General features: G+C 38.8%; 209 protein-coding genes, 5 pseudogenes, 3 riboswitches and 2 other annotated features. Of the genes and pseudogenes, 173 read left to right on the forward strand and 41 right to left on the reverse strand.

Features of this window, described 5'->3' with window-relative positions:
* Positions 1–431 precede the first annotated feature (431 nt).
* From rpsB to J7Q84_RS04255, 66 genes and pseudogenes are all read left to right on the forward strand, one after another.
* Positions 432–1,133: a 30S ribosomal protein S2 gene (rpsB, locus tag J7Q84_RS03930; RefSeq protein WP_209093129.1), complete on the forward strand. Its 702-nt coding sequence runs from the start codon at positions 432–434 to the stop codon at positions 1,131–1,133.
* A 77-nt stretch (positions 1,134–1,210) separates the two neighbouring features.
* On the forward strand, positions 1,211–2,098 hold the full coding sequence (tsf, locus tag J7Q84_RS03935) for a translation elongation factor Ts (protein WP_209093130.1): 888 nt from the start codon (positions 1,211–1,213) through the stop codon (positions 2,096–2,098).
* Between the two features lie 65 nt (positions 2,099–2,163).
* Complete coding sequence (gene pyrH / locus J7Q84_RS03940) at positions 2,164–2,886, forward strand: UMP kinase (RefSeq protein WP_209093131.1); 723 nt, start codon at positions 2,164–2,166, stop codon at positions 2,884–2,886.
* Positions 2,887–2,889: 3 nt separating this feature from the next.
* On the forward strand, positions 2,890–3,447 hold the full coding sequence (gene frr / locus J7Q84_RS03945) for a ribosome recycling factor (protein WP_209093133.1): 558 nt from the start codon (positions 2,890–2,892) through the stop codon (positions 3,445–3,447).
* A 77-nt stretch (positions 3,448–3,524) separates the two neighbouring features.
* Positions 3,525–4,301 carry an isoprenyl transferase gene (locus J7Q84_RS03950; protein WP_209093134.1) on the forward strand — a complete coding sequence of 259 codons (777 nt, stop codon included), beginning with the start codon at positions 3,525–3,527 and terminating at the stop codon, positions 4,299–4,301.
* 17 nt (positions 4,302–4,318) lie between these two features.
* Positions 4,319–5,116 (forward strand): phosphatidate cytidylyltransferase, encoded by a 798-nt coding sequence (locus J7Q84_RS03955; protein ID WP_209093135.1) that lies wholly within the window; start codon positions 4,319–4,321, stop codon positions 5,114–5,116.
* A 27-nt stretch (positions 5,117–5,143) separates the two neighbouring features.
* Positions 5,144–6,292, forward strand: coding sequence for a 1-deoxy-D-xylulose-5-phosphate reductoisomerase (gene dxr, locus J7Q84_RS03960; RefSeq protein WP_209093140.1), 1,149 nt, complete (start codon positions 5,144–5,146; stop codon positions 6,290–6,292).
* 17 nt (positions 6,293–6,309) lie between these two features.
* Entirely contained in the window at positions 6,310–7,569 is a 1,260-nt protein-coding gene (gene rseP, locus J7Q84_RS03965; protein WP_209093141.1) for an RIP metalloprotease RseP, read from the forward strand.
* Positions 7,570–7,742: 173 nt separating this feature from the next.
* Positions 7,743–9,443 (forward strand): proline--tRNA ligase, encoded by a 1,701-nt coding sequence (locus tag J7Q84_RS03970; RefSeq protein ID WP_209093143.1) that lies wholly within the window; start codon positions 7,743–7,745, stop codon positions 9,441–9,443.
* Between the two features lie 64 nt (positions 9,444–9,507).
* Complete coding sequence (locus tag J7Q84_RS03975) at positions 9,508–13,812, forward strand: PolC-type DNA polymerase III (protein WP_280635557.1); 4,305 nt, start codon at positions 9,508–9,510, stop codon at positions 13,810–13,812.
* Between the two features lie 382 nt (positions 13,813–14,194).
* Positions 14,195–14,668, forward strand: a complete 474-nt coding sequence (gene rimP, locus J7Q84_RS03980; RefSeq protein WP_209093144.1) for a ribosome maturation factor RimP — start codon at positions 14,195–14,197, stop codon at positions 14,666–14,668.
* Between the two features lie 14 nt (positions 14,669–14,682).
* Positions 14,683–15,783: a transcription termination factor NusA gene (nusA, locus tag J7Q84_RS03985; RefSeq protein WP_209093145.1), complete on the forward strand. Its 1,101-nt coding sequence runs from the start codon at positions 14,683–14,685 to the stop codon at positions 15,781–15,783.
* A 5-nt stretch (positions 15,784–15,788) separates the two neighbouring features.
* Positions 15,789–16,061, forward strand: coding sequence for an RNase P modulator RnpM (rnpM, locus tag J7Q84_RS03990; protein ID WP_209093146.1), 273 nt, complete (start codon positions 15,789–15,791; stop codon positions 16,059–16,061).
* Positions 16,058–16,363, forward strand: coding sequence for a YlxQ family RNA-binding protein (locus J7Q84_RS03995; protein ID WP_209093147.1), 306 nt, complete (start codon positions 16,058–16,060; stop codon positions 16,361–16,363). The genes rnpM and J7Q84_RS03995 overlap by 4 nt, the downstream gene beginning before the upstream one ends.
* Positions 16,364–16,381: 18 nt before the next feature.
* Entirely contained in the window at positions 16,382–18,517 is a 2,136-nt protein-coding gene (gene infB / locus J7Q84_RS04000) for a translation initiation factor IF-2 (protein ID WP_209093148.1), read from the forward strand.
* Positions 18,514–18,795, forward strand: coding sequence for a DUF503 domain-containing protein (locus J7Q84_RS04005; protein ID WP_209093149.1), 282 nt, complete (start codon positions 18,514–18,516; stop codon positions 18,793–18,795). The genes infB and J7Q84_RS04005 overlap by 4 nt, the downstream gene beginning before the upstream one ends.
* 15 nt (positions 18,796–18,810) lie before the next feature.
* Positions 18,811–19,167, forward strand: a complete 357-nt coding sequence (rbfA, locus tag J7Q84_RS04010; RefSeq protein ID WP_209093150.1) for a 30S ribosome-binding factor RbfA — start codon at positions 18,811–18,813, stop codon at positions 19,165–19,167.
* Between the two features lie 83 nt (positions 19,168–19,250).
* On the forward strand, positions 19,251–20,171 hold the full coding sequence (truB, locus tag J7Q84_RS04015; protein WP_209093152.1) for a tRNA pseudouridine(55) synthase TruB: 921 nt from the start codon (positions 19,251–19,253) through the stop codon (positions 20,169–20,171).
* Positions 20,172–20,218: 47 nt separating this feature from the next.
* On the forward strand, positions 20,219–21,190 hold the full coding sequence (ribF, locus tag J7Q84_RS04020; RefSeq protein WP_209093153.1) for a bifunctional riboflavin kinase/FAD synthetase: 972 nt from the start codon (positions 20,219–20,221) through the stop codon (positions 21,188–21,190).
* Positions 21,191–21,288: 98 nt separating this feature from the next.
* On the forward strand, positions 21,289–21,558 hold the full coding sequence (rpsO, locus tag J7Q84_RS04025) for a 30S ribosomal protein S15 (protein ID WP_209093155.1): 270 nt from the start codon (positions 21,289–21,291) through the stop codon (positions 21,556–21,558).
* A 152-nt stretch (positions 21,559–21,710) separates the two neighbouring features.
* A complete protein-coding gene (gene pnp, locus J7Q84_RS04030; protein ID WP_209093157.1) occupies positions 21,711–23,831 on the forward strand; it encodes a polyribonucleotide nucleotidyltransferase in 2,121 nt (706 codons plus the stop codon).
* Between the two features lie 405 nt (positions 23,832–24,236).
* Positions 24,237–25,193, forward strand: coding sequence for a polysaccharide deacetylase family protein (locus J7Q84_RS04035; RefSeq protein ID WP_209093160.1), 957 nt, complete (start codon positions 24,237–24,239; stop codon positions 25,191–25,193).
* Between the two features lie 105 nt (positions 25,194–25,298).
* Positions 25,299–26,537: a M16 family metallopeptidase gene (locus J7Q84_RS04040; protein WP_209093161.1), complete on the forward strand. Its 1,239-nt coding sequence runs from the start codon at positions 25,299–25,301 to the stop codon at positions 26,535–26,537.
* An 80-nt stretch (positions 26,538–26,617) separates the two neighbouring features.
* Entirely contained in the window at positions 26,618–26,854 is a 237-nt protein-coding gene (locus tag J7Q84_RS04045; protein ID WP_209093162.1) for a YlmC/YmxH family sporulation protein, read from the forward strand.
* 350 nt (positions 26,855–27,204) lie between these two features.
* The gene (gene dpaA, locus J7Q84_RS04050; protein ID WP_209093163.1) at positions 27,205–28,107 is read left to right on the forward strand and encodes a dipicolinic acid synthetase subunit A; all 903 of its coding nucleotides are present in this window, start codon (positions 27,205–27,207) and stop codon (positions 28,105–28,107) included.
* Positions 28,104–28,709 carry a dipicolinate synthase subunit B gene (locus tag J7Q84_RS04055; RefSeq protein ID WP_209093164.1) on the forward strand — a complete coding sequence of 202 codons (606 nt, stop codon included), beginning with the start codon at positions 28,104–28,106 and terminating at the stop codon, positions 28,707–28,709. Before dpaA ends, J7Q84_RS04055 begins: the two co-directional genes overlap by 4 nt.
* A gap of 136 nt (positions 28,710–28,845) precedes the next feature.
* Complete coding sequence (gene asd, locus J7Q84_RS04060; RefSeq protein WP_209093165.1) at positions 28,846–29,892, forward strand: aspartate-semialdehyde dehydrogenase; 1,047 nt, start codon at positions 28,846–28,848, stop codon at positions 29,890–29,892.
* 20 nt (positions 29,893–29,912) lie between these two features.
* A complete protein-coding gene (dapG, locus tag J7Q84_RS04065) occupies positions 29,913–31,157 on the forward strand; it encodes an aspartate kinase (protein ID WP_209093166.1) in 1,245 nt (414 codons plus the stop codon).
* A 4-nt stretch (positions 31,158–31,161) separates the two neighbouring features.
* Entirely contained in the window at positions 31,162–32,040 is an 879-nt protein-coding gene (dapA, locus tag J7Q84_RS04070) for a 4-hydroxy-tetrahydrodipicolinate synthase (RefSeq protein ID WP_209093167.1), read from the forward strand.
* Between the two features lie 275 nt (positions 32,041–32,315).
* Positions 32,316–32,567, forward strand: coding sequence for a hypothetical protein (locus J7Q84_RS04075; protein ID WP_209093168.1), 252 nt, complete (start codon positions 32,316–32,318; stop codon positions 32,565–32,567).
* A complete protein-coding gene (locus J7Q84_RS04080; RefSeq protein WP_209093169.1) occupies positions 32,560–34,503 on the forward strand; it encodes an insertion element protein in 1,944 nt (647 codons plus the stop codon). The genes J7Q84_RS04075 and J7Q84_RS04080 overlap by 8 nt, the downstream gene beginning before the upstream one ends.
* 112 nt (positions 34,504–34,615) lie before the next feature.
* Complete coding sequence (locus J7Q84_RS04085; protein ID WP_209093170.1) at positions 34,616–35,350, forward strand: hypothetical protein; 735 nt, start codon at positions 34,616–34,618, stop codon at positions 35,348–35,350.
* A 400-nt stretch (positions 35,351–35,750) separates the two neighbouring features.
* Positions 35,751–37,421 (forward strand): ribonuclease J, encoded by a 1,671-nt coding sequence (locus J7Q84_RS04090; protein WP_209093171.1) that lies wholly within the window; start codon positions 35,751–35,753, stop codon positions 37,419–37,421.
* Between the two features lie 226 nt (positions 37,422–37,647).
* The gene (locus J7Q84_RS04095; protein ID WP_209093172.1) at positions 37,648–38,394 is read left to right on the forward strand and encodes a ClpP family protease; all 747 of its coding nucleotides are present in this window, start codon (positions 37,648–37,650) and stop codon (positions 38,392–38,394) included.
* Positions 38,391–38,600, forward strand: a complete 210-nt coding sequence (locus J7Q84_RS04100; RefSeq protein WP_209093173.1) for a YlzJ-like family protein — start codon at positions 38,391–38,393, stop codon at positions 38,598–38,600. The genes J7Q84_RS04095 and J7Q84_RS04100 overlap by 4 nt, the downstream gene beginning before the upstream one ends.
* A gap of 104 nt (positions 38,601–38,704) precedes the next feature.
* Positions 38,705–41,077 carry a DNA translocase FtsK gene (locus J7Q84_RS04105; RefSeq protein WP_209093174.1) on the forward strand — a complete coding sequence of 791 codons (2,373 nt, stop codon included), beginning with the start codon at positions 38,705–38,707 and terminating at the stop codon, positions 41,075–41,077.
* 185 nt (positions 41,078–41,262) lie between these two features.
* Positions 41,263–41,364: riboswitch (purine riboswitch) on the forward strand.
* Positions 41,365–41,609: 245 nt separating this feature from the next.
* On the forward strand, positions 41,610–42,332 hold the full coding sequence (locus tag J7Q84_RS04110; RefSeq protein ID WP_209093175.1) for a GntR family transcriptional regulator: 723 nt from the start codon (positions 41,610–41,612) through the stop codon (positions 42,330–42,332).
* A gap of 98 nt (positions 42,333–42,430) precedes the next feature.
* Positions 42,431–43,498 carry a BMP family lipoprotein gene (locus tag J7Q84_RS04115; protein WP_209093176.1) on the forward strand — a complete coding sequence of 356 codons (1,068 nt, stop codon included), beginning with the start codon at positions 42,431–42,433 and terminating at the stop codon, positions 43,496–43,498.
* A gap of 105 nt (positions 43,499–43,603) precedes the next feature.
* Positions 43,604–45,136, forward strand: a complete 1,533-nt coding sequence (locus J7Q84_RS04120) for an ABC transporter ATP-binding protein (RefSeq protein ID WP_209093177.1) — start codon at positions 43,604–43,606, stop codon at positions 45,134–45,136.
* Positions 45,129–46,187 carry an ABC transporter permease gene (locus J7Q84_RS04125; protein WP_209093178.1) on the forward strand — a complete coding sequence of 353 codons (1,059 nt, stop codon included), beginning with the start codon at positions 45,129–45,131 and terminating at the stop codon, positions 46,185–46,187. The genes J7Q84_RS04120 and J7Q84_RS04125 overlap by 8 nt, the downstream gene beginning before the upstream one ends.
* Positions 46,188–47,147: an ABC transporter permease gene (locus tag J7Q84_RS04130; protein ID WP_209093179.1), complete on the forward strand. Its 960-nt coding sequence runs from the start codon at positions 46,188–46,190 to the stop codon at positions 47,145–47,147.
* 214 nt (positions 47,148–47,361) lie between these two features.
* Positions 47,362–48,633 carry an EF-P 5-aminopentanol modification-associated protein YfmF gene (gene yfmF, locus J7Q84_RS04135; RefSeq protein WP_209093180.1) on the forward strand — a complete coding sequence of 424 codons (1,272 nt, stop codon included), beginning with the start codon at positions 47,362–47,364 and terminating at the stop codon, positions 48,631–48,633.
* 2 nt (positions 48,634–48,635) lie between these two features.
* Positions 48,636–49,922 carry an EF-P 5-aminopentanol modification-associated protein YfmH gene (gene yfmH / locus J7Q84_RS04140; protein ID WP_209093181.1) on the forward strand — a complete coding sequence of 429 codons (1,287 nt, stop codon included), beginning with the start codon at positions 48,636–48,638 and terminating at the stop codon, positions 49,920–49,922.
* 57 nt (positions 49,923–49,979) lie between these two features.
* Positions 49,980–50,705 carry an elongation factor P 5-aminopentanone reductase gene (gene ymfI, locus J7Q84_RS04145; RefSeq protein ID WP_209093182.1) on the forward strand — a complete coding sequence of 242 codons (726 nt, stop codon included), beginning with the start codon at positions 49,980–49,982 and terminating at the stop codon, positions 50,703–50,705.
* Between the two features lie 74 nt (positions 50,706–50,779).
* Positions 50,780–51,025, forward strand: coding sequence for a DUF3243 domain-containing protein (locus J7Q84_RS04150; RefSeq protein WP_209093183.1), 246 nt, complete (start codon positions 50,780–50,782; stop codon positions 51,023–51,025).
* A gap of 208 nt (positions 51,026–51,233) precedes the next feature.
* A complete protein-coding gene (locus J7Q84_RS04155) occupies positions 51,234–52,019 on the forward strand; it encodes a DUF3388 domain-containing protein (protein WP_209093184.1) in 786 nt (261 codons plus the stop codon).
* A gap of 12 nt (positions 52,020–52,031) precedes the next feature.
* Positions 52,032–52,934 carry a helix-turn-helix domain-containing protein gene (locus tag J7Q84_RS04160; RefSeq protein ID WP_348519823.1) on the forward strand — a complete coding sequence of 301 codons (903 nt, stop codon included), beginning with the start codon at positions 52,032–52,034 and terminating at the stop codon, positions 52,932–52,934.
* A 57-nt stretch (positions 52,935–52,991) separates the two neighbouring features.
* Complete coding sequence (gene pgsA / locus J7Q84_RS04165; RefSeq protein ID WP_209093186.1) at positions 52,992–53,570, forward strand: CDP-diacylglycerol--glycerol-3-phosphate 3-phosphatidyltransferase; 579 nt, start codon at positions 52,992–52,994, stop codon at positions 53,568–53,570.
* Positions 53,571–53,592: 22 nt separating this feature from the next.
* Entirely contained in the window at positions 53,593–54,834 is a 1,242-nt protein-coding gene (locus tag J7Q84_RS04170) for a competence/damage-inducible protein A (RefSeq protein ID WP_209093187.1), read from the forward strand.
* Positions 54,835–54,988: 154 nt separating this feature from the next.
* Positions 54,989–55,195 (forward strand): hypothetical protein, encoded by a 207-nt coding sequence (locus tag J7Q84_RS04175; protein ID WP_481747528.1) that lies wholly within the window; start codon positions 54,989–54,991, stop codon positions 55,193–55,195.
* A gap of 326 nt (positions 55,196–55,521) precedes the next feature.
* Positions 55,522–56,373: pseudogene (gene recA / locus J7Q84_RS04180) on the forward strand (recombinase RecA); the annotation flags it as partial.
* A gap of 348 nt (positions 56,374–56,721) precedes the next feature.
* Positions 56,722–58,284, forward strand: coding sequence for a ribonuclease Y (rny, locus tag J7Q84_RS04185; protein ID WP_481747529.1), 1,563 nt, complete (start codon positions 56,722–56,724; stop codon positions 58,282–58,284).
* Between the two features lie 72 nt (positions 58,285–58,356).
* Positions 58,357–59,151 (forward strand): TIGR00282 family metallophosphoesterase, encoded by a 795-nt coding sequence (locus J7Q84_RS04190; protein ID WP_209093188.1) that lies wholly within the window; start codon positions 58,357–58,359, stop codon positions 59,149–59,151.
* Positions 59,152–59,291: 140 nt separating this feature from the next.
* On the forward strand, positions 59,292–59,552 hold the full coding sequence (gene spoVS, locus J7Q84_RS04195; protein ID WP_209093189.1) for a stage V sporulation protein SpoVS: 261 nt from the start codon (positions 59,292–59,294) through the stop codon (positions 59,550–59,552).
* Between the two features lie 72 nt (positions 59,553–59,624).
* Positions 59,625–60,569, forward strand: coding sequence for a dipeptidase (locus J7Q84_RS04200; RefSeq protein WP_209093190.1), 945 nt, complete (start codon positions 59,625–59,627; stop codon positions 60,567–60,569).
* Positions 60,570–60,827: 258 nt separating this feature from the next.
* Complete coding sequence (locus J7Q84_RS04205; RefSeq protein WP_209093191.1) at positions 60,828–62,585, forward strand: 2-oxoacid:acceptor oxidoreductase subunit alpha; 1,758 nt, start codon at positions 60,828–60,830, stop codon at positions 62,583–62,585.
* Entirely contained in the window at positions 62,572–63,438 is an 867-nt protein-coding gene (locus J7Q84_RS04210; RefSeq protein WP_209093192.1) for a 2-oxoacid:ferredoxin oxidoreductase subunit beta, read from the forward strand. The genes J7Q84_RS04205 and J7Q84_RS04210 overlap by 14 nt, the downstream gene beginning before the upstream one ends.
* Positions 63,439–63,590: 152 nt before the next feature.
* Positions 63,591–64,619 (forward strand): L-threonine 3-dehydrogenase, encoded by a 1,029-nt coding sequence (gene tdh, locus J7Q84_RS04215; protein WP_209093334.1) that lies wholly within the window; start codon positions 63,591–63,593, stop codon positions 64,617–64,619.
* A 255-nt stretch (positions 64,620–64,874) separates the two neighbouring features.
* On the forward strand, positions 64,875–66,404 hold the full coding sequence (miaB, locus tag J7Q84_RS04220) for a tRNA (N6-isopentenyl adenosine(37)-C2)-methylthiotransferase MiaB (protein ID WP_209093193.1): 1,530 nt from the start codon (positions 64,875–64,877) through the stop codon (positions 66,402–66,404).
* A 1-nt stretch (position 66,405) separates the two neighbouring features.
* Positions 66,406–66,849: a YlbF/YmcA family competence regulator gene (locus J7Q84_RS04225; protein WP_209093194.1), complete on the forward strand. Its 444-nt coding sequence runs from the start codon at positions 66,406–66,408 to the stop codon at positions 66,847–66,849.
* A gap of 252 nt (positions 66,850–67,101) precedes the next feature.
* Positions 67,102–67,647 carry an outer spore coat protein CotE gene (locus J7Q84_RS04230; RefSeq protein WP_209093195.1) on the forward strand — a complete coding sequence of 182 codons (546 nt, stop codon included), beginning with the start codon at positions 67,102–67,104 and terminating at the stop codon, positions 67,645–67,647.
* A gap of 169 nt (positions 67,648–67,816) precedes the next feature.
* A complete protein-coding gene (gene mutS / locus J7Q84_RS04235; protein ID WP_209093196.1) occupies positions 67,817–70,456 on the forward strand; it encodes a DNA mismatch repair protein MutS in 2,640 nt (879 codons plus the stop codon).
* A 14-nt stretch (positions 70,457–70,470) separates the two neighbouring features.
* The gene (gene mutL / locus J7Q84_RS04240; protein WP_209093197.1) at positions 70,471–72,306 is read left to right on the forward strand and encodes a DNA mismatch repair endonuclease MutL; all 1,836 of its coding nucleotides are present in this window, start codon (positions 70,471–70,473) and stop codon (positions 72,304–72,306) included.
* A 77-nt stretch (positions 72,307–72,383) separates the two neighbouring features.
* Positions 72,384–73,166 (forward strand): N-acetylmuramoyl-L-alanine amidase, encoded by a 783-nt coding sequence (locus tag J7Q84_RS04245; protein ID WP_209093198.1) that lies wholly within the window; start codon positions 72,384–72,386, stop codon positions 73,164–73,166.
* Positions 73,167–73,331: 165 nt separating this feature from the next.
* Positions 73,332–73,478 carry a hypothetical protein gene (locus J7Q84_RS04250; RefSeq protein ID WP_209093199.1) on the forward strand — a complete coding sequence of 49 codons (147 nt, stop codon included), beginning with the start codon at positions 73,332–73,334 and terminating at the stop codon, positions 73,476–73,478.
* Positions 73,479–73,893: 415 nt separating this feature from the next.
* Positions 73,894–75,900 (forward strand): right-handed parallel beta-helix repeat-containing protein, encoded by a 2,007-nt coding sequence (locus tag J7Q84_RS04255; RefSeq protein WP_209093200.1) that lies wholly within the window; start codon positions 73,894–73,896, stop codon positions 75,898–75,900.
* A gap of 170 nt (positions 75,901–76,070) precedes the next feature.
* Here J7Q84_RS04255 and J7Q84_RS04260 read toward each other — a convergent pair whose 3' ends face one another.
* On the reverse strand, positions 76,071–76,316 hold the full coding sequence (locus J7Q84_RS04260) for a hypothetical protein (protein WP_209093201.1): 246 nt from the start codon (positions 76,314–76,316) through the stop codon (positions 76,071–76,073).
* A gap of 157 nt (positions 76,317–76,473) precedes the next feature.
* Between J7Q84_RS04260 and miaA the strand changes: the two genes are divergently transcribed.
* Positions 76,474–77,406 (forward strand): tRNA (adenosine(37)-N6)-dimethylallyltransferase MiaA, encoded by a 933-nt coding sequence (gene miaA / locus J7Q84_RS04265; protein WP_209093202.1) that lies wholly within the window; start codon positions 76,474–76,476, stop codon positions 77,404–77,406.
* 41 nt (positions 77,407–77,447) lie between these two features.
* Positions 77,448–77,672, forward strand: a complete 225-nt coding sequence (gene hfq, locus J7Q84_RS04270) for an RNA chaperone Hfq (protein WP_209093203.1) — start codon at positions 77,448–77,450, stop codon at positions 77,670–77,672.
* Between the two features lie 33 nt (positions 77,673–77,705).
* Here hfq and J7Q84_RS04275 read toward each other — a convergent pair whose 3' ends face one another.
* Positions 77,706–78,698: a tyrosine-type recombinase/integrase gene (locus tag J7Q84_RS04275; protein WP_209093204.1), complete on the reverse strand. Its 993-nt coding sequence runs from the start codon at positions 78,696–78,698 to the stop codon at positions 77,706–77,708.
* 178 nt (positions 78,699–78,876) lie between these two features.
* Between J7Q84_RS04275 and spoVK the strand changes: the two genes are divergently transcribed.
* Positions 78,877–79,824, forward strand: coding sequence for a stage V sporulation protein K (gene spoVK / locus J7Q84_RS04280; RefSeq protein ID WP_209093205.1), 948 nt, complete (start codon positions 78,877–78,879; stop codon positions 79,822–79,824).
* A 154-nt stretch (positions 79,825–79,978) separates the two neighbouring features.
* Positions 79,979–80,563: a poly-gamma-glutamate hydrolase family protein gene (locus tag J7Q84_RS04285; protein ID WP_209093206.1), complete on the forward strand. Its 585-nt coding sequence runs from the start codon at positions 79,979–79,981 to the stop codon at positions 80,561–80,563.
* A 20-nt stretch (positions 80,564–80,583) separates the two neighbouring features.
* On the opposite strand, the gene J7Q84_RS18520 is transcribed toward J7Q84_RS04285, so the two are convergent.
* The 3 genes from J7Q84_RS18520 to J7Q84_RS04290 form a co-directional block, all read right to left on the reverse strand.
* Positions 80,584–80,718 carry a hypothetical protein gene (locus tag J7Q84_RS18520; protein ID WP_280635558.1) on the reverse strand — a complete coding sequence of 45 codons (135 nt, stop codon included), beginning with the start codon at positions 80,716–80,718 and terminating at the stop codon, positions 80,584–80,586.
* Between the two features lie 18 nt (positions 80,719–80,736).
* A complete protein-coding gene (locus J7Q84_RS18525; protein ID WP_280635559.1) occupies positions 80,737–80,871 on the reverse strand; it encodes a hypothetical protein in 135 nt (44 codons plus the stop codon).
* A gap of 89 nt (positions 80,872–80,960) precedes the next feature.
* A complete protein-coding gene (locus J7Q84_RS04290; protein ID WP_209093207.1) occupies positions 80,961–81,590 on the reverse strand; it encodes a trimeric intracellular cation channel family protein in 630 nt (209 codons plus the stop codon).
* 98 nt (positions 81,591–81,688) lie between these two features.
* Between J7Q84_RS04290 and hflX the strand changes: the two genes are divergently transcribed.
* The 10 genes and pseudogenes from hflX (at position 81,689) to J7Q84_RS04340 (ending at position 101,684) form a co-directional block, all read left to right on the forward strand.
* Complete coding sequence (hflX, locus tag J7Q84_RS04295) at positions 81,689–82,969, forward strand: GTPase HflX (RefSeq protein WP_481747533.1); 1,281 nt, start codon at positions 81,689–81,691, stop codon at positions 82,967–82,969.
* A gap of 3 nt (positions 82,970–82,972) precedes the next feature.
* On the forward strand, positions 82,973–84,259 hold the full coding sequence (locus J7Q84_RS04300) for a methionine gamma-lyase family protein (protein WP_209093209.1): 1,287 nt from the start codon (positions 82,973–82,975) through the stop codon (positions 84,257–84,259).
* A 247-nt stretch (positions 84,260–84,506) separates the two neighbouring features.
* Positions 84,507–84,908, forward strand: coding sequence for a MerR family transcriptional regulator (locus J7Q84_RS04305; protein ID WP_209093210.1), 402 nt, complete (start codon positions 84,507–84,509; stop codon positions 84,906–84,908).
* Positions 84,909–84,969: 61 nt separating this feature from the next.
* Positions 84,970–86,304, forward strand: coding sequence for a type I glutamate--ammonia ligase (gene glnA / locus J7Q84_RS04310; RefSeq protein WP_209093211.1), 1,335 nt, complete (start codon positions 84,970–84,972; stop codon positions 86,302–86,304).
* A gap of 295 nt (positions 86,305–86,599) precedes the next feature.
* Positions 86,600–90,706, forward strand: coding sequence for a S8 family serine peptidase (locus J7Q84_RS18530; RefSeq protein ID WP_209093212.1), 4,107 nt, complete (start codon positions 86,600–86,602; stop codon positions 90,704–90,706).
* A 468-nt stretch (positions 90,707–91,174) separates the two neighbouring features.
* Positions 91,175–94,693 carry a S8 family serine peptidase gene (locus J7Q84_RS04320; protein WP_209093213.1) on the forward strand — a complete coding sequence of 1,173 codons (3,519 nt, stop codon included), beginning with the start codon at positions 91,175–91,177 and terminating at the stop codon, positions 94,691–94,693.
* 479 nt (positions 94,694–95,172) lie between these two features.
* Positions 95,173–95,781 carry a hypothetical protein gene (locus J7Q84_RS04325; protein WP_209093214.1) on the forward strand — a complete coding sequence of 203 codons (609 nt, stop codon included), beginning with the start codon at positions 95,173–95,175 and terminating at the stop codon, positions 95,779–95,781.
* A gap of 243 nt (positions 95,782–96,024) precedes the next feature.
* Positions 96,025–100,128 (forward strand): S8 family serine peptidase, encoded by a 4,104-nt coding sequence (locus J7Q84_RS04330; RefSeq protein ID WP_209093215.1) that lies wholly within the window; start codon positions 96,025–96,027, stop codon positions 100,126–100,128.
* Between the two features lie 296 nt (positions 100,129–100,424).
* Positions 100,425–100,883, forward strand: coding sequence for a GNAT family N-acetyltransferase (locus tag J7Q84_RS04335; RefSeq protein ID WP_209093216.1), 459 nt, complete (start codon positions 100,425–100,427; stop codon positions 100,881–100,883).
* 181 nt (positions 100,884–101,064) lie between these two features.
* A pseudogene (locus tag J7Q84_RS04340) lies at positions 101,065–101,684 on the forward strand (LysE family translocator).
* A 158-nt stretch (positions 101,685–101,842) separates the two neighbouring features.
* Here J7Q84_RS04340 and lexA read toward each other — a convergent pair.
* Complete coding sequence (gene lexA, locus J7Q84_RS04345) at positions 101,843–102,457, reverse strand: transcriptional repressor LexA (RefSeq protein ID WP_209093217.1); 615 nt, start codon at positions 102,455–102,457, stop codon at positions 101,843–101,845.
* A gap of 130 nt (positions 102,458–102,587) precedes the next feature.
* Between lexA and J7Q84_RS04350 the strand changes: the two genes are divergently transcribed.
* From J7Q84_RS04350 to J7Q84_RS04430, 17 genes are all read left to right on the forward strand, one after another.
* Positions 102,588–103,241: a YneB family resolvase-like protein gene (locus J7Q84_RS04350; protein ID WP_209093218.1), complete on the forward strand. Its 654-nt coding sequence runs from the start codon at positions 102,588–102,590 to the stop codon at positions 103,239–103,241.
* A gap of 58 nt (positions 103,242–103,299) precedes the next feature.
* Positions 103,300–103,539: a DUF896 domain-containing protein gene (locus tag J7Q84_RS04355; RefSeq protein WP_209093219.1), complete on the forward strand. Its 240-nt coding sequence runs from the start codon at positions 103,300–103,302 to the stop codon at positions 103,537–103,539.
* 172 nt (positions 103,540–103,711) lie between these two features.
* Positions 103,712–105,718, forward strand: coding sequence for a transketolase (gene tkt, locus J7Q84_RS04360; RefSeq protein WP_209093220.1), 2,007 nt, complete (start codon positions 103,712–103,714; stop codon positions 105,716–105,718).
* A gap of 158 nt (positions 105,719–105,876) precedes the next feature.
* Positions 105,877–106,323 carry a sporulation inhibitor of replication protein SirA gene (sirA, locus tag J7Q84_RS04365; protein WP_209093221.1) on the forward strand — a complete coding sequence of 149 codons (447 nt, stop codon included), beginning with the start codon at positions 105,877–105,879 and terminating at the stop codon, positions 106,321–106,323.
* Between the two features lie 84 nt (positions 106,324–106,407).
* The gene (locus J7Q84_RS04370) at positions 106,408–106,626 is read left to right on the forward strand and encodes a YneF family protein (RefSeq protein ID WP_209093222.1); all 219 of its coding nucleotides are present in this window, start codon (positions 106,408–106,410) and stop codon (positions 106,624–106,626) included.
* A gap of 163 nt (positions 106,627–106,789) precedes the next feature.
* Complete coding sequence (locus tag J7Q84_RS04375) at positions 106,790–108,544, forward strand: ABC transporter transmembrane domain-containing protein (protein ID WP_209093223.1); 1,755 nt, start codon at positions 106,790–106,792, stop codon at positions 108,542–108,544.
* On the forward strand, positions 108,541–110,319 hold the full coding sequence (locus tag J7Q84_RS04380; protein ID WP_209093224.1) for an ABC transporter ATP-binding protein: 1,779 nt from the start codon (positions 108,541–108,543) through the stop codon (positions 110,317–110,319). Before J7Q84_RS04375 ends, J7Q84_RS04380 begins: the two co-directional genes overlap by 4 nt.
* A gap of 272 nt (positions 110,320–110,591) precedes the next feature.
* The gene (locus J7Q84_RS04385; protein ID WP_209093225.1) at positions 110,592–111,959 is read left to right on the forward strand and encodes an alkaline phosphatase; all 1,368 of its coding nucleotides are present in this window, start codon (positions 110,592–110,594) and stop codon (positions 111,957–111,959) included.
* Between the two features lie 159 nt (positions 111,960–112,118).
* Positions 112,119–112,802 (forward strand): hypothetical protein, encoded by a 684-nt coding sequence (locus J7Q84_RS04390; protein ID WP_209093226.1) that lies wholly within the window; start codon positions 112,119–112,121, stop codon positions 112,800–112,802.
* 471 nt (positions 112,803–113,273) lie between these two features.
* Positions 113,274–113,597: a PadR family transcriptional regulator gene (locus J7Q84_RS04395; protein ID WP_209093227.1), complete on the forward strand. Its 324-nt coding sequence runs from the start codon at positions 113,274–113,276 to the stop codon at positions 113,595–113,597.
* 1 nt (position 113,598) lies between these two features.
* Complete coding sequence (locus tag J7Q84_RS04400) at positions 113,599–113,976, forward strand: DUF1048 domain-containing protein (RefSeq protein WP_209093228.1); 378 nt, start codon at positions 113,599–113,601, stop codon at positions 113,974–113,976.
* 18 nt (positions 113,977–113,994) lie between these two features.
* On the forward strand, positions 113,995–114,339 hold the full coding sequence (locus J7Q84_RS04405; RefSeq protein ID WP_209093229.1) for a DUF1048 domain-containing protein: 345 nt from the start codon (positions 113,995–113,997) through the stop codon (positions 114,337–114,339).
* A 170-nt stretch (positions 114,340–114,509) separates the two neighbouring features.
* Positions 114,510–115,271, forward strand: a complete 762-nt coding sequence (locus J7Q84_RS04410) for an ABC transporter ATP-binding protein (protein WP_209093230.1) — start codon at positions 114,510–114,512, stop codon at positions 115,269–115,271.
* Positions 115,271–116,035: an ABC transporter permease gene (locus tag J7Q84_RS04415; RefSeq protein ID WP_209093231.1), complete on the forward strand. Its 765-nt coding sequence runs from the start codon at positions 115,271–115,273 to the stop codon at positions 116,033–116,035. The genes J7Q84_RS04410 and J7Q84_RS04415 overlap by 1 nt, the downstream gene beginning before the upstream one ends.
* A 428-nt stretch (positions 116,036–116,463) precedes the next feature.
* Positions 116,464–116,913, forward strand: coding sequence for a hypothetical protein (locus J7Q84_RS04420; RefSeq protein ID WP_209093232.1), 450 nt, complete (start codon positions 116,464–116,466; stop codon positions 116,911–116,913).
* 383 nt (positions 116,914–117,296) lie between these two features.
* On the forward strand, positions 117,297–118,004 hold the full coding sequence (locus tag J7Q84_RS04425; protein ID WP_209093233.1) for a cytochrome c biogenesis CcdA family protein: 708 nt from the start codon (positions 117,297–117,299) through the stop codon (positions 118,002–118,004).
* A 90-nt stretch (positions 118,005–118,094) separates the two neighbouring features.
* Positions 118,095–118,592 carry a CcdC family protein gene (locus J7Q84_RS04430; RefSeq protein ID WP_209093234.1) on the forward strand — a complete coding sequence of 166 codons (498 nt, stop codon included), beginning with the start codon at positions 118,095–118,097 and terminating at the stop codon, positions 118,590–118,592.
* A 27-nt stretch (positions 118,593–118,619) separates the two neighbouring features.
* On the opposite strand, the gene J7Q84_RS04435 is transcribed toward J7Q84_RS04430, so the two are convergent.
* From J7Q84_RS04435 to J7Q84_RS04450, 4 genes and pseudogenes are all read right to left on the reverse strand, one after another.
* Positions 118,620–119,048, reverse strand: coding sequence for a DUF2621 domain-containing protein (locus tag J7Q84_RS04435; RefSeq protein ID WP_209093235.1), 429 nt, complete (start codon positions 119,046–119,048; stop codon positions 118,620–118,622).
* A 226-nt stretch (positions 119,049–119,274) separates the two neighbouring features.
* A complete protein-coding gene (locus tag J7Q84_RS04440; protein ID WP_209093236.1) occupies positions 119,275–119,892 on the reverse strand; it encodes an ImmA/IrrE family metallo-endopeptidase in 618 nt (205 codons plus the stop codon).
* Positions 119,893–120,064: 172 nt separating this feature from the next.
* Positions 120,065–120,343, reverse strand: a pseudogene (locus tag J7Q84_RS04445) (GNAT family N-acetyltransferase); the annotation flags it as partial.
* A gap of 24 nt (positions 120,344–120,367) precedes the next feature.
* Positions 120,368–120,538 (reverse strand): hypothetical protein, encoded by a 171-nt coding sequence (locus tag J7Q84_RS04450; RefSeq protein WP_209093237.1) that lies wholly within the window; start codon positions 120,536–120,538, stop codon positions 120,368–120,370.
* Positions 120,539–120,678: 140 nt separating this feature from the next.
* Between J7Q84_RS04450 and J7Q84_RS04455 the strand changes: the two genes are divergently transcribed.
* The 11 genes from J7Q84_RS04455 to J7Q84_RS04505 all read left to right on the forward strand — a co-directional run bounded on the left by J7Q84_RS04455 (position 120,679) and on the right by J7Q84_RS04505 (position 131,308).
* Positions 120,679–121,518: a GNAT family N-acetyltransferase gene (locus J7Q84_RS04455; RefSeq protein ID WP_209093238.1), complete on the forward strand. Its 840-nt coding sequence runs from the start codon at positions 120,679–120,681 to the stop codon at positions 121,516–121,518.
* 36 nt (positions 121,519–121,554) lie between these two features.
* On the forward strand, positions 121,555–122,073 hold the full coding sequence (locus tag J7Q84_RS04460) for a DUF6241 domain-containing protein (protein ID WP_209093239.1): 519 nt from the start codon (positions 121,555–121,557) through the stop codon (positions 122,071–122,073).
* Positions 122,074–122,248: 175 nt separating this feature from the next.
* Complete coding sequence (gene hutP, locus J7Q84_RS04465) at positions 122,249–122,692, forward strand: hut operon transcriptional regulator HutP (RefSeq protein ID WP_209093240.1); 444 nt, start codon at positions 122,249–122,251, stop codon at positions 122,690–122,692.
* A gap of 109 nt (positions 122,693–122,801) precedes the next feature.
* Entirely contained in the window at positions 122,802–124,313 is a 1,512-nt protein-coding gene (hutH, locus tag J7Q84_RS04470) for a histidine ammonia-lyase (protein ID WP_209093241.1), read from the forward strand.
* Positions 124,314–124,328: 15 nt separating this feature from the next.
* Entirely contained in the window at positions 124,329–125,987 is a 1,659-nt protein-coding gene (gene hutU / locus J7Q84_RS04475) for a urocanate hydratase (protein WP_209093242.1), read from the forward strand.
* A 118-nt stretch (positions 125,988–126,105) separates the two neighbouring features.
* Positions 126,106–127,371: an imidazolonepropionase gene (gene hutI / locus J7Q84_RS04480; protein WP_209093243.1), complete on the forward strand. Its 1,266-nt coding sequence runs from the start codon at positions 126,106–126,108 to the stop codon at positions 127,369–127,371.
* Complete coding sequence (hutG, locus tag J7Q84_RS04485) at positions 127,356–128,300, forward strand: formimidoylglutamase (protein ID WP_209093244.1); 945 nt, start codon at positions 127,356–127,358, stop codon at positions 128,298–128,300. The genes hutI and hutG overlap by 16 nt, the downstream gene beginning before the upstream one ends.
* 151 nt (positions 128,301–128,451) lie before the next feature.
* Positions 128,452–129,543, forward strand: coding sequence for a stage II sporulation protein P (gene spoIIP / locus J7Q84_RS04490; protein WP_209093336.1), 1,092 nt, complete (start codon positions 128,452–128,454; stop codon positions 129,541–129,543).
* A gap of 57 nt (positions 129,544–129,600) precedes the next feature.
* Positions 129,601–130,239, forward strand: a complete 639-nt coding sequence (locus J7Q84_RS04495; RefSeq protein ID WP_209093245.1) for an MOSC domain-containing protein — start codon at positions 129,601–129,603, stop codon at positions 130,237–130,239.
* Positions 130,240–130,315: 76 nt separating this feature from the next.
* The gene (locus J7Q84_RS04500; protein ID WP_209093246.1) at positions 130,316–130,519 is read left to right on the forward strand and encodes a hypothetical protein; all 204 of its coding nucleotides are present in this window, start codon (positions 130,316–130,318) and stop codon (positions 130,517–130,519) included.
* 312 nt (positions 130,520–130,831) lie between these two features.
* Positions 130,832–131,308, forward strand: coding sequence for a CarD family transcriptional regulator (locus J7Q84_RS04505; protein ID WP_209093247.1), 477 nt, complete (start codon positions 130,832–130,834; stop codon positions 131,306–131,308).
* Positions 131,309–131,724: 416 nt separating this feature from the next.
* Here the strand turns inward: J7Q84_RS04505 and J7Q84_RS04510 are convergent, their stop codons facing one another.
* Complete coding sequence (locus J7Q84_RS04510; RefSeq protein ID WP_209093248.1) at positions 131,725–131,922, reverse strand: cold-shock protein; 198 nt, start codon at positions 131,920–131,922, stop codon at positions 131,725–131,727.
* Between the two features lie 509 nt (positions 131,923–132,431).
* On the opposite strand from J7Q84_RS04510, the gene J7Q84_RS04515 reads away from it, so the two are divergent.
* Complete coding sequence (locus tag J7Q84_RS04515; protein WP_209093249.1) at positions 132,432–132,740, forward strand: DUF4870 domain-containing protein; 309 nt, start codon at positions 132,432–132,434, stop codon at positions 132,738–132,740.
* A gap of 770 nt (positions 132,741–133,510) precedes the next feature.
* Positions 133,511–133,978: a YbaK/EbsC family protein gene (locus J7Q84_RS04520; protein ID WP_209093250.1), complete on the forward strand. Its 468-nt coding sequence runs from the start codon at positions 133,511–133,513 to the stop codon at positions 133,976–133,978.
* A 63-nt stretch (positions 133,979–134,041) separates the two neighbouring features.
* Here J7Q84_RS04520 and J7Q84_RS04525 read toward each other — a convergent pair whose 3' ends face one another.
* Positions 134,042–134,851 (reverse strand): YitT family protein, encoded by an 810-nt coding sequence (locus J7Q84_RS04525; RefSeq protein WP_209093251.1) that lies wholly within the window; start codon positions 134,849–134,851, stop codon positions 134,042–134,044.
* A 265-nt stretch (positions 134,852–135,116) separates the two neighbouring features.
* Here J7Q84_RS04525 and J7Q84_RS04530 point away from each other — a divergent pair, with 265 nt between their 5' ends.
* Entirely contained in the window at positions 135,117–135,569 is a 453-nt protein-coding gene (locus tag J7Q84_RS04530; protein WP_209093252.1) for a YndM family protein, read from the forward strand.
* A gap of 122 nt (positions 135,570–135,691) precedes the next feature.
* Here the strand turns inward: J7Q84_RS04530 and J7Q84_RS04535 are convergent, their stop codons facing one another.
* On the reverse strand, positions 135,692–136,174 hold the full coding sequence (locus tag J7Q84_RS04535) for a Gmad2 immunoglobulin-like domain-containing protein (protein ID WP_209093253.1): 483 nt from the start codon (positions 136,172–136,174) through the stop codon (positions 135,692–135,694).
* Between the two features lie 289 nt (positions 136,175–136,463).
* Here J7Q84_RS04535 and J7Q84_RS04540 point away from each other — a divergent pair, with 289 nt between their 5' ends.
* The 12 genes from J7Q84_RS04540 (at position 136,464) to J7Q84_RS04595 (ending at position 145,632) form a co-directional block, all read left to right on the forward strand.
* The gene (locus J7Q84_RS04540) at positions 136,464–137,159 is read left to right on the forward strand and encodes a lysophospholipid acyltransferase family protein (RefSeq protein ID WP_209093254.1); all 696 of its coding nucleotides are present in this window, start codon (positions 136,464–136,466) and stop codon (positions 137,157–137,159) included.
* Positions 137,160–137,614: 455 nt separating this feature from the next.
* Entirely contained in the window at positions 137,615–137,932 is a 318-nt protein-coding gene (locus tag J7Q84_RS04545; RefSeq protein WP_209093255.1) for a hypothetical protein, read from the forward strand.
* Positions 137,933–137,936: 4 nt separating this feature from the next.
* Entirely contained in the window at positions 137,937–138,329 is a 393-nt protein-coding gene (locus J7Q84_RS04550) for a hypothetical protein (protein ID WP_209093256.1), read from the forward strand.
* Positions 138,241–138,885, forward strand: coding sequence for a TraC-like domain-containing protein (locus J7Q84_RS04555; RefSeq protein ID WP_209093257.1), 645 nt, complete (start codon positions 138,241–138,243; stop codon positions 138,883–138,885). The genes J7Q84_RS04550 and J7Q84_RS04555 overlap by 89 nt, the downstream gene beginning before the upstream one ends.
* Complete coding sequence (locus tag J7Q84_RS04560; RefSeq protein WP_209093258.1) at positions 138,882–140,711, forward strand: VirB4 family type IV secretion system protein; 1,830 nt, start codon at positions 138,882–138,884, stop codon at positions 140,709–140,711. Before J7Q84_RS04555 ends, J7Q84_RS04560 begins: the two co-directional genes overlap by 4 nt.
* A 1-nt stretch (position 140,712) precedes the next feature.
* Complete coding sequence (locus J7Q84_RS18535) at positions 140,713–141,705, forward strand: bifunctional lytic transglycosylase/C40 family peptidase (protein ID WP_209093259.1); 993 nt, start codon at positions 140,713–140,715, stop codon at positions 141,703–141,705.
* Positions 141,702–142,169 (forward strand): hypothetical protein, encoded by a 468-nt coding sequence (locus tag J7Q84_RS04570; protein ID WP_209093260.1) that lies wholly within the window; start codon positions 141,702–141,704, stop codon positions 142,167–142,169. Before J7Q84_RS18535 ends, J7Q84_RS04570 begins: the two co-directional genes overlap by 4 nt.
* A gap of 14 nt (positions 142,170–142,183) precedes the next feature.
* The gene (locus J7Q84_RS04575) at positions 142,184–143,023 is read left to right on the forward strand and encodes a conjugal transfer protein TrbL family protein (RefSeq protein ID WP_209093261.1); all 840 of its coding nucleotides are present in this window, start codon (positions 142,184–142,186) and stop codon (positions 143,021–143,023) included.
* 171 nt (positions 143,024–143,194) lie between these two features.
* Positions 143,195–143,743, forward strand: coding sequence for an RNA polymerase sigma factor (locus J7Q84_RS04580; protein WP_209093262.1), 549 nt, complete (start codon positions 143,195–143,197; stop codon positions 143,741–143,743).
* Positions 143,740–144,201 carry an anti-sigma factor family protein gene (locus J7Q84_RS04585; RefSeq protein WP_209093263.1) on the forward strand — a complete coding sequence of 154 codons (462 nt, stop codon included), beginning with the start codon at positions 143,740–143,742 and terminating at the stop codon, positions 144,199–144,201. The genes J7Q84_RS04580 and J7Q84_RS04585 overlap by 4 nt, the downstream gene beginning before the upstream one ends.
* A complete protein-coding gene (locus J7Q84_RS04590) occupies positions 144,194–144,655 on the forward strand; it encodes a hypothetical protein (RefSeq protein WP_209093264.1) in 462 nt (153 codons plus the stop codon). Before J7Q84_RS04585 ends, J7Q84_RS04590 begins: the two co-directional genes overlap by 8 nt.
* On the forward strand, positions 144,652–145,632 hold the full coding sequence (locus J7Q84_RS04595) for a LiaI-LiaF-like domain-containing protein (protein WP_209093265.1): 981 nt from the start codon (positions 144,652–144,654) through the stop codon (positions 145,630–145,632). The genes J7Q84_RS04590 and J7Q84_RS04595 overlap by 4 nt, the downstream gene beginning before the upstream one ends.
* A 389-nt stretch (positions 145,633–146,021) precedes the next feature.
* On the opposite strand, the gene J7Q84_RS04600 is transcribed toward J7Q84_RS04595, so the two are convergent.
* From J7Q84_RS04600 to J7Q84_RS04610, 3 genes are read right to left on the reverse strand one after another with little or no spacing between them, the layout of a single operon-like run.
* A complete protein-coding gene (locus J7Q84_RS04600) occupies positions 146,022–148,211 on the reverse strand; it encodes a transglutaminase TgpA family protein (protein ID WP_209093266.1) in 2,190 nt (729 codons plus the stop codon).
* Entirely contained in the window at positions 148,208–149,404 is a 1,197-nt protein-coding gene (locus J7Q84_RS04605; RefSeq protein WP_209093337.1) for a DUF58 domain-containing protein, read from the reverse strand. The genes J7Q84_RS04600 and J7Q84_RS04605 overlap by 4 nt, the downstream gene beginning before the upstream one ends.
* Positions 149,404–150,366, reverse strand: a complete 963-nt coding sequence (locus tag J7Q84_RS04610; RefSeq protein WP_209093267.1) for an AAA family ATPase — start codon at positions 150,364–150,366, stop codon at positions 149,404–149,406. Before J7Q84_RS04610 ends, J7Q84_RS04605 begins: the two co-directional genes overlap by 1 nt.
* A gap of 297 nt (positions 150,367–150,663) precedes the next feature.
* Between J7Q84_RS04610 and J7Q84_RS04615 the strand changes: the two genes are divergently transcribed.
* From J7Q84_RS04615 to J7Q84_RS04630, 4 genes are all read left to right on the forward strand, one after another.
* Entirely contained in the window at positions 150,664–151,791 is a 1,128-nt protein-coding gene (locus tag J7Q84_RS04615; protein ID WP_209093268.1) for an ROK family transcriptional regulator, read from the forward strand.
* 13 nt (positions 151,792–151,804) lie between these two features.
* Entirely contained in the window at positions 151,805–152,707 is a 903-nt protein-coding gene (locus J7Q84_RS04620) for an aldo/keto reductase (RefSeq protein ID WP_209093269.1), read from the forward strand.
* Positions 152,708–152,887: 180 nt separating this feature from the next.
* Entirely contained in the window at positions 152,888–153,526 is a 639-nt protein-coding gene (locus J7Q84_RS04625; protein WP_209093270.1) for an alanyl-tRNA editing protein, read from the forward strand.
* A gap of 116 nt (positions 153,527–153,642) precedes the next feature.
* Entirely contained in the window at positions 153,643–153,801 is a 159-nt protein-coding gene (locus J7Q84_RS04630) for a hypothetical protein (protein WP_209093271.1), read from the forward strand.
* Between the two features lie 59 nt (positions 153,802–153,860).
* Here J7Q84_RS04630 and J7Q84_RS04635 read toward each other — a convergent pair whose 3' ends face one another.
* Positions 153,861–154,514, reverse strand: coding sequence for a 2OG-Fe(II) oxygenase (locus tag J7Q84_RS04635; protein ID WP_209093272.1), 654 nt, complete (start codon positions 154,512–154,514; stop codon positions 153,861–153,863).
* A 548-nt stretch (positions 154,515–155,062) separates the two neighbouring features.
* On the opposite strand from J7Q84_RS04635, the gene J7Q84_RS04640 reads away from it, so the two are divergent.
* The gene (locus J7Q84_RS04640; RefSeq protein WP_348519824.1) at positions 155,063–155,374 is read left to right on the forward strand and encodes a protease inhibitor I9 family protein; all 312 of its coding nucleotides are present in this window, start codon (positions 155,063–155,065) and stop codon (positions 155,372–155,374) included.
* Positions 155,375–155,509: 135 nt separating this feature from the next.
* Positions 155,510–155,782 (forward strand): hypothetical protein, encoded by a 273-nt coding sequence (locus J7Q84_RS04645; protein ID WP_209093273.1) that lies wholly within the window; start codon positions 155,510–155,512, stop codon positions 155,780–155,782.
* Between the two features lie 38 nt (positions 155,783–155,820).
* Here J7Q84_RS04645 and J7Q84_RS04650 read toward each other — a convergent pair whose 3' ends face one another.
* Entirely contained in the window at positions 155,821–156,663 is an 843-nt protein-coding gene (locus J7Q84_RS04650) for an alpha/beta hydrolase family protein (RefSeq protein WP_209093274.1), read from the reverse strand.
* 109 nt (positions 156,664–156,772) lie between these two features.
* Between J7Q84_RS04650 and J7Q84_RS04655 the strand changes: the two genes are divergently transcribed.
* From J7Q84_RS04655 to J7Q84_RS04690, 8 genes are all read left to right on the forward strand, one after another.
* Positions 156,773–157,072 carry a hypothetical protein gene (locus tag J7Q84_RS04655; RefSeq protein ID WP_209093339.1) on the forward strand — a complete coding sequence of 100 codons (300 nt, stop codon included), beginning with the start codon at positions 156,773–156,775 and terminating at the stop codon, positions 157,070–157,072.
* 144 nt (positions 157,073–157,216) lie between these two features.
* Positions 157,217–157,393, forward strand: a riboswitch (Lysine riboswitch).
* A gap of 134 nt (positions 157,394–157,527) precedes the next feature.
* Complete coding sequence (locus J7Q84_RS04660; protein WP_209093275.1) at positions 157,528–158,949, forward strand: amino acid permease; 1,422 nt, start codon at positions 157,528–157,530, stop codon at positions 158,947–158,949.
* 295 nt (positions 158,950–159,244) lie between these two features.
* A complete protein-coding gene (locus J7Q84_RS04665; RefSeq protein WP_209093276.1) occupies positions 159,245–159,940 on the forward strand; it encodes a Dph6-related ATP pyrophosphatase in 696 nt (231 codons plus the stop codon).
* 4 nt (positions 159,941–159,944) lie between these two features.
* A complete protein-coding gene (locus J7Q84_RS04670) occupies positions 159,945–160,784 on the forward strand; it encodes a MerR family transcriptional regulator (protein ID WP_209093277.1) in 840 nt (279 codons plus the stop codon).
* A gap of 110 nt (positions 160,785–160,894) precedes the next feature.
* Entirely contained in the window at positions 160,895–162,130 is a 1,236-nt protein-coding gene (locus J7Q84_RS04675) for a multidrug effflux MFS transporter (protein ID WP_209093278.1), read from the forward strand.
* 188 nt (positions 162,131–162,318) lie between these two features.
* On the forward strand, positions 162,319–163,866 hold the full coding sequence (locus J7Q84_RS04680) for a spore germination protein (RefSeq protein WP_247739086.1): 1,548 nt from the start codon (positions 162,319–162,321) through the stop codon (positions 163,864–163,866).
* Positions 163,856–165,040, forward strand: a complete 1,185-nt coding sequence (locus tag J7Q84_RS04685; RefSeq protein ID WP_209093279.1) for a Ger(x)C family spore germination protein — start codon at positions 163,856–163,858, stop codon at positions 165,038–165,040. The genes J7Q84_RS04680 and J7Q84_RS04685 overlap by 11 nt, the downstream gene beginning before the upstream one ends.
* Positions 165,041–165,057: 17 nt before the next feature.
* Complete coding sequence (locus J7Q84_RS04690; protein ID WP_209093280.1) at positions 165,058–166,155, forward strand: GerAB/ArcD/ProY family transporter; 1,098 nt, start codon at positions 165,058–165,060, stop codon at positions 166,153–166,155.
* 16 nt (positions 166,156–166,171) lie between these two features.
* On the opposite strand, the gene J7Q84_RS18725 is transcribed toward J7Q84_RS04690, so the two are convergent.
* Positions 166,172–166,381 (reverse strand): YczF family membrane protein, encoded by a 210-nt coding sequence (locus tag J7Q84_RS18725; RefSeq protein ID WP_481747530.1) that lies wholly within the window; start codon positions 166,379–166,381, stop codon positions 166,172–166,174.
* 233 nt (positions 166,382–166,614) lie between these two features.
* Between J7Q84_RS18725 and J7Q84_RS04695 the strand changes: the two genes are divergently transcribed.
* The 4 genes and pseudogenes from J7Q84_RS04695 to J7Q84_RS04710 all read left to right on the forward strand — a co-directional run bounded on the left by J7Q84_RS04695 (position 166,615) and on the right by J7Q84_RS04710 (position 169,517).
* Positions 166,615–167,250 (forward strand): FMN-dependent NADH-azoreductase, encoded by a 636-nt coding sequence (locus J7Q84_RS04695; RefSeq protein ID WP_209093281.1) that lies wholly within the window; start codon positions 166,615–166,617, stop codon positions 167,248–167,250.
* An 81-nt stretch (positions 167,251–167,331) separates the two neighbouring features.
* Positions 167,332–167,862: a dihydrofolate reductase family protein gene (locus tag J7Q84_RS04700; RefSeq protein ID WP_209093282.1), complete on the forward strand. Its 531-nt coding sequence runs from the start codon at positions 167,332–167,334 to the stop codon at positions 167,860–167,862.
* Positions 167,863–167,990: 128 nt separating this feature from the next.
* Positions 167,991–168,836, forward strand: a complete 846-nt coding sequence (locus J7Q84_RS04705; protein WP_209093283.1) for a carbon-nitrogen hydrolase family protein — start codon at positions 167,991–167,993, stop codon at positions 168,834–168,836.
* A gap of 20 nt (positions 168,837–168,856) precedes the next feature.
* A pseudogene (locus J7Q84_RS04710) lies at positions 168,857–169,517 on the forward strand (GNAT family N-acetyltransferase).
* 413 nt (positions 169,518–169,930) lie between these two features.
* On the opposite strand, the gene J7Q84_RS04715 reads toward J7Q84_RS04710, so the two are convergent.
* Complete coding sequence (locus tag J7Q84_RS04715) at positions 169,931–170,779, reverse strand: alpha/beta fold hydrolase (RefSeq protein ID WP_209093284.1); 849 nt, start codon at positions 170,777–170,779, stop codon at positions 169,931–169,933.
* Positions 170,780–170,864: 85 nt separating this feature from the next.
* Positions 170,865–171,446 (reverse strand): TetR/AcrR family transcriptional regulator, encoded by a 582-nt coding sequence (locus J7Q84_RS04720; protein ID WP_209093285.1) that lies wholly within the window; start codon positions 171,444–171,446, stop codon positions 170,865–170,867.
* Between the two features lie 1,020 nt (positions 171,447–172,466).
* On the opposite strand from J7Q84_RS04720, the gene J7Q84_RS04725 reads away from it, so the two are divergent.
* Entirely contained in the window at positions 172,467–173,303 is an 837-nt protein-coding gene (locus tag J7Q84_RS04725; protein ID WP_209093286.1) for a hypothetical protein, read from the forward strand.
* An 82-nt stretch (positions 173,304–173,385) separates the two neighbouring features.
* On the forward strand, positions 173,386–174,063 hold the full coding sequence (locus J7Q84_RS04730) for a DUF421 domain-containing protein (protein WP_209093287.1): 678 nt from the start codon (positions 173,386–173,388) through the stop codon (positions 174,061–174,063).
* Between the two features lie 239 nt (positions 174,064–174,302).
* Here the strand turns inward: J7Q84_RS04730 and J7Q84_RS04735 are convergent, their stop codons facing one another.
* Positions 174,303–174,986, reverse strand: coding sequence for an aspartate/glutamate racemase family protein (locus J7Q84_RS04735; protein ID WP_209093288.1), 684 nt, complete (start codon positions 174,984–174,986; stop codon positions 174,303–174,305).
* Between the two features lie 86 nt (positions 174,987–175,072).
* A riboswitch (SAM riboswitch) is annotated at positions 175,073–175,181 on the reverse strand.
* 573 nt (positions 175,182–175,754) lie between these two features.
* Positions 175,755–175,982, reverse strand: coding sequence for a helix-turn-helix domain-containing protein (locus J7Q84_RS04740; protein ID WP_209093289.1), 228 nt, complete (start codon positions 175,980–175,982; stop codon positions 175,755–175,757).
* A 428-nt stretch (positions 175,983–176,410) separates the two neighbouring features.
* Here J7Q84_RS04740 and J7Q84_RS04745 point away from each other — a divergent pair, with 428 nt between their 5' ends.
* Positions 176,411–177,085 (forward strand): hypothetical protein, encoded by a 675-nt coding sequence (locus tag J7Q84_RS04745; protein WP_209093290.1) that lies wholly within the window; start codon positions 176,411–176,413, stop codon positions 177,083–177,085.
* A complete protein-coding gene (locus J7Q84_RS04750) occupies positions 177,078–177,479 on the forward strand; it encodes a hypothetical protein (RefSeq protein ID WP_209093291.1) in 402 nt (133 codons plus the stop codon). Before J7Q84_RS04745 ends, J7Q84_RS04750 begins: the two co-directional genes overlap by 8 nt.
* A 58-nt stretch (positions 177,480–177,537) precedes the next feature.
* On the opposite strand, the gene J7Q84_RS04755 is transcribed toward J7Q84_RS04750, so the two are convergent.
* Complete coding sequence (locus J7Q84_RS04755) at positions 177,538–178,044, reverse strand: acyl-CoA thioesterase (protein WP_209093292.1); 507 nt, start codon at positions 178,042–178,044, stop codon at positions 177,538–177,540.
* A gap of 331 nt (positions 178,045–178,375) precedes the next feature.
* On the opposite strand from J7Q84_RS04755, the gene J7Q84_RS04760 reads away from it, so the two are divergent.
* Positions 178,376–179,533 (forward strand): cation:proton antiporter, encoded by a 1,158-nt coding sequence (locus J7Q84_RS04760; protein WP_209093293.1) that lies wholly within the window; start codon positions 178,376–178,378, stop codon positions 179,531–179,533.
* 168 nt (positions 179,534–179,701) lie between these two features.
* Here the strand turns inward: J7Q84_RS04760 and J7Q84_RS04765 are convergent, their stop codons facing one another.
* Positions 179,702–180,346 carry a protein kinase family protein gene (locus J7Q84_RS04765; protein WP_481747531.1) on the reverse strand — a complete coding sequence of 215 codons (645 nt, stop codon included), beginning with the start codon at positions 180,344–180,346 and terminating at the stop codon, positions 179,702–179,704.
* A 123-nt stretch (positions 180,347–180,469) separates the two neighbouring features.
* Between J7Q84_RS04765 and J7Q84_RS04770 the strand changes: the two genes are divergently transcribed.
* From J7Q84_RS04770 to J7Q84_RS04805, 8 genes are all read left to right on the forward strand, one after another.
* The gene (locus J7Q84_RS04770) at positions 180,470–181,048 is read left to right on the forward strand and encodes a DUF421 domain-containing protein (RefSeq protein ID WP_209093295.1); all 579 of its coding nucleotides are present in this window, start codon (positions 180,470–180,472) and stop codon (positions 181,046–181,048) included.
* 156 nt (positions 181,049–181,204) lie between these two features.
* Positions 181,205–183,490, forward strand: coding sequence for an RNA polymerase recycling motor HelD (gene helD, locus J7Q84_RS04775; RefSeq protein ID WP_209093296.1), 2,286 nt, complete (start codon positions 181,205–181,207; stop codon positions 183,488–183,490).
* A 342-nt stretch (positions 183,491–183,832) separates the two neighbouring features.
* The gene (locus J7Q84_RS04780; RefSeq protein ID WP_209093297.1) at positions 183,833–185,581 is read left to right on the forward strand and encodes a matrixin family metalloprotease; all 1,749 of its coding nucleotides are present in this window, start codon (positions 183,833–183,835) and stop codon (positions 185,579–185,581) included.
* A 906-nt stretch (positions 185,582–186,487) separates the two neighbouring features.
* On the forward strand, positions 186,488–187,483 hold the full coding sequence (locus tag J7Q84_RS04785) for a radical SAM/SPASM domain-containing protein (protein ID WP_209093298.1): 996 nt from the start codon (positions 186,488–186,490) through the stop codon (positions 187,481–187,483).
* Positions 187,473–187,838, forward strand: a complete 366-nt coding sequence (locus J7Q84_RS04790; RefSeq protein ID WP_209093299.1) for a hypothetical protein — start codon at positions 187,473–187,475, stop codon at positions 187,836–187,838. Before J7Q84_RS04785 ends, J7Q84_RS04790 begins: the two co-directional genes overlap by 11 nt.
* A 316-nt stretch (positions 187,839–188,154) precedes the next feature.
* Positions 188,155–188,550: a DUF350 domain-containing protein gene (locus tag J7Q84_RS04795; RefSeq protein WP_209093300.1), complete on the forward strand. Its 396-nt coding sequence runs from the start codon at positions 188,155–188,157 to the stop codon at positions 188,548–188,550.
* 204 nt (positions 188,551–188,754) lie between these two features.
* Complete coding sequence (locus J7Q84_RS04800) at positions 188,755–189,882, forward strand: 3D domain-containing protein (RefSeq protein ID WP_209093301.1); 1,128 nt, start codon at positions 188,755–188,757, stop codon at positions 189,880–189,882.
* A 163-nt stretch (positions 189,883–190,045) separates the two neighbouring features.
* Positions 190,046–190,269: a binding site (T-box leader), on the forward strand.
* Between the two features lie 38 nt (positions 190,270–190,307).
* Positions 190,308–190,529, forward strand: a binding site (T-box leader).
* A 93-nt stretch (positions 190,530–190,622) separates the two neighbouring features.
* Entirely contained in the window at positions 190,623–191,723 is a 1,101-nt protein-coding gene (locus tag J7Q84_RS04805; protein ID WP_209093302.1) for a bifunctional 3-deoxy-7-phosphoheptulonate synthase/chorismate mutase, read from the forward strand.
* A gap of 118 nt (positions 191,724–191,841) precedes the next feature.
* On the opposite strand, the gene J7Q84_RS04810 is transcribed toward J7Q84_RS04805, so the two are convergent.
* From J7Q84_RS04810 to J7Q84_RS04820, 3 genes are read right to left on the reverse strand one after another with little or no spacing between them, the layout of a single operon-like run.
* Positions 191,842–192,987: a Ger(x)C family spore germination protein gene (locus tag J7Q84_RS04810; protein WP_209093303.1), complete on the reverse strand. Its 1,146-nt coding sequence runs from the start codon at positions 192,985–192,987 to the stop codon at positions 191,842–191,844.
* Positions 192,984–194,447: a spore germination protein gene (locus tag J7Q84_RS04815; RefSeq protein WP_247739087.1), complete on the reverse strand. Its 1,464-nt coding sequence runs from the start codon at positions 194,445–194,447 to the stop codon at positions 192,984–192,986. The genes J7Q84_RS04810 and J7Q84_RS04815 overlap by 4 nt, the downstream gene beginning before the upstream one ends.
* The gene (locus J7Q84_RS04820) at positions 194,410–195,540 is read right to left on the reverse strand and encodes an endospore germination permease (protein ID WP_209093304.1); all 1,131 of its coding nucleotides are present in this window, start codon (positions 195,538–195,540) and stop codon (positions 194,410–194,412) included. The genes J7Q84_RS04815 and J7Q84_RS04820 overlap by 38 nt, the downstream gene beginning before the upstream one ends.
* A gap of 184 nt (positions 195,541–195,724) precedes the next feature.
* Here J7Q84_RS04820 and J7Q84_RS04825 point away from each other — a divergent pair, with 184 nt between their 5' ends.
* From J7Q84_RS04825 to J7Q84_RS04835, 3 genes are all read left to right on the forward strand, one after another.
* On the forward strand, positions 195,725–196,210 hold the full coding sequence (locus J7Q84_RS04825) for a hypothetical protein (RefSeq protein WP_209093305.1): 486 nt from the start codon (positions 195,725–195,727) through the stop codon (positions 196,208–196,210).
* A gap of 123 nt (positions 196,211–196,333) precedes the next feature.
* Positions 196,334–197,017, forward strand: a complete 684-nt coding sequence (locus J7Q84_RS04830; RefSeq protein WP_209093306.1) for a response regulator transcription factor — start codon at positions 196,334–196,336, stop codon at positions 197,015–197,017.
* Positions 197,010–198,425, forward strand: coding sequence for a HAMP domain-containing sensor histidine kinase (locus tag J7Q84_RS04835; RefSeq protein WP_247739098.1), 1,416 nt, complete (start codon positions 197,010–197,012; stop codon positions 198,423–198,425). Before J7Q84_RS04830 ends, J7Q84_RS04835 begins: the two co-directional genes overlap by 8 nt.
* 65 nt (positions 198,426–198,490) lie before the next feature.
* Here the strand turns inward: J7Q84_RS04835 and J7Q84_RS04840 are convergent, their stop codons facing one another.
* Genes J7Q84_RS04840 through J7Q84_RS04850 form a run of 3 tightly spaced genes read right to left on the reverse strand, consistent with a single transcriptional unit; the run spans position 198,491 to position 200,835 of the window.
* Complete coding sequence (locus tag J7Q84_RS04840) at positions 198,491–199,891, reverse strand: ferrous iron transporter B (RefSeq protein WP_209093308.1); 1,401 nt, start codon at positions 199,889–199,891, stop codon at positions 198,491–198,493.
* Positions 199,842–200,591: a FeoB small GTPase domain-containing protein gene (locus J7Q84_RS04845; protein ID WP_209093309.1), complete on the reverse strand. Its 750-nt coding sequence runs from the start codon at positions 200,589–200,591 to the stop codon at positions 199,842–199,844. The genes J7Q84_RS04840 and J7Q84_RS04845 overlap by 50 nt, the downstream gene beginning before the upstream one ends.
* Before the next feature lies 1 nt (position 200,592).
* A complete protein-coding gene (locus J7Q84_RS04850; RefSeq protein ID WP_209093310.1) occupies positions 200,593–200,835 on the reverse strand; it encodes a FeoA family protein in 243 nt (80 codons plus the stop codon).
* A 240-nt stretch (positions 200,836–201,075) separates the two neighbouring features.
* Between J7Q84_RS04850 and J7Q84_RS04855 the strand changes: the two genes are divergently transcribed.
* The 3 genes from J7Q84_RS04855 (at position 201,076) to J7Q84_RS04865 (ending at position 203,501) form a co-directional block, all read left to right on the forward strand.
* Positions 201,076–201,990, forward strand: coding sequence for an ABC transporter ATP-binding protein (locus J7Q84_RS04855; RefSeq protein WP_209093311.1), 915 nt, complete (start codon positions 201,076–201,078; stop codon positions 201,988–201,990).
* Positions 201,983–202,924: an ABC transporter permease gene (locus J7Q84_RS04860; RefSeq protein WP_209093312.1), complete on the forward strand. Its 942-nt coding sequence runs from the start codon at positions 201,983–201,985 to the stop codon at positions 202,922–202,924. The genes J7Q84_RS04855 and J7Q84_RS04860 overlap by 8 nt, the downstream gene beginning before the upstream one ends.
* A 286-nt stretch (positions 202,925–203,210) precedes the next feature.
* The gene (locus tag J7Q84_RS04865) at positions 203,211–203,501 is read left to right on the forward strand and encodes a hypothetical protein (RefSeq protein ID WP_209093313.1); all 291 of its coding nucleotides are present in this window, start codon (positions 203,211–203,213) and stop codon (positions 203,499–203,501) included.
* Positions 203,502–203,710: 209 nt separating this feature from the next.
* Here the strand turns inward: J7Q84_RS04865 and J7Q84_RS04870 are convergent.
* Positions 203,711–204,277, reverse strand: a pseudogene (locus J7Q84_RS04870) (histidine phosphatase family protein).
* 234 nt (positions 204,278–204,511) lie between these two features.
* Between J7Q84_RS04870 and J7Q84_RS04875 the strand changes: the two are divergent.
* Both J7Q84_RS04875 and J7Q84_RS04880 read left to right on the forward strand, forming a co-directional pair.
* Entirely contained in the window at positions 204,512–205,006 is a 495-nt protein-coding gene (locus J7Q84_RS04875; RefSeq protein WP_209093314.1) for a DoxX family membrane protein, read from the forward strand.
* Positions 205,007–205,185: 179 nt separating this feature from the next.
* Entirely contained in the window at positions 205,186–205,836 is a 651-nt protein-coding gene (locus J7Q84_RS04880) for an acetate uptake transporter (protein WP_209093315.1), read from the forward strand.
* Between the two features lie 164 nt (positions 205,837–206,000).
* On the opposite strand, the gene J7Q84_RS04885 is transcribed toward J7Q84_RS04880, so the two are convergent.
* Entirely contained in the window at positions 206,001–206,405 is a 405-nt protein-coding gene (locus J7Q84_RS04885) for a hypothetical protein (RefSeq protein WP_209093316.1), read from the reverse strand.
* A 232-nt stretch (positions 206,406–206,637) separates the two neighbouring features.
* On the opposite strand from J7Q84_RS04885, the gene J7Q84_RS04890 reads away from it, so the two are divergent.
* The gene (locus tag J7Q84_RS04890; protein ID WP_481747532.1) at positions 206,638–207,441 is read left to right on the forward strand and encodes a protein phosphatase 2C domain-containing protein; all 804 of its coding nucleotides are present in this window, start codon (positions 206,638–206,640) and stop codon (positions 207,439–207,441) included.
* A gap of 431 nt (positions 207,442–207,872) precedes the next feature.
* On the opposite strand, the gene J7Q84_RS04895 is transcribed toward J7Q84_RS04890, so the two are convergent.
* From J7Q84_RS04895 to J7Q84_RS04905, 3 genes are read right to left on the reverse strand one after another with little or no spacing between them, the layout of a single operon-like run.
* Entirely contained in the window at positions 207,873–208,031 is a 159-nt protein-coding gene (locus J7Q84_RS04895) for a hypothetical protein (protein ID WP_209093317.1), read from the reverse strand.
* 43 nt (positions 208,032–208,074) lie between these two features.
* The gene (locus J7Q84_RS04900) at positions 208,075–208,275 is read right to left on the reverse strand and encodes a hypothetical protein (RefSeq protein WP_209093318.1); all 201 of its coding nucleotides are present in this window, start codon (positions 208,273–208,275) and stop codon (positions 208,075–208,077) included.
* Positions 208,276–208,290: 15 nt separating this feature from the next.
* Entirely contained in the window at positions 208,291–209,232 is a 942-nt protein-coding gene (locus J7Q84_RS04905) for a hypothetical protein (protein ID WP_209093319.1), read from the reverse strand.
* A 260-nt stretch (positions 209,233–209,492) separates the two neighbouring features.
* Between J7Q84_RS04905 and J7Q84_RS04910 the strand changes: the two genes are divergently transcribed.
* Genes J7Q84_RS04910 through J7Q84_RS04920 form a run of 3 tightly spaced genes read left to right on the forward strand, consistent with a single transcriptional unit; the run spans position 209,493 to position 213,807 of the window.
* A complete protein-coding gene (locus J7Q84_RS04910) occupies positions 209,493–211,049 on the forward strand; it encodes a fatty acid--CoA ligase (RefSeq protein ID WP_209093320.1) in 1,557 nt (518 codons plus the stop codon).
* On the forward strand, positions 211,049–212,200 hold the full coding sequence (locus J7Q84_RS04915) for a CaiB/BaiF CoA transferase family protein (RefSeq protein ID WP_247739088.1): 1,152 nt from the start codon (positions 211,049–211,051) through the stop codon (positions 212,198–212,200). The genes J7Q84_RS04910 and J7Q84_RS04915 overlap by 1 nt, the downstream gene beginning before the upstream one ends.
* A complete protein-coding gene (locus tag J7Q84_RS04920; protein WP_209093321.1) occupies positions 212,197–213,807 on the forward strand; it encodes a long-chain fatty acid--CoA ligase in 1,611 nt (536 codons plus the stop codon). Before J7Q84_RS04915 ends, J7Q84_RS04920 begins: the two co-directional genes overlap by 4 nt.
* Positions 213,808–213,888: 81 nt before the next feature.
* On the opposite strand, the gene J7Q84_RS04925 is transcribed toward J7Q84_RS04920, so the two are convergent.
* Positions 213,889–215,085 (reverse strand): alanyl-tRNA editing protein, encoded by a 1,197-nt coding sequence (locus J7Q84_RS04925; RefSeq protein WP_209093322.1) that lies wholly within the window; start codon positions 215,083–215,085, stop codon positions 213,889–213,891.
* A gap of 144 nt (positions 215,086–215,229) precedes the next feature.
* Here J7Q84_RS04925 and J7Q84_RS04930 point away from each other — a divergent pair, with 144 nt between their 5' ends.
* Complete coding sequence (locus J7Q84_RS04930) at positions 215,230–215,634, forward strand: hypothetical protein (protein ID WP_247739089.1); 405 nt, start codon at positions 215,230–215,232, stop codon at positions 215,632–215,634.
* A 29-nt stretch (positions 215,635–215,663) separates the two neighbouring features.
* On the opposite strand, the gene J7Q84_RS04935 is transcribed toward J7Q84_RS04930, so the two are convergent.
* Positions 215,664–215,822, reverse strand: a complete 159-nt coding sequence (locus J7Q84_RS04935) for a XapX domain-containing protein (RefSeq protein ID WP_209093323.1) — start codon at positions 215,820–215,822, stop codon at positions 215,664–215,666.
* A 245-nt stretch (positions 215,823–216,067) separates the two neighbouring features.
* Between J7Q84_RS04935 and J7Q84_RS04940 the strand changes: the two genes are divergently transcribed.
* On the forward strand, positions 216,068–217,303 hold the full coding sequence (locus J7Q84_RS04940) for an MDR family MFS transporter (protein WP_209093345.1): 1,236 nt from the start codon (positions 216,068–216,070) through the stop codon (positions 217,301–217,303).
* A gap of 57 nt (positions 217,304–217,360) precedes the next feature.
* On the opposite strand, the gene J7Q84_RS04945 is transcribed toward J7Q84_RS04940, so the two are convergent.
* On the reverse strand, positions 217,361–217,741 hold the full coding sequence (locus J7Q84_RS04945) for an Hsp20/alpha crystallin family protein (RefSeq protein WP_209093324.1): 381 nt from the start codon (positions 217,739–217,741) through the stop codon (positions 217,361–217,363).
* A 252-nt stretch (positions 217,742–217,993) separates the two neighbouring features.
* Positions 217,994–218,137, reverse strand: coding sequence for a small acid-soluble spore protein P (locus tag J7Q84_RS04950; protein ID WP_209093325.1), 144 nt, complete (start codon positions 218,135–218,137; stop codon positions 217,994–217,996).
* A 142-nt stretch (positions 218,138–218,279) separates the two neighbouring features.
* Here J7Q84_RS04950 and J7Q84_RS04955 point away from each other — a divergent pair, with 142 nt between their 5' ends.
* Entirely contained in the window at positions 218,280–218,540 is a 261-nt protein-coding gene (locus J7Q84_RS04955; protein WP_209093326.1) for a hypothetical protein, read from the forward strand.
* Between the two features lie 39 nt (positions 218,541–218,579).
* On the opposite strand, the gene sspO is transcribed toward J7Q84_RS04955, so the two are convergent.
* On the reverse strand, positions 218,580–218,729 hold the full coding sequence (sspO, locus tag J7Q84_RS04960) for a small acid-soluble spore protein O (RefSeq protein ID WP_209093327.1): 150 nt from the start codon (positions 218,727–218,729) through the stop codon (positions 218,580–218,582).
* Between the two features lie 272 nt (positions 218,730–219,001).
* Here sspO and acnA point away from each other — a divergent pair, with 272 nt between their 5' ends.
* From acnA to J7Q84_RS04980, 4 genes are all read left to right on the forward strand, one after another.
* Positions 219,002–221,725 (forward strand): aconitate hydratase AcnA, encoded by a 2,724-nt coding sequence (acnA, locus tag J7Q84_RS04965; protein WP_209093328.1) that lies wholly within the window; start codon positions 219,002–219,004, stop codon positions 221,723–221,725.
* A 147-nt stretch (positions 221,726–221,872) separates the two neighbouring features.
* Positions 221,873–222,427, forward strand: a complete 555-nt coding sequence (locus J7Q84_RS04970) for a peroxiredoxin family protein (RefSeq protein WP_209093329.1) — start codon at positions 221,873–221,875, stop codon at positions 222,425–222,427.
* Positions 222,428–222,597: 170 nt separating this feature from the next.
* The gene (locus tag J7Q84_RS04975; protein ID WP_209093330.1) at positions 222,598–222,738 is read left to right on the forward strand and encodes an FbpB family small basic protein; all 141 of its coding nucleotides are present in this window, start codon (positions 222,598–222,600) and stop codon (positions 222,736–222,738) included.
* Between the two features lie 57 nt (positions 222,739–222,795).
* Positions 222,796–222,930 carry an acid-soluble spore protein N gene (locus J7Q84_RS04980; RefSeq protein WP_209093331.1) on the forward strand — a complete coding sequence of 45 codons (135 nt, stop codon included), beginning with the start codon at positions 222,796–222,798 and terminating at the stop codon, positions 222,928–222,930.
* Positions 222,931–223,148: the final 218 nt, after the last annotated feature.

The following is a 223,148-nucleotide window of genomic DNA, read 5'->3' on the forward strand; positions in this document are numbered from 1 at the left end:
ATCCACTTCTATAATCATGAACGGTCACAAAAACGACTCAACCGTTGTTCCCCTGTAAAATACAGGTTAACAACGGTTGCTTAGTCGGTCTTATTTAAATGTGTCTACTTGACAGGGGTAAGTCCACTGCGGAGGGTCTTTTCTATAATGTTTAAAACATATCAAATTTGGAAATATTATATATGGTGTGAATGGAATTTTCTATTCCGCATTAAGATGGGTTTTAAGATTGCAATATTAATACAGGGAGAAATATTGAAAGTTCCTTTCTGTAAAATGATTTTCGACTTGATTGTCGTAATGTGTTGTGGTATAGTAATAAACGGTGTTAATACACACGTTTGCAGATTTGAGCGTCGGTGCTGCTAGTGCAGTTTCGCTTAAAGATGAAGCAGACGGAGGAAAATAAAAACCATTCAGGAGGAATAAACATGTCAGTAATTTCTATGAAGCAATTGCTTGAAGCTGGTGTTCATTTCGGACATCAAACTCGTCGTTGGAACCCAAAAATGAAGCGTTACATCTTCACTGAGCGTAACGGAATCTACATCATTGACCTTCAAAAAACGGTTAAAAAAGTAGAAGAAGCTTACAATGTGATGAAAAATATCGCTGCTGACGGCGGAAACATCTTATTTGTTGGTACGAAAAAACAAGCTCAAGATGCAATTAAAGAGGAAGCAATCCGTTCTGGTATGTACTATGTAAACCAACGTTGGTTAGGTGGTACATTAACAAACTTCCAAACAATTCAAAAGCGTGTTAAACGTTTAAAAGACATCGAAAAAATGCAAGAAGATGGTACTTTCGAAGTGCTTCCTAAAAAAGAAGTTGTACAACTTCTAAAAGAATTAGAGCGTCTTGAAAAGTTCCTAGGCGGCATTAAAGATATGAAAGATCTTCCAGATGCTATGTTTATCGTAGATCCTCGTAAAGAGCGTATCGCTGTTGCTGAAGCACGTAAATTAAACATCCCTATTATCGGTATTGTAGATACAAACTGTGATCCAGATGAAATCGATCATGTTATCCCTGCAAATGATGATGCAATTCGTGCTGTAAAACTTCTTACATCTAAAATGGCAGATGCAATCCTTGAAGCTAAGCAAGGGGAAGAAACTGTTACTGCGTAAGTAATGTTGAAAGGTGATAAGGGGGAAAGCCTTTTATCACCTTTTTTAAGGTATACATAAATAGGAGGATGAAAACTATGGCAATTACTGCACAAATGGTAAAAGAACTTCGCGAAAAAACTGGCGCGGGTATGATGGATTGCAAAAAAGCGTTAACAGAAACTAACGGCGACATGGATAAAGCAGTTGATTTCTTACGTGAAAAAGGTATTGCGAAAGCTGCAAAAAAAGCAGACCGTATCGCTGCTGAAGGTTTGACTGTAGTTGAAACAGCTGGAAACGAAGCTATAATTCTTGAAGTAAACTCTGAAACTGACTTCGTAGCAAAGAACGAAGGTTTCCAAGTATTAACGAAGGAATTAGCTGCTCACCTATTAGCTAACAAACCAGCAACTGTAGAAGAGGCTTTAACACAAGAAATGGAAAACGGTGTAACTGTAGAACATCACATCAACACTGCGATTGCAAAAATCGGAGAAAAGCTTACATTACGTCGCTTTGAAATTCTTACAAAAACTGATGCAGATGCATTCGGTGCATACTTACACATGGGCGGACGCATTGGCGTATTAGCAGTTCTTGCAGGAACAAACGATGAGTCTGTAGCAAAAGATGTTGCTATGCATATCGCGGCAGTTAACCCTAAATACATTGACCGCAGTGCAGTATCTGAAGAAGAAATCGAGCGCGAGCGCCAAGTATTAACGCAACAAGCACTAAACGAAGGCAAGCCTGAAAATATTGTTGCGAAAATGGTTGAAGGTCGCCTAGGTAAATATTTTGAAGAAATTTGCTTAGTAGACCAAGCATTCGTTAAAGATCCAGACATGAAGGTTGGCAAATATGTACAATCTAAAGGTGGAACTGTAAAAGAGTTTGTACGTTATGCAGTTGGAGAAGGTATCGAAAAGCGTCAAGATAACTTTGCTGAAGAAGTAATGAACCAAGTAAAAGGAAACAACTAATACAAGCGAGGGGACACATAGTGTTCCCTTTTTTAAAATAAGGATATGAAAATTGGAGGTTCATTATGAGTCAAGCAAAATACAATCGTGTAATTCTGAAACTGAGCGGTGAAGCATTGGCAGGCAATGCAGGTTTTGGAATTAATCCGTCTGTAATTCAATCCATTGCAAAACAAGTAAAAGAGATTGCCGAAATGGGTGTAGAAGTTTCTGTAGTAGTCGGAGGCGGCAACATTTGGCGCGGTAAAATCGGAAGCGAAATGGGAATGGATCGTGCCACGGCAGACTATATGGGAATGCTTGCAACAGTTATGAACTCTTTAGCTTTGCAAGATAGTCTGGAAAATTTAGGTATCCAAACACGGGTGCAAACATCGATTGAAATGCGACAGGTTGCAGAACCATACATTCGTAGAAAAGCAATTCGCCATTTGGAAAAGAAGCGTGTAGTTATTTTTGCGGCAGGTACAGGGAACCCGTATTTCTCTACAGATACAACTGCTGCTTTACGTGCAGCAGAAATTGAAGCTGATGTGATTTTAATGGCGAAAAATAATGTTGATGGTGTGTACACGGCAGATCCAACTGTCGATGAGACAGCAACAAAATATGAATCCTTAACGTATTTAGATGTGTTAAAAGAAGGACTAGGAGTTATGGACTCTACAGCGTCTTCACTATGTATGGATAATAATATACCGTTAATCGTTTTCTCAATTATGGAAGAAGGTAACATTAAGCGTGCAGTATGCGGTGAAAATATTGGAACAATAGTTAGGGGGAAATAAAACATGGCACAACAAGTAATTAACAATGCAAAAGATAGAATGGAAAAAGCAGTTGGAGCATATTCAAAAGAATTAGCTGGAGTAAGAGCTGGAAGAGCTAGCGCATCCTTATTAGATAAGGTGAGTGTAGATTATTACGGCGCTCCAACACCAGTAAACCAGCTAGCAGGTATTTCTGTTCCTGAAGCGCGTTTATTAGTGATTCAACCGTATGATAAATCAGTACTTAAAGAAATTGAAAAAGCAATTTTAAAATCAGATTTAGGCTTAACGCCTACTAATGATGGATCTGTTATTCGCATTACTGTTCCAGCATTAACTGAAGAACGTCGTCGTGACCTTGCAAAACAAGTGAAGAAATATTCTGAAGATGCAAAAGTAGCAGTACGCAACGTTCGCCGTGATGCAAATGACGAATTGAAAAAATTAGAAAAAAATGGTGAGATCACGGAAGATGCACTTCGTGGCCATACGGAAACTATTCAGAAAGAAACTGATAAGTATATAGCGAAAATTGATGATGTAACAAAAGTAAAAGAAAAAGAAATTATGGAAGTTTAATTCCTTTTGACCCTCTGAATACGGGGGTCTTTTTACCATTTTTAGGAATTGAATTATAGTGCTCTTGGAGGGTTTCTATGATAAAGAAATTAGCCTTTTGGAAAGGGAAACAAGCAAGTACTTCAACGCTTGATAAGATGGAGGAAGCAAAAAAAGGGGAAATTCCAAAGCACATTGCCATCATTATGGATGGAAACGGCAGATGGGCAAAAAAACGAGCTTTGCCGCGTGTGGCAGGTCATCATGAAGGCATGAAGGTGGTACGAAAAATTACGCGATTTGCCAATGAGCTCGGAGTGCAGGTTCTTACGTTATACGCATTTTCTACGGAAAACTGGAAGCGTCCGAAACTGGAAGTGGATTTTTTAATGAAGTTGCCGGAAGAGTTTTTAAGTACATTTTTACCAGAACTAATTGAAGAAAATGTACAAGTACGTATTATTGGTCAAAAAAATAAACTACCGGAACATACACGTCAGGCAGTTGAAAAAGCAATGCGAGAAACAGCGGGCAATACAGGATTGATTTTGAATTTTGCATTAAATTATGGAAGTCGAGACGAAATGGTTTATGCAGTGCAAAATTTGGTTACAGATAGTAAAGAAGGAAAAATTTCCTCTGAAGCTATTACGGAGGAGTTAATTTCATCTTATTTAATGACAAAGGACTTGCCTGATCCCGATTTACTCATTCGCACTAGCGGTGAAATTCGTATAAGTAATTTTATGCTATGGCAAATTGCGTATTCAGAGCTGTGGTTTACTGATGTGTATTGGCCTGATTTTACGGAAGGACACTTGCTTGACGCAATCGTAAACTTCCAACGAAGAGGACGCAGATTTGGTGGCGTATAGAAAGTGATGTGTTGGTTATGAAACAAAGGATTATTACAGGTGTGGTTGCTGCAGCCTTATTTCTTCCAATTGTAATTTATGGCGGCATTCCGTTTACTTTATTAATTTATGTATTGGCCACTATAGGTTTGTTTGAGTTAATTCGCATGAAGAAGCTTAGCTTTTTTTCCGCACCAAGTATTTTGACAATGGTGTTACTTTGGATAATTTTGATGCCGAATACAATGTCAAATTATTTTGAAGGGTTTTGGTTATCGAAAGTTGAATTAACTTTCATAATCGTGTTATTACTATTATCATATACAGTGCTTTCGAAGAATACATTTACTTTTGATGATGCTTCTTTTATGCTCTTGTCAACCTTATATGTAGCGATGGGATTTTATTATTTTAATGAAACGCGTAATGCTGTTGAAGGTTTATCCTACGTTTTTTATGCGTTGTTCGTTATTTGGGCTACAGATTCAGGTGCCTACTTTATTGGTAAGGCCATTGGAAAAAATAAGCTTTGGCCTGAAATCAGTCCTAATAAAACGATAGAAGGTTCTCTGGGCGGTATAGTATGCGGGGTAGTAGTTGCGGTAATTTATAATGTGTTTATCCCACTTCATGAAAGTTTGTTTGTTGTGATTGCAATGACAATTTTTGTGTCTATATTTGGACAAATTGGTGATTTAGTAGAATCGGCATTCAAACGTCATTACGGTGTAAAAGATTCCGGTACTATTTTACCGGGGCATGGGGGAATTCTGGACAGATTCGACAGCCTGTTGTTTGTTATGCCTGTGCTGCATTTTTTACATTTCATTTCATAGGCTGTCGTTAATTGAGGAGCTGGAGTAATGAAAAAAATAAGTTTACTTGGCGCGAGCGGGTCTATCGGCACACAAACGTTGGACGTGATTCGGCTGCATCCAGAAGAGTTTCAACTAGTTGCATTTTCGGTTGGGAAAAATATTTCGTTAGCTGTACAAATTATTGAGGAGTTTTCTCCAGATATTGTATCTGTACAGAAAAAAGAAGATGCAGATGCACTGCAAACCTATACTTTTTCCAGGCGGCCGAAAATCGTATATGGAGACGAAGGCTTAGTAGAGGTTGTTTTGCATCCTCATGCCGAGGTTGTTGTAAATGCAGTAATTGGAAGTGTTGGACTTGTTCCGACATTGTATGCTATAGAAGCAAAGAAGACCATCGCTTTGGCAAATAAAGAAACACTGGTCACAGCAGGACATTTAGTTATGGAAGCAGCACGAAAGCATGGAGTGGCTTTGTTACCAGTAGATAGTGAGCACTCTGCTATTTTTCAAAGTTTAAACGGAGAAGCTCAAGAATCGATTGAGCGTTTGATTTTAACTGCTTCAGGAGGAAGTTTTCGAGATAAATCAAGAACGGAGCTGCAGCATGTAACTGTAGAGGATGCACTTAAGCACCCAAACTGGTCGATGGGCTCGAAAATTACAATTGATTCTGCCACAATGATGAACAAGGGATTAGAAGTAATCGAAGCACATTGGTTATTTAATATACCGTATGACAGAATCGATGTTGTTTTACATAAAGAAAGTATTATTCATTCTATGGTAGAATATAAAGATCGAAGTGTTATAGCACAATTAGGAACTCCAGACATGAGGGTGCCGATACAATATGCGCTTACCTATCCAAAACGCCTTTCCCTGCCTGCAACAAAGCAGCTGCATTTATGGGAATTAGGAACTTTGCATTTTGCCAAAATGGATTTTGACCGCTTTCGTTGCTTAACGCTTGCTTATGAAGCAGGAAAAATAGGCGGCAGCCTTCCAACTGTTCTTAATGCTGCAAACGAAGCGGCGGTAGATGCGTTCTTACATCGAAAGATCGGGTTTTTAGCCATTGAAGAGCTGATTGAACAAGCAATGGAGCAACACACGGTTATTGCAAATCCAAGCTTAGAAGAAATCCGCGAAATTGACCAGGCTGCAAGAAGGTTTATTAGCGAATCTATATAGCAAAGGTGGTTATAAACTTGAATACGGCGATTGCTTTTATTCTTATTTTTGGTGCACTCGTGTTTTTTCATGAGCTAGGCCATCTCTACTTTGCAAAGCGAGCGGGTATCTTATGCCGCGAATTTGCAATTGGCTTTGGTCCCAAAGTATTTTCATTTACTAAAAATGAAACAATTTACACTATTCGATTACTGCCGTTAGGCGGATTTGTTCGCATGGCGGGAGAAGATCCGGAAACGATAGAAATTAAGTCTGGAGCAAAGGTAGGACTTTTATTTAACGAAAAGCAGGAAGTGACAAAACTTATTTTAGACAATCGAGATAAGTACCCTAATGCCATGATGATTGAGGTAGAAGGAGCTGATTTGGAGCATAAGCTTTTAATCAGTGGGTATGAAGAAGGCGATGATGAAATATTACAAACCTTCCAAGTAAATGATAAAGCGCACTATGTGTCTGAGGGAGAGGAAATCCAAATTGCGCCTTATAAGCGTCAATTTGCTTCAAAGACGTTAGGACAACGAGCTTTAGCCATTTTTGCAGGGCCTGCAATGAACTTTGTACTAGCTTTTGTTATTTTTATTGTTATCGCCTTGGTACAAGGAATCCCTGTGGATAAACCCATTGTCGGAGAGCTTGTACCAAATAGCGTTGGTGACAAAGCAGGGCTGAAACAAGGCGACATAATTAATTCTATTGATGGTACTCCTACACAAACATGGGGAGACGTAACAACCATTATTCGCGATAACCCGGGAAAAGAAATTGAGCTTGATCTTGAGCGAGACGGTAAGAACTTAACAGTAGAAGTTACTCCTGCAACTGAAAAAGAAGGAAATGAGCAAGTCGGACGCCTAGGGGTATATGGACCTGTAGAAAAGTCTCTGCTTGGGTCATTGGAGTTTGGGGTAACTCAAACTTATAAATGGACAAAACTGGTTGTAGTATCATTGGTACAGCTTGTGACAGGGCAGTTTTCGATAGATATGTTATCTGGGCCTGTTGGTATTTATAATTTAACTGGAAAAGTGGCTGAATCTGGGTTGGTTAATTTACTTGGTTTGACGGCTGCACTTAGTATTAACTTAGGGTTATTTAATTTGCTTCCTATCCCAGCACTTGATGGAGGAAGATTGATGTTCTTCTTGGTTGAAGCGCTGCGTGGAAAACCGATAGACCGTCAAAAAGAGGGGCTTGTACATTTTATAGGATTTGCTTTACTTATGCTGCTGATGCTTGTTGTAACATGGAATGATATTAAGAAATTTTTCTTATAAGGGACTCCTTTACTGAATTTTGTATGGAACAAGGGATCATTACTCCTCCATTTCATTGTGAGAGCACGGAATTGAATAAGTAAACGGCAGAAGAGGCAAATTTATTTGTCTCTCTGTCTGTTTACATAGAGTAATTGTAAATAAAATTTTCGTCATATAAAGAGGTGCAGAATATGAGACAAAGTATATTATTGAGTCCAACATTGCGAGAAATTCCTTCTGATGCAGAGGTGAAAAGTCATCAACTCCTGCTTCGGGCAGGATTTATGCGTCAAAATACATCAGGTATATACAGCTTCTTGCCTTTAGGGATGAAGGTGCTGCAAAAGGTAGAAGCTATTGTTCGCGAGGAAATGAACAATGCAGGTGCAGTTGAGTTACTGATGCCTGCAATGCAAGCAGCTGAACTCTGGCAAGAATCAGGAAGATGGTATTCATATGGTCCAGAACTTATGCGCATGCGAGACAGACATGATCGTGAATTTGCACTTGGAGCTACGCATGAAGAGGTTATCACATCATTAATTCGGGATGAAGTGAAATCCTATAAAAAGCTCCCATTAACGTTATATCAAATTCAAACAAAATTTAGGGATGAGAAGCGTCCGCGCTTTGGTTTATTACGCGGAAGAGAATTTTTAATGAAAGATGCATATTCCTTCCATGCTTCTCAAGAAAGCTTAGATGAAGTATATGATAAATTGTATACAGCCTATTCTAACATCTTTAGAAGATGCGGATTGAATTTCCGGGCTGTTATCGCAGATTCAGGAGCTATGGGTGGTAAGGATACTCATGAGTTTATGGTTCTTTCTGAAATAGGTGAAGATACTATTGCTTATTCAGATGCTTCTGATTTTGCTGCAAATATTGAAATGGCACCTGTTGTGATGACTTATGAAAAGAGTAAGGAGGAAATGGCACCTTTAGATAAAGCTGCTACTCCGAATCAAAAATCTATTGAGGAAGTGTCTCAGTTCTTAGAGATGGGAGCTGCCAAATGTATTAAGGCAATGGGCTTTAAAGTGGACGGGCAGTTTGTACTCGTACTTGTGCGAGGCGATCATGAAGTCAACGACATTAAAGTGAAAAATTTATACGCTGCAGCAGTAGTTGAACTTGCTACTCCTGATGAAGTAAAAGAAATGATGAACTGTGCAATCGGATCATTAGGTCCAATCGGTGTGTCAGAAAAGATAGAAGTCATTGCTGACCATGCAGTAGAAGCGATTGTAAATGGCAGCTGCGGAGCAAATGAAGAAGGCTATCATTTTATAAACGTAAATCCAAACCGTGATTTTACAGTAAAGCAATACGCAGATTTACGTTTTATTAAAGAAGGGGATCCATCTCCAGACGGAAAAGGAACCATTCAATTTGCAAAGGGTATTGAAGTAGGTCATGTCTTTAAGCTTGGCACTCGTTATAGTGAAGCGATGAATGCGACATATTTAGATGAGAATGGGAAAATGAAGCCGATGATTATGGGATGTTACGGCATCGGCGTGTCTCGAACTGTTGCAGCAATCGCAGAACAATATAATGATGATAATGGCTTAACATGGCCAACTGCAGTTGCGCCGTTCCATATCCACGTTATTCCTGTTAATACAAAGAACGATATGCAGCGTGAAAAAGCGGAAGAGCTGTATGAGACATTGATAAAGCAAGGATTTGAAGTGCTTCTTGATGACCGTCAAGAACGTCCTGGTGTTAAATTTGCTGATTCAGATTTGTTTGGCATTCCGGTACGAGTTACAGTAGGAAAACGAATTGATGAGGGAATCATTGAAGTAAAATTGCGTCAGACAAATGAAAGTGCAGAAGTGAAGCTAGAGGAGCTTAGCACATATATTGCAAATATAGTAAAATAAGGATAGGTACCTCTAAAGGAGGTACCTTCTGTTCTCTCAAATAAAACGGGGGGGAGGTTTTTGCTTGGCACCATTAACGCAAGAACAACAAGAGCGATTTCAAATGCTGTTGAATCAAATTCAGTTGCCGGAGCCGCTTATTACGCAATATTTTACTGGCGGTGGAATCCAAAAGCTAATAGTAGATAAAGCAAATAAAAGCTGGTATTTTCATTTGGAGCTGCCTCGCCTTTTGCCTGCCAACGTCTATGAATTATTAGAAAATCAACTTGTACAATCGTTTTCTCATATAGCAGCTGTATCGTTTCAGTTAGAAGTGGAAAAAAAGGAATATGGCGAGCAAGATGTACAGCATTATTGGCCGATATGCTTAAATAAAGTCCCTTTATCTCCTATGTTTCAGTATCTGAATAGCCAATATCCGCAGATGAATGGGCTGAAATGCTTGCTGCATGTAAAAAATGAAATTGAAGCTACAAAAGTAAAGGATACGTTGGCCAAGCATATTTCCAATCAATATGAAAAGTTTGGCTTTCCTCGTTTTCAAATTGAAGCACAGGTACAGCAAAATGAAGAAGAGACACAGCGCTTTCGCGAGCTGAAAGAGCAGGAAGACCGGGAGAAGGTTCTAAAAGCAATTGAAGAAATGACGAAAAAAGAGCAAGAACAAGGTGCTCCTCCATCAAACGAGCCTTTAGTTGTGGGATATCTTATTCGTCAGGATGAAGAAATTACACCTATCCAGGAAATTCAGGATGAAGAAAAACGCAAGACTATTCAAGGCTACGTGTTTGATGTGGAAACCCGTGAGCTTCGCAGCGGACGTACGCTGTTGACGTTTAAGATAACAGATTATACGGACTCGCTAATGATTAAGATGTTTTCGCGGGATAAAGAAGATATTCCATTGCTGCAATCAATTAAAAAAGGTATGTGGCTGAAGGTAAGAGGATCGGTGCAAAACGATACATTTGTTCGGGATCTTGTTATGATTGCAAACGATATAAATGAAATGAAGGCACCACAGCGCAAAGACAATGCCCCTGAAGGTGAAAAACGTGTGGAGCTTCATTTGCACACACCTATGAGCCAAATGGATGCAGTTACATCTGTATCTAAGCTCATTGAACAGGCCAAAAAGTGGGGGCATCATGCAATTGCCGTTACGGACCATGCTGTTGCGCAGTCGTATCCAGAAGCTTATTCTGCCGGGAAGAAGCAAGGGGTAAAAATTTTATACGGGGTAGAAGCGAATCTCGTAAATGATGGAGTGCCAATTGCGTATAATGAGGATCATCGGCTGCTTTCTGAAGAAACATATGTGGTGTTTGACGTTGAAACAACAGGATTATCGGCTGTGTATGATAAAGTAATTGAATTAGCAGCTGTTAAGATTAAAGATGGTGAAATTATTGACAGGTTTGAGTCTTTCGCTAACCCTCATCACCCGTTATCTGCCACAACTATTGAATTAACGGGGATAACGGATGATATGGTACAAGACGCACCAGATGAGGATGAAGTATTTAAGCGATTTGCTGATTGGATTCAAAATCATACGCTCGTAGCCCATAATGCATCCTTTGATATGGGGTTCCTTAATGTAGGTTTTAAAAAATCCGGATTGGAAAAGCCTACAAATCCTGTTATTGATACATTAGAGCTTGCACGGTTTTTATTCCCAGAAATGAAAAATCATCGTCTCAATACATTGTGTAAAAAGTTTGATATTGAGCTGACTCAGCATCATCGTGCGATATATGACGCAGAAGCTACAGGATACTTGCTTGCAAAATTACTAAAGGATGCAATAGCGTTAGGAATGGATTATCACGACCAGTTGAACAACAGTATGGGAAAAGGAGATTCCTATAAAAGAGGAAGACCGAGCCATATTACGTTGCTGGCAGTTACAGAAGAAGGTTTGAAAAATTTATATAAAATCGTTTCCCTCTCTCATATTCAATATCATTTTCGTGTCCCGCGTCTACCACGTTCAGTGTTGAAAAAATATCGAGAAGGAATCCTTGTCGGCAGCGGATGCGATAAAGGAGAAGTATTTGAAGCGATGATGCAAAAGGCACCAGAGGAAGTTGAGGACATTGCCCAATTTTATGATTATATTGAGGTGCAGCCTCCTGAAGTGCTTTCTCATTTAATCGAATTGGAATTAGTGAGAAATGAAAAGGATTTGAGAGAAATTATCTCTAATCTAGTGAAACTTGGGGAAACCTTAGGCAAACCAGTTGTGGCAACTGGAAATGTACACTATTTAAATGAACAGGATGCTATCTATCGTAAAATATTAGTGAACTCTCAAGGCGGAGCGAATCCATTAAATCGACATAAACTTCCAGAGGTTCATTTCCGTACAACGGATGAAATGTTGAAATGCTTTTCGTTTTTAGGAGAGGATAAGGCGAAAGAAATCGTTGTGGCTAATACGCAAAAAATTGCAGAAATGATTGAAGAGATTAAGCCTGTTAAGGACGATTTGTATACTCCTAAAATTGAGGGGGCAGACGATGAAACTCGTGAGATGAGTTATGAACGTGCGAAGAGTATTTACGGAAATCCGCTTCCTGAGATAGTAGAGGCGCGTTTAGAAAAAGAATTGAAAAGCATTATCGGACACGGATTTGCGGTTATTTACCTTATTTCACACAAACTTGTGAAAAAATCTCTTGATGATGGATATCTTGTGGGGTCGCGTGGATCAGTAGGGTCTTCGTTTGTGGCAACGATGATGGAAATTACAGAGGTAAATCCGCTCCCTCCGCACTATGTTTGTTCAAACTGCAAGCACTCTCATTTTTTTAATGACGGTTCTGTAGGCTCGGGCTTTGACTTGCCGGATAAAGATTGCCCAAATTGCGGCACAAGATATAAAAAAGACGGGCATGATATCCCGTTTGAGACGTTTCTAGGGTTTAAAGGGGATAAGGTTCCTGATATTGATTTAAACTTCTCTGGAGAATATCAGCCGCGGGCTCATAACTATACAAAGGTATTATTCGGAGAGGATAATGTATATCGTGCTGGAACAATTGGTACAGTGGCTGATAAAACGGCATTCGGCTATGTAAAGGGGTATGCTGCTGACCGTAACCTGAGCATTCGGGGAGCGGAAGTTGAACGACTTGCTATGGGCTGTACCGGGGTTAAGCGTACGACAGGCCAACACCCGGGCGGAATTATAGTCGTGCCAGATTATATGGACGTATTTGATTTTACCCCTATTCAATATCCGGCTGATGATACATCTGCAGAATGGAAAACAACACACTTTGATTTCCATTCTATTCACGATAATTTGTTAAAATTGGACATTCTCGGACACGATGATCCGACGGTTATACGTATGCTGCAGGATTTAAGCGGCATCGACCCAAAAACCATTCCGACAGATGACCCTGAAGTAATGAAGATTTTTTCAGGAACAGAATCTATAGGGGTTACACCTGAACAAATCAACACAAAAACAGGAACGCTCGGTATACCGGAATTCGGTACAAAATTTGTACGACAAATGCTAGAAGAAACGAAGCCGACTACTTTTTCAGAACTGGTACAGATTTCCGGTCTTTCTCATGGAACGGATGTATGGCTTGGCAATGCCAATGAGCTGATATACAGCGGTACATGTACACTAAGCGACGTGATCGGCTGCCGTGATGATATTATGGTGTATTTAATTTATCAAGGGTTAGAACCGTCTCTTGCCTTTAAAATTATGGAATCGGTCCGTAAAGGAAAAGGAGTGCCGCCAGAATGGGAAGAAGAAATGAAAAAGAATAGTGTACCGGATTGGTATATTGATTCTTGTAAAAAAATCAAGTATATGTTCCCAAAAGCGCACGCTGCCGCATATGTTTTGATGGCTGTTCGGATTGCGTATTTTAAAGTGCATTTCCCGCTTTTGTACTATGCAGCTTATTTTACTGTTCGTGCAGAGGATTTTGATGTAGAAGCAATGGTGAGAGGTTCTAACGCCATTCGAGCCAAAGTTGATGAGATTGTGCAAAAAGGTTTAGAAGCTTCTCCAAAAGAAAAAAATCTGCTGACCGTGCTAGAGATGGCACTTGAAATGTGCGAGCGCGGATTTTCATTTGCTAAGGTAGATTTGTATCGTTCTAGCGCCTCGGAATTTATTATTGATGGAAATTCATTAATCCCGCCTTTCAATGCTATTGCTGGTTTAGGTACAAATGCGGCATTAAATATTGTAAAAGCGAGAGAAGAAGGAGAGTTTTTATCCAAGGAGGATTTACAGCAGCGAAGTAAAATTTCTAAAACTATATTGGAGTATTTAGATAGTCAAGGTTGTCTAGAGGCTCTTCCTGATCAAAACCAGCTTTCATTGTTCTAAATACGCATGTTTTGTGCACAGTGAAATCACACGGCAGATGGAAAAGAAACTAGATTTCCTTTGCAAAGTAAAGTAATTTGTGTTATATTTATTATTGTGTTGAAAATACATCCCATAGATTTATGATGTTCGTTTTCAATTTGCTTGTTGTTCCTTACCGCTCAAAATGTTTTTATGCGGAAGGCATTTAGTTTAGAAATACATGAAATATGTCAACAAAGAGTGGGGAAACCCACTCTTTCGTGTTAGTTACTTACTTTTAAAGAAAGCAGTACTAATATACATATTATTCTAGAGTTTTTGCTGCTTTTGGTAATACTAAGACAGATACTCCCTGCCAATGGCAGGGGCTTTTGTTATCGGGTTAGAAAGGAGGCTGCTTATGAGCAAAAAAGTAACAGAAATCGTTGAAGAATTAGCAGGGCCGATTGTAGAAGAATTACAGCTTGAGTTGGTTGATGTTGAGTATGTAAAAGAAGGAAAAGATTGGTTTTTGCGCGTATTTATTGATTCTGAGACGGGGATAGACATTGAAGAATGCGGACTCGTAAGTGAGCGATTAAGCGAAGCATTGGATAAAGCTGATCCAATTCCTCATTTATATTTTCTGGATGTATCCTCTCCTGGCGCAGAGCGCCCATTGAAAAAGGAGCAGGATTTTCATAAAGCAATTGGAAAACAAGTAAATATCAAAACATATGAGCCATTAGACGGTGAAAAAGTGTTCGAGGGTAAGTTGTTAGCGTACGATGGATCTTCCGTCACAGTATTAATGATCATTAAAACAAGAAAAAAAGAGATTATTATTCCAATGGAAAAAGTAGCGAGCGCAAGGCTTGCTGTTACGTTTGAGTAAGAAGGGGGATCTACATGAGCACTGAATTATTAGATGCTTTACTAGTGCTTGAAAAAGAAAAAGGCATCAGCAAAGATGTAATTATTGAGGCAATAGAAGCAGCATTGATTTCTGCCTATAAGCGTAATTTTAATCAAGCGCAGAATGTACGTGTAAGCTTTAACCCTGAAATCGGATCTATTCGAGTGTTTGCTCGAAAGGACGTAGTGGAAAATGTATTTGATCCTCGATTGGAAATTTCAGAAGATCAAGCAAGACAGTACAATCCAAACTACCGTGTAGGGGATGTTATTGAAATTGAAGTAACTCCAAAGGATTTTGGCCGTATCGCTGCTCAAACAGCAAAGCAAGTGGTAACACAGCGTGTTCGTGAAGCGGAACGCGGAGTGATTTATTCTGAGTTCATCGACCGTGAAGAAGATATTATGGTTGGTATCGTGCAGCGTCAAGATGCGCGCTTCATATACGTCAGCTTAGGGAAGGTAGAAGCGCTGTTACCGGTTAGTGAGCAAATGCCAAATGAACATTATAAGCCTCATGATCGCATTCGTGTGTTTGTTACGAAGGTAGAGAAAACGACAAAAGGCCCGCAAATCTTTGTATCCCGTACACATCCAGGGCTGCTAAAGCGGTTATTTGAGTTAGAGGTCCCTGAGATTTACGACGGAACTGTGGAGATTCGTTCCGTAGCGAGAGAAGCAGGAGACCGATCTAAAATTTCCGTGTACTCTGAAAACCCAGATTTAGACCCAGTAGGCTCTTGCGTAGGACCAAAAGGACAGCGTGTACAAGCAATTGTGAATGAGCTAAAAGGGGAAAAAATCGACATCGTACGTTGGTCAAATGATCCAGTAGAATATGTTGCAAATGCGTTGAGCCCATCTCAAGTTATTAAAGTAGATGTGCAGGAAGATGAAAAAGCAACAACAGTAATTGTGCCGGATCATCAGCTTTCTTTAGCAATTGGCAAACGAGGTCAAAATGCACGTCTAGCTGCTAAACTGACAGGGTGGAAAATTGATATTAAGAGTGAATCTGAGGCAAAATCGCTTGGATTGTTAGACAAAGAAGAATTTGGAGTATTAGGTTTATTTAACGAAATGGAGCAGGAGTGAGACGAGTGAGCAATCGTAAAGTTCCATTAAGAAAATGTGTGGCTACACAAGAGATGAAGCCAAAGCGTGAGCTTGTTCGTATCGTTCGATCTAAAGAAGGGGAAGTCTCCATTGATTTAACAGGAAAAAAATCGGGAAGAGGCGCGTATTTAACAAAGGATCGCGACTGTATTTTAAATGCTCAAAAGAAAAGCATTTTAGAGAACCATTTAAAAACCAAAATTGATCCATCTCTATACCAAGAGCTGCTAGAGCTTGTGGAAAAGGAGTCATCATGAGCGGTAACCAATGGAAATCTCTGTTAGGATTGGCGAACAGAGCACGCAAAACTGTATCGGGCGAAGAGCTTGTATTAAAAGAAGTACGCAGCAAAAAGGCGAAGCTGGTCCTTTTATCGGAAGATGCTTCGGCGAATACCACAAAAAAAGTGACAGATAAAACAAGCTACTACAACGTTCCTCTTCGTAAAGTCAGCAATAGAGAAGAACTTGGAAATGCCATCGGGAGAGAAGCGCGCGTCGTAGTGGCTGTATTGGATGAGGGATTCGCCAACAAGCTGCTTACTATGCTCGATGTATAACTTATCGGGGGTGAACGTATGAGTAAGATTCGAGTATATGAATATGCTAAGACAAATAATATATCAAGCAAAGAAGTGATTACAAAGTTGAAAGAAATGAATATTGAGGTTGCAAACCATATGGCTATGTTAGATGATGATGTAATTGGAAAATTGGACAACAAATTAAACCCGTCTGCAGAAGCAGCGGAATCAAGTAAGGCCCAGCCTGAAAAACGTTCTATTGTAGAACAATTTGATGAAGAGGCAGATGCTGCACAGGAAGTGGCTCGTGGAAAGAAAAACAGCAATAAAAAGAAAAAGAAAGATAAAAAGCAGGGACAAGATAATCCTCGTCAAGAACGCTTTGCTCCAGGAAATAAAATGGGACAAAGACAAGGAAAAGCGGGTTCATCTGATCTTCCTGATAAAATTATTTTCAGTGGCTCTTTAACAGTAGGAGAATTAGGGAAAAAGCTTGGTAAGGAACCTTCTGAAATCATTAAAAAATTATTCTTGCTTGGTATTATGGCAACTATTAACCAAGATCTAGATAAAGATACAATTGAATTGATTGCTGGCGAATACGGAATCGAAGTAGAAGAAGAAATTGTAATTGATGAAACTGAATTTGAAACTTTCATTGATGAAGAGGATGCCGAAGCAAACTTAATTGAGCGTCCAGCAGTAGTAACAATAATGGGACACGTTGACCATGGAAAAACTACATTACTGGATTCTATCCGTAATTCTAAAGTAACAGAAGGCGAAGCTGGTGGAATTACCCAGCATATCGGGGCGTATCAGGTAGAAATCAACGATAAGAAAATTACGTTCTTAGATACTCCTGGACATGCTGCATTTACAACAATGCGTGCACGTGGAGCGCAAGTAACGGATATTACTATTCTTGTAGTAGCTGCTGATGATGGTGTAATGCCGCAAACGATTGAGGCAATTAACCATGCTAAAGCTGCTGAAGTACCGATTATCATTGCTGTGAATAAAATGGATAAGCCTGCTGCAAATCCGGACCGTGTTATGCAAGAGTTAACAGAGTTTGGTCTTATTCCTGAGGCTTGGGGCGGCGACACAATTTTTGTTCCACTTTCTGCTTTGACAGGAGACGGAATTGATACGTTGCTAGAAATGATTCTGCTAGTGAGTGAAGTGGAGGAATTTAAAGCAAACCCTAACCGTTTAGCGACAGGTACTGTTATTGAAGCACAATTGGATAAAGGAAAAGGGTCTATAGCAACATTATTAGTACAAAACGGTACTCTTCATGTAGGAGACCCAATAGTAGTAGGATCAACGTACGGCCGTGTTCGTGCAATGGTCAATGATATCGGACGCCGTGTGAAAGAAGCAGGTCCATCTACGCCGGTTGAAATTACAGGCTTAAACGAGGTGCCAAATGCGGGAGATCGCTTTATGGTATTCTCTGATGAAAAGAAAGCTCGTCAAGTGGGCGAAGCACGTGCGCAAAAATCAGTGGTTGCGCAGCGCAGCGATAAAGCAAAACTTAGTCTGGAAGATTTATTTGAGCAAATTAAGCAAGGCGAGGTAAAAGAAATCAACATCATCGTCAAAGCAGACGTACAAGGGTCTGTAGAGGCTATGGCGGGTTCCTTGCAAAAAATTGAAGTAGAAGGCGTAAAAGTTAAGATTATTCATACAGGCGTTGGAGCAATAACGGAATATGATATTATGTTAGCATCTGCTTCAAATGCAATTGTAATTGGTTTTAACGTTCGTCCAGATGTGAATGCGAAGCGTACGGCTGAAACTGAGAACGTTGATATCCGTCTGCACCGTATTATATATAAAGCTATTGAAGAAATTGAAGCGGCGATGCAAGGTATGCTAGATCCAGAATTTGAAGAAAAAGTAATCGGCCAAGCTGAAGTTCGTCAAACCTTCAAGGTTTCTAAAGTGGGTACTATTGCCGGATGTTATGTAATAGACGGAAAAATTACTCGGGACAGCGGCGTACGTTTAATTCGCAACGGTATTGTTGTGTTTGAAGGTAACCTTGATACGTTAAAACGCTTTAAAGATGACGTAAAAGAGGTAGCACAAGGTTATGAGTGCGGAATTACAATTGAGAGATATAACGACCTTAAAGAAGGCGATGTTATTGAAGCATTTGTTATGGAAGAAATTAAAAGATGATCATAGCCGCCCTTCAATGTGAGTGCATAATTTATGATGCGCATTCTTTAAAGGAGAAGCGGGCGGTATTACAGCGCATTATAACGCGTCTAAAGCAGCGTTATAATGTGTCTGTTTCTGAAATTGATTATCAAGACGTTTGGCAACGGACAAAGTTGGCCATCGTTTCTGTTTCGTCTAATCGAGTTTCTACTGAAAAAGAAATTCAGCGTGCAGTGGATATGATTGATTCCTTTCCAGAAATTGAACGCACGATTACGACGGTAGAATGGTATTAGGAACGAGGTGATAGTATGAAGTTACGTGCAAGCCGTGTGGGAGAACAAATGAAAAAAGAACTTGGCGATATTATTGGCCGAAAAATCAAAGACCCGCGTATAGGATTTGTAACAGTAACCGATGTACAAGTAAGCGGAGATTTACAGCAAGCAAAGGTGTTCATTTCCGTGTTAGGCGATGAAGAACAAAGACAAAATACGCTGAAAGGTTTAGCTAAAGCAAAAGGCTTTATTCGTGCGGAAATTGGTCAGCGTATTCGTTTACGAAAAACACCGGAGATTCAATTTGAATTTGACGAATCTATCGATTATGGAAATCGAATCGAGACATTACTCCATCAGTTAAACAGCGAATCTCAGCAGGAAGAATAGCGGATAGACAGTATTGTCTATCCTTTTCTGCGTTTACATATCTGCAAATTGGCACAGGATAAACATAAAATATGAGGTGAAGCATGGAAGGAGTATTATTATTAAATAAACCAAAAGGAATGACTTCCCACGATTGCGTGTTTAAAGTGAGGAAGTTATTAAAAGAGAAAAGAGTCGGGCATACTGGGACACTCGATCCTGATGTGACAGGCGTTCTTCCAATCTGTATCGGAAGGGCTACAAAAATTGTGCAATTTTTAACAAGTGAAACCAAGGCTTATGAAGGTGAAGTAACCATTGGCTATTCTACAACGACAGAGGATGCTTCTGGTGAAGTAGTGGAGGAAAGAGAAGTCAATCGTCCTATTTTTAAGAAGGAAGTAGAGGAAGTATTGAAAAGCTTAACCGGAATGATTGAGCAAATACCTCCTATGTATTCTGCTGTAAAAGTTAATGGCAAAAAACTATATGAGTATGCTCGGCAAGGAATACAGGTAGAACGTCCTGTTCGTACTGTTACGATACACAAATTTGAACTCCTTACAAGTGAAGATTCCTTTATGGGACCAACTGTATCATTTCGATTTCGTGTTTATTGCAGCAAAGGTACATATGTGAGAACACTTGCAGTTATGATAGGAGAAAAATTAGGGTTTCCAGCCCATATGTCTGATTTGAAACGTATTGCTTCAGGGCACTTTAACTTGGAGGACTGTATCACCCTCCAAGAAATTGAGGAACGCACGGAACAAGGGACAATGGATGAGGTTTTATTGAGCATTGAAGAAGCTTTGCAAGACTTTCCAAAAATTATTGTTGATGCAGAGGGAGCAGAAAAAGTGAAAAATGGGGGGTTTTTACCTCATGATCATGAAAAGGGAGCCTATTTTACTGTATTTGATGCAGCCGGGAATTGCCTTGCAATCTATGAAGGGCATCCTAAACATGCAAAACTGCTCAAGCCAACAAAAGTTCTTGTGAATAATCAAGAGTTAAAGATATAATGAACAATTAGAAGGATAATTGTGTACAGGAAAAGGTGAAGTTGAGCGTGAAACTTATTCAATTGACACATCCGCATCAGTTGCATAAAGAGGATATAGAGCCAACTGTTATGGCGTTGGGGTATTTTGACGGAATTCATCTAGGGCATCAAAAAGTCATTCGAACTGCCAAAAGAATAGCTGAGGAATACGGCTATAAAAGCGCAGTTATGACATTTCATCCGCATCCATCAGTTGTTTTGAGGAAAAAGGATGCACATGTAGAGTATATAACACCGCTTTCCGTTAAGGAAACAATCATTGCCGAATTAAACATCGACACATTGTATATTGTAAAATTTGATGAATCATTTGCAGGATTACTTCCGCAGCAGTTTGTTGACGATTATATTATTGGATTAAATGTCAAGCATGTTGTCGCTGGTTTTGATTATTCATATGGCCGGCTAGGTAAAGGAACGATGGAAACATTGCCATTTCATTCTAGAGGGGAGTTTACTCAAAGCGTGATTGAAAAAGTAGAGTACCAAGAAGAGAAAGTGAGTTCCACACTTCTAAGAAAATTAATCCGTGAAGGAGACATGGAAGCGATTCCTTCTATATTGGGTAGACCCTATACAATTACAGGTACGGTAGTGCATGGAGATAAAAGAGGGCGGCAAATTGGATTTCCTACAGCTAATATAGCGTTAAACGAAGAGTTTATTTTACCTCCTGTCGGAGTATATGCCGTACGTATGAAAGTACAGGATATGTGGCATGATGGTGTTTGTAATGTTGGTTTTAAGCCGACATTTAATAAAGAGGCAAAAGAATTATCCATAGAAGTGCATTTGTTTCAGTTTGAAGGAGACATATACGACGAAAAAGTAGAAGTAGAATGGTATATGCGCATTCGAGAAGAAAAAAAGTTCAATGGAGTGGCAGAGCTAGTTGCACAAATTGGGCAGGATAAACAAAAAGCGGAGCAATATTTTCAAAAACAAGAGAACTTGCTTGCTTTTTCCGAAGAAAAGTAGTATTCTTATAAACGTACTTTATTAGAACCATTGCTTGGCATATCGATTCACCAACGTTATGCTAGGTATCTGGGGATTATTATAAGGAGGTGAATAGGATGGCCCTAACTCAAGAACGTAAAAATGAAATCATCGCTTCTTTTAGAACTCACGAAACTGACACTGGTTCTCCAGAAGTTCAAATCGCTGTCCTAACTGAGCAAATTAACACTTTAAATGAGCATTTACGTACTCACAAGAAAGATCATCATTCACGCCGCGGTCTTTTGAAGATGGTTGGTAAGCGTCGTAACTTACTTACTTACCTTCGTAACAAAGACGTTACACGCTACCGTGAATTAATCAACAAGCTTGGATTACGTCGATAGTCAGAAAAAGCGGGAGGATTCCCGCTTTTTTGTTAGGAAAAAATACTTAGTTCTTGATATGAATGATTTATTTAGGCAATAATAGTGAAGAAATAGGACTACAAATATATAAGTACATATAAAATCAATGTATGAGAGGGGTACTTTTGCAGATGACTCAAGAAAAACAAGTCTTCTCCATGCCGTTTGCAGGCCGCGAGCTTTCTATTGAAGTAGGACAGCTGGCAAAACAAGCAAATGGCGCTGCTTTAGTTCGTTATGGCGATACTGCAGTATTATCAACAGCAACGGCATCTAAAGAGGCAAAAAAAGTAGGGTTTTTTCCATTAACAGTGAATTATGAGGAGCGTTTGTACGCAGTAGGCAAAATTCCTGGAGGATTTATTAAACGTGAAGGGCGACCAAGCGAAAAAGCAATTTTGGCAAGCCGTTTGATTGACCGTCCGATTCGTCCGCTGTTTGCTGAAGGATTTCGTAATGAAGTTCAAGTAGTAAGCGTAGTTATGAGTGTAGACCAAGACTGTTCTTCAGAGATTGCAGCAATGTTTGGTTCTTCCTTGGCTCTGACAATTTCTGATATCCCGTTTGAAGGTCCGATTGCTGGAGTAGTTGTTGGCCGTGTAGATGGCGAGTTTTTGATTAATCCGACTGTAGAACAAGCAGAAGCAAGTGATATTCACTTAGTTGTAGCAGGTACAAAGGATGCCATCAATATGGTAGAAGCAGGGGCAGACGAGGTACCGGAAGAAGTGATGCTAGAAGCAATCATGTTCGGACATGAAGAAATCAAACGTCTGATTGCTTTCCAAGAGAAAATTGCGGAAGCGGTAGGAAAAGCAAAAACGGAAATTCAGTTGTACGAAGTAGATGCAGACCTTGAGCAAAAAGTGCGTGAAATGGCTGAATCCGATATGATAGCGGCGATTCAAGTACACGAAAAGCATGCTCGTGAAGAAGCAATTAGCATTGTAAAAAAACGTGTTCTTGGATTACTTGAAGAACAAGAAGCGAATGAGGATACCCTAGGGCAAGCAAGTGAGATTTTAAGCAAAATTGTAAAACAAGAAGTGCGCCGTCTAATTACGGTAGAAAAGATTCGTCCAGACGGAAGAAAGCAAGATGAGATTCGTCCACTTTTCTCTGAGGTAGGGTTACTTGCGCGTACGCATGGTTCTGGTCTCTTTACTCGTGGACAAACTCAAGCGCTAAGTATTTGTACTTTAGGGGCGCTAGGAGATGTTCAAATTTTGGACGGTCTCGGAATAGAAGAGTCCAAGCGTTTTATGCATCATTATAACTTCCCTTCTTTCAGTGTTGGAGAGACTGGTCCAATGAGAGGACCAGGACGTCGTGAAATTGGACATGGTGCACTAGGAGAGCGTGCATTAGAGCCGATTATCCCTTCTGAAAAAGATTTTCCTTACACAGTTCGTCTTGTATCAGAAGTGTTAGAGTCTAACGGTTCTACTTCACAAGCAAGTATTTGTGCAAGTACGCTGGCTATGATGGATGCAGGAGTACCGATTAAAGCACCGGTAGCTGGTATTGCCATGGGACTTGTGAAAGCAGGAGAGCATTATACAATCTTAACGGATATTCAAGGCATGGAAGATCATTTAGGTGATATGGACTTTAAGGTAGCTGGCACATCTAAAGGGGTTACTGCGCTCCAAATGGATATTAAAATTGAAGGGTTATCCCGTGAAATTTTAGAAGAAGCTTTGCAGCAGGCGAAAAAAGGACGTATACAAATTTTAGAGCATATGATGTCTGTGATTTCCGAACCACGCAGTGAATTATCACAATATGCGCCGAAAATTTTAACAATGACTATTAATCCAGATAAAATACGTGACGTAATTGGACCGAGCGGTAAACAGATTAATAAAATTATTGAAGAAACTGGCGTTAAAATTGATATCGAACAAGATGGCACGGTTTTTATTTCGTCAGTTGATGAAGAAATGAACCAAAAAGCGAAAAAAATTATTGAAGATATCGTCCGCGAAGTAGAGGTAGGACAGCTGTATCTTGGTAAAGTTAAGCGTATTGAGAAATTCGGTGCTTTTGTTGAGCTATTCAGTGGTAAGGATGGACTCGTACACATTTCCGAGCTAGCGGAAGAACGCGTTGGAAAAGTAGAGGATGTTGTTGCTATTGGAGATGAGATTTTGGTTAAGGTAGTAGAGATAGATAAGCAAGGCCGCGTCAATTTGTCTCGTAAAGCCGTAATCAAGGAGCAAAAAGAGAAAGAACAACAACAACAGCAATAAAAAAAGTCAGGGAATCATGCCCTGGCTTTTTTATTTGGATAAAATATGACAATACTTGAGGAAAACATCTGTCATGCAAACAGTATACTCATCCTTTAGAAGGATGTACGTACAGAAGCAACTAAGAGAACAGCTAAAAATACCCAATTTTTCAAAGGGGAACATCGTGCTTCTAAAGGTAGGGAGAATGTTCTTATTTTGAATAATACGTGAGATAAGAAGGGATAAATTTACATGCTTCGGAAAAGATTAACATAGAGAGGGGACGTTGATTGCTGCTAAAACTTGCTATGTCGCTTTAAAAATGTTCTTAGCATGGTGATCATTTTTTTCTTTTTTGGAAAAATGCTTTTCGTTCTACTCCAAACAGTTTGTACATAATGTGTTACGAGGAGGTAGGAGAGGATGAAACAATTAGGTAAATTGACATTTCTTGCGGTTATCGCTTTGTTTGCCTATATCTTGGTAGAAAATACGTATATTACTCATTACTTACAGCAAATAAAAGCAGATGCCCTTAGTGCTTCGAAAACGCAGGATGTATTATATGAGGAGATTAGGCAGAAGTCAAAAGCATACTATATCCCGCCTCAAGATGCTGTTATCGATAAAATATGGAAAGCTATGCCAGGATACAACGGCTTAGAGGTAGATATAAAGGCTTCTTATGATAAAATGCAAAAAGAAGGAGTATTTAACGAAAAAAAATTAGTCATCAAGGAGATAAGTCCTAAAGTTCATTTGGGGGATTTGCCGCCTGCTCCTGTGTATCGCGGGCATCCAGATAAAAAAATGGTAGCCTTCACGATTAATGTAGCGTGGGGGAATGAATATATACCTAGTATGTTAGAAATATTAAAAAAACATGGTGTAACAGCTACTTTTTTCTTAGAAGGACGATGGGCAAAGGAGAATCCAACACTAGCAAAAATGATTGCAGATGCGAAGCAAGAAGTTGGAAACCACTCCTATACACATCCTGACATGAAGACATTATCAACGAGCGCTATACAAGAACAGCTTGTCAAAACCAATGAAGTAATAGAAGCTACAACTGATCAAAAAGTTAAATGGTTTGCGCCGCCAAGTGGAAGCTATCGTGATGCGGTTGTGGACATTGCCTCTCAACTGGGAATGAGGACCATTATGTGGACTGTAGACACTATTGATTGGCAGCGGCCGGACCCTTCAGTACTTATCAATAGAGTTATGAGAAAGGTTCATCCAGGTGCTATCGTATTAATGCATCCAACTTCGTCAACCGCAAAATCGTTGGATACACTCATAAAAAATTTAAAAAAACAGGGGTATGAAATTGGAGATGTGTCTACACTTTTAAATGAAAAGCGTATGGATCGATAGACTTTTGAATGACATACATTTGAAAAATTGGTATGATTAACAAATAGGATTGAACCATTTACAGAGAAACACATAAGAGCATATTACATAATAGGAGGTTTGCACTTGATAAATAGATATACTTGTAAAAATGGAGTACGAATTGTATTAGAAAAAATCCCCACTGTACGCTCTGTTGCAATTGGTGTATGGATTCATACTGGCTCTAGGAATGAAACGGAAAGAAACAATGGAATTTCTCACTTTTTAGAGCACATGCTTTTCAAAGGAACGACCACGCGCTCTGCTCGTGAAATCGCAGAGTCATTTGACAGCATAGGCGGTCAAGTGAATGCTTTTACATCCAAAGAATATACATGCTATTATGCTAAAGTACTGGATGAGCATGCAAAATATGGTCTCGATATTTTAGCTGATATGTTTTTTAATTCCACTTTTATAGAAGAAGAGCTTAATAAAGAGAAAAATGTAGTATATGAAGAAATTAAAATGTATGAGGATACGCCGGATGATATCGTACACGATTTATTAACAAAGGTGACCTATGAAAATCATCCACTGGGCTATCCGATTTTAGGTACAGAGCAAACTTTGGCTACGTTTACAGGTGACATACTGCGTCAATATGTAAAGGATCATTACACACCTGAGCAAGTAGTTGTTTCCATTGCGGGTAATGTAGATGAATCGTTTATTTCAACTGTAGAACAGTATTTTGGCAGCTATGAAGGAACAAGCATACAACAGGATATACATAAACCGGAATTTCATGCAAATTCGATAGCTAGAAAAAAAGAAATTGAACAAGCTCATCTTTGTTTAGGATATAAAGGGTTAGAAGTAGGGGATAAGGATGTATACAATCTGATTTTGTTAAATAACATTCTTGGGGGAAGCATGAGCAGCCGTTTATTCCAAGAGGTGCGCGAACAAAGAGGATTGGCATATTCCGTATTTTCTTATCATTCTTCCTACAAGGATACAGGTATGCTCACTATTTATGCCGGAACAGGGAACAATCAACTGGAGACCTTATATGAAACTGTTCAGCAAACAATAGAGCAGCTAAAGAACACCGGTATTACGCAAAAAGAGCTGGATAATAGCAAAGAACAGCTAAAAGGTAATTTAATGTTAAGTCTAGAAAGTACAAACAGTAGAATGAGCCGAAATGGTAAGAATGAATTACTTTTGCGTAAGCATCGTTCTCTTGATGAAATCATTGAAAGCATAAACAGTGTGACAAAAGAGAAAGTGGATGCATTGATTGGAAAGACGTTTACCAATGAATTTTCTGCTTCTCTTATCAGCCCTACCGGTGAATTACCGAAAGCACTTCAGTAGCCTGCGAGTTATAACTCGCAGGTCTTTTTTTTAACTAAGCTGAATAGGTACTAGTATATAGGACAAAAGAGGTGAGAGCATTGAGATTAAGTGAATTAAGCGGAAAAGAAATTGTAGATTTGCAGCGCGCGGAGCGTTTGGGGGTACTCGGACATGCGGATTTAGAGATTAACGAACAGGATGGTAAGGTGTTGGCATTAATCATTCCCACAGCTAAATGGAGCGGTTTAAAAAGAAACCAGCAGGATATTCGAATATCATGGGACCAGATTAAAAAGGTTGGGAAGGATATGATTATTTTTGATTTAGAAAGGTAAAAAAAGCTGAGCTGCGAGACACATATGTGTCTTGCAGCTCAGCTTTTTTAATCGGTACGAAAGGTTGCTATGAAATAACACGAGTCCCAAGCAGAAGACATGGATAGGTTTTTACATGTTCAGTTTGCCTGGATGCCATTACCGAACTGAGGAGGTAATCGGAGGGCATCATACAGTGCAATGAACCTGCTCTTTTTTTCAAGCGGTCAATCACGTTGTACTCGTACGATACATATGATGTGGAGGAAAACAAAGAGATAGGCGTTTATACACATACAATAATCATACTGTTCTGCCCCTTGCAGATTGGAGGGGTTACAAATATAGAAAAAAAGAAGGTGAAGTAGGATATGTTAACTGACATGCACATAGCTGTGATAGGGGGAGATGCCAGGCAGCTAGAGGTGATTCGAAAGTTAACAGAATTGGATGCAAAGCTTTCTCTGGTAGGGTTTGATCTATTAGACCATGGATTTACAGGGGCTTCCAAGGAGCAAATCGATGAGCTCGATTTTAATGGATTGGATGCAATCATCTTACCGGTAGCCGGCACCAATATGGAGGGGCAAGTAGACACAATATTTTCAAATGAAAAGGTAGTCCTCACACAAGAGCAAATCGAACGAACACCGAATCACTTTACAATTTATTCAGGAATCAGCAATGCCTATTTAGACACGTTAGCTTCCTCTACAAATCGCAAACTCGTAAAGCTGTTTGAACGAGATGATGTTGCTATTTATAATTCGATCCCAACAGTAGAAGGTACCATCATGATGGTGATACAGCATACAGACTATACCATTCACGGATCTTCTATTGCTGTACTCGGCTTTGGCAGAACAGGGATGAGCGTGGCAAGAGCATTTCAAGCTTTAGGTGCAAAAGTAAAAGTGGGAGCACGACGTTCTGAGCATTTGGCACGTATAACAGAAATGACATTTAGCCCGTTCCATTTAAGTGACTTAGAAAAAGAAATACAAGATGTGGATATTTGTATCAATACAATTCCTCATCCTGTGGTTACGGCAGCAGTAATTGCAAAAATGCCTGCACATACACTGATTATTGATCTGGCGTCAAAGCCTGGGGGGACCGATTTTCGCTATGCAGAAAAAAGAGGTGTGAAAGCATTTTTAGCACCGGGGCTTCCAGGAATTGTAGCACCGAAAACAGCGGGTAAGATTTTGGCAAATGTATTATCCGCATTATTGATAGAGGATTTAAAAGTAAGAAAGGAGAATACAAAATGAGTTTAAAGGGGAAACGAATCGGCTTCGCATTTACAGGCTCTCATTGTACGTATGAGGAAGTTATGCCGTATTTACAGCAGTTGGTAGACGAAGGAGCAGAAGTGCTTCCAGTAGTTTCTTATACATTACAAACAACTAACACACGTTTTGGAGAAGGCGTGGAATGGATTAAGAAAATTGAAGAGATTACGGGTCAAAAGGTCATTGATTCTATCGTAAAAGCTGAGCCACTTGGACCAAAAATTCCCGTTGATTGCATGGTAGTTGCACCGATGACAGGGAACTCCATGAGCAAGCTAGCAAACGCCATGACAGATTCTCCTGTCCTGATGGCTATAAAAGCAACTTTACGCAACTGCAGTCCTGTTGTTCTGGCAATTTCGACTAATGATGCACTCGGTCTCAATGGTGTCAATTTAATGCGGCTAATGGCAACAAAAAATATATATTTTGTACCATTTGGGCAAGATGCGCCTGAGAAAAAACCAAACTCTATGGTTGCTAGAATGGAGCTGCTGCGAGATACTATTGTAACAGCAATAGAAGGGAAACAGCTGCAGCCTGTCATTGTTGAAAAGTTTCGCTATATGAATGAAAAATAAACAAGAATTTTAGAAAAAATCCTCATGCTGTCATTCGAATATGGTAAAATTGTTCTAATAAAGATGGGGTGCTTGTATCTGCTCCATCTTTTTACGAGTACTATATAGAGAAATTGACCTAGAAAGGGGTATAGTGATGGAAAAGAAAACTTCTTTTCATGTCGCTGTAGTTGGAGCAACCGGTGCAGTTGGCGAACAAATGTTACAAACTTTAGAGAAACGCAATTTTCCGATAGCAAAGTTATCTTTACTATCGTCAAAACGATCTGCGGGTAAGAAAATAGAATTTAAAGGCGCGGAATTTGTAGTACAAGAAGCAACGCCTGAAAGTTTTGAAGGAGTAGATATTGCGTTGTTCAGCGCAGGGGGAGCTGTTTCAAAGCAATTGGCTCCTGAAGCTGTAAAACGTGGTGCAATTGTTGTAGATAATACGAGTGCGTTTCGTATGGACCCGAATGTACCACTTGTGGTGCCAGAGGTCAATGAAAAGGATTTATTAGCACATAACGGCATCATTGCCAATCCAAACTGTTCGACAATTCAAATGGTAGTGGCATTGGAACCATTGCGTCAACAGTATGGTTTGAATAAGGTTATTGTATCTACGTATCAAGCAGTATCAGGTGCAGGTGCATCCGCAATTGAAGAACTAAAAAGACAAGCGGCAGCATTCTTGAGCGGACAAGAAATGGATCCAAAAATCTTGCCGGTAGGCAGCTTAGATAAGCATTATCCAATCGCGTTCAATGCAATTCCACAAATCGACAAGTTTGAAGAAAACGGGTTCACGTTTGAAGAAATGAAAATGATTAATGAAACGAAAAAGATTATGCATCTGCCGGAGCTGGAAGTCGCTGCCACATGTGTTCGTTTGCCGGTTGTTGCCGGACATTCAGAGTCAGTATATGTGGAAGTGGAGAAATCCGGTGTAACTGCGGAGGAAATAAAGGCACTATTAGCTGAATCAGAAGGTGTTATACTTGAAGACAACCCTGCGGAACAGCATTATCCAATGCCGCTTTTCGCAGCAGGAAAAAATGAAGTATTTGTCGGCAGAATCCGTAAAGACTTAAATAATGACAACGGATTTCACATGTGGATTGTATCCGATAACTTATTAAAGGGTGCGGCATGGAACTCTGTTCAAATTGCAGAAAGATTAGTGAAACTAGGGTTAGTGTAGACTTCTAAAGAGGTGCTATCATGAAAATTATCGTTCAAAAATTTGGCGGAACATCCGTAAGAGATGACAACGGAAGAAAGCATGCGCTAAAGCATATATCAACAGCATTAGAAGATGGATACAAGGTTGTAGCAGTAGTTTCTGCTATGGGGAGAAAAGGAGAACCATACGCAACAGATACGCTGTTAAGCTTAGTGAATGATAAGAAGGCATTCATCTCTAAAAGGGAACAAGATATGCTATTATCGTGCGGAGAGCTGATTTCGTCTGTTGTCTTCTCTAACATGCTGAACGAACACGGCATTAAAGCAACAGCATTTACAGGTGCGCAGGCGGGTTTCATCACAAATGCAGACTTTACAAATGCGAAAATTATTGAAATGAAATGCGGACGTATATTGCAAACGTTGAAGGACCAAGATGTCGTGGTAGTGACAGGTTTTCAAGGACAAACAAAATCAGGTGACATTACCACTCTCGGAAGAGGGGGAAGCGATACATCGGCATCAGCGTTGGGCGTAGCATTGAATGCAGAGTACATCGATATTTTTACAGATGTAGAAGGTGTGATGACAGCAGATCCGCGTATTGTAAAAGATGCCAGACCTTTGAATGTTGTTACGTATAATGAAATTTGTAATATGGCTTATCAAGGTGCAAAGGTCATTCATCCAAGAGCAGTGGAAATTGCTATGCATGCTAAAGTTCCTATCCGAGTACGTTCTACGTATTCAGATAGCCTTGGTACATTAGTAACTGCTTATGATGGAGCCAGCAAAGGGCGAGATGTACAGGAACGTCTTGTGACAGGGATTGCCCATGTATCGAATGTTACACAAATTAAAGTGCTGGCAAAAGATGCACCGTATGATTTACAAGCACAAGTCTTTAAGCAGATGGCTCAAGAGAGGATTAGCGTAGACTTTATCAATATTTCTCCTACAGGAGTGGCTTATACCGTAGGTGATGATGTAGCAGACCGTGCTATTGAAGTATTGCGCAGTATTAACTATGAGCCGGTTGTAACAAAGCATTGTGCAAAAGTTTCTATTGTAGGTGCCGGTATTACAGGAGTTCCGGGTGTGACAGCTAAAATTGTTACTGCCCTGTCTGAAAAAGGTATACAAATTTTACAATCCGCTGACAGTTACACAACCATATGGGTGCTTGTAAAAGAGGAGGATATGGTGGAAGCTGTTAATGCGCTTCATAAGGCCTTTCAGTTATCGGGAGAAGTTGAGAAGCGTTTGGAATATAAGGAGTGAAAACATGATTGATTTTGGTACAATTGCAACTGCGATGGTAACCCCTTTTGACTATAAAGGGAATATCGATTTTGCAAAAACGACACAGCTTGTAGATTATTTAATTAATAACGGAACGACTTCTCTTGTGGTAGCAGGTACAACAGGGGAATCTCCTACGTTAACAACAGAAGAAAAACTGGCGTTGTTCCGTCATGTCGTGTCTGTTGCGGCTGGAAGAGTACCGGTTATTGCAGGAACAGGAAGTAATAACACGCATGCTTCAATCGAATTAACAAAAAAAGCTCAAGAAGCCGGCGTAGATGCTGTCATGCTTGTAGCACCTTATTACAATAAACCGAATCAAGAAGGGTTGTACCAGCATTTTAAAGCAATTGCTGAGAGTACGACGCTACCGGTCATGCTCTATAATGTACCTGGCCGCACTGTAGCAAATATATCAGTAGATACGGTAGTTCGTTTAGCTGAAATACCGAATGTAATCGCTGTTAAAGAAGCAAGTGGGGATTTAATGGCAATGACAGAAATTATCGAGAGAACGAGCGATGATTTTGTATTATACAGCGGCGATGATGGATTAACGCTTCCAGCATTAGCTATTGGAGCCAAAGGAGTTGTCTCCGTTGCCTCTCATGTATTTGGAAATCAAATGCAAGAGATGGTTGCTGCATTCCAAAATGGAGAGATGCAGAAAGCGCAAATGCTTCATCAGCAATTAGTACAGGTAACTAAAGCCGTTTTCATGGCTCCTAGTCCAACTCCTGTAAAAACAGCATTACAGATGCTCGGGTTTGATGTTGGTTCAGTACGTTTGCCGTTAGTTCCACTAACGGAGACAGAGCGTCAAGAACTACAGCGAGCTCTTCAAATTGTTCAAAAATAAAAGAGATGATGGGTTCCCCCTAACGAGTTCGGTTATTGGGGAGAAAACATTAATTAGCAATCTAATTGGGGACACAATTCACATAGGAATTGGTGTCCCCTTTTTTGTTGTCATATCAATACTTTCCAGATTAAATACTCAAATTCACACATCAATTCGCAGATAAATTGGAAACACCACATAAATTTATGCGGTGTTGTTAAAACGAGTGCTAAAATGATTGCGAATTGGATATACTAATTGTATGACCAATTTTAGACAGGAGACTAATAAGGATGAAGTTCATTAAACCCAAAAATCAAAATGCAGAAAAGGTAGATTGGCTCATATCGGAACGGGCAAGAAATATCGTAAAAAGCTATGCAGAATACACAGAGCATAGCGAGAGTGAAGTCGTCAATTTATTTCTTCTCAACCTGTTGGATGATAAAGAATTCATCGCTTGGATTGAAAACAGGAGAAATAACAGAAGGATGGTTAAGCAGCTTGGAATTGAAGATTTAGTAGGTGACGAAAATATTGGCTAAATTAAAGCGATTGGCTACCAAAGAAGATTATATAATTGAGGTTCTATCCCCTCTTTCAATGAGTGAAATTGGGGATAGAACGAAAGATTATGATGTATTAACACCGAAGCAGTTTGGAACAAAGTATAAAGATTTACTGTTCACGCCTACTGAATTTACTTGGAATGGCAATACACATCAAATTCAATACAATCATTGTTCCAATCCATTTTGTAGGTATCACGGAATGCCTCAGACAAAATTTGCGACCAAAGGAAAGCCAACTCGCTATAAACTTTCAGGAGTATCTAACCATAAGTCTATCAAATGCAATCCAGACCCAACGAGAGTGAATGGTGAAGAAGTATTAGGTTGTTACACTTCTACTCTTTCCAATTGGTCTGTCGCACAAGAAATACAACGATTGGTACAAATCAATTCTGTACAGGACAAAGAAGAAGAATATGAATTTCATAAAGAGGGCTGTATTGCAGAAGAAATTACACCATTTAATGAACCTGATGGCTTTTACAAACAAGGAAAAAGCCGATTAGGAATGCAACGCTTCCAGTGTAAAGTTTGTAAAAAGAAAACAGCTCTTACGCCTAGAAGAGATGACTCTATAACTTACAATCAAAAACGAAGCGATATTCATCATCTTTTCGCTAAGTTGTTATTAAGTCGCACACCCGTTACGAGAACCTGTGAAATTTTAGAAATTGGCAGAGGAACGTACTATGATAAATTGGAGTTGCTTTATCGAAGGTGTTTAGAGTTCCTCGAACGACACGAAACCAAACCTCTTCAAAAATTAGAGTTTAAAGAAATGTGGCTTAATACTGATAAGATGACCTACTATCTAAACAATGTTCGTCAAAAAGGGATGGGTGGCAGCCTTTACGATGATGTGGAAGAAAATCAATTTCCTACCCACATTTTGGTGTCGGCAGATGTGTTATCAAGATATGTTTTTCGCAGTGATGTTGCCTATGATTGGGATATTACACTCGGAGATATTGCTCTCGATACGGTATTGCAAAAAGAAGACCATCTGAATGAATTTGCAAAAAAGTATGCCAGGTATCCGAAGTATTCTCACTACCCGATGCCACCTTCGGCTAACGATACCCAAAGTAAAACAGAGTATTATAAAGAATTGGCTCAGGTGGAACGAAGAATGAAATACACAGATGGATTACACGTCGGTTCAACTTACACGACAATTGCACATCTATGGCTCATTAAACGGCTCGTAAAAGCCCCTGAGTGGCGTTTTGTGACCGATGAAGACAATTCTCTTATGACATCCATCAACCGAGTATTCTCAAAAGAAATACGGCTATCTGATGCCCATCATTTCTTGTGTCAAACGGATAAAACGAAAACTAGAAAACAGGCTCGTGAGGAATTTATTCAAGCAAGAGTTGATTTAGTTAATTGGGGAACAATGCAAGGATTTGGAACAGGTTCTCTAAGAAAATTGGCATTTCTGCAATTACAAGAATTGTTTGAGCACCATCATTTCCACAAAGAAGTTTCCACATCATCAGGAACGCACCTAGAATATGCCGATAACCCTATCTTGCATCCTCTTGCTACGATTGATAGAGGGTTGCGTTCTGTTGATTGCACGACAAACCTTTCTTCGTTGGAACCGAAAGATGTGGCTGCTTTAATATTGAATATCAATGACAATGCAACCAATACCTTTATTCAACAAATTCGCAGAAGATTATCCATATTAGAAAGACCATTAACCACTGCCCGTGGTGATGGAAAAAGTTATATCTATTCCAATTTCAATCCAAAGTATGCTCAAATGGCTATCACAATCCTGCGAACTTATTACAACTTTTGTTTTGCCAATAAATCGAACGGAACAATGGAAACACCTGCACAACGATTGGGTATTACAAATAAAAAGTTCGATTTAAAAGATATTATTTATCTGAGGTAGTTCGCTTTAATACAAAGCGAACTTATTTTTTTAATAAGGAATTGGAAAATTTATGTTAAAATTATATCACAATATGCAAGTGTACAAAAATTAGGATAGAGGTGAAATTGATATGAAAAAAAGATTAGTATTCTTTTTAATAGGAACGATTTTATTTTTAACTTCTCTGCCATTAAGCACAGAAATGATAATGGAACTCATTCATAATCAAAAAATGAATAAAGAGTATAAGATTACAAATGTAAGCAAAGGTGAACCCCCTACTAAATCTACATTTAATTTTAAAGACCATATTGTAGAGATTAAAGAAACAATAATAGATGAGGAAAGTTATATAGACCCATGGAGTAATAAAATTGGCATCGCAGATTTATCATTAAAATTAGATGGGAAGGAAATAGATACATTAAAAGGTTATCCGATAAGGATAGATGAAAAAGGTTTGAATAGATACTATGGAGAAATTGCATATTTAATCTTAGAAGATAAAAAAAATGATAAAACCCAATTCATTCTACTTTTGAAAAAAACAAGAGAATTAGAAAAAGAGATGCCAAACGGAGATATAGTCGGTGGGGTACCTTCAGAGAAATTGAAGTACACGCTATACACATTAGATGAAGATGGTAATTTCAAAAATAAATCTTTTAATTTTACCGAACGAGACGCTTTACAAACAGAACTACTGAATGCTGGTGTAGTTGTTCCTTATTCGATTGGATATTACACTGACGCTTGGGAAGGTTATCCTACAATATTCTTCCCCTTAATATTCCCATTTTTAACCTTGTTACTAGGATTAGTATTAATACTTGTCTTTTTTCCGATTAGAAAAGTAAAAAAATAAGAAATTACGAATTGGTGTAAAGTTCCTGGTTTAGTGGGTGTTTTAGGTAAATTAGGTTAAAAATTATAACATCAAAAAACGCTCAGAATAAATCTGAGCGTTTTTACTTGCCACTTATATTACTAATTTACTGTTGAAATATACGCTAATTGACTTGTTATTTACTTAGTTATTAGCAATTTTCTCCCCATCAACCGAACCCGTTAGGTTCCCCCTCATCTCTTTTATTTTTTTCGGTTAATCTAAGGTCAAAAAAGTACTAGAACTGAAGTAATCGTGTTTTATATGTATATGGAAATGCCTGCTAGATTAAACTTGTATTCTAATTCTGCCATCAGTTATAATAAATCTAAATGACTTGGTACGGGTTATTGTTAGGATATTTTCGGGAGGAACGAAAGTGATTATAAAAGAGACAGAAATTGTAAAAGTGTTTGCTCTTGGAGGAGTAGGGGAAATCGGTAAAAATATGTACGTGGTAGAAATAGATTCTGATATATTTGTTGTAGACGCGGGACTGATGTTTCCAGAAGAAGGAATGTTTGGCATCGACATAGTCATACCTGATACTACCTATTTGGAAGAAAACAAGGCACGTGTAAAAGGGATCTTCATTACTCACGGTCATGAAGATCATATTGGCGGTATTTCGTATATACTCAGAAAATTAAATGTTCCTGTTTATGGAACAAGATTAACATTAGGATTGATAGAAGATAAGCTCAGTCAAGCAGGTTTATTAGGTCGAGTTACTTTGAAGTTGGTAGATGCAAATTCAGTTGTTCAGTTCGAAAAAACAGCTGTGACCTTCTTTAAAACAACCCACAGCATACCTGATTCTGTCGGTGTTTGTTTTCATACTTCCCAAGGGGCTGTTGTGTATACAGGAGATTTTAAATTTGACCAAACTCCGGTTGATAAATATGGGGCAGATATAGGTAAAATTGCTAAAATTGGAAATGAAGGCGTGCTTTGTTTGTTGTCTGACAGCACAAACGCAGAACGTCCAGGATACACAGGTTCTGAAAAAACGGTGGGAGCAGAAATTTCAAAAGAATTCTATAAGGCAGAAGGAAGAATTATCATCGCTTCCTTTGCTTCCAACGTTCATCGTGTTCAACAAGTTATTGATGCGGCTTATGAGCATGGAAGAAAGCTAGCTGTTGTGGGCAGAAGTATGGTGAAAGTAGTAGACATAGCCAAGACTCTAGGATATTTACATATACCCGACGGATTGATGATTTCTGTACAAGATATCGAGAACTATCCAGAGAAGAACGTAGTGATTTTAACAACAGGAAGCCAGGGAGAACCGATGGCGGCGCTATCGCGGATGGCAAAACATGCTCATAAACAGGTGACCATTCAAAAAGGAGATACAGTTATCATTGCGGCAAGTCCAATTCCGGGAAATGAGACATCCGTATCCAAAATTATCGATCTTTTATTTAGAGCAGGTGCGAACGTAGTGTACTATGGAGAGAAGAAAATACATGTTTCTGGTCATGGCAGTCAAGAAGAATTAAAATTGATGCTGAACTTGATGAAACCTAAATTTTTTATCCCTGTTCATGGTGAGTTTCGTATGCAAAAGGCGCATGCCCGCCTAGCTGAGGCTGTTGGAATAGAAAATGATAATATTTTTCTTGTAGAAAAGGGAGAGGTCATTGAATTTCAAGAAGGACAAGCGAAAATGGCAAAAAAAGTACAAGCTGGCAACGTATTAATTGATGGACTAGGAATTGGAGATGTAGGTAATATTGTTCTTCGTGATAGAAAACTGTTATCACAAGACGGGATTTTGGTTGTCGTTGTGACTCTTAGTAAAGAGTCTAAAGCAATTGTATCGGGACCAGAGATTATATCTAGAGGTTTTGTATATGTCCGAGAGTCTGAACAGTTAATAGAAGATTCAGCTAAGATTGTCAAAGAAATTGTCAATCACTCTATTAAGGAATACTCGATTGAATGGTCAACCTTAAAACAGCACATTCGCGAGCTTCTTGGCCAATATTTATTTGAAAAAACGAAACGCAGACCAATGATTTTACCGATTATTATGGAAATATAAGACGAAGCATCTTGTTGGACGTATACTTTCCCTTCGGCAATGTGAAGGAATAATGTATAATTGCTCTAGCTTCTATCAGAGGAGAAGGAAGAAAACACCTAACGATAGAAGGTGCTTTCAAAGTAGAAAAAAGCGCTCTTTATATAGGGCGCTTTTTTCTACTTTGAAAGCATGAAAAATATAAGGTGACGAATACTAGTAGTATATTGGCGAAAGGAGTTTTTAAATGAACCAATACATAACATCGAATGAAGAGACAGAACCAGAAAAGAAACCGGAATCAAAAGAGGCAGGATTACTAGAGAAAATTCAGCAGTTGGGACAAACAAACGTTCCGCAAATGAGCGAGTCAAAAATTCACTGTTTAACAATAATAGGACAAATCGAAGGACATGTACAATTACCCCCCCAAAATAAGACAACCAAATATGAACATATGCTTCCTCAATTGGTAGCAATAGAGCAAAATCCAAAAATTGAGGGGTTGTTACTCATATTAAATACAGTAGGAGGGGATGTTGAAGCAGGATTAGCCATTTCTGAGATGATTGCTTCTCTATCAAAACCAACAGTGTCGATTGTATTGGGTGGGGGACACTCTATTGGTGTTCCTATTGCAGTTGCGACGGACTATTCGTTTATTGCGGAAACAGCTACTATGACTATCCATCCTATTCGATTGACTGGGCTTGTCATCGGTGTGCCGCAAACATTTGAGTATTTAGATAAGATGCAGGAACGCGTAGTTCGTTTTGTAACTAAGCATTCTACAGTAGCAGAAGAGCAGTTTAAAGAGCTAATGTTTGCAAAAGGAAATCTAACACGAGATATCGGAACCAATGTTGTGGGAGAGGATGCTGTCAAATACGGGTTAATTAATGAAGTGGGCGGCATCGGACAAGCGATAAAAAAATTGAATGAATTGATTGCTACGCAAGGTCAGACAAGTGAGGAAGGCGGAATATTGCAATGATTTTATATACCATCATGCCTGAACATTTAATATTTCCTACAGATGAGACGCAGTTTGACAAGAGAAGAATGGTCACCTATAATGGCGTTTCCATGATGGTGGAGCAGGGAGAATATAATCAATATGTTGTTGTACAAGTAATCAGCAGCGATCCGCAGCATTTTTTAGAGTATGAACCTGGACAAAAAGTCTGGTTAAATTATTGAAAGCAAGTAGTAAATATGTGTTATCTTGTGCTATAATAGGAAAAAAACGTAAGCAGCCATATTGGGCTGCTTTCTTCCGTTTACATGGTATTCGAGGTGAAAACATGTCAAAACAAAAAAAGAGAAAATCGAAAACGAAGCAACGTGAAGTAGTAAAAACAAGCATGTATTATGAGATATCCGGCTTGCTGATCTTTGCTCTTTCCTTGATTACTATTTTAAAGCTCGGTATTGTAGGAAAATCACTGGTCTTATTTTTACGCTTTTTCTTCGGTCAATGGTATATGCTTAGTTTGCTGGCTTTAATAATGTTATCCCTGTATTTTGTTATAAAGCGAGAGTGGCCGAATCTTTTACATAAACGATTAATTGGCATGTACTTAATAGTTTTGGCTATCTTAATGTTTAGTCATATTACAATGTTCCATCTATTAACCAAAAACGAAACGTTTGAAAATCCTTCAGTGATATTAAATACGAAGAACCTGTTTGTTATTGAAGCTGGCGGGAAAATTGGATCTGTGAATTTGGGGGGCGGGATGATTGGGGCTGTCATGTTTGCTTCCTGCTACTTTTTATTTGATGAGATGGGGGCTTACTTGATTGGTGTGTTACTTATTGTTCTTGGTGTGCTAATCATCACAGGTAAGCAGCTTGGGGAGGTCCTTTATAAAGTTGGCTGGCCAGTTTTTCGATTGCTGAAGGGACAGTGGACTGCATTTCAAAACGATTGGAAGGGCTGGAAAGAAAGCCGAAGCAGCAATCATAAGGAAAAAAGCGTGAAAACAAAAGTTGTAAAGAATGAGGAAGAAGGTCGAGAGGAACGGGAAGGAAATTCGGAAGAGGTAGATGTTACACCGCCGATTATTTCTAACTTTGCAGAGCGCTACGTACAACAAGATCCAGAACGGTATGTGCAAGAAGAGTTAGCGCTAGAAGGAGTAGAGCCGATTAACGAGCAAGAAAAAGGACCGGTAAAGCCAAAGCTGCCGCCGAAGATAAAAGAGACTCTAGAGCTTAGTCCGCCAATGCAATTTGAAAATGTGGTAAACAAAGATTATGCTTTACCGCCGCTTGAACTGCTCCGTCTCCCAAAAAATAACCCAGTAACAGATGAAAATGAAAAAATTTACGATAATGCCAGAAAGCTAGAGCGTACATTTCATAGCTTTGGAGTAAAGGCGAAGGTCACCAAGGTGCATAAAGGACCAGCAGTCACAAAATATGAAGTGTATCCTGACGTAGGAGTAAAGGTAAGCAAAATCGTCAACTTAACGGATGATTTAGCTCTTGCCTTAGCCGCAAAAGATATTCGGATTGAAGCCCCTATTCCAGGAAAATCAGCTATAGGTATCGAAGTGCCGAACACGGAAGTGGCAATGGTTACGCTGCGGGAGGTGCTTGAATCAAAAGAAAATAATCGTCCAGATGAAAAATTAATGGTGTGTCTTGGCCGGGATATTACAGGAGAAGCTATCTTTGCTGCATTAAATAAAATGCCGCACTTGTTGGTAGCAGGGGCAACAGGAAGCGGAAAGAGCGTATGTATAAATGGGATTATTACAAGTATATTAATGCGTGCCAAGCCGCATGAAGTAAAGATGATGATGATTGATCCGAAAATGGTAGAGTTGAATATATACAACGGCGTGCCTCATTTGCTTGCGCCTGTTGTAACAGAACCGAAGCGGGCATCTCAAGCATTAAAAAAAGTAGTCAGTGAAATGGAACGGCGCTATGAATTATTTTCGCACAGTGGTACAAGAAATATTGAAGGATATAACGATTACGTTCAACACTATAATCAAACAGCACAAGCGCAGCAGCCTACTTTGCCGTATATAGTAGTAATTGTAGACGAGCTGGCAGATCTTATGATGGTAGCTTCTTCTGATGTGGAAGATTCTATAACGCGCTTGGCTCAAATGGCGCGAGCAGCTGGAATCCACTTAATCATTGCCACGCAGCGTCCGTCTGTAGATGTTATTACAGGAGTTATTAAGGCTAATATTCCATCTCGCATTGCGTTTGCAGTTTCTTCTCAAACGGATTCTCGTACAATTTTAGATATGGGAGGAGCAGAAAAATTGTTAGGGCGAGGAGATATGCTATATATGCCTGTAGGAGCTTCTAAACCGACAAGGGTCCAAGGTGCTTTTCTGTCAGATGAAGAGGTTGAGAAGGTAGTGGATTTTGTAATTTCGCAACAAAAAGCACAGTATCAAGAAGAAATGATTCCGCAAGAGAACGCCGATGCAAATCATTCAGTAGAGGACAATTTATATGAAGAAGCAGTTGAACTTGTTGTGGAAATGCAAACAGCTTCTGTTTCTATGCTGCAGCGTAGATTTCGTATAGGATATACGCGAGCGGCCAGGTTAATTGACGCTATGGAAGCAAACGGAGTTGTTGGTCCGTATGAAGGAAGCAAGCCGCGAGAAGTACTAGTCAGCGGTGCAGAAGAAAGAAGCTCATAATTAAATGAAAATCGATTGTTTTTAGTTGGATAGTGTATAGGGTATTTTAATAAAATTTCTCTGAAACTCCTTACGTTTTCGAGAGCATAGCATTAGCCTACAATAAGCACGAGAGATTTTCTCATGCTTATTGAATTTTTTGTCGAATTATGTTGACCGTACCTATTAAGCATGGTACTATAAACACGGAATTACGAAATAAACCTCATATAAATTTGGAAATACGGTCCAAAAGTTTCTACCTAGCAACCATAAATTGCTGGACTATGAGGGAAAGTGAAATACATAGGAACTGTTATAAATCCTTGTGCTTACAGCTTTCCCCGGTGATTGTGGGATGGTGGGCACAAGGTTTTTTTGGAAATTGTATAGTTTTAGAAGCAACATAAAGTTATTATAAAAAATTGACATTTATTCGACAAATCACATTTTTTATGTTTTGATTTTTGTGAGATTCATGATATATTATCTTTGGTAATAGGAAAAGGTCTTACATCTGAAGTCGAATAAGCGATAAGACTGGGGGATTAGCATGACAATAAGGTCAGACAGCAGACATTTGTATCTTCGGGTTATTGACCGGTTAAAAGAAGATATAAAAAATGGCGTTTATAAGGAAAAACAAAAGCTTCCGTCTGAATTTGATCTCGCGAAAGAATTAGGGGTTAGTCGAGCAACTCTCCGTGAAGCACTTCGCATACTGGAAGAAGAAAACGTTGTCATTAGACGTCACGGAGTCGGAACATTTGTGAATGCAAAACCATTGTTTTCATCCGGAATTGAACAGCTATGCTCCATAACGGAAATGATTAGTGGAGTAGGAAAAGAACCTGGAACAATTTTCTTTAATTCATCCTTGATGAGCTTGACAGAAGAAGAAAAAGATAAGTTCAACAGTAATGATTTAGAGGTTATGGCCATTGAAAGGGTTCGAACTGCTGATGGAGAACCTGTTGTGTACTGCGTGGATAAAGTGCCGCGAGATGTTTTGTCTGATTTGTCTGAATATAAAGAAGAGTCCCTTTTAAATATTATAAATAAAAAAACGAATAAAAGGGTAACTTATGCAGTAGCGTACATCGAGCCGCTTGGATATCATCCGAAAGTATCTCCAATATTGGAGTGTGACCCTGAAACAGCATTATTGGTTTTAAAACAAATGCACTATGATCAAAATGACGAACCGATTTTGTACTCTATTAACTATTTCCGAGCTGACAAATTTAGCTTCCACGTTCTTCGCAAGAGAGCGTAAATTATATACTAATGTTTGTAGAGATGAGATAGGGTGAGGAAGCAATACCGTTATCTCATTCTCAAGTACTTTCAAATACTCAGGAGGGTTTAATGTTTATGAAGAAAAAAGCTGGATTATTATTATCTTTAACACTGGCTGCCAGTACAATTTTAGGGGCTTGTGGAAACGCTAACAAAGAAGAAAATAAAACAGAAGGCGGCAAAGCTTCAAATTTCAAGGTAGGTATGGTAACTGATACTGGCGGTGTTGATGACAAATCATTTAACCAATCTGCTTGGGAAGGATTAACGAAGTTTGGTAAAGATAATGACTTGAAAGAAAATGAAGGCTTTCGCTACCTGCAATCTGAAAAAGAAGCAGATTACCTTCCAAACTTAACAAAATTTGCTGAATCTAACTACGATTTAACATTCGGTATCGGGTTTTTAATGGCAGATGCTGTTGGTAAAGTAGCAGATCAGTTTCCTAAAAATCAATTTGCAATCGTAGATATGGTTGTTGATAAGCCAAATGTAACAAGCATTACATTTAAAGAAAACGAAGGTTCTTTCTTAGTGGGTGTAGTGGCTGCATTGACAACAAAAACAAATAAAGTGGGCTTTATCGGCGGTGTGGAAAGCGATTTAATCAAAAAGTTTGAATACGGCTTTATTGCAGGTGTTAAAACTGTAAATCCTAATATCGAAGTAGTATCACAGTATGCTGGTGATTTCAACGCTGCGTCTAAAGGTACTCAGTTAGCATCTACAATGTATGGACAAAAGGTTGACGTGATTTACCATGCGGCAGGCGGAACAGGAAATGGTGTATTTACAGAAGCAAAAAACCGTAAGAAAAAAGGTGAAAATGTTTGGGTAATCGGAGTAGACCGTGACCAACATCAAGAAGGTATGCCTGAAAACGTAACATTGACTTCTATGGTTAAACGTGTAGACATTGCAGTTGAAGAAGTTTCAAAAGAAAAGAAAGAAGGAACATTAAAAGGCGGATCTATTAAAGAATTTGGTCTTAAAGAAGATGGCGTAGGTATTGCTCCAACAACTGATAATGTAAACAAAGACGCATTAGCAAAAGTTGATGAATACAAACAGAAGATTTTAAACGGTGAAATTAAAGTTCCTGCTACTGAAGCTGAATATAAAGAATATGAAGCTTCTCTATAAGAAGTAATATAACAGAAGCAAACAAAGGTTAGTTCCTTGAACTAACCTTTGTATGTCTATAAAGCAAAGTATTTAAGTCTCATCCTGTTTTTAGGAGGTAACCATATGGAATATGTAATCGAAATGAACAATATTACAAAAATATTCCCTGGTATTGTAGCGAATGACAATATTACGCTCCAAGTAAAAAAAGGCGAAATCCATGCTCTATTAGGAGAGAATGGAGCTGGTAAATCGACGTTGATGAACGTATTATTTGGATTGTATCAGCCGGAGCAAGGGGAAATTAAAATTAAAGGTAAGACTGTAAAAATTACGAATCCCAATATTGCAAATGATCTTGGAATTGGAATGGTGCATCAGCATTTTATGCTTGTTCACAATTTTACAGTAACAGAAAACATTATTTTGGGAAGTGAGCCAACTAAAGGCGGAAAAGTTAACATTGAAGATGCAGCTGCAGAAATTAAAAAGCTTTCTGAACAATATGGATTGGCAGTAGATCCGTATGCCAAGATTGAAGATATTTCTGTCGGTATGCAGCAACGTGTAGAAATTTTGAAAACTTTATATCGCGGAGCGGAAATTTTAATTTTCGATGAACCAACAGCCGTGTTAACTCCGCAAGAAATTCAAGAATTAATCGCGATTATGAAGCGTTTAGTAAAAGAAGGAAAATCGATAGTTCTTATCACTCATAAACTGAAGGAAATTATGGAAGTGTGCGATCGCTGTACCATTATACGTAAAGGGAAAGGGATCGGTACAGTTGAGATTGAAGAGACAAATGAAAATCAACTAGCCGCCCTTATGGTTGGCAGGGAAGTGAACTTCAAAACCCATAAGTCAGACGCCCAACCACAACATACAGTCTTGCAAATTGAAAACTTGCTAGTTCATGATTCTCGCAATCTTCCTGCAGTAAAAGGACTTGACTTAACCGTTCGTGCCGGGGAAGTTTTAGGTATCGCTGGAGTTGACGGAAATGGACAAAGTGAATTAATCGAAGCCATTACAGGATTACGAAAAGTTGAGTCAGGTTCTATTACATTGAACGGGAAAGACATCATTGGAATGCGCACTCGTCAAATTACAGAATCCGGGGTGGGACATATTCCGGAAGACCGTCATAAACATGGATTGGTTCTTGATTACTCAATTGGTGACAATATGGTACTTCAAACATATTATCAGCAGCCGTTTTCAAAAGCAGGAATTTTAAACTTTGGTGAAATTTATAAAAAAGCAAAGGCGTTAATTCAAGAGTTTGATGTTCGTACACCAAGTGAACATACACCTGCCCGTGCATTATCAGGAGGTAATCAGCAAAAAGCTATTATCGCGCGCGAAGTAGACAGAAGTCCTGATCTGCTTATCGCTGCTCAGCCAACGCGCGGACTGGATGTTGGAGCTATCGAATTTATCCACAGCAAGCTCATTGAAGAACGGGATAAAGGAAAAGCAGTACTGCTTATCTCTCTGGAACTAGAAGAAATTTTAAATGTAAGCGATAGAATTGCCGTGATTTATGAGGGAGAAATCGTGGGTATCGTTAATGCAAAAGAAACAAATGAACAAGAACTTGGCCTGTTAATGGCTGGAGGTAAGGAAAGAGAGAAGGTGAGCAATCATGAGTAAAGGAATTTTTACTCCCCGTACGATTAACATACTTGTGCCTATATTATCTGCAATTTTCGGGCTGCTTGTTGGTGCTATTGTTATGTTCTCGACGGGATATGACCCTGCTTTAGGTTATAAAGCTCTATACGAGGGTATGTTTGGTACTCCTCGTGCAATTGGAGAAACTCTTCGTGCAATGATTCCTCTTGTACTTGCCGGGTTATCGGTAGCATTTGCTTTTCGTACAGGCTTATTCAACATTGGTGTAGAGGGTCAATTACTTGTAGGTTGGCTTGCATCTGTATGGGTAGGGTATGCATTTGATTTACCGGCAGTGATTCATGTACCGTTGTCCATTATTGCTGCAGGGCTAGCAGGGGCGTTTTGGGGATTTATTCCTGGATATTTAAAGGGGCGTTTTAAGGTTAATGAAGTTATCGTTACGATCATGCTGAACTACACTGCCCTATACGTAACCAATTCCCTTATTAAAACGTTTATTTATGCGGGTAACGAAAAATCGCATGATATTAAATCGTCTGCTTCTTTGGCATCTGAATGGCTTGCAAATTTATCAGGCGGATCACGTCTGCATTGGGGAATTCTTGTAGCATTCATAGCTTCATTTGTGATGTGGTTCCTGTTAAACCGGACGACACTTGGGTATGAATTAAAAGCGGTTGGTTATAATCAGCATGCTTCACACTACGCAGGGATGAAAGTTTCACGAAATGTTATCTTGTCCATGTCTATTGCTGGTGCGTTTTCAGGGGTTGGCGGTGCGATGGAGGGTCTGGGAACATTTCAAAATATGACAGCTTTATCTTCTTTTACTGGGATTGGGTTTGATGGAATTGCTGTAGCGTTATTAGGGGTAAACAATGCATTTGGTATCATTTTATCAGCTTTATTATTTGGTGGATTAAAGAGTGCCGCTCCGCAAATGAACTTTGAAGCGAACGTGCCATCTGAGTTGATTAACGTCATTATTGCATGTATTATTTTCTTCGTCGCATGCAGCTATATACTTCGCTGGGCATTGTCTCGCTTTAATAAGGAGGGGAAATAAATGAGCTTCCTAGATGTATTGGCGATTATCGTATCTGGTACTTTGTATACGGCTGCGCCGTTAATTTTTACAGCGCTCGGCGGAGTATTTAGTGAACGTTCGGGTGTAGTTAACATCGCGTTAGAAGGCTTAATGTTGTTCGGGGCATTTATTGGAATTGTTACAACTTTATTGATGGGAGATACGTGGGGAAGTGCAACACCGTGGATAGCTATTCTCTTTGCTGCAATTGGAAGCGGGTTATTCGCATTGCTGCATGCTCTCGCATCCATTACATTCAAAGCTGACCAAGTAGTCAGCGGGGTTGCTATTAACTTCCTAGCTCTTGGGGTAACAGTGTTTGCAATTAAAAAGATCTTTGGAACAGGACAAACTGATTTTGTTAAGTATCGAATTGATAAAATTGATATCCCAGGACTGTCGGATATTCCAGTCATTGGGAAGGTGTTTTTCTCATCTGTACCATTAACGTCTTATATCGCCATTATTTTAGCCTTTGTAGTATGGTATATCATTTATAAAACACCATTTGGTCTTCGCTTGCGTGCAGTCGGTGAGCATCCGATGGCGGCTGATACAATGGGGATTAATGTATATAAAATGCGTTACATGGCCGTAGTTATATCCGGTATATTTGCAGGAATCGGGGGAGCAGTGCTTGCTTTGTCAATTTCTGGAAACTTTTCTGGCGGAACAATAAGCGGTCAAGGATTCTTGGCTCTAGCAGCTATGATTTTCGGTAAATGGCATCCAATTGGATCTATGGGTGCAGCGTTATTCTTTGGTTTTGCTCAATCGCTAGGAATTACGGGAGGAAGTCTTCCATATTTGAAAGAAATTCCTCCTGTGCTCTTAATAATCTTACCATATGTGTTTACCATTTTAGCCTTGGTAGGATTTGTAGGACGTTCTGAAGCGCCGAAAGCACTCGGAACTCCATATGAAAAAGGAAAACGATAAAGAAAAATCCGTACAATTTTGTACGGATTTTTCTTTATAAGTAAGAGCTGCAGGAGGTGTAAGGTTACATCGTCTTCATTTTATCTGTGTAAGCAAATAATACTGAACCCCATAACATACAATAAGGTTATAAGTGGAGAAAGAATGAAACAGTTGAAAAGATATTCTAAAACCATGTATATTGGAAAAAAGATACAAAAGGAGGAAGAGGGATATGGAAGGAATTCAACACGTTGTGCGTCAGTTTGATGGATTGAAGCTTCATATTATTCCAACAGCTAAGTATAAAACGAATACGCTCATGTTACGTTTAAAGGCGCCATTAACAGAAGACACAGTTACATATCGAGCACTATTACCATATGTACTTCAAAGCGGTACAAGCAAATTACCGTCTGCAAAGGCTATTCGACAGCATTTAGAGGGACTATACGGGGCTTCATTAGCAGTTGATGTAAACAAAAAAGGAGAGTCTCATATTATTTCTATTTATATGGATGTTGCAAATGAGATTTATTTGCAAGATAGTTCTCCTTTACTTGAACAAACTATTGCTACTCTTGCAGATGTTCTATTACATCCTGTATTAGAAGGAGAAGCGTTCCAAGCAGCAATTGTTGAAAGTGAAAAAAGAGCATTGCAACAGCGGATCGAATCTACCTTTGATGATAAGATGCGCTATGCTAATCAACGGATGTTAGAAGAGATGTGTAAAAATGAGCCGTATCATTTGAATCCAAATGGAAGAAAAGAAGATATTGCTGCTATTACGCCGCAGACGTTGTACAGTTACTATCAGAAAGCAATAGCGGAAGATGAAATTGATTTATATGTTGTAGGGGATATAAAGGAAGATATTGGACCGTTAATACAAAAATATTTCTCATTGGCACCACGGGAAGGTTCGCGTCAGACATCGCAGGAACCTTCTGCTGTAGACGTTAAAGAAGTAATTGAGAAGCAGGATGTAAATCAAGGGAAATTACATATGGGATACCGTGCGCATATAACGTATGGAGACAGCGATTATTATGCTTTACAGGTATTTAATGGGCTGTACGGAGGGTTTTCACATTCTAAGCTTTTCATTAACGTAAGGGAAAAAAATAGTCTCGCCTATTATGCAGGCTCACGGTATGAAAGTCATAAAGGATTGCTTCTTATCATGTCTGGAATTGAAGATAAAAATTATGAAAAAGCCGTTACCATTATTAAAGAGCAAATGACTGCGATGCAAAAAGGAGAATTTACGGAAGAAGAGCTGACCCAGACAAAGGCTGTTATTAAAAATCAAATTTTAGAAGCAATTGATACAGCAAGAGGCCTTGTTGAAATATTGTATCATGACGTAATTGCGCATTTTGAACGTCCAATGACAGAATGGCTCACAGAGATTGATAAAGTTACAAAAGAAGAAGTTGTAGCAGTGGCAAATAAAATGGAAATTGATACGATTTATTTCTTAAGAGGATTGGAGGGAGCGTAAAAATGGAAAAAATTGTGTATGATCAACTGAAGGAAGAGTTGTATTTTGAAAAACAGCCAAATGGGCTGCACGTATATATCCTCCCAAAGAAAGGGTTCAATAAAACATATGCCACTTTTACAACAAAATATGGTTCTATTGATAATAGCTTTATACCCTTAAATCAAAGTGAACAAATTCGTGTGCCAGATGGAATTGCTCATTTTTTGGAGCACAAATTATTTGAAAAAGAAGACAGGGATGTCTTTCAAGATTTCAGTAAACAAGGAGCATCCTCAAATGCCTTTACCTCGTTCACACGTACTGCATACTTGTTTTCGAGTACATCCAATGTAGAAAAAAACTTAGAAACACTCTTGGATTTTGTGCAAAGTCCGTATTTTACAGAGCAAACCGTAGAGAAGGAAAAAGGGATTATCGGACAAGAAATTAAAATGTATCAGGATAATCCTGATTGGCGTCTTTATTTTGGAATGATAGACAGTTTATATCAAAACCATCCTGTTAAAATTGATATTGCCGGCACAATTGAATCCATTAGTACGATAACGAAAGATTTGTTGTATGAATGCTATAACACATTTTATCACCCAAGCAATATGCTGTTATTTGTTGTTGGACCAGTAGATCCTGCTGCTACTATGGCTTTCATCCGTGACAATCAAGCTAAGAAAGAATATACAGACAAACCGGAAATCCAACGCTTTTTTGATAAGGAACCACAAGAAGTGGCAAATAAGAAAAAAGTTATTGCTATGACAGTGCAAACACCAAAGTGCTTAGTCGGTATAAAAGCAAAAAATCCTGTTAAATCAGGACGAGAGCTTCTGAAGTATGAGATTACAGTTTCTTTGCTTATGGATTATTTGTTTGGCCGCAGTTCTAATCACTACGAGGAATTGTACAAAGACGGCTTGATTGATGATACATTTTCATATGATTACACGGAGGAAAACAGCTTTGGTTTTGCTATGGTTGGAGGAGATACGAAGCAGCCTGATGAGCTGGCAGAACGATTAAAGAATATTTTCTTGCGGACAGATTATAACAATTTAGATTCGAATGCGTTGAATCGGGTAAAGAAAAAGAAAATCGGTGGTTTTTTACGTTCGATGAATTCGCCTGAATATATAGCCAATCAATTTACACGATATGCATTTAACGATACAAGCTTATTTGAGGCTTTGCCGATTTTAGAAGAAATTACAATTCAAGATTTGCAAGCAGTAGCGAGAGATTTTGTGGATGAAAATCGTATGAGTATTTGTCAAGTTGTTCCGAAGCAGTAAGAGCATCCTATATTTGGATGCTTGTTTTGATATTAAGAAAAAGTACAGGAGAGAGATATGAAACGATATGCATTAGTAACGGGAGCAAGCGGAGGAATCGGAGCATCGGTTGCTAAAACATTAGCAGCAAAAGGCTATTCTTTGTACTTGCATTATCATACAAATGAAGAAACTGTAAAGGAGCTATATAAAAAATTACAAACAGAGTATACAGAAATATATATGGTGCAAGCAGATTTAAGTGAAGAAAAAGGAGCCGATTTGCTATGGGAGCAAATTCATCATGAACTGGAAGCCATTGTATATACTGCAGGGAAAAGTGTATTTGGACTTGTCACTGATACTTCAGAAGAACAATTAAGAAGTATGATGACACTGCATTTAACCAATTTATATAGAATTGGCAATAAAGCTCTGCCGACGATGATTCGCAACAGAGCCGGCTCTATTGTTGTCATCTCCTCTATTTGGGGGCAAACTGGCGCTTCATGTGAGGTGTTGTATTCCATGGTAAAGGGCGGACAAAATACGTATGTAAAAGCGTTGGCAAAAGAAGTAGCACTGAGCGGAGTACGGGTAAATGCAGTGGCTCCAGGAGCGGTGGAAACAGATATGCTAAGTATATTTTCTGAAGAAGAAAGAAAGGAGATTGCACAGGATATCCCTATGGGGCGATTGGCATATGCCGACGAAATTGCAGACACAGTTTCTTTTTTATTATCTAAACAATCATCGTATATTACAGGCCAGGTACTTGGAGTCAACGGAGGATGGCATTGCTGAAATGACCGTATAAAAACACCTTAATAAGTACATAGTAAAATCGATACAATTTTAATGCAAAGGTGGGATACAGCATGTCAGTTTTAGACAACTTTGAACAATGGAAGCAGTTTTTAGGAGAACGGTTAGAGCAAGCACAATCCAACGGAATGGATAACGGGGTAGTTTCTGAAATGGCATATCGCCTTGGTGATTATTTAGCAAACGAAGTGGAACCTAAAAACGAGCAGGAGAGAATTTTGTCGGAGCTTTGGAAAATAGCTGACCAAGAAGAGCAGCATATTCTTGCAAACCTTATGGTGAAACTGGTTAAAGGATGAGTGTAAAAGAGAGGAGCTTCCTCTCTTTTATTTTCGGTTTCAGAACCTTCACGAAAGGCAGAATATAGAGAATAAGTATTACAAAAATACCACATTTTCACCTTTTGCACAAAGTTGTAAAAAGTAATAGTGTCATTTCACTTTCTTATTGACAAAAAATCATATAATATTATACATAAGTGTTTTGATAGGCAAGGGGGAGAAAAGTATGATTGAATGGTATTTTGAGTATGAGATACATAAAAACCGTCCAGGATTGCTTGGGGATATATCGTCATTGATCGGGATGCTAGGTATCAATATTGTGACCATCAATGGTGTTGACGATATTAGGCGTGGACTTCTGCTGAAATGTGAAAATGAAGAGCAAATAAAGAGACTTGAATCAATCTTGAATACCATGGATAATATAACGGTAACGAAATATCGTACACCAAAACTCCGCGATCGTTTAGCTGTACGGCACGGCAGGTATATCCAAAGAGATGCAGACGATAAAAAAACGTTTCGCTTTGTTCGGGATGAGTTAGGGTTGCTGGTAGACTTTATGGCGGAGCTCATGAAGAAAGATGGACATAAGTTGATTGGCATTCGCGGTATGCCTCGCGTCGGAAAAACAGAGTCTATCGTAGCGGCCAGTGTATGCGCCAATAAACGTTGGTTATTTGTTTCTTCCACATTAATTAAACAGACGATTCGGAGTCAGTTAATTGAAGATGAATACAGCGAGAACAATATTTATATCATCGACGGCATTGTGTCGACGAAACGTGCAAATGAACGCCACTGGCAATTGGTTCGAGAAATTATGCAGCTACCAGCGACCAAAGTTGTTGAACATCCAGATATTTTTGTTAGCCAATCGGAGTATAAACTCGATGATTTTGATTATATTATCGAACTTCGCAATGAATATGATGAAGAAATCACATATGATATCGTGGATGAAATTGAGCTTAATAAAAAGAATAATCTTTCTATGTTTGATTTTTAATTGAATATCGAGGTGTTACCATTGACGGAATTAGGAAATCGCTTAAAGGAAGCGAGAGTGGAAAAAGGATTTTCACTAGATGAATTACAGGAAGTCACAAAAATTCAAAAGCGGTACTTAATAGGGATTGAGGAAGGGAATTATAAAGTGCTGCCAGGAAACTTCTACGTACGGGCGTTTATTCGACAGTATGCAGAAGCGTTAGGACTGGATCCGGAAGAGATTTTTGAGGAATATAAGGCAGAGATTCCTGCTGCTGCAACCGCTGAAGTTTCTCAATTGTCTCGAGTAAGAAGAACGCAGGAGTCAGTTTCTGGTTCAACTTCTAAAATCATGGACTATATGCCTAAAGTGTTGCTGTCCCTTGTTGCAATAAGTGTTGCAGTAGGCATTTGGCTGTTATTTCAAAGTTTAACGGCTGGCAGTGAAAAAGCCAAAGAGCAGCCTGGTACGAAAATAGAAGCAGAGGTGGAAAAGGCAGAAAATTCACCGTTGGATAAAGAAGAAAAGCAAGAAGAGGTTAAGCAGACTGAAAAGGAAACGGAGTCGGAGCAGAAAGAGGAGCCTCCTGCACCTGTTCAAGAACTAAAGATTGTTGAAAAGAAAGGAAAGTATTCAACAGTTGAAATTAGCAACGCAACTTCTTTAGTTTTAGAGATCTCTTCAAAAGGAACAAGCTATGTAGACATAAAAAATGGCAAAGGCAAAAATTTTTTCGCAGGCATACTAAAATCAGGAGAAGTGCAGCAACAAGATTTAACATCAGAAGATACTATTCGTTTGAATATTGGCCGCTCTTCTGATGTGGAAGTGAAAATTAATGGACAAGTGCTGCAGTTTCCGCAAAATCCGAATGATTACGTTCAACAAATTATTACGATTAAAAATTTACGAACTGCTCAGTCATCCACGTGATGACTTTTTTCAATCAATATTTACTATTTGTAATGTGGAAAGTATGGAGGAATAGTTGTGAATATACCTAATAAAATTACTGTATCCCGAATTATGTTAATTCCGTTGTTTTTAATTGTGATGTTGGTGGAATTTGACTGGGGAACATTTACTGTGGGCAATGTTATCTTGCCTGTAACTCATTTCGTAGGAGCTCTTATTTTCATTCTTGCTTCAGCAACGGATTGGGTAGACGGTTATTACGCAAGGAAATACAATCTAGTAACTAACCTTGGAAAGTTTTTAGATCCATTGGCAGATAAATTGCTCGTATCGGCTGCCTTAATAACGTTGGTTGAATTGCAGTATGTGCCGGCTTGGATTGCTATTGTTATCATCAGCCGTGAGTTTGCTGTAACAGGGCTGCGTCTTCTTTTAGCAGGTACAGGAGAGGTTGCAGCTGCTAAAATGCCTGGAAAAATAAAAATGTGGATGCAGGTTGTTGCTATTTCTGCTTACTTGCTTCACGATGTACCATTAAACTTTTTACCGTTTTCTGTTGCGTATGTGACGATGTGGATTGCTGTTATATTTACTATCTATTCGGGATGGGACTATTTCCGAAAAAACAGAAATGTGTTTGTAAACTCAAAATAGCAGGCGTTTGGGGGAACGGGAGATGAACGCAGAAATTATTGCGGTTGGAACTGAGCTGTTGCTCGGACAGATTTTAAATACGAACGCAAGATTTTTATCACAAAAATTAGCGTTGCTCGGCATTGATGTATATTATCAAACGGTTGTAGGAGATAATGTTGGACGCTTGAAAAGTGCAATTGATGTTGCAAAGAACAGAGCGGACATTTTAATATTTACTGGAGGATTGGGGCCAACTAAGGACGACTTAACAAAAGAAACGATTGCTTCTTGTGTAGGAACAGAACTCGTATACGACGAACAGGCAATGCAATATATAGAACATTATTTTAAAAGAACAGGACGTCCTGTGACCGAGAATAATAAAAAACAAGCACTTGTATTAAAGGGTGCTTCTATATTTGCAAATGACCATGGAATGGCACCAGGAATGGGGTTGGAAGAAGGTGAAAAGCTATATATTCTGTTGCCGGGCCCGCCGAAGGAAATGAATCCGATGTACGAGTCTTATGTAGAACCGTTTTTAATGAAAAAAGTGCATAGAGAAGCTCAGTTGTATTCTCGTGTGCTTCGGTTTTTCGGCATAGGAGAGTCACAGCTGGAAACAGAGATTGAAGATATCATAGATAGTCAGACAAATCCTACTATTGCTCCGTATGCGTCAGATGGAGAAGTTACACTGCGCATTACAGCGAAGCATAGTTCTTCGGAAATAGCTCAGAAGCTGATTAACGAGACGGAAGCACGTATTTTAAATCGAGTTGGTTCGTTTTTTTACGGATATGATGAAATGGAGCTGCATGTTAAAGCGACAGAACTGTTAAAAGAAAAAGGGCTTACATTATCATGTGCGGAAAGTTTGACGGGAGGACATTTCAGTCAGCGTATTACGGACATACCTGGTGCATCGGAAGTATTTAATGGAGGCATTATTTGCTATAGTAATGAAGTGAAACAGCAGGTGCTGCAGGTTCCTCAAGCTGTATTAGAAAGTGAAGGTGCTGTGAGTGCAGTTTGTGCGGGCATCTTAGCTCAAAATGTACGGCATCTACTCAAAACAGATATCGGAATCAGTTTCACAGGAGCTGCAGGCCCTGACGGGTTAGAAGGCAAAGCGCCGGGCACTGTGTATTTAGGTATAGCAGCAGGAGAGCAGCCGCCGTTTACTGTGAAGCTTTCACTTGTCGGAAGCAGACAAGTGATTCGTGAGCGGACGGTGAAATACGGATTTTACTACTTATTGAAAAAGCTAGAGGAGCTATAAAGTTGCCTCTAGTTTTTTTCTTTTATTAGCTTGAAAAGATGAAAGTCTTATATGAAAAAAAAACAAAAATCGAATAAACGTTCGATTTTTGTTGGCATTTTTGATGCAAAAAGGGTATAATGAAGATAGTTTCAAAGAAAAAGGAGGAAACAGAGTGAGCGATCGTCAAGCAGCGTTAGAAATGGCGTTAAAACAAATAGAAAAGCAATTCGGTAAAGGTTCTATCATGAAGCTGGGAGAGCAAACGGAACGTCAAATTTCAACAATTCCGAGCGGTTCTTTAGCGCTAGATGTAGCGTTAGGAGTAGGTGGTTATCCAAGAGGGAGAATTATTGAAATCTATGGTGAACGAATCGCTTAATGGTAAGCGAAAATCGCCCGCTTATTAGGAAACTGATAAGAGGAAAGGGGCAAAATCGGAAAACCTCTCCAAGGGGAGACGATTCCGAGGTAACTATGTGAATTAAAAAGCACATAGCACCGTAACGCGTACCAGGTGAAAACTGCGAATGTGTAGAATATAATCCTGGCAAGAGTGTCCCTTCCCTAACAGGTTATGCTGAGGGATAATATGTACGCTGAGCTGAATTGGAATTGACCAATTGTAGTTATACGTCTGCCAGAGCGTATAATAATGAGGGTGACCTCCAGAAGCAAGGATAAAAAGCCTTGTGTATAACAAACCTGCCTGAATCATCTGGTAAAACGACTGTAGCACTTCATGCAATTGCAGAGGTACAAGCACGCGGAGGACAAGCGGCATTTATTGATGCGGAACACGCGCTTGACCCTGTGTATGCACAAAAATTAGGCGTTAATATTGATGAGCTTTTGCTTTCACAGCCTGACACGGGAGAACAAGGCTTAGAAATCGCAGAAGCTTTAGTACGAAGCGGTGCGATTGATATTATTGTTATCGATTCCGTGGCGGCTCTTGTACCTAAAGCTGAAATTGAAGGTGAAATGGGTGACTCACACGTTGGTTTACAAGCTCGTTTGATGTCTCAAGCTTTGCGTAAACTTTCCGGTGCGATTAACAAGTCTAAAACAATTACAATCTTTATTAATCAGATTCGTGAAAAAGTTGGGGTTATGTTCGGGAACCCAGAAACCACTCCAGGCGGACGCGCGTTAAAATTCTATTCCACTGTACGTTTAGAAGTACGCCGTGCTGAACAGCTAAAGCAAGGTACTGATGTTGTGGGTAATAAAACGAAAATCAAGGTTGTAAAGAATAAAGTAGCGCCTCCATTCCGCAACGCAGATGTGGATATTATGTACGGAGAGGGAATCTCAAAAGAAGGAGAAACTCTTGATATGGGATCGGATTTGGATATCGTACAAAAAAGCGGAGCTTGGTATTCTTACAAGGAAGAGCGTTTAGGACAAGGACGTGAAAACGCGAAACAGTTTTTAAAAGAAAACCGTGCCGTAAGAGATGATATTGCAGCGCAAATTCGTATGCACTATGGCATTGATAAAGATACACATGCAGTAACAGAAGAGGATGAAGGAGAATTTTCACTTCTAGATGAATAAATCAGATTTAATTCTGTAAAGGAAAAAGACACATCATTGTGTCTTTTTTTACTAGAAATAAATATCTGATTTATTATAGTTGCTTAAGAAACGGGACGGAAATAATTTTCAATTTTTTACAACCGGTCAATTAGGACACAAAACTGTAACATTCTTTTCAGTTGACAGGAAATGAAAGTAATCAGAGACAACCCTTGACAATGAAAATACGCCCCTATACAATGAGAATGTATATTCTTTTTATTATGATGTGAAAAGCGTAAAAGCCATTATGCTGTACGTTGAAACGTCAAAGTAACAATGTACATGCCGACATTTTATAAGTTTATAGCAAGAGGAGGTGAAATCATGGATACAGTAATACTACTCATCTCCATTTTGCTTGCCACAATCGTCGGTGCAGTTGTTGGATTTTTTGTTCGAAAATCCATTGCTGAAGCTAAAATTAATGGTGCTACAAATGCAGCTAATTTAATTTTAGATGATGCGAAGCGCACGGCAGAGGCTTTAAAGAAAGAAGCACTGCTAGAAGCTAAGGATGAGATTCATAAACTTCGTACAGAGGCAGAGTTAGATATTCGTGACCGAAGAAACGAATTACAAAAACAAGAAAATCGTTTAATGCAAAAAGAAGAGAACCTCGATCGCAAAGATGATTCGCTCAATAAACGTGAGCAGCAGCTTGATAGGAAAGAGGATGCTCTAACATTAAAACAACAGCAGATTGAAGAGTTGGAAAGCAAAGTGGATGAGCTGATTCGAAAGCAGCAAGAAGAGCTTGAAAGAGTTTCAGGTTTAACTCGAGATGATGCAAGAGGCATAATTTTAGAGAAAGTAGAAAATGACCTTTCTCATGAAATTGCGATAATGATTAAGGAAGGCGAAGCACGTGCGAAAGAAGAAGGCGATAAAAAGGCAAAAGAAATTTTGTCTATGGCTATTCAGCGCTGTGCAGCTGACCATGTTGCAGAAACAACAGTTTCTGTTGTAAACCTTCCGAATGATGAGATGAAGGGACGTATTATTGGTCGTGAAGGCCGAAATATTCGTACTTTGGAAACGTTGACAGGTATTGATTTAATTATCGATGATACCCCTGAAGCAGTTATCTTATCCGGATTTGATCCAATTCGAAGAGAAACTGCCCGAATCGCTTTAGACAAACTTGTTCAAGATGGTCGCATTCACCCAGCACGAATCGAAGAAATGGTTGAGAAATCAAGACGCGAGGTGGATGAGTATATTCGTGAGGTCGGAGAGCAAACAACCTTTGAAGTAGGTGTACATGGTTTGCATCCAGATCTAATTAAAATTTTGGGTCGTCTGAAATTTAGAACAAGCTATGGTCAAAACGTGTTAAAACACTCCATGGAGGTTGCTTATCTAGCAGGACTGATGGCTGCTGAGCTTGGAGAAGATGAGAAACTTGCGCGCCGAGCGGGACTTCTCCATGATATCGGAAAGGCAATTGACCATGAAGTGGAAGGAAGCCACGTTGAAATTGGTGTGGAACTGGCAACCAAATATAAAGAACATCCAGTTGTAATCAATAGTATTGCGTCCCATCACGGAGATACAGAACCAACCTCTATTATTGCTGTTCTTGTCGCTGCAGCAGATGCATTGTCAGCTGCAAGGCCAGGAGCAAGAAGCGAGACATTGGAAAACTATATTCGCCGTCTTGAAAAGCTGGAAGAGATTTCAGAATCGTATGAAGGTGTTGAAAAATCATTTGCGATTCAAGCGGGACGAGAAGTGCGCATCATGGTGAAGCCGGATGCTATTGATGATTTAGAGGCACATCGTTTAGCACGTGATATCCGAAAACGTATTGAAAATGAACTGGATTATCCAGGGCATATCAAGGTTACCGTTATTAGGGAAACGCGTGCAGTAGAATATGCAAAATAAAGTGGTGAAAACCACTTTATTTTTTTTCACTTAGAAATATACTAATAAAAAGACAGAGAAAGGGAGCTAGCCATGAGAATACTATTTATTGGTGATGTAGTCGGAGCACCTGGCAGAGAAATGATTCAAGAATATGTGCCAAAGTTAAAAAAGAAATATGCTCCGTCGCTTACTATTATTAATGGAGAAAATGCCGCTAACGGTAAAGGGATAACTGAGAAGATTTATCGAAGTTTTCTAGAAAGCGGAGCACAAGCGGTAACTTTGGGCAATCATGCCTGGGATAACCGCGAAGTTTTTGAATTTATAGATGAGGCAAAATACTTAGTGAGGCCTGCAAACTTTCCTGAGGGAACACCCGGAAAAGGAATAATTTTTGTGAAGTGCAATGGAACAGAGGTAGCGATTATCAACTTGCAGGGAAGAACATTTTTGCCTGCCATAGACTGTCCTTTCAAAAAATTGGACGAACTAATAAAGGAAGCTAAAAAACGTACACCAATTATCTTTATTGATTTCCACGCAGAAGCTACAAGTGAAAAGCAAGCTGTTGGCTGGTATGTTGATGGAAGAGCGACTGCAGTTGTAGGAACTCATACACACGTTCAAACGGCAGACAATCGAATTTTGCCAAATGGAACAGCTTACATAACTGATGTTGGCATGACAGGACCCTATGATGGTATTTTAGGTGTGCAGCGTGAAGCAGTGTTAAAGCGCTTTTTGACAAGTTTGCCTGTCAGGTTTGAAGTAGCGGAAGGACGTACACAATTGAGTGGTGTTATTATTGATGTGGACCCGAACACAGGAAGAGCAAAAGCAATTAATCGCATCCTTATCAATGATGACCAATCCATATTCGAATAAAAAAGTTAGAAAAAACAATATATTTTAATTTTTCGGAAAAATTAAGAATTGTAAGCAGGAATACGTTATCTTCCTCGTGAATATATGTAAAGTGAACTCTATCAAGCTTATATTTTTTATAATACGAGGAGGAACTAGGAATGGAAATATTAAAAGTTAAAGCAACTTCAGTCCCAAATTCTGTAGCTGGAGCACTTGCTGGCGTAATCCGTGAACGAGGATCTGCGGAAATGCAAGCGATTGGCGCAGGTGCGTTGAATCAAGCTGTGAAGGCAGTAGCAATTGCAAGAGGGTTCGTAGCGCCTAGTGGAATAGATTTAATTTGTATCCCTGCTTTTACGGATATTATGATTGACGGGGAGGAGCGTACCGCAATAAAATTAATTGTAGAACCTCGTTAATCTTAAAACCTGTTTGCAAATGCAAACAGGTTGTTTTTATGTAGCTTTTGCAGATAGAAGGAGAGAGAAACAATGAAAATTTTTGATGCGCATTGCGATGTTTTGTTCAAACTTTGGATGAATAAAAAATATCGCAGGCCAGACAGAATAATGACATTTGAGTATGATTCCGATCTCCATGTTACTAGACAGGGACTGCAAGCCGGGGATAGTCATATTCAATGCTTTGCGGTATACATACCGGAAATTGTTCCTCATGAACAACGATTTTTTGCTGCACTTGAAATGATACAAATCTTTTATGAGGATATTTTAGAGAAGTCACCTGACATGAAGCTTATTTTATCTAAGAATGATGCGGATATGCTAGAAGAAGGGGAAATTGGGGCGTTGCTCACGCTAGAAGGCTGCGATGCTATTGGGCAAAGTCTGACAAAATTAAAAACATTATATCGATTGGGCGTAAGGTCTGTCGGATTAACATGGAATTATGGCAATGCAGTAGCAGATGGTATACTAGAAAAACGTGGATCCGGTCTTTCTTCATTTGGAGAACAAATAGTAAAGCAGTTAAATACATATAAGCTGTGGACGGATGTGTCCCATATATCTGAAAAAGGGTTTTGGGACGTAATGGAACAAGCTAATCATCCGATTGCTTCGCACTCTAACGTTTTTTCGCTTTGTCCTCATCCGCGTAATTTAAAAGATGACCAGATTAAAGCGCTTATTGAACGTAATGGTATAATAGGTGTTACATATGTCCCCATGTTCTTGAATGAAACAGGAAAGGCTGAAATAGCGGATATAATAAGACATATTGATTATATATGTAGTATGGGTGGAGAAAAACATATTGGATTTGGTTCAGATTTTGATGGTATTGATCATCCAGTTGAAAACTTTACAGCATTTGCACAATATGAGCATTTTATAAATGAACTATTGAAGCACTATAGTGAGGAACAAGTAAAATCGTTTGCGTATAGGAATTTTATTGATAAAATATCCTTTTGATTTATGATCAAAACAAAAGCTTTAAAAAATATTACATAATAATTGAAAAATTTAAAAAAATGTTAATAATTTCGTTTGAAAATCTTGCATTTTTCTGTTAGTCGGTCTAGAATTGAAAACGAATTAACACTGTTTATGGAAAATGAATTTAAATTTATAGATTTAATTTGCCAGCATTGTAGTGGTATCCACCATAAAATGATAAACTATAAATAGGAAATTACGCTACAATGAATGTAGTTTAAAGGGGTGTAGGAGATGATTAGTCAGCTTTCTTGGAAAGTTGGAGGACAACAAGGTGAAGGTATTGAAAGTACAGGGGAAATTTTTAGTATCGCGTTAAACCGTTTAGGTTATTATCTGTATGGATACCGTCACTTTTCATCGCGTATTAAAGGCGGTCACACGAACAATAAAATCAGAGTAAGCACAACGGAAGTGCGTGCAATCTCCGATGATTTAGATATATTAGTTGCGTTTGACCAAGAAACAATTGATGTCAACTTCTATGAGCTACGCCCAGGTGGAATTGTTATTGCTGATGCGAAGTTTAATCCGACAATTCCAGAAAATACGGATGTTACTTTGTATGCGGTGCCTTTCACTGATATCGCGACTGAACTAGGTACTTCTTTAATGAAAAATATGGTGGCTGTGGGAGCTTCCAGTGCAGTGCTGGGGTTAGGTGAAGCAGTGTACCTCGACGTAGTAGAGGAAATCTTCGGCCGCAAAGGTCAGCAGGTAGTCGAAAAAAATATGGAAGCAATCAAGCGCGGTGCTCAATATATAAAAGAATTACTTGGCAATAAAGTAAATTTAATGCAGCTTGAGCAAGCAGACGGTAAAAAGCGGATGTTTATGATCGGCAACGATGCTATTGCGTTTGGTGCACTGGCAGGCGGTGCTCGCTTCATGGCAGCGTATCCTATCACGCCTGCTTCTGAAATTATGGAATATTTGATTAAAAAGCTTCCTAAAGTAGGAGGAACTGTTATTCAAACAGAAGACGAGATTGCTGCTTGTACGATGGCTATCGGTGCAAACTATGGCGGTGTTCGTACATTAACGGCATCTGCAGGACCAGGATTGTCTCTAATGATGGAAGCTATCGGATTATCCGGTATTACAGAAACGCCGCTTGTAATTGTTGATACACAGCGCGGGGGACCAAGTACTGGATTGCCTACGAAACAAGAACAATCTGACTTGATGGCCATGATTTATGGAACTCACGGTGAAATTCCAAAGGTAGTAATTGCTCCAAGTACAGTAGAAGAAGCATTTTATGATATGGCAGAGGCGTTTAATATTGCGGAAGAATACCAAGTGCCGGTTATCTTATTAACAGATTTACAATTGTCCCTTGGTAAGCAAACGGTGGAACCACTCCAATTTGACAAAGTACAAATTCGCCGCGGTACACTGGATTTGAACGCACAGTTACCTGAAATTGAAAATAAAGGCTATTTCAAACGTTATGAAGTAACAGAAGATGGTGTGTCTCCGCGCGTAGTTCCAGGGATGAAAAATGGTATTCACCATGTAACAGGTGTAGAGCACGATGAAACAGGGAAGCCATCTGAAGTCGCAGCAAACCGTAACGCACAAATGGATAAGCGTCTTCGCAAACTAAGCAACTTACGATTTGACACTCCTGTATATAAAAATGCAAAGCATGCTGAGGCTGACTTGTTATTGGTAGGATTCAACTCCACTCGGGGAACTATTGAAGAAGCAATGGATCGTTTAGAGCAGGATGGCATGAAAGTAAATCATGCACATGTTCGTTTAGTTCATCCGTTCCCTGCGAACGAATTGTTACCGCTTGTAAAGAGCGCTAAGAAGGTTGTTGTAGTAGAGAATAATGCAACAGGGCAGCTTTCCAATTTAATCAAAATGAATGTAGGCCAAGCAGAAAAAATTTCCAGTCTCTTAAAATATGATGGAAATCCATTTCTACCGAAGGAAATATACAACGAGTGCAAAAAAGGAGTTGTTTTAAATGGCAACATTTAAAGATTTTCGTAACAACGTAAAACCAAACTGGTGTCCTGGCTGTGGAGACTTCTCTGTTCAAGCGGCAATACAGCGTGCAGCAGCAAATGTCGGATTAGATCCTGAAAACTTAGCTGTTGTTTCCGGTATCGGATGTTCTGGACGTATTTCTGGTTATATTAACTCTTACGGCTTACACGGAATTCATGGCCGTGCATTGCCGATTGCACAAGGGGTAAAAATGGCAAACCGCGATTTAACAGTAATCGCTTCTGGTGGTGACGGAGATGGATTTGCCATTGGAATGGGCCATACAATTCATGCGATTCGCCGTAACATCAACATTACGTATATCGTCATGGATAATCAAATTTACGGATTAACAAAAGGACAAACCTCTCCGCGAAGTGACGTTGGCTTTAAAACGAAGAGCACTCCGCAAGGATCTGTTGAATCTGCTCTTTCTGTAATGGAAATGGCATTAACAGCAGGTGCTACATTCGTTGCACAAAGCTTTTCCAGCGACCTTAAGGAACTGACGTCTTTAATAGAAGAAGGCATCAAACATGATGGATTTTCTTTGATTAACGTATTCAGCCCATGCGTAACGTACAATAAAGTAAACACATATGATTGGTTTAAGGAAAATATTGTACGCCTTAGCGGTATTGAAGGATACGATCCAAGTAATCGTATGACAGCAATGCAAACATTAATGGAAAATAATGGTTTGGTAACCGGGCTCATTTACCAAAATAAAGAACAAAAGTCGTACCAAGAGCTTGTGAGCGGGTACAGCAAAACTCCGCTGGTACACGCAGACCTTCAGCTTGATAAAGAGATGTTCGACGAGCTTGTTGCAGAATTTATGTAGATCAAAAAGTCCTTTTACAAACGTAAAAGGACTTTTTTATAGTGTATATTCCAAGAAAGCGGTTACTTTACCGCGATAATATAGAGTGATAGAATATGTAACAAGAGAGAATCAGCTAAACAGAAGGAGTGCTGACAGTGTCCACAGGAAAAATGAAAGCAATTGTAAAGCATCACCGTGGTTATGGGGCAGAATTGCAAATGGTGGATATACCAACAATTAATGATGATGAAGTATTAATAAAGGTAAAAGCAACTTCTATTTGTGGTACAGATGTGCACATTTACACATGGGATGATTGGTCGGCAAGTCGTGTAAATCCTCCATATGTATTTGGCCATGAGTTTGCTGGGGAAGTTGTAGGAGTGGGACATAATGTAACAAATGTACAACTAGGAGATTATGTATCCGCTGAAACACATATTGTGTGCGGAACATGTCCTCAATGCTTGCGCGGTGACTTCCATATATGTAAAAATACTAAAATTATCGGCGTAGATACACAAGGCTGCTTTGCAGAATATGTAGCGATGCCGGCATCTAACATTTGGAAAAACCCGAAAGAGATGCCGTATCATGTAGCTTCTATTCAAGAGCCGATGGGGAACGCTGTTCATACAGTACTAGCTGGAGATGTAACTGGTAAAAGTGTGGCTGTAATTGGCTGTGGTCCAATTGGTATTATGGCGGTAGGAGTAGCGAAAGCTGCGGGAGCTTCCCAAGTTATCGCGTTTGATGTGAATGAATTTCGTCTTGAGTTAGCGAAGAAAATGGGTGCAACAACAATTGTGAACTCTTTAAAAGAGAATCCGGTAGAAGTGGCAATGCGATTGACAGATGGAAACGGTGTTGACGTTGTTTGTGAAATGTCTGGACACCCAATCGCGATGAATCAAGGGTTTGACATGGTAACAAATGGTGGACGTGTGTCCATTTTAAGTCTGCCTGTTCGTCCAGTTGAAATCGACATTACGAACAATATTGTATTTAAAGGTGTGACAGTACAAGGTATTACAGGACGCAGAATGTACGAAACATGGATACAAGTATCTAATTTGTTAAAATCCGGACAAGTTGATGTAGAACCCCTTATTACGCATCGTCTTCCATTGGAAGAATTCGAAAAAGGCTTTCAGTTAATGATTCAAGGCAAATGCGGCAAAGTAGTATTAATTCCATAAAAAGAAGAATTGCAGCAAGCGTACAATGCTTTTGAACAAGCAGGAAAAGAGCTTGGTATTCTTAAATAAAAGCAAACTTTCACGAGCGGGGGCAGCTGTCCCCGCTTGCACTTTATATTATTCATGAATAATGCTCCTTCTTGTTTAATTCCCTTGAAACCCTTATACTATGATAATGTGTACAGATAAAGTATAAAGAGAATTGTACATGTCTAGAATGTCGATTCATATTGAAGTCTGGAAAGGAGATTAACCATGAACGAAAAACAACGCTTAGAAAGCACGCAAATAAATCCTTCGGACAAAAAATCCGAAAAGGATTATAGTCAATATTTTGAAAAGATTTATCAACCGCCTTCTTTAAAGGATGCCAAGAAGCGCGGAAAAGAACAAATCATCATTGAACGCGGTTTTGAAATTCCTGAAGATATGATTGGTATCGGAGCTGGTCGGAAATTTTATATCCGGACTTACGGATGTCAAATGAACGAGCATGATACGGAAGTTATGGCAGGGATTTTCACTGGATTAGGCTTCGAGGCTACGAATACAACGGAAGATGCGGATGTAATTCTTCTTAACACATGTGCGATTCGTGAAAATGCTGAAAATAAAGTATTTGGAGAAATCGGTCATTTAAAACCGCTAAAGCGAAAAAATCCTGATCTTTTAATAGGTGTTTGCGGATGTATGTCCCAAGAAGAATCTGTTGTAAACAAAATTTTAAAAACGCATCAGCATGTGGATATGATTTTTGGAACACATAATATTCATCGTCTTCCATTTATATTAAAAGAAGCGATGTTCTCAAAAGAAATGGTTGTAGAAGTGTGGTCTAAAGAAGGCGATGTTATTGAAAACCTTCCTAGAGTACGCCGCGGTGACATTAAGGCTTGGGTTAACATCATGTATGGCTGTGATAAGTTCTGTACGTATTGTATTGTACCGTATACTCGCGGTAAGGAACGAAGCCGCCGTCCAGAGGATATTATTCAAGAAGTACGTCAATTAGCAGCACAAGGTTATAAGGAAATTACCCTACTAGGGCAAAATGTAAACGCGTACGGAAAAGATTTTGATGATACCAAGTACGGTTTGGGAGATTTGATGGATGAACTGCGCAAGATTGATATACCGCGTATCCGTTTTACAACAAGCCATCCGCGTGACTTTGATGATCATTTAATCGAAGTGTTGGCTAAGGGTGGAAACTTAGTAGAGCATATTCATTTGCCTGTTCAATCCGGAAGCACGGAGATATTGAAAATCATGGCTCGTAAGTATACTCGTGAACAGTATTTAGAACTTGTTCGCAAAATGAAAGCAGCCATTCCAAATGCTTCTTTTACAACAGATATTATCGTTGGCTTCCCAAATGAAACAGAGGAGCAATTTGAGGAAACTCTTTCCCTGTATCGTGAAGTGGAATTCGATAGTGCCTATACATTCATTTATTCTCCACGTGAAGGTACACCAGCAGCCAAAATGCAAGACAATGTGCCACTCGAAGTTAAGAAGGAGCGGTTACAGCGTTTAAATGCGGTTGTAAACGAAATTTCTGCGAAAAAGAACTTGGCATACCAAGATCAAATCGTCGAAGTATTAGTAGAAGGTGAAAGTAAAAATAATCCGGAAGTGTTAGCTGGATATACTCGCAAAAATAAACTAGTAAACTTTATTGCTCCAAAATCTGCGATCGGTAAAATTGTAAAAGTAAAGATTACAGAAGCAAAAACTTGGTCGCTTAACGGTGTGATGATAGAAGAACCAATTGAGGTGAAATAAAATGGGTCACTATACAAAAGATGAGATTGTAGAACGTGCAAGAGAATTAGCAAAAATGATCGCTACGACAGAAGAAGTGGACTTTTTTAAGAAAGCGGAAGCGCAAATTAATCAAAATGAAAATGTGCGCAAGGCTATTGAACAAATCAAAGCTCTTCAAAAGCATGCGGTAAACTTACAGCATTACGGTAAAATCGAGGCGTTGAAAAAAGTTGAATCCCAAATTGAGGGATTGCAAAATGAACTGGAAGCCATTCCTGTTGTGCAAGAATTTCAAGCTTCGCAAGTACATGTAAATGATTTACTTCAGCTAGTAGCTAGCACTATCACGAATAAAGTAACTGATGAAATAATTGAATCTACAGGCGGAGATGTGCTAAGAGGAGAAACAGGTTCCCAACTGCAAAATAAAAATGGCTGTGGCACGAGCTGCGGCTGCGAGTAAATAAAAATGAGGTGTCCAATTAAGGACACCTCATTTTTATTTACTCTATGAGGATAAGCGCATTAGCAAATGGAAATACAACTTGTTGCCTTTTACAAAAAATATGAACATATTTGGGTATACGTGCATAAAATGAATTATATCGGTTTTTATGCTTTTTTAATTACGAGCTTTATTTTTACAACTATGACACATTAAACGATTGTCTCGCATATGATTAATTGAATATTGATTGAGGAGGGTTTGTTCCTTATGTCCGAATACAGAGAGATTATAACGAAAGCGGTCGTTGGAAAAGGACGTAAATTTACCAAATGCACTCATACAGTGGATCCGAATCACCACCCTACAAGCATTTTAGGATGCTGGGTGATTAACCACGCGTATGAAGCGAAAAAGCATGGCAAGTATGTGCAGATCGAGGGATATTATGATATTAATACATGGTATTCTTATGATCACAACACAAAAACAGAAGTAGTAACGGAACGTGTTCATTACACAGATGAAGTGAAGATTAAATATCGTGATAAGAATTTTACAGGCGATGATTATGAAATTATTGCGCGCGTGATTCAGCATCCAAACTGCTTAGAGGCCATTATCTCCCCGAATGGAAACAAAATTATCGTAACAGTAGAGCGAGAATTTATTGTGGAAATAGTAGGGGAAACTAAAGTATGCGTCAAGGTAAATCCAGATGGCTGTCAGGATGATGATGACTTCTATTATGATGTGGATGATGAAGAATTTGAAGATTTAGATCCAAACTTTATTTTGGATGCCGAAGAAGAATAATAAGCGGCTAGGAAGGCTTTCTTCCTAGCCTTTTCATTTCTCTCTGAGAAGTGTGAGATCTATTGCTTAAATATGAATAGGTGAAGGTTTCACTTAAGAGGGCTAAGCAGGAAGAAATGCTGTTTCTATGCTATAATGACAAGGGACTATGTAAAGATGGAGGAAGACGATGGCAAACTATACGCCGATGATGCAGCAATACTTATCCATTAAGGCAGATTATCAAGATGCCTTTTTATTTTTTCGCCTCGGCGATTTTTATGAGATGTTCTTTGAGGATGCCGTAAAAGCGGCACATGAACTAGAAATTACACTGACGAGCAGAGATGGAGGAGGAAGTGAACGCATACCGATGTGTGGTGTTCCCTACCATTCTGCTAAAAATTATATAGAACAATTGATAGAAAAAGGGTACAAGGTAGCGGTTTGTGAGCAAGTGGAAGATCCGAAAACAGCTAAAGGAGTAGTAAGGCGAGAAGTTGTTCAGTTGATTACCCCAGGTACGATGATGGAAGGAAAAGGGATTGAAGAGAAAGAAAACAACTTTCTAGTCTCAATTTCTTTATTTCGAGATGGTTCGTATGGGCTTGCCTGTAATGATTTAACAACCGGACAAAACTCGGTTACTCTTTTGACAAGCTCCATGGAAGATGTGCTGCTCGAAGTATATGCACTAGGAGCGAAGGAGCTTGTGGTTGCTTCTGACTTTTCAGGTGAGGTGCTGCGGTCCATTAGTGAAAAGCTAAAGCTTACTATTTCATATGAAGATGACATATCAATTCCAGACGGCTTTGATCATTTAACAAAGCATATTACACAAACTAAACTAATTGAAACCTTTGGACGCCTTTTACGTTATGTACTTCGTACACAAAAGCGTGCTTTGGATCATTTACAGCCGGTTGAAATTTACCATACAAATCAATTTATGAAAATTGATGTTCATTCCAAGCGGAATTTAGAGCTCACAGAAACCATTCGAACGAAGGAGAAAACAGGTTCTCTTCTTTGGCTATTAGACAAAACAAAAACTGCCATGGGTGGAAGGCTACTAAAGCAGTGGATCGAGCGTCCTCTTGTTGTGAAGGAAGAAATTGAACAGCGGTTAAGCATGGTAGAAACGTTCGTGAACCATTATTTTTTAAGAGAAGACCTGAAAGAAAAATTAAAGGAAGTATATGATTTAGAACGCTTAGCTGGAAAAGTAGCATACGGCAATGTCAATGCCAGAGATTTGCTGCAGTTAAAACGGTCACTTTTACAGGTGCCTGATATTTTAAATATTGTTCATCAATTGGACAATCCCTACACTGCTCATATCGTCAAAGGAATTGACCCGTGTGATAGCTTGATTGCATTATTAGAGCGTGCTATTAAAGAAAACCCGCCGTTGTCTATAAAGGATGGCGATATTATTAAAGATGGGTATCATGAAAAACTGGATGAGTATCGATATATCAGCAAAAACGGTAAAACATGGATTGCAGATTTAGAAAAACGAGAGCGTGAGTTAACGGGTATTAAATCATTAAAAATCGGCTACAACCGCATTTTTGGGTATTATATCGAAGTCACAAAAGCTAATCTGTCGCTTCTTCCTGAAGGGCGGTACGAGCGCAAGCAAACATTAGCGAATGCAGAACGGTTTATCACGGATGAGCTGAAAGAAAAAGAAGCGATGATTTTAGGTGCAGAAGAAAAAATTGTGCAATTGGAATATGATTTATTCGTTTCAATCCGCGAAGAAGTTAAATCATATATTTCGAGATTGCAAAAATCAGCAAAAGCAATTAGTGAGCTTGATGTATTGCAAGGATTCGCAACTGTAAGTGAAGAAGAGCATTTTGTCAAACCAGTATTAACATCTAAGCGAGAAATTGTAATTAAAGACGGTCGTCATCCTGTTGTGGAAAAGGTGCTAGAAAAGAAGACGTATGTTCCGAATGATTGTGTAATGGGTGAAGATTTAAATGTGTTTTTGATTACAGGACCAAATATGTCAGGTAAAAGCACATACATGAGACAACTAGCATTAATTGCAATAATTACGCAAGTGGGTTGCTTCGCACCAGCTAGTGAAGCTGTGCTGCCTGTATTTGACCAAGTGTTTACTAGGATAGGAGCAGCGGATGATTTGATTTCTGGACAAAGTACATTCATGGTAGAAATGCTGGAAGCTAAAAATGCTATAGCTAATGCGACAGAAAAGAGCTTGATACTATTCGATGAAATTGGACGAGGCACTTCCACCTATGACGGTATGGCGCTGGCACAGGCGATTATTGAATATATTCATACCAATATTGGAGCAAAAACATTATTCTCCACTCATTATCATGAATTGACAGTTTTGGAAGAGAGTTTGGACAAGCTGAATAATATCCATGTGGCAGCTATTGAAGAAAATGGTAAAGTAGTGTTTTTGCATAAAATTAAAAAAGGGTCTGCGGATAAAAGCTACGGTATTCATGTAGCGGAATTAGCAGAGCTTCCACATTCGCTTATTGCACGAGCAAAGGAAGTATTAGAAGCTTTGGAGAATAGCAGTGCCACAATAGTGCAGGAGCATAGGGGCTTGCAAGACATAGAAGAGAAGCAAGAAGAGGCAGATGAGTTACTGGACAGTCAATTGGCCTTTTTTGAAATAAATAGGCCAGAACAGGTAAAGGAAAAGAAGAAGCCGTACCCGCAAACTTCGCAAGAAAAGGATGTACTGGAAACCATTAAAAAAATGGATTTATTGGATATGACGCCGTTAGAAGCAATCAACGAGCTTTATCGCCTTCAAAAAAGTTTAAAGCAAAAATAGAAAGGAGTGAGTAAATGGGGAAAATCAAAAAGTTGAATGATCAGCTTTCCAATTTGATAGCGGCCGGAGAAGTGGTAGAGCGTCCTGCTTCCGTTGTAAAAGAACTAGTGGAAAATGCGATTGATGCAAACAGTACCATGATTGAAATTGAGCTGGAAGAAGCTGGTCTATCTAAAATTCGTATTGTAGATAATGGAGACGGGATACAACAAGAGGATTGTCTGCTTGCATTTGATCGTCATGCTACAAGTAAAATTAAAGATGAACATGATTTGTTCCGCATTCGCACACTCGGATTTCGAGGAGAGGCCTTGCCCAGCATTGCTTCGGTGAGTCAATTAGAGTTGGTCACAAGCACGGGAGATGAACCAGGCACCCATCTCATTATAAAGGGTGGAGAGGTTGTTAAGCAGGAGAGTACAGCGAGTCGAAAAGGTACAGATATTACAGTTGAGCATTTGTTTTATAATACTCCGGCGCGCTTAAAGTATATGAAAACGATAAATACCGAATTGGGGAATATAACGGATATTGTGTATCGCATTGCTCTTTCGCATCCGAATGTAGCAATTAAATTATTGCATAATGGCAAAAAGCTGCTTCACACATCGGGAAATGGAGATGTTCGTCAAGTGCTTGCAGCTATTTATGGAGTCGGAACGGCTAAAAAAATGATTCCTATCCGAGCAGAATCCTTAGATTTTACTGTACATGGTTATATCGCATTGCCAGAAATAACACGTGCGTCTCGAAATTATTTATCGACCATCGTAAACGGAAGGTATATTCGTAACTATTCTTTGATTAAAGCGGTTCAGCAAGGGTATCATACATTGCTGCCAATAGGCAGATATCCAATCGGCTTTTTCGCAATTGACATGGACCCGATGCTTGTAGATGTGAATGTTCATCCGTCGAAGCTGGAAGTTCGTTTTAGCAAGGAAGCTGAATTACTGCAATTGATTGAAACAGCTGTTAAAAAGGCATTTCAGCAGGTGCAGCTTATTCCAGATGCGGGTACACCGGTACAAAAGGTCGATAGAAAGCAAAGTGAACAGCAAACGTTTCAGCTTGAACATACTATGACTCCATCAAAGCGGCTTAGCTTTTCGCCGCAGACGGTTGTAAGAGAGGAAGAATATTCAGATCCAGTGCCTGCTTATACAGCTTCCGAGGAGAAGCGAGTATATGAGGAAACAGTTCTAGAAGAAGTGAACATACCAGTTGAATGGAGTTTGCCCCAAGAAGCTGAAGTGGTAAAGACAAACGAACTCCCGCCGTTATATCCCATTGGACAAATGCACGGTACGTACATTTTGGCTCAAAATGACAAAGGATTATATATTATCGATCAGCATGCGGCTCAAGAGAGAATCAACTACGAGTATTTTAAAGAAAAAGTAGGACAAGTAGCTTGTGAAGTGCAGGAATTGCTTGTGCCATATCGGATTGATGTATCGTTAAATGAGTATTTGCGTATAGAAGAGCAGTTGGATGAGCTGCAAAAGGTTGGATTATTTTTAGAACCGTTCGGGCAACAGAGTTATATTATTCGTTCACATCCGCAATGGTTTCCTCGCGGTCAGGAAACCGAAATCATTGATGAAATGATCCAACAAGTATTAAAACAAAAAAACGTAGATATTAAAAAGCTGCGCGAAGAAGCAGCTATCATGATGAGCTGTAAGGCATCCATTAAAGCTAATCAATATTTGAAGAATGATGAAATTTTTGTACTGCTGGAGGATTTGCGAAAAACAACGAATCCATACACTTGTCCCCATGGCCGCCCGATTGTTATTCATCATTCCACATATGAGCTTGAAAAAATGTTTAAACGTGTCATGTGACCAAAAAGAAAGCACTCCATTTTATTTATAGAATGGAGTGCTTTTTTGACATGAAATTTGCAAAAGGTGGGAAGAACATGGTCAAAATTTGGGTGGACGCCGGTCATGGCGGAAAAGATCCTGGTGCGTCTGGATATGGATTACAGGAGAAAAGCATTGTATTAGAACTTGCTCATCAAGTAAGACGTGTACTTATAACCGAATACACAAATATTCAAATTGGTATGACCCGTGTAGATGACACGTTTGTGGGATTGACAGAACGTACGAGACGTGCAAATGCTTGGGGAGCTGATGTTTTTGTCTCACTTCACTGCAACAGCGGAGGAGGCAGAGGGTTTGAATCGTACTGCCATACAAACGCTAGCTCTAATACTGTGGCTTTACAAGCCGCACTGCATTCGAGGCTTATTGCTTACTTCAGCGGACGAGGAGGGATTGACAGAGGTATGAAAGCTGCCAACTTTGCAGTGCTTCGGCTTACAAGTATGCCTGCAGTTTTAACAGAAAGCTTGTTTATGGACAATGAAGACATTATAAAATTCAAAGATATGGACTTTCTGATTGGCACAGCCCGAGCGCATGCAGAAGGCATTGCCCAGTATTTTAACTTAACAAAAGTAGATGCACCATTCAGCTACGTACAATGGAATAATGAAGCGGCTGTTCCATATCCCGGTCGTTTAATTAGGAAAGGATCAAAGGGAAGAGATGTGGAGCGTATTCAACGTACAATATCTGTGACTCCTGATGGAATCTTTGGTCTGAAAACAGAACTGGCAGTAAGAGCGTATCAAGCACGTCATGGGCTTGTGGCAGATGGCATAGTCGGTCCGAAAACATGGAATGAAATGCTTTAATTGAGAAGAGCCTGTGTGAGAGCAGGTTCTTCTTTTAAAAAGCAAAGAATGCACCTAATGTCTTTCCGAATAGAACTTTTCCGTAAGTGTGATAACGTTTGCTTATTGTAGGTATGAGTAAGCTCTCTTTGTTTGATACTAATGTAGATAAAGAAGGAGGGTATTATGGAAAAGAAGCAAGATATTGAAAATGATCATTCTATCTACACAAAGGAACGTATAGCAAATATAGAAGACAATCAACAAATTGAAAAACAGGATACAGATGAAATTACACATCTTATTTCTCATATGAGCAATATGGGGCAATAATGAAGAACTTACTTTTAAAATATGAAAAAAACGTACTTTCTTAAAGCTATGAAAGTGCGTTTTTTTTTGTTCTCTAAACAAACCAGTAGATTGATTATACTTCTTTATTGCCTGATAGCATGCTTTTTACTTTTCTGGCGGTATACTGCTAAATTATATATAGAAATCTACTTTATATTTGCAGCAAAATAGAATTGTTAATCAAGATTTACTAATATGGAAGAACAATAGAATCTATTTTTGAATACAGATAATAATAGAAGGAACGTTGAATGAAACTCTCATTTTTTAGAAAAATAAATAATATTTTTTGAGACTTATGGGAAGAAGTTAGTAAAATAGGGATGTAATCAACGTTCTTTACTGTATAAATTAAGAATCTGGGCTTTTTTGCCTGAATGGAGGCTAATTTGTAGTGGATTTACGCAAAGTGGTAAAGGATTTATATAATCGCGTTACGCGAAAAAATACAACCCAAAACGGGACTGATATGAAAACAGAGACCCAGTACGAACATAATAGACTTAATGTTCCGGGTGATAGTGAAGGTAGAGTGCTTGAAACACAAGTAGCAACGACTGAGAAAGGTGGAGGAGATCACACTTCATTTAAAGGAAGTTTTGATGAACAAGCCGACCGAATTGAGGTCTTGCAGAGAAAAACAGATTGGGTAGATGTTCGGGATTTTGGTGCGGTTGGAGACGGCGTTACAGATGATACTAACGCCATTAATAATGCTATAAATACTCTTTCATTATCAAGGAATAAGGTATTGTATATACCTGCAGGAACATATCTCATTTCGAATTCTGCTAATCAAGTAGCAATTGATTTGAAACAAAACGTCTCTTTAATTGGAGAAAGTAAAGAGTCTGTAAAGCTTGTCCTTGCTTCAAATCAAGCGGATACTTGGACACGCATGGTAACAACCAGAGGGAATAACACCATTCGCAACTTAACATTAGATGGGAATCGTAATGGTAATCCAAATGGTTCGGAGCATATGCACTGCATCTTTATTTATGATGCTGATAATGTGCTGGTGGAGCACTGTAATTTGACGAATGCAGTGGGAGATGGAGTCTCAATTACTGGCTCAAAATCGATAGGGAGCAAAAATATCACCGTACAATTTTGTCACAGTGAGAACAATAAGCGTAGTGCCTGTGTAGTAGAACAAGTGCATAATGTGAAAATCTTGAACAATACACTCATCAGCGAACGCTCATGTATCCATTTCGAACCGTTTGCAACGATTGAGTTGAGTGGAGCAGTAGTTACAGGTAATCACATTATAAGTACGCATAACGATCCGAACGCAGGATATTCTGTTTCTCTTCGCGGAAGCGGAATTGGTGCACCGTCATTTCGCAATATTATATTTGAAAATAACTATATTGATTCTCCTAATGTGAAAGTATTAATTGGGTGGGTAGACCATTGCATCGTCCGTAACAATCGTTTTAAAGTGTCTGGTATCAATGCTTGGTACAGGAATGAAAATTTGACGCTGGCTGATAATGAAATCATTGGCACTTCAACAACAGATATAGATGTAATTTCTATTACACATGAAGGTAATGAGACGTCAAAATATGTAAGGATTGTGAATAACAAAATCACTGCACAGACAGGAAATGGTATCACCCTGAAAGGGTGTAAGCATGTTCATGTTAAAGGAAATGTGATTACACGAGTGAATATATCGAGCTTTACAGATTTTGGTGTGAAAGTATGGGCAACGGATCCGATGGTAAATATTGTGATTGAAGAAAATGATATTTCGAACTTTAATCGTGGAGTATACACTATTAACTATAATCAACATGATATTTCTGATATCGAGATCAAAGGAAATTATTTTCATCTTATCTCGGAAACAGGTATCCTTATATATGGTGTGAAGCAAAATTTACAAATTGTTGAAAATCATATGGTGAATAATGGAACAGCTAGGGCGATAGATCTACGTTCTAGTTTTAATGGAGTAACCGGATTTCAAGTGCTTGCCAACATGATTTACAACTGGCGTCATGGTATTTCTATGGAAACAGTCGGATCCAATGTATATATTGGTCTAACTGTATCCTATAATGTCATTGATTCAATCAAAGGTACACCAACTAGTGGATATAAAAATGCTGCTATTGAATTTTATTCTAATGACCCGGCGCCGCAAAAGTTTACGTTAATCGGCAATACTATTACAAATTCTATAACAGATCTAGTATTACCATCTAGTCTAAAGTATTGTATTGGTGGCACATATGGTCAGGTCGGATTATATACGGGTAATGGTTCACCAGAAGGAATATTAACGTTGCCAGTAGGATCAATATATTTAAATAATACAGGAGGAACCTCAACTACTATTTATGTGAAACAAACAGGTACAGGTAACACTGGTTGGATAGCTAAATAAAACTGGATGGCCAGAAATACCTGCAGTTTGCGAGAAGCAGAAATGCTTCTTTTTTGATTTGGAGAGATTAAGTGATTTAGTGGATGATGGAAATCTAATAGTTCTATTCAAATACACTTGTATATTCAGCGTGGTGAGGAGAATTTTTACAAAATCATCGGATATTTTCTTTACCAAGGATAGATAGGTTTTCCTGTTAAAATGTTATAGGCTGCATAAAATTTTGTTTCTATATAATTTAGCTGCTGCTGAGTGAAGGTCTCGTCAAGAGTTGTAAGGGAATGAATCACTCGTGTTAAATGAACGAGAGCATCGAGTAATTCTTCCTGTGAAAGATGGGTAGGTTTGGATGAGGCAGATATCATTAATTCCTCTGTTAAAATGCGGATATTCTCCAAAGCGATAGACTTGTCCATTTTCATACCTCCATAGTTTTTACTCATACATATGATAGAAAAGGAAAAACTATGACTTTTGTGGTAAAAGATTTCGTTTTTTCTTTTAAACGGCTGAATATTGGGTATAATAGTCAGATGTACTACTTTACATAAATCAATAAAGAGAGTGAGTGCTATGGGAGAAAAGAGGGAAAAAGTTGCCGTGATTATAGGGCCGACAGCGGTTGGGAAAACAAAACTCAGCATTGAAGTTGCCAAACGTTTGAACGGTGAAATTATAAGCGGAGATTCGATGCAAATATACCGCCATATGGATATCGGAACAGCTAAAGTGAAGCCGGAAGAAATGGATGGAATTCCTCATTATATGATTGACATAAAAAATCCGACTGACTCGTTTTCAACTGCAGAGTTCCAGTATCTTGTTAGGGAACATATTCATGACATTTCAAAGAGAGGGAAGCTGCCCATTATCGTAGGAGGTACAGGTTTATACATTCAATCTGTACTGTTCGATTATCAATTTTCTGAAACGAGAGGGGACGAAGTATTTCGAAGAGAACTGGAACAGCTGGTTGAAGAAGAGGGAGCCCAGGCTGTGTTTGCTAAACTGGAGGCGATAGATTCCGCAAGTGCAGAGCGGATTCATCCTAATAATGTAAGGCGGGTAATACGAGCGCTTGAAATTTATCATACAACAGGAAAAACGATGACCGAAGGATTGGAAACACAAGAAAATAATCTATTGTATGACATTGCATTAGTCGGGTTAACAATGGATCGAACGAAATTATATGACCGCATTAATTATCGAGTCGATTTGATGATGGAAGAAGGATTATTTGAAGAAGTCAAGCAGTTATACGATAATGGGATAAAGGACTGTCAGTCTATTCAAGCTATCGGTTATAAGGAGTTATACGAGTATTTCGAGCAGAAAACCACACTGCAAGATGCGGTAGAGGCATTAAAAACAAATTCCCGCCGCTATGCAAAGCGTCAATTGACTTGGTTCCGTAATAAAATGGACGTGACTTGGTTCGATGTAACTGATGAAGAAAAAAAAGAAGAAATTTTACAATACATAGAAGGAAAGCTACAACTTTAGTCGAATAAAATACAGGTAGAGAAAAAGAGGAGGATTTTACCATGAAGCAATCAATCAACATTCAAGATCAATGTTTAAACCAGCTTAGAAAAGATAACACGTTTGTTACCGTGTACTTACTAAATGGATTCCAACTTCGCGGTTTAATCAAAGGATTTGATAATTTTACAGTTTTGCTGGAAACCGAAGGTAAGCAACAGTTAATCTATAAACATGCTATTTCCACTTTTGTTCCGCAAAAGAACGTATCCATTGAATTAGAATAGTTGTACATAAAAAACCCTCTGTGCAAGAGGGTTTTATTTTATGGCTTCTTGTTCCTTTTTAGCAAAATCATAGTAACGTTTTAAAGATAGCTTTGTTTTAAAACCGACTCGTCTTATAATTTCTTGTTCGCTTACGTTTTGCTGAATTAAGCGCAAAATAAAGGTATTTCGTAAGTGCTGTCCCGATAATCCTTTTCGCAACCCCGCTCGTGCTACCTCTTGCCTAATCATTTTCTGAACTGCGATTTCCGTCAGTGCTTTTGGAGCATCATTTTCATACACCCATCGATATGTATTACGGTTAAAATCAAAAGCTACAAACAGCGGATCGTTTGTGTGATATTTTGGTCTGACTGGCTCAGGTATCGTTTTGTAATACGTATAGAGCTTCTTCTTGTCTTCTTCTGTTAATGCAATCGTCCGTGCAATACCAGAAACAGGGGGGACTGTCAGTGTATTATTTTCAAAGTGTACATGTTGCATAGTTAAATATACAAGCTCCTGCAGCGCTAGCCCGTAATCTAAAAGAAGCATAATGATACAGACATTCCGGTCAATGAGAAGCGGTCGTGCTGGAAGTTGTTTTTCTGTTAACCCCTCCATTGAAACAAGAATTTTTTTAAATCTTTCTTCTTCTTCTGCCGTGATAAAATCATCCTTATGCAACCCGCGGTCAGGGTGAATAGTCATTTCCATATCCTTCAGCGGATTGGTGATGTCGGTAGAGGTGAGTTGCAGGAACTGATAGAGGCGATTCAAGACGATAAAGACGCGGTGCAGAGTTTTTTCCGAGTAGTGTCGTTCATGTTTTAATTCAAAAAAATAATTTTCATAGTCTTTTGTATGAAGAGAGGACCATATATTGTTAGAAGAAAGATTTTTATTTCGCTCCAGCCAGGTGAAGTAGTCTTCTACGTCGTACATATAACGTCTGATTGTCGATTGCTTTCTACCCTTGCTGGTTAGATAAGCAGCAAAGGAATGTACTGTATTCGCTAATTCTGGATGAGTAATTCTCGAAGCCATCATATCACCACCTTCAACGTTTTAATAAATTATAACAGAAAATTAAGGAAAATAAAGTAAAAACCTATAGAGTGGCAGGCGGGGAATATGAAACAAAGTATTATTTCTTGGGAAAGCGCAAAAAACGACAATGAGCAACATGAATATAGGATTTTTGTTCGTAAATGGGGGGAGAAGCGTGGAGCAATCGATGCGTAAAAAAAATAATAATCAAATCAATATCGTTTTGAATCATAGGCAGAAAATCCCGGTTCCCGCTGAAAAACCGCAAGCCGCATTAACGGAAGAAACAGTTTCCAAGCATGAGATGCTGCAGCAAATTGAAGAGGAAATGAGCAAGCTTGTAGGAATGACAGATATCAAAAAAATTGTAAAAGAGATTTATGCATGGATCTACGTGAACAAAAAAAGACAGGAAATGGGACTTAAAGCAGAGAAGCAGGTGCTTCATATGCTATTTAAAGGGAACCCAGGAACAGGAAAAACAACTGTAGCCCGCATTATTGGGAAATTGCTTCATCAGATGAACATTTTATCAAAAGGTCATTTAATTGAAGCAGAGCGTGCCGATTTAGTTGGAGAATACATCGGACATACAGCACAAAAAACGAGAGATCTTGTCCGAAAAGCGATGGGTGGTATTTTGTTTATTGATGAAGCCTATTCCCTCGCTCGCGGAGGAGAAAAGGATTTTGGAAAAGAAGCTATTGACACGCTTGTCAAACATATGGAGGATAAACAGCATGATTTCGTTCTTGTGCTTGCCGGATATTCGCGAGAAATGAATCATTTTTTGTCACTTAATCCAGGATTGCAATCTCGGTTTCCGTTCATCATTGAGTTTCCTGATTATACAGTAAACCAGCTTATCGATATTGGAAAACGAATGTATGAGGATAGACAGTATCAGCTGACGAAAGATGCAGAGTGGAAGCTGCGGGACCATTTAAATGCCGTAAAATACTCCTCTACTATCACAACTTTTAGCAATGGTCGTTATGTGAGGAATATTATTGAGAAATCAGTACGGAAACAGGCAATGAGATTACTGCAGCAAGACAGTTATGATAAGCATGATTTAATGAATATTCAATCAGAAGATATTTTATTTGAAGAAGAACATTGAGTTTCTTAAAAGAGGAGAAGACATACAGGCAAGCTGTGTGTCTTTTTTCTTGTGGTTTTTACTCTAAGACAAAGTATAAGTGCAGCATAACAGCCAGATTATAAGCAAGGGGAGCTCTCGCAGAAGGCAGTTTCTTAAGAAAGGGGAAATGAGTATGCAAGAATATGCGAATTTTTCTGAGCTTGCTGCACACAACGCAGAAGGGATAGACTATTTGATTCATATCGCAGTCAGAAATCCTGATATTGTAATATTGGCGGTGCATGGAGGAAAGTTAGAACCTGGAACTAGTGAACTAGCGAAAGAGTTAGCAGAACAATTACAAGCAACCTCCTATTGTTTTATTAGTTTAAAGGAAGGATGGGATTTGCATTTAACCTCTGCCCGCTTTGATGAACCGCGTTGTGTGCGATTAGTGGAGCGAGCGGCAGTTACCGTATCCATTCACTGCGCCAAAGGTTATGAACTGTATACGTATGTGGGAGGTGTTGATCAACAACTGCTGGATAGAATTCATGAAAGGTTAGTAGAAAACGGTTTTAATGTAAAAATTCCACCCGAAAGGTTGAATGGTAATCATCCCCGTAATATTGTGAATCGAAATAAGAGAGGAAGGGGAGTGCAGCTGGAGATAACGGAGGGGCAGATTCGTGAGCTGCTGAAGAACAAAGAGCAGTTCTATATCTATTGCAATATACTTGCTAGAACGATTTATACATATGTAAAGAGGACACGATGAGCTTTCGTGTCCTTGACAGTCTATATTTTGGTGTTGCTTTTCTTCGCGCGTTCTTCCAGTTTTGCTTTCGAATTATGGTTCGCTTCGTTTGGAGCATGACCAGATGGACTTACGCTCGCTTCTACTAGTCCTCTATGCCCATTGCCTTTTGCCATTGTATTTCCACCAGGATTTTATTCTGTTGCTTTTTCTTGATACGCTTCATGAGCCTTTGCCATTTTTCTGCTTTTAGAGTAAGCAGAATCAGGTGAGTGCCCAAACTGTCCGACAGAACTTTTTTGCGCCCCTTTTTTCGTATGCTTGCCCATAGTAACACCCCCTTCTAGAAGTAGTATTTGCATTTTCTTGCACTTCATGAATCAAACAAGGTGTCTGCTCTTAGACAGACACCTCATTGTTACATGCTTTGTTTTTTCAGTGAAGGATTTGAAGCAATGTTTCGAATTGGCAAATGCCATTTGAAGTAAATAGACATCATACGACAGAGGACAATTATGGCGAATAAAATGTATAATTCCAGTGAACTTTTTGCAATGCCAAATCCAATAGCTGCCCCTGCGATAATTGTCCAGAGTGCATATACCTCTGCACGGAGAACGAGTGGTTTGCGCTTGGCTAAAATGTCACGGATAACTCCTCCGCCAGTACCTGTTAATACTGCTGCTACAATGGTAGCGCTGATTGGTAAGCCGAGCTTTTGGGCATACAGTGCACCTTGGATCGCAAATGCTGAAAGTCCGATTGCATCTGTAATATGTTCCCAGCGTTTCCAATGCTTAATTAATTTATTAGGAAATAAGAAGATGATGGTCATTGACAATAAAGCAATTTGAAATAACATATCTTGTTTCCATAATGAATGAATTGGATATCCTATTAATAAATTGCGCATGGCTCCTCCGCCAAACGCTGTTGCCATCCCTAATATATATACCCCAAAAATATCATAATCTTCTTCCATCGCTACAATAGCGCCGCTTACTGCAAATGCAATTGTCCCGATGATGCTAAACATTTCCCATGTCATTCGTGTGTTCCTCTCCTACTATAAACTAGATGATTTTTATTTCCTTTGTTATTATAATAGATGGATTAAGTTTCGAAAAGAAAGAGTGACGATATTTGATACAAGAAAATAAAGTAAAAAAAGAGAAGGCTATTTTAGTCGGCTGTCAGCTGCCGAATGAAGACGATGAACGTTTTACATACTCAATGGAAGAGCTGGCTTCCTTAACAAACACGGCACAAGGGGAGGTTCTGTTGTCTGCAACGCAAAAGCGTCCAAGATTCCATCCTGCGACATATATTGGAAAGGGAAAGCTGGAGGAATTGGAAGCTTTAGCGGAAGAATTGGAACCGGATGTTATTATTTTTAATAATGAATTAACTCCAAGTCAAATTCGGAATTTATCGGCTCACTTTGAAGCGAAAGTGATTGATCGCACCCAATTAATACTAGATATTTTTGCACAGAGAGCAAAATCAAGAGAAGGGAAGCTGCAAGTTGAGCTAGCTCAGCTTCAATACGCACTACCTCGCCTTGTCGGTCAAGGACACGCGTTGTCTCGTTTAGGCGGCGGAATCGGAACGAGAGGACCTGGCGAAACCAAATTGGAAACAGACCGCCGTCATATTCGAAGTCGTATTGATGAAATTAAACAGCAGCTTTCCATCATTGTGCAGCATCGTAAACGATATCGTGAGCGCAGGAAGGAAAATAATGTGTTCCAAGTATCCATTGTTGGATATACCAATGCTGGAAAGTCTACAATTTTTAACCGCTTAACTGCGGCTGATACATTTGAGCAAAATCTACTGTTCGCCACGCTAGATCCGACTACGCGCAGGATGCAGCTGCCTTGTGGCTATACAGTCTTATTGACAGATACAGTAGGCTTTATTCAAGATTTACCGACTTCGCTGGTGGCAGCGTTCCGTTCCACATTAGAGGAAGTGAATGAAGCAGACTTTATTTTACACGTCATTGATTCATCAGATGCGAATTATGCTGGTCATGAACAAACTGTAACTGCACTTCTGAATGAAATGGAAGTAGAACACATTTCTTCTTTAACGGTATATAACAAAAGAGATATACAGCACCCCTCTTTTTTGCCGACGCCAAAAGGAGAATCTGTTATTATTAGCGCATTTGATCCAGGTGATTTAGAGCATCTGAAAAACAAGATTGAAGAAGAAATGATTAGGCTGATGAATCCATATTATGCAGAAATTCCAGCATCAGAAGGAAAGCTTTTGTCACTTTTGAAAACAGATACTGTGCTTAAGCACATCATATTTAATGAAGAGACAGGTTTGTATGAGTGCAGCGGATATGTATTTTCAAATTCACCGCTTAACGGGCCGATAAAGAAATATACAACAAGAAAAGGAACTGAGGAATAAAGTATGTTAACGAATTTAAAGCATGGGCAAATAATTGCTCCAATTATAAAAGAGGCAGAAGAAACAATTCGGGAGATGCATAGCCGCATTGATGAGGTTATTGAAAGCAATCAGTATCGTGTACTGGAAAGCTACCGAAAGCATAAAATAAGCGATGCTCATTTTATACCGACAACAGGATACGGCTACGATGATATTGGACGTGATACGTTAGAAAAAGTATATGCTGATGTATTTGGAGGGGAAGCAGGGCTTGTGCGCCCGCAAATCATTTCAGGTACACATGCCATCTCAACGGCATTATTTGGGGTTTTACGTCCTGGAGATGAGCTTCTGTACATTACAGGTAAGCCGTATGATACGCTGGAAGAAATTGTAGGGATTCGCGGCAAAGGAATCGGTTCATTTAAGGAATTTAATATTGGTTACCGTGCCATTGAGTTAACGGAAGAGGGGCAAGTGGATTTTCAAGCTGTAAAGGAATATATCCATGACGATACAAAGATGATTGGGATTCAACGTTCGAAAGGATATGCGACACGCCCCTCTTTCACTATAGAACAAATAAAAGAAATGATTGATTTTGTGAAAAGCATCAAGCCTGATGTGGTTGTGTTTGTAGATAATTGTTACGGAGAATTTGTAGAGGAGCAAGAACCTTGCCACGTTGGTGCAGATTTAATAGCAGGGTCGCTCATTAAAAATCCAGGCGGAGGCATTGTAAAAACTGGAGGGTATATCGTCGGAAAAGAAAAGTATGTAGAAGCGTGTGCGTATCGACTTACTTCACCGGGAATTGGAGCAGAAGCAGGCGCATCCCTATATAGCTTACAAGAGATGTATCAAGGATTCTTCCTCGCTCCGCATGTCACAGGACAAGCATTAAAAGGCGCTGTTTTTACAGCAGCAGTTCTCGAAAAGCTAGGAATGAATACGTATCCGAAGTGGAATATGCCACGTACGGATTTAATTCAATCTGTGCAATTTGATGACGCGGAACGTATGATTGCGTTTTGCCAGGCAATTCAATTTGCTTCACCAATCAACTCTCAATTTACGCCATACCCGAATTATATGCCGGGCTACGAAGATGACGTCATAATGGCAGCAGGTACGTTTATTCAAGGAGCGAGTATTGAATTATCAGCAGATGGGCCTATCCGTCCTCCGTATGTGGCATACGTGCAAGGAGGACTTACTTATTCGCATGTCAAAATTGCAATTTGCTCCGCTATTGATGCATTGATGGAAAAAGATTTGCTTACAATAGAAAACGTATTTCATTCATAAAAGACTGCATAAGCAGTCTTTTTTCTTTAAGATGAATTAGAAAATCATTTAAATCGAGGAGGTTTTTACAAATTTTTAATGAATAGGTAATGTAATCATACAATTACACACCTATCATAGGATAAAGAGTGAGAGGACAAGTACATAAAATATCTTGTGAAAATTATGTTAGATAACCTTACATTTGTTGACGCTTTACATAACATGATATAAAATATAATCATGTTAATGAGAAGGAGGAACTGACTTGAGTAACATCGAAAGACGTTCAACTCCATTATTTCCTATAGGAATCGTCATCTCCTTGACTCAATTATCTGCCCGACAGATTCGGTATTATGAAGAACATGGACTGATCTTTCCCGCTCGCACAGAAGGGAACCGCCGATTGTTTTCATTTAACGATGTTGATCGGCTGTTAGAAATTAAGGATTTGATCGAACAAGGGCTCAATCTTGCTGGAATTAAGCAAGTACTGCAGATGAAGGCTGAAGGAGAAGTACATGTAGCAGAAAAGCAAGAAGAAAAACCGCATCAACAGCTATCAGATGCGGAACTTCGCAAATTGCTGCGGGATGAACTTCAGCAGGCTGGACGATTTAACCGTACGTCTTTAAGACAAGGTGATATGTCACGGTTTTTTCACTGATACTTTAGTTGTTTCATTAAATCAATATAGATATAAATCAAGGATTGGGAGGAACTGGATAATGGCAAAATATACAAAAGATGATATTTTCCGCATGGCGCAAGAAGAGAATGTGAAGTATATCCGTTTGCAATTCACGGACCTTTTAGGAATTATTAAAAATGTGGAAATCCCGGTAAGTCAGCTAGAAAAAGCTCTAGATAACAAGATGATGTTTGACGGATCTTCTATTGAAGGTTTTGTGCGCATTGAAGAGTCTGACATGTATTTATACCCGGATTTAGACACATGGGTAGTTTTCCCGTGGACAGCAGAAAAAGGAAAAGTAGCTCGTCTAATCTGCGACATTTACAATCCAGATGGAACACCGTTTGATGGTGACCCTCGAAACAACTTAAGACGCATCTTAAAAGAGATGGAAGCACTTGGCTTCACTTCCTTTAACCTTGGGCCAGAGCCGGAATTCTTCTTATTTAAAGTAGATGAAAAAGGAAATCCGACATTGGAATTAAATGATAACGGCGGATATTTCGACCTTGCTCCTACAGATTTAGGGGAAAACTGCCGCCGTGACATCGTGCTTGAGCTAGAAGAAATGGGCTTTGAAATCGAAGCATCTCACCATGAAGTGGCTCCGGGTCAGCACGAAATCGATTTCAAATATGCTGATGCAATCAAAGCATGTGATGATATCCAAACATTCAAGCTTGTTGTAAAAACAATTGCTCGTAAGCATGGCTTGCACGCAACATTCATGCCAAAACCATTATTCGGAGTAAACGGATCCGGCATGCACTGTAACTTATCCTTATTCCGTGGAAACGAGAATTCCTTCTTCGATCCGAACGGAGACTTACAATTAAGTGAGACAGCACGCCATTTTATCGCAGGTATCGTGAAGCATGCACCGAACTTTACAGCAGTAACGAACCCAACGGTAAACTCGTATAAGCGTCTTGTTCCTGGATATGAGGCACCTTGTTATGTTGCTTGGTCTGCTCGTAACCGCAGTCCGCTAATCCGTATTCCAGCTTCCCGCGGCTTAAGCACACGTGTAGAAGTGCGCAGTGTAGATCCTGCTGCTAACCCATATTTAGCAATGGCAGTATTGCTTGCGGCTGGTCTTGATGGCGTGAAAAACAAATTGGCAGCTCCAGCTCCAGTTGACCGCAATATCTATGTGATGACAAAGGAAGAACGTGAAAAAGCAGGTATCGTAGATTTACCAGCTACACTGGCTCACGCATTAGATAACTTAAAAACAGATGAAATTATTTGCAGTGCATTGGGTAACCACTTATTAGAACACTTCATTGAAGCGAAGGAAATTGAGTGGGATATGTTCCGTACGCAAGTCCACCAATGGGAACGCGACCAATACATGAGCATTTATTAAGAAGGAAAAGCCTTGACACTACTCGTGTCAAGGCTTTTTTGTTGTGAGTACAATCGCTTGTATACTAGTCTTTTATCCGAAAATTTTGTTTTTGAAAAAATTATTTTAAAAAAATGAAAATTCCTCAAATTTTACAAATGTTAAAAATTTGGTACATAAGGATTTTATTGTACATATCTATAGTAATATCCTTTTAATAGAGTGAAAATTTATAAAATTATTCCAATTGAAATTAATTTAAAGAATTTGTAAAATAATAATATATAAATTTGTCGAATAAAAAGGATGAGAAAATTTGAGTAAAAGTAGAAGAAGTGTAACGAAACAAGCTACAGTTGTAGCGTTAAGTGCAGGCCTTCTGATTGGACCTGCTGCAAATATAAACTATACCTCTATTGCACATGCGCAGACCAATACAACGGCAGAGAGCGTATTAGCAAAACTAACGCCAGAACAACGCGAAGCACTGCAAAAATTAGAGAATCGAGAATTGAAAACAGGATTACAATTATCACGGGATGTGGATTTGACAAGTAATGAAGAGGTAACGGTGATCGTCGAGTTTAAAGACTTTCCTGCAAAGGTAGCCCAAATTGCAAAAGCTGTCAAAGGAGAAACGCTGTCTCTTACACAGGCGAAAGAAAACGTGGAAAAATCACATGCCCAGTTCAACAAAGATCTGCAATCAAAAGTAGGAAAGACGAAATCAGGCAAGGATGCTTATCAAATTAAATATACCTATAAAAATTCCTTGAACGGTGTTGCGTTAACACTGCCGGCAAACCGAATTAATACATTGCTAGATTCTGATGTAGTAAAAGCTGTGTACAGTGATTATAAAGTACAATTGGAGCCGCCTGCTCAAGCAGAAGACGCGAAGGAGCAAACAAAGGTGGATAGTATCCCATTTTTAAATCTTGATAAACTGCATGACGAAGGATTTACTGGAAAAGGAATCAAGGTCGGGGTTCTTGATACAGGAGTGGATTATAATCACCCAGATTTGAAGCATGCCTATAAAGGCGGATATGACTTTGTAGACAATGACAATGACCCGATGGAAACGACATATGCTGACTGGAAAAAGTCTAATAGACAGGAAACTTCGAATGGCAGTACGTATTATACTGACCACGGTACGCACGTCTCCGGTACGATTGCGGGACGAGCAGAAAATAATTCGGACTACAAAGTCATTGGAGTTGCGCCGGAAGCGGATTTATATGTATATCGTGTATTAGGAGCATACGGTAGTGGTTTAACTACTGCAGTTCTTGCGGGTATTGATAAAGCGGTTGCGGATGGTATGGATGTGATTAACATGTCTTTAGGTGCTACAACCAATAACCCATTTTATGTAACAAGTTTGGCTATCGATAATGCAGTATTAAGCGGTGTAACCGCAGTAGTCGCAGCTGGAAATGCAGGGAACGAAATGTATACGTTAGGAGCTCCAGGAGCTGCAGCCCTTGCCTTAACAGTTGGTGCGAGTTCTGTTCCTAGTACAATCACAACCTATGAGAGTCAATTTGCAGCCGGCAGCGGTAAGGTTAGTGCGACAATGCAGTTGATGACGAAAACATGGACAGATGATTTTGGCGGGGTATCCGGACAAACGTATGATATGGTGGATGTAGGCCTAGGTGGAACGAGCGATTACACTGGAAAAGATGTCAATGGCAAAGTCGCATTTATCCAGCGCGGCACGTATGCGTTGATTGAGAAAATGAAGTATGCAAAGGAGCACGGAGTGGTAGGTGTCATTATCTACAATCTAAATGCTGACGAAGGGCATATTCCGTACTTCTTAGGAGAAAGCAATGATAATATTCCGACATTCTCCATGACTAATAAAGATGGACTAGCGGTTAAAAGCTTGTTCGCAAATGGTGTACCAAAGGTTACGTTTGGAGCGACAGGTAAAGCAGAACTCCTTGGTGATGAATTGACAAACTTCAGCTCCAGAGGACCATCCGGTACATTATACGATATTAAGCCAGAAGTCACAGCACCAGGGGTAGATATTTTATCGACAGTCCCTTCTTATATTGGGAACAAAGAGGATACTTCTGATTATTCCTCTGCATATTTAAGAATGTCTGGTACATCGATGGCGAGTCCACATGTAGCGGGTATTGCAGCATTATTACTGCAGGCTCATCCAGAGTATACGCCAGGCGATGTGAAGTCTGTACTGATGAATACAGCGGATCCATTAAAGAGTCCGTACAGTGTATTTGAAGTAGGGGCTGGTAGAGTCGATCCGATGCAAGCCATCCATTCTGATATGATTATTAGTGTACAAGATGAAACGCCTTACATTGAGAATGGCGAGGAAAAAATGATTGCAGAACAAACAGGCGGTATCAGCTATGGCTTCGTTCCTATGGAGGCAGATAAGAATTATACAAAAACTACGAAACTATCATTTGCCAATAGCGGGAAAGAAAACAAAAAGTATGAGCTGTCTGTAGAATACAATGTGGGTGCACGAGGATCGTTAGATGCGAAGAAAAACGGTGTGACAGTACAGGTACCAAATACACTTAAAGTGAAGAAGAACAGCACAGAACAATTAACTGCATTTCTAGTGATTCCGAAAACGGCTCAAAAAGGCATCTATGAGGGATATATTAATATTCAAGAGAAAAACAATCCAGAAGAAAGCTACCGCATTCCATTTGGAGTAAAGGTGGTGGAAGAAGGATTGGGTTACTTTGATGTGTACACAAAGAGTATTTCCACGAATCGTATAGTCAATCCATTCAGCAGAAAGGGTACGGATTTAGACTTTATACTAAACTCACCGATGGAAACATTAGACTGGATATTAGTCGATCCGAAAACGAATAAAGATTTAGGATTGATTGCTACTGTTGATGCGACAGTTGCAGCTGTTGATACGTATTATTATATAGAAGACTTATTTTACGGCAGATACTATCCGTTTACAGGAAATGCGAAAAAACCAATTGGGTATGTTTCTGAACTGGCGCCGGATGGAATCTATGACATTAAAATGATTGGAACCAATCCAGCAGGCAAGCAGTTTGTCAGAACATCAAAAGTAAGCATTGATAACACTGGTCCTAAAATCATCTTTGATAATACAAATGCGATGCCAAAAGGAGACCTTCCATTTGTAGAATTGGCAGAAGGCCAAGACACAGTAACTGTTTCCGGAACGCTATTGGATTCTGAAATCAGCCAAACACAAGCAGTGGGCATTCCTCTTTCTCAGGCGAATAATAAAGTGTTTTATGGAACAAACGGACCATCTTATTATACGAATGTAGATAAGAATGGCAAGTTTAGTCAAGAAATTAAACTCACTTCGTCTTCTTCTATTTCTAGCATCCAGTATGCAGGAGCAGACTTTGCGGGAAATACAGCTTTGCCAAAAATAGTATATTATACGAAGCCAGGTGCGTCTTATGTGTATGCCAAACCAAATAAAGACGCGATAGAATTTGGGGATAAAATAACGTATACATTCTATGCACATAATTTACGACAAGCCAACACGCTTTCGTTAAATATGTACTATCAAAGTAAATATGTGGACAGTGTTGAACTCAAAAAGGGACAAGGTTTACCAGAAGGATCCGAACTGACAACAACGACAACGGGTACAATAAGCTTAGCAACGACCGTGAACATCAGTGTTCCAGGTAAAGGAGTTGCTGGTGATGTGGCGTTATTTGATATAGAAGTGGATACAAATGCCAATGAATTCCTAAACGTATATTCGCAGATTTTTACTCCTACTACAATGCAAGTCAATAATGAAAGCGGAAATCGGGTATCAACGATTATGGGAGTAATGCCAATGTATCCGATTTACTCTAAAGCAACAGCAAAACTAAATGGTGTAGGCTTATATACTGCATCGGGTTCTTTTAACTACAGCATGGACTACACCAAAGTAGGAGCAGCGATGAAACTGCAAGATGCCAATGGTATCCTTTATGATGGAGTAATTGCAAAGGATGGAAATGTAACCTTTGCAGGATTGCCGGCAGCAGTACAAAAATATACGGTGATCATGGATATTCCCGGACATTACACAACCTATACACCGATGGAGATTGGCCGTATGGAGAACGGAATTGATATCGGAGAATGGATTACCTATCCGACAGTCGGTGCCAAACCGGGTGACATCAACAAGGATAATACAATTGATATCTTAGATGCGATCCTGCTTCAAAACAATTGGGGTACAAATAACCGTGCGACAGATATTAACTTTGATGGAACAACAGATGCGAAAGACTTTAGTTTACTGGAGAAGTATTATTTAACAGAAAATTCATTTGTGTTAGATACACCGACTCCGCAAACAGAAAAGAATGGAAAAACGATTGAGTCTATCAAGAAAGAATTAGGTTTAAGTGCTTGATTAAGCTAGAATAAGTGTAGTAATAGAAGTCTGATAACTTTATCAGACTTCTATTTATTATTAAATAAGTTATATCAGGTTGAAATGTATATCTTTTCCAAATGGAAGGAAGTTGTGAAAACAAGTCTTTATTAGCAAAAGTGTAGTAGAACCTGTTAGGACAGGATAGTAACTTCTATTCAATAAATTTTGGTTATATAAATATAAGCGAAAACTATTATTCATTTATAAAATTAATAGTATAAAATGAGATTATTAATTTTTAAATATATAGAATTTTTAGAAAAAGTAATTTAATAGTGAAAGAAGTAGCACACATGCCAAATCTCGACTAAAAAGAATTGAATGCTTCATGTTGGAAATCAGGAGTTTTTCTTAAACTCTTGATTTGCAGCATGAAAATCACTGATAGAGTTTAGACGGTATAGTAATAGAATGAGAGATTAGACTAGGAAGGGTGCAAAGAACATGAGAAACAGAAAAAGGCTTCCATACAAGGTATTTACAACAACAACGCTAGCTGCCATGTTATTTACGACAGCAGGATACGCGGAAGGAACAGAAGGAAATCAAAATACGGTCCCAACAACAGAGGACATGGCAAAGCAAAGACAACAAATCTTTATGGAAGTGCAAAATCAAGCTGAAACGGTCGATAAGCTCGGCTATCAAAATATGAAAGAAAACGACCTAGTAAAACCATATGCTCCGAATGATACAGTGCGCGTAATTGTAGAGGTGGAGGAGCCGTCTGTACAAGCGAAAACTTTAAAAAGCAAGCAGGCTCAGTTCAAGCAAAAACAAGATCAGATCATTGCGCAAATGTCCAAGAAAAAATCAATCACGAAGGTCAAGCATCGCTTTTATCAAGGGTTTAACGGATTCAGTATGGATACTGAATTTAAAAATATAAAAGAGATTCAAGAAACTCCAGGTGTTACAAATGTACATATCGCACGTACGTTCCAGCCATCTATGGGGGCAAGCAAGGAATTAGTACAAGCTCAAAAGGTTTGGGAACAATACGGCTATCAAGGAGAAGGCTTAGTTGTAGCTGTTGTGGACTCCGGTATTGACTATACGCATCAGGATATGACATTAACGGAAAAAGGGAAGCAAAACGAGAAGTGGACAAAAGACAGCATTCAAGGCAAGTTTGCGGAAACAGAAGTAAGTGAAGTATGGTACAGTGACAAAGTGCCGACGGGGTATGACTGGGCAGATAATGATACAAATGTTATTCCGAGCGGGAAAAATGCAAATCCGCATGGGATGCACGTAGCGGGTACAGTCGGTGCAAATGGTAATGAAGAGAATGACGGTGTACAAGGGATTGCACCGGGCGTACAGCTGCTTGCTGAAAAAGTATTCTCTGATAATGGCGGCGGGGCGGCCGAAGATGATATTATTGCGGGCATTCAGCACGCAGTTACCATGGGTGCGGATGTCATCAATATGAGTCTAGGTTCCGATGCAGGGTTTGTTGGAGAAGAAAATGATCCAATTCAAAAAGCAATCCGCGAAGCAACAGAACAAGGGACACTTGTAGTCGTAGCGGGAGGAAACTCTGCTTACAGCACTAAGAATAATCTGTTAGCAACTGCTGCTAAGCCATATGCGGAAAACCCGGATATCGGAACGGTAGGAGAACCTGGGGTAAGCCCATATGCCTTATCTGTAGCTTCCTATGAAAATACGAAAATCCATAGGAATACATTGGCGGAAGCCAATGGCTTACAGCTGCCGTATCAAGATCAAACGCAATATAATTTCAAGCTTTCAAAAGCACTGACACTGGGTGAGAGCTATGAAATGGTGTATGTAGGAGAAGGAAAAACGGCAGATTTTACCGGCAAAGATGTAACGGGCAAAATTGTAGTGGCAAAACCAAATCAGCCGTATTCTTCGTATACTTATATTCAATCAGAAGCAAAAAAGAAAGGTGCCAAGGCAGTAATCCTTGTTCCGCCGAATGGTGTGGCTGACTATTCTTTCTTGTATTTCAGTACTTTATTTACTCCTGCAGCAGTAACAAACCAAGAAGCAGGAAATGCGCTCATTTCTAAACTGACAAGCGGTCAAATTGTAAAAATGCAACTATCAAAGGGTACATGGGTGGACAATCCAAATAAAAATACGATGTCGTATTTTTCATCTTTCGGAGCACCGCATACGTTAGACTTTAAACCGGAAATTTCTGCGCCGGGCGGTAACATCTATTCTACAGTTCCAGGCAATGAATATGAGGTGATGAGCGGTACATCTATGGCAACTCCACATGTAGCGGGAGGCGCTGCGCTCATATTGCAATCGTTATATGAAAAAGGATTATCCCATTCAGAAGATACAGCATTAAAAGCGAAAATTGCATTAATGAATACATCGAAAATCGTGATGGATCCAAAAACAAACAGCATGGTACCATATTCTCCGCGTGTACAAGGTTCCGGCTTAATGCAAATTCAAAATGCGATTCACACACCAGCTATTATCACGAACCACAAGGCACCGCTGGAGCAAGCGGGATCGGTGGCATTAAAGGAAATTAAGGATAGCGCGGTAACGTTTACGCTGGATTTAGAAGCATTTGAAGATATTGACGTGAAGAATTTAGAGTATAACGTGTTTGTGGATGTATTGACAGATGGTACAGAAACAAAAGAATTCGACCTCGATAATGATGGGCAAACGGAGCAAAAAGATTATTTAACCTTAACAAGCAAACGCCCAGACGGTGTCTTTACTTTTGTGAACGGTGAAAAAGTAACAGATAAGCAAGGAGCATCAGTAAAAGTGAAGCCAGGACAAAAGAAGAAAGTAGAGGTAACGATACTGCTTCCGAAGAGCTTTAAGGATAATATGTTCCTAGAAGGGTTTGTACGACTTGAGCCAACAGAGAAAAATAAGGATGTGGCAGTACCGTTGACAATGCCGTACATGGGCTTCCACGGCAAGTGGGATAGCTTACAAAACCTTGACCCTGCGCCATGGGAGAAGGGTAAATTCTTAGGATACACAGTACTTTGGAATGATGAGCCGTTTTCTACAGGTACATTACCATTAGGGTATAACTCCCAAACAGGAACCTTTAATACGGATCGAATTGGAATTTCTCCAAACTCTTTCTACCCAGGAGTATTCCCGACATTCACGACGCTTCGTAACTTGGACAAGACAGAAATGTATGTGGAAAATCAACAAGGAAAAATGGTTCGTTATCTTGGTGACTTTAGTGAATATACAGGTCAGCCGTGGAAGTTCCGTAAAAATATTATGTCCTATGGCAATTATATGGTTAACGGATACTTATGGGATGTAAAAGATCAAAACGGACAAGTTGTTAAGGATGGTTCATACAACTTTGTTATTAAAACAACACTTGATTATAAAAATGCAAAGCCTCAGGTAGTGAAGCTTCCAGTGAAGGTGGACTCTGTTCCTCCTGTTGTGTCTGATATTCAAGTGCAGCCAAAAGACGGTAAATATGAAATTTCTTTCAAGGCAGCAGATAATGAAAATGGCGCTGGTTATGAAGGGGCAATCGTATGGTATAATGGCAACAAATACACGTCTACAAAGCCGGGAGAAACGTCTGTGCTTGTAAAAGAAGAGCCGAAGAGCGTTGTCGTAATGGGAATCGATTATGTGAAGAACGTAAGCTATAAGGTGTGGGGAGATTCTTCCAATATTAGCCCAGATATGCTTGTACCTAACTTTATGGTGTATCCAAATACAAAGGTTAATGCAAGCCGTCCTGCTAAGATTGTTGGATTTGCCAATACTCGTGTAAACTGGACAATAAACATTACAGACGAAAATGGCAAGGTTGTAGAACATACGGTAATTGACAATGAGCATGAAATTCACTTGAGCTGGGCGCCTGATGCGAACCTTCCAAGCGGTACGTATACCGTAACTGCTGATGCGGTAGATAAGCAAGGCTTTAAAGTATCCATGAGACCAACAACAATAACAGTAGTACAGTAATAATCATAAAAAAGCCGATCTTCTTCTGGAAGTTCGGCTTTTTTAATCGGAGTTATTTATGATTTTATGTATTTCATCTAACCGTTACCGTTTTCCCTCGGTGCATATTTAAAATTCCATTCTATACAAATATCTTATATAACTATAAACAAAACTTATTATTCGAGGTTAAAAATAAATTGTATAATAATTACATACTTTTATAAAATTATGAAATTTTGGAAAAATAATGATTCTTTTGGAAGTGATGGCGTATACTACGTTGGATAGAATGATATTTGAATGACGGATTCAAAAAAATATGGGTTACTATACATTCTATCAATATTTCCATTTTATAAATATAATATTGTTTAAATTTATCAACTTATTGAGTGGGTTGGCGTATTTTCATAAGCTAAGTTGACGGAAATGCATTGCGTCATTAATTATGTCGTGAAAACAAGTAGAACTTGTATAGATGATATGGGGGAGTAACATTGGCAGGGTACCAACAAATTCAAACTTACATTACAAATATGGACAGCAATCGTTTTGACCGTGTACTCCAAACATGTAAACAAATTTTGCAAAAGACAACGTTATTAGGTGCGGATATAGAAAAATGGATAGGTGATATTACATGGTCGACTGATGACGAGGGATTGTTCTTAATAAATTCTCCAGTATGCAGTCCGACTTTTGACTTAGGTGAGGAAAGCGGAAAGATAAAAGCAGCTTTGAGCATGTTTCAATGGAAAAAAGTGAACTGCAGAAATGTACCAGAGTGCTGGATTGAATTATCGTTTTGCTTGAAAAGTGAATTAACAGATGAGGAACTTTGCAGGATGTACAGTGCTGAAATCGAAGCTGTTATGCTGCAGCTTAGCCAAACATTCCAAGAAACAGGAGTTTACTTAACAAATGTATTGCAAGATGGAGAACCTTTTGAAGGGCTTATAATGAACAACAATGATAAGCTGTGGGATTTTCAATCAGCTTTTATTCCGAATGCTCTTATTTCGCAATATCAACATATACCTGTACATTTTGATACTTGCGTATTTTCGCATGGAATCAGCATCAAGAAAAAGCCGATTGTCTTGTAGATTGTATAAAGTAAGGATAATCACCATACCCTTACTCAACTTCGGATACGGGATGATAAAACATAGAAAAAGGAGTGATGACGAATGAAGACATAACAGCAACATGTCAATTCGTACAAACATATAAAATAAAAGGAGGCAGGCAAGAGAGAGAAAATTAATAGAAAAAGGTTTTACAGGGACAGCATGAGAGAGGATGCTGTTGTGATTTTTTTGAATATTCAAAAAGAAAAGAGGGGTTATATGAAAAAATCAAATAAACGAGTAATGGGGAAAGTTGTCAAAGGGTCTGCCGCAGCTGCTCTTTCCATCGGGATATTATTTCCTCCATTTCAAAGCGGGTTTATACCTGTCACAGCTGCTACAAATGCATCAGCCCAAGATATTTTGGCTTCTCTAACAAAAGAGCAGCGAGAAGCCCTTGCTAAATTGCAAGTGGCAGATGAGCGTTATGGGCTGCAAGGGTTTGATGAAAAGGAATTAAAGAGTGATAATGAAGTATCTGTAATTGTCGAGTTTAAGTCCAAACCTGGAAAGGCTGCAGTGCTTGATGCTGCTTGGAAAGGTAAGTCATTGACTGTGGCACAAGCACATAAAAAGGTAGAAGAAGAGCAGGCTGCATTTCAAAATGATGTAAAGAACATCCTGCCATCTTCTCAAAAAAGCAAAAAATCCAATCACAGCATCACACGTGTTTATAAAACAGCATTCAACGGTGTTTCTATGAAACTACCTGCTAATGAAGTAGAGAACCTTCTTCAATCAGATGTGGTAAAAGCAGTGTACAAAAATGTGACCGTGAAAGTAGAACCGCCTCTAAATACAGACTCCACGGCGGAAGAGGGCTCTCCGAGCATGATGGAAAGCGTGTCGTTTCTTGAGGTGGACAAGCTTCATAAGGAAGGGTATACGGGTAAAGGTGTTAAAGTTGCGGTCATCGATACGGGTATTGACTACAATCATCCGGATTTAAAAGATGTCTTTAAAGGCGGATATGATTTTGTCAATAATGACAATGATCCTATGGAAACGACATATGAGGATTGGGAAAAATCAGGGGCACCTAAATTTGATGATGGTGGAAATCCTTTTTTTACAAGCCACGGTACTCATGTTTCAGGGACGGTTGCCGGTCAAGGGAAAAATTCCAGCGGCGGTGGATCAGTAACAGGAATTGCACCTGATGCAGAGTTGTACGTATATAAAGTATTAGGACCATACGGTGCTGGCGGTATGGAAAATATTATTGCAGGTGTCGATCAAGCAGTTAAGGATAATATGGATGTGATGAACCTATCGTTAGGAGGAGCTATTAACGACCCATTCTATCCGGTAAGCTTAGCTGTTGATTACGCTGTTCTTAGTGGTGTAACTGCAGTCGTTTCTGCTGGAAACAACGGACGAGCAGGATCGTCTACGATTGGGACTCCTGGTGCTGCCGCATTAGCACTGACTGTAGGGGCAAGCAGTAATCCAATATCCGTAGTGAAGTATACAGGGAAGCTAGAAGGAGTCAATACGGATTATAATTTGAGCACTACTTATAGTGATTTTCTGACAAATCTTCAAACATTCGATGGACAAACATTAGAAATTGTTGATTTGGGAAATGGACTAGACACAGATTACAGTGGTAAGGATGTAAACGGCAAGGTAGTTCTTATAAGCCAGTCAGTGATTGGGACACAAACTAAGGTTTTATATGCGAAAAATCATGGAGCTCGTGCTGTACTTGTATATAATAACAGAGCAAATGAAGGCCCTCTCGACTATATAAGAGATGATAAGCGTTTTATCCCAACATTTTCAATGAGTTTAGAACAAGGTTTAGAGTTCAAACAGCAATTGGCTGCAGGACATAACAAGTTTACGTTTACCAATTTTAAACAAACATATACAAAGGGGGATTTGCTGGCAGACTTCAGCTCGCGCGGACCAACTCGAAAAAACTATGATATGAAACCAGAAGTTACGGCACCTGGGGTGAGAATTTTATCCACTATTCCAGCTTATGTGCTAGATCCTGAGCATCCGGATGATTATCATTTGGCGTATGACCGGAATTCTGGGACATCGATGGCGGCTCCTCATGTCACAGGTATTGCTGCATTGCTTTTGCAAGCGAATCCAGATTTTGAGCCAGCAGATGTAAAATCAATTTTGATGAATACAGCTGAACCATTAAATGGAGAGTATAGTGTATTTGATGTGGGAGCCGGCCGTGTAGCACCATATAAAGCAATTCACAGCGGAATGGAAATCCAAGTACAGGACGAAACCACAATTCCTATGAACGGTGAAGACATTATTATGAAAGAGGAAACAGGCGGGCTTGCTTTTGGCATGCAGTATGCGGGTGAAGAGCTGAAAATTAAGAAACAAATAAAGTTGGAAAACCTTGAAAAGAAAACAAAGCTGTTTCACGTGGAAGTAGAGTACCAAACTGGGGTAAAGGGCTCTCTTGATGCAAAGGCAGATAAGGTTAAGTTAGATGTGGATCCTCTTGTGCAGGTTAAAGGAAATAAAACTGAAAAAATGAATGTGACACTTAAACTGCCGAGTACAACACATGCAGGAATCTATGAAGGACACATTATTGTGACCAACATGGTAGATAAGAAAGAGCAATACCGCATTCCATTTAGCGTTCGAACATTTGAAGAAGGATTTAACCTTACACAACTTTCTACTAATGCTATTTCGCCAATTTATTTGCATCAAAAAGCAGACTATAGATCTAACACTTATGCTAATTTCTATTTGAACTTTAAATCACCGATGAAATATATGGATTTGATTTTAGTAGACGGAAAAACAGAGCAAGAGCTTGGATGGATAGGTGCGATTACTTTAGAAAGTTTATCTGAAGATGTTAGCTATAATATTTCACGTGCCTTTGAAGGAGCCTACCATACGTTTACTGGAAATGCGGAGAAGCCGATTGCTTCTGCAATTAGTTATGCGGAACCTGGCCACTATAAAATTAAAGCTATCGGTACAAGCGCACGAGACAAAGTGATCACAAGTTATGTAGATGTGTTTGTCGATAATCACAGTCCAAACATTACGACTTCATTTGATAACAATCAATCTCCTGTTATTGAATATAAGTCTGGACAAACTACTATGCCTTTAGACGTAAAGGTAATAGATGATGAATTGGAGCAAGTGATGGCTGAAGGTGTGGATTTCACCCACTCTTTGAATACCGTCAATTATTCTATTAATGGAAACTTTAACCCTGTTATTCCTGTTGAGGCTGATGGTACATTAAAGATGACAGTACCGATAAACGAAAGCAGCTCTTTGATGAAATACAGCATATACGGCATGGATTGGGCAAAGAATTCAAGTGTAGTGAAGACATTCTATTTTGCTAAAGAAGGTACGCCATACGGATATATTAAGTCTGATAAATCCAAGGCAAAGATGGGCGACACTGTATCTGCTACATTAGTATTTAATAATGTGGCACAGCTGAAGAGTGCAGAATGGACACTGAATAACCTTGCGAAGTATTTTGATATAGTAGATGTGCAGCCAACTAATGAGCTGTTATCCTACGGCACTGCCCAGGTGACAAAAGAAACGGTTGGAAACAATGCAAAAGTGAAGCTGAACATTAACGAAACGAAAGAAGTAAGCGGGAACATTCCTGCTGTCAATTTGACATTAAAGGTGAAGGATTCTGCCTTTACGTTAAGTGCACCTGTTACTTCTACAGCTACGTATACAAATGCAGCGGGAACACAAGCATCTCTTCCTTCTGCTGGTATAGATTGGGTAATTGAACCTACCTTCTCTGAAGTATATGGTTTACTAAGAGGTAGCAGCAGCCTTATATTTGCTGTAGATTGGACAAAAGTTGGTGCATCAATACAAATGATTGATATGTACGGCAATAGGTATGATGGTTCAGCTTCTCTTGATCGTTACGGAAATTATCGTATTTCTAAGTTACCGTTGAGAAATCACCCATTTACGTGGGAATTGAACGTGCCGGGCCATTTTGTAGTGAAACATCAAGTTTTAGCGGGAGTAGATATAGGGGACGTTGTGTCAGGGCAGCTTGTGTATAAATCCTTTTATTCTCTTGTTGGAGGAGACGTAAACCAAGACGATGTAATTGACATCATGGATGCGTTAGCAATTCAAGCAGCTTGGGGTACAGCGAATCGAAATGCGGATATTAACTTTGATGGAATTGTAGATGGGAAAGATATGCAGCTTGTTGTTACAAACTATCTGAAGCAAAACACTGACGCAGCTAATTCTCCAGCGCCAGTACAGCAGCATAATGGCAAAGTGTTAGAAGATATTTTAAAGGAATTAGGGCTTTCAGCTTAATGATTGGAAAAAAGGGTATCACCAAATCGGTGGTATCCTTTTTTAGTAGATAAAGAAAACATAATCTGTCCATGTATGCTTCATGCCAAATGTATATCCAGACTATGTGACTCTTTTTATCTTTATATAAATAGTTATCTTCCTCCGCAATTTGTCCATATCAATCTGTCCGCACATTCATATGATAAAATGATTCGAGAAATGAAGCTCCTGCCAGTTTGTACAATATACGCTGAATGTTATCTTTGAGTAATGTCCTTCATCAGTTTGCCTATAGTAATAGGAGAGGTGAGAGTGTGATAGATCATAATCATTATATTTTAAGAAAAAAATCCTTCGGACAAATAGATTCCTATATGCTGAGTCTTGTGAAGGATAACTTGACTAGCCTTGGTTACCCTTCAACGATTACAGAAGAAAAATTAAAGAATATGATGAAGGCGGGTGCCGAGGTATTTATTTTTGAAACCATTGAAGGAAAGCCCATTGGCTTCATAGGATGGACCTTTAAACAGGATACCTTGTATATTGATCTTTGTGTGATTGAAAAAACATATAGAGATAAAGGGATCCTTACAGCCGCGATAGAACCGATAACAGCCTATATAAAGCAAAAAAGCATGGAAAAGGTACAGCTTACTGTGGATGCAAAGAACGAAAATGCATATCGTTTATATAAACGAATTGGTTTCAAAGTAAAACACAAGAACACCATGACAGGAAAAATTTTGATGGAGATGCCAATCCAAAACTAAACATTTAGATTAAAGCCGCTTGGAAAGTATGGAGTCCGAGCGGTTATTTATAACTAAGAATGTGCTGATATAGTGTAGAACATTCGGACAGCGTACATAATTTTCATGTGTTTTAAAAAAACAGTGAAGAAAATAAAAGTTTGTAATATACTTGATAAAAACATCGAAGAGGATTGGAATTATGGACATGTCTTTTCTTGTCAAAGGATTGATCATTGGATTTTCAGTAGCAGCACCTGTGGGACCAATCGGTATCTTATGCATTAACCGAACGTTAGCAAAAGGAAGAATGGCCGGATTTGTATCTGGGCTAGGGGCTGCAACAGCAGATGCTGTGTACGGCTGTATTGCTGCCTTTGGATTAACTGCGATAACAGGTTTTTTATTGAGCCAAAAGGCTTGGCTACAGTTAATAGGCGGATTGTTTTTATGCTATTTGGGAATTCAAACATTTCGTTCTCGCCAGCGGACCAAGCTGCAAGCGCAAGGGCAGAGGGATTGGTTCGCTCTTATACTTCTGTTTTATTTTTGACAATTACAAACCCTATGACAATCTTATTTTTTATGGGAATATTTTCTGGAATGGGATTGGGCAAATCTACTTTTGATATACTGGCGGCTTTATGGATGGTGCTGGGAGTATTTTTAGGATCGGCGTGCTGGTGGCTTTCTTTGAGTTTAGGAGTGAGTGTATTTCGTTCACGATTCACTCCAAACAGTTTGGTATGGGTAAATCGTATTTCTGGTGTTATCGTGCTGGTTTTCGGTCTATTTTCATTATATAGCTTGATTTTGAAATGAACAGCCATGGGGGATGATGCAAAGTGTTGTTGGTTCGCCGAAAAAGAGAGAGGAGCCGCCGATATATGGTTAGGTTCGCCAAAAAAGCTGTCTACCAAAATAGGTTACGATTGATATATAGGAAGAAAAGCTCCTGCCTCGAGGCAAGAGCTTTCTTGTTAATGAATATTGCGGTATACGCCGATGACCTTTCCAATCACAGAAACCTGCTTGAGAATAATTGGCTCTAAACTTGCATTTTCCGGCTGCAAGCGGAAGTAATCTTTTTCCTTAAAGAACCGTTTAACAGTTGCTTCATTTTCTTCTGTCATGGCAACGACGATTTCACCGTTATGAGCAGATTGCTGCTGGCGGACGACAACGAGGTCGCCATCTAAAATTCCCGCATCTATCATACTGTCACCAACGATTTTTAACATAAAGACATTTTCCGTATCTGAAACGAGGTTAGCTGGTAATGGGAAATGGTCTTCAATATTTTCGATGGCACTGATTGGCGGGCCGGCAGTAACCTTACCGACAATCGGTACATGAACAACAGGCTTTGCAGTCAGTTCATCTTGGCCCAAAATCTCAATGGCGCGAGGTTTTGTCGGATCGCGACGGATGAAGCCTTTATCTTCCAAACGAGCTAAATGACCATGTACAGTGGAACTCGAAGCAAGACCGACAGCTTCTCCAATTTCGCGAACGGAAGGCGGATAGCCTTTTTCATTCACTTTTTGCTTAATAAAGTTTAGTATATCCTGCTGTCTTTTGGATAGTTTCTCCATCGTCTTACACCTCGTTATCCATAGATTTACTATTATTATAACAGATTTACAAAAAAGATACAAACATAAGTTCGAACGAAAGGGAAATATGGTATAATTATCCCAAATATGTAACGAGGGGTTAAAAGCTATGAATGCAATACTATATGCACGGGTAAGTACGAAGAAAGAAGAGCAGGAAACTTCTTTGGTGCGTCAACGAGAAGAATTACTTAAGCTAGCAGAGCGTAATCATATGCATGTCATTAAAGTTGTCGAAGAGCAGGCAAGCGGCTACAGCATTGAACGTGATGGGATTATAGAAGTGCTGGATACGATAAAAGCAGAGAAGATTGATGTCCTTTTGATTCAGGATGAAACGCGGCTTGGCAGGGGAAATGCGAAAATTGCTTTAATGCACTGTATTCAAAAAGAAGGGGTAAAAGTATATACCCATGCGCATAACGGTGAGCTGCAGTTGTCGGATGCCGATTCAATGGTTCTTGAAATCATCGGAATTGTGGAGGAGTACCAACGGAAAATACATAATATGAAAATCCGCAGAGGTATGAAAAGAGCTGTAGAAAATGGGTTTCGTCCTGAAAGGAATTTGAAGAACCGTCATCTGCACAGCGGACGCGATAAAAAAGAAGTTCCGGTTGAAGAAATTGTACGGCTTAGAAAAAATGAGCTGACGTTTGAAGAAATTGCAGTAACACTGCGCGGCTTTGGGTATGATGTATCGAAGGCGACTGTTCATAGAAGGTATGTGGAATATAGTAAGGCGGAAAATGATATTACTTGATAAATAGTTGGCGCTTGTTGTATGATGAATTAGATTTCATGAAAAAGGAGAATGCCAAATGTTATCACAAGAAAAACTTGATCGCATTAACAGCTTGGCGAAAAAAGCAAAAACTGTCGGACTAACGGATGCAGAAAAGCAAGAACAGCAAGCATTACGTCAAGAATACTTGAAAGTTTTTCGCCAAGGCATGTTAAATCATATAGAATCCTTGAAGATTGTTGATCCAGAAGGAAAAGATGTTACCCCAACTAAAGTGAAAGCTTTGCAAGCAGCCAAGCGCGCAAAGTTGAATTAATAGATTTGGATAAAAGAAGATATGGGAATCATATCTTCTTTTTGTATTGATTTATTAGGGGAATAAAAAAGATTATTTCTTGAAGCAAATATTTTTAACACTCTTGTACAATCCTATAGGTGATATATAATGAATAAATGCATTGGCAATTTATAGTGAAAGGAAGAAAATTATGGCACAATCTATTGAAACTCTTGCTATTAATACAATCCGTACGTTATCCATTGATGCAATCGAAAAATCAAACTCCGGACATCCAGGTATGCCGATGGGTGCAGCACCAATGACGTATACACTGTGGACTAAATTTATGAATCATAATCCAAGCAACCCGCATTGGTTTAACCGCGATCGCTTCGTACTGTCGGCAGGTCATGGCTCTATGCTTTTGTATAGCATGCTCCACCTTTCCGGATATGATGTAACCATGGAAGATATCAAAAGCTTCCGCCAATGGGGAAGTAGAACCCCAGGGCATCCGGAATACGGCCACACTGCGGGCGTAGAAGCAACAACAGGCCCATTAGGTCAAGGGATTGCAACTGCTGTCGGAATGGCAATGGCAGAAAGACATTTAGCTGCAAAATATAATCGCGATTCTTACAATGTAGTTGATCATTATACATATGCGATATGCGGTGACGGCGACCTAATGGAAGGCGTTTCTGCAGAAGCCTCTTCCCTAGCAGCGCATCTGCAATTGGGACGATTAATCGTTCTGTATGATTCTAATGACATTTCTCTTGACGGTGATTTACATCGTTCCTTCTCGGAAAGTGTAGAGGAACGTTACAAGGCATACGGCTGGCAAGTGATCCGCGTGGAAGACGGAAACGATGTTGAAGCAATCGCAAAAGCACTGGAAGAAGCAAAAGCAGATGAAACACATCCGACTTTAATCGAAATTAAAACAACAATCGGTTTTGGTTCTCCAAATAAAGCAGGTAAATCATCTTCTCACGGTTCTCCGCTTGGGAAAGAAGAAACTGTGCTTACAAAGTCTGCTTACACTTGGGGATTTGAACATGACTTCTATGTTCCAGAAGAAGTGTACGAGCATTTTAAAACAGTCATACAAGATGCTGGTGAAAAGAAGGAAACAGAATGGAGCACCATGCTTAGCGAGTACTCCGACCGCTATCCGCAACTGGCACAAGAGCTGCAAGATGCTATTGAAGGTAAATTACCTGAAGGATGGGATAATCATTTACCTCAATACGAAGTAGGAAAAGGTGTTGCAACCCGTAATTCTTCCGGCGAGGCAATTAATGCCATTGCAGAAGCGGTACCGTTTTTCTTTGGAGGCTCTGCAGACTTGGCAGGTTCGAACAAAACGTATATGAACAACGAACAAGACTTTTCCCGGGACAACTACAGTGGAAAAAACATTTGGTACGGTGTACGTGAATTTGCGATGGGTGCAGCAATGAACGGTATTGCTTTACATGGAGGGTTAAAAACGTACGGTGGGACATTCTTTGTATTCTCTGACTACTTGCGTCCAGCAATTCGTTTAGCAGCTCTTATGAAGCTTCCAGTTACTTATGTATTAACGCATGACAGTATTGCTGTAGGAGAAGATGGTCCAACACATGAGCCTGTGGAACAGTTAGCTTCTTTACGTGCTATGCCGGGATTATCGATCATTCGTCCTGCGGATGCGAACGAGTCTGTAGCAGCATGGAAAATTGCCTTGACATCTACAGATAAACCAACTGCATTAGTATTATCTCGTCAAAACCTTCCTACATTAGAAGGGGCAAAAGAGAATACGTATGAAAAAGTATCTAAAGGTGCGTATATCGTTTCTCCGAGTAAAAAGGATACAGCTGACGCTATTTTGATTGCAACAGGTTCAGAGGTTGGATTAGCAGTCGAAGCGCAGCAAGCTCTTGTAAATCAAGGTATCGATGTTTCTGTGGTGAGCATGCCATCTGTAGATTTATTTGAAGAGCAATCTGCAGAGTATAAAGAATCTGTACTTCCTAAATCAATAACAAAGCGTCTTGCTATAGAGATGGGTTCATCGTTAGGCTGGCATCGTTATGTAGGCTTTGATGGAGATGTACTGGGAATTGATACATTCGGTGCTTCAGCTCCGGGCGAAAAAATTATGGAAGAGTACGGTTTTACGGCAGAGAACGTAGTAGCCAAAGTGAAAGCACTTCTTCAAAAATAAGGATTCAATAAAACCTCTCCATTTCCGGAGAGGTTTTATTATGAGAAAATGCACTTTCGACAGAAAAAGTGTTTCCTTGCAACAAAGTAAGACAATCATTTTGAAATTTATTCTATATAATGAAAGGAAAGATTGTCCAAGGCGAGGAGGGACTGAATGTGAGAACATATCACTTGTATCTGATCGATAGTGATATTGCTAAAGCGTATTTTGGAAGGGAAGCTAAGTTATTTGATTTATTTTCTCGATTTGCTTGCTCCTGTTCGCTTAGTGAAAAAAAAATCCTCTACAAGCAAATCAAATTTATTACAAAGCCTCTGCAGATGTTAAAATTAAATCATCGTATAGAACAAAAATTGAAGCATAACCCCTATTATATACAAGAACAGGCTGCTCACATCCTTCGCATTCCGTCATCGGAGGAATTCGGAACGTTGACCATTAAGTCGCAATATGCCCGCATCGATACAAACAAAAGCTTTGAAATAGAAACGACATTTTTCGAAATATTAAGAAGAGAAGAAGCGACGCTGTTAGCAATGGATTATAAGGCAAACCGTTATGGATGGCTAAATCCAATCAAACAAGAAAGAAAATATGTGTAAAGCGGAAAAATTCTCTTATTCATCTTGTTTTCTTGAAAAGGTTTTAGTACACTGTACTGTAGACAACATGAAGGAGGAAACGTTATGTCTATGTGGGTAGTCATTCTAGTGGGCGTATTGGCATTAGTTGCCGGTGTAGCACTAGGATTTTTCATCGCGCGTCAATATATGATGAACTATTTAAAGAAAAATCCGCCAATCAATGAGCAAATGCTGAAAATGATGATGATGCAAATGGGACAAAAACCGTCTCAAAAGAAAATCAATCAAATGATGCAAGCGATGAATAAACAAATGAAATAAGAATGGACAGGCACTCCTTTTGGGGTGTCTTTTCGTTTTATTTTACAAAAAAATGCTATAAGAAGTGTGTTTCATCGAAAATGACCAGATGAATAAATCTTTTAAATTTTATGATAATTTGATACACTAAAACCATCGTCTGTGAGAATAAGGGGAGAATGAAATGAAGGTTTTTTTTGATTTGGCATGGTTTTTTAAACAAGAGAAGAAGTCGTATATTACAGGAATCTTATTATTATTAGCAGTAGCAATGCTTGAGATTGTACCGCCAAAAGTTATTGGAATCATCGTGGATGAAATTGGTGCAGGAACGATGACGAAGGATTTTTTATGGAAATGCCTTATTGTTTTAGCAGTTGTCGGTATTTCCATGTATGGGCTGCGGTATTTATGGCGCATCATGATTTTTGGCTCTTCCTTAAAGCTGGCACGGCAGCTGCGCTACAGATTATATAATCATTTTACAAAGATGAGCCCGTCCTTTTATCAAAAGCATCGAACAGGAGATTTAATGGCTCATGCCACAAATGATATTCAGGCGATTCAGCAAACTGCAGGAGCAGGAGTGTTAACATTTGTCGATTCACTTGCAGTGGGTGGATTTGTTTTGCTTGCCATGGCATCTACTATCAGTTGGAAGCTGACGATTGTCAGCCTGCTTCCAATGCCTATTATGGTGTTAAGCACAAAATATTACGGTACTATTTTGCACAAACGGTTTCACCATGCTCAACAGGCATTCTCTGAGATTAATGATAAGGTCCAGGAAAGTATGAGTGGCCTTAAGGTCATCCGTTCTTTTGGACAGGAGCAGGAAGATTTAGCTTCGTTTCGGACAAAATCAGAGGAAGTAGTAGAAAAAAATGTTCGAGTCGCACGAATCGACTCCTTATTTGATCCTACCATTTCATTAATTGTAGGGTTTTCCTTTTTAATTGCTGTAGCATATGGGTCCGTTTTAGTGATGAACGAAGAGATTACTATAGGGCAGCTTGTGTCCTTTACAACGTATCTAGGTACTCTCGTATGGCCGATGCTCGCTTTTGGCTGGTTGTTTAATATTTTAGAGCGCGGCAGAGCTTCCTATGATCGAGTTAACAGTCTTTTGGCGGTTTCTTCTGATGTGCAGGATACAAAAGGTGCAACAGCAGAGGTGCCGACAGGAGGAATTGAGTTTTCCATAGAGAGATTTTCCTATAATCAAAATGCAGTGGAAAATTTAAAGGCTGTTCATTTTACCTTACAGCAAGGAGGTACGCTGGGGATTGTCGGACGGACTGGTGCGGGGAAAACAACGATTTTAAAAGCACTAATTCGTGAATTTGACCATTTTGAGGGAAAGGTTAAAATTGGGGGAAGTGATATCCGTAATATGTCTTTAGAAGCGCTTCGCTCCGCTATTTCCTACGTACCGCAAGAACATTTCTTATTTTCTACCACAATTGCAGACAACATTGCGTTTGGAAAAGCTGATGCAGGATATCAGGAAATTATACGAGCGGCTCAGATTGCTAATATTCATGAGGATATTGTGAAATTTCCCGAAGGATACGAGACAATAGTTGGAGAGAGAGGCGTATCTTTATCTGGAGGGCAAAAGCAGCGTATTTCGATTGCCCGTGCAATACTTACTGATGCTGAAATATTAATTTTAGATGATTGTTTATCTGCAGTCGATGCGAAAACAGAGGAACGTATTCTCACTGCATTAAAGGGTGAACGTCAAAATAAAACGACAATTATTACGGCGCATCGTCTCAGCTCTATTCAACATTCTGATCTTATTCTAGTCATTGAGGATGGGAAAGTAGTTGAGAGAGGTACGCATGAACAACTGATGAGTCAAAATGGATGGTATAAAGATATGTATGAGCGACAGCAGCTAGAATCACTTGTCGAGCAAGGAGGTATCGCATGAGCTCCGATGAAAAGCGTCAAGATTTAAAAAGATTATTATCCTACATGCGTCCTTATAAAGGATCGCTTATAGCTGCATTTCTCCTGTTGATAGGAGCGACTGCCGCTGAAATGGTTGGGCCGATTATTATCAAATATTTTATTGATGAACATCTCGTTCCAAAAAAATTTGATAAAAATATTATTATAGGGTTGTTTACTGCCTACTTGGTTATCCATATCGTGAAAGTTATTTTAACATATTTTAATTTGCTACAATTTCAGAACATTGCCTTTAAAATTGTGCAAGATATACGAGTGCAGGTTTATCAGGACGTACAACGCTTATCTCTCGGATTTTTTGAACGAACGCCAATTGGAAGCATTGTATCACGAATAACGAATGATACCGAAGCAATCAAAGACTTTTTTGTTAGTGTATTATCTACATTTGTTAAAAATATTGTATTTTTAGTTGGAATTATCATTTCAATGTTTATTTTAAATGTAAAGCTCGCTGCATTTTGTTTAGTTTTGCTTCCGATTATTTATACGATTATGGCGATGTACCGCAAGAAAAGTTCAGTTTTTTATGCAGAAATTCGGAATCAGCTGAGCCAGCTAAATGCAAAACTAAACGAATCTTTGCAAGGGATGAGCGTAATTCAAGTCTTTCGTCAAGAAAAGCGTCTTCGTAAAGAGTTTGAAGAGGTGAACGAGCGTCATTATAAAGCAGGACGCAAAAACTTAAGCTTAGATGCGTTGTTTCTCCGTCCCGCAACAGATTTAGTTTATATGTTTGCTCTTATATTGATTTTGAGTTTTTTCGGAATTAATGCTTTAAACAGTCCAGTCGAAATCGGAGTCATTTATGCGTTTGTCAGTTATGTAGAACGTTTTTTTGAGCCTGTTAATGAAATGATGATGAAGCTGTCATTATTTCAGCAAGCCCTTGTTTCTTCGTCTCGCGTATTTGATTTAATGGATGAAAAAGACTTAGCGCCATTACAAAAAGGAGAAAAGAATCCAGTCGTTGTAGAAGGAGAAATTCAATTTAACAATGTGACCTTCTCCTATGACGGAAAAAGAAATGTATTAAAGGACATTTCTTTTACGGTAAGCCCAGGTCAAACGGTTGCCTTTGTTGGCCATACAGGCAGTGGCAAAAGTACTATTATGAATCTGTTGATGCGCTTTTACGATATTCAAAAAGGTGAGATTCTCATAGATGGTGTCAATTTGCAGCAGTTTCAAGAACAAGAAATTCGCAAGAATATTGGCTTAGTATTACAGGATGCTTTTTTATTTGCAGGTACAGTTAAGCAAAACATTCGGATGTACGATGAAACCATCACAGATGAGGATATCGTACAAGCTGCTGCATTTGTACAGGCAGACAGCTTTATTTCCCAGCTCCCTGGGGGATATAATACAGAAGTAGTAGAGCGAGGTGCTACATTTTCAAGCGGGCAGCGCCAATTGATTACATTTGCCCGTACCATTGCTGCCAATCCGAAGATACTCGTTTTAGATGAAGCAACGGCCAATATTGATACAGAAACAGAGGAGGCAATCCAAACAGCACTGAGCCGCATGAGAAAAGGGCGAACTACGATTGCGATTGCCCATCGTTTATCAACTATTCAAGATGCAGATCAAATATTTGTGCTGCATGACGGATGCATTGTAGAACAGGGAAACCATCAAGAATTGCTTACTAAACAGGGATTATATTACAATATGTATCTTCTTCAAAATAGAGGAAGTACTGTTAGAGAAAAGGTTAGTGGTGAGTAATACAAAAAAAGGATATTTATACAATAAAAAGGCGCCACACACAAATCAAATAGTATAACTACTAAAGAGCTTGGATATTATTCCAAGCTCTTTAATTGTGTTTATTGGTACTTTCTGTAATAGATTTACTCAATTATGTTGTCTTCTAATGTTACTTCGGTAATATTTGTTAAATATTAACATTTAATTTACGGTAGATTAATAGTTCTTAAGTAGGATGTAATGGTAGGTCAAAATTAAATTTGATTTTAAGAAAGGTTGAGGAGGACTCTATGTTTAATAACAGATTAAAAAAGAAGGTTTTACCTGCCCTTGCTTTATCTACAGTGGTATTTGGGACAGTACTAAGTACGCTACATACCGATGCACAAGCGAAAGAAATAAAGCAAAATAATGCAGAAATTAAGAATGTAATTTTCTTAATTGGAGATGGAATGGGTTCGTCTTATACTTCTGCTTATCGGTATTTCAAGGATAATCCAGCGACTAAGGAAGTGGAGTTAACTGAATTTGATCAATATCTTGTTGGACAGCAAATGACATATCCAGAGGATGCTAGTCAAAACGTTACTGACTCTGCTGCTGCAGCGACAGCTATGTCAGCAGGTATTAAAACATATAATGCGGCCATTGGGGTAGATAACGATGGTTCTTCTGTAAAAACAGTTCTTGAAGCGGCTAAAGAAAAAGGGAAATCAACAGGATTAGTGGCTACTTCTGAAATTACACATGCTACACCTGCTTCATACGGTGCTCATGATGTAAGCCGTAAAAATATGAATGCTATTGCGGACGATTATTATGATGAAATGATTAACGGCAGCCATAAAGTCGATGTGATGCTTGGCGGAGGATTAAGCAATTTTATTCGTCAAGATCGGGATTTAACAAAGGAATTTCAAAAGGACGGTTATTCGTATGTAACGAACAAACAAGACATGTTAACAAGTAAAAACTCTCGATTGTTAGGATTATTTGCACAAGGCGGCATGCCAAAAATGCTTGATCGTGAAAACTCGATGCCAGCCTTGCAAGACATGACTGAAACAGCATTGAAGAAACTAAGCCAAAATAAAAAAGGTTTTTTCTTGATGGTTGAAGGAAGTCAAATTGATTGGGCTGGACATGACAATGACATCGTTGCGGCAATGAGTGAGATGGAAGACTTTGAGAACGCGTTTAAAGCTGCGATTGAGTTTGCGAAAAAGGACAAGCATACTTTAGTTGTTGCGACAGCAGACCATTCAACAGGTGGTTTTTCTATCGGTGCAAGAGGTGACTATAACTGGTTTGGTGCTCCTATTGCAGCCGCAAAACGTACACCTGATTTTATGGCAGAACAAATTGCCGGAGGCGCTGATGTAGAAGATACATTAAAAGCCTATATTGATTTACAATTAACACCTGCTGAAATTCAATCAGTACAAACAGCGGTGGAGTCAAAAAACGCGTTGAATATTGATGCTGCAATCGAAACTATTTTTGACAACCGTTCCGTAACCGGCTGGACAACAGGTGGTCACACCGGCGAAGATGTAAACGTATATGCGTATGGGCCAGGAAGCGATCTTTTTGCTGGAAGAATTGATAATACCGATCAAGCAAAGCATATTTTTGATATTCTGAAAAACGGAAAGTAACGATAAAAATAGAGTAACATTAATCGCCCGTTAAGCGTATGTTCAATGGGCGATTTTTTGATGAAAGTCGAGAAGAGTCCATTATTGTTCCCAGATTAGTGAAGAAAAGTGAACTTTATACATGGAAACATACATTTGTATTAGCTAAAGGAGAAGTGAATGTTGGTGAGAATTTTCTTTCCGATTATAGTAGTATTATCAATAATATTATTTGGGTGTGATGCTGATCAAGAGGTTGATTCTACTGTGAAAGCAACTGATGAGCATATAACTGAAAAAAAGAATGGTGCTGTAAGAGCGAAATCCTTATCTGAAATCTATGTCGTCAATCCGCAAGTACCGGATGATACAACCTTGCTGCAAGTAGGACAAACGATAAAAGACAGTAAGGGCACAGTAACGCTAAAAGGAATCGCCACTTTGAATGAAACTGTGAGCATTGGCCCCATTCAAATGAAAATCAAGAATGTTAAGCTTATTCATAATTTGCCGGTATATTCATTAATGGATTATTTTCATTATTATACCGAGCATTATGAAGAATTCGATTTTGTGAAGGTGGAAGTTGAATTAATTAATTTATCAAGCGAAACGGTTCATTTTGGACCTATTGCCCATTTAAATACCAGCAATGAGGAAAGAAAAGATTTCGATGACGATTTTTATATAGAGTATTTAGGCGGAGTACTCGAACCTAAAGGCTCAAAACAAGGCGCACTTGGATTTATAGTGGAAAAGTCGGCACCGGACTTACAATGGATAGAAATAATTACAAGTGATGCTCTCAGTAAGGATAGAAAAGAAATCGGTAAATCACAAGAAATAAAGGTGGGTTTTAATTAAAAGGCTCTGTTAAAAAAGATTGTTGAATAATGTGCTAAAATGGATTTATTCAATGATTTATTACTTAACTACTTTACAACCTCACTACTCATTGATACAATGTACTTGTACTAAGTAATACTGAATATCTGTAACACTAAATAGTTGGAAATGTTTATAATTTTTTTAAAACGGTTCACATTTTTCTACTTAGCAATACAATATACTATTACTAAGTAAAGAAGTATATCAGTCGTGCTAGATAGCTGAAAAGTGTTCATATGAAAATTAACATATGAAATCCTTTGTCCATAGGCTATTTAGTTTTTTTATTGTCCGGTACTAAGTGATACTGAATATATGTACTACTAATTAGTTTGAGAGGCGGTTTTATTCATTCAATATTTTTGACCCTCCGCTACTTAACGTTACAGTTTACCTTTACTAATAGACGGAAACTAATTTAACCAAAGAATAAAGGAGGTGTATGCTATGGAAAATTTAACAGAAATGCTCAAAGGTTCGTTGGAAGGTTGTGTGCTGGAAATCATCAGTCGGGGTGCTACTTACGGCTATGAGATTACTCGCCGCCTTAATGATCTGGGATTTACAGAGGTTGTCGAAGGTACAGTCTACACCATTTTGATACGCCTGGAAAAGAAAGAGTTAGTAAATATTGAAAAAAAACGGTCTGAAATGGGCCCGCCTCGTAAGTTTTATTCATTAAACGAAGCAGGGCATGAGGAATTGAAACAATTTTGGAAAAAATGGAATTTTGTTTCATCAAAAATTAATATCCTAAAGGGGGAGAAATAATATGAAGAAATTTATAGAGCTAATCATTGGCGATTTAGAGAGCAAGAAGGAATACAATGCATTTATGAAAAAAGTAAATTCCCTACCGAAAGATTACGCCTTTGTGTTCAAAAAGATTCAAAAGTACATGTGGAATTTCGGATATGGATTTGGTGAAGAAATCGTCAATTTGTATGAACTATTCGAAGCTAGTTCAGCAGAAGGCAAGCATGTGCTAGATGTTACCGGTGAAGACGTGGCGGCATTTGCTGACGAATTGATGGCTCTCTCAAAACTAGATGGAGAATCGGCGAGTATTTTAGGAGAGCAAGTAGAGTTGAAAAAAGAAATTGAGAGTAGAGTTGAACAGCAAGTAAAAATATGGACGAATAAAAAATAAGGTAGGAGGTTAAACATCATGGTAAATTTTATCAAAAAGATACTTGACGACAAAAAAGAATACAAAGAAATGATGGCGCGTGTGGAAGCTTTACCAGGTGACTACCCAGAGGTCTATAAAAAAATCTGCAACTATATGTGGAGTTTCGCCTCTGGAAGCGGCATGGATATGCTGAGAATCCAGTACGATCTCATTGATTTGTTTGAAGCTGGCGCGGCAGATGGCAAAGACGTATTGGAAGTGACAGGGGAAGACGTGACAGCATTCGCTAATGGACTTACCGACCAAGCGAAAAGATGGGATGATAAGTTACGCAATACTTTGAACAAAAGCATTCTAAATCGTGTGGGTAAGAAAAAATAAGCGTTGAAAAACCCAACTGAATAGTTTTTTTGAAAACAAACTGTCCAGTTATATTGTGAACAAGTAAGTAGTATAATTGGTTATTTGTCAGTCTATATAGATAAACCTAGTTGCAGGGGTTACTGCGCTGTGAGCACGCGTCTTCAGCTTTATATAGGAGGGGAACGATTATGAGCAATATAGCAATTTCAGTGAAAGGACTGAAAAAGTCCTTCAAAGATTTTGAGGTTCTAAAAGGTGTAGATTTTAAAGTGAAAAAAGGCAGTGTTTTCGCTTTACTAGGCTCAAATGGTGCCGGTAAAACAACTATTATTAAAATTTTAACTACATTACTGCAAGCAGATAAGGGGGAAATTGAGGTTTGTAATGCCAACCTTCAAACAAACCCACAACAAGTACGTGAGAAAATCAGTCTAGCCGGGCAAAACGTTGCAGTAGATGATATTTTGACAGGGCGCGAAAATCTCGACCTAGTTGCAAAACTTCGTCACTTGCCTGATCGAAAAAAAGCTGTGGAGGAAAGTCTACGCCGCTTTGATTTAATAGAAGCTGGTGATCGAGCTCTTGCTACTTATTCAGGCGGTATGAAACGACGCTTGGATTTAGCAATGACAGTACTTGGATCACCGGAACTTGTTTTTCTTGATGAGCCTTCTGTTGGACTTGACCCGGAAGCACGTTTAGCTTTGTGGGAAGTGATTCGTGATATGGTGAAAGCTGATATTACTGTTTTTCTCACTACCCAATATTTAGAAGAAGCCGAACAACTAGCTGACTGCATTGCGATTTTACATGAAGGAAAAATTCTCGTTCAAGGAACAATGGAGGAATTAAAAGCAATTCTTCCACCTAAAAAAGTGGAATATGTGGAAAAACAGCCAACACTTGAGGAAATTTTCCTCGCTGTTACTGGTAAGAAAGGAGAATATTAATGAGTGGAAACCATTTTTTCAGCGATACTTTTACAATGAGCAGTCGGGTGATGAAGCATTCACTTCGAAGCATTGACACAATTATCACAACGATTCTTATGCCAATCATGCTTATGCTTGCTTTTGTCTATATTTTCGGTAGTGCCATGACAATGGATAAAGTAGATTATGTGAATTTTATCGTTCCAGGTGTGTTGCTTATGTGTATTGGAATGGGGATTTCCTATACAGCAGTTCGAGTGAATACAGACATGACTAGAGGAATATTTGATAGATTCCATTCCATGCCAATCGCCAAAACATCGATATTGGGAGGGCATGTCATCTCAACATTGCTATTAAACTTATTATCCGTTACTGCCGTGATTCTCATTTCTTTTCTCATGGGATTCCGACCTCACGCTGATTTTATGGAATGGCTTTTAGCAGTTGGTATGATCTTTTTGACCATTTTTTCTTTCACTTGGATTGCAGTAGCATGCGGGCTAATGTCAAAATCGTATGAAGGTGCGAGCGTGTTCTCTTATCTGCTTATGGGCTTAATGTTTGTAAGTTCTGCCTTTGTTCCAACAAATAATATGGGTAGCAAGCTTCGAGCTTTTGCTGAAAATCAGCCAATGACACCAATTGCTGAAAGTGTGCGTTCACTTTTAGCTGGACAGCCGGACTATGGTGAGATTGTAACAGCGGTGTTATGGTTAGTGGGAATTGGGATTTTGTTTTATGTGATTTCGATGAAGGTGTATAAAAAGCGAATGAAATAGAATGGCGAAGTACAGGATGGAGATTTCTTTCAGTCTGTATTTTTTTTATTTCGAATAAAATGTAATTTAATGCTTAGCTGAATAAGAGCGTAATAGGGGCTGTCGTTTTAGACAGTCCTTTTTAAATATTAAATATCAACATTTACTTTAACAGAGTCAAATAAAAAGATATCAATGATCTATTCGGTTTGGGGAATAGGTCATTTTTATTTGGTGCTTTATTAAATATTTGTAAACAAGACCTAAAACCGTCCATGCCTGCCTATTTATAGTATGGATGGCGGGAGGTGACGTTATAGAAAGTATTGTTCATAGTCTATATACAGTGTTCATTAATCCAATCGTTTATACAAAAGTACATAAAAGGTTATCTAAAATACAAGACTGGTTGCATGCTGCACAATGCAATCATAAGGGAGAGTTGTAGAATGGCACTATTTAGAAATATACAAACAGATTTTTGGAGTGATGCAAAAGTAATGGAGGAAATGACACCAGAGGATCGTTACTTTTATTTGTATTTGCTCACGAATCCGCATACAAAGCAAATTGGGGTATATTCTATTTCCAAAAAAGTGATGGCATTTGAGCTTGGTTATTCTCTGAAGCAGGTTACAGATCTTCTGAATCGCTTTGAAAATCAATTTCACATTATTAAATATAATGAGCAAACACGTGAAGTGGTTCTACTAAATTGGGGAAAATATAATTTAAACAGGGGCGGAAAGCCGGTGGAGGACTGCATAAAAGCAGAGCTTAAGCAAATTAAAGATATCAGCTTGCTGCAACTGATTATCGGAAAAATTAAGAATCACAAACTGCGTGAAATAGTATTTGAATTCAAACAGGAATACTTGTCTAACGATACGTTCACGTAACGAGGGCAAGAAAAAGAATAAGAAAAAGAAAAAGAAGAAGAAAAAGAAAAAGAACAACAGCAAGAAATAGAAAAAGCAAGCATGAAACCTGCTGCTGAAGCTGCCTTCTTCTATGAACAAAATAATGGAAAAATCACACCCTTTATAAAAAAATTATTGTATGGACACAACATTTGAATGAAGAAGTCATAGTTGAAAAGAAAAGGAAGGAGCTGGAACAGCTGCTGGTGAAATACAAACGCATCTCGTAATTCATCACGTCTTTTTTGAAAGCTAATGTTGTACAATAGTAAAAGTTGGACACAAAATATTCACATTTATTTTCATTCTGTCTTTATGCCATTCTTTGGTACAATAGGAAAGGAGCAGAGAGGAGAGAACTTATGCAGGACATTAATATCTTTTTAGCATTTGGCGCAGGGTTTTTATCATTTATCTCGCCATGCTGTTTACCGCTGTATCCAGCGTTTTTATCGTATATTACCGGTGTTTCGTTATCAGAATTAAAAGAGGATAATGGAATGCTGCAACGGCGAAGCATGCTACATACTGCGTGTTTTTTACTAGGCTTTTCAGCTATTTTTATTGCCATTGGATTTGGGACCACCTTAATTGGATCTTTCTTTACATCATATCAGGATTTGCTTCGCCAATTAGGAGCTATTTTTATTGTATTATTAGGTTTAATCATTGTCGGTATATTGCAGCCTAAATTTTTAATGAAAGACCGAAAATTTACATTTAAAAATCGACCGTCCGGATATTTTGGATCTCTTCTTATTGGACTGGCGTTTGCGGCTGGATGGACACCGTGTACAGGACCTATTTTAGTATCTGTTATTGCATTGGCTGCTACAAATCCCGAATCTGCATTTATGTATATGCTGGCTTATACACTTGGCTTTGCTATTCCATTCTTCGTTCTTTCCTTCTTTATCGGAAAGATGAACTGGATTAAACGAAACAGCAACATGCTTGTGAAAATCGGCGGATATGTGATGATAGCAATGGGTATTTTGTTATATTTTGATGCTATGACAAAAATTACAGCGTACTTCACGCAGTTTTTTGGCGGTTTTACTGGGTTTTGAAACATTTTCCTTTGAAAAGGTTTGAAATGTTCTATTATAGTTATATAATATTAGTACATGTGATTTTCCACAAAAAGGGATGATAAAGATATGATTATAGCGACAAGTATTATAGCGGTATGCATGGCTGTTGGTGCCATGTTTATCCGAATTAAAGCAGCTCGAAAGCCTGCTACTTTTAAAAAAATCATATTGCCGCCGTTTTTTATGAGTACAGGAGCATTGATGTATCTTGTTCCTGAATTCCGTCTTACGCTACCAGAAATCGTGGAAGCTGTAGCAGTCGGATTATTTTTTTCAATCTTTTTGATTAAAACGTCCAAGTTTGAAATTCGCGGTCAAGAAATTTATTTGAAACGCTCGAAAGCATTTGTATTTATTTTAATTGGACTATTGGTCGTACGTATTACGTTAAAAACAATACTGAGCTCTACTATTGATTTTGGTCAATTGAGCGGAATGTTCTTTTTGCTGGCCTTCGCAATGATTGTATCCTGGAGAATTGCGATGTTCCGTTCATTTAAAAAGCTGTCAGTCCAATTGAAAAAAGAAAATATCATTAATGAAAATAACATTAAGCTTACGTAAAAAACCTCGGATATCCGAGGTTTTTTATTACGATAATAGATGCTGATATGGAGAATAATCGATTTGTTTTTCTTTCAGCTTTTTTATTAAAAATTTATGATCTCGTTTTGGAGTTGCTATAATGTAGCCTTTAATTATTAAATCTTGTGTAATGCAATTTGCTTTTTCCTGCAAGGCTAATTCACCTATTTTTCCTGCAATTTTCGATTTTGCCACATCGCGAAATAATTCAGGGACAGGGCTTACGAGTTCCTCAAGCAGAGCCTTTTGCTCTGTATCCCACATATGACGGGTTTGATTAATATAATGTTCTTCCCAATCTAATATCGACATTCCATCATCTTTAGGCAAACGCTTTAAAAATTTGCGGAACATAAAATAGCCGCCAATGGACATTAACCCTAGCAAAATAACGGTCCATGCCACAATAAACCAACTGAACCAGCCTTCGAGCATTTCTTACACCTCTCTATTTCTCTAAATCCCTATGATCTTGTATACTATTATAATTTTTAATGAGGGAAGTTACAAGAAACGATTACGTATAAATGAACGATTATATTAAAATTTCATGTAATGAATTTGATTAGGAGGCATGGATTATTGCAGGAAGAAGTGCCGTGACTAAAGAAATTTGAAATGTAAGAGGTTGTATAAAAATAAATAAAATCCTTTTCCCATTCTAAGAACGCTGATACTTTACTAATGTGCTTTCTAAAGCTTTTAGCCGTTGCAGCGAAGTAGTGTTGCGTTTGTTAGGATTAGCATTTCCATGCATAATATTATTCGAATCTTTGCTATGATTTCCATTGGAATTTGGATCAGGATTTTTTCCTTGCAGGTCTAGATTAGAGTGAAATAAAATATGACCAAGTTCGTGCGCAAGAGTATTTTCACGTGCGGATTTTGTAAGGATAATATTATAAACGGACGTTTTGTTTATTGGAGCAGGGAAGGCGCGTCCTGTTGCATTGTTGGAGAGAACTCTAGCGTTAGAATAAAAAACGCCAACTGTAGCTATATTTGGAGACATGCGGATTCTTTTATCAAATAATCGTTGCACTTCACGACTTTGCCGATTATGGTACGAATTATCACCGGTTGGAACAGAGTAGTGATCAAGTACAATTATATCTTGTATAATAAAGTTAATTTTCCAAATTTGACTTGCCAATGTAAACTGATTTTTTATTTCGCGGTCTGTGAAGTTACAGCCTCGTATGGCGAACACACTGGCGTAAACAGAGGGAAGAGCATGTCCGCTTTTTGAAAGCTCTTGATTTTGCTTAAATCTATCCATACTATCACAACCTTTTACGTAGAATATAGTGATAGAATATTATACGTAAAAGGTACTAGAATTGCTTTATATATTCGCTGATTTTAAGTAATAGCATGTATAGCCTAATTTTGTAAATAAGCCTCTCTTACTCTAGTAGCATCTCTACTGTTGGAAGATTTACTTTATTTTTTCATGAGATAGTATCCATGTAACACTTACCCACATCAGATTTCCGTTCCATAAACATTTCAGGCTGTTCTAGCGGGTTAAATCCGCGTGGGGCATACAACCCGTGTGCGTCAGCGGTAGCCAATAAAAAACGGGTTCCCTGTAAACGCGGATGTTCTACAATGGTTTGCACGAGCCACTTTCTTAGTCCTTTTCCCCGATATACCGGGAGTATGAAAACATCAGAAAGCCAAGCGAAACGAACAAAATCAGTGACGACTCTCGCAAATTCAATTAATGCGCCGTTTTGTTCCGGATTTCCTTTTTATACTCCATAGCACAGCTGCGAATTACGAAGTGTTTCTTCAATTAATTCCTGGTCTATCCCTCGAGCCCGATAAGATTGTTCACTTGAAAATTGATGAATAATATCTATGTTCAAATGAGCTTTATCTGTCGTTATATAAAAATTACCTTCTTGTTTCTCTACATTCATCTTTCATTTTCCTAAATACTCTACATATAGTATACGGCACATGTTTTGAAATTCTTTCTTTTATTTTGGAAGTAGAAGGGATTTTTATCTACTATAACGAAATGTAATTAACATTTAATTTATAAAGAAGGTGCTGCAATATGATTACACTAACTTCGTATACAAATGTAATGAAATTCAAACAAGATGTTATCCCGTTTTTAGAAAGGCATGAGGGCGAAAATAATTTGCCTCTAGGAGTTTTGGCAGGTCTTGCTGAAGATGCAGAGCCGCAGTTTATGGCTACATTTGTAAAGAACGGAGAGCTAGTGTTAGTCCTCCTGCAAACGCATCCTCGACAGATGATTGCAGCAAAGCCGGAATATTTAACGAAAGAAGAAATTCGTGAGATAGCAGAGCTGCTGCATAAAACATACCCGCAAGTACCAGGGATTGTTGGAGAAACTAGTTTTATAACGGAGCTAGCCCCGCACCTTTCTCATATGCAAGGCAGGAAGCATTATGTTCATATCAATCAAGGAATATATGTATTAACGAAAATAAAGAAAGCTGCTGAAATGACAGGTATCCTTCGGAAAGCAGATGACACAGACATTGTACTCGCTACAGATTGGATTTATGCATTTGCGACAGAAATAGGTGAACCGATGGAGAAAGAAGAAGCAGACAAGCGTGCCACAGATATGATAGAGAAGGGGCGTTTGTATTTATGGGAGGTAGACGGTACTCCAGTATCGATGGCGGCTGCTACTCGTCCGACAAAACACAATATTACAGTAAGCTATGTGTATACACCGGTTGCGGAACGCAAAAAAGGTCATGCATCGAACTGTGTGGCAGCACTTACACAAGTGCTGTTGGATGCTGGTTATCAAACGACATCGCTTTATACAGATTTAGCAAATCCAACCTCCAATAAAATTTACATGGAAATCGGGTACGAATTTGTTATGAATTCGGTGTTAATACTTATGAAATAGTAGAGTTGCTTTTTTTATGAGAAGGAGGAGGGAGAGATGGGGGAGAAAAAGAGTATCCAAATAAGCATGGCGGTAGTAAGTATATTAGGGATTACAACTTTATGTTTTTTATACTGGGCTCAAATAGTCCAGAAGGTACAAAACGTTGTGCAGTTATTTCAAGAGGAGCAAACTGCTGCACAAGAAGAGAAAGCGCCGATAGAAACAGGGTTTAGTCAAGATATTTACAAATATACAGACAAGGATATTCAAGTGACGCTGAATAAAATGTCTCACCAAAAAGTAGCCGCAGGCGAAAAATGGGGATTTATAGCTATTACTTCCGAGAGAGTAGATTCATTGATAGAAATGATTGAAACGCGAAAGAATGAGCTCCAAAATGAAAATTTCTATTTAGAGATTTTGAAGAGGTGGAAAAAGAACGATTTTTCTAAAGCAGTAAACGATCATAATATTATATGGGAAATGCAAAATGGAAATATCGGGAAGGCAACCAAATTACTCAATCCAGAAGAAGAACAGCAATATATTAAAAGGACAAAAGACGAGGGATAAAGGGATATATAATCCTACCCAATGATACGTATCATTCTATATTATTCCGTACGTGCAACCTATTTTTAAAGAATAAGGAATATTAGAAAAATTTTATCTTGACGAATAGAACGCTTTCTTTTACACTTGAATTAGTTATTAGTCAATTTAGAAAATTAGGAAAGAGAGAACATCTATGTCACTGAAAGCACAAAAGCGAATTGGACGTGCAGCAATGCTTTTAGCATTAAGCGAAAATGGAGAAACGTTGTTACCGTCCCCACTCCCGAATGACTGGCTATATTGCACAGGTAAGGTCGGGTCAATGGATTCGCAAAAAGTAGTGGCTGCGATGGAAACAGCAGCGAAAAATCAACATATTATTAATACAGATGTATACAGGGAATCGCATGCATTATATCATGCCATTATGGAGGCACTTCATGGTGTAACGCGAGGACAGGTGCAGCTGGGAGATGTCCTTCGTACAGTAGGACTGCGATTTGCTATTGTGCGCGGCAATCCATATGAGTCCGAAGCAGAGGGAGATTGGATTGCGGTAGCGTTATACGGCACAATTGGAGCGCCTGTAAGAGGATATGAGCATGAAGCAATTGGATTAGGAATCAATCATATGTAAAAGCCCATAGTTTATTAGTCTAATAGGGGGCCTTACTTTTGAAGACAAGATATTGTGTTCAAAGGTAGGCCTCTTTTTGCTTTTTTTTCAATATTGGGAGGGAGAATTTATGATTACGTTAACAGGACAGACACTAGATTTAAAGAAAATGGCAAAAGTGTTATATGAAAACGAAAAAATAGAAGCATGCGCACAAAGTATGCAAAAGGTGGCAGAATGCCGCCAAGCGGTAGAGAAAATTGTCAATGAAGGCAAGGTTGTCTATGGCATTACAACTGGATTTGGGAAGTTCAGTGATGTGTTAATTGAAAAAAATGATGTGGAAGACCTTCAGCATAACTTGATTTTATCGCATGCTTGCGGCGTAGGTGAGCCATTTCCGGAAATTGTATCGCGTGCGATGCTGGTATTACGCGCAAATACGTTACTAAAAGGATTTTCCGGTGTGCGTCCTATCGTTGTAGAAATGTTACTGGAGCTTGTAAACCGCAATATCCATCCGGTTATTCCACAGCAAGGTTCCCTTGGAGCGAGCGGGGACTTAGCGCCATTATCTCACTTGGTTCTCGTTTTACTGGGAGAAGGAGAGGTATTTTATAACGGTGAACGCGTTCATTCTATGGTCGCTTTAACGAAGGAAGGATTAACACCAATTACCCTGCAAGCGAAAGAAGGCTTGGCTCTTATTAACGGAACGCAAGCTATGACGGCGATGGGGATTGTATCTTATTTAGAAGCAGAACAGCTTGCCTATCAGTCTGAGCTCATCGCTTCACTTACGTTAGAGGGTCTGCGAGGCATTATAGATGCGTTTGATGAAAATATACATGCAGCTAGAGGATATAAAGAACAAATGGAAGTGGCAGAGCGTATTCGTCAGATTTTACAAGACAGCAGCTTGATTACAAAGCAAGGAGAAATTCGCGTTCAAGATGCATATTCTTTACGCTGCATTCCACAAGTACACGGTGCAACATGGCAGGCGCTGAATTATGTAAAAGAAAAGCTGGAAATAGAAATGAATGCGGCGACAGATAATCCTCTTATTTTTGAAAACGGAGAAAAAGTAATTTCCGGCGGAAACTTCCACGGACAGCCAATTGCATTTGCGATGGACTTTTTAGCTATTGCAATAGCAGAGCTTGCGAATATTTCCGAACGCCGTATTGAGCGTCTTGTGAATCCGCAATTAAACGATTTACCGCCGTTTTTAAGCCCGCAGCCTGGCCTGCAATCCGGAGCAATGATAATGCAGTATTGTGCGGCTTCGTTAGTATCTGAAAACAAAACGTTAGCACATCCGGCGAGCGTGGATTCTATTCCGTCTTCCGCGAATCAAGAAGATCATGTCAGCATGGGCACAATCGGATCTCGTCATGCACATCAAATTGTGCAAAACGTTCGCCGCGTGTTGGCGATTGAAATGATTTGCGCGCTGCAAGCAACTGAATTCAGAGGTGTAGAAAAAATGGCTTCTCAAACAAAGGCATTTTACTACCAAGGGCGACAAGTTGTTCCGTCTATTACGAAAGACCGTGTATTTTCAACGGATATTGAAGAACTAACAAAATGGTTGAAAACAGCAGCTTGGTCAGTTAACCGTTTAGAAACAACAAATTAAAAGGAGAGAATAACCATGGAAAAAACAGAAAAAATTATTCGTGCGCCACGAGGAACAGAATTGAATACGAAGGGCTGGATTCAAGAAGCAGCGCTTCGCATGCTGATGAACAACCTAGATCCGGAAGTTGCAGAAAAACCGGAAGAATTAGTAGTGTATGGCGGTATTGGTAAAGCAGCTCGCAACTGGGAGAGTTTTTCCAAGATTGTAGACACATTAAAAAACTTAGAAAACGATGAAACATTATTAGTTCAATCTGGAAAGCCGGTTGCAGTATTTAAATCTCATGAAGATGCACCGCGTGTGCTGCTTGCTAACTCTAATCTTGTTCCGAAGTGGGCAACATGGGAGCATTTCCGTGAATTAGAGAAAAAAGGCTTAATGATGTACGGTCAAATGACAGCAGGAAGCTGGATTTATATCGGCACGCAAGGAATCTTACAAGGAACGTATGAAACGTTTGGGGAAGCTGCAAATCAGCATTTCAATGGTTCTTTAAAAGGGACGATAACAGTAACTGCAGGTCTTGGCGGTATGGGTGGAGCACAGCCTCTTGCTGTTACAATGAACGGCGGTGTAGTGATTGCGATTGATGTGGATCGTCATCGTATTGAACGAAGATTAGAAACAAAGTATTGTGACATCCTTACGGAATCTTTAGACGAAGCATTGATGATTGCACAGGAATATAAAGAGAAACAAGAGCCGCTATCAATCGGATTGCTAGGCAATGCAGCTGAAATTCTGCCGGAGCTTGTAAAACGCGGAATTACACCGGATTTATTGACTGACCAAACATCAGCACATGATCCGTTGCATGGATATTTGCCAATCGGTATGACGCTTGAAGAAGCGGAAGCGATGCGAACAAATAATCCAGACGAATTAATCCGTCTTGCGAAAAAGAGCATGGCTGTTCATGTAGAAGCAATGCTTGAGCTGCAAACGAGAGGTGCTATCACTTTCGATTACGGTAATAATATTCGTCAAGTTGCATTTGATGAAGGTGTACAAAATGCTTTTGATTTCCCTGGATTTGTACCGGCGTTTATTCGTCCACTGTTCTGTGAAGGAAAAGGACCATTCCGCTGGGTAGCATTATCCGGTGATCCAGAGGATATTTATAAAACAGATGAAGTTATTTTACGTGAATTTGCTGATAATACTCATTTATGCAATTGGATTAAGATGGCTCGTGAAAAGGTAGAGTTCCAAGGGTTACCATCCCGTATTTGCTGGTTAGGGTACGGTGAACGCGCGAAATTTGGACGCATTATTAATGAAATGGTAGCAAAAGGAGAGCTGTCTGCACCGATCGTTATCGGCCGTGACCACCTGGACTGTGGATCTGTTGCGTCTCCTAACCGTGAAACAGAAGCTATGAAGGATGGCAGTGATGCAGTGGCAGACTGGCCAATTTTAAACGCATTAATCAACGGTGTTAACGGTGCAAGCTGGGTATCTCTTCACCACGGCGGCGGTGTAGGTATGGGATATTCTTTACACTCAGGAATGGTTATTGTTGCAGATGGAACAGAAAAAGCGGCTAAGCGCTTAGAACGTGTCTTGACTTCTGACCCTGGTATGGGTGTAGTTCGCCATGTGGATGCAGGCTATGATTTAGCTGTACAAACGGCAAAAGAAAAAGGCGTTCATATCCCAATGATGGACTAATGACAAATCATGCCTGGCTTCAGGCATGATTTCTTGCAAGATGCAGTATAACAGATTTGAGATTTTTATAGCTGCCATGGTAATGGTACCTGGCAGCTTTTCTTAAGGAGGAACTGAAATGTACGATACATTGCTAATAAACATTGGTCAATTGCTGACGATGGATCATGGAAATGGAGTAGTAAAAGGGAGCGAGATGCAAGAGCTGCCTGTAATTACAAATGGTGCAGTAGGGATTAAGGACGGTAAGATTGCTTTTGTCGGTACGACAGAAGAGGCAAAAGGCTTGCATGCAAATGAAATCATAGATTGTGAAGGGCGTCTTGTGTCTCCGGGCCTAGTTGACCCTCATACGCATTTAGTGTTTGGCGGTTCACGCGAGCATGAAATTTCATTAAAGCTCCAAGGTGTGCCTTACTTAGAAATATTGAAAAATGGAGGCGGAATCCATTCAACTGTTTCATCCACAAAAGCTGCTTCTCATGAAGAACTGGAGAAAAAGGCGATATTTCACTTAAATCGTATGCTTTCCTACGGCGTAACGACAATGGAAGCAAAAAGCGGGTATGGATTGGATGAAGAAACGGAGTTCAAGCAATTAGAGGTTGTAAAATCCTTACAGGACAAACATCCAATGGATATTGTATCAACATTTTTAGGAGCGCATGCTGTTCCGAAAGAATATGCAGGCAGAGGAAAAGAGTTTTTACAAAGCATGCTGGATTTACTTCCGCAAATAAAAGAAAGAGAACTGGCAGAGTTTGTTGATATTTTTTGTGAAACAGGTGTATTTACAGTAGAAGAATCAAAAGAGTTTTTGCAAAATGCAATGAATATGGGCTTTGATGTGAAAATTCATGCGGATGAGATTGATCCGCTTGGCGGAACAGAAGCAGCTGTATCTATTGGCGCAGTATCTGCTGATCATCTTGTAGGAGCATCTGATGAAGGTATCTCCATGCTGGCAGAAGGAAACACGGTAGCGGTTATTTTACCGGGAACGACATTTTATTTAAATAAAGAAAGCTTTGCTAGGGCGCGTAAGATGATTGATGAAGGTGCTCCTGTTGCGTTAGCGACTGATTTTAACCCTGGAAGCTCTCCGACAGAAAATCTGCAATTGATTATGAGCTTAGCGATGTTAAAACTTAAAATGACACCGGAAGAAATTTGGAATGCTGTGACCATTAACGCAGCTCATGCGATTAATAGAGGCGAGCAAGCTGGCAAAATTAAAGAAGGACGAAAAGCGGATATCGTAATTTGGGATGCTTTAAATTATGCCTATGTTCCGTATCATTACGGTGTAAATCATGTGAACACGGTTATTAAAAATGGAACAGTTGTGTATCAAAGAGGAGAAGCAATATGCAAAACTATCTAAAAAAAGCTGGAATGGCAAAGTTTCAAGATCGTGAGGTTACACGATATAATGAAATTATAAAAAACTGGGATGGTAAAGAAGTTATCAACGGACCGGCCCTTATCGGCGTTCCGCTTTCAAAACCATCGATTAGTCACTCTGGTGCCTGCTTTGCGCCAGGTGCCATTCGCAATATGCTCGGGGCATATTCTACATATGCCATTGAGCAGGAATATGATATGAAGCATGCGTTACTTTACGATTGCGGTGACATTGAAATGCACGTAACCGATTTAACAGAATGCCGTGCTCGTATTGCATCTACGGTGGAATCCTTAACTAAGGGGCACAATGATATGCTTCCTATTATTCTTGGAGGAGACCATTCCACGAGCTTTCCTTCTATCAGCGGATTCGCTAAAGCAAAAGGAACAGTTGGTGTGATTCAATTTGATGCTCATCACGACCTGCGGAATTTGGAGGATGGAGGCCCGTCTAATGGCACACCATTTCGAAGCTTAATCGAAAATGGTGTGATACAAGGCGAGCATTTAATCCAAATTGGCATCAGAAATTTTTCAAATGCAAAAGGCTATCATGATTATGCCAAGCAGCATGGTGTTACCGTGTATACGATGAGAGATGTTCGTACTAGAAACATAAGTGATATAATAACGGAAAGCATCGAGTCATTACGAGGAAAAGTAGACGCGATTTATATATCAGTGGATATGGATGTGTTAGATCAAGCATTTGCACCAGGATGTCCTGCTATTGGACCTGGCGGAATGGACAGCAGTACGCTTCTAGAAGCTATGCATTGTCTTGGAAAAGAGCCGCTTGTGCAAGGGATGGATATTGTCGAAATCGATCCAACACTTGATATTCGCGATATGACGAGCCGCGTTGCTGCGCATGTTATTATGGAATTTTTGTTGGGAAGAAGATGAAATGAAAAACCAGTATCCTAGGATGCTGGTTTTCATTTTTTTTCGTCTATTAACTCTATCTTTCTCATATATATAGACAAGAGAGGGTGATAGAGTGAAAAAAAATAAAATTTATATACAACCGATTAAGCTGTATCGAATCGTTCCCGTTATGGCACTTGGCGTTTTTTTATTTTTCTTTTCAGCGACCATATTTTCGTCCTATTTGCAAAATCTAAAATCTTACCAAGTGAATCAATGGCTCGGCAATTTGTCCATAAAAGGATTTATGTATGCTTTGGAACAGGAAAATCATTACTTTTCAGAAGGGTTTTTTAAAGATAATAAACGGGAAACTGTAAGTTCTCTATTATTTTCTATTGCTACAGATATCCATACAGATGATATTCGCAGCTTAATAGGAAAAGAGATTCCAGGCATGTCTCAGTATTATTCGGAGATTTTAGTTGCAGGGGAAGGGACGGATCATACGAATATACCGAATGAGTCCAGTGTACCGCTAGACGAAATTGTTAAAGATAGACAAGTAGCAACAGATAAAGTTAATGAGGCAGATAAAGAGTCTCCGGCTGGGACACCGACGCAAATGCCGACTGGAAAGAATACAGTGCTTATTTACCACACACATAGCTGGGAGTCGTTTCTTCCATTAATACCAGGAGCTACTAAGCCAAACCAAGCTTCTAGTCCAAAGGTAAATGTCTCTTTATTAGGAGATCGTCTTCAGAAGCGATTAGAAGCACAGGGAATACCCGTAGACCATGATAAAACAAATATTGGGGATTACTTGTCGAAAAAAGGATGGGATTGGTATAAATCTTATAATGCTTCACGCGAAGTCGTTGAGGAAGCTATGGCTCAGGATAAAAATATAACGTATTTAATTGATATTCATCGGGACGACAGACGGAAGAAGGAAACAACGAAAGTTATTAATGGAAAGTCGTATGCAAGATTATATTTTATTGTTGGTATGGAAAATAAACAATATGAACAAAATATTGAGATTACAAAAGCAATTAATTCCTATTTAGAGGAAAAGTATTACGGAATTAGCCGCGGGATTTTCAAGAAATATTATAAGCAAGGAAACGGAGTATATAACCAAGATTTATCACCCCATGCGATGCTAATTGAAATTGGCGGCGTTGATAATACGTTAGAGGAGCTGTATAACACTGTTGATGTATTGGCAGAAGCGTTGAGTCATTATTATTGGCAAGCAGAAAAAGTAAACAATTAATAGAGTAGGCCTTGTATAAATAGATTATAATGGTAGATATATGAAAGGAAGGAAAGCATGAGAATCCTCTCATTGAATGTAGGAAAGCCTGTGAGAATAGAGTATGGAGGGAAAGATATAGAAACGGGCATTTATAAGAAGCCGGTTGATGATGTGTTATTTTTGTCAAAATTAAATTTTGAAGGTGATGGGCAAGCTGATTTAGTTCATCATGGCGGAGAAGATAAAGCGGTGTGTGTATATCCCTATGAGCATTATGCATACTGGATTGAAAAATATAATATACCATTGGAGTATGGTGCATTTGGGGAAAATCTGACAACAAAAGGTATGACGGAAGAGGATATATGTATAGGTGATACGTTTCAACTAGGAGATGCTGTAGTACAAGTCAGCCAGCCCCGGCAGCCATGCTTTAAAATTGCGAAGAAGCATAATATAAAAGAATTTCCTGTCATGATACAAAACACTGGATTTTCCGGTTATTATGCACGCGTATTACAAGAAGGAAACGTGCAGCCAACTTGTACGATGGAGCTGATTAGCCGCCATCCAGAGAGAATCTCTCTTTCATTTGCCAATCATACTATGTATCATGATAAAACAAATAAGGAAGCGATGCTGCAAATTGTGGCGGTAGAAGAACTGGCGGAGAGCTGGCGTAATCAGTTCGCAAAATACTTACAAAAATTATAAGAAGCATACTTCTGGATTAAAATAAAGGTGTATTATTTTCTTCTGTCGAAGTGTAAATGATGGGAGGAATGACCAAATGGCTAAATGTTTGTATTTAATAGAGTATAATACTGAAACAATAGTCGTAGCTGCAGAGGATTCTCAAGAGGCATTAAATAGTTGGATAACAAAAGTACAAGAAGAATGTGAAAGAGACTGGAGCAAAGTTAAGTTCCAACCTAAAGATTTTAGGGTTAAGGAACTTTGTAACGAAAATTTAGTGATTAGAGCACCCAAATAATGGGTGCTTTTGAGTTTGAAAAGTAAATTAAGTTAAAATCCTACATATTATTAAGAAGGTAATATTTAATATAGATATTCAATTAAAATAATTTCTATTTATATCTGTCAACAGCAGAAGCTGGCATGTAAGACAAAGTTATCTTGCTATATTCTATATTTGCGCAATTAATTCGGTTTTCATAGCAATCGTATGAAAATTGATGATATAAATTAAATAATCAAAAAGTATTGACGATGATAATGGCATCGTGGTATTATTATAAATTTGATAAAAAATAGAATCTGTGATATCATTAAAAAGTCAGCATATATGGAGGTGGATTATTTGTTTCAAATCGGCGATAACATTGTTTATCCAATGCATGGAGCAGGTGTAATTGAAGCGATAGAAGAAAAAGAGGTTTTAGGAAAAACACAGCAATATTATGTCGTGAAGATGGTAATCAATAATATGCAAGTGATGATTCCTATAAATCAAATGTCAAATTCGAGTATACGTCCAGTTATTGATCCAAGTGCATTGAAAAACGTATTACACATTTTTCAATATGGAGAATCAGATAAGTCACTTTCATGGAAACAAAGGTATAAGATGAATACAGAAAAAATAAAAACAGGTAAAATACAAGATGGTGCTGAAGTGGTGCGCGATTTAATGAGAATGGAAAGAGAAAAAGCGCTTAATGGAAGCGAAAAGAAAATGCTGAACAATGCACAGGAAATGTTAATGAGTGAACTGGGTTTAATTGAAGGAATTACTGAAAATCAAATCAAAAGCTTCTGTTAAAATGGAAGCTAGATACTACATTGTGTTTTTTGAAACAGTCTAACTGTGTTTTCATTAGGGTTATTGCGATACGAGAATTACTTCAGTGCAATTTTACTTCTTTAACTCTCTAGTATTATCCCCTTTTATTACCTCTACAGTCTGGTTTGATACATTTTTGTTTATGATTTTTTACGTACATTCAATATTTCACCAAATATTTTAATATTAGCAGCAATTTAGATTTATAAACCTGATTCACACTGGCACGGTCAAGGAGCCGTAAGGATGGAAGAGAGGCAGGGCTTTCGTTGTTTCAGGTATACCTAAACTAGTCATTTTTCCTGCATCTTCAAAAAATTCCTTTATTAGCTGATTACTCTAAAAGGAGAAACTGGTAATAAAAAAAGGCCCCTAATGAATAGGAGCCTTTTTTGTTACTTTTGAACGTTAGCAGCTTGTGCTCCACGAGGACCTTGAGTAATTTCAAATGTAACTGTTTGACCTTCTTCTAATGACTTGAAACCGTCGCCTTGAATAGCAGAGAAGTGAACAAAAATATCATCTTGACCTTCTACCTCAATGAAACCGAAACCTTTTTCTGCATTAAACCATTTTACTTTACCTTGTAACATAAATATTCCTCCTGTGTGGATAATTCCACATTGTATTACCATTCCTGCTCTCCATACTCATTCAAGACGATTGTTTATATATTCCTTCTATCAATCATATAACGAACAAAAATAATTAACTTTATTGTAACATGGTTTTTAGAAAAAAGATACAAGTAAATATTAATTATTTTTTCTGATTGTTCGGATAAATATGTAAATATTTTTCTGTAGTAGTGGAGGGCAGTAATAAAGAATAAGAAAGGAGTATGTTCATAATAGAAGAAGCAGGTAACATTCTAATAACGTTAAACAATATTGTTAGAATACTATTAGAGAAGATGGTCTCGTTTTCTTTATTCTGTATTTACAATGTGCGCATGAGTACTGTAAACAAGAAGAGGTGTAAGTAATCATACAAAGATTGTAGTCAAAAATCAGTCTTAAGTCTAATTACCAAATAACCTGTCTTGATGTAAAATATTATTATAAATATAAGAACCCAAGTGGTTCAAAGGAGTATAGGGTAAATGGAGCATAAGGGACTTAAAATATTGATTCACGCTAGTACTTGGTTTGCGCCTGTACTGGCTCCTCTCATTGTTTATCTTCTCATTTCGGATCGGGACATAAAAAGCTTATCTTTGCAAGCAGTCGTATTCCACTTTGTTATAGGTATATTGATTGGTATTTCAGCTTTCTTCTCGTGGGTGTTAATCGGTCTGCCGTTTCTTGTAGTGTTTAGCTTGATGGCTTTAATCGTTCCGATCATTGGTATTATCCGTGCGGCTAACGACCGTCCGTTTCAATATCCTATCGTTGGCTCATGGTTTAAGTAAGAGCATGATGTTAAGTCGCGGAGATTACAAATTAGAGCAGGACAAACATGCAATCCTTTTGCGGGATTGCATGTTTTACGTTTTGCATAGTACAAATATACCTTTGAGTTAGAAATAAGAAAAATACAGCATGTTGAACAAATTAGACTACAGTTGCTTTCCTGAAATAAAAAAGGAATGGGCGAGACGGGTATAGAAATAGTAGTATGACGAGTTCGATAAAGTAGGGATTCAATTGCATAATATTCCAAAAAAATACATATTATTGGTTCAATGGGTAGCGGTAAACAACCTTAGCAAGAATACTGTCCTCTAAATTGCTTATTCCGTATTATGAATTAGACAACATTGTATAGAAGAAGACAAAAAATGGCGATAGCAGAAACAGTGAAGAAGAAAGAGATGCACTTCTTCAAAATATCCTTAATTCTGATGAATGGATTGTAGAGGGCGTTCACTATGAATGGGTATCTTCCAGCTTTCAGCATGCTGACCTCATAGTGTTTTTAAATACAGGTGCCTCGAAAAGGAAATATGGAATTATAAAACGATTTATATTACAGAAGCTGCGAATAGAAAAAGCTAACTATACACCAAGCTTCACCATATTTAGAAAGATGTTTGAGTGGAATAAACGATTTGAAGAAGTTAATAAACAAGAAATATTAATAATGTTAAATAAATATGGTAAAAAAGTAATAGTATTACAAGATAACACAAACTTCGAGGGCTATTTTAGCTGAATTACATAAGGATGGGAGAGAGTGTATATGTCGTTTCAGCGAGTGTGCAACTATATAAAGAGGTTTGATGAAAATTTGGAACCGATCCAGTTTCAAGAGCAAACAAACACAGTAGAGGAGGCCGCGAGAGCACTTGGCATTGAAGGGGCGCAAATTGCTAAAACGATTTTATTTAAATCGAACAAACGGTTCGGTTTATTTGTAACTGCTGGAGATGTGAGGGTCAATTCAAAAAAGGTTAAACGGCTGCTTGGCGGGGGAAAGCCGAAACTAGCAACGCCTGAGGAGGTCAAAGATATAACGGGATTTCAAATCGGCGGTGTTTGTCCCTTTGCATTACATACTGATGTGCCTGTTTTTTTGGATGAATCATTGAAAAGGTTCGCTGTTGTATACACAGCGGCAGGAACCGCCCAATCCGTTTTGCCCATCACATTTGAAAAGCTTCGAGGTATTACAAGAGGTGAGGTCATTAATGCCCGAGATGCGGAATAAACTTTATACGGATAAAAAACAAGCCTAACTGTGCAAGCAAGTTAGGCTTGTTTTGGTATGATATCAATTCCGATGAAAGAGTCCCATTACTTCTTGTGTTTCGGTAATGTTAACAAATGCTTTAGCGTCCACCTCATTAATCAAGTCTTTTACATCTGCTAATTGATATCGGGTGATAACTGTCATTAAAATTTTCCGATTCTCACCAGAGTAAGCTCCTTGCCCATCCATCATGGTGATGCCTCGATATAAATTGGAAAGAAGCTTTTGTTTCATTTCTTCCCCTTTATTTGTAATAATTGTGAGCGTCAGCTTAATATGTTTTGTGTGAATAGAATCTACCACTTTACCGGTAACATAAATAGAAACAAGTGTATAGAGTGCAGCATCCCAAGTGAAAATAAAACCGGAAATAAACACTACTACCCCGTTCATTGCTGAAATTAATGCTCCCAAAGGAAAATCCTTTTTCTTTGTTAACAGCATAGCGATAATGTCAAATCCTCCAGATGAACCAGAAACCCGGAAGATGAGACCAATGCCAACCCCTGTCAGAACTCCACCGAACAACGATGATAGCAATGGTTCATTTGAAATCGATTCTATAGGAATGACAGCAAGGCTGACTGAAAGTGTCGTAACGGATAAAATTGTATAGAAGATAAAGCGTTTGCCTAGTTTCATGACCCCTAAAATTAAAAGAGGAAGGTTTAGCAAAAAGTTCATGAGACCGGTACTGAGAGGGGTAATAAGTCCAATCATAATTGCTATGCCGCTTATTCCGCTGCTTAATATTTGATGCGGTATAAGAAAAAGATTGTAGGCCACAGCCACTAGAATAGAACCAAGAATAATAACGAATAGTCTGTACATAGCATCCCCCTATTTAGAATCGTGCCTGAAACCTATATATCCTTAATTATATTGAGGGAATAGTAAAAAGGAAGTTAAAAGTTTTTTCTGAAATATTTGTTAAAAATAGGAAAAGATGATAGGTCATCTAATGTAAAATATAGTAGTTTTTATCTTGTTTATATCGAATACAGTGGAAGTGGCTGCTCCTAAAGCGCTCTCGAGAGGCAGATGTATAATATTTTCTTTTTTATAGCACACTAAGTAGAAAAGGGAGATGTGGATTATGAGTCAAACTGCTATATTGTTAATCAAGTTTATTTCTTGTGTGATTGCTTTCGCGATCGGTTTGGATGTGTTCTTCGAGGCAACGTTTGTGGATATTCTATCCTTTAGTTTACTTGTTACTGTTGTGTCATATATGTTAGTAGATCGAATCATTTTACCACAATTAGGAAACAGAGCCGCACTCATAATTGACTTTCTTTTAGTGTATATGAGTGTATGGATTTTTGGGAATATCCTGTTAAACAGCTATATGCAAATTGCATGGGGCAGTATTATATCCGCGATTGTCATTACTGCAGTGGAAGTATTTGTACATTTGAATGTAAAGGATGACCTGTCGTCGATTCGGACAGAAGAACGAAAGGGAAATTCATTTAATCCGAAGCTGGCATTTGGCACCGAATTTGCAGAAGAAGAGGATATTTGGGATGAAGAATCGCACAAAAAGTAGACATTTGAGGCACTGTCTTGAAATACAATGCTTAAAGTAAGGTGCTTTTTACTTCGTTTTGTTAGGACTATAATGCTTACCTAAAAAAACTGAGCACGGATTATGTTCCCGTGCTCAGTTTTTTATTCATATGTTTGTATTGTTAGAGGTATGTGCAATTCATGCTGCGGAGAACCGTCTTTAGGACTTCCTTCAAATATAGTCAAAACAGCGTGAGGGCTTGTGGCGCCCGTGTAAGTAATTTCAACTTTAAAGTTACCCCATTCAGGTGCTCCTGCGTCTGCCATAATATGTCCTTCTGCCAAAACGTTGTGTCCATCTTCAAGTCTGTACTGGAAACTTGCCTCGAAGACACGTGCTTGCCCTTCTAAAATAAAGCTTCCATCTACTGTTTGTTCTGGAATAGGGCTTGTAATCTTGAAAGCTTCGTTTTCTACTACTTTCATTTCTTGTTTTGGTTCTGGGTTTTGAGGTTTCTCTGGTGTGTTTTGTTCTTCATTAACTGGAGGTTTTTCTTGGGTGTCTGGAGCAGCAGTATTCTTATTTTGACAGCCGCTTGCTATCAAAACGATAATCGCTATTAAAAGAACCGATTGTTTTTTCATATACCATCACTCCTATATAGCGAGAGTTATAATGACTTGCTTACTATCAAATATATTGCTTTCACCTAATAATTATCTCATGCAATGAGAAATGTTCCTTCTATGTAAGCATAAAAGTGTTACTTTGACAAGGAATCCTTTTCAGTATATATGCTAGCGTTAACTGTGAATATTACAAATGAAAACTTACTATTTCTTCTTCTAATATACTGGTAAGGCTTTATAAAAAATAAAATCAGAAAAGCTCTAAATTGAATACTATAAAAAAAACACAAAATGAGGGATTTTCTTGATACGTCTTATATTGATTGTTATTTATGTTCTCATTTGGTTTGTTTTTCATATTCCTTATGTGCACAGGATAAAAAAAGAAGAGGATAAAGAGAAACTATTAAATGAAAAATTGCAGAGGCTGGTAAGGCAGATACTAAAGCTTAGAGGGATACGACTGCAGGTAGAAGGTAAAAGCAATCTTCCTGCTGAAGCTGTATTACTGGTCGCCAATCATGAAAGTCATTTAGATCCTATTATTCTTTATGCATGTCTTGATCGTATTCCGTATTTTGTAATGAAGCAAGAAATTGAAAAGATCCCTGTTTTTCGAAGCTGGACTCAGGAAATTGGTCATATTGCATTAAAAAGAGGAGACAGACGAAGTTCAGTTGAGGTTGTGAGACGAATGAAGCAGTATTTGCAAATTGGTAAGGATGTATTAATATTTCCTGAGGGAACTATTAACTACGGAGAGAAGGAGCTACCATTTAAGCCAGGGAGCTTTCGACCTGCCCATGAAACAGGTGCAAGTGTTGTGCCGGTTACTATTCAAGGTACCGCCAGATTACTAGAAAAACAGCAATTTATGCTGAAATCTGGTACAGTGGAAATTAAAATTCATCCGAAGATTGAAACAAAAGAAGGAAAATGGGACTCCACGCGAGAACTGTCTGCTTACGCCGAACAAATAATCAAACAAGAGCTGTTGTAGTATCATGGTAATCAATCTGATAGGTATGAGAGCGCTGCCGAAATTTGGCAGCGTTTTTTCTATATAAAGGCAGACAATGGGGAATATGTTTTTTGTAGTATAAGCAAGGAGTGAAGTCATCACGTTATAAAATTTGTAAAATGCATGGGTATTGTATCTTTTTTTAAATTTCTTTTAGTGACTATGCTGGTATTTGACGAACAAAAATGGTACTAGATATGTCGTCTTTATGGGACATACTGGATATACATTGAAGAAAAGAAGCTTTCTTTAATAAAGAGGGAGGGGGGCGTGAGTCTAAAGGAAACCAAAAAGCTGAATGCCGAATTTTCTGCCGTTTTGCATAAACAATGGGATATTTTTTGCAGTATAAATGACCGTTATTTAACATGGGATAAAAGAATACTTGAAGAATATCTCAATAAGCGAAATACCTCTAGAAAGGAGCTGAAAGAATGAAGAAACAAGGTTATCTGTACGTTGCAGTATTCCTATTTTGTATAGGGATGATGCCTGCTGCAGTATTTGCTGCCAGTGATGATCCGACCGTCATTGTTAAAAATGTGGCAAACGGCATTATTAATTTTTTTATGATTGTAGCTCCATCTATTGGGACAGCGGCTATTATGGCTATGGGGGTTATGTATAGTCTTACGAACTCTGCGGGAAAAAAAAGCCAATATAAAAGCAATATGAAGGAAACATTCTTTATTGTAGCTGTTGTTATGAGTTCAGGCATTATTATGAAGTGGTTTTTAGGATTATTGGGGTGAGCAGATGCAGGAGAAACAAGAATATACAATTCCAGGGAATGTAAGCGGTAATTTTGAGGTAATGCAAAATGTAACATTAAAGGACCTGCTCTGTTTCTTGCCATCTCTTCTTTTAGATATTCCAGTATTGCTTATGCCAATTACGATGTATATAAAGATTCCTATTGTCACGATTACGATGGTGATTTCAGCAGTGTTTGTTTATGTCAGACCTGTAAGGGAGAATATACCGTTTTGGCAGCATGCTCGCGAATTGCTCCGATTTGCTACAAGGCAGCGGGTGTATTATTACCGGAAGGAGGTACTGTATGAAGAGCATATGGAGGAGGCGCAAGGAGAAGCAGGAACGACAGCACGAGCAATCCGTCCAAACCTTAATACCAGTTCGGGCTCTTGATGGAGGGATTATTGTTACGAATGATTTTCGCCTTGTTCAGCTGCTACGGGTGTCTTCGATTAACTTGGATTTGATGAGTCACAGGGAATTGAATGAGGCAATGAATAAATATGAAATGTTTTTACGAAGCTTATCCTTTCCTGTGCAAACAACGATTATGTCGCAGCCTGTAGATCTTGGCGGATATGTGAAAAGCTTAGAAGCCAAGCAGGTGCATGCTGATACAGTAAAGCAGGATCTGCTTCGGGGATATATTGCGTATGCAAAAGGAATTGAAACAAGCACTGCTATGATTCAAAGACAGCGTTATTTGATGATAGCAGAGCCCGTTGCTGGGAAAACGAAGCAGAGCTATGAAGAGAGTATGATGGAACTTGATCAAAAGAAAAAGCAAGTAAAAAGCGGATTAGAAGAAATGGGTTTAACTGTGCATGAGGCTCATGATTTAGATATTGCGAGATATCTTCATACATTGTTTGATTATGCAGGCTCACAGCATCGGCCTATTGAAGATACCTTTATTGTCCCTTATACAGTAGGAGGGAAGAACGCATGATATTTTCTAAAAGAAGCAAAGAAGAAACAGAGCTAGATACATATATTGGATCATGCGCATCTCTTAAGGACAAAATTGCTCCTGGTATTATAGAGGAAATGAGAGATTATATTATGCTAGGTTCCAATTATGCCCGTACTTTATTAGTTGTGGATTACCCAAACCGAGTTAAGGGGAATTGGCTGACAAAATTATACCGGTTTTCTGGAAATATTAATATAAGCACTCATCTTGTTCCAGTAGCTAGTGATAAAATGATTCGTCATTTGAATCAATCTATCGAAGAATATGAGGCGCGTTTAACTCAATCACTGTCACCTGTACGCCGAAAGGAGACAGAAAGAAAGCGAAAAAGTGCAGAACAAATGCTCGATGTTCTTCTTGGTCATAACCATAAGACTATTCTTCTTGTGCATACTTATATTCATCTTCAAGCATCGGATTTAGAAGAATTAAATCGTATTACGAATCGCCTGCAAAGTATTATTTGGCAAACTGGGCTGTCAATCGTACCGGCAAGAGATAATATGTTAGAGGCACTTCGAAGTGTTTTGCCAGTTTGCGAGATTACATTGCCTCATTATACACATCAAAACATGCACACATCTGCTGCTGCTTCTATGCTTCCATTTGATGAAAGCGAGCTGTTTATGCAAAGCGGCATCATTATGGGGCAGAACCTGCATACCGATAATGTCGTTCTTGTTGATATGAATGACAAAAAGAAGTTTCCTTCACGCAATATGCTGATCCTCGGAACAACTGGAATGGGGAAAAGCTTTTTTATGCAAAAGCATTTGCTGCGCCAGTGGGTGCTTGAAGGTGAGAATACCCGTTTTTTTATTTTAGATCCAGAGCGTGAATTTGCAAGGCTCGTTTCGAAAATTGGCGGGCAGGTTGTGCGGATCAGTAATAACACAGAGCATGTGATAAATCCATTTCATATTCTGCATGATACGACCGACGATGATATTCGAGGAAGTGTGCTGTTTTTAAAAATGCAGCGCTTAAAAATATTTTTTAAGCTGATTTACCCTGATATGACAGTGTTAGAAAGTGCGCTTTTGGAACGTGCTTTGTTCGCGGTATATAGAAAATATAATATAACGGAAGCTACTGTATTTGCCCATCGGAAGGCAGAAGCATTTCCTACTTTAAGTGATTTATATGAGCACATTGGAGAATGCGGCTATGAAAGCTTACAAAATTTCCGTGAAATTTTAAGAATGTATACAGAGGGAACGAACGGGAAGCTTTTTAACGGTGCGACCAACGTTAATTTACACAATAACATCATTTCCTTTGATATAAAAGATTTACAGCAGGATGGTGACAGCCAGCCGGTTGTGATGTTTAATATTTTGTCATTTTTATGGGAAGAAATTACAAGAGATACGACTACTCCTAAAAAATTATATGTGGACGAAGCGCATCTTTTGATGAGAAGCGCAAAAAGTGCGATGTTTCTGCTAGATGTCTATAAGCGTATTCGAAAATATGAGGGAGAAGCGATAGTCGCTTCACAGCAGCCTATTGACTTTTTAGGAGCGGTTGAAGGGGGACATAATGTTGGAAAAGCAATATTAAATAATAGCATCAGTATGCTGCTGCTTGGCTTACAGGATAATGATATTCGCGATTTAAAAGATTATGATGTACTTCGTTTGTCGGAAGAGGAAGAAGCGATTATCGCACGGCGCAAACAAGGAGAAGGCATTTATGTTGCGGGGCATCATCGAGTATATATGCGGGTGGATGTGACACCTGAGGAGCTGCAGCTCATTGATCCGAAGCAATATAAAAAGAGGTATGAAGGGGTCTTGTAGCATGTATGCAAAAGCATTACTTGCAAGTAAGTACTGGAGCGGGATTTTCACCACATGCATGCTCATGGGTGTGCTTCTGTTCCTATTATTTTTTGGTGCAGTACCAGAAAAGACAAATGAGTTCATGATTGCACCTGAAGTTGAACGGTGGGAGCCTGTAGTGCGAGAGGCAGTAAAAGAGGAGGGGCTTGATGAACAATATATCCCGGTCCTTTTAGCCATTATCATGCAGGAGAGTGGGGGAACGGCAGCAGATGTGATGCAAAGCAGTGAATCAGCGGGGCTTTTACCGGGAGCGATAGTGAATCCCACTGCCAGTATAAAGCAGGGGGTTATTCATTGGAAAAATATGCTACAAATAGGAGAAAAGCTGGGGATTACTGACCTTCCTACTATTATACAAAGCTATAACTTCGGACCGGGTTGGCTGTATTTTATTAAAGACCACGGCGGGATGGGAACAGAGGTGTTTAAAAAGCAGTTTTCGAGCATACAGACAAAAGTGACAAGCTGCGGCTGGAGAAGTCCATATTGTTATGGGGACTATACATATTCCGAAAAAGTAATGCGATACTTCAATAGATTACAAGGGGAAATAAGCACAAATGTGTTATATCAGCAAGTAATGACAGAGGCAATAAAATATAAAGGCTGGCCCTATAGTTGGGGAGGAGCATCGCCAACTACAAGCTTTGATTGCAGTGGGTTGTTACAATGGGCATTTGCATCAGCTGGTGTTACCCTGCCAAGAACCGCCCAGGAACAGTATAAGTATACAATTCGCATTCAGAAGCAAGACCTGCAGCCGGGGGATTTAGTGTTTTTTACAGGAACAAGCGACCATGCCTTTATCAGTCATGTTGGTATTTATGTCGGAAACGAAATGATGTACAACAGCAATAGTAAAGGAGTGGGGTACAGCGACCTTACTAAGCCAGGGTGGAGGGAGAAAATCTATGGCTATGGGAGAATACCAACAGGAGGAACGAAATGAAAGCGATACGATGGATCGTGCCGGCAGGAATTATATTTCTAATCAGTATAGCTTGGATTATGTATTTCTATGTGAGTAGCTTGCCAGACAAACGTGATGTAAGTAAGAGCGAGAAGAATATTGAGGAGGCGGCACTAGATATACAGGAAACAGCTCAGGCTTTTTTCAGAGCTCTTTATAGCGGCAAGAATATAAAAACGTACGCAACAGAACGGGCGCAAGCAGAAGTTACTCCTCCAGGAGAAGAAAGCACATCTTTGGTAGATATAAAAATTCATAATATAGCAGTTTATGAGGGGAAGGTCAATGATAAGGCAGCAGAGATAATCGCTGCTGTCAATCGTACTATCACAGTAAACGGTATAGCGACGACAAGCACCCAGTATATTGAGCTTCAGCTGAAAAAAGAGGATAAGTGGCGAGTGGATGTTGTAGAGGCATTAGCGGATATTGCAGCAGAATAAGGAGGAGCTATACCATGTTCAAAAGTCCAATTGAGTACTTGAATGAGCTTATTCATAACCTTATGAACGATATCGCCAATGCGGCTTTCAACTGGTTAGGGATTTATTTATTTGCGCCGACGGACTTGTCAAAATATCCTTATGTGTCAGAGGCATATGATATTATCTTTATATTATCTGTCACTATGGGAGGGGTATTTTTTACTTTTAATGCCTTTAAAATCATGATAGAAAAGGTTGGCGGATATAGTCAGCGAGGAGTGCAGGAAGTCATTGTTCGTACCTTTATGGGAGGGACTCTTGCAGTTCTAGCTCCGTTTCTTTTAAAAGATATTCTTTTGCCATTAAATAATGCGATTGTACAGCTATTTTTAAATAAGGGCGTGAAGGTAGAGGTATTTTCTGTATTTGTTGGCGTTCCAGGAACCGCTACTACGGCAGTTCTATTAGCGAGCTTAGCCATGGCTGTGATATTTTTACTTCTAGCTATCCAATATATCATTCGAACGATAGAAATTTTGCTGATTCTCATTATGAGCCCTTTGGCTGCATGGTCGATTGTAAATGAGGATATGAATATTTGGGGTGTTTGGTGGCGGGAAACCGTTGCAACTATTTTTACGCAGAGCATGCAAATTATGATTATCTGGCTAGCTTTTAACAGTATTGGAAGCGCAACGGAGTTAAAGGATTTTGTTATTGGGTTTGGATTTATGGTGTTTTGTTTGATGGGACCGAGTTTTTTGAGGAAGTTTCTTTACAGTACAGGCGCTGGCCGTAAAGCAGTGGGACTTGTCAGCGGCAGTGGAAAATCAATACTGTTTCGATATGTAACGGCAAAGTTTGTAAAATAGGAGACAAGAATGATGAATATAAAAAAATGAGACACCGCTTTGATAAAATAAACAAAGTGGTGTTTTTGTGTTGAGTATTTTTTAGCACAGTAAGAAAAAAATAAAAAAAGTTGCAGGGTTTGGCTCGGTTTTATTCGTCTAAGGTAGTGGAAGAGGAAATGAGGTGATGCAGTGGAGACGGATGAACAGATTATACAGCAGGTAGTAGAAGGCAACCAGCAAATGTTTCGTGTGCTCATAACACGATATCAAGCGAAGGTATATGCAGTAGCATTGAAGGTTGCAAAGAATCAGCGAGATGCAGAAGATATTGCGCAAGAGGTCTTTCTCCAGTTGTATCGTTCTCTTGGCCAGTTTAAAGGGGAATCAGGATTCTCTACCTGGATTTATCGGATTACGATGAATAAAGCGATTGAATATAAGCGCAGGCAAGACAGGCAAAAAGCACAGGCAACAGATGATGGATTTACTTCCATACCTGACAGCAGCATGTTAACACCAGAAGAAGCGTTAATGAAAAATGCAGAAAAAGAAATGGTGCATGCACATTTATCAGAGCTGCCGGCTTCATACAGAGATGTTGTGCAATTGTATTATTTTGAAGAGCTGTCATATGGAGAGATTGCTTCTAACTTAAATGTTGCAGTGAAAACAGTGGAATCGCGCTTATACCGGGCAAGGCGTTTGCTAAAAAGTAAGCACGAAGGAGGGGCAACATGAGTCACCCAACAATCGAACAATTGCTGTTTTATCATAAGAATGAGCTATCTAATGAGCAAAAGTTGCTGTTAGCTAAGCATATAGAGCAATGCGCAGTCTGCCAAGCAGAGCTTATTTTTATAGAAGAGCTTGAACAGGAGTGGAATGAGGCAGATGATATCAAGTTGCCGCCGGCCATTGCAGATAATATTATGGAGAAAATTTCGGGTAGTAATCAAAAGAAATACAAACAGGAGAACATAAAGATCCGCTTGTTCCATCTTTCATTAGCCGCCGCCGCCACATTTTTATTCTTTCACTTTGGCTTTGTAAATTATTTGACAGATACAAACCATTATGTCATACAGACGATTGAAAACACAGCGTCGTTAATTGAAAAAGGGCAAACTTATGCTGGGAAGGTGTCGCTTTCTTTGGATGAGCTTGTAAATTTTAAGGGGGGATTTGACGGTGAATAAACGAAAACCGCTCATTTACGTACTATCTTTTTTACCTGGACTTGGTCATTTTTATTTAGGGCTGATGAACAGAGGCTTACAATTTATGCTGATGTTTTTCGGCACAATTTTCTTTGTAACAAGTGTGATGGAGAGCTTGGCTTTATTCTTGCCAGTAATTGTATTTTATAGCTATTTTGATGTGCTGCGTCTGTATCGCATGTATCGTGAAATGGAAGAGGTGCCTGATGAACCGTTTATACAATACCATATTTTTCAAGATAAAAAATATATTATCGGTTGGGTACTCATCATTTTTGGATTGTTTTCTATTTTAAAACATAGTATGTATCATTTGCCCCAAAGTATTGCTCAGTATGTATCATATGACTTTGTGCAAAATGTTGTACTAGGCGTTATTTTTATCATACTTGGTTATCGTCTGCTTCGTGGAAAAAAGGAGAAGCAAGTATGAGAACATGGAGAACAGGAACAGTTACAGCGGGTGTATTGCTAATCGTAACAGGCTTGCTTTGGTTTCTTCAAAATTTTATATCAATTCCGTTTGAGAAACTATTATTGAACGCATGGCCTGTTGCGTGCATTTTACTTGGAGTGGAAATTCTAGCTTTTCATGTGTTAAGAAAAGACGGAACACTTCGTTTTCACTGGGCTAGCGTAGTATTGCTAGTGTTTGTTATGGTAGTATCATTAGGATTTAATTTTGTAAATGTGGTATTGAATGAGTTGGGAATACAATTTCACACCTCTGAGGTAGCCATTCACGATACAAAGAAAGTTCCGGACACTATAAAAGAAATTGTTATTGATGTTCCCCGTGGAGATGTAACAGTGCGCGGTGCGGAAAGTAATAAACTAGTGGTGACAGGGAGTATTATGGTTCCTGCTGGAGATGAAAAAGAAGCAGAAGAAAAACTATTAAAATTCTATTCTGTCAAAATTTTAGGCGATAAAATGTATGTGCAAGTGAAGCAAAAGTATGCTGAGTTTATAGACTTTACAGATTCAGATGCATTGCTTGATATTGAAGTTCCTAAATTTCTTGAGACGAAGACCATAGTGAATAATGGTTCTATAGAATTGAAGAATATGGAAAATACCGCTGCTTTGCAATTGGACAATGGTAACATCCAAGTAGAAAATTTTGCAGGTACACTGCAAGGAAGTATAGGAAATGGGATGATTACCATTGAAGAAGCTGCTTTACAGGGAAACAGCAATTTAACCACGAATAACGGAGCCATTCTGTTAGGGTTAAAAATCAATCAGCACCTAAAGATATATGCAGAGGGTTTTAATGGAGACATAAATGGAAATATCCCGTGGGTTAAGCAAACACAAGAAGGAATGAACGTGGGAGAAGTCGTTCTTGGGGATGGAACAAATCAATTGATCATGAAAGCAAATGGTGAAATTACAGTAAATCAATAAGGAACCCCGCCTGCTCAAAAGCAGGTGGGGTTTTACTTTAGTAGAATTTTTCAATTCGCCGATATGTGATTCGATTTCGCCGAAATCAGGAGGGGGTTCGCCGAAAAAAGCGAGCTCCCGCCGAAATCAGGAGGGGGTTCGCCGAAAAAAGCAAGCTCCCGCCGAAATCAGGAGGGGGTTCGCCGAAAAAAGCGAGCTCCCGCCGAAATCAGGAGGGGGTTCGCCGAAAAAAGCAAGCTCCCGCCGAAATCAGGAGGGGGTTCGCCGAAAAAAGCGAGCTCCCACCGAAATCAGGAGGGGGTTCGTCGAAAAAAGCGAGCTCCCGCCGAAATCGAAAGGAGAGTCGCCCAAAAAAGCCCGGCAGTACTCATATCCCGTCTCAGCTTTATTCAAATTGCTTTATCTAAGGGGTTGTCCTTCAGCTTCGAGGATGCTTGCTTCATTATTACTCCCCAAAGCTTAGCTGACGCTTTCCATTCGGCCCCTTCTTTTTTGTATAGGGCTTGTTCATAGCTTGCTGTAAGCTTTTGCATATTAGTAGATTTATAGGTTTTGTCTACGTAGATAGCATATTCACGTAAGGTTTGACTATCCTTACGTGGAACGCCTGCTCGTGTAAGCTGCTTTAGCAAGGCATCATACGCTTTAAAGAAAACTGCGTCATGCCGTCGAAAGCGGTATAAAACAATAGCGAATAAATAGAACCATAGCATTCTTGTAATAAACAACACATAGCCAATAAGAGTAAGCAAAACGCTCCCTATTAATACCACTGACCACGGAAACGGCTGTTTAACCGCAGCCTTTTTGTCGTTCGTTGCTTGATCATCCTCAAACAGCTGTTTTTGTTTATTTTGTTCTGGCTGCTGCTGGTTAGTTGGTGCTGCCTCATTAGGCGAAGCAGCAGGAGTGGACTCATCAACAAACCGATACGGACTGCTGAAGCCCTTTGTCGGTTCGAAAGGAACCCAACCATAACCAGGAAAGTATGCTTCCACCCAAGAGTGCGCATCGTTATTTGTAACAGTGTATATGTGTGAATCGCTTGAATTATCAAGCGTCCCCCCTGTGTAGCCCTTTACCCAACGCGACGGAATGCCAAGTGAGCGCAATAAAACAATCATGGAGGTGGAATAGTTGTTGCAATACCCGATTTTGGAATCAAAGAGAAATTGATCTACGTAATCTTCGTCCTTTTCGGGGAAGGGAGTTTCTTCTTTACTGTAAACAAACGAGCTGTTTTTTAAATAGGATTCGATAGCAGCTGCTTGATCGTAACGATTTGCTTTGTCTTTTGTGATAGTTTTTGCCAAATTGCGTACTCGCTCTGGTAAAGAGGGTGGTAATTGTGTATATGTATTCACAAAATCAGGATTAGACTCTAGCCCTTCCCCTGTGTGAGCCGCTTTTAATTTTTCTACAGAAAATTCAGGAACCTCATATAATACGGTGTACTGATCTAGTGCTAATCTAGAGCCATCTTTGTAGGAAGAAATTTTCTCTAAAAATGGATCTGTACTGTACAATATATCCGAATCAGTATTAATAGATAGTAAACCAGTTGGGTAAATGACATGAAAATATTGTAAGTTCATAGTAATCAGGGCTTCCTGCTTTACAGTCTTTGTTTCAGGTTCATACCAGCTCATTACAGTATTGTCTTGTCTAAAGGAACGTTTAATCGGTTGTTTGGAGACTTCCCATCCTTTACCTGTGTAATAATCTTTTGTTTCTACTCTCCAATAGTTGCTGGTGTCTGCTTTTACTTTAAATACAACGGTACTATCATCCGAAATAGGACCGCCAAGATTGGAGTCATTGACTGAATAGCCAACTTTTTTTACATTCCCTTTATCTCCGAGTGTCCCGCCTTTTGTATAACCTTCTATAAATAGAAACGGATTGGACCATTGTGGTTCAGCTTTTGGTGCATAGTAGCTGATGATTGCTGTAACTAGGACTACACCAGTCAAGGGCAGAAGTGCTTTTTTCGTAATATTATTGGCTTGCAGCTTCTCCGATATTGCTATCCTGCTTATGTGAAGAAATCCAAGCATTACAAAACCAACTGCTGTTATGCGGACAATAGCGCCCTTTGCATCATAGGTGCTGAATGAGTGGAAGGAGAGAATATAGATGATACACAAGACAAAAAATAACAGTATACGTCGTCTTCGCATAACATCGAGCATAAGATTGCTAATCAACCATAGTATTATAAAAAACAAGAATGTACGAAAGAGTGGAGAATACCCGCTCATATTCGCATGCACGAGAAGGGCTACATTATGAAACAAGTCTGATATAAGCACTGTCAGCCAAGAGGTGTTTTCTTCGTGATGGTACAGCGGACGCATCATAAAAAAAATAACAGCTAGCTTAATAGAAACTGCAGCAAAACGCTTCACCTGAAAAAATGAAAGTATAACGCAAAGGATGGTAAATTGCAGGAATATGTCCAACCTCGTCATTTGCTCTAAGCTTTCAAGAGGCCGCAGACATTCCCATATAAGAAAAAAGGCAAATGTATGAATGAAAAAGCTTTCCATATCTCGTTTCTTATTAAAATGTGACTTCATAGCTTGTTCACCTCAAAAAACACATTCGTATAGTGACCCTCGTAAACGGGTTTTACAACTATATTTTTCCGTCGCAGCGCTTCAAGAATATGCAGTTCTTGCTTAGAAAGCTGAATTACTTTTTCTTTCACTACAAATATAAGCAATTTTCCATGTTTCTTAGTGATACTGTCTGCAGCCTTTTCGGTATGCATAGACAGACTGCCTGTTACAAGCATAATGACTGCAGGTGTAGGGGTTGTAAATTCTCCTTCAATAATTCGCGAGAAGGGGACAGCCGCATCTGCTTGTACTTTGGCTAAATGATAGAAAATTTGCTGCTGCTGCAGATCGCCGCTTTGCAACGGGAAAACGGTTCTCTCCTTGCCGATGGAGTAGAAGGCGGCATAAGCACCCTTCTTTAAAATAGCTCTCACAAGAGAGGCAGTAAATGTTACAAGCGGTTCAAACATAGGCGATGCACTGCGGTCCATAAAGATGAGAACATTATGATTTTGCTGCTGTTCAAATTCTTTTGTCATCATACTGTTTTTCCGTGCAGAAGCTTTCCAATCAATCCAAGAAAAACGATCGCCGGGTTTATAATCTCTTACGCCGACAGAAACGGTGGAATCTCGTTCAATATTTATGATTGTTGAGGTTGTTCCTTGTTCAAATCTGCTTTCTAATTGTCTATACACCATGTCCACATATTGAGGATATACTAAAAATTTATCTAGAATGGTCAACGTAACTTCCTTTTCAGCCAGTCCAAATAAATCCCCGGTTGTGAGACGTATCGATGAAAAGATGTGTTCTCCGCGTGGCAATAAACCTAAGTCATATTGAAAGGATATTTGACGTTTCAATCCAGGGAAGAGGATTGTTTTTGCGGTTTTGTTTGTTAAGGGAACTATATCCTCAACAACAATATAAAACAAAGGAAATGGAATCTTACGCTTGATAGTAATAGATGCAGAGAACCTTTCACCAGCCTCATAGTTCCTTTGATTTGTTGTGCGTGTGACTTCAACGGATTGAAGCGCCAAGAGCGGAAGCAGCAAAGCGTAAAGACCAAAGGGAAGAAAGCTGTAAAATAAAAACCAGCTTACGAATCCTCCTTGAAGCATAGCATATACAAAGGTAAGTATCATCAGTATCGGTGTCAGAGACAGCTTCCAGATTTTGTGTATTATTTGCAGGGATTTTTTCATCAAGAATTCAACGTCCTTTGAACAGGTACTTTTGTTTTTGCAATAATTTTTTCAATCACATGTTCAGCAGTCAAGCCTTCGAACTTTGCTTCCATTTTTAAAATCAGTCTGTGGGACAGAATATACGGAGCTAAAAATTGTACATCGTCAGGAATGACGAAATCACGACCGTTAATGAAGGCGTAGGCTTGCGCAGCCTTCATTAATGCGATTGAGCTGCGCGGACTTGCTCCTAGATGAACAGAATTGTATTGTCTCGTTTGATTTACAAGCTTGACAATATAGTGTTTAATCGCATTTTCCACATGTATTTGCTGCGTGTCTTCTTGGAATTTTACGAGTTCCGCCACTGTAATAACCGGTTCTAATTGAGAAATAGGTTTGGTCTTTTCAGCGCGGTTCAGCACTTCAAATTCCTCTTCAGGTGTTGGGTAACCCATTCTCAGCTTCAGCATAAAGCGATCAAGCTGAGCCTCTGGCAGCGGGTATGTCCCCTCATATTCAATAGGATTTTGAGTCGCCATTACGAAAAATGGTTTAGGCAAGGGTCTGGTTACACCGTCTATTGTGACATTTCCTTCCTCCATCCCTTCAAGCAGGGCGGATTGAGTTTTGGGAGAAGTACGATTTATCTCGTCAGCTAGTATAATATTCCCCATAATAGGACCTGCTCGAAATTCAAATTGTAGCTCTTTTGGGTTATAAATAGAAACACCTGTTACATCTGAAGGCAATAAATCAGGTGTGAATTGAATTCGTTTAAAATCTGCGTTAATAGATTTAGCAAGTGCACGCACCAGCATTGTTTTTCCGACACCCGGCACATCCTCAAGCAGTACGTGTCCCTCAGCCAAAAGTGCTGTAAGTGTAAGAGTGGCAGCTTTTCTTTTACCAATGAGTACTTTTTCGATATTATCAATAACTTTTCCTAAAACTGGATGCATTGTTTCAAGCTGTGTCATCTATATGTCCCCCTAATCCATCATGCTATTTCGCTAAACTGTATAAGCAAAATACTTCTGTTTGCGAGAAGCTGTCCTTTTTTGTCATATAGTATATTTTCTGTGTATTTTGAAAAAATCCTATCACAACCTTTGGGAAAGTGGAGAAGGAGTATTTTTGTTTGAAATTTATACATGTATCGATTAAAATTAATCAGTGCAATAATTATTAAGTTCAATTAATCATTTGGTATGATTAAACAATAATTGTAAGGTGATTAATATCGATGCTGCTGTCTGGAAGAAAGGACGAGCTGAATGAGCAAAGGTGCATCTGTTTTAAGAGAAAATAACATAAGGCGTATTTTATCGTTTTTGAGAAATAACGAGAGGACCTCCCGACTTGATATTTCAAATGAACTGGGTATTAATAAAAATACAGTGTCCATTATAATGGAAAAGTTTATTCAAGCCGGAATAGTCCGAGAAATGGGCATACAAGAAATAGGAGCAGCGGGAAGACCGAAAGTGTATCTTTCTTTAGTTCCAGGCGTATACAAGTCTGCTGGGATTTTTCTTAAAAAGAATACAATAGAGTATGCAGTGACAGATTACCGGACTTGTCTTTTAGATAAAGGAGAAGTCTCTTGCGAAACAATCAATGTCAATGGTTCATTGGCGATGCTTTCTGCTGTATGCAAGAAGCTGCTGCAAGCTCATCCCGAAATTATTGGATTTGGCATTGCGCTTCCCGGTATTGTCAATCAACACTCGGGTGTGTTACAGTATGCCGCTTCCTTAGGATGGAACAATGTACCGATTCGAGATGCGGCAAGCAAGGAGGTTTCCGTTCCGGTACATATTATCAATAAAGTGAAGGCTGCTGCGCTATTACCTAACGAAGAGATAGTGCAAACTGCAGGGCTTTCCACATTTTATATGTCTATTGGAGAAAGTGTGGGAGGGGCGCTGATTATTGATAAGCATGCATATGACGGTGATACATGTACAGCGGGAGAAATTGGCCATTTTGTTGTGAAAAAAGAGGGGGATCTTTGCAATTGCGGCCAGCGAGGGTGTCTCGAAACTCTGGTGAACAGCGAGAGAATGAGGGAACAGTTGGAGCAGTTATTACAGGAGACAGGTAGAAACATGAAAGAACAACTTGAGTATGACATGTTCCGCACCGCTGGTTATTATACAGGCTCTTCATTGGCAAAGGTTGTGAATCTCGTTAATCCGTCATTTCTTATTATTGATAGTCCGTATAAAGGAATTCGAGCATTTGAAGAAGGAGTATTGGATACGCTGGAAAATGAAACATTGCATTTTGCTTTTCAACAATTGAAGGTGTTGTTTGTAAAAACAGATTCTGCTTTTACAAAGGGTGCTGCCTTTGCATCTATTTTGTCGTTTGAGAGCACCTATACACTGAACAAATTTTAAAGGGGATATTTATATGGAACGAATTACATTGGCAGAAGACTTATCTTTTTCAAGAATTATTCACGGGTTATGGCGCTTGGCAGATTGGAAGCAATCTGAACAAGAAACTCTTTCTTTAATTGAATATTGCTTAGAAAACGGCATCACCACATTTGATCATGCTGACATTTATGGAAGCTATACATGTGAAGAGCTTTTTGGCAACGCATTAGCGTTGAAGCCGGAACTGCGCGAACGTATGGAAATTGTTACAAAGTGTGGAATTGTACTTGAATCATCGAATCGCCCAGAGCATAAATCTCATCATTACAACACAAGAAAGGAGCATATCCTTCTTTCTGTAGAAAACTCTTTGCGTAATTTACGTACGGAGTATATTGATTTACTGCTTATTCATCGTCCAGACCCTTATATGGACCCAATGCAGGTGGCAGAAGCGTTTCATGAACTGAAACAATCTGGCAAGGTTCGTCATTTTGGTGTATCGAATTTTAAAGACCACCAATTTGATATGCTTCAGTCTTATTTAGATGTACCGCTTGTGACAAACCAGTTGGAACTGTCTGCTTACAATCTAGAAAACTTTGAAGATGGAACCTTAAATATGTGCATGAAAAAGCGCATTGCACCAATGGCTTGGTCACCGCTTGCAGGAGGCGAGATATTCTCTTCTAATAGCGAGAAAGCAGTACGTATTCGTGAAACGTTAACAAAAATACAAGAAGAAATTGGCGCAACAGGTGTGGATGAAGTATTGTATGCTTGGCTATTGAATCATCCAGCACATATTATGCCGATTGTAGGTTCAGGAAAAAATCTCCGTATCAAAAGTGCAATTGATGCGTTGCAACATAACTTAACGTTAGATCAATGGTTTGAAATTCTTCATAGCTCTATGGGGCATGATGTACCGTAAGAATGAAACAGCCTTAAGCAAATGGATGCTTAAGGCTGTTTTTTTGAATAGTGTAACAAAAGCTTTTCAGTTATGAAGGTAGAAAAGAGTATATGGAGGTGAGATAGAAAGTATGAAAAGTGATTAATAAAAATAATTGTTCAAAAAGCAGTGAAGTATGTTCATAGGGAAGTGGAATCTATGGTCAAAAAGTTATTTTGCGAAGATCCACATCTTACTCAGCTTGATACTAGTATTGTTAGTGTAAATAATAATGAAGTAACTGTGAAGGAAACAATTTTATATGCGTTTTCCGGGGGACAGGAAAGTGATGATGGAACAATTGGAAATCGTCGTGTTCTTCAAGCGGGTAAGGAAGGGAAAGAAATTGTCTACACTCTAGAAGCTAATCATGGTTTTTCTAAAGGGGAATCTGTGATGATGAATATTGATTGGAACAGACGATATCGTCTCATGCGGCTGCATTTTGCTGCAGAAATTGTATTGGAGCTTATGTATCGTAATTTGGAGTCCATTCAAAAAATCGGGGCTCATATTGCGGAAGATAAATCGAGAATTGATTTTATATGGGGAGAAAATATTTCTGCTGTATTTCCTTTGCTTCAACAACAGGCTCATACACTAATTGAGGCAAACTATGATATTACCAGTGCCTTTAGCAATGAAGAAGATGAAAGAAGATATTGGGAGATTAAGGGGTTTGGCCGAGTTCCGTGCGGAGGTACACACATAAAGAAAACAGGTGAAATCGGACCGCTAGAACTTAAACGTAAAAATATCGGAAAGGGAAAAGAGCGTATTGAAATTTACATAAGTTAGAATGCTGTAGAAATAACAGGGAGAAAAGTCGAAACATTCCATTTGAAATTTTGTCAACCTTTCGCCCATTTCATCATTAGATAAAGGGAAGAATGATACAATAAGGGTGGATGGAAATGGCTAAAAGAAACCGGGGGAAAACATTGAATACCTTACCAGCAAGAGGAAGAGGAACATGCCCGTTGTGCAACAAAACAAGAATTAAACTGTTGTATCCATATCGTACGGAAACCAATCAAACCATTAAGGTATGTAAGTTTTGTCGTGATAAATAAACAATAAAAAATCTTAGGGACAACTGGTGTCGCTAAGATTTTTTATTGTTGCATTTTTATTATAACCTCTGTCTTCTCATCCATTGTGTGGCAGCCCATTTTTCTCCATCAATCACAGGAGCTCCGCCATGTAAAGTTAACTCGTTTAAAGAAGGGTCATCATAGAAATATTCAAAATATACTGCCATACCCTTTTGTGGAGATACTGAAAAGTTTAGTTTAGGAAAGAACGTTTCTCCACCATAATCCACATCATTTAAGTACAACACTAGTGTACTAATTCTCGGGTTGCTTACTGGTTTATTTGCTGATGAAAAGAAATCAAAATGAGCTTTATATTCTTGCCCAACTTTATAATTAAGAATTTGAAGACCTTCTCCATGCTCAACAGGGATGTTCATGATAGATGATATTCTTTTTTCAATTCTAGTAATGACGTCATGTTCACCTTCTTGAAAAAACGTGCTGCTGCTTGTTCGAAGATTATCCACTTCGCGTGTATTTCCAATTTTTGAACGCTGCATTCTATCTTTTGACAAACGAATCAGCTCATCACACTCTTCGTCGCTTACAACATTTCCTAAAATCACAATTAATGGTTCCTCTAGTTTAGCAATTATGTTAATCGTTCTATCTTCTGTTTGTATTTTATTACCAATATGCTGGAAAATAGTTTGTTCTTTATTAGTAAATTTTTGATTATCCATTGTCAATTTTCATCTACCTCTTTGATTGTTTTAATATTAAGAATATTTTGCCTTTTATAAGCGTTCGGTAGATTTTATCGATTCTTCTATGCAGAGAAATATACTGTATATTAATCCTTTTGTCTCCTCTTGCGCTTCAAAATGGCTGTTATGATTTGCTTTTTTTACCCAATTTCTTTTTCATTTTACACGTTGCATTTTTGAATTTCTATCATTTTTTTTGTAAAAAAGAAGGATTTTTTTCACTCTTCAACTAGTTATTCTAGTCAACTTCTATATAATTTATAAACGTTTCATATTTTTTTACCACAAAATGTTCTATTTTAGATTTCTTATTCTATTGTTAAAACTTTTTTTAAAACCATCCTTTGTAATAAACCAAGAATTAGTAGTGCTGTGAAATAGTTTTAATATTTTTGATTATTCTGTTTTCGGTTGAAAAATATATAAATTTACAATAGGATAAGAGAAAAGGCGAGGAGGGGAAAATTATTACTTCATCTGTTTATATTGACCCGAAAATTGATTTAGCGAATCCGAATATTACGAAGGTAATTGTTCATTTTAAGACACAGCCGGCCAAGGTTGCGGTTGTACTGGCAGAAGCAGAAGGCAAGACTCTGTCATTAGAACAAGCAAAGCAAAATGTAGAAGACAGTCATGCCCGCTTTCAAGAAGATGTCGAACGATTATTAGGACAGCATAATATCCCGTATTCAATTACCTCTAAATACACAGCTGCTTTGAATGGGGTAGCTATTATGCTTCCAGGTAATCAAATTATGACATTGGCACAGTCGCATGAAATTCAGGCGATATATTATAATGAAGAGTTTCATATCGAGCCTCCGATTCAGCCGATGTAACAAAAATGTTGCTCAGCTTGTTAGTTTTTCACTGTAAACTCCAGCCTATTACTATGAATTTTTGAAAAATTTTGTCGTTTATGGTACAATAATAGAACAGTTGCTTTATGTAACTGCAAACTTGGAGGTGAGCAGTTGAATAACGAGGCTAGCAAGGCTAGAGCTATGTTAATCACTATGATGAAAACCTACGGGACTAAGTCACCGAAAGAAACGGGACTGAAGCTTGTTGCTATGAGGAATGAAGTAAAGCAGGTGTTAGAATCAGGCCGGAGTCTCGAAGGAGATGCTATAACTTCCAGTCAAAGAAAAGATTTGAAAAAACAACTCATACATTATAGAGATGAAATGCAGAGTTTGAAAAACCATAATAAGATTTACCAAGAGGCAAAGAGTAAAGCAGAATAATAAGGTTAGAATGAAGAGAGCTGGGGACGGCTCTCTTTTTATTGTATCTGTTCTATCCACTGAAACATTCTATCTAATGCTTTTTTATGAATATGTTCTGGCAGGTGATGACCATATCCTTCGTAGCTATGCATTACTACTTTCGTTCCAAGCTCTTTTAGCCTGTTATACATAGTGAGTCCATGGCTGAAGTCCACTTGTACATCTTCCGTGCCATGCATAATAAGAGTAGGGCAATGTATTTGATTCGCTATTTGGATGGGCGATCTATTTTCATAAGAAAGAGGAGTTTTATTAGGTGTACCATTAAGAACGCGTTTTAGCATCCTACGCAAGTCTATACGTTCGGTATATGTCATTTTCAAATCTGATACTCCGCCCCAAAGAATTAATCGGTGGATACTAGAAATATTGGCCACAGTTTGCGCAGCATTGATTGCACCGCGTGAGAATCCCATGATGGACATCCTTTCTGACTTTACAAAGGGAAGGTGCTGCAGAAAATGATAAGCAGATATCACATCTTCGTTCTCCGCACCGCCGAATTCGTCACGACCTTCTCCACCTTCATTTCCCCGATAGCAAGGGGCAAACACGATATAGCCGTGATTGGCAAACTGTTCTATCCATGTAGTTTTGACTTTGCCTACTTTTCCTATGCCGCCCCGGCAGTATAGAAAAACAGAAAGCTTTGTTGAACGAATATCTTTCTTTTCGAGGGATAGGGAGGTTGCAATTTTTGTAACAGACAGATCTGAACAATCGTAAAATGAACAAACGAATTGCTGCAATGCAGGAACGGGAATGTCGAAACCATTTGGAAGAGCTAAGTAGCCTTTGACTTTACACGTGCCGGATAGGTATGTAACATGATACATCATACTCTTTTTCTCCCATCATACTTCTTCTGTATGTACTATAGCGTGATGAGGAGAGAATAACAAGACGATGATACTTTTTATTAGAACTAGAAATGAAAAAGGTGAGAGCATGGCATTTGGAATTAAGCGAAATGAGTTGAAGGCATGGAAGGAACAAGTAAAGCGAGGAGAAATTGCGTTTTTGACGCATTATTGGATTGATGATAGATTTCCAGGAATAAAAACAGTGACCAAGGTAGGATGTGCAGATGTGGAAAAATTGTTAAAGTGGGGGGAGAAATATGGAATTCCTGCCCGCGCCCTGCATAATAGAGCACAATATCCTCATTTTGATTTATTAGGAGAACGGCAGCTGGACATTATGAAGAAGGAAAATATGCTGGATCAGCTCAAAAAATTCAAGAAATAGGTAGAAGTGTGGAGAATAGGTGGAAAAATTATTCTGAAAAATAAGTTTAATTTATTTGTTAGGTATAGAATTTAGAATTGACAAGTTTGTTATTTTTTCGTATCCTATTTTTATAAAATAAAATCATTATTCCTCATCAGCTCAAGGTGAGGTAGAGGTTGCGAAGCTTATTAGTAGATTGAAGGAGAGTCAGAGAACTCAGAGAGGTCAATTGAAAGGAAGTGTCGCCGAAGCGCTGTAATTCTCTGCTTACAGCAGCTGGGACTGCATCGAACAGGTGCAGGACTGTCATAGTAATTGCTATGATGAACTATCCTTTTTGTCTGATGCGGATGAGTATACTCTCACACCGTCAGAAGGTGTGTTTTTTTATGCCCTTATATATATGACACCAGGACGAATGACGGATAGCCACCGGTTTTGAGCGAGAGGGTTGTGTGAGAGGAGAAAGAAATATGGGGAAAAATAATAAATTAGGCCTATGGATTTTGACTGCTCTAGTCGTAGGAAATATGGTCGGTTCCGGTATTTTTATGCTGCCGCGTTCCTTATCAGAAGTTGCAAGTCCTGCCGGCGTAATAGGAGCATGGCTATTAACAGGATTCGGAGTATTAGTAACAGTATTGGTTTTCGGTAACTTAGCTACTAGAAAACCGAATCTCAGCGGCGGACCGCAGATTTATGCTAAGGAATTATTTAAAACGGGCTCACAGGCTTCATTATTGTCAGGATTTATGTCTACTTGGGGATATTGGATTGGAAATTTAGCGGGTAACATTGCTATTATCACTACATTTGCGGGTTATTTATCTACGTTCTTCCCAGTTCTTACAAGCAGAGCAGAGCTGTTTACCATGGGTTCCTTTACATTAAAAGTAGGTAATGCGTTAACATTTATTGTATGTACAGCTTTACTTTGGGGAACACATTTTATTATCTTAAGAGGATTGGAAAATGCAGGAAAATTAAACTTCGTTGCTACAGCAGCAAAAGTGGCTGGGTTTGTGTTTTTCATTATTGTAGGGTTGTTCGCATTCCAAAAGGCAAATATGCTGCCGTTCGTTGCGCCTAAAGCAGATGAAGCAGGACACGCAGTCAGTCTGTTTGGCCAAATTAATAGTGCTGCTATTACAACGCTTTGGGCATTTGTTGGTGTAGAATCAGCAGTTGTATTTGCTTCACGAGCAAAAAAGCAAATCGATGTAAAGCGTGCATCAATTCTTGGATTATTTATCGCATTAGCTATTTATATTGGAATCAGCACTCTTGTAATGGGAATGTTAGATCAAAATACGCTTGTACATTCTGAAAAGCCGTTGATTGATGCGATTGCAACTGTGTTAGGCCCAATTGGGGGAAAAGCATTGGCTGCTGTTGGATTGATTAGTTTATTTGGATCGACAGTAGGATGGATTATGCTTAGTGCAGAAGTTCCGTATCAAGCTGCGAAGCAAGGGTTATTTATCCCAGCGTTTTTAAAAGAAAATAAAAAGGGAACGCCAATATTCTCGTTAATTGTAACAAATATACTTGGTCAGCTGTTCATTTTTTCGACTATCTCAAACTCTATTTCAGCTGCGTTTGACTTTGTTATTTACATTGCTACGTTGTCTTATCTAGTTCCTTACTTTATCGCTTCTATGTTTCAGTTGAAGCTTGTTGTAACGGGTGAGACTTATGAAAATGGAAAAGGCAGAGTAGCAGATGGAATCATTGCACTTCTTTCCACAGTGTATTCTGTTTGGGTCATTATAGCTGGAACCGCGGACATTAAAACCTTTACATTCGGCATGCTTCTATTAGTTAGCGGTATCGTGTTCTATAATCAAGTTAAGAAGCCGTCAGCAATCGAGCAGGCAAAGAGAAAAACAGCTTAACATCATGATATTACTCCGTTATGAAGCGAAAAACGGTAAAACCACTTAATAGTAAAAAGAGCTTGGGATTTGTCCTAAGCTCTTTTTACTTAATTCTTCTTCAGGCAATAACTTTTGGATGTCAAGTTCGGATACATTATCGATTCTATAATCAAACAATGGTTGTATCTTCAACCTACACTTAGTTTTCCTATAAAAATTCATCTGTAATAAAGAGAAGAATACTACTTTGCTAAAAACAACTTATCTTTTTTTAGAACAAAAATACGATACCATGAAAGAAAAGGGGAATACCATGAAAGAGAAAATTATCGCCAGTTTCAGTGGAGGCAAGGATTCTACTTATATGTTACATAAGCTGTTACAAGAAAATAAATATGAAATTGTATCGCTTCTTACAACGGTTACAACAAAAGATGAAACATCGGGTCACATGGTCGATTATAAATTAATCGAGTCTCAAGCGGCAGCAATCGGACTTCCTCTATACAAAATACAATATCCATTATACGACGGCAAAGGCTTTGAAAAGGGAATGATAGAAGCTATGGAACACTTTCGTAAAGAAGGTGTCACAAAAATAGCATTTGGAGATTTGTTTCTGGAAGAGTGTATTGCTTATAAGCAACATTTAGTGGAATCAAATGGATACGAACTTATATTGCCATTGGCAGGAATAGATACAAAACAATTGGTAATGGAGTTTATTGAGTTAGGATATAAAGGAAAGATTGTAAGTATTCGTATGGATAAGCTGGACTCCTCTTTTCTAGGAAGGGATTTGGATAAGAGCTTTATAGAAGCATTGCCAGAAGATACAGATCCATGCGGCGAATTTGGTGAGTATCATACATTTGTATATGATGGACCTATTTTTTCTCATCCAATATATATCGAACTGGAGGATGAAAGGCAGGGTATCCCAAGCAATGCGTTGTTCAGTGAGATTGGCTACAAACGAGCTGTAAAAAGAGAGTGGATTGACAGGTGAACCTATGAAAAACAGATTTTCGATTGGACAAATGTCAAAATTACATAACATACCTATTAAAACATTGAGATACTATGACGAAATTGGGTTGTTCAAGCCTGTTGAGGTGGATTCTGTCACAGGGTATCGCTATTATTCTATTGAGCAATTCGAACAATTAGATATTATTTATTACTTAAAAACATTGGGAGTTCCTTTAAAAGATATTAAACAGCAGTTGGAGAATCGGGACATTGACTATTTTCTAACATTATTAAAAGAACAAAGTAAGCTGACTGAGCGAAAGATAGAACAACTACAATTAATAAAAAAAAGGTTTGGCAGCCGCATTCATGAAATTGAGAAAGCGCGAGAGGTATCTGATATTGGTATCCCATTTATAAAAACAATACCTGAACGAGCGGTGATTCAGATGGAGGAGCCGATTCGATCCGATCTTGAATTGGAATTATCTCTAAGAAAACTGAAGGGAGAGCTTGGTGAGGCTGCTTCCATATTCATAGGTAAAGTAGGGTTAACGTTGCCGATTGCCCACATTCTACAAAGTCAATTTTTTGAGTATAATTCTGTGTTTGTATTATTAGAGGAGCTAGAAGAAAAGGAAAGGCTTTATAACGCGGTGACAACTTTTCCAGAGGATGTATATGCTTGTATCTTTTATAGAGGTATACACCTGAATTGTCCTCCATATTATCAACGCCTGCTTACGTTTATTGAGAATAACCAGTATGAGATAAAGGGAGATGCAATTGAAAGGACTATTATCGATCAATTTATTTCCAACAACCCAAAAGAATATATAACAGAAATACAAATTCCTATAAAACCATTGACCCTCCAGTAACTGGAGGGTTTAAAGTTTGTATAGATATTTATAGGCTTGATGGAACTAATAGTGAGAGTTTCATATGTTTGTATTTATAAAAAGGAACAGGAAAGGGATGAAATCGAAATATGAAAAAAAGTGCTTCTTCAGTATCATCAAAATCACAGAGGCTGTGGATGGCGGTCATTTTAGGTGCATTGTGTGCAATCGGCCCCTTATCCATTGATATGTATTTACCGTCATTTCCAACAATGGCCGCTGAATTGCATAGCAATACCTCAACAATCCAGCTCAGTTTAACCGCATGTTTGCTTGGTCTCGCACTTGGACAATTAATTGTTGGTCCGTTGAGTGACCGTCATGGCCGACGCAAGCCATTAATCATCGCTGTAACGTTTTATGCGGGCTCTTCTTTGTTATGTGCGCTTGTACCGTCGATTTGGCTGCTTATACTATTGCGCTTTATTCAAGGGGCATCAGGGGCAGGCGGTATCGTTATTGCCAGAGCGATTGTGCGTGACCTATACTCCGGTTCTGAGTTGACCAAGTTCTTTTCCTTGTTAATGCTTGTGAATGGTGCGGCTCCCATACTGGCTCCTGTTGTCGGCGGGCAGCTTCTCCAAATTACCTCGTGGCGCGGTGTGTTCATTGTTTTATGTATACTGGGTGTACTTATGCTTATAGGGGCAATACTTGGTGTACCGGAAACATTATCTAAGCAATATCGAACAGACGGCGGAATTAAAAATACGCTCTCTACATTTGGCAGTTTGATTACAAACCGTATCTTTATTGGATATGCGTTGTCGCAAGGGTTAGTAATGGCAGCTATGTTTGCGTATATTTCAGGATCTCCGTTTGTAATACAAAATATTTTTGGAGCGTCCCCTCAAATGTACAGCTTATTTTTTGCTATTAATGGTGTAGGAATTGTAATCGCCAGCCAAGTAACCGGACGATTAGCTGGAAGAGTGAATGAGACGAAATTGCTAATGATGGGTCTTAGTCTTGCTGCCATTGGCGGTTTGTCTTTACTTGCTTCCATTGTAATAGGGATGGGATTAGCGGGTATTTTAGTATCCTTGTTTTTTGTAGTATCGAGCGTTGGGATTGTCTCGACAACGAGCTTTGCGCTTGCCATGCAAAATCAAAAGCATAATGCGGGCAGCGCCGCAGCATTGCTTGGTGTAATTCCGTTTGTGTCCGGTTCGATTGTGGCTCCCCTCGTGGGACTTGCAGGAAGTGGAACAGCTCTGCCGATGGGGATTGTAATTGCGTGCTGTGACATAGGAGCACTGATCTGCTATACACTTCTCGTAAGGCGTAACACTGTATATGTTACAGAAAATAAATCAATTTCATAATATATTTGATTGAGTAAATTTGAAAAGTTACAAGATAGTTTATTAGAGCCCCCTTCGTTACATGCCACGAAGGGGGTTTGCTGTTTTCATATGTAATAATTATTCAAAACGCCAGTATACATATTTTAGCATTATATGGAAAATCTTATAAGTAAGGATTGGTTCAAAGGCGAAGGTGGAAAAAGTCTATGTGGAAAAGTAATCGCAAGAAATGTGAAGCAAGTATTAGACGTTTGGAACATTCAAATTCGATGCCGCTGCATCAAGAATTGCATCGTAATATTGCCCATATTAAAGAGGAGCTTGGTGGCAGTGCAGATTTGATTATTCGCTTTATAAAAGGAGAGCGCCAGCAGTGTCCTACGATTTCTATTATTCATATTGAAGGGGTTTCAGATAGTCAAAGCATTAATGAACATATTATTCAGCCTTTATCATCATTTACGATATACGATTCTAGAGAAACTTTAACAGAAGAGTTAGAAGCGGTTATCACCGTATCCAGCGTACAAGCAGGAAGCGATTTCAGGGAAGTGATCGCTGCTGTTTTGTCTGGAAATACTATTATTTTGGTGGATGGATATTCAGAGGCGCTCATTGCCAGTACAGGAGAAATGAAATCTAGAGATATAAGTGAACCAACTACCCAAACAGTAATACGGGGGCCGAAAGACAGTTTCACAGAAAACATTCGAACAAATACTTCTCTCATTCGGCAACGCATTCAAAGTCCTGGTTTGCGTCTAGAAGCGATGAGAATCGGTGAGGTAACACGGACAGATGTGGAAATGATGTATATAGAAGGTATTGCAGAGGAATCTATAGTGAAAGAAGTTAGAAAGCGTCTGCAAAGTATCAAAATAGACGGTATTCTTGAATCTGGTTATATTGAAAGCTTTATAAAAGATAATCAAACCACCATCTTTCCTACCATTGTAAATACAGAACGGCCGGATGCTGTTGCAGGAAATTTACTTGAAGGGCGCATTGCTATATTTGTTCACGGCACTCCATATGTATTAATAGCACCTGCAGTTTTTATTCAATTTTTCCAATCGCCAGAAGACTATTATCAAAATCCATATATAAGCACTGTTTTACGAATGTTACGGTTCGGAGCATTTTTTTTATCTCTGTATGCACCTGCATTATACATTGCCATCATTGCCCACCACCAGGGGTTAATTCCGACTGTTTTACTTGTTAGTATAGCAGCGCAAAGAGAGGGTGTTCCGTTTCCTGTCATAGTAGAAGCTTTAATAATGGAAGTTACTTTCGAGGTATTGCGCGAAGCTGGAATTCGTATGCCACGCGCTGTAGGGCAGGCGCTATCAATTGTAGGAGCATTAATATTAGGACAAGCAGCCGTACAGGCCGGTTTCGTTTCAGCAGCTATTGTTATCATCGTTTCTATCACAGCTATCGCTAGTTTTGCATTACCGCATTACAATATTGGGATTACAGCGCGGATTTTGCGGTTTTTCTTATTAATAGCATCCTCTTTTTTTGGGTTATACGGTATACTAATCGGTTCGCTAATGATTGTTATACACATGTGCAGCTTACGTTCTTTTAGTGTACCTTACGTGGCACCTATCGCTCCGTTTCGGCTAGATGAGCAAAAGGATGCACTGTTTCATTTTTCGTTAAAAAATTTTGTGAAAAGACCTTCTCCTGCACAACAAGAAAATAAAATACGGATGAGTAGGGAAGAGGGGGATAGTGATGAGTACTAAGCTGATGCTTCTTTTCATTTTCATATTTGCAGCTCTTACAGGATGTTCCAATTATAAAGAATTAAATGAACTTGGCATCGTAGTAGGTGCAGGGATAGATTATGATCCAAAGAAAGATGTATATGAAGTAGTCCATCAAGTGATTAATCCAAGTGAAAATAATGTACAAGGGAGCGGGTCAGGAGCTACAGCGGTTGTAAGTTTTAAGTCTTCTGGTAAGACATTAGTTGAAGCGGCTCGAAATTCATCTAAGAAATTTAATCGTCTACCTATTTATTCTCATATTGCTTTGCTAATCATCGGAGAACAATTGGCTAAGAAAGAGACTTTGAATTTTCTCTTCGATGTATTTGAACGGGATGGTAAGGTACGAGTTAACATCCCTGTTTTGATTGCTCGGAACACAGATGTGCAGCAGTTGATGGATACCCTTCCATCGTTAGGAAAAATTCCAATGAGCACTATAGTCCAGACAGTTGACATTTCGTCCCAGTTATTAGGGGAAAACGGAGAAACAAAAGTTTTCGAAGTGATACAATCATTAGCCAGCGAAGGGAGAGAGCCTGCTATCAGCGGCATTAGTATAGGAAATGATAAAAAAAATGAGATTACTCAGGCGAATTTAGAGACCATGGATAAAGCATATGTGTATTTAAATGGAGTAGGTATGTTTAAAAAAGGAAAACTTGTGGGGTGGATGGATGGCAAAAAAACAAAGTCTATTCAAATTATCGATAATACGTTGCAAGAAACGTCATTGAGAATTCACTGCAATGAAAAAAAATATAATTCGATTCTAATAAATCGCTCACATAGTAGGGTGAAGGTCGATATGCAGAATAATCAAGCAGTTATTTCCGTCCGCACTCATGCAATTGGAACTCTTGACGAAATGCTTTGCAATAAGGATATAAGCAACGATAAAGTCATAAAAGAATTTGAGTACAAAGCTAAGCAAGAATTACAACAAGAAATACGAAGTGGAATACTAGCAGCACAACAAAAAGGTAGTGATATATTTGGATTCGGTGATGTCTTGCATATCTCACATCCTGACAAATGGAAAAAAGTGAAACAAGATTGGAATAAAATGTTTGCAAAAGCCAAAATAGATATTCATGTAGACATAGGTATTGAAAGTACAGGAATGAGAATTGAGCCTTATCGGTATTAAGAAAGAAGGTGAGAGGGATGGACAGGATAAAAATAAGCGGGTTTCAATTGTTTTCCGTTATTATTTTATTTGAAGTGGGGAGTGCGATTCTGGTAGAAAGGGCATCACAAGCAAAGCAAGATGTATGGCTAACAGTATTAGTTGGATGTATTATTGGATGCATGTTGTATCTCATTTATGCAAAGCTGCATGAAGCATATCCTGCTGTGCCGTTTACAAAGTATGTCCGCCAAATTTGGGGGAGATATATTGGCTGGATAATTGGATTGCTGTATGTTATTTATTACCTTTATATGGCTTCACGGGTACTGCGTGATTTTGAAGAATTATTGACTATAGCAGCGTATCCATCGACATCTCTCTTGGCAGTTGGTATCATCATGGTTCTATGTGTTATGTATGTGGCTTACAAAGGATTGGAAGTGTTTTTTCGGGTATCTGAACTTTGTTTTTTTATTATTGTGTTTGTATTTTGTACTATTATAATATTTGATTTTATTAGTGGAATTGTTCATTTTAGCAACCTCCGGCCAGTGCTAGAAAACGGCTGGAGTCCTGTATTGAAAGCGGTATTCCCAACTTATTTAACATTTCCTTTCGGCGAGATGGTTGCATTTACGATGCTTCTTCCTTATTTGCAGCAGCACCGCATAGCAAAGAAGGTTGGAATTGCAGCTATTACAGTCAGCGGAGTATGGTTGACAGTATTCAGCATCTTAAATATAGCTGTCATCGGCGTCAATCTTATAAACCGTTCTTCCTTTCCTTTGCTTACCGCTGTAAGCTTTATTGATATTGCTGGTTTTGTTCAACGGGTTGATTCTCTCGGCATTGTTAGTATGGTTATTTTAGGATTTATGAAAATATCTGTTTTTTTCTTTTGTTCTATTATGGGATCAGCAGATTTATTTCGTATCAAACAGTCAAGAAAGCTCATTTATCCAATGGGCAGTATCGTGTTAATTTGTTCGTTAATTATTGCATCAAATTATATAAGCCATCTAAATGAAGGATTAAAAAAGGTTCCTTACTATCTTCATCTGCCATTTCAAATCGTGATTCCTATTTTATTGTTAGGAACTTTATGGATAAAGAAAAAAATAAAATCAACATAGCCAAGATATGTTGATTTTATTTTTTTGCAAAGGAACGAATTGTTGAAGTGATGAGAGGAAGAAAAAAAATGAAAACTAACAGATAATCCTCACCAATCATATGCAGTTTCACATTTTCCACTAAATTTAAAACATGAAAGATGCTAAGGCCTTGGAGAAGATCCAACAGCATAATAATCCCCAATGTAAGGGAAAACAGAATGAAAAAAATAAACAACTGTTTCATAGTATCACCCTATCATTTTTCAATTAGTATACATAGATTATGTTCCTTTCATGTAACCTGAGTGCAAAGGGACAGCGAAAAATGAGACGACAATACAGCAGCAACGTTTGATGAACCGCGATGGATAATATCACTCGCTATTGCTGAATTTTATAATTTAGAAATAATTACCCTTATTTAGCGGCACAATATAAAAGGTTTTTTATCCTACGATAGAAAGGTATAGGTGAATTATGGCAACAGTGCTTTATATTACAGCGCATCCTCATGATCATACACAATCGTATAGTATGGCAGTTGGGGAGGCCTTTATTGAGGCGTATCGAGAGTCCCATCCGAATGATGAAGTAGTTCGAATAGATTTATATCAAGAAAATATACCTCATATTGATGCTGATGTATTCAGCGGCTGGGGCAAGCTTCAAGCAGGGACAGGGTTTGATGAGCTTTCTGATAGTGAAAAGGCAAAAGTAAGCCGTCTTGCTGAATTGAGTGGACAATTTGTCGCAGCAGATAAATATGTATTTGTTACACCGCTTTGGAATTTTTCATTTCCTCCTGTAATGAAAGCCTACATAGACTCGGTAGCAGTCGCTGGCAAAACGTTTAAATATACAGAGCAGGGGATCGTCGGTTTATTAACAGATAAAAAAGCAATCCACATTCAAGCAAGGGGCGGTATTTATTCAGAAGGACCTGCTGCTGCTTTAGAAATGGGTCATAGGCATTTGGGTATAATCATGGGATTTTTTGGTGTTCCTTCATTTGAAGGAATATTTGTTGAGGGGCATAATCAATTTCGGGACCGAGCGGAGGAAATTAAAGAACAGGCAATTGCAAAAGCTCAGGAAGTAGCTAAAAACTTTTAAGGAAAACAGGCATTCTTATGTAATGTAAGAATGCCTGTTTCATCATGTTAATACATGATTTGAAAGGAAGGAGAGAAAGATATGGGTTCAGAAAGGAAACTAGTTCTATTTATTGCTACCAGTTTAGATGGATATATTGCAAGAGAAAATGGCAGCTTAGACTGGCTGTATGCTGTTGAGGGAGAGGGGGATAATGGTTTTACAGAATTTTATAATACGATTGACACGTTGGTAATGGGAAAAGCAACCTACGATCACTTAATGACATTAGTTGAGGAATTCCCACATTCTGATAAAACTTGTTATATATTTTCGCGTTCAGAACAAAGAGAAGATAAGCATGTAACTTTTATAAATGAAGATATAAGTGAGTTTACAAGAAGGTTAATGGCACAATCAGGTTCAAACATTTGGCTTGTTGGGGGCGGGGATTTACTGGATACTTTCGTGAAGGAGAAATTAGTAGATGAATTTATCGTAACAATTTCTCCGATTATACTTGGAAAAGGTGTTCCCCTGTTCAAGCAAGATAATCCTGAAATCGAATTAGAGCTCATAGAACAAAGGCGCTTTGGACAATTTGTGCAACTTCACTATTTGACAAAAAAATAGATTCATGGTCAATGCTTTTGAAATTACAGTATATAAAGTTGATTGCGTTTATGTTATATCTCAAACTAAGCATACCCCCGTAACAAATAGAGATAGGGCGGTATTTATACGGTAGCAAGGGGGAGGTTATGAAACTTAGAGTATCAGCAGTACAATATCATCTTCATACGATACAATCGTTTGAAGAATTTGCTGAGCAAGTCCAGCATTACATAAAGGCAGCACAAGAGTTTGAGGCGGAGTTTGTATTATTTCCGGAATTTTTTACAACGCAGCTGATGTCTATCAGTAAACAAACAAAGATTCAAGATTTACCAGAGTTTACAGACCAGTACCGTTCATTGTTTACTTCATTAGCAAAACAAATAGGAATGTATATTATCGGCGGCACTCATGTTATCCGTAAAAATGGAAGGTTGTACAATGTTGCCCATTTATTTTATCCGGATGGCAGAATCGGAGAGCAAGCGAAGCTTCATATGACTTCAACAGAAGTGAATGAATGGAATATGACGCCGGGTGAGGGACTTGCAGTGTTTCAAACAGATAAAGGAACGATTGCTATGCTGACGTGCTATGACATCGAGTTTCCTGAAATTGTCCGCATGGCAAAGGCGAAGGGAGCGGATGTGATTTTTTGCCCATCCTGTACAGATGACCGGCATGGTTTTCATCGTGTACGCTATACATGTCATGCAAGAACGATTGAAAATCAAGTATATGTAGTTAACACAGGCACAGTAGGGGCTTTGCCAACAGTTGATTTTATGCGTGCGAACTTTGGGCAAGCGGCGATAATTACACCAAATGATATTACGTTTCCACCGCATGGCATTTTGGCTGAAGGAGAAATAAATCAAGACATGATCATAACAGCGGATTTAGATTTGGAGCTGTTATACAAAGGGAGAGAGAAGGGATCAGTGACGACCTTGCGGGATCGCCGCACTGATTTGTATACGGATTGGAAATAATCTTTATACAGGGGGAAAGTATGTATCGCAATGAATTTTATGTATTTAATCAAGGCCGTCCTGTTCCGGCGGTGATTCGTAATTATACAAAAGAGGATTTTACCGAGTTAATCTCTATCCAGCAGGAAAGCTTTCCGCCGCCGTTTCCTTCGGAATTGTGGTGGAATAAGGAACAGCTGACTAATCATGTAGCTTTATTTCCAGAGGGGGCTTTATGCATTGAGGTGGATGGTCAGACAGCTGGCTCTATTACAGGTTTGCTTGTAACTCTCGATGAGAATGTCTCTGAGCATTCATGGGAAGACATAACAGATAACGGCTATATACGCAATCATACTTCTGCGGGGAATACCCTTTATATTGTCGATATTAGCATACGACCAAATAGGATTAGGGAAATGGTTAATGTCGGGGATGTATGATATTGTGGTTCATTAAGGGTTAGAACGGCTGCTAGGGGGCGGAAGAATGTCCGGCTATCATACAAAGGCGGATAAGATGACCCCTCAGCAATATCTAGAAGCAGTTGTACGAGGTGAACTGAATGATCCGGTAATCAGCTTCTTGCTTCGCTGTGGACGTACGCCTGTAAAGGTAGTTCCAAACTACATAGAAGACGAAGAATCCCGTAATTATACAGTCCTTATGGAATGGAAAAATCCTTTTATACAGCAAGGCTAACAAGTCTATACGTATGGGATGTAAAATAAAAAATCTTATGGAAAATACTAAGGGGTTCCGTTAAGGGAAGGAAAACCTTAAATCACAACCAAATTAGTAGCAGCAATAGCAGTCTAAATAACACACATTATTCAACAGTAAAAAAACCAGACCTAAATGGCTCTGGGTTTTTCTGTATTCAATAATTTTTATTCCGTTAAAGCCCTGGTTAATGGAATAAAATTATTTTTGTTTATACTTATTGCACCTTTTCTCATTTCTTATCCACGATATAATCGAAAAAGTTAAGCCGAATATCGATAATGATATTCCACTTAAATCGTTACCTAAGTTCAAGAAAAATAGGTATTTTATATCCTTTTATTACAAATGTTCTCACGTATCAAGCTCTTTTTTGTTTGCTTATATAAATCTTATAGTGATGTAGCATCTAAAAATGAGTTCACATTCTCAGCAAATAACTCAGGGAATTGGAATAAGTGTCCGTGACCAGAATCAGGATAAATGATCAATTGGGCATTTGGTAACTTCTCAGATAAGATAAAACTATTTTTTGTTGGTGCCATCACATCTTCGATGCCATTCGTCACAAGTGCTGGGTGAGGGATATTTTTCAACCAGTCATAACCTTGATCAGACTTCGGTTGTGCCCATTTTGCAATAGCGTTTAGTTGAGCGACTTTAACTTGTTCTGAACTTTCAAATTTTTTCTGACTTATGATGCGTTGCAGAGAATCCATCCCAGCTGATTTACTTGTTCTAGTTGATTTGTAGAAAAAGAACATGAAATCGTCTATGGCATTACCTACATTTCCTCCATGTTGTTTCATTCTTTCAACAATCACTGGTTCTGGGTTTACCCCTCCTTTTGGAGTAGAACCCGCAATTATAATTCGACGAATAAGATCTCCTTCTTGTAATGCTAATTCTTGTGCAATCATACCACCGATTGAAAATCCTAAAATATCAACTTTATTCAAATCCAGTGCTTTAATGAACGTTGCAGCATCCTGAGCCATTTCACTAATAGTTTCTGGTGTTTGTCCATTTGTTTCCCCCACACCTTTATTATCAAAAAGAATGACTGGTCGTTCTTTCGCGATTGGAGCAACCATATTTGGATCCCAATTTTCCATTGTCCCTCTAAAATGTACTAAGAAAACAACAGGTGTGCCTGTTTCAGCCCCAAATTTTCTGTAAGCAAAACGTGTTCCATTCACCTCTATAAATGTTGATTCTGTCGGTATTGAGAAGTGTGACATATGAAATCTCCTTATTTTTAATTTTGTTTTTCATATTAATATTTTGAGAATGAACGTTCTAGAATTAATAAAGAAAAAAGAAAGCTTAATCTAACACTTTCAACATTAAATCAAGGATTCTTTCTAATTCCTCTTTTGAATAGTTTGTTTTGACCATGACCCTTAAACCAACAAGGTTATTATGCAGAAATTGAGCAGTAATTTGAGGATTTAGCTCTTCATTCAACTCGCCTTTTTTTCGACCTTCTTCAAGCATTTGCTCGAACATAACCTCAGTATCTTTAAACATTTTTGTCACTATATGTTTAATATCTTGGTCAAGTAAGGATAGCTCTACAGCTGAATTTACTGATAAGCAGCCTGTTGGATAGACGTCTAATTCAGCTGATTGTATAACATAATTGAAAATATCCCGAATAGCTTTCTTTACTGTTGTAGAGTTACTGATAATCCCATTAAATGTTTCGATAACAGACGTTTGATAGTAAGTTAAAGAAGCTAAGAACAGTGAGCGTTTATCCCCAAATGTATCATATATACTTCTACGATGAATACCCATATAATCAACCAAATCTTGCATTGATGTTTTTTCATATCCTTGTTTCCAGAAGAGTTTCACGGCTTTTCTAAGGACGACTTTCTCATCAAATTCCTTATTTCTAGGCATTTTACTTCATTCTCCTTAATGGGTAATTCCATTTGGTAACATTTTAGAACGATCATTCTCTAATTAGAATACACCATTTAGAATGATTAGTAAAGGATCAATTAGTTTACTTTTTATTTTGTATAACTGCTCCGTTAACGTAAAAAGAATTTTATTCATCGTAACCACTGAGCTTGGTGTCTGATCCCCCAACGCATAACCGCGATGGAGGTCAGACACTAAGATTCTTGGCTAAGTTTTTTTATATAAACACTTAACAGTTATTCCAGCTTCTTTTCTTTTACTAGAAAGATGTATATTCCCAGGATTACTACGATAACCAATACCCCATAAGTTACCAATGGTAGTTGGTCTGACCACGATAAAGTAAGACCTCCCGACTTCATATGTACTGCTGCTTCTGTGAGAGAAACAGAAACATTGTTTAGTGAATCTAGGATGAGGTAAGTTAACAAAGCTTGTAAGATAATAAACATACCTACTTAAACGTTTCCTTGAACTATTTCCTCATTTTGTAAATTACTTAACTATTAAATTCGGTATAAGTATGTCAAAAGTCTTCTTCCACTAACCTGCCCGTTAACGAAATATCCATTATTTACAATTTTGTCACACAATTCCTTACAAGAGGCTCATAAGAGTAAGGTACTCCGCAAGAGCGGGTTGCGAATTGACAAGCCATTTAGCTCCCTAATTAGTCTTTTACTTATTAGTTGTACAATAATTATTGTACGCTTGATAATTAAGATGTTAATTGAAATGCTAATTCACCATAAAATTGAATGAAAACATTGTTATAACACCAAATAAAACAGGTCTAATTCATATGCAAATTAGCCTGCTATTTGTAATGTTTCTTTCCCATATCGGAACCCCTTATGTAAAATACAAGTTTTTTTATTTTACCCTTCTAATTTAAGTGAACATAAAAAAATGTGACGATAGTTGAAGAAGAAGAAGGAGAATTGTAAGAAAAGACAGTAAATTAATAATAAGTATAATGACGGGAGTTGTGTAAATATGATAAATAAAGATGTTGCAATGCTAGTCACGCATTCCTTTGAAATTAATGAAACTAATGAAGTAGGCCAAACTATTCAGACGTTCACATTTGAGCGAGGGCAAATGTATCCATTGGTAAACACATGTGTCACGTTGCTTGATAACGATGACGGAACGTATAAAAGCAATCCAACATTTTTAATAAACTATGAAGAAAATATGCCTGTTTATGTGCAGCAGAGCTCTAACATAAAAATTATTAATATTCATGAATTTGAAACGGAGTTATATTGTACCCATCTAGAAGAATTGGAACGGGAAGGATTCCATAAAAGAGGGGAATATGAAAATAAGATGAAGGGCGCAAGTCTGCCTGGAAACTCTATTGAAAAAAATGAATTTATTATTGAAGGAAATAAAGTAACAGCCACAACAAAGGTATTGTATGAAAAACTGATTTCACATATTCCGTTTCATACTCGTATCAAAATAATAGATGGAAAATGGGAAAAAGAAACCGATTCTGTAAACATTTCCTTTGATCTTTACATATTGAATCAAAAGAATATCAATATCTTATTTGAAGTGAAATGCTTCTACGAACAAGCGAACGGCATTTGTGAACAAGACTGTTATTTGGAGAAATTGAAGGAAATTATAGATGAATATCCAGGTCTTACAGTAGAAGAAATCCAGGAGGAACAAGCAAGCACGAATTTGCTGCTTTCTTTTACATACAGTGAGGTCAAAGAAGGAGATACATTCGAAAGTGTGCTGGAGTGGGCGTATGGTATTGCCGACGATATAAAAAAATTTACGGACAAACGTGTGCAGTTGTCCTTGCAGGAAAGCTAAAAATAAAATTTTTGAAACAATGTCTATTTTATCCTTCTTTATCAAAAAATGAACATAGCAGGATGATTAAGGAGGATATTGTATGAAGGAGTATGCAGCAATATTCATGGAGCTTGTAGTGGGATACGGGTTTTTATTTATGGTCGTAAAGTGGCTAGGAAAAATGCAAATCAGTCAAGTTACTCCATTTGATTTTATTTCGGCTCTGATGTTAGGGGAATTAGTCGGTAATGCAGTATTTGATAAGGATGTTGGCATATGGGAGATATTATTTGCCATTTCAGTTTGGGGACTATTGATCCACACGGTAGGGATTATTACTCAAAAATCAAGGAAAGGCAGGCTTATTTTAGAAGGCTCCCCATCAATGCTTATTAGAAAAGGGAAAATCGATTGGAAGGCAATGAGTAAAAATCATATCGATATTGACGAGCTTAGGCAGCTGCTTCGCGGGAAAGATGTATTTTCCATACGCGAAGTGGAGTATGCGGTATTAGAGACTAATGGGACACTAAGTGTAAAAAGAAAAGCGAAATTCGATTCGCCTACGCTGGAAGATTTGAAAATCTATAAAGAAGACCCGTTGTTTCCTATGACTATTATTAGCGACGGTGAAGTGTTATGGGAAAACATAAAGCAGTGTGGGTTAGATGATAATTGGCTCTATAAACAGTTACTAAAACAAAAGGTGAACCATGTTAAGGACGTCTGCTATGCGGAGTGGGAAGAAGGAGAAAATCTGTTTATTCTCCGATATTAAAAACGACAGTGAATCTTAATGTATTCACTGTCGTTTTTCTTCGTACCTGTGAATGGTTTTTGAAAATGTGTCCGCAACAACTAAAGTATGGTATATGCCGCATAAGTACTCAGCTTCAAGAATGAGAGGGGATCGGTTCGTTCCTGTAAGACAGATATAGAGCTATTGGCTATGTGTTTCATAAGGAAAGGGCATAGAGAAAAGCATCAGCCTGAGTGTAGAAGAGTAGGGCTATGAATTCATTTTAAGACAGTTTCACGAAAAGCAAACTCCACTGCTGTTTTTGCATGTAAATAAGCAGTATCAAAAATAGGGATAGGGAAATCTTCTAGGCTGCTAAGGGAAGAAAGATTATGATCTGCGAGTAAAATTCCTTCTGTTCCTTTTTCTGCAAAGGTATGGGTTACGTTGCGTAGTTTCTGATGAAGAGAACGGTTATCTTGATCGGTAAGAGATTGATTAAGTGAGCGTTCGTCTTTTATATCCGATAAAAGACATTCAATTTTTGCTTGTGTGAGTATATCTATATATAATTGTTGCTCTGTAATATGCTGCGATCCTAAAAGCCCAACCTTGTGAATGTCGGCAGCTTGAATTTCTTTAATAACTGCATCTTCAATATGTAAAATAGGGATTGAAATAGATGTTTGCAGTTGATTGGCGAACGGATGCAGTATGTCGGAACATAATAGGAGGCATTCGGCTCCGGCTGCTTCAACACTTTGGGCGGCGTCTGTAAGAAATTGTGAAACGCTATCGTATTCTTGTTGTTGCAGTAACTCAGTTAGTTCTTGAAAATCTAAGTTGTGTACGATTAACTTTGCGCTGCAGGCTGTTTTTGCGTGTGTTATTTCATTAATATAATTATAATACGTAATGGTTGAGTCTGAATGAATGTTACCGATTAGTCCAATTATTTTCATGAAAATTCCTCCAATTCAGTAATTTTTGATGTGCTGGAAAAATAAAAAATGACCTCTTATAAGAGGTCATTTGTCTATCAGATAACCTCTTATCTTGCAGAGCTGTTATGCTCTGCAGGAATTAGCACCTTCCTAATATAATTAGGGGTTGCTGAAGCTTCAATGGGCCTATCCCTCAGCTTCTCTTGATAAGAATTGCTTTCGTTCAGTTATAGTCATTAATATAATTACTTTTTTGGAGAAATACAACAGTTTTTTAAAAAATTTAGAATTTATTTTCTTTTTTTAATTTTTCGATTTGGGATTTGCATTGAATTTATCACTTTTTACTGGTTTCCATAAAAGATGTAAAGCATATTCAACTTGAGCCGTCTTTTTTGAAGACATTCAAGATTCCTTTCGTATACAACGCCTATCATAACACGCTGATTGAGAGAACTGCCAAGATTCGTTTTCCTATGAATAGTACCATCAGCTAAAGGAAAAATAAGGATAAACGAAATGGAGGTAGCGGAAATGGATATACTAAAGTTTTTTCAATATGTATGTTCTGCATTAGCTTTTGGATGCTTAGGATTTACATATTACAAAATGTATAAACAAGAAAAGAAAGGATAACGATTTGAATAAAGGATATAGGTAAGTAAAACGGCCTGCTTATCAATGAAGTGGACAGGCCGTTTTTTGATTTAAGTGAACTTTTTGTTAAAAGGAATAGGGTGTTCGAAGGCAGGGAGCAGGTGTTGAAAATAGAGTACCTAGCGAAGATTACAAGTTCAAAATTTTGAAGAATTCTGCCATGCTTATTCCAAGCGCCAAACAAATTTTTTGCAAAGAATCGATTGTTGCGCCCCTTTGACCTCGTTCGACCATACCGATAAAGTTTTTGTGCAATTCTGCTTGATCTGCAAGCTGGGCTTGTGATAAGCCGTTTCGTAATCGTTCATTTTTAATTGTGTTTCCAATTTCTAATAATAAATTGTCTTGTCTTTTCATACTAATCACCACTCATTATTATAGTATAAAAAAAAGTTTTCGGCATTCAGAAATACTTATATTTTATAGAAAATTAAACTCTATGAAACTTTGTAAAAAATTATACATATAAATCTAATAAAGATAAAGTGAAACTTTTGTTAGCAAATGTTTTTTTAGGTTTTGGGATGGAGTCAGTAGGAGAAGGTTTAAAATACTTATTCGTATGAAGGTAGACTATCCGCTAATATGGAATACATTTAAGTAAGAAGTACATGTTTTAGAAGCATGGAAGGTAAAAGAAGAAAATACTTGAAAAAACTAGATGTGAGTTGCAGCCCTCTTTACTCTGTTGTATTAGAATCTAAAGTTTATATTCGCCCTGTAATCAAACAGACGATTATACTAACTCAGTACGATAGGCAGGGACTCTATAGTGGAGGATGAGTATGTCAGGAGAAACGAAATTCCCCCCGTTTCATACTCTTGATTTTGTACTCAAAAAAGTACAAGTCACTTTAGCTGAATTTCATGGTTTAAGATTGACCCCGGTTGATGAGTTAAGTGTTGAGGAAAGAAAAGTGATAAAGCAAATACGAGATGCTGTACCCGCGCCAACCTCTGACACATGGATGCAAAAAGTAATACCGATAGAATATATTGAAAGGTATTTGCGAGGTGAGTGGTGGGCAGTCGGCGGTTGTCTTACTAAGGCGGCGGATGTAAGAGGAGTGACAATGCCAAAGGATGTCTTTAATTCTTTGCGTTTAGACTATAAAGACACTCCGTATACAAAGAAAACGGATTATGGGTTAATTAAATTTAAAACGGATCAAACAGACCAAATTTATATTCCATATCATAAAAAGTTTGGGGATCCGGTTAATGTGAAACATGAAATCTCTTATCCGCAAACAGGTAACGGATTTACAGCTTCAGAAAACGGTACAGTAATTCCTGAATACGAAACACCTTGGGGTGTATTTTTAGATCCGGAAGACGGCGCAGAGCTATATAGGGTTGCAAATGGAGAAGAATTATTAATTGGAATATTTGATGAAAGAAAAGAACGGTTCGTTCCTATGCAATCAACAAAGCGAGTGAGGAGAATCTTTAATGGTTAAACATGGGAAATATGGTATCTTTAAAGGAGAAGAGTATAGGTTAGTAAAGATACAAGGGGACACAGCGGAGCTTGTATCCCACAATAGCTATGATGCATATAAAGGATTCATACCATATGAGCAAGACGATACTATTTACATAAAAAAAATTTACACATCTCATTTAGAGTTTGCATATCGAGTTATGACGTTTGCTTTATATAAAGGTCATAAGCTTGGTGTTGTTTCAGATAAAGGCGATACCTTTTTACTCGGAACAACTGATACGAAAGCATGGAGGGACTTAGGGATGCAGGTTATCAATAAATTTGAATATCATATCGAGGTTCCGAAAAATCAAGTTGAGCTGGTAGAAGTAAAAACGCCGATTTTAGGGTTTCAACTAAATTTATAAATGTGCAGTTGTTTATCTTTTTAATGAAGCAGACAAGAGTTTTTAACAAAATTTCAATTCATATGTTTCCATCTGCGGCAAGAATGGAGGCAATTGCTTTACTATGCTCGATTTGCTCGTGCTTTTTTTCTTGCTTTTTTAAAGCGAGGTGATATAGCGCTTTTTCTTCTTCCGTTTCAGGAACGACTTTGGGAATCAGGACGGGTTTCCCGTTTTCCAGTGCAACGAATGTTAAAAAGGATGTAGCGGCTATTCGTTTTAACCCTGTCAATAAATTTTCTGCCACGGCTTTGACGAAAATAACCATGGAGGTTCTCCCTGTAAAAACAACAAAAGATTCGTAAGTGACATAGTCCTTTTCAGTAACCGGTCCTAAAAAATCTACATGGTCGATAGAAGCAGTCACACATTCCTTTCGGCAATGTCTTGCTGCGGAAATGGAAGCCGTCATATCCATTTGAGATAAAATATGACCTCCAAATAAAGTATGGTGATTATTTAAATTTGTAGGGAAAACGCGTTCTGTTTGAAAGACGCGTGACACGTGACACGGAATTTCATTCATCGAGTATGCTCCTCTCACATTTCATCGAAATATAATCATGCCTCTCTTATAATATGTAATTCAAACAGTATCTATCATGGATCTATGTGAAGGAAAGACGGTCATGCCGGATTTTCATTTTTGTATTTACTTTTTAAAGTAAATTTCATATAATGTAATTATCATAAGAAAATATGTGCAGTACTTGGAGGAGCCTGTCACTACGGGACCCTTGTATGCATTTTTAGAGGAGCCGGTAGTTTAGGCTCCTCTTTTTGTGTTGAAAAGAAGTCTGAATATTTAGTTTATTTTATTTTTACATTTTGAGAAAAGGAAAGGATGAGAAATACGTATGTTAATAATGGAATTAGCGATAATATTGCTTGCTTCTAAAATTGCAGGTGACATTAGTGTCAGAATGGGGCAGCCGTCTGTATTAGGAAAACTGTTAATCGGGATTGTGCTCGGACCCTCTGTATTAGGATTAGTAAATGATACAGATGTTCTTCGTGAAATTAGTCAAATCGGGGTTATTTTGCTGATGTTTATTGCAGGACTGGAAACAGATCTTGATGAGTTTAAGAGAACCGGAAAAGCGTCTGGGATAGTCGGAGCAAGCGGTGTTATTATTCCTCTTTCCTTAGGGTATGGAGCTGGGATAGTGATGGGGATGTCCATGCTAGAGTCGGTATTTTTAGGATTATTACTTTCTGCGACTAGTGTAAGCATCTCTGTTCAGGCATTAAAGGAAATGGGGAAATTAAAGTCAAAAGAAGGGGCTACAATTTTAGGAGCGGCAGTAATTGATGATATTTTAGTCATCGTCGCATTGGCATTTGTGATGAGCATGGCAGGCGGAGACGTAAATCTAGGCATGGTACTTTTGAAAAAAATAGTGTTCTTTGCTGTGATTATCGTTCTAACCTGGAAGCTTGTGCCGTGGGTGTTGAAAAAGTTCGCCCCGTTTAAAGTATCAGAATCTATCATTTCTGCAGCATTAATCATTTGCTTCTTTTTTGCATACTTTGCAGAAATGGCTGGAGTAGCTGCTATCATTGGCGCGTATATTGCAGGCATTGGCGTCAGCGTTACGAAATATAAGCATGAGGTATTTGAAAAAGTAGAAACTATCAGTTATTCCATTTTCGTTCCTGTGTTTTTTACATCCATTGGAGTAACCGCGCAATTTTCTGGCATCGGTGATCATATTGGAATGATTGTGCTATTAAGTGTATTGGCGATTGTAACAAAATTATTCGGATGTGCGATTGGCGCAAAAGCTGCCGGGTTCGCATGGAGAAATTCTATGGGAATCGGTGCCGCAATGGTATCAAGAGGGGAAGTGGCATTAATAATCGCTGCTATCGGACTTGAGGCAGGACTTCTCGCACAAGACATGTTTGCTGTAATCGTGGCTGTTGTCCTTGTAACTACTATTGTTACACCTCCGATGATGAAGTTATTTTTTAAAGAAGTAAAAGAAAATAAAAAAGAAGCAGAAACGGCGTAATACACGATTGGTTTCATGAATTCATAAAGCAGCATAATGAGGGTAACACAGTCTTTGAATTGGCTTCATGAATGCAAGAGAGAGGGATAGGGACACAAACGTTTCATTTGTTTGCCTAAACATTAGTTACGTTTGTAATAACAGAAACAAGAAGCCATAGGTGACTAATCACTTATGGCTTCTACTATTTTTATAGATGCGGTATCCTTTTCGAATCCATTCTAATATTACGAACGGCACAGGAAACGTAAATCGTTGAAAAAGAGGAGCATAAATAACGTTATATGCTTTTCGCAAGTCCTGCCATTTTGAGCACTGTCCTTCTTTCAGGAAATCGGAGATATCTACAACATAGCCGCGGCCATTGTGCAGTACAACGTTCTTGCCATGCACATCACTTGGGTTTAATCCTCTTGTCTTTGCATAAAAGAGGGCTTTATCTATGTCTTTGATAACTTGTTTAGGGATGTACACGCCTCTGTATACAGCATTAAATAGAGTAATTCCGTCTAGTTTTTTTAATATCAAATAGTTTTTGCCGTGACCGAACAATTGCGAATAAGAAGGGTGAGATCCGATTTTTTTGTACACTTCAATCTCTTGTTCGATGCCGGTGCGGTTTGAAGCATAAATTTTCACAACAAAACCATCATATTCCTGCCGTGAAAAAACGGCAGCATAGTTTCCGTTTCCAATCAGCGACCAAGGAGCAGGGATATGGGAAACTGTAACGGGTTCATGCTCTGCTTCTCCATAAATATGAATAATCGGTAAAAGCTCTTTTTCTACTAATGTTTGAAACTGTTGATGCACCGAGCAATCCCCCAAATAGATAATATCCTTTATTTTATCATGCCAGCTTACATTTTGGATTTGATTTTTTATAAAGTTGAGGGGTTTGGTTAAAATAACCAAAAGGATGAAGGAGTGTAAAGGATGGAAACGATAGGGAAGTCGATTTTAATGGTTGTAATTGGTGTATTATTTTTACGATTTGCAGGCAGAAAATCAATTGCACAAATGACATTAGCAGAAACAGTTGTTATGATTTCAATCGGGGCCATCATTATTCAGCCTATTGTAGAGAATAGTGTTTCTAAAACGATACTAGCGATAGGGACATTTATTGTAACATTGGTAATATTAGAAGTTTTACAACTGAAGTTCAATCCGTTAGAAAAGTTTTTGACGGGAAAAGCAAAGATTGTTATTGAAGAAGGCACGATTTGCGTTGGCAATTTAAGAAAGATGAGAATGACAGTTGATCAGCTCGAAATGCTCCTTCGCCAGCAGGGAATCATAAATTTTTCTAGTATCAAAATTGCTACTATCGAACCTAATGGAACACTAGGGTATGATTTATATCCTGATGAAAAGCCGTTAACAGTAGGGGAGTTTAAAAAGCTGATGTCTCAATATATCACACAAAACCCATTACCAGCTGATAAGGGAGTTACTATTTTTCAAGAAATTAAAAAGTCAACGAACAAGCACTCTCCTAAAAATTTAAAATGAAGAAAAGAGTTGGGTTTGAAGGATAGGTTTTGATTCAAATAAATGCAAATGCTTTTCTATAAAATGCCACCGAAGTCATTTACCCTAATAAAGAAAAAATATATAATAGATAAGCACTCTATGCCCGTTACCATACATACTAGAGAGGAGAGTCTTATGACAGCATTTCAGCACCCTGAGTATGCATTTGAAAAGGAACGTTTGGAGTTTACAAAGTCGTATATGAGCTTGCTTTTGGCCGCTGCCAAAGAAAATGAACAAAAGTATCAAGAGCATTTGCGAAGTGCATTTTCAAGCTTAACGCCGGGAGACAGCTCGGCAGATTATATTAACCTCTTATTAAATGCAAAGTTTTTAGAAATGACAGAGCGTGAGCATAGGCACCTCGAACGACTGCAAGGGAAGCCTTATTTTGCACGCATTGACTTCCAAGATACCACACAACAAGAGCCTCACATTTATTATATCGGCAAGATGTCTCTCTACGATAAGGACACGCAAAAAGACATAATAGTAGACTGGCGTTCTCCTATTGCGAATGTATACTATGACGGCAGATTAGGAGAAGTATCGTATGAGGTAGAGGGAGATACGATTATCGGAGATTTATCTCTTAAACGTCAATATGCAATTGAGGAAGGCGAGCTTCAAGACATACGAGATATTGATATTACCACAAAAGATGAACTTCTCCAGGAAGCCTTATCTGGAAATGCCCAAAACCGTTTAATGGATATCGTTTCTACTATTCAGGAAGAGCAAAACCGAGTTATACGTGCCGATTTGTATCGCCCACTTATTGTACAAGGCGTTGCAGGAAGCGGAAAAACGACGATAGCCTTGCATCGGATTGCTTATTTTATTTATACACACGCCCAGTCGTTTTCACCGGATGCTATCATGATTTTAGCACCAAGTAAATTATTCCTAACATACATTGCAGAAGTATTGCCTGAGCTTGGTGTAGATCAAGTCAATCAAACCACGTTTCTTGAATTTGTAAATGAATGTTTAAAGAAGCCTGTTGTGTTTTCACGTATGGAGGAAGCGCTCGTCGCTTTTATTCATGAAAAAGATGAGGAGAAAAAGAAGGAAATGGAGCGGGTTATTTCCTTTAAAGGCTCGCTGCAATATTTAAAACTACTTCATCGTTACGCAAAAGATATTGAGAAGCATCTGCTTCCGAAAGAGGATTTCAAAATCGGCGGTCTTACGGTATATAAAGAGGAGAAGCTAAGGCGGCTTTTTTTATATGATTATAAATACTTACCGCCGTTTCAGCGTATCGATAAGCTGAAACGTGTACTTGCGAATCATGTAAAAAGCAAAAAAGCGACACTGGAAAAACGAATTACTGATTATTATGATAATAAAATTGATAGAGCTATTTACCGCATCGATGACCCAGCTAAACGAAAAGAAAAAGTGATTGCTTTAATGGATAAAAAGCTAGAGATGCTTGAGGGGTTTAAAAAGGATTGCAAGACAGCGGTTTCACAGTATATTAGAAAGTTTTCGAAAAAAGATGTGTTTGATTATTATGATGAATTAATTACAAATAAAGAATTGCTCAAAGCATACGGTATGAAAGGATTGAGTCAAAGCATCATCAATGGCATAGTTGCGTCAAAGCAAAAACGAAAGCATCGTTATAAAGTGGAGGATGCGGCGGCATTATTGTATTTACAGTACTATTTATATGGTCCGAAGAATCCTGTGAAAACGAGATGCGTAGTGATTGATGAAGCCCAAGATTACACAATATTTGAATTGTATGCACTGAAAAAAGTATGTAATACAGAGCTGTTCACCATTCTTGGTGATATGTCACAAGGTATTCACGGATATCGAGGTATGAAGCAGTGGGAGCCGCTTGTGCAAAATGTTTTTCCGAAGGGGAATTACTTAACGCTTGAAAGCAGCTACCGTACGACAATTGAGATTATGAATCTGGCTAATGAAGTGTTAAAGAATAACTGCAATGTACAAGTACCGCTTGCAGTGCCTGTTGTCCGCCACGGAAGCTTGCCGCAATTTATGCGATATGCCGAAACGGCAGAGCTCCTTCAATCTATTGAAGATTTTATAGAGGAAGGAAAACAGCAAAAGCTAAAATCCTTTGCATTGCTCGGGAAAACGAAAGAAGAATGCGAAGCGCTGTATGATTTGATTTCCGAACTTAGTTTGCTTCCGGTACGGCTGATTACGGAGCAGCAGGAGCTCGATCATTCTTATGTCTCTATTATCCCGATTCATATCGCGAAAGGGTTAGAGTTTGATTGTGTTGGCATCGTTTCCTATGAAGAAACATACGGCACGGACGAATTGGATGTAAAGCTCGTATACGTTGGAATGACACGTCCCCTTCACAGATTAGGAATCTTTGCGAAGGATAAAAAAGATGTGCTGCTAGAAGGGCTAGACGAAGCGTTATTACAGTAGAGAGCCGGCTTGATGCCGGTTTTTTGTTTTATGAAGAAATATAAACAGTGAGAGAGATATTGAAAAGGAGAGTAATATTGATATAACTAGTGTTCCTATCATGTAGAACACGCTGATAATGAGCATCCCTCCTATCATTCTTCCAGCAGGAATCGCAGATATGAAGCTATACTGAAAAATAATAACGGTTTTGTTCTTGTGGAATTATGTAGACTTTCCGAATTTTTAGAGGATTAATGTTAAAAAATACCTCGAATTCTTTTTATTTACAATTTGAATAAATTTAAATAATATTATTTTGTTAGGACATGTAGCTGTAACTCGGAATTTATAATTGAAAGGATGATTATTATTACTAGATCTACTCTAAGAATTTTGCCATCCACCATTGGACTTGCAAAAAATTCTGTAGGAGCATCAAGTATTGACTTAAAAAAATTCCTTCAAAGATTTGGTTATCTTCCGCAAGCATTTGACTCTGACAGTCAAAGAGAAGTTACAGAAGTGGGATCTCAAGGTGTTTTTGATGATGCTACAGAGGCTGCCTTGCTCAAATACCAAAAATTCCATGGGCTACCGCAATCAGGTGTACTTGATGTAGCGACGGTAAAACAAATGGCTTTACACAGATGTGCAATGCCTGATTTACACGAAGGGCTTGCAGACTTCACGGCTCAAGGTAACAAATGGACTAGAAATAACCTTACCTACAGATTCGTCAACTTTACATCTGATTTAACTCAAGCCCAAATACGATCAGCTTTTGTCTCAGCATTTGGCCTTTGGAGTGCAGTCACTCCTTTAAACTTTACGGAAGTTACAGGCAATGCAGACATTTTAATATCATTTGTTACTAGGGACCATAGTGATGGAAGTCCGTTCGATGGGGTAGGTAACGTGTTGGCACATGCCTTCTATCCACCTCCAAATGGGGGCGATATCGCAGGAGATGCACACTTTGATGATGATGAAACATGGTCTGTAAACTTACCTCCATCAGGTTTTGATCTTATTACCGTTGCCGCTCACGAAATTGGCCATTCCTTGGGGCTTAACCATTCTAACGTTGCAGGTTCACTCATGTTCCCTACATACAGTGGACCGCACCGTTTTCTACATGATGATGACATCAAAGGTATTCAATCCATTTATGGTACTCGGATTCGGAATATCCCGGGCTGGTTCGGAGCTGAGAACCAAGAGGGCGATATTGCCGTTACTGATCTTAACGGCAATGGAAAGCCAGACTTGATTGTTTATCATATTGATAATCCAGGCGGAGAAAACCATGGCTACTACCGGATTGGACGGGATCTAGATGCAAACGGTAATCCTCAGAACGGATGGAGCAATCCAGTCCCAATTCCAGGCTGGTTCGGAGCTGAGAACCAAGGTGGAGGTATAGCCGTTGCCGATCTTAACCGCAATGGGAAGCCGGACTTGATTGTCTATCACATTGATAACCCAAGCGGAGAGAACCGTGGTTACTACCGAATTGGGCGGGACCTTGATACAAACGGTAATCCTCAGAACGGATGGAGCAATCCAGTCCCAATTCCAGGCTGGTTCGGAGCAGAGAACCAAGGCGGCGGTATAGCCGTTGCCGATCTTAACGGTAATGGGAAGCCGGACTTGATTGTCTATCACATTGATAACCCAGGTGGAGAGAACCGTGGTTACTACCGAATTGGTCGGGATCTTGATACAAACGGTAATCCTCAGAATGGATGGAGCAATCCAATCCCGATTCCAGGCTGGTTCGGAGCAGAGAACCAAGGTGGAGGTATAGCCGTTGCTGATCTTAACGGCAATGGGAAGCCGGACTTGATTGTCTATCATATTGATAATCCAGGCGGAGAGAACCATGGTTACTACCGAATTGGTCGGGATCTAGATGCAAACGGTAATCCCCAGAATGGATGGAGCAATCCAATCCCGATTTCAGGCTGGTTCGGAGCAGAAAACCAAGGTGGAGGTATAGCCGTTGCCGATCTTAACGGCAATAGGAAGCCGGACTTGATTGTTTTCCACATTGACAACCCAGGCGGAGAGAACCGTGGTTATTATCGGATTCAATCGGATATAGTATAGAATGTGTTAGTAACCCTTTATACTTTTCAACCTGCAAGTTTGGATTATCTTAATTAAGTTGAAAATAGTTTTAAAACTTTTTTAGGCTGAGTATTGGGTAGGGGCTTATAACCTGTCAAACAAAGCTAAAAAGACTGTTAGTAAGCAGCCTAATATAATCTGGTGCAATAATAGCTTAAAAAAATATAGAACATAGATAGCAGGAAGTGGGACAAACGTCTCGCTTCTATTTTTTTATTTGCAGACTTGCACCAAAACCTTCAAGGCACTCAATCATTATCAATCGGTTGCGTTATCGCTCTTAGTTGTTCTTTTGGAAGTTGATTGTAAGATGGTAAACAATTCGAATGGCTTTCGAACCAAATTTAGTTGCATGGATGTAATGAATTAATGACCTAATATTCTTGTTCCAGAAAAGGGTACTTTAATGGAGTAATATAATTAATTATGGACTGATTGGTTTTTACGAATCAGTCCATTTATATAATATGGAAGTAAGCATGAGCCGAAAAGGAGACTGTTACGAAAATTGCGGTAATCACACCTTGTTGAAAAAAAGAGTGGCTGTATCCAAGGAAGTTTAAAACGAGGGCGGAAGGGAAGTAAGTCATTTTCGAGTACATCGAATGTCTCTACAACTAAAAATTAAGCCGTGCGGCATAGGGATGCTGTACTGCTCTCAAACTCAGAATATGCTCTTCTTGTAAAATGTATATTTTGCTAAGGAATAGATGCAAAGACTGTATAGGGGTACAAGTATACCTCTTAGGATATATTATCAATTAAGCCAAAGAATTTTTTTAGAAATCTAAAGGATTAAATATTCTTAAAATAACAAGACTTGTCATATATATAGAAAGTATTTGTTTATGGATATGTAAATATTTTTTACCAGGGGAGGGTTAAATGACTACAAGTATTAATGGTCATATCAAAATTCATGATTTAGTATTCAGTTTAACGCGTCAATGTAATGCCTTTTGTGATTTTTGTTGCAATGATGATGGACCACTAAAAAAGGGAGTAATAGATCCTGAATATGCTAAGCAGTGGATTAAAGATTTTGTTGAATATGTCCCTTATTGCCGAACAGCAGGATTTACTGGAGGAGAAGTATTTCTGCGTTATCAAGAAATGGAGAAAATTCATGAATATCTTCATGAGTATGACTTTAAAACATCCATAACGACCAATGGGTTTTGGGGGCAAAATCCTGACCGAGCGCGCGTTCAATTAAAACGTTTGATGGAATTAGGATTAAAGGAAATTGCTGTTTCCATTGACCCCAGTCATATCGAATGGGTTCCATTAAAGCATTCAACAGCAGCAGTTAAAATAGCTTTGGAATGTGGTTTGACAGTAGCTGTCACTAGTCATTTTAAAAGCGGCGAAGGTTCAGCAAAAGATTATTTTGAACCAGAATATCACCCGCATATTATTTGGGATGAAAGTCATTACGTTTTACCGGTGGGTAGAGCTAAACAATTACCGAAGGAAAGTTTCAAATCTAGTAGTCTTGAGCATTTATTTTGCCCTCGAGTTCAAATGGTTATTCAACCAAACGGTGATGTAGACCCTTGTTGCTCTGTTTGCTTAGATGACGGTGTATTTGTTGTTGGCAATTTGTATCGTCAAACAATGCCAGAAGTATTAGTAAATATGTTAAGCGACATGTATCTTAAAATTATTACCCATCGTGGTTTGGATGAATTAGAGAAAATTGTACAAAGGTATCACCCAACATATTTTTTACCTAAAAGAGAATATTCTGTATGTTATATGTGTAATAATTTGAGGCAGCAGGATAACTTCTGGATGGTGAAAGATGCTATGCAAAAATATACTAATGAGTTGTTAATTGAAAATCTGCAAAAAATAAAGGGGGATATTTATGCCTGTTAACAAAGAGGAAATGGAAAAGTTAGCTGAATTAATGGAAAAGAATCCGAAGTTAATTCAAGCTGCAATGTCAGGTATGTCACAGGCTTTAATTAAGGAACTTCAGGCAGAAGGTCTACATAATCAAATTAGTCCTGAAGTTCTTGCCTCCCTTGGCAAAATTGAAACTGTTGGGGATGGAATAAACCCCGTAGCAGATGACTATGTTGCTAGTGCAGTAAGCAGTGTATTGCATGTCGTTAAAGTTGGAGTAGCTGAACTTGCTTCTGATTTAGCTAAACTATCAAAAGTAAACACAAAAATAAACACTAAGCTGGATAAATTAAATTTAAAGGGAATAATTAATCGACCTAAGTAAAGTAACCTCATAGTGAAATATTGTGAGGAATAAAAGTCTTTAGTTTAAAAAGTAATCAATCTTATACTTTCTCATAAAAAAGGGCCACAACCTAAAATGGTAGTGGCTCTACTTGTATTCGACGATTTTATACTTGGTATACTTATTTTTATATTGTTTTTCTATATTAGATCTGCAAGCCAGACATGTATTGCCTTTTATATGAATTTTAAAAAAATGTCCCAAAACCATTTTTATCCGGCAGTAAATATGAAATAATAGAAACAATAATATGTATTATGGCAGCGGACATCTTGCTGTGGGAAAGGAGAGAATAATGGAACTGTTTGTAAGTTTTTTATGGTACGCAGGTGCGGGGATAGGGTTATTATTTGTTGGGCTGCTTGTGTTTGAGCTGACAACAAAAACAAAAGAGTTTCAGCTGATCGGACAAGGAAATCAAGCTGCAGCCATGTCAATTGGAGGGAAACTGCTAGGATTAGCGTTTGTGTTAGGGTCTGCGATTGCAAACTCTTTATCTATCGCAGATATGTTAATTTGGGGTGCAGTTGGAATTGCTGCCCAGATCGTTTTTTTCTATTTGGCGGAGCTGATTACTATTCGTTTCAGTATAAGCAAAGCAATTGAAGAAGATAATAAAGCAGTTGGTATTATGATATTGCTTTTATCATTATCGATTGGCTGGGTTATCGGACAATGTTTAACATATTAATGGGGGAGCACACCGTATAAACGGTGTGCTTTTTTAGTAAGAGGGGTATACATATTGGGGTGTTGTTTTGCTCTCAAACTCAGAATATGGTATTCTTGTAAAAAGGTATATTTTGCTAAGGGATATATAGGATGTGTAGGGACACAAGTATGCCTCTTGGGACAAGGGTAGGATGCTTTTTCGCAGAAATAAAGGAGGACTTTCATGAGCTATACGAGGCGTATCGGCAGTTGTGTGCTAGCGGGTGTGTTATGTATAACAGGAACGTCTGCTGTTTGGGCACAAACGAATCAGGAAACATGGAACAATATGCAAGATCAACTGCAGCATAATGACACCAATTTAAAGCAGAAAGAACAAGAAAAGCAAGCAATCACGAAAGAGATACATACATTAGAGCAAGAGTTGGAGAGCTTGAATGAGGTTATCAACGAAAATAAAAGAGAGCAAAAGCAAATTCAAGAAAAGATAGAAAAAACGAATAAGCTCATTGAACAAAAAAAGGAAGAGATTATCCTGTTGGAAGATAAGGTACACATGAGGAAAAACATTATAAAAAACCGGATGATTTCTCTTCAAAGTAATGATAATACGAATCTAATTATCAGTGTATTGGTGAACTCTGATAGTATTGCAGAATTTTTCGAGCGTGCAAGTGCAGCAGCTACCATTTTAAATGCGGATAAAGATATACTGGTTATGCAAAAAGAAGATCTAGAGCAAATTGAAAAAGATAAAGAGATTATCAATCAACAAGAACAAGCGCTGCGAGTGGATAAAGAGCTTTTAGCGGCAAAAGAAGCGGAACTTGAAGCCAATTTGCAAAAGAAGCAAGAGTCTTTGCAAGCAGTACAGGTAAAATATAATGAAATTACAAGTCAAATTACAGTAGCAGAAAATGAAAAAGCATCCTTACAAGCAAGTCTGAAAAATATTCAAGCAGCCATTGCAAAGGAACAGGAAGCGGCAAGAGCAGCAGCTGAAGCGGAGAAAGAAGCAGAAGTTACAAATCCTCAGCCACCTGTTCCTCCTGCAAGCGGGAAGGAAATGTATGTGGAAGCGACCGCATACAGCGTAGAGGGAAGTCCTACACATGAGAGAATTACAAAATACGGCTATGATATTGGAACAAATCCAGATATGAAGATGATCGCGATAGACCCAACCGTTATCCCCCCGCATTCTAGAGTATGGGTAGAAGGATATGGAGAAGCGATTGCCGGTGACACAGGCAGTGCGATCATTGGCCATAAAATTGACGTATTAATGCCAAGCAATGCAGCTGCGATTCAGTGGGGCAGAAAGAGAGTAAAGTTGATAATTCTAGATTAAGAGAAAGCTGTGAAGACACTCTTCACAGCTTTTTTGACAGGTAAGCAATATGTTGGATTGAAAAAATATAGTAAAAAATGTAAAAAAGTTATTGACAATTAGGGTATAGCAATCTTATAATACAAATCATAAAATGATTTATTATTTAGAAAAATCAAAAAATAAACATGCGAAGAACGGATAAAATAGTGTTCATCTCCCTATTTTAGAGAGCTGATGGTTGGTGAGAATCAGTATAAAGATGAGCGTGAAGTACAGTCCTGGAGCATCTTTTTCGTAGTAAAGGGAAGCCTTTATGAAGGGAAAGACGGTATAAGCCGTTATACTAATGAAGAGGTGAACAATAGTTCACAAATAGGGTGGTACCGCGTATATTACGTCCCTATCGAGAAAATCGATAGGGGCGTTTTTATATACAATTGGATAATTAAGCGAAGAAGGGAAACAGTAGTGCACAGTTGTTGTTTCAGAGAGCTGATGGTTGGTGAGAATCAGTACAATAGTGAGCATGAATACAATCCCGGAGCATCTTTTTCGTAGTAAAGGGAGACCTTTATGAAGGGAAAGACGGTGCAAGCCGTTATAGTAACGAAGAGGTGAACAGTAGTTCACAAATAGGGTGGTACCGCGTATATTACGCCCCTATCGAGAAAATCGATAGGGGCGTTTCTGTTTTTTAAAGGGGTGATGCAGAGAAAAAAGATTGGCAAGCCATTTACAAAAATTAAGGAGTGAAATTTATGAGTAAACAAAATTTGGAAATGCTGCGTCAAAAGGTAGACGAAATTAACCTGGAAATTTTACATTTATTGAATGAACGTGCAAAGGTGGTCCAAGAAATAGGGCTAGTAAAGGCTGCACACGGCATTAAGCGATTCGATCCGGTACGCGAACGGCAAGTGCTGGATTTATTAGCGGAACATAACAATGGTCCTTTTGAAACATCAACAATTCAGCATATCTTTAAAACTATTTTTCAAACAAGTCTGGAACTGCAAGAGGATGATCATCGCAAAGCATTATTAGTATCTCGTAAGAAAAAACCAAGCAACACGGTTGTCGATGTAAAAGGGGTGAAGCTTGGTGACGGAAGTCAGCACTTTATTATGGGCCCATGTGCAGTAGAGAGCTATGAACAAGTTCGTCAAGTTGCAAAAGCGTTGAAAGATCAAGGAGTGAGCTTAATTCGAGGCGGAGCATTTAAACCGCGCACCTCTCCATACGATTTTCAGGGACTGGGAGAAGAAGGTTTGAAAATTTTACGTGAGGTGGCAGACGAATTTAGTTTGGCAGTCATCAGTGAAATTTTAAATCCAAATGATATAGAAATGTCCTTACAGTATGTAGATGTTATTCAAATTGGTGCCCGTAATATGCAAAATTTTGATTTATTAAAAGCAGCAGGGCGAGTAAATAAACCTGTATTATTAAAACGGGGATTGGCTGCGACCATTGAAGAATTTATTAATGCTGCCGAATATATTATCTCGCAAGGAAATGACCAAATTATTTTATGTGAACGCGGTATTCGAACATATGAAAGAGCGACGCGTAATACATTAGATATTTCGGCAGTTCCGATTTTAAAACAAGAAACACACTTACCGGTTATAGTGGATGTCACGCATTCAACAGGGCGTAAGGATTTATTGCTTCCAGCTGCTAGAGCCGCGTTAGCAATCGGAGCTGATGCTGTTATGGCAGAGGTGCATCCAGACCCAGCGGTAGCTTTGTCGGATTCGGCGCAACAAATGAGTATTCCAGAGTTCCACAGCTTTATGAAAGAATTAACAGAGTTTCGGATGCGTTTATCTAAAGTAACTGCTGAATCTAATAAGTAATCGATTTCATATAAGAGAGGCTGTGCCCTCACTCACTAGCAAATAAACCCGGTGCCCAAGGCACCGGGTTTATTTGTGTAAATAGCCGAGCAGAAAGAGAGAGAATGAATATATACTGTTATTTGTTCTTTGTATTATACCTATAGCTATTAAAGTTATTTATTTCAACCTCAACCTTTAATTTTTGCAATGAATTTTCATGTAAGTAAAAGGAAGGATTTTTTTGAAGGTCATGATATTCCTTAGGATGCTTGCGATACCATTTCTCTCCAATGTCGAAACTATCGATACCTCTGTTTCTGCCTTTTTCATACACTTTATTTACCTTGTTTGAAATCTTCTGTTTGATTTTTGAAGCTAGCTCATCGTATGGAATATGCTTTCTTTTTTCTACTAATTCTCCCTGAACAGAAAGCTGCATTGTGAATATTGGGTAGTCTGTCCCCTTTTTATATGTAACTTTCAGTTTAGGATGACCTAAGTCGACCACCGCAATCAATTCATCATCTTCTTTCAATTGTAAAGTAAGGGAGTTTCTTTTTTCTAATATCCAATCGATAAGCAAGGCGTCTTCTTTCGTGATAGTTCCTTTGTTTTCCTCGCTTTGGAACACTGAATAACCGTCAATAAAAATACTAGGGTATTTTTTACCTGCTTTCCAAGCATCCTGATCAATTTTTAAGAGAGGAAGCTTTGCTGCTCCCATTGGCTCATAATATTTTCGTAAAAATTGCATTAAGGACACAGGACGAATTTCATCTTTAAAAAGCTTCTCCTTGCTTTCTTTATATAAAATGGTATAGAGAGGAGGGTAATTGAATAACCCATGGATTTTAAAAACATCTTCTATTTTTTCATTTGTCATAAATACCCGCATAGTACCTCGCACAGAGCGGTTTCTTCCGACTTCTTCTAAAAATTGTTTAATCTTGTTATTACTCACACGCTCCGTTAGTACAATTGTTCTGAGGTGTCCAAAAAATAGAGGGGGATTCGATAATTTATATAATTTACGAACAGCTAAATTTAATGTCTCGCCCCTTGCTGATCCAATATAAACAGGAACTAATTGTGTAAAACTTTGTCCTTCTAGTTTGGCTACATTGGTAAAACTCAATCCTTGTAAATAGATGATATATTCCTTATGATCTTGATCATAATCTACACCAATCCCGATTACATATGCTACATCCTGAATATTTTTTAAACCTGAACAACCGGAAACCATCATACAACACAGTAGAAGTATAAGATATTTTTTCATTGGGAATCTTTCCTCGTTGAATCATTTGGATGGGTAGAAGACGTACGCTTCTTGTATAAATTTCTTGGTAGTCTTATATAGCCTCGTATTACTTCACTCATTTTGATAGGAGCAATTGAACTTAGATAAGGAACACCAAACGATGAGATTGTAGATAAATAAAAAATTGTTAATATAAAGCCTATTGTGACACCGAACAATCCGAAAAATGTAGTAAGTATGAGCATGAAAAATCGTATGAAGGTAACCCCGGAGCTTAGTGATTGATTGACTAAAGTGAATGATGAAACATATGTAATTGCCGCCACCACGAGCATTGTTGGTGAGGTCAGTCCTGCACGTATAGCCGCATCACCTACAACTAATCCGCCCAGAACAGCAACCGTTTGTCCAATTGATCTTGGCAAGCGAACGCCTGCTTCATTAAATAGTTCAAATAAAAATAATATAATAAACATTTCGATTGGCGCTCCTAATGGCAAGCCGAATCTTGAAACAGCAATGGTAGCGACTAATAGATAGGGGATTTGTTCAATATTATAGGCAGAAAAGGCTACCCATATGCTTGGCAGAAATCCAGAGATAAATAGGGCCAACAATCGAATCAATCTTTCGACAGAAACAATCGTATAGCTAAGATACGTGTCTTCAGGTGATTTTGTTTGTGTCAACAGACCAATAGGTGCGATAGAAACGGTAGGGTTTCCATCCACCATTAAGGCGAAACGGCCTTGATTCAAAGCTTCCACAATAAAATCAGGTCTGCCGGTATAATCCATTGTTGGAAACATACTGTAAGGGTGATCCCCCACACTCACTTCTAGCTCATGGATTGTTGTCAGTATATCAATCTCTACTTTTTCCAGTCTCGTTTGAATTTCATTTAATACATTTTTATTAATGACATCGCCTAAATATAGAAGGGCTACTTCTGTTTTACTGCGGACCCCAATCGAGTACTTCTCCACACATAAAGATGGTGTATGCAGTCTCCGGCGAACTAAGGAAATATTGGTTGTTATATCCTCCACAAACCCATCCTTAGCGCCTCGTATGGAAGTTTCGATCGCGGACTCTTCAGGTGTTCGCTTTGGCAGTTCGCTGATATTAATTGTGAAAATCGAATCTTGAAAGATGAATAGGACATTTCCTGTAAACAAAAAATGTGACAATGAATCAATGGAATGCTGTGTAACCTCTTCGACTTGAAACAGTGAACGCAGCAATTTTTGCGGAGTAGTATGAGCTTCAAGCCTAGGTAAAATAAATTGATCTAAATAGTGACTGTTAGTTAAGCTCGCAAAATATATAAGCTGCATGTCTATGCCATGAATCTCATGTTTTTTGAAAAGCAAATCCTGACTATGCAAAAACATAGTATGTAATTGTTCCAGTATCGAACTAATATAATCTTCATTGCTATTAAGAGGAGGTGTCAAGTTCTGTTTTTGTTCTGTCATCTGAGCTGCCTCTTTTCTTCATAAAAATTACAATGAGCGTTGAAAGCAATATTTGTCCCACAAAAAAAATCATACAAGCCGGGAAGAAATAGCGATAAAGCCATTCGTAGAAAAAGTATGTCTCGATTTTCAGCATGAGCAAGGCGAATAGTAGTGACATATATAAAAATATTACTAAAAATAGATTAAGTTTATAGTGCTGAATCTTCTTTGTAAAAAAAGCCCCTGCTAAAAACATAAACAATCCGACTCGAATAATCGCACCAGATAACCATTGATATAGAGCGAAAAAATCCAAGTGAGAAATATATTCTCCAATACTTAGTATTCTCCACTCTTCATATGCGGGATACCTCATGTTATTGGCTTCTGTTGGTCCAAACTCCATGATTGCTGCTGACAAAGGGCCGAGTATAAGAATGGCTAAAAAGGTGACTAAAATAATCAAATGCTTCATTTTAAGAGTATCTTGCATGTAAGGCTGTAAAAGGACAATTAAATACACCTCTAATAATCCTGATAATGTATAGATCATCCCTTTTGCAACAGGCATCGTTCCATTTGACATAATCGGAAATAACAGGGAGGGGTCTTTTTGAGTTGTATTTGTTAAAGCAATAAATGTCCCAAATAACACGACAAATAAAAACAACATCCCTGCAGAGATTGCCATATGTTTAATTCCTGCAAGTGTCACAATAAAGCATACAATAATAAGAAGAATCGTAATCAGGAGCTGCGGAGTATCAGCTAAAAAATATGCATTTAACCAAATGATTAAATCCTTTAATGTTATGTACGAACTAACGATTAAAAAAAGAATGACGGGAGCTCCTAATATATAGTACATAATACTCCCAAATCTTTTGCGGACTGCAGCGAAAAATCCCTCTCGAGTATGCTTTGCTATATAATAAATACAGACAATCAATAACAATGCTACCGGATAGGAAACAAGTACACTTACCCAGCTGTCTCGACCAGAAGCCTGTAAAAGACTTGGAATCAGAAGGACGTGATTTAATAACCCTGTTGATAAGATTAATAAAAATAATAATTGTCCTATAATTAGGATTTTAACTAAGTTTTTCATGTTTTCACCTATAAATTTGAGATATATAGCGCTTTTCTAGTATGTGTAAAAATTTCCAGATTATGTTTATAAACGTACATAGCATTGATGAATAGAAGATTTACTATCTTTTCATTTGGACATACTCCTGACATATTGGCACTCTATCATTCAAAGTGAAAGGCACATAAAGGAGGTCTATGACATGAAAAAGAAAACAATGGTATTTACATTAGCAGGAGCTATTACATTGGGAAGTCTGATTGGAACAGGAACAACCTTTGCGTCATCAGACGATACGGCTCAACAAACACCGCAAGTGAACGTAGAATCGAAAACGGTTGTAACAAAGTGGCTGCAGCGAGTAGCCGATTATTTAGGTATAAATATCGATGGTAAAACACGTAAAGAGGTTCGCAAAGAAGTGCGTCAAACCATCGGTGAAAACAAGAAAGAACATTTATACTTTGAAGCAAAGCGGCTTGGGATTAGCACAGAAGGGAAAAGCAATGAGCAAATTCGTACAGAAGTGAAGGCAGCAAAGCAGGAGAGGAAACAAGAGCGCATTTATCAAGCTGCAGATAAATTCGGCATTTCCACTGAAGGTAAATCATTAGAAGAATTGAAAGAAGAAATAAAACAAGCAAGAGCAGAGAAAAAGCAGAAAAAAAATGACGCTAATAGTAACTAATCAAGGAGAAGACTTGCCTGGGCGAGTCTTCTTTGTGATTTAAAAAAGTGCATATTACAATAGAGGAGAACAGCATCATTGGATGATTTTCATAAGGGATGAAAATAGAAGGGGGGAAGGCGTTTGAAGAAAATCTTAATTATTGAAGATGAAATGGCGATTGCAAAAGTACTCAGCGCCTATTTAAAACAAGCGGGATTTCAAGTCAAGATTGTCTCTGATGGCAGCAATGCGATGGACTGTTTCATTGAATATAAGCCTTCTTTAGTTTTGCTTGATGTGATGCTTCCCTATCGAAGCGGATGGGATATTTTACAGCAAATTCGACAGATGAGTTCATGTCCAGTAATTATGCTGACTGCGCTTGGACAGATGAAGGAAAAACTACAAGGATTTTCTGAAGGGGCAGACGATTATATTACAAAACCGTTTGATCCAGACGAGGTTGTAGCTCGTGTACATGCTGTGATGCGCAGGTCTGTACATGTAGCGGATAAGGCAACAGGAATTGTATATGGAAATTTAAAAATTGATATTAAGGGGCGAAACGTCTATGTAGCAGGAGTGTCTGTGGAAGTATTGCCAAGAGACTTGGCTGTTCTTTTATTTTTAGCGGAGCATCCGAATCAAACCTTTACGCGGGAACAGCTATTAGATTGTATATGGGGAATGGATTATGAAGGCAGCGATAGAGCGGTCGATTTGTCTATTAAACGATTGCGAAAAGCGCTGAAGGGATGGGATACAATGTCTGGAGAAATTAAAACATTACGAGGATTGGGGTATCAATTTTGTGTCTATGAATAAAAAAATCCCCTTGCTGCAGTATTGGACGAAACGGTATTTTATCATTTTATTATGCAGTCTAGTCATTGTTGCGCTGTTATCGGGATGGTGGATTCGAAATACAAAACTGGAAAATCGGCTGCGTGTATTTGAACTGTTTGCGCAAGATGTTGCTGAAAAACTAAGCACTTTTGATTTGCAGCAAAACGGCAGTATACATAAGCAAATCAAGCAGCGGGCTCGCCTGTTTTATCAGAATCGTCCATTTGGTAAAAACGTTGCAATCTATATTGTAAGTGGGAACGGAAAAGTCATTTTTCAAAATAACAAGGTTGGAAGAGTAGAAGAAATATTAGCAGGAAACGATATGATTTCCTACGAAAGTGCAACAAAAGAAATAGAAACGAGCAATCATACGACTTGGTATATGATTGGTAATCCGATTGAAAGGAATGAAAGATTTGTAGGAACTCTCTATTTTTTTGTTCCTAAATCTGAACTCACCTCACAAAATCGTAAAGATTATGCTCGGCTCAGTTTATTTTTAATTGGGCTCTGCTTTTCGGGCTGGCTTGTTATTTATTTGCTTTCAAAAAAGCTTGCAAATCCGATTCGCAAGGTTGCGTATGCGGCGAAGCAGGTAAGTAAGGGCAATTATGATGTGGAAATAGACGAGGATATACCTGAAAAAGAATTATATGAATTAACGACTTCCTTTAAGGATATGGCTCATCGTTTGAAACAGCTGGAAGAGCTGCGGACAATGCTGCTGGCAGGAGTGACACATGAATTAAAAACACCTGTCACTTCTATAGGAGGATGCATACAGGCGGTTAAGGATGGTGTGGTCACAGGTGACGAGGCAGGTGAGTTTTTGGATATGTCCCTGCAGGAAGTTAAGCGTCTTCAAAGCATGATAGAGGAATTGCTCGATTTTAATGCGTTTGCTTCGGGGGTAGTGGCAGTAGAGCATAGGGAGTTTTCTGTAAAGGAACTGTTGCTACAAACCGTGCAAAAATGGCAAGTAATTGATGGTAATGAAACTGTTCCCTTACGTATAGAGATAAGAGATGAAATGACAGCCATAGGTGATACTAATCGAACTCAGCAAATTATTTTAAATTTATTGAACAATGCAAAAGAAGCAGTGCAAGCTGGGGGCGAAATACAGGTATCATTATATGAACGAGACAATAGACAACTGGCTGTTGACGTTTCAGATACAGGGACAGGTATTTTAGCAGAAGAACAATCGCTCATTTTTGAACGGTTTTATAGAGGTAAGGAGCGTAATTATAAAAAACGGGGTTTAGGGCTCGGGTTGCCGTTAAGTAAAATGCTAGCAGAAGCACAAGGCGGAGAGTTAGTATTAAGGAGCAGTGTTGTAGGAAAAGGTTCCACGTTTACACTTCTGCTTCCAAAGGTGTAAGAAAAAGTGGTTATAAGAAATAGATTCAAATTTTAATTAGAAAAAGCCGCCAAAGCGGCTTTTGTTTATAATAATCCTAACGCTCTTACTGTTTGGGCTACGATAAAGGTAACGGCAATCGCAATGCCGGTTGGAATGGCGAACGATAAGAACGTCCATTTTTTGCTTTTTGTTTCCTTATAAATATTGACCAAGGTTGTGCCGCATGGAAAATGAAGCAGTGAAAACAGCATCATGCTTAACGCTGTCAGCCACGTCCACCCATGATTAAGGAAGATTTGTTTTAATTCGGTCATACTTTCTACTTCTGTTAATGCTCCTGTAGACAAATAAGCCATCAGAAGAATAGGAACAACAATCTCGTTAGCCGGCAGTCCGATAATAAAGGCCGCTAAAATATAGCCATCCATTCCTAATAACTGGGCAAATGGGTCCAAGAAGTTGACAAAATGGACAAGGATGCTAGTATCCCCGATATAAACGTTTGCCAACACCCATGTTAATATTCCAGCAGGAGCAGCTACAACAACAGCGCGGCGCAGCACGTTAATGGATTTATCAATAGATGCCCGTACAACAGTCTGCATAATTTTCGGGCGGCGATATGGCGGCAGTTCTAGTGTGTAATGAGTTGGAACACCGCGCAAAGCCGTTTTAGAGAGTACCCAGGAAACGGTCAGTGTAACAACAATCCCAAATAAGACCATACCGACAAGAGTTAACGCTGTCACTAATGTTTGAATGCCTCCTGTATAGCCTGCTGCCATAAATAAAGAGGCAAGTAAAATCAGCGTCGGCCAGCGTCCGTTACATGGAACAAAGTTGTTGGTTAAAATGGCTAACATGCGTTCTCGAGGAGATTCTATAATACGGGTAGACATGATAGCAGCGGCATTACAGCCGAATCCCATTGCCATAGTAAGAGATTGTTTCCCATGTGCACCAGCCCGTTTGAACAAACGGTCCATATTAAAGGCTACGCGTGGCAGATATCCGTAGTTTTCTAACAGGGCGAATACAGGGAAAAAGATTGCCATCGGAGGCAGCATAACACTGACAACCCAGCCAGTTCCTCGGTACAGCCCTAACACAAGAATGCCGTATAACCAATCTGGTGAGTGTACTGCTTCAAAGCCTATTTTCAAATATCCTTCAATCCAATTAAAGAAAGAGGCCAGCATAGCAGAAGGAACATTTGCACCGGCTATCGTTAAGTAAAATACGACCCCAAGCAGAATGAGCATAATGGGAAATCCCCAAATAGGAGACGTGAAAACTTTATCCAGCTTTTCGGAGCGTTGTAACAAACTTTTATCTTTGTATGTGACAACATTGTCACATAATTGTTTAGAAGATTGATAGATGCTTCCCACAATGTGATCGCGAATATCTTCCTTTACAAACCCTTCTGCATAATTAATGATATGATCCAGAGGAAGGGGCTGATTGCTTGAGCGTGACTCCATGTTTTGCATCCTCCTTTATACTGGGTTTTTTATAACGCTTCTGCAGTGTTTCCAGAAATTTTTTGTCGCCGTCGAGGATACGAAGTGCGATCCAGCGTGCAGGATAAATATCGCCAAAAGCAGCTTGAATTTGCGGTTCGAGCTTTGCAATCATGTCTTCGATATCCTCTTTATACTTTACTTGATAAGGAGATGTAGCGATTGAACCTTTTGCCATTTGCTCAATCGTGTTTAGCAGCTCTGGAATGCCTGTTTTGTTTCTAGCAGATATTTTTATAACTGGAACACCGAGCTTTTGAGACAAATTCTTTTCATCAATAGTAATGCCTTTTTTCTTAGCTTCATCAATTAAATTGATACAGACTACTACACGAGAAGTCATTTCCAATACTTGAAGCGCCAAGTTTAAATTTCGTTCCATTGCTGTCGCATCCACCACAACAACTGTCACATCGGGCTTATCGAATAAAATATAATCACGCGCGACTTCCTCATCGGCAGAGTTGGAATATAAAGAGTACGTCCCTGGAAGGTCGACAACCGTATATGTTATTCCATTATGATCATATTCCCCTTCTGCTTTTATAACTGTCTTTCCTGTCCAGTTGCCTGTATGCTGACGCAGTCCAGTTAATGTATTGAAAAGAGTGCTTTTCCCGGTATTTGGATTTCCGGCCAATGCAATTCGATATGTTTGCATATTAATCCTCTCCTATAAGTTTTGCGAAAATTTTTGAGCTTTCTTCTTTTCGTAAAGCAATGGTAGTATTACTGACTTGGTAGGCTACAGGGTCACCAAGCGGACTTTTTTGCAATACCTTCACTGTCGCTCCTGGTATAAACCCTAAATCTAGCAATCGTCTTTTCATCGTACCTTCTAAATTCATTTTCTCGAGCTGTACTAATGCTCCGGTTGGAAATTCTGACAATGCTTGTAATTGCATAAGTTGTACTCCTCTCCCCAACAATAAATTCGTAGTATGTCCTGATACAATATATTTTCATTATAACCATTTTTTTGCCCTAGGTAAAAACATTTTGTTTAATTCTATTCTTAAATGCCTGGTTTTGTTCCATTTTTTTCGAAAGATTGGAAAAGTCGCCTGAAAAATAATTTGTTTTGGTAGTTTATGCTCTCTTATAATAATAAGAAGTACTTTTAAATAGAAAAGATGTGATAAAGTATGGAGCATATTCTGAAAGCAGAAGGCATTACGAAAAAAATAGGCGATAAAACAATCGTGAAGACATTGTCATTTCATATGAAACGAGGTGAAATATTAGGGCTTCTCGGTCCAAACGGAGCCGGTAAAACGACGACGATGCGAATGATGACAGGGCTGATTTCTATAACAGACGGAGATGTCCTTGTTGAAGGGAAAAGCATACAAACGGATTTTAAACGAGCCATTTCTAAAATTGGAGTTATCGTGGAGAATCCATCATTTTATCCGTTTTTAAGCGGGTATGATAATTTAAAATATTATGCGCGGATGAACAAAGGAATCACAAAAGGTCGTATAGATGAGATTGTTGAATTGCTTGGCCTTGAGCATGCCATTCGTAAAAAAACAAAAACATATTCACTTGGAATGAGACAGAGGCTAGGGATTGCACAAGCATTATTACATAAGCCCTCTATACTTATACTGGATGAACCGACAAATGGGCTTGACCCTGCTGGCATTCGTGAAATGCGTGATTATCTGAAAGATATTGCGAGGCAGGAAGGAACGGCTATATTAGTGTCAAGCCATTTATTAGCGGAAATTGAATTAATGTGTGACCGCGCTGTTATTATTCAAAATGGGGTATTTGTGAAAGAATACGACATTACAAAGACAATTGAGGAAACTGAAGAATTTACATTTGTAGTATCTGATGTGAAACGGGCAGCGGACTGTTTAAAGCAAGAGGAGAAGGCGGAGATAATTCGCATGAAGGACGATGCCGTATTGGTACGCACGACAGAAAAAAATATTCCTGCTATCGTTCGTCTGTTTGTCGCTCACAATGTAGATTTGTATTTTATTTCCCGTTCGAAACAGAGCTTGGAAGATATTTTCTTAGAAGCGACAGGAGGAAATGTCATTGATTAACCTCACCTATAATGAACTTTTAAAAGTCTGGAAGCAAAAGGTGTTTATTGCTCCGTTTATAATTTTACTCATTCCGGTTATTATCCTCGGAAGATGGGATGTTGTTGCTCAGCAAAATGCAAAAGACAAAACATCCTGGAAGCAGGAGCTTATGGAACAAAATGAAAAACATCAAAAGGAATTGGCAAAAGGAGAGGTGCCAAGCTTGATGGCAAAGCAGATGAAAGATGAGATCAAGCTGAATGAGTACCGTCTTGAGCACAATCTTCCACCGGATGTGCAGCACAGTCTCTTTGGCTTTATGAAATCTTGTACAAATTTGGTGACACTTGTAAGCTTGATTTTAATTACGTATGCAAGCTCCATGATATCAAAGGAGCACCAATGGGGAACTATGAATTTTCTAATGGTGCGTCCGGCTCTGCGTACGGAAATCTTGTTATCTAAGTTTGCTGCGGTGATAGTTTTATACATCCTATTATGTGGTGTTTTAGCATTATTTTCATTTGGAGAAGGCGTACTTATATACGGATTGTCCATGAACTCATATCCTGAATTGAAAATCGTGAACGGTGCTATTATCGAGCAATCTGTTGCAATTGACATTGTGAAATCCTATGTATATCAATTTTTGCCAGTACTGTTTTATGCAACAGTTGCTTTTACTCTTTCCACGATTTTAAAATCGAACGGCCCTGCTATTATTATAGCCGTTGTCATAACTGCAGTAAGTGATCCGATTGCTCAGGTTTTGAGTCAGTACAGCTGGAGCAAGTTCCTTGTGTTTGCCAACACAGATTTGCTTATGTACGAAAACGGTGTACCGTTAATGGAAGGAATGACACTTAGCTTTTCAGTTGTAATGCTGCTTGGGTATATTGGCGTGCTGCTTTTACTTTCTTTGCTGGTGTTTAAACGCAGAGACTTTATTTAATTTTTGTGCATTTGTTCACAGGAAGTTCACTTTACCCTGTTAGAATATAAACAGAATAATAATAGAGGTGTATAGGTATGAAGTTTAAATATCGTATGATCATTGGTACTTTCGCTTCGTTTTGTTATCTTCTATGGTATCTGCAGTAACATACATGCAATGTAAAAAGTCATCTGAAAACAGACATTTTTCTCCGAAGAATGTCTGTTTCTGTATAACGGAAAAGCTTTATTTTTTTCATTTTTTCTTTATAATGTAGGATAACAATAAATAAGGAGAGGTGCTTATGTTCTTGCTGGAATGGATGGATGCAAGCAGCCTATTTGATGGAATTCAATGGCTGATTGCAATTGCTTCTTTACTGGTTGTACTTGAAACAGCACCTCTTTTTATACGATGTGTTCCTTTGATTCACCATGCTGCCGCTTCAGAATTACAGACAGAAACACGTTCATCGAAGCGTGACGGCAGCACAGCTTTCTTTCTTTTCCGTATATTTCAAATGCTGCATTTCCTTGCTTGTGTCATAAGACGAAAAGACGGTACGGACGGACATATACTTCTTCTTGTTCAGTAGTGATACCTAATACAAGGAGGAGACAAATATGTGGATTCGATTTGTTCTTATCGGTTTTTTCTCAATGTCAGCACTTTCTTTGATGAGCTATCAAATATGGGAAATCATGCATGCTTATTTTGATATGTTTTTCCATAGACACTAAAAGCAAAAGGGACTATCGCTAGCAAGATAGCCCCTTTTTTTGTGAAAATCAAAGCAATGACTTTTTATTTTCCCTCCTGCTCTTTCCAGATTGTTGATATAGATATTAAGGTGTTCCCATCAAAGGTCAGCTTAAAAATATCAGGCATTTGAAGAGAGTGCCAAAAAGAAAAATCATAGGTTGCATCGAAATAATTCATAATAAGTGTCATGATATCCCCGTGTGTGCCAAGTACAATATTTTTTCCTTCGTAATCTTGTAAAATACGTAATATACAATCTGTGCCTCTTTTTTGAGCAGCTTGATTGGATTCTCTGCCTTCCCAACAAAATGCAGGGTCCTCCCATACTTTTGTAATAGCTGCATGAAAATCATCTACTGGATGAGCGCATAACACGCGTTCTCTTAGGTCATTCTAGATATGGAGTTGCAAATGAAAGTAGGAAGCGGCTCGTTCAATTGTTTGAACCGCTCGTTTATATGGGCTGGAAATGACTGCATGTATTTGTTCTTCTTTGAGCAATTCTGTTACTTGTTTGGCATCTGTCATTCCTTTAGCTGATAACGGTCTATTCAGCTCATCTGGCGTATAAGCGGAATGAGCGTGACGAACTAAATATAGATTTGTCATCGTTGGCATCTTCATATTCTGTTATGTATAGTGTACAACAGTGAAAATTGCGAAATCATGCACCTATATTATAGAAAATTTATGAAGAAATAGACATAAAACAGTAGTGGTATTCATGTTTCTGCACATTTACTATGAAAGTTTATTGTTTGTGAATAAACTCACAATTTGTTCGTTGTTTTTTAATTGAAGAGGTTTATTATGAAAGAGTACTTATAAAAAGGAGGAGATTTTGTGTTTCTTTCTTATCTTCGCGAAAATAAATTGGTGAGTTATGTATTAGCAGCAATTCGTCTGTACTTAGGGTATACGTGGTTTACGGCAGGACTAGGAAAAATTCAAAACGGATTTGATGCTTCTGGATTTTTACAGGGGGCAATTGCAAAGGCTGCAGGTGATCATCCCATGGTGCAAGAGTGGTGGGCATCGTTTTTGCAATCATTTGCTGTACCAAACGTCGAATTATTTAATGTGTTGATTCCTTGGGGTGAACTAGCAGTAGGGCTAGGATTATTATTGGGATTTTTAACGACTGCGGCAGTGTTTTTCGGAATGGTAATGAACTTTGCGTTTATGTTCAGCGGCACAACCAGCACAAATCCGCAAATGCTCTTGCTTTCGATTTTTATCATAGTGGCGGGCGCTAATGCAGGGAAGTTTGGTGTAGATGGCGTCATGAAGAAAAAAGGAATATTTAAAGGAAGAGAGCGTTCAAAAACAACAGATTGAGCCAATCGACGAAAAGACCTTGGAAGCAAGGTCTTTTTTATTTCTTAAAGTGATGAATACGCATGTTCCCAAGTTTCATAAGTTTTTCAGAGAATTTATGTTGTGATAGTATAATCACTTTTATATTGCTTACACTACTCTCAAATGGATGTTTCTGGATTTGAGGGGTTGATATAGAAATGAACGAAGCAAAGAAGGTAAGAATAGATGGAGCGGACGGAACGCCGCTCGGGCTGCTTGGATTTGCAATGATTACGCTGCTCAGTTCATCAGAAAAATTCGGTTGGACAGAAGGCATTTCTTTTATCCTTCCATGGGCGATTTTTTTAGGGGGATTTGCTCAATTGTTTGCCGCGTTGCAGGATGTTAAGCATAAAAATACATTTGGGGCAACTATATTTGGAGGGTTTGCGTTATATTGGTTTGCGGTAGGGGTTTCTTGGTTGATCCAGCTTGGTGTTTTTGGAGAAACGTTGGCAAATAATGTGGATACACGGCAATTAGGAATAGCCATTGGCGGGTACTTAATTTTCACGCTTTCGTTAACAATTGGAGCTGCGGAAACAAATAAAGTATTATTTGTTAATTTTATTCTTATTGATATTTTGCTGCTTTCATTATTTTTAATTTCATTTAATGTTGCTACTACCATATTTAGACCGTTGGCTGCGTATTCTGAGTTCATTATCTCCTTGCTCTCCTTTTACGGCTGTATGGCATCGGTATTGAATAATCATTTTGAATATACGTTCTTGCCTGTAGGAAAGCCTCTGGGGGTTTTCAAAAAATTGCGTAGGGAACGCCATTTTCAATCAAAGACAGGGTCTTGAGAACAGCGCATAATTATATTCCTCGGTATAGCAAAAACAAGAGGAGAAACTAATCCTCTTGTTTTTGCTATGTCTAATTTTATCCCTCACTCGGTAAGATTCCTCTTTCAACATAAGTAGTCATAATTTTATTAGTCGAAGAATCGTGCTAGAAAAGCCTCATTTTATTTATGTAATAACTGCTTTTTTAAAGACTTTGCAATGTCTTTGGGTAACATTCCATAACTCTCATCTTTGTCGCTGCTCAAAAGTGTTGCTGTCTCGCTTTTCTGATTAAACCAAATGTTGTATACCACCTCTTGCTTTCTGTTTTTGTATGTTACCTTTGCCAATATATCTTCTTTTCTAGCCATTGAAGGAATTGCATCCTTACTCCATTTAATATCGTTAAACTTGCTTTCTAAATCATGTAAGGCTGTTTGACCTGAAATGGTTGCTTTGCTTCCATAGCTTCCATCTGGTTGTGCTTCTTGAATCACAACCTTTGTCATTTGTCCAGATTCCTTACTGCAGCCTGATATAATTACCGCAAAGGTAAAAATGGTCAATAGATAGCCTTGTTTTCTCATACAAAGCACCTCCTAATTGTTCTCACGCCACATGAAAATAATAGTAAGAAATATTCACCAAGGGCCTTCAAATTCCTTTATCCTCCCCAAGAGCATTTTTTATCTTATATAAGAATAAAAAACGAATTTCATAATAAATTTGTCTTGAATAAAGTAGATATAGGAGTGGTAATTACACACAGGCAAAATGGAACTCAGATTCCAATTTACATCGATACAAAGGGGGAGCAGGGTGAAGGCAGAATACATTATGAAAAGAAGTCCATTAAAGCAGGAGAGTGAGGATGCCTATATAATAAACGAAAATATGCACATATATGGTGTATGTGACGGAGCAACCCCGATTATTCCATTTCAAGACAAGAACGGTCATAACGGCGCTTTTTTAGCTGCGAATCTGTTTAAGCAATATTTCGAGACTATACAAGAAGAGGATTCATTAGCAGCCCATATCATGCAAGCAAACCAGCGATTACGTGAAGCGATGCTCGATCATCGAGTTGACGTTACAAACAAGCAGCAGTTATGGTGTACATGTATTGCTGTTATACGGATTACAGAGAACAATCTTATGTTTGCACAATTAGGAGACAGTATGATTGTGGTAAGATACAAAGACGGATCTATTAGAGTACTAACAAAGGATACGGTGAAAGGAATTGGAGAACGAGCGCGGTTAAAAAGAAGGGAAGAGAGAGGCAGAGGATTTATTGTACCGGACGAAAGTGTGTTTGCAGATAGAAAACAACAAATTCTGTATAATCGTACGTTGGCTAATACACCGAATGGGTATACAGTGGCAAATGGCTCAATAGAAGCAGGACAGTTTATACAACACGGTATAGAAGCTATAGATACAATAAAAAATATTTTGATTTGTTCGGACGGACTGTTTCATCCCGTTCTTTCTTTAGAAGAAGTGGCACATGCTGTGTGGACAAACGGTCTAGAACAATATGTGGAGAATTTAGGAGACTTTGAATATAAGAGAGGCTTGCATCCTGATGATAAAACAGCTGTTGTGATTTCGCTGTAGGGGAAGGGCATGAATATAAAAAATTTCATTTTCTCAAACTGCTTCAAGAGTTGAACAAGATTCCAAAACTCGTAATCCATCATACAGAAAAAGGATGGGATGTAAATAAGAAGCATCAATATCATCAAAGCTTACGGTAGGATATAATTATTTCATCGAAGAAGACGGCATAATCAAAGAAGGAATCGGTCTATATGAAGGTATGCATCTGATAGGTCATCTAGTAATTTGAGTAAGAATGTGCCGACAGAGGAGCAACTGACGGCGCTGAAGGTGTTATACAGGTATTTGCTTACAAAATTCAATCTAACAATGATATTATTGGACATCAAGAGATAAGCAGAGTGACAAACACATGTCCGGGCTTGCGGCTTAATCTGGATGAAATGCGGAAAGAAATAAAAAAAGCTGCAATAGTAACAGGCAGCTTGTTAGCCGATATCTCGTTTTTGACGAAGCCATTTTTTTCCGAGCTCCGTACGAGGCTCCAAAGAAAATGTTTTTTTCTCAAATCCGTGCTTTGCTAAATACACTTTAACGGGATTCTCAGTATGAGGATTCTTTTTTTTTCTAAAAAAAGATATGGACAAGGAAGTCACCTCCATGATGTAGTCTTGCCCATATAGTATATTCTTACGTACGCTTTGACGTGTCAAATCCATACAATCGATTGATTTTTCGCTCAAAGTTTTGAATAACTGCGTCCTTGCTTTTTGAATATTTATTTTTGCGTATAATATTTACAAAATCTGCTGTTTCCAGCTGCCGCTCTGGAGAAGAAGGAGCAGGTGAGTGAGCCAGCTGTATGTACCGCGGTTCTTTTCGTTTCGTCATCAACGTTGCCTCCTCTTAGCAAATCATTGGTTTTTCAGGTTCTAATATACGCTCGTATACAGCTCGAACCGCAAATTCATTTAAGGTATTAGATAATGCATGTAAATGCAGCTCATCAGTTTTATCAAAAGTATACTCTGAACTGTACAGAAATACTAATAAAAATGAATTATCCTGTGCGGATGAAAAAAGAATAGGAGAAACGACCGCAGATTGTCTCGTTCCTGTATCTGTAAAACTAATGCTTTCTTTTGTATTTTTTGCCTCAAGGCCCAATTCTCTCACAAAGCGAGGCATATGCTTGATTTTTTCCTCCTCCAGTACATCCTCAAACACTTCAATAACCTCATAATTAAATCGTATATGCAGCTCTTCCCTATAGGTCATCTCCATAATAGCTATTACTTCTTCTACTAAGCTTTTTGCTTCAAGCTTCATACCTTCATCAATATAAGGTTTAAATTTATTGATGTAAAACTCTTCATTGGAAATGGTACTTAAAATGGCAAGGCGATAGTATTCAAATTGTCTGCTGTTTTCAAGCTCGACAGCCGCTGCCTCTACAATTTTATCCGCTTCTTTTTTGTATTCAAAGCCGAATATGCGGATATGCTCCATCCGCATGAAAGGAATGCGGACAATAAAGGACAGCGCTCCGAATGCAATCAACAAAATGCCAATCATAACAACCTGCATAATAGCCTTGTTTTGTAAAATGGCTTGCATAAGATCTTTGGCACTATTCATATGCGGCGGATTTAGAAAGGAATCTGCATGCAGCCAAAATACGGTAATCATGCTTCCGACAAGGAAAAGGGTAAGGATAGCAGGGAGAATTTTAAGTATGGTTTTATACCATTTCGCAACTTCTTCGACAATATCCTTTCGGATGAAGAAGGGAATAGTTAGCAAGCTTCCAAGTATTGATCCGAGCAGCAAACAAATCGCATATTTCATCAGAAGGGCTCCTTTATATAGTTCTACAATAAGTGTACCATATTCGGAATATTCCTTCTATTTTAGTTTATCGTTAAGGAATACGATGTAGAACTTTATCTATATTTTAGTTAAAAAGTGAGAAGGAAAGTATTAATAAATTGTCGAATATAAAAAATAAAGTTTATTCAGAAAATTAAAATAATTATCACTAGTAGTATTGAGTAGTTGCTGCAATTGTCCTTTTTGAAAGCTTTTCACATTCGTAAGGAGGGGTTCGTTTGGGCATAACGTTAGGAAGAATGCTAGAGATAACAGTAGGTAATGAACCGAACAAGGAAGCGATTGTAGAACCGGCAAAAAATATTCGTTGGACATACAGCGAATGGAATATGCAGGTGAACAAGCTTGCAAGTGCTCTGCAAAAGAGCGGGGTACGAAAAGGGGATAGAGTTTCCTCGTTTTTATTTAACTGTCAAGAAATGGCGACAGCTCTTTTTGCTTGTGCGAAAATCGGTGCGGTATTTAATCCCATCAACTTTCGACTAAAGCCGCAAGAGCTGGCCTATATCCTTGAGGATGCTTCGCCTAAGATTGTATTGTTTGAGCAAGCACTTGCTCCTCAGGTTGGCAGCATACATAAGCAGTTTCCTCAAATACAGTTTTGGTATATTGATGAAAATCCGCCTGAATATGCTGTTTCGTATCACCAGCAGCTTTTAACTACGTCTGCAAATTATATTAAAGTGGATGTAGAGGAGGATGATATTTGCTCCATTATGTATACAAGCGGCACAACGGGTCACCCAAAAGGAGTCCTGCACCGTCATCGTGAAATGATGGAACAAAGTCTTATGTGTGTTGCATATATAGGTTATAACGGGCAAAGTCGCGGATTAGTAACAGCTCCTATGTTTCACTGCGCCGAATTGCATTGCTGCTTTATTCCGCGGGTACATAGCGCAGCAACAAACGTTATTCTTCACCATTTTGATGCAAAAACTGTGCTGCAAACGATTCAAGATGAGAAGATAACAGTCTTATTTGCAGCACCGACGATGTGGAATATGCTGCTTCAGGAAGATATTACAGCATACAATTTATCATCTTTACAGCGAGGGCTATACGGGGCGGCTCCAATGGCGCCTGCATTAATAAAAGCTTGTCATGACAAACTGCATGTAGAGCTTATTCAAGCCTATGGCATGACAGAAATGGGTCCTGCAGTCACGTTCTTACGAGAGAACGAGCAGATTGCAAAGGTAGGCTCTGCCGGAAAAGCGGGGTATAATCACGAAATTCGGATTGTGCGCCCGAATGAAGAGGGGCCTTCTGAGCCGGATGATATTCTTCCTCCTTATGAAATCGGTGAGATTATTATGCGAGGCCCGTGCTTGATGGCAGGCTATTACAAAAAAGAAGACGCGACAGCAAAAGCTCTTTATAAGGGATGGTATCATTCAAGCGATTTAGGGTATTTAGATCAAGACGGATACTTATATGTTGCAGACCGTGTGGATGACATGATTATTAGCGGCGGTGAAAATATTTACCCTCGTGAAGTAGAAGATTTTCTATTTACACATAACAGCGTTCTTGATGTCGCAGTACTTGGCGAAAAAGATGAATTGTGGGGGCAGCGCGTTGTTGCGTACGTTGTGAGTAAAAATAAAGAATTAACGAGTGAGGAGCTGGACGAATATTGCAAAGCCAGCGACGCTTTAGCAGCTTACAAACGCCCGCGCCGTTACGTATTCGTCAATGAATTGCCGCGCAATGCAAGCGGAAAAACACAAAAGTTTTTGCTTCGTGAGCAAGCAAGGAGGAGTACTGTTTGATGCATCAAACTAAAAAAGCTATAGAAGATCGTATGCTGCAGGGAATCGTTATCTTGGATTTTTCTCACTATTTGCCGGGACCGTTTGCAACGATGCGGTTGGCAGATTTGGGAGCAGAAGTGATTAAGGTTGAGCCGCTGCATGGCGACTTGGCGAGAGGGTTTAATAGTGAAAGCCGCGCTCTTTTTGATGCGAATAATCGAAGCAAAAAGAGTGTGGCGATAAATGTGAAGCATCCTGAGGGAAAAGAGCTCGCCCTTCGTTTGATAGAAAAAGCGGATGTGGTGCTTGAAAGCTTCCGCCCCGGTGTCATGAACAAGCTGGGTCTTGGGTATGAAGAAGCGTGCAAAGTTAATCCGGGCATTATATACGCATCCCTAACCGGCTATGGTCAAAATGGAGAATTTGCTAAATTTGCCAGTCATGATTTGAATTTTATGGCGGTGAGCGGTGTACTATCACAACTGAAGGATAAAAAGGGTGCCCCCATTCACCCGAAGCTGACGTTTGGAGATGAAATAGGCGGCATGCATGCATCAGAAAGGATTTTAGCTGCCTTACTCCAAAAAGGGAGGACTGGACGGGGCTGTTACTTAGATATTTCGTTAACAGACAGCTTAATTATGCTGATGAACACCCATGTCATGCTGGAAAAGCAGCTCGGTAAACAGTACGGGCTTAATGCACTGGGCGGTAATATCGTTTCGTATTGTATTTATCCAACGAAGGATAATCGATTTGTAGCTTTAGGGGCAGTAGAAAGCAAGTTTTGGACACGCTTTTGTGAAGCGGCCGCACGCCCGGATTGGATACAAAAGCAATATGATCGGGCATGTGAAGGGGAAAGCGTGTATGAAGAAGTCAAGGCGTTGTTTGCTGGACAATCATTAGCATTTTGGTGTCAGTTTGCAAAGGAAGTGGATTGTTGTTTAACTCCGGTGCTGGAAACGGAAGAGCTCTCTGAGTCGGCTTATACTCAGCATATATTAACGACCGATGGTTATGTGCTTGCCCATCCAGAAGGAGAAGTTTCTCCTCCTCCGCAGCTCGGTGAGCATTCATATGAAATCTTTGAAAAGCAGCTTGGGCTTTCCAAGCAAGAGATTGCTAATTTACAAAATGAAGACATTATAGGGGGAATAACAAAATGATGAATGTACCTTTAACAATTACTTCTATGCTTGAGCGCGCGGAAAAGTTTTTTAAAAAGAAACAAGTTGTATCACGAACGCACTCTGGAATTACAAAATATACATATGAAGAAATGGGTAAGCGGACGCGCCGTTTGGCAAGTGCTCTTACTAAATTAGGCGTACAGCGCGGGGAAAAAGTGGGAACATTCGCGTGGAACCACCATCGCCATTTAGAAGCATATTTCGCTATTCCAGGAATGGGAGCGGTGTTGCATACGATTAATATTCGCTTATCGCCAAGCCACATCTCTTATATTATCAATCATGCAGAGGACGAGCTAGTATTCATAGATGAAGATCTTGTTCCGCTAATTGAGGAAATAAAGGATGAGATTCCAACAGTAAAAGCGTTTATCATTATGACAGATAAAAAGGAGCTTCCACAAACAACATTGCAGCCTGTATATTCCTACGAGCAGCTGCTTGCAGAAGGAGATCCATCCTTCCCGTTTTTACAAGATATTGACGAGAATGAGCCGGCTGGTATGTGTTACACATCAGCCACAACAGGTAATCCAAAAGGAGTTGTCTACACTCATAGAAGTACAGTGCTTCACTGTATGAGTTTAGGATTAGCTGACAGTGTAGGGGTATCTGAAAATGATATTACCATGCCGGTTGTTCCGATGTTTCATGTAAACGCTTGGAGTCTGCCGTACGCAGCCGTATGGTTCGGTTCTACTCTCGTACTGCCTGGCCCAATGTTCACCCCAAAGGTGTTGCTAGAGTTAGTTGAAGAAGAAAAAGTAACGATAACTGCAGGAGTGCCGACCATTTGGCTTGGTCTATTAAAAGAATTAGAGGAAGGAAATTATGATACTTCCAGTCTAAGAGCGACTCTTTGCGGCGGCTCCGCTGCTCCGAAAGCGATGATTGCGGCTTTTGAACAAAAATACAATATTCCATTTATCCATGCCTACGGAATGACAGAAACAAGCCCGCTTGTAACGTTGGCGAGATTGAAGAGCTATGAAACAGAATTGGAGCATGCTGACCAATTAAATATTCGTGCAAAGCAAGGGTATTTAGTACCTGGAGTGGATATGAAAGTGGTTGGAAAAAATGGAGAAGTGAAATGGGATGGAGAAGAAATCGGAGAACTTCTTCTACGCGGACCGTGGATTGCAAGCGAGTATTATAATGATGAGCGAACAGCAGATGCCTTTAAGGACGGTTGGCTACATACAGGTGATGTTGTTACTGTTGATGAGGAAGGAAGCATCAAAATTGTGGATCGCATAAAAGATGTGATTAAAAGCGGCGGAGAATGGATTTCCTCCGTTGATTTGGAAAATGCATTAATGGCGCACGAAGCTGTCTTTGAAGCGGCAGTTGTTGGTGTACCGCATCAAGAGTGGCAGGAACGCCCGATTGCATGTGTAGTATTGAAAGAAAATGTAAAAGTGGAAAAAGAAGAGCTGTATGAATTGCTTCGTCCTCAGTTCGCAAAATGGTGGCTTCCAGATGATATTTTATTCCTTTCTGAAATTCCGAAATCATCTGTAGGAAAGTTTTTAAAGCGTGCACTGCGTGAGCAAATTAAAAACTATTATGTGCAAAGCTAAAATAACAGTACAAAACCTACCAAGCTAGTTTGGTAGGTTTTGTTATAGAATAAACAAAAAGAACGGGGTAAAATCGTTCTGTTATTTACAAATTATAGAAATAAGCTGTTCTACAAATTCTGCTCCTGTTATGACAGCTTTCCCCCCGCCGCGTGCGCTCTGCGGATTGCCTCCTCCTTTTCCATCAATAAGAGGAAGGGCTTCTTTAATAATAGTATTCATATTTTTTTCGACTGCTTTTCCACGTGCACAAATGCATTGCAGCTTTTCATCTTGTGTTGTAACAAAAAGGACTACCGCAAAATTATCTTGTTCAGTAATGATAGCTGCTAGTTTTGCCAAGTCCTGCATGGAGCGTTCTGTGAATACATGGGAGATTAATTTTCCGAACGGCTCTTCTTTTGCAGATGACAGTAAATCCTTTGCCTCAAAAGTGAACAGCGAATCATTCGCTTCTCGCAGGGACTTTTCAAGCTCCTTCTGAGAAAGAATAGCTTGCTCCATTTTTACAGGCAAGTCCTCTTCTTTACTATTAAACAGTCTAACGGCTTCTTTTACTATCGCTTGTTTTTCATGTAAGGTGCGGATTGTCCGCCAGCCGCATACAAATTGCAGACGAATATTTCCTTTATGGCGCTCCCACCCTAAAATTTTAATTGGCCCGACCTCTCCGGTCCGCTCTGGATGCGTCCCGCCGCAGCCGTTATAGTCAAAATCTTCAATTACGACAACGCGAATGTTTTCGGTGACAGTCGGAGCTTTGCGAAGCGGCAGCTTTTTAGCCTCAGCTTCGTCAACCCAGCGGATGGTGATTGGACGATTTTGAAAGACAATCTCATTTGCAAGTTTTTCTGCCTGTTTTGCTGTGTCAGGTGATAAATCAGCAGTGGCAATGTCGATAGTCGATACCTCTTTCCCAAGGTGGAAGGCAACAGTAGGAATACCGAACTTTTCAATGAAAGCAGCCGATAGAATGTGTTGTCCTGCGTGCTGCTGCATATGATCGAACCTACGCTTCCAGTTAATTTCGCCTGATATTTCTCTTCCTTGCAGCTTTTCTGTTATGTAATGGCGGATTTCTCCGTTGATTTCTTCGACGTTCTCGACAAGAACGCCGTTTAGAGTTCCGGTATCATGAGGCTGTCCGCCGCCTGTCGGATAAAAAGCTGTATTCTCTAGCACGGCATATAGCTTTCCGCTCTCGTCATAGTCTTCTTGTATAAGATGAGTAGTGAATGTTTGTATATAAGCATCTTTATAATATAATGTATCTTTCATAATCACAATCTCCTTTTCACAGTTTACTTTCCCTATTGTAGCGGATTTGTTAGCATTTTCCTAACAAAAAAGAAAAGCCAAATAAATCGTTTCTTGCTATAATGGATAAAAGTTTTATTTTTCTGAAAAAAGGGAGGGAGCAACATGAAGCAAGACATGAAGTACGAAGAAGGCGTTCGCAAACTTATTGATATTAGTAAAGATATTTCGGAATTATATCGACAAATGAATGAAATCATTGCTCATTTGAAAGAATGCAATAAGGAAAGTATTCGGTTTGACCCTCTTTACATAAAGGAATTATTATATAAAAACACATGGCTGACAGAAGTATATGATACGATGCTTGTACATATTTGCATCAATGAATGCTTCGATATGAAAAGCTGGCTGGCCGGTGAGTATACATTTGATATGGAGGAAATAGAAAGCTGGGTGGCTGATTTTAATCATCGCCATGCAGCAAGCATAAAAACGGAAGAAGTGTTAAAATCGATGCAGTTTGAATACGGTGTAGATTTAGCGCTTTCCCGAAGCGGACGAGCATAAAAAAAAGACGCCTAGTGAGCGTCTTTTTTTTATTTGACAAACATGAAATATAAAAGCTGTCCTAAATATACACCGACGATTCCTACAATACCTACAATGGTAGGCGGGGCAGGAATGGGGAGCTTAATAGCAGAAAACAACACTCCCACAATTAGGCCGGCAAGGGTTGAGAGTAAGACATCTTTCATGGCTTCACCTTCTTTCTTGTAGTTGTTGTATAGATATTATTATCTTTACAGGCGTTTTTATCCAAATTAGAAAAATATGAGAAATATTTATGAAGTGCTGAAAGCAGGAAGTTTTGAAAAGGTTGCAGCACTAGATCCATTATAAAAATATTGCTTCACTTTATGTAAAATTCATTTATAATTAGAAGATAATTTTGAGAATTGTTACACTTCATGTACTTCAAAGCGAGAAAGCTGGTGGTCATTTGGGCAGTAAATTAGCATCTGTGCATCCAATCGGATGGAACATTATTATCGGGACTTTATTTGCAAGATTAGCAAGCTCTATGAGCATGCCGTTTTTAGCTATTTATTTGACCTCAACAAAAGGTGTCTCTCCTGCCATGACAGGGATGATTATCGCAGTGAGCGCATTGGTTGGGGTGTTTTCGAGCTTTATTGGCGGCAGTTTATCTGATCAATACGGTCGAAAGAGGATAATGCTTAGCTCCATAGGGGTATGGATTTTTGTATTTATCGGGTTTGCGTTTGCAGATCGTATAGTATGGTTTTTCGTATTGAATGCTTTGAATGGTATATGCCGTTCTTTTTTTGAGCCGACGTCGCGAGCGTTGCTGTCAGATATCACAAAGCAGGAGAATAAGCTGTTGATTTTTAATTTACGGTATGCGGCGATTAATGCTGGAGTAGCAGTTGGCCCGCTGATTGGGTTACAGCTGGGAAGTGCCAAGTCAACTATGCCGTTTTTGATAGCGGCAGGCGTGAACCTAGTGTATATGCTGTCTCTTCTGCTTCAATTTAAGAAATATGAAATAGGGGAAACTATAGCTGCTCCAAAAACGAGAGTTTCTTTGAAGCAGTCCCTTCAAATTTTAGGGAAAGATACGGTCTTTTTATTGGCGCTTATCGGTATTATTTTAGGGAATGCAGGATATTCTCAGTTCTCATCGACGCTGTCGCAATACTTTGCAAATGCGCCTGCTTTTCATGATGGAGTACAGTTATTTTCTCATATACTTGTCTTAAATGCAGTTACGGTTCTGATTGTGCAATATCCGGTAACTCGTGTTGGAAAGAAATATTCTGCACTTGTATCAATCATGCTTGGAATTTTTATTGTGAGTTTAGGTCTGCTCGGTTTTGGAATGCTTCAGTCTGTGCCGCTTTTGTTTGCCTGCGCAATATTATTTACAATTGGTGAAGTATTGATGTTTTCCATGTCAGATTTATTTATCGATCAAATTGCTCTCCCGCATTTAAAAGGCACCTACTTTGGGGCGATGGGCTTTGCAGGTTTTGGCGGAGTAATTGGGCCATGGCTTGGCGGTATGCTGCTGGATGCATATGGGTATGGCAGTGGGTCTGTCGTGTTTTCTTATTTGGCTTTTTTATGTGTACTCGGCTTTCCAATGCTGTTTTTTGTGAAAATTATGCTGCAAAAAAGAAGCTCCCAAAACGATACGATCAAAATGCATGCATAGATATCCCGAAAAGGACGTGAATTCACGTCCTTTTATTGTACCGGTTTTGTTAGAAAGCTACTCTATAAATAAGATGGTTGTTTCATTTGTTTGTACTTCTTCTACTTTGGATATATGGATTTCCACTACGCCGTTATCAAACAGAGCCTCCATTTTTTTATACATGACTTTAACCGGAAGCTGAATTTCTCGAATAAGAGAACCTTCTGTTTGTTTCCCTTTTATCACTATAATACGTAACCCATCATTTGTTTTTTCAATGGAAACTTCTTGCTGACATACGCATGGCAAATCAGCTTCTAAAATATATTCCCTTTCTGTTTCAAATAAATCTACATGAATATCATTTGGAGTATAAGGATCTGCAAAAAACTGATTCATCCAATGCTCAAAACCTTCAACTTGAAAGTAGCAGTCCTTTTTCTTTTTTCTACACATGAAGCGAACCTCCGTCTGTTCTAATTAGTACTACAATATTCATGTGAAAGATAGACGTGAAGGCGAATAGACAAGCTTTACGAAATAAAGTGAAGGAATGTGAGGTGAGAATATGTCTGAGGAATTTCTGTTCATTATTACATTATGAAAATAAATGTTTAATATGTAAGGAGAGACAAGGGGAGAGAAAATAATTTTGTATGCAAAAACGTAAAGAAGGACAATGCTTGTTTCGCATTGTCCTTCTTTACGTTACATGTCGTGATGACTGTGATTTTTTTGTCTGGAGTGCTTGCGGTTTTTTACCTTGTGAGAGCCGCTTAATGGTTCAGGCTGCCCGGACGGCTGTCCTTTTGCAGAGTTTTGACGTATATCTTTCCCGGTGTTTTTTTCCATGCGGTGTTCCTCCTTTTTTGTATGCGAGGGAAGTTAGTTCCCATGATTTTAGGATGGTAGGATTTTTTATATTTATACTCGTATGTTTTCTTTCGGAAAAACGAATGATATAAGGGACTATTAAGAAAGTGGGGTGTGGACTGTGCCGTATCATAAAAATAAACAACAGGCATTTCAAGCTGCGCAGCAAGGGACAAAAGAAGCAATGGACATTGGGCAAAATATTGTGAGAAATGACCCTGATTATGCACAACATCTAAAAGAGCTGAAACAAGAAGTAAATGAAGCGTATATGCAAATTGAAAATGCGCTCGAAGTTGCATCGGAAACACAGCGTCAACAGCTTGAAAAGTACCAGCAGGATTTGCAGGGTATTATGAGCAGTATGAATGAATACGAGTAAAAACCCGCACATAGCGGGTTTTTTTATGGAATCAATGCACTACTGATTTTTTTTACGTTTTTTATTGTTTTGACGCTGCGCAGGTGTTAACGGTTCGTTTGAAAACTCCTCATTATATCCGGCACCATTTCCTTGTGCAGATGCCGCATTCATGCCTGGAATAACATGATTTGCTTTACGCTTGCCCATTCTCGTCACCTCCCCTAAAATACAGCCACTAGTAGAAGGGATTCTACTGAAACAGTATAATATTTTATGGAAATAGTATTTCGAAAAAGTGTCGTCTCTATGCGTATTGTCTTGCAATAACAAAAACTTATGAAAAACAATAAGTTTCTTATTATTTACTTATGTCACAATTTGTAATAAGATATTATCATAAGGTATTGAAAAGTTAGGATATATAGTATTTTCCGACAATTCAACACTGCTTACTAGTACAAACAGGGGGGAATTTCAAAATGGTAAAGAATGATTCTTTCAACGCACGCTCTACGTTCGAGGTGGAGGGCAAAACGTTTCATTATTATCGTTTGAAAGCGCTTGAAGATGCAGGAATCGGTAATGTTTCTCGTCTTCCTTATTCTATTAAAGTATTACTTGAATCCGTTCTTCGTCAAGTGGACGGTCGAGTTATTAAAAACGAGCATGTAGAAAACTTGGCAAAATGGGGCACAAGTGAAGTACAGGATATCGATGTACCATTCAAACCATCTCGTGTTATCCTGCAAGACTTTACAGGAGTACCAGCGGTTGTAGATTTAGCTTCCTTGCGAAAAGCAATGGCAGATATGGGTGGAGACCCAGATAAAATCAATCCTGAAATACCAGTAGACCTTGTTATCGACCACTCCGTACAAGTTGACAAGGCGGGTACAGCAGACTCGCTTCAATTCAACATGGATTTAGAATTCCAACGTAACGAAGAGCGATACCAATTTTTAAGCTGGGCACAAAAATCATTTGACAACTACCGCGCAGTTCCGCCTGCGACAGGTATCGTGCACCAAGTAAACCTTGAATATTTAGCACCTGTAGTGCATGTTCAAGAGTTAGAAAATGGTGAAGTAGTAGCATATCCGGATTCTTTAGTAGGTACGGACTCTCATACTACAATGATCAACGGTATCGGTGTATTAGGATGGGGCGTTGGCGGTATTGAAGCGGAAGCTGGAATGCTTGGCCAACCATCTTACTTCCCAGTGCCGGAAGTAATCGGCGTGAAGTTCACAGGTGCGCTTCCTAGCGGTACAACTGCGACTGATATCGCATTAAAAGTAACACAAGTATTGCGTCAAAAAGGCGTAGTTAATAAATTTGTAGAGTTTTTCGGACCAGGTCTTGCAAGCATGCCGTTAGCTGACCGTGCAACTGTAGCAAACATGGCGCCAGAATACGGTGCGACTTGCGGATTCTTCCCGATCGACGATATTTCTCTAAACTACCTGCGCTTAACAGGCAGAAGCGAAGACCAAGTTCGCGTAGTAGAAGAGTATTGCAAAGCAAACGGATTATTCTACTCATACGATAGTGCAGATCCAATCTACACTAGCCTTGTAGAAATCGACCTTTCTACAATCGTTCCGAGCTTATCCGGTCCAAAGCGTCCACAAGACTTAATTTTGCTTTCTGACATGCAGGAATCCTTCCGTAAAGCTGTAACTGCTCCGGTAGGAAACCAAGGCTTCGGCTTTACAGAAAACGAATTTGATAAAAAAGTAGACGTAACGGTTGACGGTGTTGACACTTCTATGGAAACAGGTGCAATCGCAATTGCAGCGATTACAAGCTGTACGAATACATCTAACCCATACGTATTAATCGGTGCTGGTCTTGTAGCGAAAAAAGCAATTGATAAAGGGCTTGCTGTACCAGCATACGTAAAAACATCTTTAGCTCCAGGTTCTAAAGTTGTTACAGAGTATTTAAATAAATCTGGCTTAACAACTTACTTGGATCAATTAGGCTTTAACACAGTAGGATACGGCTGTACTACATGTATCGGTAACTCTGGTCCGCTTGCACCTGAATTAGAAAAAGCAATTGCGGAAAATGATTTGCTTGTAACATCTGTTCTTTCTGGAAACCGTAACTTTGAAGGTCGCATTCATCCGCTTGTGAAAGCAAACTATCTTGCTTCTCCGCCGCTTGTTGTGGCATATGCGCTTGCAGGTACTGTTGATATAGATCTTTACAAAGATGTAATCGGCAAAGATAAAGATGGCAATGACGTATTCTTAAACGACATTTGGCCGACAACAGAAGAAGTAGATGCAGTAGTAAAATCAGTTGTTACAGCTGAATTGTTCAAAAAAGAATATGAAACTGTATTTGACAGCAACGAGCGTTGGAATGAAATCCAAACTTCTAACGAAGCGTTGTACACTTGGGATGCAGAATCTACGTATATTCAAAATCCTCCGTTCTTTGAAGGATTATCTGAAGAGCCAAGCGAAGTTGAGCCGCTTGCAGCATTGCGTGTAATCGGAAAGTTCGGCGATTCTGTAACAACAGACCATATTTCACCGGCAGGTTCGTTCAACAAGACTACACCAGCTGGACGCTACTTGCTTGACAAAGGCGTAGCGCCTGTTGACTTTAACTCTTACGGCTCACGCCGCGGAAATCATGAAGTCATGATGAGAGGTACTTTTGCGAACATCCGTATTAAAAACCAAATCGCTCCTGGCACAGAAGGCGGATTTACAACATATTGGCCTACTGGAGAAGTGACTTCCATTTATGATGCAGCAATGCGTTATAAGCAAGATGGTACAGGTCTTCTTATACTAGCAGGCAATGACTACGGTATGGGAAGCTCTCGTGACTGGGCTGCGAAAGGCACAAATCTGTTAGGTATTAAAACTGTTATTGCGGAAAGCTTTGAGCGTATTCACCGCAGCAATTTAGTGTTAATGGGTGTGCTTCCTCTTCAATTCAAGGAAGGCGACAATGCAGAAACACTTGGCTTAACAGGAACTGAGTCATTCGCAGTTCACATCGATGAGAATGTAAAACCGCGCGATCTTGTTAAAGTAACAGCAACTGATGCAAGCGGCAACGTAAAAGAATTTGAAGTAGTTGCTCGTTTTGACAGTGAAGTGGAAATTGATTACTACCGTCACGGTGGCATTCTGCAAATGGTATTACGTGAAAAATTAAAAGAATCCAAAGTAACGAAGTAATACAACACAGGCTGTGCATTTTGCGCAGCCTGTTTTTGTTATGATTATAGATAAAATGCTAATGGTATGGTTTAATGAAAGCAGAGAATAATTTTTGACAGGCTGTATAAGTTAAAACTAAACGATGTCATATAAGGAATGATTAACATGTTCAGAAAAATCATAGGAATTTTCTTAGTTCTCAGTTTAATTGGCTATACCGGATATGAGAAATTTATAAAAGAAAAAGAAGCAGAAAAAGGACCGACAGCACAAGAAGTATTTGCAAGCCAAGGGCTAGAAGTCGGAAAGAAAGCACCCGATTTTGAATTGCAGACATTAGATGGCAAAAAGACGAAGCTCTCTGACTTAAAGGGAAAAAAGGTTATCCTAAATTTTTGGGCAACGTGGTGTCCTCCATGTAAAAAGGAACTTCCGGAAATGCAGAAGTTTAACGAAAAGCATGGAGAGGATGTTACAATACTTGCTGTAAACTATACCATTTCTGAAAAAGGAAAAGCGCAAGGCGTACAGCAGTTCGCAACAGAACAAGGCATCACCTTCCCAATATTGCTTGATACAGATTCGAGTGTAAGTAATATGTACAAAATCATCACCATTCCAACCTCCTATTTCATAGATTCGAAAGGCATTATACGGCAAAAATTTATTGGACCGATGACAGAGAATTTTATGGAGAAAACAGTGAAAAAAATGAAATAAGAACCGCAGCGTATATTGCTGCGGTTCTTATTTTACGAATCAATCCGGCTATATGGACAGTTATTTGTATTCTATACTTTCATTAAAAAAACAATTTTCTCACAAATTCGATTAAATCCTCTTTCTTTTGCCTATACTACAATGTAAATAGCATGAAAAGGGTGAGTTATATGAGAAGAACACGAAGAAAATCTTTCGAAGAGCTTGTACTGGAAAATAAACGGGAGTTACTGAGTGATCAAGAGGCAATCCGAAGAATAGAAGACCGTTTAGAAAAGCGGCTAGAGATTCGATTACAGCAAGCAGAATAACAAGCTTTACATAATTTGTGCGCCTTCAAGCATACTACCATTGAGGAGGCGAAAAACATGGGTAATCCAAAAAAAGATTCCAAACACTTTAGACCGAGCCATATTGGTACCAATACAAAAGCAGCAGGTGGCAATAAAGGAAAGCAAATGCAAGATCAAACAGGAAAACAACCAATTGTAGATAATGGATAAAAAAAGGAGCTGAGATCAGCTCCTTTTTATTTTGTGCAATTGCTTCTCGATATCTTTTGGTGTTTGCTGATATCAGGAGGAGCTACGCCGATATATTGGGGTATTCGCCGAAAAGAGGAGGAGCTACGCCGATATATTGGGGTATTCGCCGAAAAGAGGAGGAGCTACGCCGATATATTGGGGTATTCGCCGAAAAGAGGAGGAGCTACGCCGATATA

The sequence above is a fragment of the Bacillus sp. 165 genome (assembly GCF_017742235.1).
In the GTDB taxonomy this organism is placed as follows: domain Bacteria; phylum Bacillota; class Bacilli; order Bacillales; family Bacillaceae_G; genus JAGHKQ01.

Excerpts from the sequence above, each read along its gene's own strand:
- J7Q84_RS04625 (WP_209093270.1), top strand. The coding sequence starts at position 152,888 with ATGGTCAAAAAGTTATTTTGCGAAGATCCACATCTTACTCAGCTTGAT.
- J7Q84_RS04380 (WP_209093224.1), top strand. The coding sequence starts at position 108,541 with ATGAGCTCCGATGAAAAGCGTCAAGATTTAAAAAGATTATTATCCTAC.
- hutG (WP_209093244.1), top strand. The coding sequence starts at position 127,356 with ATGCAAAACTATCTAAAAAAAGCTGGAATGGCAAAGTTTCAAGATCGT.
- J7Q84_RS04600 (WP_209093266.1), bottom strand. The coding sequence starts at position 148,211 with ATGAAGTCACATTTTAATAAGAAACGAGATATGGAAAGCTTTTTCATT.
- yfmH (WP_209093181.1), top strand. The coding sequence starts at position 48,636 with ATGGAAAAAATTGTGTATGATCAACTGAAGGAAGAGTTGTATTTTGAA.
- J7Q84_RS04615 (WP_209093268.1), top strand. The coding sequence starts at position 150,664 with ATGAGCAAAGGTGCATCTGTTTTAAGAGAAAATAACATAAGGCGTATT.
- J7Q84_RS04865 (WP_209093313.1), top strand. The coding sequence starts at position 203,211 with ATGTTCTTGCTGGAATGGATGGATGCAAGCAGCCTATTTGATGGAATT.
- rimP (WP_209093144.1), top strand. The coding sequence starts at position 14,195 with ATGAGCAAAAAAGTAACAGAAATCGTTGAAGAATTAGCAGGGCCGATT.
- J7Q84_RS04430 (WP_209093234.1), top strand. The coding sequence starts at position 118,095 with ATGATTATAGCGACAAGTATTATAGCGGTATGCATGGCTGTTGGTGCC.
- J7Q84_RS04455 (WP_209093238.1), top strand. The coding sequence starts at position 120,679 with ATGATTACACTAACTTCGTATACAAATGTAATGAAATTCAAACAAGAT.
- J7Q84_RS04690 (WP_209093280.1), top strand. The coding sequence starts at position 165,058 with ATGGACAGGATAAAAATAAGCGGGTTTCAATTGTTTTCCGTTATTATT.
- nusA (WP_209093145.1), top strand. The coding sequence starts at position 14,683 with ATGAGCACTGAATTATTAGATGCTTTACTAGTGCTTGAAAAAGAAAAA.
- hutP (WP_209093240.1), top strand. The coding sequence starts at position 122,249 with ATGTCACTGAAAGCACAAAAGCGAATTGGACGTGCAGCAATGCTTTTA.
- tdh (WP_209093334.1), top strand. The coding sequence starts at position 63,591 with ATGAAAGCAATTGTAAAGCATCACCGTGGTTATGGGGCAGAATTGCAA.
- J7Q84_RS04655 (WP_209093339.1), top strand. The coding sequence starts at position 156,773 with ATGGCATTTGGAATTAAGCGAAATGAGTTGAAGGCATGGAAGGAACAA.
- J7Q84_RS04675 (WP_209093278.1), top strand. The coding sequence starts at position 160,895 with ATGAAAAAAAGTGCTTCTTCAGTATCATCAAAATCACAGAGGCTGTGG.
- rpsO (WP_209093155.1), top strand. The coding sequence starts at position 21,289 with ATGGCCCTAACTCAAGAACGTAAAAATGAAATCATCGCTTCTTTTAGA.
- acnA (WP_209093328.1), top strand. The coding sequence starts at position 219,002 with ATGGTAAAGAATGATTCTTTCAACGCACGCTCTACGTTCGAGGTGGAG.
- pnp (WP_209093157.1), top strand. The coding sequence starts at position 21,711 with ATGACTCAAGAAAAACAAGTCTTCTCCATGCCGTTTGCAGGCCGCGAG.
- J7Q84_RS04355 (WP_209093219.1), top strand. The coding sequence starts at position 103,300 with ATGTTATCACAAGAAAAACTTGATCGCATTAACAGCTTGGCGAAAAAA.
- J7Q84_RS04930 (WP_247739089.1), top strand. The coding sequence starts at position 215,230 with ATGAAGCAAGACATGAAGTACGAAGAAGGCGTTCGCAAACTTATTGAT.
- J7Q84_RS04715 (WP_209093284.1), bottom strand. The coding sequence starts at position 170,779 with ATGTCACACTTCTCAATACCGACAGAATCAACATTTATAGAGGTGAAT.
- dpaA (WP_209093163.1), top strand. The coding sequence starts at position 27,205 with ATGTTAACTGACATGCACATAGCTGTGATAGGGGGAGATGCCAGGCAG.
- J7Q84_RS04375 (WP_209093223.1), top strand. The coding sequence starts at position 106,790 with ATGAAGGTTTTTTTTGATTTGGCATGGTTTTTTAAACAAGAGAAGAAG.
- J7Q84_RS04945 (WP_209093324.1), bottom strand. The coding sequence starts at position 217,741 with ATGTGTAGAAAAAAGAAAAAGGACTGCTACTTTCAAGTTGAAGGTTTT.
- J7Q84_RS04920 (WP_209093321.1), top strand. The coding sequence starts at position 212,197 with ATGATGAATGTACCTTTAACAATTACTTCTATGCTTGAGCGCGCGGAA.
- J7Q84_RS04850 (WP_209093310.1), bottom strand. The coding sequence starts at position 200,835 with ATGCAATTACAAGCATTGTCAGAATTTCCAACCGGAGCATTAGTACAG.
- J7Q84_RS04855 (WP_209093311.1), top strand. The coding sequence starts at position 201,076 with ATGGAGCATATTCTGAAAGCAGAAGGCATTACGAAAAAAATAGGCGAT.
- J7Q84_RS04440 (WP_209093236.1), bottom strand. The coding sequence starts at position 119,892 with ATGGATAGATTTAAGCAAAATCAAGAGCTTTCAAAAAGCGGACATGCT.
- J7Q84_RS04825 (WP_209093305.1), top strand. The coding sequence starts at position 195,725 with ATGAAAAAGAAAACAATGGTATTTACATTAGCAGGAGCTATTACATTG.
- J7Q84_RS04250 (WP_209093199.1), top strand. The coding sequence starts at position 73,332 with ATGGAAAAGAAGCAAGATATTGAAAATGATCATTCTATCTACACAAAG.
- J7Q84_RS04980 (WP_209093331.1), top strand. The coding sequence starts at position 222,796 with ATGGGTAATCCAAAAAAAGATTCCAAACACTTTAGACCGAGCCATATT.
- dapG (WP_209093166.1), top strand. The coding sequence starts at position 29,913 with ATGAAAATTATCGTTCAAAAATTTGGCGGAACATCCGTAAGAGATGAC.
- J7Q84_RS04740 (WP_209093289.1), bottom strand. The coding sequence starts at position 175,982 with ATGAAAAGACAAGACAATTTATTATTAGAAATTGGAAACACAATTAAA.
- pyrH (WP_209093131.1), top strand. The coding sequence starts at position 2,164 with ATGAGTCAAGCAAAATACAATCGTGTAATTCTGAAACTGAGCGGTGAA.
- J7Q84_RS04915 (WP_247739088.1), top strand. The coding sequence starts at position 211,049 with ATGCATCAAACTAAAAAAGCTATAGAAGATCGTATGCTGCAGGGAATC.
- J7Q84_RS04115 (WP_209093176.1), top strand. The coding sequence starts at position 42,431 with ATGAAGAAAAAAGCTGGATTATTATTATCTTTAACACTGGCTGCCAGT.
- J7Q84_RS04290 (WP_209093207.1), bottom strand. The coding sequence starts at position 81,590 with ATGACATGGGAAATGTTTAGCATCATCGGGACAATTGCATTTGCAGTA.
- hutU (WP_209093242.1), top strand. The coding sequence starts at position 124,329 with ATGGAAAAAACAGAAAAAATTATTCGTGCGCCACGAGGAACAGAATTG.
- miaA (WP_209093202.1), top strand. The coding sequence starts at position 76,474 with ATGGGAGAAAAGAGGGAAAAAGTTGCCGTGATTATAGGGCCGACAGCG.
- J7Q84_RS04450 (WP_209093237.1), bottom strand. The coding sequence starts at position 120,538 with ATGAATGTAGAGAAACAAGAAGGTAATTTTTATATAACGACAGATAAA.
- J7Q84_RS04275 (WP_209093204.1), bottom strand. The coding sequence starts at position 78,698 with ATGGCTTCGAGAATTACTCATCCAGAATTAGCGAATACAGTACATTCC.
- J7Q84_RS04190 (WP_209093188.1), top strand. The coding sequence starts at position 58,357 with ATGAGAATACTATTTATTGGTGATGTAGTCGGAGCACCTGGCAGAGAA.
- J7Q84_RS04840 (WP_209093308.1), bottom strand. The coding sequence starts at position 199,891 with ATGGAGTCACGCTCAAGCAATCAGCCCCTTCCTCTGGATCATATCATT.
- J7Q84_RS04795 (WP_209093300.1), top strand. The coding sequence starts at position 188,155 with ATGGAACTGTTTGTAAGTTTTTTATGGTACGCAGGTGCGGGGATAGGG.
- J7Q84_RS04120 (WP_209093177.1), top strand. The coding sequence starts at position 43,604 with ATGGAATATGTAATCGAAATGAACAATATTACAAAAATATTCCCTGGT.
- J7Q84_RS04515 (WP_209093249.1), top strand. The coding sequence starts at position 132,432 with ATGGAGCATAAGGGACTTAAAATATTGATTCACGCTAGTACTTGGTTT.
- J7Q84_RS04370 (WP_209093222.1), top strand. The coding sequence starts at position 106,408 with ATGTCTATGTGGGTAGTCATTCTAGTGGGCGTATTGGCATTAGTTGCC.
- asd (WP_209093165.1), top strand. The coding sequence starts at position 28,846 with ATGGAAAAGAAAACTTCTTTTCATGTCGCTGTAGTTGGAGCAACCGGT.
- J7Q84_RS04205 (WP_209093191.1), top strand. The coding sequence starts at position 60,828 with ATGATTAGTCAGCTTTCTTGGAAAGTTGGAGGACAACAAGGTGAAGGT.
- J7Q84_RS04200 (WP_209093190.1), top strand. The coding sequence starts at position 59,625 with ATGAAAATTTTTGATGCGCATTGCGATGTTTTGTTCAAACTTTGGATG.
- J7Q84_RS04150 (WP_209093183.1), top strand. The coding sequence starts at position 50,780 with ATGTCAGTTTTAGACAACTTTGAACAATGGAAGCAGTTTTTAGGAGAA.
- J7Q84_RS04405 (WP_209093229.1), top strand. The coding sequence starts at position 113,995 with ATGGTAAATTTTATCAAAAAGATACTTGACGACAAAAAAGAATACAAA.
- J7Q84_RS04660 (WP_209093275.1), top strand. The coding sequence starts at position 157,528 with ATGGGGAAAAATAATAAATTAGGCCTATGGATTTTGACTGCTCTAGTC.
- J7Q84_RS04210 (WP_209093192.1), top strand. The coding sequence starts at position 62,572 with ATGGCAACATTTAAAGATTTTCGTAACAACGTAAAACCAAACTGGTGT.
- J7Q84_RS04790 (WP_209093299.1), top strand. The coding sequence starts at position 187,473 with ATGCCTGTTAACAAAGAGGAAATGGAAAAGTTAGCTGAATTAATGGAA.
- J7Q84_RS04820 (WP_209093304.1), bottom strand. The coding sequence starts at position 195,540 with ATGAAAAACTTAGTTAAAATCCTAATTATAGGACAATTATTATTTTTA.
- J7Q84_RS04700 (WP_209093282.1), top strand. The coding sequence starts at position 167,332 with ATGGGTTCAGAAAGGAAACTAGTTCTATTTATTGCTACCAGTTTAGAT.
- J7Q84_RS04130 (WP_209093179.1), top strand. The coding sequence starts at position 46,188 with ATGAGCTTCCTAGATGTATTGGCGATTATCGTATCTGGTACTTTGTAT.
- ymfI (WP_209093182.1), top strand. The coding sequence starts at position 49,980 with ATGAAACGATATGCATTAGTAACGGGAGCAAGCGGAGGAATCGGAGCA.
- J7Q84_RS04950 (WP_209093325.1), bottom strand. The coding sequence starts at position 218,137 with ATGGAAAAAAACACCGGGAAAGATATACGTCAAAACTCTGCAAAAGGA.
- J7Q84_RS04095 (WP_209093172.1), top strand. The coding sequence starts at position 37,648 with ATGAACCAATACATAACATCGAATGAAGAGACAGAACCAGAAAAGAAA.
- tkt (WP_209093220.1), top strand. The coding sequence starts at position 103,712 with ATGGCACAATCTATTGAAACTCTTGCTATTAATACAATCCGTACGTTA.
- J7Q84_RS04835 (WP_247739098.1), top strand. The coding sequence starts at position 197,010 with ATGAATAAAAAAATCCCCTTGCTGCAGTATTGGACGAAACGGTATTTT.
- J7Q84_RS04005 (WP_209093149.1), top strand. The coding sequence starts at position 18,514 with ATGATCATAGCCGCCCTTCAATGTGAGTGCATAATTTATGATGCGCAT.
- J7Q84_RS04525 (WP_209093251.1), bottom strand. The coding sequence starts at position 134,851 with ATGTACAGACTATTCGTTATTATTCTTGGTTCTATTCTAGTGGCTGTG.
- J7Q84_RS04570 (WP_209093260.1), top strand. The coding sequence starts at position 141,702 with ATGAAAGCGATACGATGGATCGTGCCGGCAGGAATTATATTTCTAATC.
- J7Q84_RS04535 (WP_209093253.1), bottom strand. The coding sequence starts at position 136,174 with ATGAAAAAACAATCGGTTCTTTTAATAGCGATTATCGTTTTGATAGCA.
- J7Q84_RS04770 (WP_209093295.1), top strand. The coding sequence starts at position 180,470 with ATGGAAACGATAGGGAAGTCGATTTTAATGGTTGTAATTGGTGTATTA.
- J7Q84_RS04510 (WP_209093248.1), bottom strand. The coding sequence starts at position 131,922 with ATGTTACAAGGTAAAGTAAAATGGTTTAATGCAGAAAAAGGTTTCGGT.
- J7Q84_RS04110 (WP_209093175.1), top strand. The coding sequence starts at position 41,610 with ATGACAATAAGGTCAGACAGCAGACATTTGTATCTTCGGGTTATTGAC.
- J7Q84_RS04075 (WP_209093168.1), top strand. The coding sequence starts at position 32,316 with ATGAAGTTCATTAAACCCAAAAATCAAAATGCAGAAAAGGTAGATTGG.
- J7Q84_RS04560 (WP_209093258.1), top strand. The coding sequence starts at position 138,882 with ATGATATTTTCTAAAAGAAGCAAAGAAGAAACAGAGCTAGATACATAT.
- J7Q84_RS04460 (WP_209093239.1), top strand. The coding sequence starts at position 121,555 with ATGGGGGAGAAAAAGAGTATCCAAATAAGCATGGCGGTAGTAAGTATA.
- J7Q84_RS04245 (WP_209093198.1), top strand. The coding sequence starts at position 72,384 with ATGGTCAAAATTTGGGTGGACGCCGGTCATGGCGGAAAAGATCCTGGT.
- J7Q84_RS04665 (WP_209093276.1), top strand. The coding sequence starts at position 159,245 with ATGAAAGAGAAAATTATCGCCAGTTTCAGTGGAGGCAAGGATTCTACT.
- J7Q84_RS18525 (WP_280635559.1), bottom strand. The coding sequence starts at position 80,871 with ATGGGCAAGCATACGAAAAAAGGGGCGCAAAAAAGTTCTGTCGGACAG.
- J7Q84_RS04350 (WP_209093218.1), top strand. The coding sequence starts at position 102,588 with ATGAATGCAATACTATATGCACGGGTAAGTACGAAGAAAGAAGAGCAG.
- J7Q84_RS04725 (WP_209093286.1), top strand. The coding sequence starts at position 172,467 with ATGATAAATAAAGATGTTGCAATGCTAGTCACGCATTCCTTTGAAATT.
- J7Q84_RS04425 (WP_209093233.1), top strand. The coding sequence starts at position 117,297 with ATGCAGGACATTAATATCTTTTTAGCATTTGGCGCAGGGTTTTTATCA.
- J7Q84_RS04300 (WP_209093209.1), top strand. The coding sequence starts at position 82,973 with ATGTTAACGAATTTAAAGCATGGGCAAATAATTGCTCCAATTATAAAA.
- J7Q84_RS04975 (WP_209093330.1), top strand. The coding sequence starts at position 222,598 with ATGAGAAGAACACGAAGAAAATCTTTCGAAGAGCTTGTACTGGAAAAT.
- J7Q84_RS04650 (WP_209093274.1), bottom strand. The coding sequence starts at position 156,663 with ATGATGTATCATGTTACATACCTATCCGGCACGTGTAAAGTCAAAGGC.
- J7Q84_RS04320 (WP_209093213.1), top strand. The coding sequence starts at position 91,175 with ATGAGAAACAGAAAAAGGCTTCCATACAAGGTATTTACAACAACAACG.
- hutH (WP_209093241.1), top strand. The coding sequence starts at position 122,802 with ATGATTACGTTAACAGGACAGACACTAGATTTAAAGAAAATGGCAAAA.
- J7Q84_RS04435 (WP_209093235.1), bottom strand. The coding sequence starts at position 119,048 with ATGCTCGAAGGCTGGTTCAGTTGGTTTATTGTGGCATGGACCGTTATT.
- J7Q84_RS04400 (WP_209093228.1), top strand. The coding sequence starts at position 113,599 with ATGAAGAAATTTATAGAGCTAATCATTGGCGATTTAGAGAGCAAGAAG.
- J7Q84_RS04500 (WP_209093246.1), top strand. The coding sequence starts at position 130,316 with ATGGCTAAATGTTTGTATTTAATAGAGTATAATACTGAAACAATAGTC.
- J7Q84_RS04755 (WP_209093292.1), bottom strand. The coding sequence starts at position 178,044 with ATGAATGAAATTCCGTGTCACGTGTCACGCGTCTTTCAAACAGAACGC.
- J7Q84_RS04260 (WP_209093201.1), bottom strand. The coding sequence starts at position 76,316 with ATGGACAAGTCTATCGCTTTGGAGAATATCCGCATTTTAACAGAGGAA.
- J7Q84_RS04780 (WP_209093297.1), top strand. The coding sequence starts at position 183,833 with ATGATTATTATTACTAGATCTACTCTAAGAATTTTGCCATCCACCATT.
- J7Q84_RS04035 (WP_209093160.1), top strand. The coding sequence starts at position 24,237 with ATGAAACAATTAGGTAAATTGACATTTCTTGCGGTTATCGCTTTGTTT.
- J7Q84_RS04935 (WP_209093323.1), bottom strand. The coding sequence starts at position 215,822 with ATGAAAGATGTCTTACTCTCAACCCTTGCCGGCCTAATTGTGGGAGTG.
- rpsB (WP_209093129.1), top strand. The coding sequence starts at position 432 with ATGTCAGTAATTTCTATGAAGCAATTGCTTGAAGCTGGTGTTCATTTC.
- J7Q84_RS04735 (WP_209093288.1), bottom strand. The coding sequence starts at position 174,986 with ATGAAAATAATTGGACTAATCGGTAACATTCATTCAGACTCAACCATT.
- J7Q84_RS04505 (WP_209093247.1), top strand. The coding sequence starts at position 130,832 with ATGGAGGTGGATTATTTGTTTCAAATCGGCGATAACATTGTTTATCCA.
- J7Q84_RS04760 (WP_209093293.1), top strand. The coding sequence starts at position 178,376 with ATGTTAATAATGGAATTAGCGATAATATTGCTTGCTTCTAAAATTGCA.
- J7Q84_RS04085 (WP_209093170.1), top strand. The coding sequence starts at position 34,616 with ATGAAAAAAAGATTAGTATTCTTTTTAATAGGAACGATTTTATTTTTA.
- J7Q84_RS04330 (WP_209093215.1), top strand. The coding sequence starts at position 96,025 with ATGAAAAAATCAAATAAACGAGTAATGGGGAAAGTTGTCAAAGGGTCT.
- J7Q84_RS04620 (WP_209093269.1), top strand. The coding sequence starts at position 151,805 with ATGGAACGAATTACATTGGCAGAAGACTTATCTTTTTCAAGAATTATT.
- J7Q84_RS04415 (WP_209093231.1), top strand. The coding sequence starts at position 115,271 with ATGAGTGGAAACCATTTTTTCAGCGATACTTTTACAATGAGCAGTCGG.
- J7Q84_RS04495 (WP_209093245.1), top strand. The coding sequence starts at position 129,601 with ATGAGAATCCTCTCATTGAATGTAGGAAAGCCTGTGAGAATAGAGTAT.
- frr (WP_209093133.1), top strand. The coding sequence starts at position 2,890 with ATGGCACAACAAGTAATTAACAATGCAAAAGATAGAATGGAAAAAGCA.
- J7Q84_RS04550 (WP_209093256.1), top strand. The coding sequence starts at position 137,937 with ATGCAGGAGAAACAAGAATATACAATTCCAGGGAATGTAAGCGGTAAT.
- J7Q84_RS04385 (WP_209093225.1), top strand. The coding sequence starts at position 110,592 with ATGTTTAATAACAGATTAAAAAAGAAGGTTTTACCTGCCCTTGCTTTA.
- mutL (WP_209093197.1), top strand. The coding sequence starts at position 70,471 with ATGGGGAAAATCAAAAAGTTGAATGATCAGCTTTCCAATTTGATAGCG.
- J7Q84_RS04420 (WP_209093232.1), top strand. The coding sequence starts at position 116,464 with ATGGCACTATTTAGAAATATACAAACAGATTTTTGGAGTGATGCAAAA.
- lexA (WP_209093217.1), bottom strand. The coding sequence starts at position 102,457 with ATGGAGAAACTATCCAAAAGACAGCAGGATATACTAAACTTTATTAAG.
- spoIIP (WP_209093336.1), top strand. The coding sequence starts at position 128,452 with ATGGCACTTGGCGTTTTTTTATTTTTCTTTTCAGCGACCATATTTTCG.
- J7Q84_RS04810 (WP_209093303.1), bottom strand. The coding sequence starts at position 192,987 with ATGAAAAAATATCTTATACTTCTACTGTGTTGTATGATGGTTTCCGGT.
- yfmF (WP_209093180.1), top strand. The coding sequence starts at position 47,362 with ATGGAAGGAATTCAACACGTTGTGCGTCAGTTTGATGGATTGAAGCTT.
- J7Q84_RS04925 (WP_209093322.1), bottom strand. The coding sequence starts at position 215,085 with ATGAAAGATACATTATATTATAAAGATGCTTATATACAAACATTCACT.
- J7Q84_RS04885 (WP_209093316.1), bottom strand. The coding sequence starts at position 206,405 with ATGAGAAAACAAGGCTATCTATTGACCATTTTTACCTTTGCGGTAATT.
- J7Q84_RS04225 (WP_209093194.1), top strand. The coding sequence starts at position 66,406 with ATGGGTCACTATACAAAAGATGAGATTGTAGAACGTGCAAGAGAATTA.
- dapA (WP_209093167.1), top strand. The coding sequence starts at position 31,162 with ATGATTGATTTTGGTACAATTGCAACTGCGATGGTAACCCCTTTTGAC.
- J7Q84_RS18535 (WP_209093259.1), top strand. The coding sequence starts at position 140,713 with ATGTATGCAAAAGCATTACTTGCAAGTAAGTACTGGAGCGGGATTTTC.
- J7Q84_RS03950 (WP_209093134.1), top strand. The coding sequence starts at position 3,525 with ATGATAAAGAAATTAGCCTTTTGGAAAGGGAAACAAGCAAGTACTTCA.
- hfq (WP_209093203.1), top strand. The coding sequence starts at position 77,448 with ATGAAGCAATCAATCAACATTCAAGATCAATGTTTAAACCAGCTTAGA.
- tsf (WP_209093130.1), top strand. The coding sequence starts at position 1,211 with ATGGCAATTACTGCACAAATGGTAAAAGAACTTCGCGAAAAAACTGGC.
- J7Q84_RS04105 (WP_209093174.1), top strand. The coding sequence starts at position 38,705 with ATGTCAAAACAAAAAAAGAGAAAATCGAAAACGAAGCAACGTGAAGTA.
- J7Q84_RS03970 (WP_209093143.1), top strand. The coding sequence starts at position 7,743 with ATGAGACAAAGTATATTATTGAGTCCAACATTGCGAGAAATTCCTTCT.
- J7Q84_RS04520 (WP_209093250.1), top strand. The coding sequence starts at position 133,511 with ATGTCGTTTCAGCGAGTGTGCAACTATATAAAGAGGTTTGATGAAAAT.
- J7Q84_RS04750 (WP_209093291.1), top strand. The coding sequence starts at position 177,078 with ATGGTTAAACATGGGAAATATGGTATCTTTAAAGGAGAAGAGTATAGG.
- dxr (WP_209093140.1), top strand. The coding sequence starts at position 5,144 with ATGAAAAAAATAAGTTTACTTGGCGCGAGCGGGTCTATCGGCACACAA.
- spoVS (WP_209093189.1), top strand. The coding sequence starts at position 59,292 with ATGGAAATATTAAAAGTTAAAGCAACTTCAGTCCCAAATTCTGTAGCT.
- J7Q84_RS04720 (WP_209093285.1), bottom strand. The coding sequence starts at position 171,446 with ATGCCTAGAAATAAGGAATTTGATGAGAAAGTCGTCCTTAGAAAAGCC.
- J7Q84_RS04530 (WP_209093252.1), top strand. The coding sequence starts at position 135,117 with ATGAGTCAAACTGCTATATTGTTAATCAAGTTTATTTCTTGTGTGATT.
- J7Q84_RS04390 (WP_209093226.1), top strand. The coding sequence starts at position 112,119 with ATGTTGGTGAGAATTTTCTTTCCGATTATAGTAGTATTATCAATAATA.
- J7Q84_RS04970 (WP_209093329.1), top strand. The coding sequence starts at position 221,873 with ATGTTCAGAAAAATCATAGGAATTTTCTTAGTTCTCAGTTTAATTGGC.
- J7Q84_RS04585 (WP_209093263.1), top strand. The coding sequence starts at position 143,740 with ATGAGTCACCCAACAATCGAACAATTGCTGTTTTATCATAAGAATGAG.
- helD (WP_209093296.1), top strand. The coding sequence starts at position 181,205 with ATGACAGCATTTCAGCACCCTGAGTATGCATTTGAAAAGGAACGTTTG.
- J7Q84_RS04815 (WP_247739087.1), bottom strand. The coding sequence starts at position 194,447 with ATGACAGAACAAAAACAGAACTTGACACCTCCTCTTAATAGCAATGAA.
- J7Q84_RS04610 (WP_209093267.1), bottom strand. The coding sequence starts at position 150,366 with ATGACACAGCTTGAAACAATGCATCCAGTTTTAGGAAAAGTTATTGAT.
- J7Q84_RS04670 (WP_209093277.1), top strand. The coding sequence starts at position 159,945 with ATGAAAAACAGATTTTCGATTGGACAAATGTCAAAATTACATAACATA.
- J7Q84_RS04395 (WP_209093227.1), top strand. The coding sequence starts at position 113,274 with ATGGAAAATTTAACAGAAATGCTCAAAGGTTCGTTGGAAGGTTGTGTG.
- J7Q84_RS04685 (WP_209093279.1), top strand. The coding sequence starts at position 163,856 with ATGAGTACTAAGCTGATGCTTCTTTTCATTTTCATATTTGCAGCTCTT.
- rbfA (WP_209093150.1), top strand. The coding sequence starts at position 18,811 with ATGAAGTTACGTGCAAGCCGTGTGGGAGAACAAATGAAAAAAGAACTT.
- miaB (WP_209093193.1), top strand. The coding sequence starts at position 64,875 with ATGAACGAAAAACAACGCTTAGAAAGCACGCAAATAAATCCTTCGGAC.
- J7Q84_RS04905 (WP_209093319.1), bottom strand. The coding sequence starts at position 209,232 with ATGAAATATGCGATTTGTTTGCTGCTCGGATCAATACTTGGAAGCTTG.
- J7Q84_RS03995 (WP_209093147.1), top strand. The coding sequence starts at position 16,058 with ATGAGCGGTAACCAATGGAAATCTCTGTTAGGATTGGCGAACAGAGCA.
- J7Q84_RS04680 (WP_247739086.1), top strand. The coding sequence starts at position 162,319 with ATGTGGAAAAGTAATCGCAAGAAATGTGAAGCAAGTATTAGACGTTTG.
- J7Q84_RS04155 (WP_209093184.1), top strand. The coding sequence starts at position 51,234 with ATGATTGAATGGTATTTTGAGTATGAGATACATAAAAACCGTCCAGGA.
- J7Q84_RS04545 (WP_209093255.1), top strand. The coding sequence starts at position 137,615 with ATGAAGAAACAAGGTTATCTGTACGTTGCAGTATTCCTATTTTGTATA.
- J7Q84_RS04555 (WP_209093257.1), top strand. The coding sequence starts at position 138,241 with ATGAAGAGCATATGGAGGAGGCGCAAGGAGAAGCAGGAACGACAGCAC.
- J7Q84_RS18725 (WP_481747530.1), bottom strand. The coding sequence starts at position 166,381 with ATGAAACAGTTGTTTATTTTTTTCATTCTGTTTTCCCTTACATTGGGG.
- glnA (WP_209093211.1), top strand. The coding sequence starts at position 84,970 with ATGGCAAAATATACAAAAGATGATATTTTCCGCATGGCGCAAGAAGAG.
- J7Q84_RS04805 (WP_209093302.1), top strand. The coding sequence starts at position 190,623 with ATGAGTAAACAAAATTTGGAAATGCTGCGTCAAAAGGTAGACGAAATT.
- truB (WP_209093152.1), top strand. The coding sequence starts at position 19,251 with ATGGAAGGAGTATTATTATTAAATAAACCAAAAGGAATGACTTCCCAC.
- J7Q84_RS03955 (WP_209093135.1), top strand. The coding sequence starts at position 4,319 with ATGAAACAAAGGATTATTACAGGTGTGGTTGCTGCAGCCTTATTTCTT.
- J7Q84_RS18520 (WP_280635558.1), bottom strand. The coding sequence starts at position 80,718 with ATGGCAAAAGGCAATGGGCATAGAGGACTAGTAGAAGCGAGCGTAAGT.
- J7Q84_RS04575 (WP_209093261.1), top strand. The coding sequence starts at position 142,184 with ATGTTCAAAAGTCCAATTGAGTACTTGAATGAGCTTATTCATAACCTT.
- J7Q84_RS04785 (WP_209093298.1), top strand. The coding sequence starts at position 186,488 with ATGACTACAAGTATTAATGGTCATATCAAAATTCATGATTTAGTATTC.
- mutS (WP_209093196.1), top strand. The coding sequence starts at position 67,817 with ATGGCAAACTATACGCCGATGATGCAGCAATACTTATCCATTAAGGCA.
- J7Q84_RS04705 (WP_209093283.1), top strand. The coding sequence starts at position 167,991 with ATGAAACTTAGAGTATCAGCAGTACAATATCATCTTCATACGATACAA.
- J7Q84_RS04880 (WP_209093315.1), top strand. The coding sequence starts at position 205,186 with ATGAACGAAGCAAAGAAGGTAAGAATAGATGGAGCGGACGGAACGCCG.
- J7Q84_RS04695 (WP_209093281.1), top strand. The coding sequence starts at position 166,615 with ATGGCAACAGTGCTTTATATTACAGCGCATCCTCATGATCATACACAA.
- J7Q84_RS04730 (WP_209093287.1), top strand. The coding sequence starts at position 173,386 with ATGAAGGAGTATGCAGCAATATTCATGGAGCTTGTAGTGGGATACGGG.
- J7Q84_RS04630 (WP_209093271.1), top strand. The coding sequence starts at position 153,643 with ATGGCTAAAAGAAACCGGGGGAAAACATTGAATACCTTACCAGCAAGA.
- J7Q84_RS04100 (WP_209093173.1), top strand. The coding sequence starts at position 38,391 with ATGATTTTATATACCATCATGCCTGAACATTTAATATTTCCTACAGAT.
- J7Q84_RS04170 (WP_209093187.1), top strand. The coding sequence starts at position 53,593 with ATGAACGCAGAAATTATTGCGGTTGGAACTGAGCTGTTGCTCGGACAG.
- J7Q84_RS04055 (WP_209093164.1), top strand. The coding sequence starts at position 28,104 with ATGAGTTTAAAGGGGAAACGAATCGGCTTCGCATTTACAGGCTCTCAT.
- J7Q84_RS04745 (WP_209093290.1), top strand. The coding sequence starts at position 176,411 with ATGTCAGGAGAAACGAAATTCCCCCCGTTTCATACTCTTGATTTTGTA.
- J7Q84_RS04800 (WP_209093301.1), top strand. The coding sequence starts at position 188,755 with ATGAGCTATACGAGGCGTATCGGCAGTTGTGTGCTAGCGGGTGTGTTA.
- J7Q84_RS04125 (WP_209093178.1), top strand. The coding sequence starts at position 45,129 with ATGAGTAAAGGAATTTTTACTCCCCGTACGATTAACATACTTGTGCCT.
- J7Q84_RS04595 (WP_209093265.1), top strand. The coding sequence starts at position 144,652 with ATGAGAACATGGAGAACAGGAACAGTTACAGCGGGTGTATTGCTAATC.
- J7Q84_RS04285 (WP_209093206.1), top strand. The coding sequence starts at position 79,979 with ATGCAAGAATATGCGAATTTTTCTGAGCTTGCTGCACACAACGCAGAA.
- J7Q84_RS04410 (WP_209093230.1), top strand. The coding sequence starts at position 114,510 with ATGAGCAATATAGCAATTTCAGTGAAAGGACTGAAAAAGTCCTTCAAA.
- hutI (WP_209093243.1), top strand. The coding sequence starts at position 126,106 with ATGTACGATACATTGCTAATAAACATTGGTCAATTGCTGACGATGGAT.
- infB (WP_209093148.1), top strand. The coding sequence starts at position 16,382 with ATGAGTAAGATTCGAGTATATGAATATGCTAAGACAAATAATATATCA.
- rny (WP_481747529.1), top strand. The coding sequence starts at position 56,722 with ATGGATACAGTAATACTACTCATCTCCATTTTGCTTGCCACAATCGTC.
- J7Q84_RS04845 (WP_209093309.1), bottom strand. The coding sequence starts at position 200,591 with ATGCAAACATATCGAATTGCATTGGCCGGAAATCCAAATACCGGGAAA.
- J7Q84_RS04605 (WP_209093337.1), bottom strand. The coding sequence starts at position 149,404 with ATGAAAAAATCCCTGCAAATAATACACAAAATCTGGAAGCTGTCTCTG.
- sspO (WP_209093327.1), bottom strand. The coding sequence starts at position 218,729 with ATGGGCAAGCGTAAAGCAAATCATGTTATTCCAGGCATGAATGCGGCA.
- J7Q84_RS04900 (WP_209093318.1), bottom strand. The coding sequence starts at position 208,275 with ATGACGAAACGAAAAGAACCGCGGTACATACAGCTGGCTCACTCACCT.
- J7Q84_RS04230 (WP_209093195.1), top strand. The coding sequence starts at position 67,102 with ATGTCCGAATACAGAGAGATTATAACGAAAGCGGTCGTTGGAAAAGGA.